Here is a 230686-nt window from a genome sequence, read left to right as displayed (position 1 = left end):
TTGCGTGGTGTAGAAAGCCAAGGCATGATTTTAATGACGGAAAGCACTGAAGGCAAATTGGTATTTGTAAATCCTGATGATGCCAACGTGCCAAATGGGTTGCATATAAGTTAAGTTTTAAATAGACTTAATCTTATTAAAAATTTGATTTGCATAAAATTATTGTGTTAGGCCAACTTTGAAGACCTTAAAGAATTCATTAACTTTACAAAAAACGCAAAATTATGTTATCAAAAAATATAGAAAAAGCACTTAACAATCAAGTGAAAATAGAAGCGCAATCATCACAAATTTACTTAGCTATGGCATGTTGGGCCGAAGTGAAAGGACTGGAAGGTGTTGCAGGGTTTATGTACAAACAATCGCAAGAAGAGCGCGACCACATGCTTAAATTGGTTAAATATGTAAACGAACGTGGGGGGCATGCGCAAGTTTCAGCACTTTCAGCACCCAACGTAACGTTTAAATCGTTTAAAGAGATGTTTGAAGAACTTTATAAGCATGAGGTTTTTGTTTCAGAAAGCATCAACGAGTTGGTACACATCAGTCTACAAGAAAAAGATTATTCTACACATAACTTTTTACAATGGTATGTTGCTGAACAAATAGAAGAAGAAGCCATGGCACGTACTATTTTAGATAAGATTAACCTAATAGGTGACGATAAAGGTGGTTTATATCTGTTTGACAGGGATATACAAAACTTAACGGTTAGTACAGCGGCTTCAACAACGCCACAATAATTTTAACATTTAATCTTATTTAGATTTAATTAAAATAACTATTTTTGCCCATCATTTATTTATAAATAAGTCTCTTGGGCAAGAAGAAACAAAAAAAGGCGCTTAAAAAACTTGAAAAAGCTGGGATAAAATTTCCTAGTAAAGTAAAAAGCAGCTGTTGCGAAAAATATAAGAAAAGTGAGAACAAGCGTTGTGGAAAATGCCCTTGCTTCGATTTACTTAAAAAAGTAGCTTAAGTTTTAAGGAATTCTGTTTTTCCTTAAATGAATGATATGGCATCGTTTTTGTGAGTGTTTTTCGTACAACCATGCTTTATGAAAAACACACTAACCACGCTTCTTTTTTTCTTTTCTTTATCATTCATTATAGCCCAAGAAAGCAACTTTTTTTCAGTAAAGGTTGTAGATAGCGTTTCTTTCGAGCCAATAAGTTTTGCCACCATCAGAATAAATAATACCAACAGAGGTTTAATTGCCGATGAAGAAGGGAACTTCAGGTTACCACAAGAACATCTAACTCAAAACGATACTTTAATTATATCTTCCATTGGTTTTAAAACTAATTATGTAAGTATTGAAACTTTAGATAAAGCCTCCCTCAATATTCTTAAAATAGCAGCAAAAGTTGAGGTTTTGGAAACGGTAACTATTACTAAAAGTAGAGTAAAAAAGGAAGCATCTGGTGTTTTAATAGCTGAACAAATTATAACAAATGCCATAAAGAATATAAAGATTCACTACCCTAAAGAACCGTTTTCTTATTTAGCCTATTATCGAGACTATCAAGTTTTCGAAAATGAATATTTTAATTTAAACGAAGGTCTACTTGAAGTCTTTGATGCAGGTTTTAGCACCCATTCATTTTTAAATAAAGAAAACAAAACAGCCCTTTATTCTTATATATTAAATAAAGGGTTTGAACAAAATTCAAAATTTTCTATTCCTTACGATAATAAGAAATCTAAGTACATTGAGAATGCAGAATTACCTCCCATAGGTGGGAACGAATTGAGTATTTTACAAATGCACGACCCTATTAGAAATTATGAAATGAAAAATCTGGCCTTTATTTATAATTGGGAGGCAGATTTTATAAAAAATCACGATTTTGAACTCGTTGGAACGACCTTTTTAAATGATAGACCCATTTATGAAATTAGTATAAAGAAGAAAGTCCCAAAAAACACTTCCATTAATACACGTTTTCTATATGTTAAAGGCAATATGAAGTTTGAAGATAACTTTAGAGCAGAAGGCACTATTTATATATCCAAAGGCAATTTTGCTATCCATAAAATAGTATATGCGGTTTATGAGGGTGACTCTAAAAATTCTACCTATGCTATTAATTTAGAGTACGTGCCTAAAAACAATCGTATGTATTTAAATTACCTTTCATTCAATAATACATTTAAAGTAAAAGATGACAATAGCTTTACAACAACATCGCTTAACTTAAATGATTTGTTAGATGTTGTATATGTAAGTTTCAATAATCCAATAAATGAAAGCACATTAAAAAAGAATAACTTTAAATTGTATTATGCCAATGTAGAACTGCCTATTAAGGCTGTTGAATTGGTTGAAGGTAAAGCGAATCAAATTAAAATTCATATAAAAGAAAACACATTTAAGAAGTTTGAAATGAATGCGAGTTCGAAGGTTGATTTTGAAACTAAAAATGTTTTAGATACCTCAAATAGAACATTGGGACAACTTCTTTTTTTAGATGTGAATCAGTTTAGGGAAATATTTGTGCAAGAGGTTTTTCCCAACAAGAAACCATCAAAGAATTTAGAATATATTGATAAATTATCACCTTTATCCAAAGCTCACCTAAATAAAAACGATGCTGTTTCAAAGTATTGGTTAAATACACCTTTAAAGACAACAAAAAATTAAAAGATTAAATGAAGTTCAAATGGCTCACATTTCAAAAAATGGTCTGCTTTTTGCTTTATTCAGAAAAACTATAAATCAAAAACATTATGAAATTAATTACTTTAAACATTTTTGTAACACTTATACTATTCACAAGTTGTCATACTTCAAAAACAGCAACTTCTACGACATCAAAAGAAACCACGTCTATTGAAAATGTTAAATGGAAACTGGTAACATTAATGGGTAAGGATGTAAGTGATAAAAATGCGTTCATCACATTCTCCAAAGATGATGATAAAGTTTATGGCAATGGCAGTTGCAATAATTTTAGCGGAACCTATCAACTAAAAGAAGGCAACCAAATAACATTGTCTAAAATGGTAGCCACTTTAATGGCGTGTATGGATATGGCAGTTGAAAATCAATTTATGGTAGTTTTAGAGAGAGCAGACAACTATTCTTTAAACGGAAATAATATGACTTTAAACAAGGCAAGAATGGCACCTTTAGCTGTTTTTGAAGCTGCTGAAAAAGAGTAAACTTCTAATTCTTACATACTTAAATAAGTCAAAGAATCTTCGTTTTTCATTTAGTTGGTTTGCCTAAATCGACAAACTACTTTAAATGGAAATTTTATAATCAAAATTGGCAATCTTATAACATAAATATGAGAACAGAATTGCATCTTTGTATCGTAATTTAATGTAAAATTTTTATGAAAAAGTTAATATTATTATGCTTAGCTATTAGTTTAGTAAGTTGCGGTACTTCTAAAACCGTAAGAGTATCAAAAAAAGTGATTAAAGGTGATTGGGTTTTAAATTCAATAACCTATAACCAAGCGGGAACGTACAATGCTACGTTACTTAACGACGCATCAAAAGCTTGTTTTGAAGGTAGTATATGGCAATTTGTACCTAACAACAATACAGGAGTTTATACTATTAACGGTACTAATTGTGCCACAGGGGAAAGATATTTTGTATTCACCATTCAAGAAGTAGATGCTGAAACTGGATTGTATGATTTTTTACTGAAACCTACAAATGAAAAGCATAAATCGGAAACCAATCAAGGGTTTAGGTTAAAACTCGCAGCATTGTCCGATAATGCTATGCAATGGCAGCAAACAGTAAATGTGAATGGCAGTACACTTACTATTAATATGGGTTTTTCAAAACAATAAAAACGGATCGAAGATGAAAACAATTATAAATAAAGCAGGAATTTTACTTTTTACACTTGTTGTGGCAATAAGTTTAACAAACTGTAAATCAGTACAAAATGCAAATAATAAACAAAAAGGTGCCGTTATTGGTGCTACCGGTGGTGCTATTTTAGGAGCCATTATAGGAAACAATGTTGGCAAGGGCGGTAATGGTGAATTAGGAGCTGTTATTGGTGGTGTTGTAGGTGGTGGTGCAGGTATCCTTATTGGAAACAAAATGGATAAACAGGCACAAAAAATTGAAGAAGAAATACCAGGAGCACAAGTAGAGCGCGTAGATGATGGTATTGTAGTGACTTTTGATGAAGGTAGCGGTGTGTACTTTGATACTAATAAGTATAACATTAATGCTGCTTCTCAACAAAACTTAAACAAGCTGATAAATGTTTTTAAAGAATATCCAGACACTAATATTTTAGTAGTTGGGCATACCGATAGCCAAGGTTCAGAAGAGTATAACATGACGCTTTCTAAAAATAGAGCATATGCGGTAACTAATTATTTGTCAAGTAATGGGATTTCTTCAGGAAGGTTAACTACCAATTGGTTTGGAGAAACACAACCGTTACACGATAATGCAACTGCTGCAGGACGTGCAAAAAACAGACGTGTAAATGTGGCTATTTTGCCAAATGAAAAAATGATTCAAGACGCAAAAACCCAAGCTGGGAATTAATTATTTTCAATATAAATTTGTAAAAATCTCGTTTTCAATGTTACTTTGAAAGCGAGATTTTTTCATTTAAAACAAGATTGATGACCCCATTATTAAATTATATTGTTTCCCACACAAAACTTCCCGAAGTTTCCATTAAAAATACGGTTGAATTATTAAATGAAGATTGCACCATTCCATTCATATCCCGTTACAGAAAAGAAAGAACTGGTAATTTAGATGAGGTTCAAATAGGCGATATTGTAAAGTTCAAGGAGCAATTTGAAACTTTAGAAAAACGAAAAGCAGCTATTTTAAAAGCTTTGGAAGAGCAAGATGCTTTAACTTCAGAATTAAAACAAAAAATTGAAGCCACGCAAGATTTAACAACACTTGAAGATTTATATCTACCATTTAAGAAAAGCCGAAAAACAAAGGCTGAAACAGCAAGACAAAACGGATTGGAACCTTTGGCAAAAATAATTATGAGCCAAAATGTGAATGATGTAGAATCGGTAGCGTATAAGTATGTAAAAGGTGAAATTAAGTCGGTTGAAGATGCGTTAGAAGGCGCACGCCATATTATTTCAGAATGGATTAACGAACTTACTGATATTCGAAACAACATCCGACAACAATTGGAACGTTTTGCTATGATTTCCACGAAAGTGGTAAAGGCGAAAGCAGATGATGAAAATGCCCAAAAATTTAGAGATTATTTTGAATGGGAGGAAGCTTTAAGCAGAATACCATCACACCGATTATTGGCTATATTACGCGCCGAATCTGAAGGTTTTATAAAAGTGAAAATTGAAATTGACGATGAAAAAGCCTTAACAAAAATTGAAGACCGCATCATGCGTTCTAATAATGATTGTACAGAGCAAATTCAAATAGCGATACAAGATGCCTACAAACGTTTATTGTTGCCGTCACTTTCAAACGAGGCCCTGCAAAATGCAAAAACCAAAGCCGATGAAGCTGCTATTTCAGTTTTTGCAAAAAATTTAAAGCAACTATTGTTAGGGTCGCCATTAGGAGAAAAACGTGTTTTGGCAATTGATCCAGGGTTTCGGACCGGCTGTAAAGTGGTGTGTTTAGATGCACAAGGTGGTTTGTTGTATAATGAAACCATTTATCCGCATCCGCCCAAGAGCGATACGATTGGTGCTATGAAAAAAATAAGCTCCTTAACAGAAGCGTATCAAATTGAAGCTATTGCCATTGGAAACGGAACGGCATCGCGAGAAACCGAAGCGGTTATTAGAAAAATTCATTTTAAGAATGATATACAAGTATTTGTGGTAAGTGAGGCGGGCGCTAGTATTTATTCGGCATCAAAAATAGCACGCGATGAATTCCCTAATTACGATGTCACAGTTCGTGGTTCGGTATCTATTGGCAGACGCTTGCAAGATCCCTTAGCAGAATTGGTTAAAATTGATGCCAAATCCATTGGTGTTGGTCAGTATCAGCACGATGTTGATCAAACCAAACTTAAAAAAGAATTGGATGTAGTGGTTGAAAGTTGCGTAAATGCCGTTGGTGTTAACCTAAACACGGCAAGTACAAGTTTGTTAAGTTATGTGTCGGGTATTGGACCAAAACTAGCCGAAAATATTGTAGCATATCGCGATGAAAATGGTGCATTTACTTCTAGAAATGAGGTTAAAAAAGTGCCGCGTTTGGGTGGCAAAGCGTTTGAGCAAGGAGCCGCTTTTTTAAGAATTAAAGAGGCTAAAAACCCTTTAGATGATTCGGCAGTGCATCCTGAAAGTTATGCTATTGTTGAAAAAATGGCGAAAGATTTAGGCAAGCATGTAACAGATTTAATAGGAAACAAGGACCAACTTCAAAATATAGATTTAAAAAAATATTGTACGGAAACCGTTGGGCTGCCTACGCTTCAAGATATTATAAACGAATTGGAAAAACCAGGTTTAGACATCCGAGAGCAGGCTAAAGTATTCACCTTTAATCAAAATATTAAAACCATTAACGATTTAAGAGAAGGGCAATTACTTCCGGGTATTGTAAACAATATTACCAATTTTGGCTGTTTTGTAGATGTGGGCATCAAAGAAAGCGGCCTTATTCACGTTTCAAATCTATCCGATAGTTTTGTGAAAGATGTTAACGAGCATGTAAGCCTGCACCAACAGGTTATTGTAAAGGTTTTAGATGTTGATGTTCCGCGAAAGCGTATTCAATTAAAATTGCATAAATAAAAAAGGCTGTCTTAAAAGTGTTTTATATTTACTTTGTCAGGTAGCTTTTCAAAACCGATATTAATTATAAGTAAGTTGATATATTTCAACAAGCTTAAAATGACATAAAACACTTTTAAGACAGCCTTTTTTATTTAACAAATTTTTAACTTCGTTTAGTTCGGAATAAACCGAACCTAATTTATATTTGCACTTTATTTTACTGCCATTATTTTCTTTTCTAAATAAAGCAGTCGCAAAAACATTAAAATGGAAGTTAACATTTGTAAAGAGAAAATGGCCTTAGTTGAAAAACTAGGAGTCCATTTAGAAAAAAGGGAACAGTTAGCACCCGTGGCTGCACGCATTCTATCCTACATTATTCTTACCGGGAAAAGTGGTGCCACGTTTGAAGATATGGTACACATTTTATGTGCCAGCAAAAGCACCATTTCTACACATTTAAACCATTTACAGGATTTAAACAAGATTGTGTATTTCACAAAAACGGGCGACCGAAAAAAGTATTTTGTGATTAACAGGGATATGGTTTTGCAACACATAGATACTATGATTGAGGAATGGCGCGAAGTAAAAGAACTTCATTTAGAAATTAAAGCCTATAAAGAAACCATTAACACCCATAAAGTTAAAAACGAAGATGAAAAATTCGATTTAAACTTTCATAACGATTATATCAAATTTATAGATGGTGCCACAGCTTCTATAGAAGAATTAAGAGCAAAATTAATCAACAATTCATTCAAAATTTAAAATAATAAAAATGAAAACCAATAAATTATATATAGTACCATTACTAACCTTGTTAGTTGTTTTAGGTTGTGCCGATAATAAAGGGAACCAACAGGTTGCACAAGCACCTCCAGCCTCTTTTCCAGTAGCTCAAATTCAGCATAAAACAGTAACAGGATACCAAGAATATCCAACCACAATTGAAGGGGTTGTAAATAGTGATGTAAGAGCAAAAACATCGGGTTACATTCAAAAAGTATTGGTAGATGAGGGGCAAAAAGTACGCAAAGGGCAAGTGCTATTTAAACTGGAAACCCAAACCTTAAGTCAAGATGCAGGTGCAGCAAAAGCACGTATTAATGTGGCTCAAGTTGAAGTGGATAAGTTGGTGCCTTTAGTAGAAAAAAACATAATTAGCCCAGTGCAATTGGAAACCGCCAAAGCAAATTTAGCCCAAGCAAAAGCAAACTACAGCAGCATTGCCGCAAGTATAGATTATGCCACGGTAAAAAGTCCGGTTGATGGCTATGTAGGTGCTATTAATTTTAGAGAAGGCTCCTTAGTAAGCCCTAGTGATGCATCGCCGCTTACTACAGTAAGTGATATTAAACAAGTGTATGCTTTTTTCAGTTTGAACGAAACACAATATTTAGATTTCCTGCAACATGCTGAAGGTAAAAATTTAGAAGAAAAGCTCGCTAGTTTTTCAGAGGTTAACCTGATACTGGCTAACGGAAACATGTATACAGAAAAAGGAAAAATACAAACCAGTACGGGCCAAATTAACCCAAATACAGGAACGGTAAGCATCAGGGCTATTTTTGATAACCCAAATCAGTTAATTACCAATGGTAACAGTGGGAAAATACAAATCCCCGTCGTTTACGAGAACGCCATAGTAGTGCCGCAACAAGCAACTTTTGAACAACAAGGAAACATCCAGATATTTAAGTTGGGCGAGGGCAATAAAGTAGAAACCTCTATTATAAAAGTGAAAGCTACAGTAGATAATGTTTATGTTGTAGAATCGGGCCTAGATACAAGCGATAAAATTTTGCTGTCTGGTGTAGGTAAGTTAAGAGATGGTACGGTAATAGCACCACAAGACGCCTCTTTAGATGAAGCCATGAAGCCCGTAGCTACTTTATTCAAAAACTAACAATCCCAAAACGTATTCGTTATGTTAAAAACATTTATTGAAAGACCCGTACTTTCAACAGTCATATCTATTATCATAGTTGTACTAGGTATCATCAGTATATCCAGTTTACCTATAGAGGAATACCCTGATATTGCTCCACCAACCATTCAAGTATCGGCATCGTACCCTGGTGCTAATGCAGAAACGGTTTTAGAAAGTGTGATCATTCCTATTGAAGAACAAATTAATGGTGTAGAAGGGATGACGTACATTACTTCTACAGCTTCAAATAATGGTACCGCCTCTATAACGGTATATTTTGATCAAGAAGTAGATGCAGATATTGCTGCCGTAAACGTTCAAAACCGTGTGGCAAGAGCAAATCCGTTATTACCTCAAGAAGTCATTCAAACGGGTGTAACCACTCAAAAGCAACAAACAAGTGCTTTAATGTTTGTGTCTATGTATTCTGAAAATGAAGAAGAATATGATGCTACGTTCATTCAGAATTACTTAAAAATTAACGTTATTCCTGCCATGCAACGTATTAGTGGTGTGGGCGATGTTAGTTTATTTTCGCAACAAGATTATGCCATGCGTATTTGGTTGCAACCAGAAAAATTAGCAGCTTATAATTTAATACCTTCAGATATTACAGCAGCTTTGGCAGAGCAAAATTTGGAAGCTGCCGCTGGTTCTTTGGGTGAAAATAGTGGTGAAGCTTTCTCGTATACCTTAACGTATAGCGGACGTTTCAAAGAGGAAAAACAATATGCTGATATTGTTGTAAAAGCATTAGGAAATGGGCAGTTTTTGCGTTTAAGTGATGTGGCAACCATTGAATTGGATGCGCAATCCTATTCGGCAAATGCCATGAGTTTAGGGCACCCAGCGGTTTTTATGGGAATCTTTCAAACGAAAGGATCGAACGCACAGGAAATTATAGAAAACATTAAGTCTACTTTGGAAGCGGTAGAAAAGGACCTGCCTAAGGGGTTGAAAATATTTGTGCCTTATGATACTAGTTTATTCCTAAACGCCTCTATCGATAAGGTGGTTAACACTTTATTGGAAGCTTTTTTACTGGTGTTTTTAGTGGTGTTTATCTTTTTGCAAGATTTCCGTTCTACGTTAATTCCGGCAATAGCGGTTCCGGTTTCCATTATAGGTACGTTCTTTTTTCTTAATATTTTTGGGTATTCCATCAACCTTTTAACGTTATTCGCATTGGTGCTTGCCATTGGTATTGTGGTAGATGATGCCATTGTGGTGGTAGAAGCGGTTCACTCCAAAATGGATCAAGGTGAAAAGAACCCTAAAACGGCCACATTAACGGCCATGACCGAAATATCGGGAGCCATTGTATCTATTACGTTGGTAATGGCGGCTGTATTTATTCCTGTAACCTTTGTAACGGGGCCTACAGGGGTGTTCTATGAACAATTTGGGGTTACGCTTATTATTGCCATTCTTATTTCGGCAGTAAACGCTTTAACTTTAAGTCCTGCCTTATGTGCTTTATTATTAAAAACGCATAAAGATGATGAAGACCTAAAAGGTAAAAATCCGTTACAGCGTTTTTACGCACTATTCAATCGTGGGTTTAATGCCACGGTAGATAAATACGGAAAATCACTTCAGTTTTTATACAGAAAAAAATGGGTGCCTGTATTGTTATTGGTTTTAGCTGTGGCGGGTATTTTCTACGCTTCACAAACAACACCAACAGGATTTGTTCCCAATGAAGATAGAGGTATCATTTTTGCTAATATTGAATTACCTGCAGGCGCATCTTTAGACAGAACAAATGCCGTAGCCAAAGATCTGTATGATAAAATAGATGGTATGGAAGGTATTGTGGGGGTAAACTTTATTAAAGGTAGAAGTTTAATTAGTGGCTCTGGTAGTAATTACGGTTTTGGAATTATAAAACTTGAAGATTGGAGTGCACGTGAAGACGAATCCCTTTCAGTACAAGCCATTACAGGTAAATTATTTGGTTTGGCCGCTTCTATTCCCGAAGCTAATATTATTTTCTTTTCGCCACCAAGTATCCGTGGTTTTGGTAACTCTGCCGGTTTTGAAGTGAATTTGTTGGATAAATTTGGCGGTGAATTTACCGATTTGGACAAAGTGAATAAGGAATTCTCTATGGCGCTTATGGCACATCCAGAGATAAAATATGCCACGTCTTCTTTCAACACGAATTATCCACAATACGAAATGGAAATTAATGTGCCTTTAGCAAAAGAAAAAGGCGTGCAAATTAATAGTATTTTCTCCACGCTACAAGGGTATATTGGAGGTGTTTATGCTTCAGATTTCTCGCGTTTTGGAAAACAGTTTAGGGTATACATCCAATCATTGCCAGAAGATAGAGCCAATGAAAGTGCTTTGAATAGTATGTATGTAAGAACGGATACTGGAGAAATGACGCCCATTACCCAGTTTGTTAGCTTAAAACGTGTGTACGGTCCGCAATCGGTAACCCGTTTCAACTTGTTTAACTCAACAAGTATCACAGGAGCAACAAACGACGGATTTAGTACCGGTGATGCCATTAGGGTTATTGAAGAAGAGGTTGCAAAACTCCCAAGTAATTATACAGTGGCTTATTCTGGTTTAACCCGTGAAGAAGTAAATGCAGGCAACCAAACCACCTTTATTTTTATATTAAGTATTCTGTTTGTGTACTTTTTGTTAAGTGCTCAATACGAAAGTTATTTATTGCCTTTAGCCGTGGTGTTCTCCATTCCGTTTGGTGTATTTGGAGCCTACATAAGCACGAAGCTTTTCGGTTTGGAAAACAATATTTATTTCCAAATAGCCTTAATCATGCTTATTGGCTTACTTGCCAAAAATGCCATATTAATTGTGGAGTTTGCGCTCCAAAGACGAATAAAGGGAGAAAGTATAGTGAATGCCGCCATTCATGGAGCCAAAGCACGTTTGCGCCCTATTTTAATGACCTCGTTTGCCTTTATTTTAGGATTGATGCCTCTGGTGTTGGCTAGAGGTGTAGGAGCTGAAGGAAACAACTCGATTGGTACTGGTGCTGCCGGAGGGATGCTTATTGGTACTATTTTAGGGGTGTTTGTAATTCCTGTCCTATTTATATTATTCCAGTGGTTACAAGAAAAAGTTTCAAGTAAACCAGCAATACAAACTATTGAAGATTAAAGCTTATGATATCTATTATAAAACATACCTTGTTTAATAAAACCATCCTTTTGGTGGTGGTTTCGGTAACATTACAAAGCTGTTTTGTTGCGAAGGAATATCAACAACCCGAGTTGGTAGAAACCCAAAATTTATATAGAACCGATAATTTGCCAGCCGATAGTGTATCGATGGCAGATGTATCGTGGAAAACCTTGTTTACAGACCCTTATTTGAACCAATATATTGAAGAAGGCCTTCAAAATAACATGGATGTTCGCATTGCTATTCAACAAATAGTAGCTGCCGAAGCTTATTTAAAACAAGGAAAAGCGGGCTATTTCCCTACGCTAAGCGGAAGTGCCAAATATACACACCAGGAAAATTCTGAAAACAGCCAATTTGGAAGCGCTTTTCCATCGATAGACTCTTACGAGTTAGCTGCCAATGTATCTTGGGAAGCCGATATTTGGGGAAAAATTAGAAGCAACAAGCGTGCCTACCAAGCCAGCTATTTGCAAACAGTGGCAGCACACCAAACCGTAAAAACGCAATTGGTTTCTAGTATAGCTTCTACATACTATCAGTTATTGGCCTTGGATGCGCAATTGGCCATTACCAAAGAAACGATAGCAACGCGCGAAAAAGGTGTGGAAACCATTCAAGCTTTAAAAGATGCAGGACAGGTAACCCAAGTGGCGGTGGATCAAAACATTGCGCAATTCAACAATGCCAAAGCATTGGAAGTAGATTTGGAAACGGCTATTTTTAAAACCGAAAATGCCTTAAGTATTTTATTAGGGGTATCGCCTCGAAATTTTGAGCGCAACAGTTTAGACATACAAGCCATTGAAACCAATATGAAACTTGGTGTACCAGCCACCTTGTTAAGCAACCGTCCCGATGTCATGGCTGCAGAATTTGCGCTTATCCAATCGTTTGAATTAAGCAATGTAGCGCGTAGTAATTTTTATCCATCATTAACATTAACCGCATCTGCTGGTTTGCAAAGTTTGGATTTTGATACGTTTTTTAATGCCAATTCCTTATTTGCAACTGTAGTTGGTGGGTTGGCACAACCTATCTTCAATCAACGAAAAATTAAAACCCAATATGAAGTAGCCAAAGCACAACAAGAGCAAGCGCTTTTAAAGTTTAAAAAGTCGCTTTTGGTAGCAGGTAATGAAGTGTCGAATGCGCTGTTTGCTTACAATGCTGAAACCAGAAAGTATACTTACAGACAAAAAGAAGTGGAGGCTTTACGACAAGCGGAAAACAATTCGGAAACCCTTTTAAATAACGGGTATGCTAATTATTTGGATTTGTTGACCGCCAGACAAAGTGCTTTAAGTGCTGAGCTGAATGTGATTGATAGCAAATTACAGCAATTGCTAACGGTGGTTAATTTATACGAAGCGCTTGGTGGTGGCTGGAAGTAACGTAATTTAAATGATTAATAATTTTTGTAATCCTTATTAGCGAACGCCATAAAGTTTGTTAATAAGGATTTTTTGCTGTTAAATTATAAAAATAATTATTTTGAATAGTTTGCTATTTTTGCAAGATGAAGAAAGATATTGAAATCCCTAAAGTTGAAGGCGTTTACGTTGCCATTGTAAACGAGTATAACGACATTTATAAAACCCAAGATTGGAACGCCTATATAATAAACGATAAAGCCATTGATTTAGAAATGGTTTTGATTGTAACCTCTGGTTATTCGGAAGAAAAAATAACCTCTACGTTTAGAAAAAAACTGGACACGCTTCCTAAAAAAAGTTACGCTAAAATAGAGTTGATGCAAGAGGAATTATTTGCATTGAACAACACTTTTAAAGTATCGTTTTTTGAGGGAAACAAAATGTTTGATAAAACCTTTTTATTTAGAAAGAACACCATCAACTTAAAGGCGTTACAAGCGATTCCTTTAATGGAAGCTAAAGGTGTTTTGGTAAAGTAAAATTCCTGCGAAGGCAGGAATCTCATTAAATTTAGTTGTGTATATTATTGGAAGTTCTGAACTGCGTTATGGATAGTAGCGGAAAGCCCACAGCGACGCAGGAGCGAGGACTTGCAGCGAATAGCCAGACCCGATAGGGGAACGCCCAAATTTTAACTATGCTAAAAATTCGCTATTGATTATCATTGGGATTACTAACCCTACTACAATGGCAGAAATAACCATTATCCAATCGCGTTTATTAAACCTGAATATGGTTTGCATGATGTACCCCAAGAGTAAAACGGCAAATACAATGATTATTTGAGCTAATTCGATGCCTAAAGCAAACTCCAACAACAGCACTATTTTGTTATCGGTATCGCCTAGTAACATTTTAAATTCGCGCGCAAAACCTAAACCGTGTATTAAACCGAAGAATAAGGTTGATAGAAATAAGACGCCTACTTTTTCCTTTTGAGCACCTTTACCTGAAGTGAATACATTAAATAGCGCTACAACTAATATGGTTATGGGTATTAAAAATTCCACCATGGTTGCTTTTACGCTAATGATGTTATAGACGGCTAAAATAAGAGACAGCGTGTGCCCTAAGGTGAACATGGTAACTAATAAAAACACACGTTTCCAGTCTTTGAATAAATACGGAACAGTAAGTACAATTAGAAATAATACGTGGTCGTAGGCTTTTATATCAAGTACGTGGTTGATGCCATATTGAACGTTGAACCAAAAATTATCGAACATAATACTATTAGGATTTAGGGAAAAACCAAAGATACAATTATTTGGATTCGTTTATCGATGCCTTATATTTTTTATTAAGCTGAAAAAGCATTTCTTGGGTGATGTCTTTTAGGTTGAATTGATGCTTCCATTTCCAATCTTGCCGTGCATAGGAATCGTTGATGCTTTTAGGCCAACTATTGGCAATTTCTTGTCTGTAATCAGGATGGTATGTCATTTTAAAATCTGGCATGTGTTGTTTTATAGAGTCGGCAACTTCTTTAGGTGTAAAACTAATAGCTGCTAAATTGTATGATGAACGTATTTTTACATTATCTTTTTTGGTAGCCATAATATCAACCGTCGCTTTTATGGCATCGTCCATAAACATCATGGGCAACATGGTGTCTTCTTTTAAAAAGCAATCATAAAAACCGTCGGTTATGGCTTTATGATAAATTTCTACCGCATAATCGGTAGTGCCACCACCTGGCAGTGTTTTCCAACTAATAATACCTGGGTAACGTAAACTACGCACATCTACACCGTATTTGTTATGGTAATATTCACACCAGCGTTCGCCAACTTGTTTGGTAATACCATAAACGGTAGATGGCTCCATAATAGTATATTGTGGTGTATATTCTTTGGGTGTTGTGCTGCCAAAAACGGCAATACTTGATGGCCAAAATACTTTTTTTATAAATTTTGCTCGGGCTAAGTTTAATACGTGGAAGAGGGATTCCATATTTAAATCCCAAGCTTTCATGGGGTATTTTTCGCCAGTGGCACTCAAAATGGCAGCCATTAAATAAACGGTATCAATTTTATATTTTTCCACACACACTTTTACGCTGGCGTAGTTTTTTGCATCAACAATTTCGAAAATACCCGAATTAACAATATCTAAATTACTGTAACTTATGTCGCTTGCAATTACATTTTCGGCACCATACAATTCCCTAAGTTTGAATGTTAACTCAGACCCTATTTGCCCACAAGCACCAATTATTAATATTTTAGACTTCATTTAATGTTGTAATTATAAAGATTTATCAAAAATAATAAGTTTTTATTGATAATATCGTATTTTAAAAACGAAATATCACGAATACGATTACAAACTATCTGAGAAAATAATAAACGAATCTTATATCTTTGCTTTTTATATGATACCTTTTAGTTATGAAAACGAAGTTTTTAAGTATTTTATGTGTTTTGGTTATTTCAATTTCTTGTAAAAAAAAACAAGATTTAAGTGAGCTAGCCAATAATAAGAACACAGATAGTTTAGAAATTAAACAAAAAGACATTTCGAAAATTAGATACACCGATTATATTTTAGATAGCAGAGCACAACAAGCTATTATACATTGGGAAGCTTATAGGCAAGTACAAAAAATTGTTGAAGAAGTAAAAAGAGGTGATTTAGGTTTTTTACGCAACAATAGCAAAGAAGTTAAAGAATTATTGCTAAACTTAAAACAAGACATTCCATTGGAGGTAAATAGTTCATCTATTTTATCAAGAATTACGGCCTTAGAAACCAAACTTTTAAAATTGGAAAGTTTAACAAATTTAACTACTACAAGCAAAGAAGAACTGCTTAATAATATTCAAGATTTTTTGGTGGCGTTTTCTAATTTCAACTTACAAATGAATAAGAAAATAGAAAATGATAACATTATTATTGAAAAGCCTTAAAGGATATTGGTTTCAATAAAAATTGGTTGTCTAAAAAGTGTAGTTGTATGTCATATTGAGCTTGTTGAAATATTATAACTTCCCAATAATCATTATCGGTTTCGACAAGCTCCTGACAAATAAAACTTTAAACACTTTTTAAAGAGCTTCGTAAATAGAACAAACAGATAAGCAAAAATCGTATCTTTACTATCATGTACGCCTTAGTAGATTGTAACAATTTTTATGCGTCTTGCGAACGTGCCTTCAACCCCAATTTGTGCAACAAGCCCATTGCTATTTTAAGCAATAACGATGGCTGTGTGATCTCGCGAAGCGATGAAACCAAAGTTTTAAAACTTCCTATGGGAGCACCCATTTTTAAATGGGAAGGGTTTTGTAAAGAAAACAACATACAGGTATTCTCGTCCAACTATCCACTGTATGGTGATATGAGCAGTCGCGTTATGGCCATTCTAGAACAGTTCACACCCGATGTGGAGGTATATAGCATAGACGAAGCTTTTATTCAGTTTAAAGGCTTTGAAAACTATAATTTTATTGATTACGGAAGTCAAATAAGAACCCGAATTTTAAAATGGACAGGCATTCCAACCTGCGTAGGCATAGCGCCAACAAAAGCTTTGAGTAAGGTAGCCAATAAAATAGCACGTAAATTTCCTAACCAAACCCAGGGGGTTTATGTAATCGACTCAGAAGAAAAACGCCTAAAAGCCTTAAAATGGATGAAGATTGAAGATGTTTGGGGCATTGGACGCGGTTTAACAAAACGGTTGAAAGCTAAACACTGCCATACAGCATTCGATTTTGTTCAGCTCCCTGATGATTGGGTGCGTAAAAATTTTTCGATTACCGAATGGAAGCTTAAAAAAGATTTAGAAGGCATTCCCACTTTGCAGCTAGACGAAGTTAAAACCAAACAAGCTATTGCTACCACGCGAAGTTTTGAATACACGTTTTCAGATATTGAAAACATCAAAGAACGCATTTCAACCTTTGCCACAAGTTGTGCTGAAAAGTTGCGTAAACAAGGTTTCAGTTGCCATGTTATTTACGTGATGTTGAGTAGTGATAGGCATAAAAAGGACTTAGAACAACACCGGGCAAGTAGATTAATAACTTTGTCTTACCCTACCGACTCTAGTTTAATCATCAGTCAGCAAGCAGTACAGGCCGTTACACAAATTTTCAAAAAAGGAATCAAATATAAAAGGGCAGGGGTTATTGTTATGGGCTTGGTGCCAACCCATAACCACCAATTACAGTTATTCGAACACGAAAACCCAAAGCACAAACCACTCATGCAAGCCATAGATGGGTTGAACCGAAAATACGCCGATTATAAAGTAAAAATAGCCAACCAAGATTTAAAACGCACTTGGAAAATGCGTCAAGAACGCCTATCGCCACGGTACACTACCAATATCAATGATATTATTAAAGTGAAATGATTTATCCAACAAAGGCAATAATTTCATAAATTAGAACTAAATTTAAAAACGGAATCAGTAATTACTATTTGGGAGATACCTTTATCCTGAAACAAGTTCAGGAACCAGGTCGGGCTTTCCGCTTCAAATGCGCAGCATTCACGATTTCATTGATTTAAAAATAAAATAGATGAGTAATCCCTAACGCAAACAAAAAGCACAAAATAAAATGATACTACATCAATCCAATAACCTAACATTTTTTACGCCGGCGGAGTCCGACAGTCTCGGAGCGCTTTTTTATGATGCAGGTATTTCAGCAGGTTTCCCTTCGCCAGCCGAAGATTTTAAGGAACAACGCTTGTCTTTAGATAAAGAACTTATAAAAAACAAAGAGGCTACGTTTTTTGCACGCGTAAGTGGACAATCGATGATTGATGCAGGACTAGATGATAGTGATTTGTTGGTAATAGACCGAAGTTTAGAGCCTGCAAACAACAAAATAGCCGTTTGTTTTCTAGATGGCGAATTTACCGTAAAGCGTCTAAAAGTAGATAAAGAAGGTGTTTGGTTGCAGCCAGAAAACCCCAATTATCCCATTATAAAAATCACCAACGAAAATGATTTTGTTATTTGGGGCATTGTTACTAACGTTATTAAAAAAGTATATTAGTTTGGGTTCGATTTTCAATGAGGTCTCGACTGCGCTCGACCCTGAAAAATCAAATGGATTGATAAAAACTAGATTATAACCTTACGTTATATTAACAAAAAACGCGAAGCAAAAGCTTCGCGTTTTTTTATTTTAAATAAAGTTAAAGTTTAGTCTACTAAAACAATTACTTTATTGTCTTTCATTTCAATAGTTCCAGAATTGATTTTTAAAGTCAACACTTTGGCATCACCTTTACTTGGTAATATTTCTGGGTGCAGGCCATCCAAAACTAAGTTGTTTTGTGTATGAATTTTAATGGTTCCTTCTTTTAAAAGCGACACAATAGAAGCGTGGTCTTTTAAAATTTGAAATTCACCATTTACGCCAGGAAGCACAACAGATTCTATTTCTGAACCGAATAAAGTAGCTTCTGGTGATACAATTTCTAAATACATATCTCTTTTGGTTATGAGTTATGAGTTATAAGTTATGAGTTTCATTCTGAACTCTGAACTCTGAACTCTGAACTTGATTAAGCTTCCGCTAACATTTTATCTCCAGCTTCAATAGCTTCTTCAATGGTACCTTTAAGGTTGAACGCTGCTTCTGGTAAGTGGTCTAATTCACCATCCATAATCATGTTAAATCCTTTGATAGTTTCTTTAATATCAACTAATACACCTGGGATACCGGTAAATTGCTCCGCTACGTGGAAAGGCTGTGATAAGAAACGTTGTACACGTCTAGCACGTCCTACAGCTAATTTATCGTCTTCAGAAAGCTCTTCCATACCAAGGATGGCAATAATATCTTGTAACTCTTTATAACGTTGTAACAACTCTTTTACGCGTTGCGCACAATCATAATGATCTTTACCTAAAATATCAGCAGTTAAAATTCTAGAAGTAGAATCTAACGGGTCTACCGCAGGGTAAATACCAAGCTCAGCAATTTTACGAGATAATACCGTAGTAGCATCTAAGTGGGCAAACGTTGTAGCAGGCGCAGGATCCGTTAAATCATCCGCAGGTACGTAAACCGCTTGTACCGATGTAATAGAACCTCTTTTTGTTGAAGTAATACGCTCTTGCATCGCACCCATCTCTGTTGCTAAAGTTGGTTGGTAACCTACCGCAGATGGCATACGACCTAAAAGTGCAGATACCTCAGAACCAGCTTGTGTAAAACGGAAAATGTTATCTACGAAGAAAAGTACATCTTTTCCTTGTCCTTCACCAGCACCATCACGGAAATATTCAGCAATAGTTAAACCAGATAAGGCAACACGTGCACGTGCTCCAGGTGGCTCGTTCATTTGTCCGAATACGAAAGTTGCTTTAGATTCTTTCATTTTAGATTTATCAACTTTCGATAAATCCCATCCGCCATCTTCCATAGAATGCATGAAATCATCACCATAACGGATAATTCCAGACTCTAACATCTCTCTTAAAAGGTCATTTCCTTCACGAGTTCTTTCACCTACACCAGCAAATACTGATAAACCACCGTGACCTTTTGCTATATTGTTAATCAACTCTTGGATCAATACCGTTTTACCTACACCAGCACCACCAAATAAACCAATTTTACCACCTTTTGCGTAAGGCTCAATTAAGTCGATTACTTTAATACCTGTAAATAAAACTTCGGTAGAAGTTGATAAATCTTCAAATTTAGGAGCTTGACGGTGAATTGGTAACCCAGCTTCTCCAGCTTTAGGTAAATCTCCAAGACCATCAATTGCATCACCAATTACATTAAATAAACGTCCGTAAACAGCATCACCAATTGGCATTTGTATAGGCGCTCCAGTAGCAACAACCTCAGTACCTCTGCTTAAACCGTCTGATGAGTCCATAGCAATAGTACGTACTGTATCTTCACCAATGTGAGATTGTACTTCTAGTACTAATAAAGAGCCATCTGGTCTTTTAATTTCTAATGAATCGTAAATTTTTGGAAGTTCAGAACCAGCACCGAATTCAACATCGATAACCGGACCTACTATTTGTGCAACCTTACCTGTAACTTTAGCCATTACTTATGTGTTTAATATTATGCGTTTTAATTGAATGAAAACACTTTTAGTTTCCGCGTGCAAAGATAATTTTTTTAATTTAAAATGAAAGTTGTTTTTAAAGCTTTTTTATAATAAAAAAACACCTTGAAATTCAAGGTGTTTTATAGCGTTTTCAAATTTAGTTTAGCGTTGGGGAGTAATTTGTTGGATAATCTCCTGCTTTTGCTACATTTCCGGAGGCTACAAAATTGGAGCCAAATTTCGCATCAATGGCTTCTAAAAATTTATTTGCCATATAAGCATAGCCCCTAGCGGTAAGGTGAATACCGTCTAATCCAATAGCACCACCTGTTGCTAAATTTGTTTTTAAAATAAAATTATCAAAAGGAATTCCATTTGTTTTTGCGTTACTAAGAATAGCATTTAAATCTACCAACGCTACGTTAGGATTGGAGGTTGCTATTGAAGAAATGGTTGTGTTGTAAGCATCGGTAGCGTTTTTTATAGCCAATTGTTCGCTTGGTAGTAACACCCATTTATCAGCCAATGGATTTGTAATGCCTTCTACCGAAAATTGCCCTGCTAGAGCAGGCGATAATCCTTGGCCTATCAAATAAGTATATGTTGCTGTATTTACAGTACCAATTATATAACTGCTTGGTAATACAAGTAAATCGGATGCTGTAGCTTGTCTTGTTTGACCATATAGTGTTCCTAATAATTTTGCTACTATAGGTGCCGCTTGAACTGGTAATCCAAAACTTTGAACAAAAGCAGGAAATGTTGGACTCGCATTTAACACGCCTTCAATTTGAGTAGATATATTGGCTAGATTTTCATCATGTATAACTACGGCACTTGCTGCAGTACTTGAAAAAACAATAGAGCGAGCTGCCGCATTATTAATTGCGTTTTGCGATTGTAAATAAGCATAAACTTGATTTAGTTGCCCAAAAACACCATTTAGTGTAGGTATTAATGGACCAAAACTAGGGTTGGTAGGACTTAAAGGTTTGAACGGAACGGTAGTAAAATGTGGTAAATCGGTTATATACGGAACATTTGTTACCACTCCTTTTGCCCCTCCTGAAGTTAAGGTAGTCACCAAGTAACCAAAAGTGGCATCAAAGCCTACACCAACGGCTCCTGCACTTGGCGTAATAGGGTCTGTATCATCGCCACCAGATAAGGCATATCCTAATACATCGTTCCCTCCAATTTCTGATAATGTAAAGAATGTTGGGTTTTTCGTCATGGCATCACCTAATACGGTAGCCGTTGAACTTGATGCCATTCTTATAAAATATGGATTGGCTGTTTTGGTTGCTAAGTTTGCAATGTTTCCATAGCCATTAAACAGTAAATGATAACTTTTAGCACCTGGTACCCCCATATTATTGAAAGGACCTTTTAAGTTGTTTACTGCTAAATCTGTAGTTGAAACAACTGGACCTATAATGGAAGATAGAGGTACGGGTCCTGCACCACCGAAAACCAATCTTGGCGCTAAAGTTGCGCCAGGAAGTTGAACACCGCCTAATGCAATGCCTCCATAATTATCATTCATTAAAGGCTGTGTAAAGGCGCCACCGCCAACTTTTGCAAATTGTTTGGATAATATGTTTGGAAATGAATTTTCTTGTGAAGCTTTAAATAAGGCACTATCAGTAAATCCTGCAGAGAAAGAAGCACCTACTGCAACATAGCTAGAAAAATCTACACTTCCAGAAGTTAGCTCAGGCAAATCTGCTACAGGATCCATTCTATCTACATCCTCAATGTCATTGCACGCTGTAAATCCTAACAGGATAAGTGACAGCAATATATATTTTGTTTTCATTATTAGCTTAGTTTTCATTTTATAAGTTGTTAATTGTCCATGATACATAATACATAGAACCTATATATCCTGTTCCGTAGGCGGTGTAATATTCTTTTCCTGTAAGGTTTGTAGCTCCTACTTTGAAAATAGACTTCACACTAGGTACTGTTAAGTTAATTTGGGCATCAACAACATGGAATTCTGGTATGGCACCATCTCCAAATGTAGCTTCCCAAAAGTAATCATCACTAAATCTGTATGACACATTAAATCCGAAGTTTTTAAACAACTCGGTATTGCCAAATGACGCTTTAAATTTATGTTCTGGCGTATTAAAGTTGGTTACAAAACTTGGGTATTTTGCTTGATCAAAGTCTAGTTTCGCATAGGTATAGCTGCCGCTTAAATCAAAATTACCCAATACCTTTGTAGACAATCCTAATGAAGCACCATAAGATTTAACATCGGCTTGAGCATTTGTATAAGTACCATAAATTTGATAATCTCCATTTTTTATTGCTTCAAAAGCTGTAGAACTGTCGCTAACTACATCGCCATATAGTGGAGATATAACACGGCCCTGTGAAATAAAATCTTTGTACTTATTGTAATAGGTACTAAAATCAATAATTAAGCTGTTAAATTTACCTCTATAACCAATTTCAGCAGAACTTACTTGCTCTGGTTTTACAATGCTTGGATTTGCGATTTCTAAAAGAGCTGCGTTTCCAGTGGCTGCAGCTGCTAAAGCAGAGGCTGCCGAATAAGAATTAGTATAACCAGCGCGACCTGTTTGTACTACAGTTGCAGGTTGCCCTAATAGCTGACCAGAGGCACTAATGTTATAGGTTCTTGAATATCGATCTAAGTTATCTGGTGCAGAACCTGCTAAAACATAGGCGCCTGTATCTAGACCAATGAATAAGTCTTGCGTTGTTGGATTTCTAAATCCTGTTTGCACGGACGCTCTAATATTATGATTTCGATTTACAGTTAAACCTGCTGAAATTCTTGGTGAAAAGAAGCCATCAAAAAATTCTGATTTGTCATATCTGATAGAGCCTGTAAGCTTTAATTCTAGGTCATCATTTAATTCTAAGTTTTTCTGGATTTGTGTATATATTCCAAATTCTGAATAATCTATTGGACCATCTTTATCGGTATAAATGGTTCCTGAAGAGTTTAAACTGTATTTTCTGTATGAGCCACCAATTTGAATGTCGGCTACATCCGTTAAATGACTAAAATTGTAATTACCATCGGCATGATAGTATTTTGATGCATCTTGAAATTTAGACCCTGTTAATATATCTGGGTCGCTAATACTTTTATTAAATGCTGCTATAAATTCAGGAGAACCCGGTTCAAAACGGCCATTTTCTGCTGCTAATCTGGCAGCTGCATGGGCTTGTTCTTCTGTAGCCCCTCCAAAAGCAGCTCCAACATAAGTGTTAATATAGTCTCCAAACCATTGGGCATCACTTTTCCAAGTTCTATTGATTTGAATTGCTGTAGCAACCATATCGTAAGAGTCTCCAGCATTATCACCTACAACATAGCCTCTTAAAAAGAAATTATTATTTTTTATTTCAAATTTGTGTTGTTCTTGAAAAAAGTCATTTATGTAATACCTATTGGTTCCTTGATAAATGGTTGAACCCGTACCTACTTTACCTACATACGATATTTCAAAGTCGTTTTCAAAAGGTCTGTAATATAAACCCCAATCTGCTTTAACACTCTCAGCGTTGTAATCGGTTAAGTCACTTTCGTCATAACCTGTTCTACTAACAGACACATTGGGTACAATACCAAGTCCGCCAGAAGCAGCTCTTATATTAGTGGAAACAATATCACCATATACGTTTAGACCGTTGTAGTTTACATTGTTCGCTCTCGTACCACCAACCATATTTTTGTCTTCTTTACTGTTTGCAGCCCAATCGGTTCCTTTTAAATAACCAAAGTTCACTTTTCCAGCAAATTTATTGCTGAATTTATGTGCTGCACGAAAGCTTACATCGGTATATGGATTATCGCCTGCGGCTTTTTGAGATGTTAATCCTCTTTTGAAAGATGCACTTATACCTTGATGATCGAAAGGGTTTTTACTACGCATGAATAATATACCGTTAAAAGCATTGGCCCCATAAAGAGCAGATGATGCGCCCGGCAAAAGCTCAACACTTAAAACATCTGTTTCTGTCATCCCCACCAAATTACCAATTGGGAAGTTTAAGGCAGGTGAGGAGTTGTCCATACCATCTACCAATTGCATAAAACGATTGTTGGCAAATGTTGCAAAACCACGCGTGTTAACAGATTTAAAGGTTAAACTATTGGTGTTAACATCCACACCTTTTAAGTTTTCTAAACCATCATAAAAATCGGCAGAAGCTGTATTTTTAATTTCTTTAATTCCTAAACGTTCTACGGTTACAGGCGATTCAAAAATGCGTTCGGGTGTTCTTGAAGCAGAAATAACTACTTCATCTAAAGACGTTCCTTCTTTAAGGATGAAATTTAATTTTTGATTATTGGAAGTAACCTGAATGGTCATTGTTTCAAAACCTACACTACTAGCCTTTACATTAAAAGGTGGTTTTTGACTATAGGTTAAAGCGAAATTACCGTCAAAATCTGTAACGGTACCTGTTGAGGTTCCAGTAATAATAATATTTGCACCAGGAATGGGCTGGTTATTATCATCTACAACTGAACCTGAAATTGTTGTCTGCGAGTATGCTATGCCGCAAATAAACAACAGAAAGAAGGGGAGAATTGTTTTCATTTAGTTTTAATTAGTTTTAGTTTGAGATAAGCAATATAAATATATTATATTTTATTTAAGAATAAAAGTACAAAAAATTATGCACGCATAGTAAAATTTAACAAAAAACAGCGCCTAAAATTGGTTTTTTGGTAAAAAATAGGGGTATAAACAAAGAATAGTCCTGTTTGATGTCTAAAACAGGACTATTCTTTGTAAGGAATATAAATTTTGAATTAAAGATTATTCTACAGTAACAGATTTTGCTAAGTTACGTGGTTGATCTACATTCTTATCTAACAATACTGCTATATGGTATGATAGTAATTGAAGTGGAATGGTAGTTAATAATGGAGACAACGATTCTAAAGTATCCGGTACTTCAATAATGTGATCCGCTAGTTCCCTAACTTGGGTGTCGCCTTTAGTTACAATTCCTATAATTTTTCCTTTTCTCGATTTAATTTCTTGAATGTTACTTACTACTTTTTCGTAATGACCTTTTTTGGTAGCTATTACAATAATTGGCATGTTTTCGTCAATTAAAGCAATAGGGCCATGTTTCATTTCGGCAGCTGGGTAACCTTCAGCGTGTATATAAGAAATCTCTTTTAATTTTAAAGCGCCTTCTAATGCTACCGGGAAATTAAAACCTCTTCCTAAATACAAACAATTGCGAGAATTTTTATAAACATCTGCAATCATTTTGATATGCGCATCCGATTCTAAAGCTTCTTCTACTTTTTTAGGAATTAATTCCAATTCCAATAAATGTTGCCTGAAGCCTGAACTGCTAATAGTGCCTTTAGCTCTTGCTAAGCGTAATGCTATTAGGGTTAAAACGGTAATTTGAGTTGTAAAAGCTTTAGTTGAAGCGACTCCAATTTCAGGACCAGCGTGGGTGTATGCACCCGCATGGGTTTCTCTTGCAATTGATGAACCTACTACATTACAAACGCCGAAAACAAACGCACCTTTAGATTTGGCTAATTTTATAGCCGCTAAAGTATCGGCAGTTTCACCAGATTGTGAAATAGCAATTACAACATCATTCTCACCAATAATTGGGTTTCTGTATCTAAACTCCGATGCATATTCAACTTCAACAGGTATTCTTGCCAATTCCTCAAAGATGTATTCTGCTACTAAACCAGCATGCCATGAAGTACCACAGGCCACTATAATAATGCGGTTGGCATTGAGGAATTTTTTCATATTATCTTCAACTCCAGCCATTTTTATAATAGCTTCGTTTCTTAATAATCGGCCTCTGTAGGTATCAGTAATGGCTTTTGGCTGTTCGTGAATTTCTTTTAGCATAAAATGATCGTAACCGCCTTTTTCAATTTGCTCTAAGTTCATTTGAAGCTCTTGAACATAGGCTGGTACTATAGAATCATCTTTAATTTTTCTTACTTTTATACCTTTATGGAACCTAATTATTGCCATTTCTTCATCTTCCAAATAAATGGCATTTTTTGTGTATTCTAAAAAGGGAGAAGCATCACTGGCTATAAAAAACTCGTTTTCACCAACACCAACAGCTAGAGGGCTTCCTAATCGGGCAATAACAATTTCTTCTGGTTTTGTTTTATCAAAAACAGCAATGGCGTAAGCTCCAATAACCTGATTTAGTGCAATTTGAACCGCTTGACCTAATTTGACGTTTTCTTGAATCTTTACGTCTTCAATTAAATTTATTAAAACTTCTGTATCCGTATCTGATTTGAAAGTGTATCCTCTAGAAATTAATTCTTGTTTTAGAGATTCATAATTTTCAATAATACCATTATGAATAATAACCAAATCGCCAGAATTTGAAAGATGTGGGTGGGAGTTAACATCATTTGGAACACCATGGGTTGCCCATCTGGTGTGGCCAATTCCAATATTACCGTGTTTTGTTATTTCTTTTTCAGCACGTTCTTCTAAGTCTGAAACTTTACCTTTTGTTTTTGAAACCTTAAGGTCTGTGCCATCAAAAATTGCAATACCAGCACTATCATAACCTCTGTATTCTAATCGTTTAAGTCCTTCAATTATAATTGGATAAGCTTCCCGGGTTCCAATGTATCCTACAATTCCACACATAATCTTAAATTTAGTTTTTGGTTTTTAATTGAAACAAATATGTATAATAAAATACTATTCAATGAAAAATATCATATAAAGTTCTTGTTTTATACGACAAAATTCACTTTTCATTCTTAAGAAATGACTTTGTGATGTGAATTTTTTGATATTAAATTATTTCGGTTCAGTAAAAAATACCTTTAGTTTCATTTTTCTATTGGCCGGCACACTTGAATTAGTTCCATACAAAATAGTACCTCTTGGGGTTATAATAGATACTGCTGGAACGGAAGTAACTTCATCTGAGGTACTGCTATTCATAATTTTAGCACTATTAAGTTTGTTGACATTACTAGATAAAACCAAACCTATTTTTGTGTTTGTTGAGTCACTAAGTAAAATATTATTCAAATGCTCGGTTAAATGAATTTTATATTTTGAAATACCTGCATTAGTGGAACGTAGGCCTAAATGAAAATACGTTGAGAAATAGGGTGTTGTTGTATTTGCTACTGTAGGGTCGTAGTTGTAATCTATAAGTTGCGTATTGTTTTCTAGATCGTATGCATAAATTCTGTCGTATTTATGTAAGTCTGAATTGCCATCTGTATCAAGATCAACATCTTCATAAACAATTAACTGGGCGTCGTTTATAAAACGTTTTAATATATAGTTGTCGTTATCGTCTTTTTTGTAATCGCCATTTTCAAGCAGTGTTCTATAGGTTTTTTTAAAGGCCTCTAATGCAGGAATAGATGTGGTAACCCCATTCTTGTCGGTATAATCTACCATGCCACTAAATAAATCAACCACAGCCATGGAGCCTTCGGCGCCTTTTAAGTAAAGTTTTTCATCACCTAAAGTTTTATCGCCGTCTTGCAATGTTACAGAACTGTAGTTATTTATAAAGGTGTTTAAAATATTGCCGGTAAAATTTAACACATAGGTGGATTGTGTTCTTTCGCCTTCTACAGTGGAATCTTTTGAATAATGAATGGTAATGTTAGCATTTGTAGATGCTAAGTTTAATAAAACCATACTGCCATCACCGGCAACTGCTTCGGCTTTAAAGTATAAGCCTCTAAAATAGTTTTTAAAATTATCGTCATTGCTTAAAACAGCATCACCTTCTTTATCTATAATGGCGGCTTTCCAAAAAGCGGCATCCAATTTTGTTCTAAAGGCGGGGGCAGATGAGGTTGTGACTTTTTCTGTACCTTCGCCTACACTAGTTTTAATGGGGTTGCTACTAGGAATAAATGAAGCGTTTGTATATATGGCAGCTCCTTTATTGTTGTCAAAATTTATAACCGAGCTACCATTTGAAGCAAAATTATCGGTAGTATTAATACTGCCATCTGCTTTAGAGTAATATTTTTGAGTTTCATCTAAACCAGCATTTGGGTCAAAACTTCTTAAGAAATAATTATTTTGATAAATGGTTAAATTAAAAGGCTTGATGGTTCCGTCTGATTTTTTCCCATATAGAGAATCTGAAATTGTGTAAGTAGTATTGCCATTAGCATCTGTACCTGTACTTCTACTGAAGTAAGGGATGCTCATTACAACAGAATCGATTACAGTATTATCTCCAAAATCTGGACTGTATGTGGTAGGTGTTAATTGCGTTATAATACTTGCTATAGTTTGCCCATAAGCTGGGTCGTTATAAACGCCCAATAGGTTTGAAGACAAACCGTTAATCTGCAAGGCTTCTAGTTTTTTGTTGTACGCCGCAATTTGAAAGCTAAGCGTATCGGTTTTAAAATTCAAATTTTGTTCCCCAAGTACATCACTTTCAACAACCGAAAAATCTTTATCGCAAGCAATGAAAGATGATAAAACTAATAAAAAAACAACGGGAAATTTAAGGGCTTTAATGGTCTTCTTCATATATATATTGAAATGAATGTAATAGATTTAGCTTAAAACGCTAGTGTTAAAAAATGTTTTGTAAGCTTCACCAAATTCATCTTTACTTTTATATTCTAAAACGGGTTTGTTTGATGCTTCCAAATAGGTTTCTAATTCTTTTGGAATAGATTCCGATCCTACTATTAAAGCATCTGAATAGTCTATAGCAATTTTCATTAAGTTTACATACGATGGTTCTTCAAGTACTTGAATAGCTCCTTCATCAAGATTGTCAAATTTAACTTTATTAAACATATCTTTATTTAACGTATTATCAAAACTTTGATTGTATACAGATGTTACTATTTTACTTTCGTTAAATAACGGCTCGTCTTTATAGTATTCTTTAAGATAAATAGGTAGCAAAGAAGCTAGCCAACCATGAACATGAATAATATCGGGCGACCAATTTAATTTTTTAACCGTTTCAATAACCCCTTTTGCAAAAAAAATAGCACGCTCATCGTTATCGGCAAATAGATTGCCATCTTCATCCGTTAATGTTGCTTTCCTTTTAAAGTATTCATCGTTATCAATAAAATAAACTTGAATGCGTTCTTTTGGAATAGATGCTACCTTAATAATAAGTGGCATATCTAAATCGTTTATCACTAAATTTATTCCAGAAAGTCTGATAACTTCGTGTAATTGGTGTCTTCGTTCGTTTATATTGCCGTATCTAGGCATAAAAATCCTTATTTGACCACCTTGTTGATTTACCAATCTTGGTGCCTCAAATGACATTGAAGAAATTTCGGTTTCTGGTAAATAGGGCACTACTTCAGATGATACATATAATATCCTCTTATCTTTCATGTGTTTATTTTATTTGTTCTTTATTGGTCACAAGTTGCTTCCATATAATCATTTTTCAAAGTATTAAAATCTCGTTATGGAAGGTTCATGTGTTCGTATTTATAGCTTTTTGTATGTTTTATATAGCAAAATAGGTGTCAATTCTTATGTAAAAAATTGAAAATACCTGCTGTATACATGTGTTTCTTTCGGAAAATCGAAATAAAAAACACGCAAAAGTACAAAAATTTATGCAGATTGGTTGTAAAATCTTAAGTTTGCACCCGTTAATTTTATATTAAAAAGTGAAGGTTTACACAGAAAAACAACAAATGGTAAAGGCCATTGATGCTTTTAAAGAGAAAAAGCAAACTTTAGGATTGGTTCCAACCATGGGTGCATTGCATAAAGGACACCTTGCTTTGGTGAAGAAAGCCTTGAAAAATAATGACAAAGTTGTTGTTAGTATTTTTGTGAATCCAACACAATTTGACAACAAAGAAGATTTAGTAAAATACCCAAGAACTTTAGAGCAAGATGTTGCATTGCTGCGTTCTGTAAGCGAAGATGCTATTTTAGTTTATGCACCAACTGTTGAAGATGTTTACGCAGGAAATACAGTTTCTGAAACTTTTGATTTTGATGGCTTAGAGTTTGAAATGGAAGGTAAATTTAGAATAGGACATTTTGATGGTGTTGGTACCATTGTAAAGCGATTATTTGATATTATAAAACCTGACAAGGCCTATTTTGGCGAAAAAGATTTTCAGCAATTGGCTATTATAAAAAAATTGGTAGAAAAACACCATATTCCTGTCACTATTGTGCCATGTCCTATATATAGAGAGCCATCTGGGTTGGCCATGAGTTCGCGCAATACCAGGTTAAAACCAGCGTATAAAGAAGCGGCACCTTTTATTTATAAAACATTGGAAACTGCCAAAACACTTTTTGGCACAAAAAGTGCTAATAAAGTATCGCAATGGGTTGAAAAACAGTTTGAAAGCCATAGTTTATTAAAGTTAGAATACTTTATTATTGCTGATGCATCAACCTTAAAAACAGTAAAACGTAAATCAAATAAAAAAGCGTATCGAGCCTTTATAGCCGTATATGCAGATGATATTAGACTAATAGATAATATCGCTTTAAATTAATTATCTTTGCCACATGCAAATACAAGTAGTAAAATCTAAAATCCACAGAGTTAAATGTACCGGTGCAGAACTTAACTACATTGGTAGTATCACTATTGATGAAGATTTAATGGAGGCTGCCAATATCATTCAAGGAGAAAAAGTTCAAATTGTAAACAATGATAACGGTGAACGTTTGGAAACATATTGTATTCCAGGACCCAGAAATACTGGTGAAATAACACTGAATGGTGCCGCTGCCAGAAAAGTTGCGGTGGGCGATACACTTATTCTTATCACTTATGCTTTTATGGATATTGAAGAGGCTAAAGTTTTTAAACCGTCATTGGTGTTTCCTGATGAAGCTACAAACTTGTTAAAATAACCGTTTGAACCAACATATAAAAAAAGCACTAAAAATTATACTCCCATTATTACTGGGAGTTTTTTTAGTCTGGTATTCGCTATCTAAAGTTTCTGTTGAAGATATTTGGGTTTATTTACAAAAATCAGATTACTGGTGGATATTTTTAGGTGCACTTTTAGGGTTGTTAAGCCATTTGTCTAGAGCTTACCGTTGGCGTTTTCAATTAGAACCAATGGGTTATAATATAAAATTTCCTAATAGTGTTATGGCAGTTTTTGCCACTTATTTAATAAACTATACCATACCACGAGCAGGAGAAGTTGCCAGAGCATCCATACTCACAAATTACGAAGATGTGCCTTTTGAAAAAGGATTCGGAACCATTGTAGCCGAACGTATTGCCGACCTCATTGTTATGTTCGGTATTATTTTAATAACACTATTTCTTCAGTTTGATTTTATTTATAGTTTTTTTGCCGAAAAATTCAATCCAATAAAAATCATGTTGGCGTTACTGATTTTAGCCTTATCAAGTATCATTTTTTTTAGATTTATAAAGAAAAGTAAATCTAAATTCGCAGTAAAAATTAAAAGCTTTGTAAACGGATTGATTGAAGGTGCCTTAAGTGTTTTCAAAATGAAAAAGAAATGGGCGTTTATTTTTCATACCTTATTTATTTGGGCCATGTATGTGCTTATGTTTTATGTAACATCGCTTGCTATTGAAGATTTAGAAGGCATTTCCACAGGAGCTATTTTAATAGGGTTTATTTCTGCAAGCTTTAGTATTGCAGCTACAAATGGTGGTATTGGCTCCTATCCTTTAGCGGTTTATGCTGCTTTTTCAATATTTGGTATTGCCCAAGAACCCAGTATTGCTTTTGGTTGGATTATGTGGGCGTCCCAAACACTTATGATTATTATTTTAGGCGGTTTATCATTAATATATTTGCCAATTTATAATAGTAAATTTAAAATGGTTAAGTAAAAGGGAAAGTATTTATAAAAAACTTTCATATCGTATCGCTTTTCTTCTTTTTTAGTACCAATTTTTGGGCTGAATAATTCCCACACATTGCACAGCACATTTACAAAAAACACATTCTTTTTTCCCCCAAATTTACCGTTCATCGATCTGCAAAATACAGTCTCCTTCGAGACTTGTTCGAGATTCCTTCGAGAATCCTTCGTAAAAAGCCTTATTTTACGAAGGATTCTCGAACAATCCTCGAAGGAATGTCGAACAAAGTATATTCAAATTGGTGCGTTTCATCGGTTTTTGTAAGCTTTTAGATGTGTTTTCTTTCTTAATAATGCTGTCCTACATAACCAAAAAGCAAAAATGCTTAGCAAACCCTACTAACATTTTCTTAACCACTGCCGCTATTGAAGCCGGGGCTTTCAAGTATGAAAGTATTTGCTGAAGAGCCTTAATTGGATCCTTAAATGGAAACCATCTGAATTAAATTAAAATCAACATTCTATAATTTTAACTAATTTCATACCTTGCATTAAAATCTCAAATCTTTTTTTAAAAATGAAACACCTATTTTCTGTTTTATTCGTTCTTTTCTCAATAAATAGTTTTGATGCTCAAGTAAAGTATGAAACTTTAGAATCAGTTAAACTGGGTGAAACCCGCGAATTAAAAATTCAACTTCCAAGAGGTTATAGTGCAAGTGATAAAATAACTTACCCATTATTAATTGTTTTAGATGGTGATTATTTATTTGAAGCGGTTGCCGGAAACGTAGATTATTATACTTATTGGGAAGATATGCCTGCAGCAATTGTTGTAGGAATCAATCAATATGGAAAACGCTATGACGATTGTGTATATTCTGAGCAAAACTCACTGCCTATGGATAAGGGTGCAAAATTTTTTGAGTTTATTGGTATGGAGCTAATTCCGCATTTAGAAAAAAAATATAGAGCATCTAATTTTAGAATAGCTGTAGGGCATGGTGAAACCGCAAATTTCATCAATTATTATTTGTTAAAACCAGACCCTGTATTTACAGGCTATATTGTTATAAGTCCAGAATTAGCACCAAAAATGCTTACCTATATTCCAGATGTTTTAAGTAAAAAAACGTCTAAAACTTTTTACTATTTGGCAAACACAAATAATGATACAGGGTCTGTTAAGAAAATGACAGATGCCTTAAATACTGATATTTCAGCTTTAGATAATAAAAACCTTTTTTACAATTTTAATAATTTTGAAAAGCCTTCACATTATTCGGTGCCTACACATGCCATTCCAAATGCTATAGAAGGGATATTTAAAGTTTTTCAGCCTATAAGTAAAGATGAGTACAATAATGTTATATTAAAATTAGAAGGTTCTCCTGTAGAATATCTTCAAGAAAAATATAAAACCATTTATGAGTTATTTGGTATAAAAAAACAAATATTGGTCAACGATTTTAAAGCTATTTCGGCAGCTATTGAGAAAACGCAAAGGTATGAATATTATGAAGCTTTAGGTAAAATAGGGCGTGATGAATACCCTAAAACACTTTTAGGAAATTATTATTTAGCACGGTTTTATGAAGAAAATGGCGAACCTAAAAAGGCAATGAGAACCTATGAGTCGGCATTTACATTAGAAGAAATAGCTGGTCTTACCAAAGATTTGATGTTTCAAAAAGCCGAAGCCATAAAAACGGATTTTGGATATTAGGAGTGAAATTCCAAAAGAATAAGAAAAACGGTGTTCTTAAATAGAAACATCAAATTACAAAATGATTAATGGCTAAAGTAAAAACCACTTTTTTTTGTCAGAACTGCGGTTCGCAATATGCCAAATGGCAAGGTCAATGTAATGCTTGTAAAGAATGGAATACTATTGTTGAAGAAGTAATTCAGACACCTGAAAAAAGTGATTGGAAATCGCCTACAGCTTCAGTGAAAAAAGCTTCTGTGCCACTACGAATTAAAGACATAGATGTTTCAAACGAAGCCAGATTAGACACCTTTGATGGTGAATTTAATCGAGTGCTTGGAGGTGGCATTGTGCCAGGGTCCTTAACACTTTTGGGGGGTGAGCCAGGTATAGGAAAGAGTACATTGCTACTTCAAATTTCATTAAAATTACCTTATAAAACCTTATATGTTTCAGGTGAAGAAAGCCAGAAACAAATAAAAATGCGTGCAGAACGCATCAACCCAACAAACAACAATTGTTATATTCTTACTGAAACAAAAACGCAAAATATTTTCAAACAAATTGAAGCTTTGGAACCGGATATTGTAATAATCGATTCCATCCAAACCCTTCACAGCGATTATATTGAATCATCTTCAGGAAGCATTTCACAAATAAAAGAATGCACTACCGAGCTTATTAAATTTGCCAAAGAAACGGCAACCCCCGTTTTGTTAATTGGACATATTACAAAAGATGGTAACATTGCGGGCCCTAAAATTTTAGAACACATGGTAGATACGGTTTTGCAGTTTGAAGGCGACCGTAACCATGTTTTTAGAATTCTGCGTGCTCATAAAAACCGATTTGGTTCCACGAATGAACTGGGTATTTATGAGATGCAAGGCTCTGGATTGAGAGAAGTTTCCAATCCATCAGAAATTTTAATATCAAAGAAAGACGAAGAGCTTTCAGGTAACTCCATTGCTGCCACTTTAGAGGGCATGCGCCCTTTAATGATTGAGGTACAGGCATTGGTTAGTACGGCAGTTTATGGTACGCCCCAACGTAGCGCCACTGGTTTTAATGCTAAGCGATTAAATATGCTGTTAGCGGTTTTAGAAAAACGTGCAGGTTTCCGTCTAGGAGCTAAAGATGTGTTTTTAAATATCACAGGAGGTATTAATGTAGATGATCCCGCCATAGATCTAGCTGTAGTGGCGTCTATTTTATCGTCAAATGAAGATGTAGCTTTACCAAAAGACTTTTGTTTTGCTGCCGAAGTTGGACTTTCTGGTGAAATTCGCCCAGTACAACGCGTGGAACAACGTATTTTAGAAGCTGAAAAATTAGGGTTTTCAACCATTTTCGTTTCAAAGTACAATAAAATTACTCTTAAGAATACAGCGATAAAAATCCAATTGATTTCTAAGATCGAAGACTTGATTTCAGAATTAAGTTAAAATCGTTGAAACCCCAATATTTTATTAAAAAAACACTTTATCCTTAAAAAGTAGCGTTTAAACGTACTTTTTTTATGTTTTGTCGGTTTTTTTATTTAATATTGTTCAATTATTACAAAACATATTATTATGAGTATCTTTTTATTTTGAAAGTTTAAAAAGTAATTCAACCTTTTTTTTTGCACTTAATATTTTAATGGTGCATTTAAAGGTTTTTTTGATATGTTATATCGAAAAAAAACAGTCTTTTTTTTTATAAGAAAAAATATACTTTAATATTGCATTGTATTTGATTATAAGCATAATAAAAGTGTTTTGTAATTAATAATCTTCCCTCAAAGATTTTTTTAAATCCATTTTACTGAAATTTACGTTAGTATCGTTAATATTAAATAGCCCCAAGCTATACAATGATGAATAACCTATGAAAACAAATTACGTTAACTCTCGTGGTGCAATATTATTATTGCTTTTTTTTGGACTCTTTTCTTCGAGTAATATATTTGCTCAATATTGTACCCCAACTAAGATTAATACTTATAATACCAATTATATATCAAATGTTAAATTTGCGGGTATTAATAATGCTAGTTCTGGTACTACAGGAGGCTATACATATTATTCATCTATATCAGCAACAAATATTAAGGTGGGGGAAACATTTACAGGTACAGTAAGTGTAACAATTGATGGATGGAATACTGACGCTAACAAATTGATCGTTTGGATGAATTTTAATGAAAATACAGACGATGATTTTCAAGATAGTGGAGAGGAATTTTCATTTACAGTACAAGATGGTACAAATGTAAGTGGTATCAAAGTTATAAATGTACCTATTAGTATTCCAGTTCCTGCATCAGCAAATTTAGGACTTTCAAGAATAAGAATTGGTTTTAAAACGGCCGATAATAGAACATATACCTCTTGTGACTTTAAAAATGTAGCAGGAGAGATTGAAGATTATCAAATTAATCTTACAACAAGTTCTACAGACACATTGCCAGGAACAACACCTACAAATGGAGATCATGCAGCTACATACTGTACTCCAAGTGAAATGGGAAATTTTAATGTTAATTATATTTCCAAAGTAACCCTTGGAAGTATTAATAAGACAACTACAGGGACAACAGGTGCTTATTCAGATTATACATCCAGCCAATCTACAGATATAACTCAAGGAGAAACTATATCGGGTAGTGTTACCGTGACCTTAAATGGATGGAATACAGACACAAATAGCGTAATTGTCTGGATGAATTTTAATGAAAGTACTCATAATAATTTCAACGAAAGTACTGAACGGTTTGTGTTTAGCGCAAAAAGCACAAGTAATGTAAGTGGTAATAAAACTCTAGTTGTGCCTATTAGCATTCCAGTTCCTAATACAGCAGAAATTGGGTTGTCTAGAATGCGTGTTGCTTTTAGGACCAGTAGCAATAACTCTTATACCTCATGTCTTTTTGGATATGCATCAGGTGAAATAGAAGATTATAAAATAAATATCATTCCAAAAATTATAGATACTGATGGTGATGGAATAGAAGATTCGGTAGATTTGGATAATGATAACGATGGTATTTTAGATAGCGAAGAAAATAATATTCTAAGCTACGGTGGCTTTGAAAATGTGCCTGTTACAAGTAATGGTAACAATCAAGCAGCCCAAGGTGTAAATGCTAACACTATTTTACCTTGGATTCTTATTCCAGGTGAATTTGGATCGGGTGGAACGCCTAATGTTGTTAGAGTAAATGGTGGTGCTTACAATTATGGTAATGGAGGACCACCCTTTGATGCTAACCCAAATACTAATACAGTTGAATTTAATCAGCATTATTTTGATATTAATGGTAATGCCGATATATATCAAACCTTTACAGTTACTTCTACTAACAATATTACGTTCTCTGGTTATTTTTCACCAAGGGATAATAATAATACAGCAACGGCTAAAATTTCAATATATTCAGGTGTTGGAAATAATAAAATGGGAGCCACTTTAATTAAAGATACTGGAACCATAGCACTTCCAGTTCAAAACGGATCATCGGCAAAAACACCTTGGACCTTAGTTCAAGGAACGGTAACACTATCACCAGGCACTTATTCTTATGTTGTTACAATGTCCGATTACTCAAACTTCGATGAGGGTTCCGTAAAGGTTTCTAACTCAAATCTAGATAGTGATGGCGACGGAATAGCTAATATTTATGACTTAGATAGTGATAATGATGGTATTTTAGATGCTGAAGAAGCGGGTCATGGGAAGACACATACAAACGGCGTTGTAAATGGAAGTGTTGGTACCGATGGGATTCCAGATGCTGTTCAAGCGTCTCCTAATTCAGGTACAGTGAATTATGTAGTTAAAGAAAGTTTAGATGATGCCGATTATATACCAAATTATTTAGATTTAGATAGTGATGGAGACGGTATTCCCGATAATATTGAAGCTCAAAATACAATTGGGTATGTGGCACCTTCAGGTTCTGTGGATTCAAAAGGGGTCGACTCTAATTATGCGACGGGTTTAGTTCCTGTAAATACAGATGGAACAGATAATCCAGATTATTTAGATTTAGATTCAGATAACGAAGGTGGAAATGATACTATTGAAGCAGGATTAACACTTGCGGGCAAAGATTCTGATTTTGATGGGTTAGATGATAATACAGATATAACTTCTGGTTATGCGGATGTAAATGGAAATATTAACAACCCAAGTTTGTTACCAGATGCAGACGGTGATGTCAATTCAGGTGGTGATGTAGATTTTAGAGATGCCGTTTTTACTATGCTTAATGTGCCAGAGGTTGCTAATTTGTATTTTGATGGTAATGATGACTACCTATCTGGAGCCGGTTTTATTAAAGGATTAAACGATGTTACAATTATGGCATGGGTAAAGTCTGATTCTGGAAATTCAAAAGATATGACTATTGCTGGTGAAGATGTGGCGTGTAAAATCTGGTTGAAAAATGGAAATATCCCAATGTTTACAATAAGTACAACTAAAGTGTCTAATAAGAAAGTAGGAGATTGTAGTAGTTGTAGTATTAACTTTGATGAATGGCATCATATTGCAGGAAGTTTTTCCAGCACAACAGGGGTTTTAAAACTTTATATTGATGGAAAGTTGGTTGATTCTAACAGTACATATAATGGGTATGCTATTGCTCAAAGTTCGGAGGCCAATAATACTTTTGAAATTGGGAGGTTTTCTAATAAATCCAAAAATAATGATTACTTCAAAGGAGAAGTAGACGAGGTAAGGGTATTTAATAAAGAGTTAACCGATAGTCAAATTCAACAAATGATTTATCAAGAAATTGAAAACAATAATGGAAATGTTAAAGGTTCTGTAATTGCTAAAGATATTGCTGATACTGCGACAGGTAGCATAATGTTATGGGAGAATTTAATAGCTTATTACCCAATGACCAGTATTAAAAACAACAAAACAACAGATTATTCTGGTAATAACCGTTCCCTTACCTTGTATAATATTGGAACCGTAATGGAGCAAACAGCACCCATGCCCTATATAACCGGATTTGATGGAAATTGGGAAAGTGCCAATATTTGGTTACATGGGGATGTTTGGGATATTGAAAATACCACCGCTACTAAAGAATATGGAATAGTTAAAATATCAAATAATATTACTGTTAATAGTTCAATAAAAACAGTAGGGCTCATTATTGATAATAACAAAACCCTAACAGTAACGGGAGATAATGAAATACGAAACAGCTGGTATTTAGAGTTAAATGGTACTTTAGATTTATTGAATGACTCTCAATTAATACAAACAAGTACTAGTGATCTCGTTACTTCAGCTGAAGGTAAGTTGTTAAGACGTCAAGAAGGGACATCCAATAAATACAGGTATAACTATTGGTCCTCACCTATAGGTACCAAAAAGGCAACCAGTTTAACAGATAATAATACGGCAAGCAACAATGCCAATAATACACCTTTCAAACTAAATATGATAAAAAACGAAATAGGCACCAATTTTCAATTTACATCGGCTTATGATCAGGTAGGTAAAATTAGTACCGTTTGGTTGTATACCTATAAAAATGGATTGACCTATTGGGACTGGAAATCTTTAACAACAAGTGCGGACCTAAATCCGGGTGTTGGTTACAGCCAAAAAGGTACAGGGAATGCCGGTTTGGAACAGCAGTATATATTTGAAGGAAAACCTAACAACGGAACCATCCTAGTGAGTGTTACCGATAAAGGTGGCCCGGGTTCTGTTGCCTCAGTATCTAAAACGGAATATCTTTTAGGGAACCCATATCCGTCCGCCTTGGATATCCATAAGTTCATTGATGATAACGCTGGCATTATAGATGGATCTTTATTGATATGGCAACAATGGGCAGGCGATTCCCATTATTTAGACCAATATAAAGGAGGCTATGCCCAAGTAAATAAACTAGGTTCGGTAAGGGCGTCCCAATTTGTAGGCTTAAGCGGAGCCAGTACAGGAAACCAAGAAGGTACCGAAAAGCCTTCAAGATACCTTCCAATCGGTCAAGCGTTCATGACCGAGATTATCGCAAGTGGAAACGTAGTGTTCAACAATAGCCAACGTGTTTTTATTAAAGAAGCGGATGCCGATGGTACTTATAGTAGGGGTTCGACATTTTTAAAATCAACCGGTTCAAAATCGAAAAGCACTACTGGTACAGAAACAGCTAAAACAGAACAAACAGGTGATATGAAAAAAATACGCTTGGAATTCAATTCGATAGTTGGTCCAAAAATGCGAAGAGAGCTCGTTTTAGGTTTTAGCGAAACTACCAGTGATGGATATGATTACGGGTACGATTCCGAATGTTTTGATGGCAGCACCAATGATTTTAACCTGAATTTTGAAGGCAAGAACATGAATATGCAGGCATACGGAGCTATAAAAAGTGATAAAGTGGTTTCCCTGAATTTCAAATCTTCAGCGAACAATACTTTTGAAATCAGTGCCACCGAGTTTGAAAATATGGATGCCGATCAAGAAGTCTATTTAAGGGACAATACAACGGGAACCTATTTCAATTTAAGGCAGAATACGGCCTACAGGTTTACATCGGCACAGGGAAAGTTCAATACCAGGTTTGAGATCGTTTTCCAATCAAAACAGCAAAGTTTAAGCGCGGAAGAAATTGCAACCGCCCAAAACTTTATTTACTATCAAAACACGACGAATACCTTGTATGGTAAAAAACTAAGTGCGTCCATAGATAAATTGGCCATCGTGAATATGCGCGGTCAAATAGTGCAGGAGTTTGGCAATGTATCCCAAGAAACCTTGAACAGTGGGCTGAAATTGGTCAATCTGTCCGCAGGTGCATATGTTGCTTGGTTTAGGTCGCAAACGGGAGAAGTAATAACCAAAAAAATAATTGTTAATTAGTTTTATAAAAGTTTGTGTTAGTTTAAAAAAAGCCCAAATATATGTTTGGGCTTTTTTTATGATTATAGGATCTAAGGTGTGATGTAGGTAAGAAATTGAAAAGTCTTTAAATTAATTTTGTAATTATATATAATAGTATGAGTTGTTAACACTTTTTTGTTAAAGACAAGTTAACCATCAAAACATGTAAAAGATAATTAATTCACTTTTAATGAATTAATTTTGTGTTATTAAAATGGTTAACAATGGAATATATAATTTTAATTTTTTGCTCAACATTTATCATAATTCTTTTGATATATTGGATAATGCCAATAAAAAAAATGAGAGAAGTTAATAAGGCTTTAAAATCCTTACTTCAAGTACTTCCATTATCAAAAACAATTGAAGTTATTTTAAATAGAAACAATTTTAGAAATGGAGATTAATAAATTTGTTTCTTTAAGTTGTCAAAAATCGAATTAAGACATGCTGTTTTAGTAAAATTCCTTAATTTCGCACCTCGAAAAGAAATTTGATATAATGAGCATGAAATTTCCTGAATACAAAGGACTTGACTTACCAAAAGTAGCAGAAGAGATTCTTAGCTATTGGCAAGAAAACAACATTTTTGAAAAAAGTGTTTCTACAAGAGAGAACAACGAATCGTTTGTGTTTTTTGAAGGGCCACCTTCTGCAAACGGTTTACCGGGTGTGCACCACGTTTTAGCACGTGCCATTAAAGATATTTTTCCGCGTTACAAAACCATGAAAGGGTATCAAGTAAAGCGTAAAGCAGGTTGGGATACACACGGTTTACCTATTGAATTGGGTGTTGAAAAAGAATTGGGCATTACCAAAGAAGATATTGGCAAAACCATTTCGGTAGAAGATTATAACGCTGCTTGCCGTAAAGCCGTAATGCGTTACACCGATGTTTGGAACGACCTAACCCAAAAAATGGGTTATTGGGTAGATATGGACGACCCATACATTACCTACGAACCAAAATATATGGAAAGTGTTTGGTGGTTGCTAAAAGAAATTTACAATAAAAACTTATTGTATAAAGGCTATACCATTCAGCCCTATTCGCCAAAAGCAGGAACAGGTTTAAGCTCACACGAGCTGAACCAACCAGGAACTTATCAAGATGTAACAGATACCACTGTTGTAGCGCAGTTTAAAGCAAAACCAGCATCGTTACCGGATTTTTTACAAAACGAAGGCGATATTCACTTTTTAGCTTGGACCACCACACCTTGGACATTGCCAAGTAACACAGCGTTAACCGTTGGTCCAAAAATTGAATATGTACTGGTTCAAACATTCAACCAATATACTTTTGAGCCTATCAATGTGGTTCTGGCAAAAAAATTAGTGCCTTATCAATTTGCAGGAAAGTTTAATCAAGTTGAAACAAAAGAGGAATTATCAGGCTATAATGCAAACGATAAAAAAATCCCTTTTTACATCGTTAAAGAATTTATTGGTAAAGATTTAGTAGGCATCACCTACGAACAATTATTGCCTTACGCACTTCCAAACGATAATCCAGAAAATGCATTTAGAGTCATTTCGGGAGATTTCGTTACCACCGAAGATGGAACAGGAATTGTACACACCGCACCAACTTTTGGTGCCGATGATGCTTTGGTTGCTAAACAAGCAACTCCCGAAGTGCCACCTATGTTGGTAAAAGATGAAAACGGAAATTTAGTGCCTTTGGTAGATTTACAAGGTAAATTCCGTCCAGAAATGGGGGAGTATGCCGGTAAATATGTGAAGAATGAATATTATAACGATGGTGAAGCACCAGAACGTTCGGTAGATGTTGAGATTGCCATCAAATTAAAAGAAGAAAACAAAGCCTTTAAGGTTGAAAAATACAAACACAGTTATCCAAACTGCTGGAGAACCGATAAACCGATTCTTTACTACCCGTTAGATTCTTGGTTTATTAAAGTAACCGATATTAAAGAGCGTATGTTCGAATTGAACGAAACCATCAACTGGAAGCCAAAAGCAACGGGTACAGGTCGTTTTGGAAACTGGTTAGCAAATGCCAACGATTGGAATTTATCGCGGTCTCGTTACTGGGGCATTCCATTACCAATTTGGAGAACCGAAGATGGTAAAGAGGAAATCTGTATCGGTTCTGTTGAAGAGTTGAAAAAGGAGATGCAAAAAGCAGTTTCAGCAGGTGTGCTTTCAAAAGCTATTTTTGAAGATTTTGAAGTTGGGAACAATTCTGAAGAGAACTATGCAAAAATCGATTTGCATAAAAACATTGTGGATGACATCGTGTTGGTTTCGGCTTCCGGAAAGCCAATGAAACGCGAAAGTGATTTGATTGATGTTTGGTTCGATTCCGGTTCCATGCCGTATGCACAATGGCATTACCCGTTTGAAAACAAAGATTTAATTAATAAAGGCACATCTTATCCAGCTGATTTTATTGCAGAAGGGGTTGACCAAACACGTGGTTGGTTCTATACACTGCATGCTATTGCAACCATGGTGTTCGATTCGGTTGCCTATAAAAACGTGGTGTCTAACGGATTGGTGTTGGATAAAAACGGACAAAAAATGTCCAAGCGTTTAGGGAATGCCATCGATCCTTTTGAAACCTTGACAACGTATGGCGCCGATGCTACACGTTGGTACATGATTTCGAATGCCAACCCTTGGGATAATTTAAAATTCGATTTGGAAGGTGTTGAAGAAGTAAAACGTAAATTCTTCGGAACACTTTATAATACGTATTCGTTCTTTCAGCTATATGCAAATTTGGATAGTTTCAATTATAGTGAAGCGGAAATTGCTATAAATGAACGCCCAGAAATTGATAGATGGATCCTTTCAGAATTAAACACATTAATTAAAAAAGTTGATGCGTTTTATGCGGAGTACGAACCAACAAAAGCAGCACGCGCTATTTCAGATTTCACACAAGATTACCTAAGTAACTGGTATGTGCGTTTATGTAGAAGACGTTTTTGGAAGGGCGATTATGGGCAAGATAAAATTTCGGCATACCAAACACTTTATACATGTATGGTAACTATTGCGAAGTTAGGCGCGCCCATAGCACCATTCTTTATGGATAGATTGTATTTAGATTTAAATGCAGCCACCCAAAAAGAAATGTTTGAAAGTGTGCATTTAGCAGAATTTCCAAAATATGACGCTTCGGTTGTAGATAAGAGTTTGGAGCGCAAAATGGAAGCGGCACAAACCATTTCGTCTTTGGTATTATCGCTTCGAGCCAAAGAAAAGATTAAAGTTCGTCAGCCACTTCAAAAAATAATGATTCCTGTAACTAGTAAACAGCAAAAGGAAGAGATTTTAGCGGTTTCCGATTTAATAAAACATGAAGTAAACGTAAAGGAAATTGAACTTTTAGAAGAAGCTTCAGATATCTTGGTAAAACAAATAAAACCGAACTTTAAAACCCTGGGGCCACGTTTTGGAAAGGACATGAAAGCCATTGCTGGAGCAGTTACTAACTTTTCGGCAGAAGATATTAACAAAATCGAACAAAATGGCGTTTTGGATATTGAAGTTAATGGAAAAAATATAACTTTAGCCCTAGAAGATGTAGAAATTACGTCACAAGATATTGAAGGCTGGTTGGTGGCAAACGAAGGTAATTTAACCGTTGCTTTAGATGTAACCATTTCTGAAGATTTAAAAATGGAAGGTGTTGCCAGAGAACTTGTAAATCGTATTCAAAATTTACGAAAAGATTCAGGTTTTGAGGTAACAGACCGAATAGATGTTAAATTACAAAATGATGTTCAAATAGTTACAGCTATAAACACAAATATTTCGTATATTAAAGCAGAAACACTAACTGAAGACCTTCAAATTATTGATAAATTAGAAAATGGTATAGACATTGCATTTGATGATGTAAATACTAAATTATTTATACAAAAACATTAAGATTATGAGTTCAGATTTAAACGTAAGATATCCAGATAAAGATTTAGCCGAGTTTAAAGCGCTAATTCAAGAGAAAATAGTAAAAGCACAGCACGATTTAGAGCTTATTAAAAGTGCGTACATGAATGACCATAGTAATGGTACAGAAGATACTTCGCCTACGTTTAAAGCGTTTGATGAAGGTAGCGAAGTAATGAGCAAAGAATCAAATTCTGCATTAGCTATTAGACAAGAAAAGTTTATACGTGATTTAAAAAATGCACTTATCCGAATAGAAAATAAAACCTATGGTGTTTGTAGGGTTACGGGTAAATTAATTGCTAAAGAACGTTTAAAATTAGTGCCTCATGCTACTTTAAGTATTGAAGCTAAAAACATGCAATAATTTTATTTTAAATGATATATTTGAAACGTCTCATTTTTTGAGGCGTTTTTTATTTTAGCAAAGCGTAATCAATCGTAATTCCAAAATTGTAATTCGTAATTAATTTCATGTCCCTAAAAAAATCAATAATAATAATTGTCATCATATTACTTATCGATCAAATAAGTAAAATATATATAAAAACACATTTCAAACTTCAAGAAAACATAGAGGTTTTTAGTTGGTTCCAAATCTATTTTATAGAAAACGATGGTATGGCATGGGGAACAAAAATTAGCGATTTTGCCTCTTTTATTTCAGACCGTTCCGCTAAAATATTTTTAACGGTATTTAGAATTGTAGCTATTTTTGGTATAGGTTATTGGTTGTTTGACGCCACTAGAAAAAAAGCATCGAAAATATTAATACTAGCTATTGCCTTAATTTTTGCAGGTGCTTTGGGAAATATTATAGATTCTGTATTTTATGGCATCTTGTTTGGTGATAGTTTTAACCAAGTAGCAACCTTTTTGCCAGAAGCTGGCGGTTACGATTCTTTATTGCACGGAAAAGTAGTAGATATGCTTTATTTTCCTTTGTTTGAAGTTGATTTGCCTACATGGTTGCCCATAGGTGGAGGTAAGCGTTTTAATTTTTTTGAACCTGTTTTTAATATTGCCGATATGGCCATTAGTACCGGATTTATCATGCTTATTGTGTTCAATAAGAAGGCGTTTCCTAAGAAATAGGTGTTAAAAAAAGATATTATTTAAGTGTTTATTATTCAAAAGTATTTATTTTAGCATAAATTTCTCTCAATCACTCTTTAAATGAAAAAAGAATATTTACTACTAATTACATGTTTACTGTTAGGATCAAACATGGTTTTGTCTCAAAATACTTTTGATATTGTTTTTAATGCCAGCGACAGAGATGAAAAATGTAAAGAGTGTATTCAGGCTTTTCGTCAAAAACCAAAAGAAGTAAGGTATTCCATAGTTAGAGAAAATGACAATCTTTATTTTGAAGTAAACGATAAAAATTGGTTCTATACGGTGTTTAAAAATCCAGATGATGGTATGGCTATAGACGTAGTTTTGAAAAACAGGTATAACTGCAATATAGCAACTATTAATAAAAACCAAATAAAAGGGCAATTGCTTAAACCCATTTATTCTGAAGGATTAAAAAGTGGTTTAGAGCCCAGGGAACAAAATAAATTTAGGGTAAAAGTTGGTAAAATACCTAGCGGACTTCTTAATGAACAGTTAGAATATAACATTCTGTTTTTAGGCAAAAAGAATCTTTGTCAATACTACGTAACGTATGATTTGGAATACTATTCTTGGGATTTATTGGATATGGGAATGTATTTAGATTATCTGTCTTATGAAACTAAACAAATCCGATCAACCAGTGAAAAGTCTTCCATCCAAAATAAAAAATTAAAGTTTATCATCCCTTTTGAAAAAAATAAATCGAGTTTTTCTTCATCGGATATAAAACCAATTTATGATACTTTAAAATCGACAGATTTTGATATAAAAGCATTGGATATTAAGGCATATTCATCCATTGAAGGCTCATCGGATAGGAATGCACAATTGCAAGAACAACGTGCAAAAAATATGATTGCTGCCTTACAAGCATATCAAAAACCAACTATTAAAACAACAGTTGCCTCATTAGATAACTGGGTAGAATTTTTCAATGATATAGAGGGTAATAAATATGAGTATTTAAGGTCGCTCGATAAAAATGAGATTAGAGACATCGTTATTGGAACTGTGGCGAATGAATTAGAACCTATTTTGAAAAAACATAGAAAAGCGGTTGTAGAATTAGAATTAGAGAAAAAAGTTATACGTAAGGGTGAATCTATTCAAAATTTAATAGCAGATTTCAACAAATCTATTACCGATGGAAAACTTGATGTTGCTAAAGAGCTTCAAAATTCAATTTTTGAAAAAATGAGAACCAAAGAAGCTTCCATTACGAATATTCAAGATATGATCATTCCCATGCATAAAAAATATGCACAATTTCTCAATAAAAATGCTTCTTATAAATGCTTATTAGATGAGAGGTTAACCTTAATTGCTTATAAAGAATTATTGGAGATTGAGAAGATAGTACCTAAAGATGCTAACGTAAGATACAACTTAGTAGCCATGGAGATAAAACTATGGAAGAATAATGGTATTAATGTTGATGAGTCTCAAATTGTAAAGGATATTAATGATTTGAAGAAATATGGTATTGATAAATCGCTTATTTCAAGAATGATGGTGAATTTCTATATCGTTATTGCCGATAAATTTATGAAAAACCGAGATTTTGATAATAAAGATAAGGCTATCGATTATGTGAACGATAACTATAAGAACTTCACTTTATCTAATTATGATTATTTAAGTTTAGCACAGTTTTTTAGTCTGTATGGAAATTCCAATTTAGCCGTAAAATTGTTAGAGCGTAAGTCAAGAAGTATTGATATAGATGAAGATTTATTGTTCTATTATTTAAACCTAACTTTAATAGATAAAGAACTAACCAAACAAACCAATTATCGAACCATTTTGTTGAATGCTTATGATATGAATAAAGAGCGTTTTTGTAAATTGTTTAATTCTGTAGATAACGGTGGGGTTACTTTCCAATTGTTAGAGAATGAATATTTACGAAAAACGTATTGTGATAATTGTGAGAGTCAAAACTTATAAACCATCTCGGGCGTTACGCAATAATTTAATTTAACATCACTTTCAAAAATATCAGTAATCTCATTTTCAGCTTCAAAAAAAGACAATCCAATTTTAATGGTTTCGGGTTTGCAATTGGCTAAAAAACGGTCGTAAAAACCTTTGCCATATCCCACACGGTTTCCTTGTTCATCAAAAGCTAAAAGTGGTATAAAAACAACTTCTATTTTATCGTTGGAAATTTCAATACCATCAACAGGTTCAGGGATGTTGTAACTGTTTTTTTTAATAACGGTATTATCGGTTAGAAGAAAGTTTGTCATTAAACCCGTTTCAAAATCACTTTTAGAAATAACAATATGCTTATCTTTTCCCGAAAGGATATTCAGAATATAATCGGTATTTACTTCTTTTTGTTCTTCAATAGCTAAAAAAACATGATAGAATGCATGTTCCCAAATAGGTAATTTTAAAAGTTGATTGGCAATAGCTATACTTAAATCGTCAATTTGGTTTATTGACAACGCATTACGAAGCTTTTTATATTTTTTCCGTAATTCGGCTTTAAGCATGTGTTTCTATCGTTTAAGTTTTGTGGAAATATGAAATAAAGCATCCCCCTGGTAAACAATGGGCGATTCGTTCACATTAATGATATATCCTGAGTTTTGGGCTTTTACGGCTTGGTTTAATTTGCCATAGGGGTCGGTTATGTATCCTAAAACATCGCCTTTTTTTACATGGCTGCTAATGGCAATAGTGGCTCTAAACATACCTGAAAAGCTAGCACGTTGCCAGCGGCTTTCATTAATAAAAACGGTGTCTTTTTTTGGTTTAGTAGCTTTAGCTTGCGAGTTTAGCATTCCTAAATGTTTTAAAACACGTTTTGAGCCATTAACGCCATGGTTGGTAATATTCTCATCTATGTGAAACGATTTACCGCCTTCAAAAAGCAACATGGCTTTTCCTAATTTGTAACAGCTGTTTCTAAACGATTTATTTAAGTTTTTAGAATACAAAACGAAGGGTGCAGCAAAAACCTTAGCCAACTCGTTAAGATGTCTGTTTTCTTTTGAAATACGTATTTGAGGTGCGTTAAAACGTCCGGAACCACCAGTATGAAAATCGATAATACAATCTACACAGGGCACAATATCGTGTATGAGTTTATGGGCAACCCTACTGGCCAAAGAGCCATCAACCGTACCCGGAAACACACGGTTTAAATCCCTGCCATCGGGAAACTCACGTTTTAAGTTTATAAATCCAAAAACATTGATGACGGGAATGCAAATAATGGTGCCAATTTTTGGTTTGTTAATGCCACTGGCTATGAGTTGCCTAACAATTTCAACACCATTTACTTCATCACCATGAATGCCTGCAGTGAACAGCACGATAGGCCCTGGTTTTTTAGCGCGTTCAATAATAATGGGAACGTTTACGGGGGATGAGGTGTGAAGATTGGCAACATCAAAATCAATTTCTTTGCTTTCGCCGGGGTATATTTTGGTGTCTAGAATAGTTAAAATATTGTTCACTAAAGTCATACGAAACCTAATTTATTTTAACGCTGGTGTCTGTTTTTTTCAATGTACGTGATGATGCTTTTGGCAATATTTCTACCTGTAGCTTCTTCAATACCTTCTAAACCGGGTGTAGAATTTACTTCTAAAAGCAACGGTCCACGTGCCGATTGCAGCATATCAACCCCGCAAACAGGAAGTTTAAGAACACGCGATGCGTTCATGGCCAATTTTAATTCTTGCTCATCTAGTTTTATAACTTGGGCTGAACCCCCACGGTGTAAGTTTGAACGGAATTCACCTTCTTTCCCTTGGCGTTTCATGGCGCCTACCACTTGTCCATCAACAATTAAAGCGCGTAAATCGGCACCTTTAGCTTCCTTTATAAATTCTTGAACGATAACACGGGCTTCTAAACCATTAAAAGCTTCTAAAACCGATTCTGCAGCATTTTTGGTTTCAGCTAAAACAACCCCCAAACCTTGTGTGCCTTCCAGTAATTTTATAATAACGGGTACACCGCCAACGTGTTCTATCACTTCTTCAACATCGCGTGAGTAATTGGTGAAAACGGTTTTTGGCATGCCAATTCCGGCTTTACTTAAACGCTGTAAACTACGCAGCTTGTCCCTAGAACGCTGTATGGCATCAGACGTTGCGATGGTGAACACATTCATCATTTCAAACTGCCTTACCACTGCACACCCGTAAAAGGTAATGGAGGCGCCAATTCTAGGAATTACGGCATCAACATAATCTAAATAGCGGTCTTTGTAATATATGGTTGGTTTTTCCCTTTCAATAATAATATCGCATTTTAAGGGGTCTATCACTTCAACTTTATGGCCTCGTTTTTCACCTTCTTCAACAAGTCGGTCGGTTGAATATAGATTAGAATTTCTTGATAATATAACTATGTTCATAGGAGTTTTGTGTTATAGGAAACGTTTTCTAAATCTACATCAACTAGAAATTTCCGTTTTAAAAATTGCCTGCCAATTAGCACAGGAAACCTCATGTCATTACGTGTGCTTAAAGTTAGGTTAATCTTATAGGTCTTTCCAAAAAAAATGACTTCAGATTTTATTTTATATCGGTTTTCTTTCAATCCGTTGCTGCTTTTTACAACGGTACTTGAGTATTCGTTAAAAACAATCTCGGTTTTTCCAAAATTTTGATGCTTATCACTGTTAAAAACGCATCGTAACGTGTTGTTTTCTTCAATAATTTCATCATAATGAATGGTAGATGTATAAGCGCCCGTATCAACTTTAACATCAATATTGAATAGACCCAATTTAGGGAAATCTATTTTATCAACTCTACCAATTACTTTTTTGTTCATTTTATGGTTTTAAAATGTGCTGCAATGTAACGAATAGTTAGGTAGCTTCAAAAGTTTAACAGATTTATACAGGCGTATTTTATCAATAAAAAATTAAAATAATTACCTTTACGTTAATGGATAAACCTACTTTAGAAATACAATTACAAACCTTACCAAATCAACCAGGGGTGTACCAGTATTATGATGCTGATGGCACTATTCTTTACGTTGGAAAAGCCAAAAATTTAAAGAAACGGGTTAGTAGTTATTTTACAAAAACGCACGATAATGGTAAAACGCGTGTGCTGGTGAAAAAAATTGACACCATAAAGCATATTGTGGTAGATACTGAAACTGATGCCTTGTTGCTAGAAAACAACCTTATTAAAAAGTATCAGCCCAAGTATAATGTAATGCTGAAAGACGACAAATCGTACCCTTGGATTTGTATAAAAAACGAGCGTTTCCCTAGAGTGTTTTCTACCCGCCGTGTTTTTAAGGATGGCTCGGAATATTTTGGCCCCTATACCAGCATGAAAACGGTTCATACCCTGTTGGATTTAATAAAAGGGCTGTATTCGTTGCGAAATTGCAATTATGATTTAGCTGAAAATAAAATTGAAGCAGGCAAGTATAAAGTGTGTTTAGAGTTTCATTTAGGAAATTGTAAAGGCCCTTGCGAGGGTTTGGAAACCGAACAGGAATACAACGAGAACATTAAGGATATCAAAGAAATTTTAAAAGGAAATTTTAAAGATTCGTTGCAGCAGTTCAAGCTTCAAATGAAGCAATATGCTGAAGACATGCGTTTTGAAGAAGCTCAAAAAATTAAGGAAAAGATTGAGGTTCTTGAAAATTACCAAGCAAAATCTACCATTGTAAACCCAAAAATCAGCAATGTAGATGTATTTTCCATAATGAGCGACGAAAGTTATGGGTATGTCAATTTTTTACAGTTATCTTACGGGTCCATCATTCGTTCGCATACTTTGGAAATTAAGAAAAAATTGGATGAAACGGATGTTGAGTTGTTAGAGTTGGCAATTACAGAAATTCGTCAGCGTTTTCATTCGAAATCAAAAGAAATATACGTGCCTTTTAAAGTGGAGTTGGGTGAAGGCATTAAAGTAACCGTGCCACAATTGGGCGATAAAAAACATATATTGGATTTATCGCTTAGAAATGCTAAATATTATCGGATGGAAAGGTTCAAACAGGATAAAATTGTAGATCCTGATAGACACGCCAACCGTATTATGGCACAAATGAGAGCCGATTTAAGATTGCATGAAGAACCACGACATATAGAATGTTTTGATAACTCGAACATACAAGGAACCAACCCCGTTGCTGCTTGTGTGGTTTTTAAAAACGGAAAGCCCAGTAAAAAAGATTACCGCCATTTTAATATTAAAACGGTAGAAGGTCCAGACGATTTCGCTTCGATGGAAGAAGTGGTATACCGGCGTTATAAACGCATGTTGGACGAGGAACAATCATTACCACAACTCATCATTATAGATGGAGGCAAAGGGCAATTATCATCAGCCTTAAAAAGTTTGGATGCGTTGGGTTTAAGAGGAAAAATAGCAATCATCGGAATTGCAAAGCGTTTGGAAGAATTATTCTACCCAAACGATCCAATTCCATTATATTTAGATAAAAAAAGCGAAACGCTAAAAGTCATACAACAATTACGAAATGAAGCGCACCGTTTTGGTATAGAACACCATAGAAATAAACGTAGTAAAAGTGCATTAAATACAGAGTTGGAAACAATTCCTGGCATAGGCGAAAAAACGATTGTAGATTTATTAAAACATTTCAAATCGGTAAAACGTGTTGCCAATGCAAAATTAGATGAGTTAGAACCGGTTGTTGGAGTATCTAGAGCTGAAAAAATATATAATTACTACCATAATAAATAGAACATTCAAAATTAACACATGAAATATATTTTAACCTTAATGCTGTTTTTTGTTTGTTTTGAGGGAATTTCTCAAGACACGGAAAACGACGGGGTTAAAGTTGGTTTAGTACTAAGTGGAGGTGGTGCCAAAGGGTTGGCGCATATTGGTGTGTTAAAAGTCATTGACAGTCTTGGTGTAAAAGTAGATTATGTGGCAGGAACAAGCATGGGTGCTATTATTGGAGCGCTTTATGCTTCTGGTTATACAGGTAATCAACTCGATTCCATTTTTAGGGTTATTGATTTTGATAACTTAATAAACGACGATTTACCAAGAGATTCGAAAGCATTTTATGAGCGTGATAATTCTGAAAAGTATGCCATAACATTGCCGTTCGAAAATTTTAAAATTAAATTACCTTCAGCATTATCAAGAGGTCAAAATACCTATAGCTTATTTTCAAAACTCACGTTGCATGTCAGTGAAATTAATAATTTTAGCGAGTTGCCCATACCATTTTTTTGTATTGCTACCAATGTGGAAACAGGGCAAGCAGTCATGTTGGATTCGGGTAATTTAGCCCAATCCATGATGGCAAGTGGTGCGTTGCCTTCATTATTTCAGGCGGTTAACATTGGCGGTCAAGTTCTAATTGATGGTGGTGTGGTTAACAATTACCCCGTAGATGAGTTGCGCTCCAAAGGCATGGACGTAATTATTGGAGTAGATGTACAAGATGGATTGGCTACTAGAGAAGAATTAGCATCGGCACTAGATGTGTTGGTTCAAATAAACAATTTCAGGACCATCAACGATATGAAATTGAAGATTAAGAAAACCGATATTTATATTAAACCAGATATAAAGGACTATTCGGTAGTATCATTTAGTGAAGGTTCAAAAATTATTGAAAATGGTAAACAGGCAACTGTTGAAAAAGCTAATGTTTTAAAAAGATTGGTTCGAAGAAATCAAATAGCATCAAAACAAAAAGTTAATTGTGCTGTAAACGATAGTATTACTATTAACAATATAGTTATAAAAGGAAATGAAAAATATACCAGGGCCTATGTTTTAGGTAAGCTGAAATTAAAAAACAATGAAAAAATCAGTTATGAAAGGTTCAATAACGGCATTAATAATTTGGTAGCTACAAATAACTTCGATTCTTTTGAGTACAAATTAAATAGAAGTGAAGACAAAGAGGGGTACGATTTAATTGCTAATTTAAATGAAACTAAAACTACGACCTTTTTAAAACTGGGTGTGCATTTTGATGATTTGTACAAAAGTGCCGCTTTGGTTAATTTTACTAAAAAGAGATGGCTGTTTGATAACGATGTGGCGTCTTTAGATCTTATTTTAGGCGATAACGTACGTTATAATTTCGAATATTTTATAGATAATGGTTTCTATTGGAGTATCGGGTTAAGGTCTAGATACCATCAATTTAATAAAGATATTAGCGCAAGCCTCTTGCTAGACGATGCACAATTAACTAGTACTGGATTGAATAAGATAGATGCGAAATTACAAGATCAAACCAATCAAATGTATGTACAAACCTTATTTAGAAAAGATTTTGCTTTAAGTGCTGGTTTAGAGCATAAGCGGTTGGAAATAAAAACAGAAACACTTACAACCAATAACCAAACCAATCGGTTTGTTTTCGAAAGTACCGATTATTTAAGTGTTTTTGGTGGATTAAGATTAGATACTTACAACAATAAATATTTCCCAAGTAGTGGTGTGTATTTTGATGGCGATTTGCACATGTATATATACGCATCCAGTTTTAACGAAACTTTTGAAAACTTTTCATTGGCAAAGGCAAATATGGGGTATGCTTTTAGTGTTTCAAACAAATTAGCGTTTAATGTACAAACAGGAGGTGGCTTTAAAATTGGAGATAGATCTACCCAAGCTTTAGATTTTGCATTGGGAGGCAATGGCAATAATTTAATAAATAACTTTATTCCATTCGTGGGGTACGATTATATTTCCCTTACGGGGAACAGTTTTGTAAAGGCATCTTTAACTGCCGATTATCAATTGTTTAAAAAACATCACATTACTCTAGAAGGGAACTGGGCAAATGTTGATGATAATATTTTTGAAACAGGCGAATGGTTTACGCTTCCAGATTACAGAGGTTACGCTTTAGGTTACGCCATCGAAACCTTTATCGGGCCTATTCAGGCTAAATACAGCTATTCACCAGAAGGAAACCAGAGCTATTGGTTTTTTAATGTTGGTTTCTGGTTTTAACAAATTCTTAAACATTCTCCGTAATTTTTTCACGATATTTGTTAGGTTATGCAACATTTTTGGCAAGACTTATTACTATTTCTGCACTTCCTTATCAAGAGAAATCCTGAATAAGCTTACTTTATTGTATCTTTATATGTAATTGATTTTTAGTTCAATGCTACCCTTAGCGCAGTCGATAGGGGTTAACTTTGAACATAATACTTTTAACTTTTAAATTTTTAAAGTATGCCTTTTTATCATAAATTAGGAAACATTCCGCGCAAACGCCATACCCAATTTAGAAAATCCGATGGCAGTTTGTATTCCGAGCAGTTATTTGGTACCATTGGGTTCGATGGTATGTATACAAATAGCTACCACGAACAACGACCCACGCAAGTAAAAGAAATAAAAAAACAATACAGTGTAGCGCCTAAAATAGCCAAGGCAAACAACATACAGTCGTATAAGTTGAAAGGCTTTCAAATAAAACCAGAACGCGATTATTTAGAAAGCCGAAAAACAGTATTGGTCAATAAAGATTGTGCCATTATTTTAGCGGCACCTACTCAAAGAAAACAAGATTATTTTTATAAAAACACCGATGCTGATGAATTGATTTTCATCCATAAAGGTTCGGGAAAACTAAGGACCATGTTAGGGAATCTCGATTTTAAATACGGCGATTATTTGTTGGTGCCACGAGGTGTTATTTATAAAATAGATTTTGATACGGAAGCGAATAGGCTGTTTATTGTTGAATCTCGCCGCCCTATTTACACACCAAAACGTTACCGTAATTGGTTTGGGCAATTATTAGAACATGCGCCATATTGTGAACGTGATATCCGAAAGCCACAAGAACTAGAAACCTATAACGAAACGGGCGACTTCCTAATAAAAGTAAAAAAACAAAATGATATTATAGAAATGGTGTACGCATCGCACCCGTTTGATGTAGTAGGGTACGATGGTTATAATTACCCGTATGCCTTTTCCATTCACGATTTTGAACCCATAACGGGGCGCATCCACCAACCGCCACCAGTGCATCAAACCTTTGAAACCGATGCCTTTGTGGTGTGTAGTTTTGTACCACGACTTTACGATTACCATCCACTTTCCATCCCCGCGCCATACAATCATAGCAATATAGATAGTGATGAGGTGCTGTATTACGTAGATGGCGATTTTATGAGCAGAAACGATGTTGAAGCGGGTCATATCTCGCTACATCCTGCAGGTATTCCGCATGGGCCACATCCAGGAGCTACCGAGCGTAGCATAGGAAAAACCAAAACCGATGAACTAGCAGTTATGGTAGATACGTTTAAACCACTTATGGTAACAGAAGAAGGTATGAAAATTGCCGATGACGATTATCATAAATCGTGGCTTTCTTAAATAGAAGAATCGAGAATATAGAAGCTAGAATAAAGAAAATGGATAAAAGAATAAGACACAATTATAAGAATTTAAAGATATGGAAACTAGGTATTGAAATAGTTGATGACGTTTATGAGATTATAAGTGACTTTCCTAAAGATGAAAAATTTGGATTGATTTCACAAATTAGTAGATGTTCAATTTCCATTCCAAGTAACATTGCAGAAGGTTCGTCTAGAACAGATAAATCTTTTTCCCATTTTATTGATATATCTCTAGGCTCTTCATTTGAACTTGAAACACAATTAATAATAGCATTCAAAAGAAATTATATAACAAGAGAAGCACTAATGAAACTTGAAGAAAAAATTGAAGAATTTCAAAAAATGACTATGAGCTTTCAGAATAAGCTCTAAAAGTCTTTCTTCTATATTCTAATTTCTCTTTTCAAAAATTCAAAAAATGAGTAAAAACATAAAAACAGTAAACTACGGTTTAGAAAAAATATTCGAAGGGGCACAAGATTTTTTGCCACTTCTAGGAACCGATTATGTAGAATTCTACGTGGGCAATGCCAAACAAGCGGCGCATTTTTACAAAACAGCATTTGGTTTTCAATCATATGCCTATAAAGGTTTGGAAACAGGTTCAAAAGACCAAGTAAGTTATGTGCTTAAACAAGATAAAATAAGGTTAGTTCTTACTACGCCTTTAAACAGCAAATCACCTATAAACAAGCACATAGTTAAACATGGCGATGGCGTAAAAGTCATTGCGCTTTGGGTTGAAGATGCAAAAAAAGCATATCAAGAAACCACCAGTAGAGGTGCAAAATCATATATGGAACCCGTTGTTGAAAAAGATGAACATGGCGAAGTAGTACGTGCAGGTATTTATACCTATGGCGAAACGGTACATATGTTTGTAGAGCGTAAAAACTATAAGGGTACATTTTTACCAGGTTTTAGAAAATGGGAATCTGAATACAATCCAGAACCTGTGGGTTTAAAATATATAGACCACATGGTAGGTAATGTAGGTTGGGGGCAAATGAATACTTGGGTAAAATGGTATGAAGATGTTATGGGTTTTGAAAACTTTCTATCATTTGATGATAAGCAAATCCATACCGAATATTCAGCATTAATGAGCAAGGTAATGAGTAATGGCAACGGACGCATAAAATTCCCAATAAACGAGCCCGCAAAAGGGAAAAAGCGTTCTCAGATTGAAGAATATCTCGATTTTTACGAAGGCGCAGGCGTGCAGCATATAGCTGTAGCAACCGATGATATTATTAAAGCCGTGAGCCAACTAAAATCAAGAGGCGTCGAGTTTTTGTCAACCCCACCCGAAGCTTATTATAAAGCAGTTCCTGAACGTTTACACGAACATAATCATGAATTGCGTGAAGATATCGAAACACTAAAAAGTTTGGGTATCATGATTGATGCCGATGAAGAGGGCTATTTATTGCAAGTTTTCACAAAACCAGTAGAAGACAGGCCCACGTTATTCTTCGAAATCATCCAGCGCATGGGTGCAAGAGGTTTTGGTGCAGGAAATTTTAAAGCACTTTTTGAATCCATAGAGCGTGAACAAGCCAATAGAGGTACTCTTTAGTTTTTATAAAAAGAGCCATCATTTTAAATGATGGCTCTTTTTTTTTGTAACAAATTAACGTAATGGTCTTCTTAATAAATACAAACAGTTTAAGTTATTTTTTTATTTTTGGAACAGTAATTGCAAATCCCTATTAAATAACATAAATATGTAATTCAAGAATTTAATTACAATTACCCCAACAAGATGAAAAAGATACTACTTATAATAACGGCAATAATAATCACACAAATAACCTTTGCACAACAGGAATCGGCGTTTGGTGATGGTGAATGGTTCCAGTTTAAAATGAGCTATAGTGGTTTTCTAACAGCTGGAAACGCTTCCCTTAGTGTGAAAGAAACCAAGCTTAATAATAAAGACGTGTACCATGTAGTTGGTAAAGGTTGGACATCTGGTATGATAAAATGGTTTTTTAAAGTGAAAGACCGTTATGAAAGCTATTTTGATAGAACAACACTACTTCCTTATAAATTTATTAGGAATATAGATGAGGGTGGCCACACAAAAGATCTGGAAGTAGAATTTGACCAAAACAACAATAAAGCATACGTTAACGATAAAAAACACAAAACCAAAGCTGTTTACGATACCAAGCCTAATATTCAAGATATGGTGTCAACGTATTATTATTTGCGTAATAAAATCAATATTAATACTTTAAAAGTTGGTGATGAGATACGTACCGATATGTTTTTTGATGAAGAAAATTACGGGTTCAAATTACAATATTTAGGTACAGAAATTATTGATACCGATTTTGGAAAAGTAGAGTCGTTAAAATTCAGGCCCTATGTTATGGCAGGTCGGGTTTTTAAAGAAGAAGAAAGTTTAACACTTTGGGTGTCAAAAGATAAAAATAAAATACCTTTGCGTATTAAGGCAGATTTAAGAGTAGGTTCTCTGCGTGCCGATTTAGAAGCTTTCAAAGGATTAAAACACCCTTTTAAAATAGTTGTTGATAATTAAAAGACATTTTGAAATCTAGAATAAACGACCAACTTAAGGATAAATACGAGGCAATAGACCAAGATTTAGATGCCTATTTAGAAGGCTTATTGCACAGTAAGCCCATAAACTATTGGGATTATATTCAAACGGATGCCTTGTTGAACCTTCAAATACAACGCACCGTTTTTCCAGACGAGATGGTATTCATCATATACCATCAAATAAATGAGTTGTTGTTTAAAATGGTACTTGTTGAAATAGATCAAGTGGCCAAAAGCAAAGAGCTAACCGTTGAATTGTTTACCTCTAAACTCATGCGCATCAGCCGTTATTTTGATATGCTTACTTCTTCATTCAGCATTATGAAAGATGGTATGGACGTCGATCAATACAACAAATTTAGAGCAACATTAACACCAGCAAGCGGGTTTCAAAGCGCCCAATACAGAAAAATTGAATTTGCTTCTACTGAATTGATAAACTTAATAGACAAACGATTCAGAGATACAATCGATAGAAATTCTTCCTATGAAAACGCTTTCGAGCATTTATATTGGCAAGCCGCTGGAAAGAATTATAAAACAGGCAAAAAAAGTTATACATTAACAGTTTTTGAAGAAAGATATAAAGGCGAATTTATTAGATTTGCCCAGTTTTATAGCACAAATAATTTATACTCTAAATTTAAAGAACTTCCTAAAGAAGCCAGGGAAGACAAAGAGTTAATTAACGCCATGCGCCATTTTGATTATACGGTAAACATCAAATGGGTTATGGCGCATTATAATACAGCAAATCATTATTTAAATATTGGCGGAAAAACCGCTGAAGCAACAGGAGGAAGTGAATGGGTAAAATACATGCATCCAAAGTATCAAAAAAGAATATTTTTTCCGGACTTATGGACAAAGCAAGAAATAGAAGAATGGGGAGTAAATATTTAGTAGTTTTATTGGCATTATTAAGCATTATTGCGTGTAAAGAAAAAGAGCAGCCAGTTGAAGAAGTTGTAGTTGTAGAAAAGCCTGCCGACATTTACGAGTTTGGTTTTAATTTAAGCGATTTTGTTGTAAAGAGAGATACCGTAAGAAGTGGTGATAGTTTTGGTGTTATTTTAGAGCGTAACAAAATTGGTTATCCAAGAATTTTTTCAATAGCAGAAAAAGCAAGAGATACGTTCGATATCAGACGCCTTCAAATAGGAAAACCCTACACTTTGCTTTGTTCTAAAGACACTTTGGAAATTCCCAAACATTTCATTTATCAACCCAATCAAGAAGAATTTGTTGTTATAAGTTTTCAAGATTCCATTCACGCTTATACCAGTAGAAAGCCCATTAAATATGTTGAAAAATCGGTTACAGGCGTTTTAAATAGCAGCATCTCCCAAGAGTTGGATAAAAAAGGCATCAGTCCTATTTTAACCAACATGTTGGCCGAACAAATTTATGCGTGGACTATTGATTTTACAAGACTTCAAAAGGGCGATTCGTATAAAGTAATTTACACTGATAAATATATTGATGACACTATTTATGCAGGTGTACATAAAGTAAAAGCTGTAGTTTTTAATCATAAAAATACGCCATATTATGCCTTTAGGTATCGAACAGATTCTATTAAAAACATACATGAATATTACAATGAAGCCGCTAAAGATTTGCGTCGTGCCTTCTTAAAAGCACCTGTGCAATTCAGTAGAATATCATCTAAATATAACTTAAACAGACGCATTGCTTACTATGGTTTTGCGTTACGCCCTCATAAAGGAACCGATTTTGCTGCGCCTATTGGAACTCCCATTTTAGCCACCGCAAACGGAACGGTTACCGAATCGCAATATAAAGGGGGTAATGGTAATTATGTAAAAATCAGGCATAATAGCACTTACGAAACCCAATATTTGCACATGCAAAAACGAAAAGTTAGAGTTGGGCAACACGTAAAACAAGGCGATGTGATTGGTTGGATAGGAATGACCGGAAACACTGGAGGTCCGCACGTGTGCTACCGCTTTTGGAAGAATGGGAAACAGGTAGATCCATTCAAAGAAAAATTATCACAATCAGAACCTATCGCAGAATCTTTAAAAGGCGATTATTTGAATTTTATCAGACCAATAAAGCTTAAATTAGATGCGCTACCTATTTTTGATGATTCAAAGGAAAAAGAGGTAAAAACTACTGTAACTCAAAAAGAATAAATTATGGCACTACCAACCATCAACCCAACAACAACAAATGCTTGGAAAAAACTTCAAGAGCATTTTAATAAAGTTAGTAACAATCATATGAAAGATTTGTTTGCTCAAGATAAAGACAGGGCAAATAAATTCACGATTAAATGGGATGATTTTTATGTAGATTTTTCCAAAAACAGGATTACTGAGGAAACTTTAAAGTATCTGTTGGAATTGGCCGATGAGGTAAAATTGAAAGATGCCATTAAAAGTCAATTTTCTGGGGAAATAATAAATGAAACCGAAGGTCGTGCCGTATTACATACTGCTTTACGCGCACCAAAAGATGCCAATTTTAAGGTAGAAGGCGTGAATGTAATGCCCGAAGTATATGCCGTAAAACAAAAAATAGAAGCGTTTACCAATCAAGTAGTAAATGGCGAACTTAAAGGTTTTACAGGAAAAGCATTTACCGATGTAGTAAACATTGGTATTGGTGGGTCCGATTTAGGTCCGGCCATGGTTGTAGATGCACTTCAATACTACAAAAATCACCTAACAACTCATTTTGTGAGCAATGTAGATGGCGACCACGTAAACGAAGTTATTAAAAAGCTAAACCCAGAAACAACACTTTTTGTAATTGTTTCAAAAACGTTTACAACACAAGAAACACTTTCAAACGCCAATACGTTGAAAGCATGGTTTTTAAAATCGGCTAACGAAGAAGCAATTGCTAAACAATTTGTGGCGGTTTCAACCAATATTCAAAATGTAAAAGCTTTTGGTATAGATGAAAACAATATTTTTCCCATGTGGGATTGGGTTGGCGGTCGTTTTTCATTATGGAGCGCTGTTGGTTTAACCATTAGTTTAGCTGTTGGATATAAGAATTTTGATAGCTTGTTGCAAGGTGCCAATAAAATGGACGAGCACTTTAAAAATGAAGATTTTAAAACCAACATCCCTGTTGTTTTAGCATTGATCAGCGTTTGGTATAATAACTTTTTTAAAGCTGAAAGTGAAGCCATTATTCCGTATTCACAATACTTAAATCAATTTGCTACGTATCTTCAACAAGGTATTATGGAAAGTAATGGTAAAAGTGTTGATAGAAATGGCAACCCCATAGATTACCAAACAGGAACTATTATTTGGGGAGAACCAGGAACCAATTCGCAGCATGCTTTCTTTCAATTAATACACCAAGGGACTAAATTGATTCCTGCCGATTTTATTGGTTTTACAAAATCGTTACACGGAAACCAAGACCATCAAGATAAATTGATGTCTAACTTTTTAGCACAAACCGAAGCATTGTTAAATGGAAAAACAGAACAAGAGGTGTTGGCCGAAGGAGCTTCAGAAACCTTAAAACCTTTTAAAGTATTCCAAGGCAATAAACCTACAAATACAATATTTATTAACAAGTTAACACCAGAAAGTTTAGGTAAATTAATAGCAATGTACGAGCATAAAATATTTGTACAAGGCATTATTTGGAACATATTTAGTTACGACCAATTTGGTGTAGAATTAGGCAAGCAATTAGCTAGTAAAATTTTACAAGAATTTAACAATAGCGCAAGTAATAGCCATGATTCATCAACTCAAAATTTATTGGATCATTACAAGAAAATGTCTTAAATAACAGTAAATTCTTAATAATATTCTTAAAAAAAAGCATTTATATGAAAATTATAAATGCTTTTTTGTTTATACAGTAAGAATCTGATATGTTAACAATTACATAATAATTATGCGATATTAATACGTAATTTTGCAGCGACTAATTCAATTAATTAATCTTTATTATGAAAAAAACTACTCAATTTTTATTGATGGCTGTAGTGTTATTGTTTTCTACAGTTTTGATGGCTCAAGGTACTATAACGGGTACTATTGTGGATGCCGAACTTAATTCGCCGCTACCAGGAGCGAATGTTGTTGAAAAAGGAACCACTAATGGTGTTTCTTCCGATTTTGATGGTAAGTTTAAATTAGAAACTACTACAACTACCGGTCAAATTGTTATTTCCTTTGTTGGTTACAGTTCAGTTACTTTAAAATTTACTGGAAATACTAATTTGGGTAACATTAAATTAACTCCTGATAATTCACTTGATGAAATTGTAATTATTGGTTCTGGAATTATCGATTTGGCTGAAGGTAGAGAAACGCCAATTGCGGTTTCAACAATTAAAGCTAGCCAAATCCAAGAAAAAGCTGGAAATTTCGATTTACCAGATTTGTTAAAATCAACGCCTTCTGTACAATCGGTTCAAGCTGGTGGTTTTGGAGATGGTCAAATGTTTTTACGAGGGTTTGACCAAACCAATACAGCATTTTTATTAAATGGACAGCCAATTAATGGGATGGAAGATGGTAAAATGTACTGGTCTAACTGGTCTGGAGTACTGGATGTTGCCAATGCGGTACAGGTGCAAAGAGGTTTAGGTGCTTCTAAATTAGCAATCTCATCAGTTGGAGGTACGGTCAATATTGTTACAAAAACTATTGACAGAAGAGAAGGAGGTTTTTTGCAGCAAATGATTGCTAATGATAATTATACAAAAACTACAGCCTATTATTCTACAGGTGTAAATGAAAAAGGTTGGTCTTTTTCGGCTTTGCTTGGTCACTGGCAAGGTGAAGGTTATGTAGAAGATACCGACGGACAAGGGCAGACTTATTTTTTCTCTGTTGGTTATAAGCCGAATGAAAATAATACATTTAATTTCTTGTTAACTGGCGCGCCTCAATGGCATGCAGCAGCAGGCAGTGGTTCTATCAAGTCGTTTTTAGATAATGGTAGAAAATACAATTCATGGAATTTTAGCGGTGTAAATAGTAAAAACTTATTACAAAGCGGTAAGTATCCAGGTGGTAGAAACATTTACCATAAACCAGTGGCTAACGTAAGCTGGGATTTGGACATTAATGATAATTCATCTTTATCTACTGTACTTTATGGTTCTATGGGTAGAGGTAGCTTTGCACAAGCTATTACTTCTGGAGGTAATTTAACCTATGCAAGAGGCTCTAATAATAATCATAATTGGTACGGGTTAGTAACGAACTATAACAATCAATTAAGTGAGAACTTAAATCTTAATGTGGGTGCAGACGTGCGTTTTTATAACGGAATACACTTTAGAGATGTAAGAGAGTTTATTAGTATAAGTTCTGTTAATGCAACAAGTGGTTATAGCGGAAGTTATCAATTAACTGAAGAAGGAGGAATAAATCCATGGACTGTATTCTTTAATCCAAATACAGACCATGAAGAGCGATTTGGCTATGACTATGAAGAGCAAATTAACTATGGTGGCGTATTTGGACAATTAGAGTACACAAACGATAGTTTTTCAGCATTTTTTCAAGGAGCTATTTCTACACAATCGCATGTTAGAACAGAGTATTTAAATGCATCTGCAATAGGGCAAGCTGATGAATCTGAAAAAGTAAATAACCCAGGTTTTAATGTTAAAGGAGGTGCAGGATACAGCTTAAATGATTTCAATAAAGTGTTTGTAAATGCAGGGTATTATTCTCGCCAGCCATTCCATAGTTTCTTATTTCAAAATGATAGAGGAAGCAATGCGCTATTGGATCCAGTAGTTGAAAATGAAAAAATAACAGGTTTCGAAGCAGGTTACCAATTGGGAGGTGATAAAGTGAAAGCTAATGTAAACTTATACCACACAACTTGGGACAATAGAACTATTGTAAATAGTAATGGGCAGGTAGGCAATGCGTTTATTAGTTACCAAACAAGAGGGGTTAAGGAAGTGCATATGGGTGTAGAATTGGAGTTGATGACCAAGCCCTTAGATAATTTGGACTTAAACGGATTTGTTTCAGTAGGAGATTGGGAGTTTGTTGGAGATGGATTTATAACAGCATTCAACAACGATGGTGACGATATTTCAGATACCGAATTAACAACCAGAGTAGCTCCATTAGATGGTGAAAAAGTTGGTGGTGCTGCACAATTCACAGCTGGTGTTTCTGGTAGATACGAGTTTTTACCAAGATTTAGTATTGATGCTAACTGGAATATGTACAACAATTTGTATTCAAATATCGGTGCTGGTTCTGGAGCATTAAAAATGCCATCATATAATACTTTAGATACTGGTTTATCATATAAAATGTTATTAGGTGAAAATGATACTAAATCATTACAATTCCGTGTGAACATTTATAATGTTACTGATGAACTTTATTTAGAATCTGTTTTCGGTAATACCGCAGCTTCGTCTAATCCTTCTGAAAACTGGAAAGGTATCAATACATCAAATACAGGTAGATTTGGTTACGGTAGAACATGGAATTTTAGCATGCGTTATAATTTCTAATCCTATCTCATTATAATATTACATCAAACCGCTTCTATTGAAGCGGTTTTTTTATGTTTTAAATTATTACATTTGTGCTATAAACTTTTAAAAACATAATTCATGTACAATGTTGTATTAAAGCTACATTCTTATTGGGCTTACTTAGTGCTTTTAGTGTTAATTATTGCGGTTATAAATGCCTTAATAAAAGTATTTGGAGACAAAGAATATGAAGCTAAAGATTTTAGAATATCATTATTCACTTTAATTGTGTCTCATATTCAATTGCTTATTGGCTTGGTGCTTTATTTTGTGTCACCTAGGTTTGAATTATGGAGCGAATTAGGCGGTGGGGTAATGAAAGACTCCCTGTCACGATTATATTTGGTAGAACACCCGTTAGTAAATATAATAGCTGTAGCTTTAATTACCATTGGTTATTCAAAACATAAAAAGAAGTTAACTTCAAAAGCAAAATTAAAACCATTGGCTGTTTTCTATTCCATTGCGTTGGTATTGCTTTTATCAAGAATCCCTTGGAGCATCTGGTTAGCTTAAAAACTAGCATAAAAAAAGAGGCTATCTAAAAAGTCTATATATTGTCAAACTGAACTTGTTTCAGTTTCTAACAAATATTTATTATCAACGAGTTAAGATTCTGAAATGAATTCAGAATGACACTTGTTGATACTTTTCAGATAGCCTCTTTTGTTTTTATATATAACGGAAATTAATTGGCAACTTCCCTTACAAGGTACACATACACAGGGAAATGGTCGCTATAGCCATCGGTAAACCCACCATAACTCCAACTACGTTTTGGGTAGCCTTTATAAGCGCCAGCTTTTTCAATTAAATAGTTTTTATTGTAAATCCCAGATTTGTAAAACCTAAAAGACGAATAATCTTTTTCAAGCAATGGTTTTGTAAACATTATTTGGTCAAATAAACTCCAAGCATCCCTATAGGCCGTAGTGCCCAAACCGTCTTTAAAATAGTTTTCATAAGGGTTGTAAATACCTTTAAGTCCTACTTTGTCTTTATTTTTTTCAGTTTTTAAAACCTTTTTAACGCTTTCATTGGTTGGGTCGTCATTCAAATCGCCCATAACAAAAACCTTAGCATAAGGGTCTATAGATTGCAACGAATCGACTAAACGCTTAGTTAATTTGGCAGCTGCAACACGTTTAGGTCTGCTTCTAGCTTCTCCACCACTTCTAGAAGGCCAATGGTTTACTATAAGATGAATCAAATCGCCTTCCAATTCACCACTCACTAACAGTTGGTCTCTGGTATAAACACGTTTTCTGGTTTGGTCGTCAAATATTTTCAATTCATGGGTACTTGTAGAAATGGGTGTAAAAAGCTTTTTCTGGTACAATAGGGCCACATCAATACCTCTGGCGTCTGGCGAGTGGTAGTGTACAATGCCATAATCTTTATCTCTTAGTAAAGTGTCGTTTACAACATCTTCCAAAACCTCTCTGTTTTCAACTTCGCAAACGCCAATAATAGCTGGAGCGTTGTTGGTGTCTTCTTTTCCAATATCGGCTAAAACACTTGCCATGTTTTTCACTTTCTTCTTGTAGATCCCTTCCCTGTTTATGTTTAGTTCCATAATAGGGCTTGCTTCATCAAATTTAGTAGGGTCATCCACAGGGTCAAACAAGTTTTCTAAATTATAGAACGCAATGGTATGTATTTTATATACCTTTTTGTCTTGTGCGTTAACCTGTGCTATGAAGCACAAAAAGAAGATTAAAAAATGAAATTTAATGTTTTTCATTAGTGAAATGTTACGTTAATGTTATTTTGGTTACAAAATATAAGCCAAAAGTAAATATTAATTAGAAATAATGTAAATTTGCGGCTATTAAATTTATATTATTTAATAACATCGAACCTATAACTTTAAATTAAAGTATGAAAAAAAGATTACTCATTTCTTTGTTCGGAATGTTTTCAATTTTTACTGTTTTTGCACAACAAACCATCATTAAAGGTAGTGTGAAGGATGCCGCATCTTTTGAACCTATTCCAGACGTTTCTGTTACCATTGAGGAAACAAACCAAACTACACAAACCGACGCTAAGGGAACCTTTGTATTTTCAGCAAATGTACCATTGGGCGAGCAGGTTTTAAAAATTTCAAAAATAGGATATATTACAAAAAGGTACCCTATAGTTGTAAACGAAACTAGAACCGTAAACATCACTGATATGACATTGGAGTTTGATGCTTCAAGTTCTCAAGATTTGTTTACCGTTACACTTTCTGATGATGAATTGAACGACGATACAAGTGGTTCAGACAATATTTCAGGACTTTTATCATCTTCCATGGATGTATTTCAACGTACAGCAGCTTTCGAGTTTAGCTCTTCGTTTTTTAGAATGCGAGGTTTAGATTCTGAAAACGGTTCTGTTTTAATTAATGGAATTGAAATGAACAAAGTATATGATGGTAGGCCACAATGGAGCAATTGGGGCGGATTGAACGATGTTGTTAGAAACCAAGAATTAACTGCAGGCTTAACCCCATCGGCTTATAATTTTGGAGGTATTTTAGGAACCACCAATATGAATACACGAGCTTCTGTTTTTCGCGAAGGCGGTCAAATAACGTATTCGTCTTCAAACAGAAGTTATACCAATAGAGCCATGGCAAGTTATGCAACGGGCTTGATGAAAGACGGATGGTCTATGGCCATTATGTTGTCTAGACGTTGGGGTAACGAAGGATATCAAGATGCCACGTTTTACGATTCAAACTCGTTTTTTGTTTCTTTAGAAAAGCAATTTGGAGAAAAACACAGTTTAAACTTTACCTCTATTTATGCACCAAACAGACGTGGAAAATCATCGCCAAATACTCAAGAAGTGTATGATTTAAAAGGCATCAAATACAACGATTATTGGGGGTATCAAGATGGAGAAAAACGCAATTCGCGTATCAAAGAAGTGGAAGAGCCTATCCTAATGTTAAACCACTATTGGGATATTACTAAAAAAACGAAGTTGAACACAAACGTTGGTTACCAATTTGGTCAAATAGGAAATAGCAGGTTAGATTATGCTGGAGGTGCAAACCCAAGTCCAACCTACTACCAAAAATTACCAAGCGATTACTTATACGATAATGATTTAGCAGGAGCTTATGAAGCAGAACAAGCTTTTTTAAATGATGGTCAAATTGATTGGAACAGGCTTTACGATGCCAACCTCACAAACAATGCTACGGGCACAAACGCCGCTTATGTATTGTATGAAGACAGAAACGATGACAATCAACTTACGTTAAACACCATTTTAAATTCGGAAATCAATCAAAATATTATAGTAAATGCATCTATTAACTATAAAAAATTGGAATCTAAAAATTTTGCCGAGGTTATGGACTTGTTAGGAAGTACCAATGGAGTTTTAAACGTAGATAACTTTAGCAATAATGCCTATAATGAGTTAGACCCTGATTACGTAGCTTTTGAAGGCGATAAATTTAAATATAATTATAATATTACAGCCAATGAGTTATCGGGGTATGCACAAGCTCAATTTAAGTACAATAAGATTGATTTTTATGTATCTGGTAGTTTAACAAAAACCGATTATCAAAGGGAGGGACTTTACAAAAATGGAAATCAAATTACCATTCAAAATGGTGTAGAAAAGGATAACTCATATGGTAAGGGCGATAAATTAGATTTTACAGGTGTTGGAGCTAAAGCGGGTTTTACCTATAAAATTACCGGAAAACATTTATTAGATGTTAATGCAGGTTATATAACCCAAGCACCTACGGTAAGAAATACATATACCAATTCTAGAGAAAGTCATGATTATATAGGTGTTATAAATGGCATTAAAAACCCAAATATAAACCTTACTGAAGAGAAGATAACTTCAATTGATGCTAGTTATATTTTTAGATCTCCCATAGTTAAAGCCAAATTAACAGGTTTTTATACAATGATTGAAGATGCTAACGAAATTGCTTTCTTCTTTACACAAGGAAGTTCTACCGGATTTATACAAGAAATAATTGCAGGTGCTGATAAAAGACATATTGGAGGTGAATTAGGTATTGAAGCACAAGTAACGCCCACTATCAAATTAAAGGGAGCTGCTTCTGTGGGAGATTATACGTATGATAATAACCCTATATTTTACTCAACGTCAACTTCAGAGAATTTTATTGATGCCCAAGAAGGAGGTGATATAGTAAATACCTCAGGAAAAACAGGTATATCATACCTTAAAAATTATAAAGTAGCAGGTGGCCCTCAAAGTGCTTATTCAGTTGGTTTTGAATATCGCGATCCAGACTACTGGTGGTTTGGTGCAACAGCTAATTTTTTTGCAAATACATACATTGATGTAAGTCCAAAATCAAGAAGCGATTTCTTCTATAAAGATGTCGATGGATTGCCGTTTAATGAATATGATGAAGATGTTGCTAGAGAACTTCTAAAACAAGAAAAGTTTGAAGACTATATGGTAATAAACCTGGTAGGTGGAAAATCTTGGAAAATTGGCGATAAATACGTGGGCTTTTTTGCCAGTGTTGGAAACCTTTTAGATAAAGAATATAAAACAGGTGGTTTTGAACAAGGAAGAAATGCTAATTATCGCGAGTTAAGAGATGATAATGCAAACCCAACCCGAGTATTCGGAAATAAATATTGGTACGCCCGTGGTGCCAATTATTTCGTTAACTTTTACCTAAGGTTTTAAAAAAGAATAAGAAAAATAAAATATTAAAAACATAGTATCATGAAAAATATAAATAAAATTTTAATGTTAATGGTTGCTGTAGTAGCTAGTTTTACTATCCAATCGTGTGTTCAAGATGACGACTTTACAGTACCTACTAGCTTAGGTAACGATGAAAATGAAGGTTTGAAAAAATTATTGGCTAAAATAGACAATGGACAGGTGCAATTACAAACCATTGCCCAAGTAAAAAGCAATTTTGTGCAATATGAAGCAACTCAAATAACGTCTGAGATTGCCGTAAAAGGTTATGTATCTTCAAGTGATGAAACAGGCAATTTTTATAAAGAATTCTTTATTCAAGACAGCCCTACAAATCCAACGTCAACCCTTAAAGTGGTTTTAAACCAAGTGGATACTTATAATCAATTCAACAAAGGTAGAGAGGTTTATATTTACTTAAAAGGATTATATATAGGTGAAACCAATACGGGCGATGATGTTATAACTATTGGAGGTAAGTTTGATACGTTTGATAATGATGTTTTAGCTATGACAGCTAACCAAATTCCAGATCATTTATTCCGATCTACTACAACTGAAACTTTGGTTCCTAAAGAATTGAGCTTGTCGCAAATTACAGAAGCTCACATAGGTATGTTTGTAAAATTATTGGATGTACAATTTCCAATAGGATTGGCAGGACAACCTTATATAGATCCTACAGATGATTTTGATTCTCAAAGACCTATTGAAAGTTGCAGCGATTCTTCAGAATTCATCTTAGAATCTAGCACCTTTGCATCTTTTAAAAATATCATTTTGCCTACTAACGGAAAAGGAACTATTTCAGGAATTATTAATAAAACATATGATGGTTACGATTTAGTAATTAACTTAAACTCTACCGATGATGTCGTTATGGACGGTAACCGTTGCGACCCATTATTTGTTGAAACTTTTGAAACTAATTTTACAACTTGGACTGCTTACAGTGTAACTGGAGCTCAAGTTTGGCAATCTAACAATTATGGAAACCCAGGTAAATGTGCTGCTATGTCTGGTTATGCTAGTGGCAATAAAGCGAATGAAGATTGGTTAATTACACCAGCTATCGATTTGTCAAACGTTACCGGAGCTATCCTAACTTTTCAAACAGCTAAAAACTTCACAGGTAATGTGCTTGAGGTTTATATGAGTACAAATTATGTACCTGGTAGCAACCCAACCACAAGCGGTACTTGGTCGCCTATTTCAGCAACGTTGTCAAGTGGTAGTTGGACTTGGACGGATTCTGGAAATATAGATGTATCTGCAGCCGCAGGAGGTAATTTGTTTGTGGCGTTTAAATACACTTCAACAACATCGGCATCTGCAACTTATGAAGTAGACAATGTAAAAGTGGTTGCAAAATAATTTTATAACCATTTTGAAAATAATAAAAAAGACCACTTTTTAGTGGTCTTTTTCATTTAGCTGTTTTTTGTTTTTGAAATGATATTGAGATAATGAGTACATTTACCTAGATAAAATAGTTATTAGCCAAGTAAAAAAATGAACACCTTCGATACCGTATTCTACAGCATATTTACTTATTTCAAACCCAAATACAAACAAAAATCGAATAGCATTGCTATGGCTTATGTTTCGATATTGCAATGCGCTTTATTATTGCTTTTAGGGGTGTTGTTTGCTAAGTTTTTCAATCAAATGAATATGACTACCATGAGCAAAGAAAAAGCGTGGACACTCTTTGTTTTGGTTTCAGGGTTTGTGTTTTTTAAAAATTGGATGCAATACACAGGCAAAAAACGCATGATGATAAATGCCAAAATGAATAAAAAAGCAAGTCCAAAGTATAACATATGGTTGCTTTTGTTGCTGCCATTAGGTGCGCTTATGTTGGCATTTGTGCTTTATCAAGCTGCTTAATTACTTCTTAAAAATAGCGTACACTGGAAAATGGTCGCTATATCCGCCTTGGTATTTTTTACCTATATAGGTTCTAAAGGGGCTTCCTTTAAACTTTCCGTTAAAGCTTTTTAAAAAGTCTTCATCAAAAATATTAGCGGTTTCAAATTCAAACTTGTTGGGTGTTTTGTCAAAAAAATTAGTAGAGAAAATTATTTGGTCAAATAAATTCCATTGACGATTGTGCATGGTGGTCCCCCTGCTAAAAGAACGCAAGGTTTCCATTGGGTTATAAAGGTTTGCAACTTCAACTAGATTTTTAATGCTCTTGCTGGATGGGTCGTCGTTAAAATCGCCCATAACAATAATTTTGGCCTCGGCATCTTCTAAACGTAAATTGGCAATGATTTCAGTAACTTTATGTGATGAGGCCATACGTTTAGGCTCGGTTTCTCTTTCACCTTCACGTCTAGACGACCAATGGTTCACAATCACATGGATAGCTTCGCCATCTAAAAAACCGGAAACCAATAAAATATCTCTTGTATAATCTGGTATGCCTAAGGCATCAATCAAATGAATTCTAAATACTTCAGAATGTGTTACCTCAAAGGCTGTGGTATCGTATATCAAAGCTACATCAATACCGCGTTCATCTAAAGAATCGTAATGTACATAACCGTAATTGCAGTTTTCCAAATGCTTATAGCTAATTAAATCTTCAATGGCTTTGGAGTTTTCAACCTCTGCCAACCCCACAATAGCAGGATGCTTGCCCGTTTCCTGTTTTCCAATGTTAGAAATGGCAAAACTTAACTTCCGAAGCTTATTATCGTAGCGTTTTGGTGTCCACTTTTTTACGGAAATAGGAAGTAAATCATTATCGTTTGTTCTGGAGTCATCATAAATATCGAACAAATTTTCAAGATTATAAAATGCTATGGTTTGTAAGTCATGGCGTATGGGTGTATCTTCGTAGAAGTCGGTCATAATATATAATAATGACTAAAAATATAAAACACCATAACATTATCTATTATATTCTATAAAAAAGTTGGAAGAGCTCCATACTTTTCACTTTTAGAAGGCATTAAAAATTATTAATGTCTTACATCGTAAAAATTTACGTAGTTTAATACTCAATTAATGCATTTGGATTAAAAATATAAAAATGAAAGTAAAAGCAATTATGTAACTTTGCCTATTACGTTTATATTATGTTAGAAAAGAAAGATATTACTTTAGAAAAAGCCGTTTTAATAGGTGTTATTACTAAAGAACAAGACGAAGTTAAATCTCGTGAATATTTAGATGAGTTGGAGTTTTTAACCTACACAGCAGGTGGTGAGGTGGTGAAACGTTTTACCCAAAAAATGGAAAGACCCGACCCAAGAACGTTTATAGGTACGGGAAAAATTGAAGATGTTCGCAAGTATATTGAAGAGCATGAAGTGGGAACAGCTATTTTTGATGATGAATTATCGTCTGCCCAAGAACGCAACATTAGCAAAATTCTTAACTGTAAGGTTCTAGATAGAACCAATTTAATCCTCGATATTTTTGCACAGCGTGCCCAAACCAGTTATGCTAGAACGCAAGTGGAATTGGCGCAATGCGAATATTTATTACCGCGTTTACGAGGTATGTGGACGCATCTTGAGCGTCAAAAAGGGGGTATTGGTATGCGTGGTCCTGGTGAAACGGAAATTGAAACTGATAGACGTATTGTACGCGATAAAATTTCATTGCTAAAAGAAAAATTAAAAACCATTGATAGGCAAATGTCAGTCCAACGTGGTAACCGTGGCGCCATGGTGCGTGTAGCATTGGTGGGTTATACGAATGTTGGAAAATCGACGTTAATGAATGTAATAAGCAAAAGCGATGTGTTTGCCGAAAACAAATTGTTTGCCACTTTAGATACCACCGTTAGAAAAGTAGTAATTCAAAATTTACCGTTTTTATTGAGTGATACCGTTGGATTTATTAGAAAGTTGCCTACCCAATTGGTGGAAAGCTTTAAAGGGACGCTTGATGAGGTTCGGGAAGCCGATTTACTGTTGCATGTGGTTGATATTTCGCATCCTAATTTTGAAGAGCATATCGAGTCGGTAAACAAGATTTTAGGTGAAATTAAAAGTGCCGATAAACCAACCATTATGGTATTTAACAAAATTGATGCCTATAAAGCAGAACCTTTAGATACGGATGATTTAGAAACAACACGCAGTACAAAACACTACACGCTTAATGAGTGGAAAAGCACTTGGATGAGTAAAGTGGGCAATAACGCTTTGTTTATTTCGGCATTGAATAAAGAAAATTTAGAAGATTTTAAAAAACGTGTTTACGATGAGGTTCGCGAAATTCATATCACACGTTTTCCTTATAACAAATTTTTGTACCCCGACTACGAAGATATGAATTAGATAAAACCAAGTATGGCGCTATTAAAAAGATTACTGGAAAATAGATGGATAAAATGGGGGCTTGTAGTTTTAGCCTCCATCTTAATTTTTTTCCTTGGGCTTTATATTAGCATTTATTTAGGGGTTTTTGGAAAAGTGCCAACAAGTACTGAATTAAGTTCCATTAAACAAGAAGAAGCAACTCAGGTTTTAGATCAGGAAGGGAAACTTATAGGCAAGTATTATATCTATGATAGGCAGCCTTTAAAATATGAAGATTTCCCTAAACACCTTATTGATGCTTTAGTGGCTACGGAAGATGTTCGCTTTTATGAGCATAACGGTATTGATAATGTAAGTTTGATGCGCGTTTTTGTAAAAAGCATTCTACTACGAGATAAATCTGCTGGTGGCGGAAGTACCATAACCTTACAACTCGCAAAAAATCTATACGGCAGGAATAATTACAGGTTTTTCAGTATGGTCATCAATAAGTTTCGTGAATCCATCATTGCAGAACGTATAGAAGCCATTTATTCCAAAAAAGAGATCCTTACCATGTATTTCAATACGGTTCCTTTTTCAGATAACACTTACGGTATAGAAAGTGCCGCACGTAAATTTTTTAATAAACCAGCTTTTCAGCTTACAAAAGATGAAGCCGCAACATTGGTGGGGTCTTTAAAAGCGAACAATTATTATAACCCCAGATTGAACCCAGAACGCAGTTTAAACAGACGTAATGTTGTGCTTAATCAAATGGTTAAATATGGTAATATGCCGCAAGATTCGGCAGATTTTTATGCAAAAAAACCTTTGGGATTGGATTACAAATCCTTTAATCATGATGTTGGGGTAGCACCTTACTTTAGAGAACAGGTAAAAAAAGAATTGGCTGTAATTTTAGATTCTATTAAAAACCCCAATGGCGAGCCTTATGATTTATATCGTGATGGCTTGATAGTTCACACCACTTTAGATATGGGAATGCAAGAGTTGGCAGAAGAAGCCATGAAAGAGCATCTTACCATTTTACAAAAAGAGTTTGAAGCATCCTATGGGAACTATGCACCTTGGAAAACCAATAAAAAACTTATTGAAAGTGCTTTAAAGAAAACATCTCAATACAAAAAATTTAAGGAAGCTGGGTTGTCTGATACGCAAATTCATGATTCACTTTCCGTAAAACGCAATACGGAGTTATTTCATTGGAAAGGAGATACCATTCAGAAAATAAGTGTTTTAGATAGTTTACAGTACTATTTGAAATTTTTAAATACAGGTATGTTGAGCATCGAACCCAAAACAGGTGCCATAAGAACTTATATTGGAGGTACGGATTACCGCTTTTTTAAATATGACCATGTATCGCAAAGCGAACGTCAGGTAGGTTCCACTTTTAAACCGTTTGTTTATACGGCTGCTATTGAAAACGGTATGAAACCTTGTACCTATTTTTCATTAGCGGAGGTAACTTATAGTAATTATAACAATTGGACGCCATCCAATTCTGGAGGTGAAACGGAAGATCCTTATACCAATTACAATCTAGAAATGGCATTAAGCAATTCAGTAAATACCATTGCGGTAAAGGTGCTGAATGAAGTTGGGATACCTAAGGTTTTGGAGCAAGTTAAAAAATTAGGAATTAAAAAAGAATTGCCCAATTTACCCTCTATAGCATTGGGTGTTACCGAAATTAATTTAAAAGAACTCACGGGTGCGTATGCTAGCTATGTGAATAATAGTAAACCTGTTAAACCATTTTGCATTACAAAAATTACAGATAGGAATGGAAAGGTAATTGCGTCTTTTAAACCAAAAGAAACAGAACCTGCTTTTAATGATTATACACGTCAAGTCATGCTTGAAATAATGAAATCAACGGTTAATTCGGGTACAGCTTACAGATTGAGAACCTCATATAATCTAACTAATGACATGGCGGGTAAAACAGGTACCACTCAAGATAATAAAGATGGGTGGTTTGTGGGCATCACCCCAAATTTAGTAACGGTTACTTGGGTAGGGAACGATAACCAATCTATTGGTTTTAAAACCACAGGCATGGGGCAAGGAGCTAATTCTGCATTGCCTATTTTTGCAAAATTCTATTCGAAATTAAATAAAGATTCCAATTACAATAACATTACAAAAAGCCATTTTGAAAGAGCTTCCGATGAGGTTATTAACGATTTAGATTGTAAGGAAGAAAAGCGCGATGGATTTTTCAAAAGGCTTTTCACCAGTAAAAAGAAGCAACGAAAATTCAAAGGAAATAAGGATAATTAAAACAAAAACGCACATCTAATGATGTGCGTTTTTGTATATATCAAAAGTTTGTAATTAAAACTTATAACTTAATCCAATAGTGTAATAAGATTGTAAATCGTTATCTACATCATCAAAACCTGTTGCAGTAGGAGGTGTTTGAGCTAAGGCATAATTTAAAGCTTCTTGTTTGTTGCTTCTTAAACCAAAATCAAAACCAACTCCAATCATTTTCCAAAGTGTGTAGCTAAATGAGTTGCTCCAAGTCCAGTTAGAGTAGTCGCTACTTTTATAACTTTGGAACATAGATAAGTTTGTTTTAAAGTTTATGGCACCAATTTGTCTGGTATAATCCGCTACAATTTTTGCACCCAAAGAGGATTCAAATACAGTATCACCATCGCTAAACACAAAGTTGTAGTTTAAAGGGTGAATTACCACAATTAAATTATCAATAGGCGTCCAAGTAGCACCAATACCTAAATCTAAATAACCTGGGTCGTTAAAGTTGTCTAAAAGCGTTGTTCTATATTCCATTAAAGCAGAAGCCGCTAATTTTTTGGTAATGTTTCTTCCGTATAAAGATGTAACATTAAAAACATCGGTAGTAGGTCTAAAACTGTCATCATCTGCTGGGTCATCTTTATCATCTAATTTCACCCAATTTAAATTGGTAGTCAATGCATTTCTCCAAAAGAATTTTTCTTGAATTAAGTTGGCATGACCATTAAAAGTAAATCCAATATTACCCGATGAGTTGTTTGGCGCACCTTGTGCATACCATTTGTTAAAGTTAGATAAGCTACCGCCAATAGTACCAAATGCTCCAACTCTCCAGCCTGGTAAGGCATCTATTTTGGCTTGAATAGCTTTTGCTTCGCCTAATAAAGCATTTCCAGCAGCTTGTTTTTCGGCTTTTTGAGCTTCAAGTTCTTCTTTCGTCTGTGCGTTTATGGTGGTAATACCAATAAACAATGCAAATAATAAAAGTGTTTTCTTCATTTCTTTTTTGTTTATAGAATGGTTGCAAATATAATTATATTATCAATTTGCGTATTAGAATTATTACAGATTAGACACGCTTTTTATTGCAAAGTCACAATTAATATTATTTTTTTTTGAAAAGAGGCACCGAAGAACAAGCTTCTCCATACATAATAGATTTTGCAATAGGCTTTAATTTTGAAGCAAGCATGATGTAAGCATTTTGAGGCACCGGTTTTTTTGAGCAGCCTTTTATTATGAGGGGTTTGTTTTCAAATTCCGAAACATCTAAGTCATTTAAAATATCTTGATAAATGGAAGTTTCTAAAAGCTCCAAATTACCAATAACTACTTTTTTTGCAAATGGTTCTAGGTGTAAACTAATGAGCATATACGCCCAACCTGGTATAATAGCATCGGTACTACAAGTTAATGCTACATACGAATCTTGATATTGAGACCAATCGTATTCGGCTACTTGGTTTCTAAAATCTTTTTCCCGTAAAACGAAACCTTCAAATAGCCAATCTTTAATATCAAACAAGATACGCTGGCCTTTAGGGTAATAATCCTCTAGGTTGATAGTAACCAAAACACTGTTCGCAACGCGATTTATAATTTCATCTGCCATTATTGGTTTAATTTTTAAAATCAGTTTTATTATTAATTATAAAGGCAACTAGTAGTTCAGTAATATTGTCTTCATATTTATAATATGCTTCGTCTTGTTCACTCCATAGTTCAACATCTTCATCAATTTTTAATGAAATGTCTTGTCTTTCAGACCAATTTTTGGGAACGACTCCATTAGGGAATTTAGAATTTGCTGTTTCAACTTTTAGTTGCTCCTATTTGAAGAAGGGCTTCTACTGTTTCGTGACTAAAGTTTCCACTAGAGTTAAAATAGAATTGATTGAAACCACCATTATTTATTTCACTCTCTAAACTGTCAATCAACAAAAATATTTTTTGAGATGGATTTAATCTATCTGCCTTTTCTCCATATTTAGATTTTTTACTAAGATATGTGCTGATTTTCATAATAATTAAATCGCTTCTTTTTGTTTTTAGTACATCCTCTAAATTGAACTTTTCTTGTGAATTAGAATTGAATAAGGATAGCGATAATATGAGTATGATAAATTGTCTCAATAAATGTGTTGATTAAACTTATAGCATTCCCAATTCAAGTTTTGCTTCTTCACTCATTAAATCTTGTGTCCAAGGGGGATCAAAAGTAATTTCAACTTCAGCAGATTTCACGTCGTTTAAAGACTTTACTTTTTCTTCAACTTCCATAGGCAATGTTTCTGCTACAGGACAGTTTGGGGTTGTTAAGGTCATTAAAATTTTTACGTCGTAATCTTCATTTACAAATACATCATAAATCAATCCTAATTCGTAGATGTCTACAGGGATTTCTGGATCGTAAATGGTTTTAAGTACGTTTACTATTTTTTCACCTAATTCGGTAGTATCAATTGTTTCGCTCATTTTTTCTAATGTTTAATTGTTTATTTGTTGAGGTGTTTATTCGAAATGTATCAACAAATAAACTTATTTTAACTGTGTTTGGTACGCAATAGCATACATTTTAAGTTGTTTTATCATACTCACCAAACCATTTGCTCTGGTAGGCGATAAATGTTCTTTTAAACCAATTTTATCAATAAAACCCATATCTGCATTAATAATATCTTTTGGATGTTGGTTTGAAAACACACGTATTAAAATAGCAATAATACCTTTGGTAATGATGGCATCACTATCAGCCGTAAATTCTATTTTATCGTCTTGCATTTCGGCATGTACCCAAACTTTACTTTGACAACCTTTTATAATGTTGCTGTCGGTTTTGTATTGGTCGTCAATTAGGGGTAAATCTTTCCCTAAATCAATCATATATTGGTAGCGTTCTTCCCAATCTTCAAACATTGAGAATTCGTCTATTATTTCGTTTTGTATATCTTCAATACTCACTCTTAAAATTTTATAGTTGTCTCCACGAGCGCAGTCGAGAGGTTGTTTCTATATGTAAAACAAATTGAGGTCTCGAGTGCGCTCGACCTGACATCAAATTATATAGCAAAAATACAACAAGAAATGTTGCTATTCAATGTTTTCTGAAATTGATAGCATTTCTTTAACAAGTTGTGCTATTTCTTTGGGTGGATTTCCATGATCGAAACTTTGACTTTCATAAGTTTTGCCTTCGTATGTGATTTTCAAGTTGGCAATAGCGGCGCCATCAAAAAAACGGTTTTCAGAAGGCGCTTTTAGGTTTGGGATATTTTCAATGTCAATAGGTTTTAAAGCTTTTAATAGGGTGTTCCAATGTGTTTTATTGATGTTTTTTAAAATGGAAGCATCGCCTCTATTATTTTGAATGGAAATTTGTTTTTTGCTGATAATAATATGCTTAAATGTTCCCCTTGAATGCGCAACGTATTCAAAGCTAATAGGCTCATCTTCTTTTTGTGTTTTATCGGCATTTATTAGAACATTGTTATTTGAAGCTAAACTTAAAAAATCGCCGTTGGTTTTAAAAGTATCTACTTTTGCAAGTAACTCCAATAGTTTGGTATCTATGTTGTTTTTGGAAGTGTCGCAAAACATTCTGGTAGAGGCCAACGGACCCATTGTTATGGAATTTTTGTTTACAGTATACGTTCCAGAAAATCTATTACAGCCAGAAAATCCGGAAACTTGTTTGGTTTCTTCATCAAAGGCAATGGTAAGAATATGGTCGTTTAAGTTTAAATCTGAAAAAGAATTAATATGGTAAACGCCACTAAGCGTCGTGTTTTGCGCAGTCATGTTATTTTGTGTGTTGTCACAGGTTTTTACAGCAAATAGGCTTAAAAAAATAAGTATTAATTTCATGTTGTATCGTTAATGATTTTAAACATACAAAAAAGACGCCAAAGTTGGCGTCTTTTTATATTTGAATAAAATTATCGGTTTTTAATTGCCAGCCATGGTTGCTCTTGCACCACCTGTGGTAAAAAGAGCGCGCATTCTATTGCGTTGGCCATCTGTAAACATGTACATACAGCTATCATTTGTGTAATCCATATAATTCATGGTCATGTCTGTAGATTTACAATTAATGGTTGGATAAGATGGACATCCGTAATTAGCACCATCAGATGATGGGGTATCTAAAACGAAATCATCTTGCTTACATCTTCCATCACCCCAGATATGGCGTAAGTTTAAATAATGTCCAACTTCATGGGTTGCTGTTCTGCCTAAATTATAAGGAGCAGCAGAGCCACCTGGCAAGCTAGAATGCAATAAAACAACCCCATCTGTATTTGAATTACCTCCCGGGAATTGTGCATATCCTAATATACCGCCACCAATATTACAAACCCAAACATTTAAATGGGTTTCTGGTGTGATAGGAGGGTAGGCAGCTTTTACCGCATTATTGGTTCCCCAAGATGCAGTACTGTTATTATATCTGTAAGTACCGGCTAAAGTAAAGTTGATATTAGTAGTGGTAGCATCGTTCACAAAATTGGTAGCGCCCGAAGGTAATTGGTTTGTGTTAGAACTATTAAAATCACTGTTTAATACACTCATTTGAGATTGTATTTGCGAGTTGGTTACATCGTTGGCATTTGGCAGTACAATATGAAAATACACGGGAATATTAACGGTTCCTAAACCATCATCAATAGGTAGCACATCAATATCTTCTTCTGTATCAGAACCACCGTTATTGCCTCCACCAGGATTGGTAGGTTTTCCTTTTGCATTAATAAATTTTCTTGTATGAAATTCAATGTCATACATTTTTTTTTCTAATCCTGGATTTTCAATTAGTAGCTTGTTTAATACTTCCATGGTATAGCATGAAGTGTAATTTTTGTTAGAGTTAACGGATTTAGAACTTAAATTTTCGCTACTTTCTGTATAGACATAAAAATCGCTCATATCAATTTGTTGTTCTTGCAGTGGGGCTTCTTTTGATTCGTCACTACATGCAGTAATTAGCAAGGCTAAAGTGGCCATGCTTAAAAGTAATTTTTTCATTTTTTAAATATATTTGAATTAGTCGATCTGAATATAAAAAAAAATTGAAAGAAAATTAAAGTTTTAGCAATAAAATTGTTATTTATTTGACAAAACATAGGTATTTGTTAAATAAATAACAAAATGAAATTAAAAAATAAAGATGTAAAGCGTAATAGATTTATTTAAGAAAGCATCATTTTTGCTTTTTTAACACCAGAAACAAAAATATCAATTTCTTCTTTGGTGTTGTAAAAAGCAAAAGAAGCACGAACCGTTCCTGGAATTTTATAATAATCCATAATAGGTTGCGCACAATGATGACCCGTTCGAACAGCAATTCCTAATTTATCTAAAATAGTTCCAACGTCGTATGGGTGAATGCCTTCTAAATTAAAAGAAATAACGGACGTTTTATGCTTTGAAGTACCGTAGAATTTTAATCCATCAATTTGAGATAATTGCTTTGTGGCGTATTCTAAAAGTTCGTGTTCGTATTTGGCAATAGCATCAAAATCAATAGCGTTCATATAATCGATAGCGGCTCCAAAAGCGATACCGCCACAAATGTTTGGGGTTCCAGCTTCGAATTTATGAGGTAAATCGGCATACGTGGTTTTCTCAAAGGTTACTTCGGCTATCATTTCGCCACCACCTTGGTAAGGCGGTAGTTTTTTTAGCCAACTTTCTTTTCCGTACAACATGCCTTCGCCTGTTGGTCCGCACATTTTGTGTGCTGAAGCTACATAAAAATCGACATCTAAAGCTTGAACATCGGGTTTTATGTGAGGACAAGATTGTGCGCCATCAATTAAAACGGCAGCACCTACTTGGTGCGCTTTTTCAATGATATATTCAATAGGATTGATAGTGCCTAAGGCGTTTGAAATATGATTTACAAAAACAAGTTTGGTGTTTTTGGATAGTAATTTATCGTATTCGGTCATTACCAATTCGCCTTCTTGGTTCATGGGAATGACTTTTAAAGTAGCTCCAGAACGCTCGCAAAGCATTTGCCATGGTACAATGTTACTGTGATGCTCCAATGCTGAAACAATTATCTCATCGTCTTTTTTTAATAGTGATGAAAAACCGTTAGCAACTAAATTGATACCATGCGTTGTACCCGATGTGAATATAATTTCGTGCGCATGTTTTGCATTGAAATGATTTTGGATTTTTTGTCGGGCTTGTTCGTATTTATCGGTAGCTTCTTGACTTAAACTATGCACGCCACGGTGAATATTCGCGTTGTAATTTGAATAATAATCTACAATAACATCAATAACCTGTTGTGGGGTTTGTGAGGTTGCTGCATTATCAAAATACACCAAAGGTTTACCATTTACTTTGCGAGAAAGAATGGGGAAGTCTTTTCGAATGGTTTCTACGTTGAACATGGGTTTATGTTTAGCCCCGATTGAGGCATTTGTTGGAGCTCCTCGCAGAGAGCGACTGCCGAAAGCGGGATTAGCTTCAAAAAAATATAATTAAAACATCATGAGATTCCCCCTTTCGAGGGAATGACAATATATTTTTATAGGTCGAAACCAATATTAACGCCTAATTTGTTGGCGATAATTTTAGTAATACGTTGTTTAATTTCAGGGATTTTAACCGAGCTTAACACATTGTTACTAAAGGCGTACATTAAAAGTGCCTTGGCTTCTTTTTCTGGAATTCCGCGCGAACGCATGTAAAACATGGCGCTTTCGTCTAATTGACCAATGGTGCAACCGTGAGAACATTTTACATCATCAGCAAAAATTTCTAGCTGGGGTTTGGTGTTTATGGTTGCTTTGTCGCTTATTAAAATGTTGTTATTGGCTTGAAAAGCATTGGTTTTTTGAGCCTCTTTTTCAACGATGATTTTTCCGTTAAAAACACCTGTAGAGTTTTCGCCAAAAATACCTTTGTAATCTTGATGGCTTTCGCAATTTGGTTCAATATGGTGAACTAATGTATTGTGATCTACATGTTGTTTGTCGCCAATAATGGTAACACCTTTTAGGGTAGATTCGATACGTTCGCCTGTTTGGTAGAAATTCAAATTATTACGTACCAATTTACCGCCAAATGCAAAAGTATGCACCGAAGCAACACTTTCTTGCTTTTGTTTAATAAAAGTATTGTCTATAAGTGTAGCGCTTTGGTTGTCGTTTTGAATTTTGTAATAATCGACAATGGCGCGTTTGTTAGTGAAAATTTCTGTAACGCTGTTGGTTAAAACAGGGTTATCGGTTAAACTTTGGTGACGCTCAATGATTTGTACATGCGAATTCTCATCAACCACAATTAGGTTACGCGGTTGCAACATGGTTGCTGCTTCGTTACCTGTTGAAAAATAAATGATTTGAATAGGCTTTTGAACCAGTTTGTTTTTTGGAATATGAATGTAGGCACCTTCGCTTGAAAAAGCTGTGTTTAATGAAGGCAAGCTGTCTTTAGTAGCTGCCTTATTGAAATAGTTTTCAATAATTAAACGGTATTTTGGTTTTGTTAATGCGGATGACATTAAGCAAACGTCCAATCCGTCGTGCGTAGTTTGCGAAAGGTGCGAAGAATATTTTCCGTCAATAAACACCACATTAAAAGTGTCGATATCGTGGATGAAATATTTTTTTACATCGTTATATTCTATGGCGTTTTCTTTTTTTGGAAAAACGCTGTAGTCTTCTTTTAAAACGCTGTTTAAAGAGGTGTATTTCCAAGCTTCTTCCTTTTTGGTAGGGAAGCCTTTTTCTTCGAATATTTTGATGGCTTCGTTTCTAACATCGTGTACGTAGGTATCCGTATCTACTTGATTTTCGAATGCTAAAAAGGATGCTGTTAATTTTTCTTTTAAATCCATTTTGTTGAGTTGAAATGTTTAAAAGTTTGAAAGTAAAAAGTTGAATGCGTGTAACTTTTAAACTTTAAAAACTTTTTACTTTTAACTTATTTTTAAGCGTTCACTTCTTCTTTAATCCAGTCGTATCCTTTTTCTTCAAGCTCGTGCGCTAATTCTTTTCCGCCCGATTTTACGATACGTCCGTTATAAAGTACGTGTACAAAATCTGGAACGATATAATCTAACAAACGTTGGTAATGCGTAATAACAATAACCGCGTTGTCTTTGCTTTTAAGTTTGTTTACACCATTGGCAACAATACGCAGTGCATCGATATCCAAACCAGAATCGGTTTCATCTAGAATAGCCAATTTAGGTTCTAACATAGCCATTTGAAAAATTTCATTACGCTTCTTTTCACCACCTGAAAAGCCTTCATTTAAAGAACGTGATAAAAACTTTCTATCAATTTCCAATAGTTCCGATTTCTCGCGGATTAACTTCAACATATCTTTAGCAGGCATGTCTTCCAATCCTTTGGCTTTTCGTGTTTCGTTAATAGCAGTTTTCATGAAGTTTGTTACCGAAACGCCTGGAATTTCAACAGGATATTGGAAGGATAAAAACACACCTTTGTGAGCACGCTCTTCAGCAGCTAATTCATGAATGTCTTCACCGTTAAATGTGATATCTCCTTCGGTTACTTCATATTCTTCCTTTCCAGCAATTACAGAAGCTAATGTGCTTTTTCCAGAACCGTTTGGCCCCATAATAGCGTGAACTTCTCCAGCTTTAACTTCTAAATTAATGCCTCTTAAAATGGCTTTATCTTCAACACTTGCGTGTAAATTTTCAATTTTTAACATACTATTTATTTGAAATTCCAATTTTTAAATTCCAAATCCCACAAGAGTTATTTCTATTGGAATTTGTTATTTGAATTTTGTTGTTTTTTATTTTATCCTACCGAGCCTTCTAAACTAATTTCCAATAGTTTTTGAGCTTCTACAGCAAATTCCATAGGAAGTTTATTTAATACTTCTTTACTGAAACCGTTTACAATTAATGCAATCGCTTTTTCGGTATCTATTCCACGTTGGTTGCAATAGAAAATTTGGTCTTCACCAATTTTACTAGTGGTTGCTTCGTGTTCTATTTTAGCCGATTTGTTTTTAGCTTCAATGTACGGAAAGGTGTGTGCACCACATTCGTTACCCATTAGCAAACTATCGCATTGCGAAAAGTTACGGGCGTTATCGGCATTCGGACTAATTTTTACCAATCCGCGGTAGCTGTTTTGAGATTTTCCTGCTGAAATACCTTTAGAAATGATGGTCGATTTGGTATTTTTACCTAAATGAATCATTTTCGTTCCCGTATCGGCTTGTTGGTAGTTGTTTGTTACTGCAATAGAGTAAAACTCACCAACCGAGTTATCACCTTTCAATACACAAGATGGGTATTTCCAAGTAACAGCACTTCCAGTTTCAACCTGTGTCCAAGAAATTTTAGCGTTCTTTTCGCATAAACCTCGTTTGGTTACAAAATTGAACACACCACCTTTACCTTCAGCATTTCCTGGATACCAGTTTTGAACGGTTGAATATTTTATTTCGGCATCATCTAAAGCTATAAGCTCTACAACGGCTGCGTGTAATTGGTTTTCATCACGACTAGGTGCAGTACAACCTTCTAAATAAGAAACGTAACTACCTTCATCGGCAATAACCAAGGTTCTTTCAAATTGTCCTGTTCCTGCTTGGTTTATTCTAAAATAAGTAGAAAGTTCCATGGGGCATTTAACGCCTTTTGGAATGTAGCAGAAACTTCCATCACTAAATACAGCCGAGTTTAAAGCGGCGTAAAAGTTGTCTTTTTGTGGCACAACGGTACCGATGTATTTTTTAACTAAATCTGGATGCTCACGCAACGCTTCAGAAATAGAGCAAAAAATGATGCCTTTTTCACCTAAAGTTTTCTTGAAAGTTGTAGCTACAGAAACGGAGTCTACCACCACGTCCATAGCAACACCAGATAGTTTCTTTTGCTCGTCTAAAGAGATGCCAAGTTTAGCAAATGTTGCTAATAACTCTGGGTCTACTTCATCTAAACTATTGTATTTAGGCTTGCTGTTTGGTGCTGAGTAGTACGAAATGGCTTGAAAATCTGGTTTGGTGTAATGTACATTAGCCCATTCTGGTTCAATCATTTTTTCCCAAGCACGAAAGGCTTCTAAGCGCCATTCGGTCATCCATTCTGGCTCTTCTTTTCTATGGGAAATAGCACGAACAATATCTTCATTTAAACCCACAGGAAATGTGTCAGATTCTATATCGGTATAAAATCCGTATTCGTATTCCTTGGTTTTAAGTTCTTCCCTTAAATCGTCTTCAGTATATTTATTCATAATTAGTATTAATGTTGTAAAGTAGAAAGTTATAAAGTTGAATTCAGGTATTTAATTAAACCACTAATTAACTTTGAAACTTCATTTACTTTTAACTTTAATTTTTCAAATTCATCTGAACTTAAATAATTTATATCAAAAGCTAAATATAATTGCGAGCGAAACTCTCCTGAGGAAGCTTTTGCAATATATAAAAAGCGAATGAACTCTTTTGTTGTTTCTCTTTCAAAACCTTCAGCTATGTTTGAAGAAATTGAAATGCTTGACCGTCTTATTTGGTCTCTTAAACCAAAATCAGCATTGAAATATTTATTTTCTTTTGTTAAGTTGTAAATATCTTTGTTTAATTCTCTTGCCTTTTGCCATGATATTATTTCTTCAAAAGAATTAAACTTAGCCATCTACTTTAAAACTTTTTTACTTTCTACTTTATAAACTTAAAGTGAGAAACTTTCACCGCAACCACATGTGCGATTTGCATTTGGATTATTAAATACAAACCCAGTACCGTTCAATCCTCCTGAGTATTCTAAAGTAGTTCCTACTAGGTACAGGAAACTTTTTTTGTCTACAATAATCTTAACATCATTGTCTACAAATACTTTATCATCTTCTTTATTTTCTTTATCAAACTTTAAATCGTAAGATAGCCCAGAACAACCGCCACTTTTAACGCCTACACGCACAAAATCGGTAGCAGGGTTAAAGCCATCTTCTTGCATAAGTTCGATAACTTTTTTCTTAGCTGTTTCAGAAACTTTTATCATATGTTTTTTATTAGATTTAGATGCGTTTTAATGACTATTTTTATTAAGACGACTTCTAAATAGGTTGCAAATATACAATATAAGTCATGGATTTCCATATAACCTAACATTATATTAGCATATAGTTTTATAGGTTTTTCTTATTGATTAAAAAATGCGCGAATACTTGTGTTTTTTTAATATTTAGTTTGATAATTTGAATTTTTATTAACCAAAGCATGAAGGTTTATATCAATAAGCTTCTTATTTTTGCACTATGATAGAAGATAAAAACCAGCAACGTACACCATTAAGCGAGTTTGGGGAATTTGGATTGATAGACCATTTAACCAAAAATTTTAAGATAAATCACAGCTCAACTATTAAGGGAATAGGCGATGATGCCGCTGTTTTAAATTTTGAAAACAAAAAAATTGTTCTTACTACCGATTTGTTGGTGGAAGGCGTGCATTTCGATTTAAGTTACATGCCACTAAAACATTTAGGGTATAAGGCAGTTGTTGTAAACCTATCGGATGTGTATGCAATGAATGCAAAGGCAACACAAATTACAGTTTCTATTGCCGTATCCAATAGATTTCCAGTGGAAGCACTAGAGGATATTTATGCCGGTATTGAAACTGCTGCAAAAATATATAATATTGATGTAGTTGGTGGCGATACCACATCTTCTAACACAGGACTTTTAATTTCTATAACTGCTATTGGTGAAGCTGAAGATGAAGTTTACCGAAGTGGTGCAAAACCTAAAGATTTGCTAGTTGTTACCGGCGATTTAGGTGCTGCTTTTATGGGGCTTCAGGTGCTTGAACGCGAAAAGGAAGTTTACAAAGTGAACCCAAATAATCAGCCTGATTTAGAGCCTTATACTTATATTATTGAGCGTCAATTGAAACCTGAAGCACGAAAAGATATTATTAAATTGCTGAAAGATTTAGATGTAAAACCTACTTCTATGATTGATATAAGTGACGGTTTGTCATCTGAAATTATTCATTTATGCAAACAAAGTAATGTAGGTTGCGATTTGTACGAAGATAAAATTCCGTTAGACCCACAAGTGATTTCAACCTGTGAGGAATTTAATATTGATAGTACAACCGTTGCTTTAAACGGCGGTGAAGATTATGAATTGTTGTTTACAATTTCCCAAGACGATTTTCCTAAAATACAAGCAAACCCTAATTTTAGTGTTATTGGTTATATGAAGGAAGCAAATGATGGCATGCATTTAGTAACCAGAGGCGATAGTAGAATACCTATTAAAGCACAAGGTTGGAAAAACTTTAATGGCTAAACACTAGTAAATCACTTTTAATTTTTTTGCGATTGTTTTTAGAAATGCGTTTTTTATGAATGCGCTCTAACACATCGTTAATTTCTTTAAACTGAGGTGTTAATTCTGTCAAGTGGCCACTGCTATTTGTGGTAAGTTGTTTGTTACACGTTTTACATGCGTATTCTTTAACATGATAAGTAACGTTACGGGTTACTTTAAAATCATGCCCGAATACCAGACAAGGGATTTTTTTCATTAATATATTTTAATTAGCTACTTAAGGGACCATTAAATTATAGAAAATGAATCAGAAATTTTTAAAACATATTAGTAAATCGACGAAACGATTCTTTTTTCCTTTGAACGTTCCATCCTTGAGTTGTGAATGCGTTCTAAAATGGCATTAATTTCTTTAAATTTTGGAGTTAATTCAATTAAACTTCCGTTACTGCTTGTCGTTAATTGTTTTTTGCAATGTGAGCAAGTGTACTCTTTTACATGATAAGTAACCTTTTTAGTTACTTGATAATCATGCCCGAAAAGGTTGCAATACATCTTTGGGATGAATGCTTGTTTGGTTGTGGTTTTTTTCATGATTTATATTGTTTGGACAATAAAAGTAAATAAAAAAACCACATAAATCGTCAAAACGCTATATATTTTCGATGAAATGCACTATCGTGCTTAGGAAATCGCTTTCATTTTCAATATGGCTCATATGTCCATCTGGAAATTCAACGACTTTAACATTGTTGTTCTTGGTTTGGTTAATGAGTGTTTCGTAATCTAAAACAGGGTCTTTTTTGCTGATAATCATCATTTTATTAAAGTTAGATGATTGGAGAACGTGTTGTCTATCTTCTCTAATTTTCATACCCTCTAAAGCTGCAACAATGCCCTGTAAAGGTGTTTGTAGTGCTTCATTGATAATGTCTTTTATTTTTTCAGAAAAAGCAATTCTGTTTTTTGGTCTGAATAAATTATTTACGGCAATTCTAATAAAGGTTTTATAATTCTGTTTTACAGCTACAATAGCACGGTCTCTGTTTTGCTTTTTTTCCTCCGTATCTGCTAATGCCGTCGAGTTCATTAAGCACAATCCTTTTAAAGCTTCTGGGTTTTTTTCAGCGAAAGCGAGCGCCACATAACCACCCATAGAATGCCCAATTATAGTGGATTGTGCAATTTTTAAATGGTTTAAAACGGCTTCAACAGCTTCCGCCATAAGTTCCATGGTGTGTACATAGCCTAAGCATCCGGTTTTTCCATGTCCTAATAAAGCAATGCAAATAACTCGGTTGTTTTTGCTCAGTTCAGGAATGAAAGCATCCCACATGGTCAGGTTTTCTAAAAATCCGTGAAGTAAAACCACAGGGTGTCCTTTTCCTGTGTCTGTATAATTTATTTGGATGCCCTTATATGGTAATGTCATATTCAAAAACAATTTAAAACTAAGCTTTCACCTTTTTTATAGCCGTAAAGGCTTTGTCTACAAATTCATCTTCAACTAAAATGGTAAATTCGTTGGTTGTAGAAATTACCTCGTAAAGTACAATGCCTTCCCAAGCTAAACGCTTAAAAAATTGATAATATAATCCTGCTATTTTGGAGTTGTCTTGCGGAAGATTTACACTAATTGCTGCAAGTCCGTCTTGAATAGCTATAAAACTTTCGTTTTTTAAATTTTCTTTGATAAAGTCGTTTAAGCTGCTTGAAATGATGATGTTGCTTTCGTGTATTCCTCTGGTAAACGTGTAGAATAATTTAGATTCTTGATTGATTTTATCTAAAATTTTGGCATGATTGTCGATTATGGTTTCAGAATTTTTTATGGTAAAATCCGTAAGGTTTGAACGTACCGTAATATCGCCCAAATTCTGCATGAATTTTTTCATTTTCACACTATTTGATAATGCTGGTGGCGGGTTATAGCGTCTTAATGCCATCATAATAGCACCAGGTTTTACATCCTTTTTCAGCATTTTGCTAATAGGTTCGGTCAGCTCAATGGCCAAAGCACTGAAATTTATGATGTTTCTGGAAAGAGCTTCTTCTAAATAAGGTTGTGTGATTAAAATGTCTTCTACACAGTTTGATACAGTCTTCATGTTAATTATTTAACAATATGTGCAAAAATAAACATATTTTTTAATAAATATCTTTTTTAGGCTTAGGAGTTATACATTCGCTGCCTAATTGATATCAAATGAATCAATTAGATAAACGATTTAGCTTATAAAAAGTATGAAAGTATTAAAATTCGGTGGCACTTCGGTAGGATCGATTGAAAATATATGTAACGTTAAAAATATTATTAACGACGGAGAAAAAAAGATTGTTGTATTATCGGCTATGTCTGGTACCACCAATCAGTTAGTTGCTATTTCAAAACATATTGCAGACAATGAAGCACATGAGGCTGTTGATAAAATCAATGCGCTTCATGAAACATATATCAAAGTAATAGATAACCTGTTAAGCGATGCTTCTTTAAATAAGGATGTAAAAGCATACGTTTCAAGTGTTTTTGATTTATTGGTTGCCTGTACAGCTAAGCCATATGCTGTAGAATTAGAAAATCAAATTGTGGCCCAAGGTGAGTTGCTTTCAACTTATATGGTGAATAGCTATTTAAATCAAGAAGGTGTAAGTTCAGCATTATTGCCTGCATTAAGCTTTATGCGTATTGATGCTGCTAAAGACCCTGATTTAGATTATATTAAAGAACATTTTAAAACCACGTTTGCTAAGGCTGAAGATGCTCAAATTTACATCACACAAGGATTTATTTGTTTAGATGATAAGGGTGTTATTTCTAACCTTCAACGAGGTGGAAGCGATTATACAGCAACTATTATTGGTGCTGCTATTAACGCTGAAGAAGTACAAATTTGGACTGATATTGATGGGATGCATAATAACGACCCAAGATATGTTGAGAATACAAGGCCAATTTCAAATTTATCATTTGATGAAGCGGCAGAATTAGCATATTTCGGAGCTAAAATTTTACACCCGCAAACGGTTACACCAGTTAGATTTTTAAATATCCCAGTGCGATTAAAGAACACCATGAATCCAGAGGCTTATGGAACTTTAATTAATAACGATCATTCTGAAAGTGGTGTGAAAGCCATGGCTGCTAAAGATGGTATTACTGCTATTAAAATAAAATCTGGCAGAATGCTACAAGCGCACGGTTTTTTAAGAAAGGTGTTTGAGATTTTTGAAGTTTATGAAACGTCTATAGATATGATTACAACATCGGAAGTTGCTGTGTCTTTAACTATTGATGATGATAAAAACTTAGACAAAATTTTAGTAGAATTAGAAAAATTTGCGACCATTGAGGTTGATAAAAACCAAAGTATTATTTGTTTGGTTGGGCATTCGGTTGTAAACCACCAAGAAACACACAAATTGTTCCAAATACTACAAGATGTAAAAATAAGAATGATTTCCTACGGAGGAAGCAATAACAATATTTCACTTTTGGTTGATACCAAAAATAAGATTAATACGCTGCAAAAACTAAACGATTATTTATTTGAATTAGTCACTCTGTAAATTGCAAAACTTTAGTGTTGTACGCAAAAAGGGCTGTTTTTAAACAGCCCTTTTCTTTTTTATGAATTCATTAAATCTTCAATTTCTTCAGCTTCAATAGGAATGTTTTTCATTAAATTTAAAGGCTCGCCGGTTTTTTGAATGACCACATCATCTTCCAATCGAATGCCAAAGCCTTCTTCAGGAATATAGATGCCAGGTTCTACGGTAAAAACCATGTTGGCTTGCATCGGTTCTGTTAAAATACCATAATCATGCGTGTCCAATCCCATATGGTGGCTTGTTCCGTGCATAAAGTATTTTTTGTAAGCAGGCCAATCGGGGTTTTCGTTTTGCACATCTGCCTTGTCCAACAAACCTAAGCCTAATAATTCTGAAGTCATTATTTTGCCTACTTCAACATGGTAATCAGCCCAAATAGTTCCTGGGGTTAATACTTTAGTGGCCTCATTTTTCACCCTTAAAACGGCATTGTAAACGGCTTTTTGTCTATCGGAATATCTTCCGGAAACAGGAATGGTTCTACTTAAATCACTGGCATAATTTGCATATTCAGCAGCGGTATCAAATAAAATTAAATCACCTGCTTTACATTGTTTGTTGTTTTCAATATAATGCAACACATTGGCGTTGTTTCCTGAAGCGATAATAGGGGTATATGCAAATCCTTTAGAACGGTTACGCAAAAATTCGTGCATCAGTTCCGCTTCAATTTCATATTCCCAAACACCCGGTTTTACAAAATTTAAAACACGTCGAAATCCTTTTTCGGTAATGTTGCACGCTTGTTGGATTAGATCAATTTCAATAGGGTTTTTAACCGAGCGAAGGCGTTGTAAAATAGGCGCACTTTTAGCAACACTGTGTGCTGGGTATTTGTCTTTTAGCCATTTGGTATAACGGTCTTCGCGGGTTTCGGTTTCAACATTGGCTCGGTAGTGTTCGTTGGTGTTTATGTATACCGTATCGCACTGCGTCATTAATTCAAACATGATTTTCTCCATGTCTTGAAGCCAATATACCGTTTTTATGCCACTGGTTTTAAAAGCTGCTTCTTTGGTAAGCTTTTCTCCTTCCCAAACAGCAATATGGGCATTGGTTTCTTTAAGAAATAAAATTTCACGATGTTTTTCTTTTGGGCAATCGGGAAACAAAACCAAAATGCTTTCTTCTTGGTCTACGCCGCTTAAGTAAAAAATATCACGATGCTGTTGAAAAGGCATGGTGCTATCGGCGCTTATCGGATATATGTCATTAGAATTAAAAACAGCCAAACTGCTAGGCTTCATTTTTGCAGTAAAGTTTTTTCTGTTGTTAATAAAAAGTGAAGAGTTTATAGGTAAATATTTCATGTGACAATTTTAAATTCGCTGAAAATCAATCCTGTATCAAACAAGATTTGATATTTTCAAAATGATTATAATTTAAGTATTAAGTAACAAAACTACTTAAATCATGTGTAAAAATTTGTTATATTTGGTATTACCTCGTTTTTTAACCAGATTTTAACAAAAACATGTATTATGAAAAAGAATTATTTGTTGATTTTTCTAGCTATAGGACTAAGTAATTTTCAGGTAATATTTGCTCAATTGATGTTAAAAGAAGTTTCATTAAAAACACAAATTGAAAATTCAAGCTTAGTAGTGGAAGGGAAGGTGATTTCACAAAAATCTTTTTGGGATGCTGAAAATAAACATATCTACACTTCTAATACTATTTATGTTTATAAAGTTTTTAAAGGAGAAACATTGGCGACTATAGAAGTGATAACCCCTGGAGGAACTGTAGGATTATCTGCTGAAATTGTAAGTCCAAGTTTGAAGTTAAATAATGGGGATTTGGGTGTGTTTACATTGTATAACAGTAATGTTGTAATGAAATTGAATGAAAAATCTTCAATAAAACAGTATAAGCCTTATGGGTCTTCTCAAGGTTTTTATAAGTATAATTTATATGATAATGTGGCTGTTAATACTTTTAATAAAAAACAAGGAATAGCTTCTGCTTTTTATAATGAGATAATGAGTTATACAAAATCAAATTATATTGAACTGTCTGATTTTACTGTGCAGTCAACACTTTTAAAATCATCACAAAGTAAAGTTGCACTTGTTCCAGGTTCAATAACTTTTACGCCAACAACTTCTACCGCTGGTACAAAAAGTATTTTAACCATTAATGGGACTGGTTTTGGAAGTACAAAAGGAAAGGTCTCTTTTCGAAATGCAGATGATGGAGGGGCTACTTTTGTTGATGCTTTAAATACACAAATATTGACTTGGAATAACACTCAAATTACAGTTGAGATTCCTTCAGAAGCTGGTACTGGGCAAATTATGGTAACAGATGCCAGTGCTTCCAGTGCGATGTCTTCTTCTATTTTAACTATTACTTATTCAGAAATCAATGTAACTCAAGAAGGAGGTACTGTTGCTTACAGGATTCAACATGCCAATGAAAATAGTTCAGGGGGATATACACTGCAAATGTTTACGGATTTTAATAATAATGCTAATGCTAAAGCTGCTTTTCTAAGGGCTTTTGATACCTGGCGATGCACCACAGGGATTAATTGGATTATTGGAGCAACAACTACTGTAGATGTTGCTGATTCAGATGGTGTTAACGTTATTCGGTTTGATAATGGAGCTGAATTGGGGCCTAATGAATTAGGAAGGTGTACTTATTATTTAAGTGGGTGTGGTACAGGAACAAATTTAAATTGGTTCGTGGCAGGGCTTGATGTTGTTTTTGATGATGCTACTAATTGGAATTATAGTTCAGCTACCAATTCAACCGGAATTTCTCAATATGATTTTGAAAGTAATGTGCTCCATGAATTAGGACATGGTCATATGTTAGGTCATGTTATCAATACCAATGATGTCATGAACTACGCTATTTCAAATTCTGAAGAGCAACGTGTATTAGGTGCTAGCAATATTACTGCAGCAAATGCTATACAAAGCAGAAGTACAAGTTCAATGGTGTGCGCGCAGCCTTTAATGACCAATCATCCTTGTTCTTTAGGGGTTGAAGAAGAAGAGTTGAATGCGGCCATTAATATATATCCAAACCCATCTAATGGTCAGTTTTACGTAAAAAATACTGGTCTTGTTAATTTAGATAAAGTAGTGGTGTATGATCTTAGAGGAAGACTTGTGTCTCAATTCGATATGTCTAACGCATCTAGAACCAAAACAATTAATTTATTGGGAGCTTCTAAAGGCATGTATTTTGTTAAGATAGTTTCCGATAGAGCAGAAATAACAAAAAAAATACTTATAGATTAAGTTTTTTTCAATAAAATGTGGTTGTAAAACACGGTAAAACCAATGTAAATAGTTTTATAAACACCATTAAAGGTTTTAAATATTTAATAAAACACTTCGTTTGTTGTGTAATTCTATTTTTTTTCTTCTTTTTAATAAGAATATATTGGCTATTTTTTAAAACTAAGTATTATTACTTATAATTATTCTAAATTATAATTTTACAGCTTAACTTTTTGCCTATGAATTTATTGTAAATTACATTTGTAAACTATACTTAACAAATTAACTAATGAGCGGATTTTTTAAATCTTCAATCGGAAGAAAAGTAGCCATGGCGCTTTCAGCTTTTTTCCTCATGTTTTTCTTACTTCAACATTTTGCAATTAACCTTTTATCAGTTTTCAGTGGCGACCTTTTTAACGAGGTGTCTCACTTTATGGGAACCAATTGGTTAATTCAATTTGTAATGCAGCCCATTTTGATTTTTGGTGTTGTTTTCCATTTTGTTATGGGCTTTATTTTAGAAATAAGGAACAAACAAGCAAGAACTATTTCTTACGTGAAGAACAATGGTTCAGCAAATTCTACATGGATGAGTAGAAACATGATTTACAGTGGTATTGCTATTCTGGCGTTTATCATTTTACATTTTATTGACTTCTGGTTTCCAGAAATTAACGCCAAATATATAAAGGGCGACTGGACTGGCGGACATGAACTTGTTGATGGTTATCGCTATTTTCATGAACTGCAAGTAAAATTTGAAAACCCGATTAGAGTTGCGGCCTATGTTTTGGCTTTTGTGTTTTTGGCATTGCATTTATTGCATGGTTTTACCTCGGCATTTCAATCTATGGGTGCTTCCACAATTCGTAAAAAGCGTTTGCAAACCATTGGTAGAATTTATTCCATAGCGATACCTTTAGGTTTCATATTTATTGCGCTTTTTCATCATTTAAATCACCATTAATCTCAGATATATGGCATTAGATTCAAAAATACCACACGGTCCTTTAAAAGATAAATGGACAGATTATAAAAATCATATCAATCTTGTAAATCCTGCAAATAAGCGTCATATCGATATTATTGTTGTGGGTACTGGTTTAGCTGGCGGGTCTGCTGCAGCCACTTTAGCAGAGCTAGGTTATAATGTAAAGGCATTTGCTTATCAAGATTCACCTCGTCGTGCGCACTCTATTGCGGCTCAAGGAGGTATTAATGCAGCTAAAAACTATCAAGGTGATGGCGATTCAACATATAGATTGTTTTACGATACTGTAAAAGGTGGCGATTACCGTTCGCGTGAAGCCAACGTGTACCGTTTGGCTGAAGTATCTGCTAATATTATCGACCAATGTGTGGCTCAAGGGGTTCCTTTTGCACGTGATTATGGAGGGTTGTTAGATAACCGTTCATTTGGTGGTGTATTGGTTTCAAGAACCTTTTATGCTAAAGGTCAAACAGGACAACAGTTATTATTAGGGGCTTATTCTGCTATGAACAGACAAATTGCTCGCGGTAAAATTGAGATGTTCAACCGCCACGAAATGTTGGACGTTGTTAAAATTGATGGTAAAGCACGTGGTATTATCGCTCGTAATTTAGTTACAGGTGAAATTGAAAGACATTCGGCACATGCTGTTGTAATAGCTACTGGAGGTTATGGAAATGTATATTTCCTATCAACAAATGCTATGGGAAGTAACGCCACTGCTGCTTGGAAAATACATAAAAAAGGTGCGTTTTTTGCTAACCCTTGCTTTACGCAAATTCACCCAACATGTATTCCACGCTCAGGCGATTATCAATCGAAATTAACATTGATGTCTGAATCGTTACGTAACGATGGGCGTATTTGGGTTCCAAAAAAGATTGAAGATTCAAAAGCATTACAACAACGTAAAATAAAGCCAACTGATATTGCAGAAGAAGATAGAGATTATTTCTTAGAGCGTCGTTATCCTGCATTTGGTAACTTAGTACCTCGTGATGTAGCATCTCGCGCTGCTAAAGAGCGTTGCGATGCTGGTTATGGAGTGAATGCTACTGGTGAAGCTGTATTTTTAGATTTTGCTTCGGCAATTACGCGTTATGGAAAAACGCAAGCTAAAATTCAAAATATTGAAAATCCTTCGGATGCTAAAATATACGAATTAGGTCAAGCCATTGTTGAAGAGAAATACGGAAACTTATTCCAAATGTATGAGAAAATCGTTGATGAGAACCCATACGAAACGCCAATGATGATTTACCCTGCAACCCATTATACCATGGGAGGAGTTTGGGTAGATTACAACTTAATGACCACAGTTGATGGGTTGTATTGTATTGGTGAAGCTAATTTCTCTGAGCATGGTGCAAATAGACTTGGTGCTTCAGCCTTAATGCAAGGACTGGCAGATGGATATTTTGTATTACCATATACCATTGGGGATTACTTATCTAACGAAATTAGAACTGGTAAAATTCCAACCAACACACCAGAATTTGAGGAAGCTGAAAAAGAAGTAACCGATAGAATCAATTTCTTCATAAACAATAAGGGAACGAACTCTGTAGATTATTACCACAAAAAGTTAGGAAAAATTATGTGGGATAAATGCGGTATGTCTCGTAACGAGCAAGGTTTAAAAGAAGCGATGACGGAAATTAAAGCTTTACGTGAAGATTTCTGGAAAAATGTAAAAGTACCTGGTTCTGCAAACGAAATGAATCCTGAATTGGAAAAAGCGGGTCGTGTAGCCGATTTTCTAGAGCTAGGTGAGTTATTCGCTAAAGATGCTCTTAATAGAAACGAATCTTGTGGTGGTCATTTTAGAGAAGAATCGGTTGAATTGGATGGTGAACAAAAAGGTGAAGCTAAACGTAATGATAAAGATTACGCTTACGTAGCTGCTTGGGAATACAAAGGCGAACCTGCCGATGCCGTTTTACATAAAGAAATATTAGAGTTTAAAGATATTGAACTAAAACAACGTTCATACAAATAAGAAAGACATTATGAATTTAACACTTAAAATTTGGAGACAGAAAGACTCAAAATCAAAGGGTCAAATGGTCGATTATAAAGTAACTGATATTTCAGAACATATGTCTTTTCTTGAAATGATGGATGTTTTGAATGAGCAATTGGTAAATACTGGCGAAGAACCAGTGGCTTTCGATCACGATTGTCGTGAGGGTATTTGCGGTATGTGTTCTATGTACATTAACGGTGAAGCACATGGTCCGGATAGAGGCGTAACAACCTGTCAGTTACACATGCGTATGTTTAAAGATGGTGATACTATAACTATTGAACCATTTAGAGCAACTGCATTTCCAGTCATAAAAGATTTAGTAGTAGATAGAAGCTCTTTTGAGCGTATCCAACAGGCTGGAGGATATATTTCTGTAAATACTTCAGGAAACACACAGGATGCCAACTCTATTCCAATTTCTAAACATGCTGCCGATGAAGCTATGGATGCAGCAACCTGTATAGGTTGTGGTGCCTGTGTAGCTACGTGTAAAAACTCATCTGCTATGTTGTTTGTTGGAGCAAAAGTATCGCAATATGCGTTGTTGCCTCAAGGACAAGTTGAAGCTGCAGATCGTGTTCGTAACATGGTGGCACAAATGGATTTGGAAGGTTTTGGAAACTGTACCAACACCGGTGCTTGCGAAATTGAATGTCCAAAAGGCATTTCGTTAGATAATATCGCTCGTATGAATAGAGAGTTAATGAAAGCGAGTTTGTCTTAAAACCTACCTTTCATCGATAATAAATAGAACCCAGGCTTTTGCTTGGGTTTTTTATTTAGATTTGGTTGCTTAATTCTTAAAAATGAAAAAAACGCTATGCCTATTTGTATTGGTATATCTTTTGGGCATACCGTGTGATGCACAAACCATAAACCATGATATTCCTAATGCGTCATTGTTTTCTGAAACGATGTTGCTTCAACATATAAAAACATTATCATCTGATGCTTTTGAGGGCAGAAGAACAGGAACAAATGGTGCTTTAAAGGCTGAAAAGTACATTATCAATCAGTTTATGTTATTTGATGTTTTGCCTTTAGGAAAAGACTATTTACAGTCCTTTTCGTTTACCGAAGCTGGTAAGCGCTATGAAGGTAAAAATGTTTTAGGATATATAAAAGGAACAACATACCCACATAAATATATTGTTGTTAGTGCGCATTACGACCATGAAGGTGTTAAAAATGGAAACATTTTTAATGGTACAGATGATAATGCTTCAGGTACCAGTGCCCTGTTTAGTTTTGCTGAATATTTTAGAACCCATCCCCCAAAACATTCGGTTATTTTGGCGGCTTTTGATGCCGAAGAATTGGGATTACAAGGGTCTAAATACTTTGTGAATCATTCCATTATTCCTCTTAAACAAATTATGGTAAACCTGAATATGGACATGATTAGCCGAAGCGATACCAACGAATTGTTTGCAGTTGGCACAGTTCATAACGAAACTTTGAAACAAGTTGTTACAAACCACAGCTATTCCAAAAAAATAAATTTTTTAGCAGGTCATGATGAAGGTAACTGGAAAGACAATTGGACCTATGCTTCCGATCATGCTAACTTTCATAAAAAAGGCATTCCATTCTTGTATTTTGGTGTTGACGACCATGAAGATTACCACAAACCAACTGATGATTATGAGAATATCCAACCAGAATTTTATATTGAGGCCGTAAAGGTTATCATATCCGTTTTTAAAAAAATAGATCAACTAAACTTTTAGAAGTTTTAATATCTGTAAGGTTTTCAAAACCTTGGGGTATATTTAACTTTAAAAATAAGCTTTCAATTGAACTGTTCCCGTATGAATGGTTCTACTGGTTTCGGTTTTTCTTCCAAAGTAACTTAGGTTTAGGTCTAAAAAATCGGTTAGTTTTTTCTGTGCCAACAAACTCCAAGTAAAGTTTTTTCCGGGTTGTAAACCTTCCAACATTTGGTAGGAAACAGGTGTGTTCGCATTGCCTTCAAAGGTATTGGAGAAAAAGTTAAACTCACCTATTATGGAGTTTTTTGGGCTGCCTGCAAACGTAAAAGAGGTGCCGTATTTTTGTTGGTTTAAGGTTTCTAAACCACCTATGGTATTTTCTTTGCTGGCATGTTGGTAGAAGATATCAAACCTGGAATTATCATTAAATAAATACGATAGTTTAGGGTTGAAGCGGCTTTCATCAAAATTATAATTCTTGCTTACAAAATTTTCACTCAAACTTTCATTGGTTCCAAAATCAGATTGCAAGGTTATTAACCAGCTTTGAGCAATTTTATGGTTGAAGTTAAACTGATGGCTTTTCAGTCCGTTTTCAATAAACCCAATAGATAGAATGTTGCGGGTTCTGTTTGAAAGAAAGGTGTACGATGTGGTGTAATGTTGCTTCCCTCTATTGAAAAACAGCACGTTTCTGAAATTTAATTGCAATCCTAATTGGTTTTCTTCGTCGCTTTCAAACGGATTCAAATTAAAACCACTTCCTTTACGTTTTAATTTTCTATCTACCAAATAACTGGTTTGGTTGTAAAAATGCGACCAGAACTTTTGGGTTTTATTCTCACTAACCGACCATTGCGACGGATTGATAGTTAAGGTTTGACTCAACCTGTTTTGATGCGTTTTTATGTAAACTTGGTTGGGTAAAAGCACCCGAATGTATTTGCCTTGGTCTTGAAATTGGGCTATTTCAAACTCTTCCAATTCTTGTATGCCGTTTTCATTGTAATCTATCCACGTATAGGTTCCTTGTCCGGGTTCTACTTCTACATAGGTAAAATCTTGTTGTGGCAAGGTTCCAGAATTGGTTTCAAAAAGCGTATTCCATTGTACAAGTTGTTTGAATAATTTTTGGTTGAACTGCAATCTGGAGTTGATGGATTTTTCATCATCGATACCTTCATCAGCACTTTTTAAAGTTCGGTAATTGGCGAAAAGCGATAAATTCGTATTTGTGTTTTGAACCAGACGTGTATCTAAATAAAAAGTATTTGAAGTATTTACTTTTTGTAGTTGGTTGTTTCGAATACTGTCGTTCACGCGGTTTTTGTACCCAATTTCGGTGAAAATTTTGGTGCTATCGCCCACGCCAAAAAATACTTCGTATGATTTGAATTTCTGACTTAAATCAGTCAATTCTTGGGTGTCAACAGTTTTTTGTTCGTTGTCTTCAATGGCCAATTTAGTTCCCAGCCAACTTTTTTCCATACTATAGGCAACAGTATTTGAAGATCTTAAAAATGTGGAGGTATTGGTGTTGGAAGTGGCATTTAAAAAACTGGAATACGATGCAATTCTAAATTTATGAAGCATTAAGTTGGCATTGAAAACATGTCGGTTACCATTAAAATTTTCAGAATAACCCAAATGTTCAAATTGATAGGTAGCAAATCCTTTTTTAGCATGGTTTAAACGCAATCCAGATGTAATTAAGGATTGGTTGCCAAGTATGATGTTTGAGGTTGAAGAGGTATCATCTAAGTTCCAATCTCTATTAAATTCAGCATTATACAAACGCTCAATGGTTTTGAAGTTCTTTTGAATGAAATCGCCATCGGCAAACACGTTCAAATTCCATAAACTGTCATTTTCAATAAGGTCTTGAGATACTTTAAGTTTACCTGCAAACCCATTATTGTTGCCATCGTCTAAACTTGAAAACAGGTTTAAATCGTTTTTGCTGGCGGCTATTTCAAAACCAACATCGGTTTTTTCGGTTGGGGTATAGTTTCCGTTAACAACCGCTATTTGAAGTTTTGTTGGCGCAATCAATTGAACAATGGGTGCGTAGTTACCTTGTAAAGTGCCAGCATATTCATAAATATTATTAATGGCATTGCTGCTTTGTAAAACGTAATCGCCTTGGTTGGCACCCACTTGTGAAAACGTAACACGATATAGTGTGTCATCCGGATTGTTAGAAAATACAAAAGCTTCAACCCCACCAATAAGTTCTTTTTTATACAAAATTCTATTATCGCTATAGGATTCTAAAACTTCTGAAGGCGCTACCATTTGCGTTCTATCATCTCCAGCATTTGTTAGAATTTGTACTTGTGCTTCCGATAAATTTTGTTGTAAGGGTTGGTTTTTAGCATCATTTTCAGAATACACAGAAACCCCAATATTCAATTTTTGACTTTCAAACCGCCCACCACCATATGCCACTAAGCGCGAATAGTTGCGTTCGCTATATTGATAATCGACGGTAATACGCATTTCAGACGTCATGGGGAAGGTGGAGTTGAATATAATTTCACCCGCATTATAATCGATAATATAATCTTTATCTTCACCACGTTGCGCCACAATACCATTGACGTAAACGGTTTCACTACCAGACACTATAAGCACGAATAATTCGCCATTTTGCCCTTGCAATTTGTATGGACCTTGATTGCCTTCTTGAGCTTTAAAGGTGCTTCTGGTAAACTGCCCACGCACCAAAGCGCCAGCACCAAATACATTGGTTTGTGCATCTTCATCGCCCAATTTCACGTTTACAGACAATCCTTGTACGCGTTTAGAAAAGTTAGCAAAGTAAGAATCGGTATTTTGCAAGTCAATGTCACCTGCACGAATGTTCCATTGGTCGCTATACAATTCAATAAAAACTTGGTCGAATTCATCCAGTCGTTGGCTATATCCACTTTCTTGCAGTGGGATATTGGCATCTTGAATGGAAGCTCGAAGCGATACTTTTTCACTCAATTTCCCTGAAATTTGTAAATCCAGTTCGCTATTTAAAACAGAGTTTTGATTGTTTCCAATGGTAACTCCGCGAGAGATACTTCCCGAAGTTGTTAACCCATCAAAAGGAATGTAATTTTTAGAATCATTAGGTTGTGAGAGTTGATAAAGCTTTTGAAGGTTGTCGGTGTTCTTAACAATAATTTTGTCGTCTAATTGCTGGTATGTTTTAGTTAAAAACTCGGGATATTTTAAGTAATTGATGATGATGGAATCGGTTTCAACAGGTTGTACAAATATTAAAAGGGCTTTTTTAAAATCAACCCTATAAAAAGAAGAATCTATAACCGTATTGTATTTTGTTTTAATTGAAAAGTAGTTTGAATTGATACTTACGCTATCTATTACAATAGAATCGTTTACAGCAACTTTTTTAGTTCTATAGTTTGAAACCGGATTCTGCGACATACCACAAAATCCAATAAAAAAAACAAAAAGGCAGGTTATAAACTTCATTACATACTTAAACTTCAAATAGTTTAAAATATTTTGTTAATAGATTTCGTTAAAAGTGCTATAAAATAATAGTGTAAAAGTAACGCATTATTTATTTTAGCTGAAATTAACTCGTTTTTTAAAACGAGTTGAGGCTGTCTGAAAAGTGTATTATATTCACTTTGTCAGGTTGAGCATGTCGAAACCGATAATGATTATCAATAATTTAAAATATTTCGACAAGCTCAATATGACAAAGAATTACACTTTTCAGACAGCCTCCTCATAAAAACAAAGTAAATGAAAATAATCTCATACAACGTAAATGGTATTCGTGCAGCATTAAATAAAGGGTTTATAGATTGGTTAAAAAGTGCTAATCCCGATGTTATTTGCTTACAAGAAATTAAGGCTTTAAAAGAGCAATTGGATTTAGATATTTTCGTTGAAGCAGGTTACAATTACAATTATTGGTTTAGTGCTCAAAAAAAAGGATATAGTGGTGTTGCCATTTTAAGTAAAATAAAACCAAATCATGTAGAATATGGCACAGGAATTGCTTCCATGGATTTTGAAGGTAGAAACCTTAGGGCCGATTTTGATGGTGTTTCAGTAATGAGTTTGTATTTGCCTTCAGGAACCAATGATGCGCGATTAGGCCATAAATTTGAATACATGGATATGTTTCAAGAATACATTACTACTCTAAGATCCGAAATACCTAATTTAATTATTTGTGGCGATTACAACATTTGCCATGAAGAAATCGACATTCACAACCCGAAAGGCTTGAGCAACGTTTCTGGGTTTTTACCAGCCGAACGTAAATGGATAGGCGCATTTATAAATAACGGATTTACCGATTCTTTCCGTCATTTAAACAAAGAACCCCATCAATATACGTGGTGGAGTTACCGAGCCAACTCTCGGGCCAACAACAAAGGTTGGCGATTAGATTATGCCATGGTTTCAAATACAATGCAAGAAAAGATTAAAAGAGCCGTTATATTGTCGGATGCAGTTCATAGCGATCATTGTCCCATTTTATTAGAAATAGAAAATTAAACCCAGTATTATAACTCAACCCATAAAGAAATCAAAAAAAAATGATAAAAAGAATTTCCTTAATCGCACTAGCATTAATACTTGTAACCTCATGTGTTTCGCCTAAAATTTATAAAGATTTAGAAAATAAATACGCCAATTTAAAACAAGCTAATAGAAAACTTTCGGACGAAAATGAAGATTTGCTTTTCGATAAAACAAAAGCTGAAAACGAGTTGAAACAACTAAGGGCAGACTATTCAGAAACCTTGGCGCAACGTAATAAATTACAAAGTGATTACGATGCAACCAAAGCAAATTTGGAGGCACTTAAATCATCTTACGATGCTTTAGAAAAAAACAGTTCAGCCTCAATTAGTGCCAACTCTGAAAAAAACAGAGAGTTATTAGCGCAGTTAGAAGCTAAAGAGCAAGCCCTAGCAGATGAAAACCAACGATTGGAAAATCTTAAAAAACAATTACAAGACCGTTCAAACCGAGTAGCAGAACTTGAAAAAGTGATTTCCGATAAAGATGCGGCTATGACAGCCTTAAAAGACGCTATTTCTAAAGCTTTAACCGATTTTGAAGGCAAAGGTTTAACCGTAGAGCAGCGCGATGGGAAAGTGTACGTTTCAATGGAAAACAAATTATTGTTCAGTTCTGGAAGTTGGGCCGTGGGTACCGAAGGACGTAGAGCCGTACAGCAATTAGGAAATGTTTTGGCAAACAACCCGGATATCGCCATTTTAATTGAAGGACATACCGATAACGTACCGTATCAAGGCAGTGGGCAAATAGTGGGCAACTGGGATTTATCAACCAAACGCGCCACCGCCATCGTTAATATTTTACGCGAAAACGCCTCTATAAATGCCGAAAACTTAACCGCCGCTGGCCGTGGTGAGTTTGCACCAGTTGCCACCAACGACACGCCAGAAGGAAGAGCAAAAAACCGTCGTATCGAAGTTATTTTAACACCAAAGTTAGACGAGCTTTCAAAATTATTAAAAGATAATTAATTTTTTTTGTCATTCCTGCGAAGGCAGGAATCTACTAATAAATGTTTATAATAATTTTAAAACCTTTCAAGTATAATTAAACTTGAAAGGTTTTTTTATCTTTAACATCTTATTTAAAAACATAAAGAACTGTCTAGTAATCTAAATATCTAAGCAGTCTAACAATCTAAAAATGAAATACACCACCATACCAAAAACCGATATAAAAGTTAGTAAAATATGCCTAGGTTCTATGACTTGGGGCAACCAAAACACCGAAGCCGAAGGACATGCACAACTAGATTATGCCTTTGAGAACGGAGTTAACTTCATAGACACTGCCGAAATGTACCCAGTACCAGCAAGTCCAGAAACGCAAGGCGCTACAAGCAAAATTATAGGCACTTGGTTGAAAAAAACAGGCAATCGAGATAAAGTGGTTGTAGCAAGCAAAATTGTAGGACGCCCAAGCGACTATACCGCGCATATTCGAACGACTGGAATAACTTCAAAATCCATAAAAGAAGCTGTAGATAATGAGTTGAAACGCCTCCAAACCGATTATATTGATTTATACCAAATACATTGGCCAGAGCGCGAAACCAATACCTTCAGTACACGCGATTATAAACATAATCCAAACGATAGTTGGACAGACAATTTTAATGAAGTGCTTCATGGTTTAGATGAACAAATTAAAATGGGCAAAATCAAACACGTTGGTATTTCAAACGAAAAAGCTTGGGGCACCATGCGCTATCTAGAAGAATCTAAACACCACAGTTTACCACGAATGAAAACCATTCAAAACGCATATTCTTTAATAAACAGAGGTTATGAAGGTGATATGGCTGAAATTTCCATGCGTGAAAATATTGGATTGTTAGCTTATTCGCCTATGGCATTTGGAGTACTTTCAGGGAAGTACATAAAAGGCACAGCGGCTGATAATGCAAGACTCAAATTGTTTCCCAGATTTGCACGTTACAGCAGCGAACAAAGTACTGAAGCTACCAAACGCTATTTAAAAATAGCGGAAGATCATGGTATGAGTTTAGCACAAATGAGTTTGGCTTTTGTAAACCAACAACCCTTTGTAACCAGTAATATTATTGGTGCGACTACTTTAGAACAACTTAAAGAAAACATCAATTCAATACATATAATATTAAGCGATGAGATTCTTGAGCAGATTAATGCGGTACATGCACAGATTCCTAATCCTGCAACGTAGTTTTATAGTTATAAAAACAAAAAAGCTTAGCAGGACTAAGCTTTTTTTGTTTTCCGCTTTAGGTTAATTCATTGCTTCTTGTAATTTATATAAATCGTAAAGTTTCTTATTGTAAGGGTAGTCCCAGCATCCCATTCTATGGTAGAGGTCGCCACCAAATCCTTTTTTGTAAATATGTACGCCATGTAGTGGATGAGATCGGTTTAAATTGGGTGCAGAGCCAAACATGTCGTATTCTGTACAACCCCAAGCTTTTGCCATGCGTATAGATTCCCATTGCAATGCATAACTTGCCATGGCATTCTTTTTAGAAGATTTAGAAGCCCCATATAAATAAGTACCTCTCTTTTTCGACAAAACTAAGAACATAGAAGAAAGAAATTTACCATCAATATCGGCCATGAGCATTTTAACGGTAACACCATTTTTACTATTATCCTGATTTTTTAAAATAGTAGAAAAAAACCCTTGATTTTGTAAAGGCATACCATGGCGAGTGGCTGTATCAAGGTATAATTTATACCATATATCTATATGTTCTATGCCATATTCACGAACTTTAATACCTTTTTTATTTGCTTTTTTTACATTATAACGTGTGTTGTATCGCATGTTATATAGTAAGTCTTGTTCGTCTAGAGTTAAATCAAGAAAAAAAGTGTTTTTAGGTAGGTTGTCCTGTACGCTTTTTTGCAGGTTCCAGTTGTTTGTGCCAAAATTTACTCTAAATTCTTGGGTTTGGTTAGGTGGTGGCCCAACCCAATTGCCAGAATTGTCAAAATATTCTTTTTCGGTGGCCCATTGGTTCTCCCAAATTAAATCGTAGCGGATAAAGATGCAATTGGGAGGTAAGTGTGGTTTTATGGATTCCGATAACTGTTCTAAAAACAAACCTTGGTTTTCAAACGTAGGTTCTAATTTTGGACCGTATGGAACGTAAGCAATACAGGTGTCATCATTTACATACTTAATTAGAATTAGTAAGTCTTCAACTTCTTTTTCCAAAGAACTGGCATTGCTTATTAATAGATTTTTAGAAATTGTTAACTCGAATCCTTGTGGTATAAATCCTTGATTGCTTTTTATGCGACCCCAAAAAGGTGTTTGGGGCAATATGTTTGTTGTTTTAAATTCTTCAATATCCTTTCGCTCTAACTCACAAATCATTTTTTTTGCGGCAAAACTAAGGAATCATATACTTAATTGAAAATCATATGTAATTAGATTCACTTTTTTGCCTAAAAAGTGGTATTTCAAATGCGAATTTTAGTAGAAATTTACAATAACTTCCGTGTAATTAATTTATAATATCGAAATTATATGTAAATTGAAGCAATCAAAAAATCAGTCATAATTTTATTTTAGTTCGTATGAAATGGAAAGGTAGAAGACAAAGTAATAATGTTGATGATCGTAGAGGTAAAGGTGGTGCAGGTCAGGGCATTGGTGGATTTAATAACCCTACATTACTAGCGCCATTAGTTAAGCTTCTTTTTTCAAAAGTAGGACTTTTTATTGTTGGGGGTTTTATAATAGTATCTTTAGTAATGGGTAAAAACCCATTATCGTTAATTACGCAACTTTTAAATGCAGGTGTAGCAACCGAGACTTCTGCACCGTATCAACCTAGTGCCGAAGATGAAGAGTTGGCTCAGTTTAGCGCTACCATTTTAGCAAATACTGAAGATGTTTGGAATAAACTTTTAGATAATTACAGAGAGCCCACTTTAGTACTTTTTACTGGTTCGGTTTCCTCTGCTTGTGGTTCTGCTTCTAGTGCTACAGGTCCATTTTATTGCCCAGGAGACGAGAAATTATATATAGATTTAAGTTTTTTTGACGAAATGGAAAGAAGGTTAAATGCGCCTGGAGACTTTGCGCAAGCATATGTAATTGCTCATGAGGTTGGGCATCATATCCAAAAAATTATGGGAACTACCGATAAAATGAACCGATTACGTGGGCAAGTTTCCGAAACCGAATATAACAGATACTCGGTAATGTTAGAACTTCAAGCCGATTTTCTAGCAGGCGTTTGGGCACATCACTCACAAGCTATGACGAAGATGATGGAAACCGGCGATCTTGAAGAAGCTATGAATGCTGCCAATGCCATTGGTGATGATAGACTACAAAAACAATCGAGTGGCAGGGTAGTACCCGATTCGTTCACACATGGCACTTCGGCACAACGGATGCGATGGTTTAAAAAAGGATTTGATACAGGCGATTTATCGCAAGGTGATACCTTTAGTGCGACTTCCTTATAAAAAATTGTTAACTAAAGAAAATATTGATCGTATTCAAATAAAGATAAAACTAGAGTTTTTTTGTTTATTCATATATTACATGTTACAGAACAGTATTTTGACATAGATTGATAATCAAACCATCCTTTCTTTAATCTATAAAATAACTATATGAAAGACAAACTGCTTTTCTTTTTCAGAAAGCTTTATCGACTAACCGATAAGATTGCTTTCTATCCCACACTTTTAGGTTTACTAGGTTTTGTTTTTACCTATGTTATGATTTATTTAGAGGAAAAAGGGATTTCCAAATACCTTCTTGAAATATTTCCAGCCTTGGTTATAAACAATACCGAAACAGCAAGAAGCCTATTAACAACTTTTATTGGAGGGCTTATTTCCATTATGGTTTTTAGCTTCTCCATGGTAATGATATTGCTTAACCAAGCTTCCAGTAACTTTTCACCCAGATTACTACCAGGTTTAATTAGTAATAGAAAACATCAATTGATTTTGGGTTTATATATTGCAGGGATACTGTATTGTACGTTCATTTTAGTTTATATAGAACCTAACGGCGATAAATACCAGTTGCCAGGTTTTGCGGTACTCTTTGCTATTTTGTTCATGGTAAATTGTCTTGCTGCTTTCATCTATTTTATCCATTCCATTTCACAGGAAATTCAAATCAATAATATTATGGATAAGATTTTTAATGTATCCAAGAAAAGAATGTTATATTTAATTGACAACGAAAAGTATAATGAAGGCGATTTTCCTGAAACCAAAACATGGAAAGCATATAAATCGAAAAAAGCAGGATACTTACAAAATGTATCAGCAGAAAACATTGCAGAAATAGCCAAAGAACACGATGTGAAAATTGACGTGGTTGTTATAAAAGGATTATTTGTTTCAGAAGAAAACACTCTTTTTAAATATGAAAAAGAATTAGAAACGGACGTTATTGATAGGATTGTAGAACACTTTGATTTTTCTAAAAGCGAATTTGTTGATGATAATTACGTGCTTGCCTTTAAGCAAATTACCGAGGTTGCCGTTAAAGCCATGTCGCCCGGTATTAACGACCCCGGTACCGCTTTAAATGCGATAGATTATTTGTCTCAGTTGTTTGCTCTGCGTATTCAGAAAAAGGATAAGAGCCTTAATTATATAGATGAAGTTGCCTATGTTTCTATAGCGACTATCAATTTTAAGGCATTAATTTTTCAGGTAATGGCAGAATTAAGAACTTACTGTAAACACGATGTGGTAATTGTAGAAAAGCTGTTAAAAATGCTTTTACATTTAAAAAGTATTGTAAAGAAAGAAAACGAAAAGTATCGAGATATTTTAGATGAAGAAATAGCTAATTTAATTTTTGATGCCGAAGAAGCAATTACCAATAAACGGGATATAGACTATATTAAGTCTATTGCTTAAACTGGAACTATTTTAGTTAATTAACAAGAATTTTTAAGTGACTATTTGGTTTTACAGTTGATAGTACTGGTTTTTTGTGTTGAAATTGTCTAAAAGGTCATTTTAAGTGCGTTATCCAATTTTAATAAAATATAGTTTTAAAGAAATTTTCATTAATGGTTAAATTAAAAAAATACTCTATTGGTTTAGGAATTATTTTTATTTCAGTTGCATTGATTTGGTTATACATTCATTTGTTTGAATTGTACTGGGAAAAATGGCACTTGGAAATTATTATTGTATATCATTTGATAATTCTTATGGCTATAATGATTTATTTCAAAATTAATTTTAATGATAAAAAAAACCTAAAACTTATGTTATATATTATTGGTTTTTTGATTTTCTTTATTCCTTTGTTGACTTATCTATTATCTATATTTTATTTGCTTATACAATTTATTTTTAGTTTTTTTAATTAAGTCTAACTAAATCTAATTAATTCCAAATTTATCCTTGACTCTTCTTAGTGGATATATAAATAAGACTTAAAATAAAATTAATTACATAATTTATGTTTGATAGGACATTTGGAATAGCGATTGCAGCGGCATCCTTTTTTGTGCCTAACTATAACTATGTTTTAAAACTAATATTAGAAAATATAGAAATAGTTTAATGAGATACTGAAACAAGTTCAGCACAAAAAAGATATAGCGCAAAGCGCGGTACTTTAGCAATTGCCCAACTTCTCGATATAATTTTATAAATTAAGCAGATTGCTTCGTACGCAATGACGTTAAAAAGATTGTAATGGATAGCCCGATCCGATAGGGTAACACCCAATAGATTTTCTTCTACAAGGAAATGAAAAATGTGCTTATTAAAAACCGAGTATTAATTTGGCTATTAAAAAGTACATTAAAATACCAAAGACATCGTTGCTGGTGGTGATGAACGGTCCTGTGGCTACGGCGGCATCGATACCGCGTTTGTCTAAAAATATGGGGATGAACGTGCCTATTAATGCTGCCATTATGATAACGGAAATTAGGGCGACACAAATGGTTAGCGACTCTAAATAGGTTGTTTTAAATATGAAATGGCTAATGATTAATACAATGCATGCTATGGCGAGACCGTTTACCAAACCTAACAAAAATTCTTTAAGAAGGCGGCTTAAAATGCTGCCATCTATAGAATCGTTGGCTAAACCTTGTACCACGATGGCTGATGATTGTACCCCTACGTTTCCTGCGGTTGCTTGTATGAGCGGAATGAACATTAATAGTGCTGGGAATTTTAACATGGCATCGCTAAACCCGTTAATGATGCTTGCTGCCCCAATACCGCCAAACATACCTATTAAAAGCCATGGCAAACGGGCCTTGGTGAGTTCCCAAATGTTGTCATCGGCTTCTACATCGGCGGTAATACCTGCAGCTAATTGATAGTCTTTTTCGGCTTCTTCTTTCATCACGTCAACGATATCGTCGATGGTGATTCTACCTAAAAGTATTTGGTTGTCGTCTACTACTGGAATGGCTTCCAAATCATATTTCTGCATGACTTTGGCAACGTCTTCAGCATCATCGTGTACGTTTACATAATCGACACTTGAATTGGATATTTCTGCAATTTTTTGGTCGCTTTTAGCAACAATAAGGTCTTTTAATGAAAGGCGGCCTACGAGTTTGTTTTTTTTATCGACCACGTAAATGGAATGCACGCGTGTTACTTCTTTGGCTTGCCCACGTATGCGACGTAAACAACCGGCAACGGTCCAGGTTTCGTAAACTTTAACCAACTCTTTTGCCATAAGTCCACCCGCCGTATCTTCATCATAAGCCAACAATTCTTCAATTTCGGCTTTGTGCTCTTCATCTTCAATATGTGATATAACTTCGCGTTTACGTGCTTCGGGAAGTTCTGAAATGATATCGGCAGCATCATCGGTGTCCAATTCACCAATTTCGTCGGCTATTTCTTTTGAAGACAGATTTCTTAATACTTTTTCTCGATTGTCTTCATCGAGCTCCATTAAGATGTCGGCAGTGGTTTCTGAATCTAGAAGTTTGATGATATAGATGGCTTCATCTAAATCCAGTTCATCTAAAATTTCGGCAATATCGGCGTAGTGAAAGTCTTTTAAAAGCTTTTGAAGTGCTTTATCATTGTTTTGTTCAATGAGACTTTCTACCTGATTGATTAAATCATCGGTTAATTCAAATTGTATGTTTTCTATTTCTTCAGACAAAATGCGATGTTTACATGTCTTTTTCAATTAACTGCGTAAGTTCTATAAACTGTTGCACGCTTAATTGTTCCGGACGTTTGTCAAATATACTATCTTCTCTTAAATTATCGCTTAAATTGAATGTTTTTAAACTGTTACGAATGGTTTTTCTTCGTTGTTGAAAGGCTGTTTTTACGACTTTGAAGAATAAGGCATCATCGCATGGCAACGAATAATCTGCTTTTCGGGTAAGGCGCAACACGCCCGATTCTACTTTTGGTGGCGGATTGAATACCGATGGTGGCACCGTAAATAAATATTCGGCATCGTAATAGGCCTGAGCCAATACCGATAGAATACCGTACACTTTACTGCCTTCTTTAGAGCAAATGCGTTCGGCAACTTCTTTTTGAAACATGCCTGAAAACTCAGGAATCTGGTCGCGCATGTCCAAGGTTTTAAAAACGATTTGTGTTGAAATGTTATAAGGGAAATTGCCAATAATTGCAAAGGATTCGCCTTTAAACACTTGGTTTAAATCGTACTTTAAAAAATCCTTTTCAATAATTCTGGATGCCAGATTTAAGTAATTGGCTTTTAAATAATCTACCGATTCTGTATCAATTTCAATAACGTGTGTGGTGATGTCTTTTTTAAGTAAATATTTGGTAAGCACACCCATGCCTGGACCAATTTCCAAAACGGTTTTATAGTTTTTTAAAGTAAGAGTGGCGGCAATTTTTTGAGCAATTGTTTCATCATTTAAAAAATGTTGCCCTAAATGCTTTTTTGCTTTTACTTGGTGTTGGTTTGGGGTATTTGCCACGAATTACGAATGTTTTAAGAGAAATACGAAGATATAAAACTTAATCGTGGTAAAGTGGTATATGGGAAAGTTTGTTTAAAATACCAGTTTTAAAACGGGCAACGACGGTTTGAGGTATTTTATGTTTTTCTATTGCAGCCATTTTTTTAGGGCTTGAGCCTTTTCCCTACTAACATCAACCGTTTTATTTACTGGAGCTATTAGTTTTACTATTAGCTTTCCATACGAGTCCGATTTAAAACTTTCTACAACATCAGACTTAAAAATGACCTGTCGATTAGCACGAAAGAAGGTTGCGGGATTTACCAATTCTTCAATTTCTTCCATGGTTTGAAAATCGGTTATAAACTTTTGATTGTCCTTGGTTACCAAATAAATAAGTACTTCTTTAATAAAATAAGCAATTTTATCGTGGTTTATAATAAGTACCGATTTTCCTGAGTGAACCATAAAGCGCTCTTTATAAGCTTTGGTTTCATTAGGTAAACTAATGTGCTTTATTAAAGATTTTAATTGCTCATTGAGCAGTTGATTATCTAAATATCTATGCTGTTTAAATTTATCAATGGCCAATTTTAACTCTTCCTTATCTACTGGCTTCAATAAATAATCTATACTGTTTAATTTGAATGCTCTTATGGCATATTCATTATAAGCCGTGGTAAATATAATGGGGCAATTTATCTTTACTTCCTTTAAAAGCTCAAAACTAACCCCATCGCTTAACTGGATGTCCATAAAAAGTAAATCGGGCTCTGGGTTAGATTTAAAATAAGCAATACTCGATTTTAGCGACCCTAAAACCTTCACAATATTAATCGTTGCATCTGCTTTATTAATAAGGTCTACTAGTCCCTTGGCTACCAAAGTTTCATCTTCAATAATTACAGCGTTTATCATAGCTTATACAATTAAAGGTATTTTAACCACAAAATGTGTTTCCGTATTTTCAACTTCTACAGATCTATTGGTAAGGTATTTATATAAATCCTTCATATTTTGAACCCCTAGTTTATTACTGGTTTCCACCTGTGCTTTTTTATTGATATTATTTTCTACTATAAAATAAACACCATCAGAGCTTATTGATATTCTTAATGGGTTTTCCAGACTTACACTGTTATGCTTTACCGCATTTTCTATTAGCATTTGAGATAGAACAGGCACTATGCCTTTTTCCATATCAACTTCATCTACTTTAATTATAAATTGAATGGCCTCACCAAACCTGGTTTTCATTAGAGAGATATAATGTTGTACAAAATTAAGTTCTGTTCGAATGGAAACCGCTTCTTTATCTCTGTTTTGAAGGGTATATCGATACACTTTAGATAGTTGCTGTAAAAAATCGGATGCCAATTGTTGGTTTTCAAAAATCAAACTGTTTAAAGATGTTAAAGCGTTGAATAAAAAATGAGGGTTTAATTGATTGCGTAAAGCATCATATTTTACAATGGCTTGTTCTTTTTCAAGGTTGCTTTTATTGATAAGATTATTTTTCCACTGATAGAAATAATATGCTCCAAAAATTACAAGGTTGAATATTACCGATAGGAAAAAGTTCATTAAATATATAACACTGTCCCACAAGGGTGTAATCCCCACATCAAAAAGGGTATTTGCAGAAAAAAATATGAAATATGAAAGGAAAATGTTTAAAAAAGTTGCTATAAAAATTTGCACTGAAATTTTTAGTAAAGGCTTTTTATTAATTGGAATAACATGTTCTAAAAGACGGTGGATTAACAGTGTCCCTTCCCAACCTAAAAAAATAAGAAACAATGCCGTAATGGAAAGGGTTATATGGTATAAAGCAGACTCATAAGGAAAAACCTTAAGCCTTACCGATGCCATAACAATGTTAATAACCATTAAAACCGGATAGCTATACTTTCGTTTAATGTAGGTGCCCATGAAGCTAATTTATCTACTTATTAATGTTAGCTAAAAATACAATTTCTACTTCTATATATGCATAATACATTATCCGAAATGCTCGATTATTGAACTGAAGCATCAAAAAAATAAGTTTAAACGCAAACGCCTATATTTTATAGCCTTCTTTTAATAGCATTGCACATATACTTTATGTATAAACAGCTAGCTTACAGAATAAGAAATACATTGGCTTTCACTTCATTATATTTTTAAAGCACTTCCACATATTATTTTACCACTTCGGTATAGATTATTTTCCCAAACTTTTAATCACTCCTACTTTTGGAAAGCTTTAAAAGAAAGCATCATCAATCAAAAATCAAAAAAATATGAAAACAAATTTAATTTTTATGTTACTCTTTTCAATGCTTATTATAGCATGTGATAAAGATGACACCATTAACGAACCAAGCAACACTTTGGAGGCAAAGGTGGAAAGTTTTAATGGTTTAGTTTATGTTGGTCAGTTAGTAACCCTAAACGGATCGGAATCTAAAGACAATGCCGGCAAACCCTTTCAGTTTTTATGGAAATTTAAGAGCAAACCAGCCACAAGTGCTAGCCTGTTAGAAGACGCTACCACATCTAAACCAAAATTCACTCCAGATTCAGAAGGTGTTTATGTACTAGAATTAAAAATCTATAACCAAGTTTTTTCTGATACTGATGAAATATCCATTACAGTAAATAAAAACAACATTCCCAATGACGGGCCTATTGTTTTAAGTGACGATATTAATGCTGATTACGTTCTTACTAATATTTATGAAGATAGCAATATGCCAGATTATTTAGTGACTAAGGACATTCATGTAAGAGGAAATTTAAGAATACATCCTTCAGTTACCATTGCATTTGAAGAAAACACCGCTATGTATATTGAAAACCAAGGTTCTATTGAAGTAATTGGATCTGCCAATCAGTTTAGTTATTTCACTGGTAAAGAAAAAACCATTGGCTATTGGAAAGGGTTGGTAATTAACTCCAATAGTTCCTTAAATAAATTAGATAGGGTTATAATTGAATATGCCGGTAGTGGTATTGCATCGGGAATGCAGGAAGCTGCAGCAGTTAGCCTAAACAATGAAGGGGCAGGAAACCTTAAAGTAGTATCTTCTATTTTTCAATACAATAAAGGTTTTGCCATAGCTGCAGAAACTGGCACTAAATTAACCACCGAATCTTTTACTGTGTTTAGAAACAACCAGAAATTGGCGATGATACCAGCCTCTCAACTTTTGGCAATTAATAGTCTGTCCGATTTTCAAAACAACGAAATAAATACTATTGAAGTTATAGGAGATAGGATAAATGCTTCAAATAACATCACTTGGAGTCCTGTGCAAGCTGATATTAAATATGCTTTGAAAGGGAAGCTTGAAATAGCATCGGGACTTATAATGACCGAAGGCTCAGAATTTCAAATGGAAAACGATGCCGAAATCATTATCATGCCTACAGGATATTTAACCGCTATTGGCACACAGCAATACCCTATAAAATTTTATGGCAAACAGCAAGCATCTCAAGGATATTGGAAAGGAATTGGTTTTAAATCCAATAATACTAAAAATGAATTAAAACATGTTGAAATTATTGGGGCAGGAAGCGCTCCTATGGATGGATTTGTTTTAAAAACAAACATAGGAGTAGAGGGTGATAATAATGCCCATTTAAAAATATCTGAAAGTTTAATAAGCAAAAGTGGCGGGATTGGATTATTAATTGAAAAAAAAGCAACTCATAACAATTTAGGCTTCCTAAGGTTTAAAGACAACACAGCATCAGCTATTGCATTACCAGCCAATGAGGTGGAAAAATTAAACAATGTAGCAGCTTTAGAATTTTCGGGAAACCAACATAATGGTGTAGAAATTTTTAGTTCAAATTTATTAGTTGAACAAGGAAGAGAATCTATTTGGCCCGCTTTAGGTTTTAGTTATACTTACTTGGTAAGTGGTAATTTAAGTATAGATACAGGTTTAAAAGTTTTATCGGGTGCCATATTTAAATTTGAAGAAGACGTAACAATGCGCATAACTACTAATGGCTATTTAGATGCTAAAGGTACTAACGACCAAAACATTTGGTTTACAGGAAACAACCAAACTAAAGGCTTTTGGAACGGTATTCTTATACAATCTAGCAGCAATAAAAATGTTATGGAATATTGCAATGTTAGTTATGCCGGAAAATCTCCAATGTTAAATATTAATAAAGTAACAAGTATTGGTTTAGATGGGGATTCTCTTGGAAAACTAAGCATTGCCAATTCTAAAATTTCTCATGGTTATGGTTATGGCATTGCCATTGAAGACAACAGAGCGATTATTAACAGCAATGCCGAAAGTTCAAATATCTTTTCAGATTTAGATTTGGGTAACATCTATAAACCATAAAAAACTTAATACTATTCATCAATCAATTATACATCAATCAAAAAACGAACAAAAATGAAAAATCAAATTTTAGCAATTATCCTATTCTTTTTTGCGCTAACCGCAAAATCACAAACTCAATTTGGAGTACAAGCTTCTGGCGTTTTAAGTAATGCCTCTTTAACAGATGAGAGCGACCAAGACCTTAACAAAAAACTTAAAGCAGGTTTTGCCATTGGTATATTTGCCGAAGTTCCTTTATCTGAATCTTTCAGTCTAAAACCGTCTTTCAACTTCATGCAAAAAGGAGCAAAAATTGAAAACGAATTTATAGAGGAAGACATAACTGTAAAACAAGAAATGAAAGCAAACCTCAACTATTTAGAGTTGCCCATTCTAGCCATTTATAAGGTTAATGGGACTAACGGTAAATTATTTTTGGGAGCTGGTCCTTCTTTTGGTTATGGTATCTCCGGAAAGATTAAAGGCGAAGTTAGCTTTAAGGAAGGAAATACAACAAGTACAGAATCCTTTTCTATAGATGCCTTTAAAGATGAGGAAGATGACGGCGGTGGCTTAAGCCGATTCGATTTAGGTGTTATGGGAGTTGCTGGATATGCCCTTTCAGAAAAAATAGCATTGCAATTAAGCTATTTATACGGTTTAAGCAATATTGCCAATACTTCTGATTCGGATGATAATGAATTCAAAAATAGAAATATCCTATTATCCCTTTCTTATAAAATTTAATGAATTAAAAGGTACAGCATCCTTTGCTGTACCTTTTATAAAACCTGCTACAATGGGAAAGTTGATGTTATTATTGGCCGTATCTGTCATGGCTTATGCTTTTACTTCATTTTATAAAAAAAGCATTAAAGATTCCATGACCTATACAAAAGACACTAAGTTTAGGTTTGAAATGGCTACTGCAAAAGATTATGAAAACGCATCAATGAATCAAACAGTAGGTTTTGTAATGGAAAAAGATGATGCCAAAAAAGTAGATGGCACCATATACCTTAACATAGATGAGGCCTGGAAACCAATAAAAAACTTAAAAGGATTGAGTACTAAAAAAGCCAATTTCAACTACTTAGGAAAAAACAACGCCATAAATAAATATTTAATAGCAGCACACATACCAAACAAAATCATCAAATGGTATCTTATAGATAAAAAAACAGGAAACGCAACAATGTTAGGGTCGGAACCTGTATTTTCAACCAACCAAAGCATATTTGCAACATTAAAGCATATTCCAGATTTTGAAAACAGAAAAAACTCAATCCATATTTGGAAGGTTAATAAAACAACAAATGCATCTACTGTAAATAAGCATATAACATCCAAAAACACCAATTGGATTCCTCTTGAAATGCAATGGGAAACCGAAACTTCAATTATAATTAAAACAATTCTTAGAAAAAATGACGCCCATTTAAATTCTAATTTAACGAACAACCATTTTTCTTTTATAAGAATGGTTATAACTCCTTAAACATATAATTTTAAACTATAAACGATGAAAAATATCTTAACAATTATTTTTGTAATTGCATTAGGCAGTACTTCTTGGTCACAAACTTTTGAATATAAAACCATAACCGTAGTAGAGTCTATAATTCCAAACGGATTGGGCAGATCTAGAATGATTGCCACAGAGGAAGCTAGAGATTATAAAGAATTTACTTCCAACAGAACCGAAGAAGATGATGAAAGGAACAAATCGGACCGAGGCGACATTCGTATCAGGAATTTTGAAGAAACAAAACTTCTAAACTTTTTTAATGTAGGAGGTATTCGTTTTCAAAACATAGCTGCCAATGACGCCGTGGTAACATCAAAAATAAATGAACTCGCTAATTTAGGCTGGGAGTTAACTTTTGTAAACAGCGGTGTTGAAAGCTTTAGTGGTGAAACAGATAGTAACGGTATTTTTATTACCCGTTACATATTTAAAAGATTGAAAACATCTATTTAAAATTTACGGTGTACTCGTCCAGTATTTGAAGTTCGGTTCTAAAGGATAACACTTTATCGGCAAATTTTTTGAGTCCTTCGCTTCGAAGTTTTTCGGCATCTTCTCTATAATAAGCATCCAATGCTTCTCTAGAATAGGTACGGTATTGTACAGAATAGGTAACACCTCCCATGTCTTCTTCTACCAAAACTCTGGTAAGGGTTGCTTTTTCAAATTTTCCGGTAGCCAATACTTGCGGAATGTGTTCTTTTATCCATGCTAACCATTCGTCGTGTATGGATTCGTCTATGTTTGATGTTACGTTGTATATTATCATGTTTTGTTGTTTAATTGTTTGTGGTTTAGGCGTTGAAATGAGACTGCAAACTGAGACTGTAAACTAGTTTATAGCATCACCACGTAATGCTCGGTATCGTTTTCTGGCTTCTACAAAGTAAATACTATCGGCATGATTAAAAATGATTTTTTCGTATAAACTTTTAGCCTTTTCTGGTTGATTGGATTGGTTTTCATAAAGTTCAGCAAGATGAAAAAAAGCATCGTCTACTAAAACACCATCGGGATAATTTTCAATTATAATTTCGTAGTTTGCTTCGGCCTTTTCAAATTGAGCTTGTTCTTCAAATAATTGCGCTTGTTTAAATAATGCTTGTGGTATGATGGGTTCGGTTTTATGTTCGTTTAAAATTTTATTCAGCAAGGTTATAGATTCGTCCGTTTTATTTTGAAAAGACAATAAATCGGCTTTTGCGTAAAGTTTTAAAGCCGTTTGGGTGGAATCTTCATATTTATTATCTGAAATAAGCAATTTTAAATCTAAAGCATCATTAGCTATAAGTTGCGATGTTGATGCTTTTAAAACCTTTAGTTGCGATTCTGCCCATTTAAAATCGCCTTTGTAGTAACTAGCTTTGGCTACTTTATAACGTGCTTCTTGAGAAATGGTACTGTTTTTTGAATTTCGTTGAATTTGTGTGTAGTAAATTAAAGCGTCATTAAACTTTTCTTGCAGTACTAAAATATCGCCTAATTCCAATTTTACTTCGGCTTGTTGTAAATCATTCAGAGGCAATTCCAATGTTTTTTCTAAAAAAGCTGATGCCTTTTTAGGCTCATTTTTGTTGAATGCCAAAAAATGCGCGTAGGCAATTTGAAGTTTTAAGGTTTGGGAAAACGTACCAAACTTATTAAACAACTCTTGGTACTTGGCATCAATGGTACCGTAGTTTTCTTTGGTGCTTTGCTTTGTTTCTAACTTAATTAAATTATAGTGCGCCTCTAACAAAATATCCAAATCTTGGGCTGTGGTTGTTATAAAAGTGTAAATTTCTTTGGCTGTTTCCAGTTCATTTTTACTAAATGCAATGTCGGCCAGTTCTTCTATTCTAAACAAACTTTCGGGCTGCCTACTAAAAATTGCTTTTTCTTGGGCAAATGCTTTTTTAAAATCATTTTGCTGAATAAATAACCAACTTAACAACTCGTTCCAAAAAACATGGGGTTCTTGCTGTACTTTTTTAAGCAAAATTTTCCGGAAAATAATATTGTTTTCATTTTCGCCATCTTCACTTATAAAATCGCTTATAGCCCGTTTTATGTTGCCCAAACTAAATGGGTTTGATTGTGCAAAATCAACATAGCTATTAAACATTTTTTCAATGTTCCCTTGCTCGCCATATAGTTGTGCCAACTGTAAATTAAAATTATATTCGGGTTTTAGAATCATGGCCTTTTCATAAGCGATTATGGCTTCATTGTTAAGTGAATGACTTTGAAAACTTCTGGCAATGGTATACACGTTAATAGGATTTGTATCTATACTTGCCAAAGCTTTTTTATAGTTTAAATTCGCATTTTCCAAATCGTTTTTAAGCTGATAATTATAGCCTAACTCAACAAATAACGCAGGATACTGCACACGATCTATTAACGCTTTGAGAAATTTTTCAGCCTCATCATATTGCTCTAATTGCGCGTATGTACTTACCAATTGATTAATGTAAGTCATATTCGATGGTGTTTCAGCATACAGTTTTTTATACTCAGCTAAAGCCTTTTCAAAATCGCCATTTTTATAGTACTCCCTAGCAATTCCATCGTCTTGCGAGAACAATTGGGCAGTAAATAGAAAGCATAAAACAAATAGAATTCTCATGTTGTAAATATAACAAATACACGGAGTAGCTACTGCTAATATAATTATAAAAAAATGCCCGAATAAAAATTCGGGCACTAACCAACCAAAATAAAAGTTCCATTAACTACCGTTAATATAAAAAACGATGTAATACTGATTGGGGACAGTCTTTGTATAAAGAATTAAATCCCTATTTAGTTACAATAGCAGTAACTTTGCTTTCGGATTTTGAGATTTCAAAATCTGAAAACAATACTTTGCCTGCGAAAAAAATTAATGTAATTAAAATTACTAAACGTTTAATATTTTTCATGGTTAGTAGGTTTCATAGATTTGGTGCCCCTAACTTCTAAAATATTTTTAGATACGCAAAAGAAATGCAAATAAAATCGTTAAAAAACGTTAATAATTTGCATTTTGTCGATTATTAAAAACAAAACCCTACAATTGTGTAAGTTTTTGATTCACTTTGAGTGTGTAAATATATTGTTTTAATCAATGATTTTAAAACCCGTATATGCTTGTAAAACTTCAGGAATAACAATGCCGTCTTTAGTTTGGTAGTTTTCTAAAATGCCAGCCAAAACTCTTGGTAATGCTAACGAACTTCCGTTTAAGGTGTGTGTCAATTCATTTTTACCATCACTGTTTTTAAAACGTAATTTTAAACGGTTTGCTTGAAAGATTTCAAAGTTTGAAACTGAAGATATTTCCAACCATCTATCTTGTGCTGTAGAAAACACTTCAAAATCGTAAGTTAATGCTGAAGTGAAGCCCAAATCGCCACCACAAAGTCTTAATATTCTATAAGGTAATTTTAATTCTTGTAAAATGGTTTTTACATGCTCCACCATACCATCTAACGCTTCGTAGGATTTACTTGGGTGTTCTACACGTAAAATCTCAACTTTATCGAATTGGTGTAAACGGTTCAATCCACGAACATGTGCACCGTAACTTCCAGCTTCACGGCGAAAACATGGTGTGTAACCTGTAATACCAATGGGCAATTCGCTTTCATTCAAAACCACATCCCTAAAAATATTGGTTCCTGGCACCTCAGCAGTTGGAATTAAATATAAATTATCTTCGGTTACATGGTACATTTGCCCTTCTTTATCCGGCAATTGCCCCGTACCAAAACCAGATGCTTCGTTTACCAAATGTGGTAATTGGTATTCGGTATAACCCGCTGCTGTGTTTTTGTCCAGAAAATAAGCGATTAATGCACGTTGTAGTCTGGCTCCCTTGCCTTTATACACAGGAAAACCAGCACCAGTGATTTTGTTACCTAATTCAAAATCGATGATATCGTATTTTTTTGCCAATTCCCAATGTGGCAATGCGCCTTCGTGCAATACAGGAATATCGCCTTCTTTATAAACTTCTAAATTATCGGTATCCGAATTTCCATTAGGCACCAACTCATTAGGAACGTTAGGGATTTTATACAGCAATTGGTTTAGCTCTTCTGTTTTATTGTTAAGCGCATCGTTTAGTTCTTTTGAAACTTCTTTTAACTGACTTGTTTTCTCTTTTAAAAGATTTGCTTTTTCAGCTTCTCCCGATTTGTATAAGTTGCCTATTTCTTTTGAAATCGCGTTCGATTCTGCCAAGGTATTATCCAACTCGGTTTGAATGCGGCGTCTTTCTTCATCCAACGAAATAACATCGTGAATCATTTGAGTAGCATCAATGTTTCGTTTTGCTAATCGGGTTATTACTAAATCTTTGTTTTCTCTAATAAAAGGGACTTGTAACATGTCTTGAAAATTTAAGCGACAAATTTAATGAATTGCGAACATATTTGCTGTTCTTTTGAATGTAAAATCAACGTTAATTAAAATGCGATTTTATATAGCTAAGCGATGCTTCTTTATCTTTTAATAATTGGTCTTTTAAAGCCTCAACCGATTCGAATTTTTGTTCATCACGAAGTCTGTGCAATAAATCTATTTGAATGGTTTTATTATAAATATTTCTGTTGAAATTGAAAAAGTGCACTTCAATGGTTTCCTCTTGCCCTTCAACGGTAGGGTTGAAACCTATATTCATCATACCAAATACAACCTCGTTATTTATAACAGAACGCACTATATAAGCACCGTGTTTTGGAATTAATTTATAATCTTCATCTATTTGGATATTGGCTGTTGGGTAATCTATTTGTCTGCCCAACGCTTTACCTTTTACCACGTTGCCGGTAAGCATAAACGGATAGCCTAAATACGCATTGGCCTTATCAATATCGCCGTCTTCCAATGCTTTTCTAATTTTGGTAGAACTTACCGATACATCGTTGATATCTTGAGCTGAAATTTCCTCAACTTCAAAACCATATAAATCGCCAAACTTTTTCAAATCGTTAATATCGGCGTTTCTATTTCTACCAAACCTGTGGTCGTAACCAATAATTACCTTTTTAGCATTGAGTTTATCAACTAAAATTTTTTTTACAAAATCTTCTGCCGAAAGTCTGGAAAATGCTTTGGTAAACTTCTTAATAAGTAAAAAATCTAAACCTAAGGCTTCTAAAATTGCGCCACGTTCGTTAATGGTATTAATTAATTTTATGTTTGAATCTTTTTGCAGCACCATACGTGGGTGCGGAAAAAAAGTAAGGATAACAGACTTTAAATGGGTTTGTTTTCCAATATTAATTAAACGCTTTACAATTTTTTGATGACCAACATGAACACCATCAAAAGTACCAATGGTTACTATGGTAGGTTCCATAGATCTATATGCGTTGATGTTTTTAATTTTGCTCATAATAAGCAGTTAATTGCTAATTTGGTTAAAAAAAGTTAGTTTTGTTGTAACTGTTAAATAAAAATAGCCCCAAATATTTTTTTATGAACGCAAAACTACATTATGTTTTATCAATAGCAATGTTTTTGGCTATCTTTTCGGTATCTTCTCAAAATTCTTCTTGGAAAAAAACAGAAACCATTAAAGATTCTAAAATAATTTCTAAATTAAATTTAGATAAAAATAAGGTTCAAGTTTTTGAGCTTAATACCGCTTCTTTAAAAGAATCGCTTACGGATGTGACTTCAAGAAATTCCAAAACGAAGGAAAAGGCAACAACAATTTCCATTCCGGGTGAAGCAGGCAACTTGGAAACGTTTCAAATTTATGAAGCTTCTACTTTTTCGCCAGATTTAGCAGCTAAATATCCAAACATCAAATCGTATGTTGGCGTTAGTTTAAGTAATCCTGGAACGCGTTTACGTATGAGTGTATCTCCACAAGGCACGCAAACCATGATTACTTATTTAGATAAACCTAGTGTTTTTATGCAGCCTACCTCAAAAGGTTCAAACGAATATATTCTGTATTCTAAAAAAGACAAAAACAAAACAGCATTTATATGTAACACCATTAATGAACTGAGTGAAAACTTTAACAAAAGTACTGGTTTAACTTCAAAAATGGCCATTAATGAAGGTGGCGCCAACAATAAAACTCTTCAAAAATTTAGAATCGCCATTTCAACCACTGCAGAATATACCGCTTATCATAACGATGGCAACCCAGGAAACGGTGATGCCGTTGCTGATGCCTTAGCAGCCATTAACGCCACTTTAAGCAGGGTAAATGAAATATTCGAGACCGATATGGCAGTTACTTTTGAACTTGTAGATGCTACCCAATTAATTTACACAAATGCAGGAACCGACCCTTATTCTGATGCTAGTATAGGAACTGATGATGATAATTTTGAGAACACAAACGGTTGGAGCCTTCAACTACAAAACAATTTAACCAACACTATTGGAAATGCTGCCTATGATATTGGGCATTTATTTGGTGCAACAGGAGGTGGCGGTAATGCAGGATGTATTGGTTGCGTATGTGATAACGACACAGCGAGTACTACAGACCATAAAAAAGGAAGTGCATTCACATCGCCTGCTAACGGAATTCCTGAAGGGGATACGTTTGACCTAGATTTTGTAATTCATGAAATTGGACATCAAATGGGAGCCAACCATACTTGGGCTTACCAAAGTGAAGGTACCGGTGTAAACTCCGAACCTGGAAGTGGAAGTACTATTATGGCATACGCAGGAATTACTGGTGAAGATGATGTACAAACCAATAGCGACGCTTATTTTCATTATCATAGCATTAAACAAATACTAAATAATTTAAGTGGTAAAACCTGCCAAACTACGGAAGCGATTACCAACAACCCACCCATAGCAGATGCGGGTAGCGACTATAATATTCCTGCTGGAACTGCATACGTTCTAAAAGGTGCTGCTACCGATGCTGATGGAGGTGATAATCTAACTTATTGTTGGGAACAAATAGATAGTGGTACCGTAAATTATTTGAATTTTGGACCCGACTTAGCCTCTGGTTCGATGAACAGGTCGTTGCCGCCATCAAGTGCTTCTGATAGATATATTCCTAAATTCAGTAGTGTTTTAGCTGGAAATACCACACAAACCAACCCAACTTTGGGTAGTGACTGGGAAACGGTTTCAACCGTTGGAAGAAATTTAAACTGGGCATTAACAGTTAGAGATAGAAACACCGCAAGTGCCAGTGGTGGACAAAGTAGTTACGATACCATGAAAATAACGGTAGAAAATGTAACACCATTTACAGTTTCAAACCCTATTTCTTGGGCACAGGGAAGTACTGTTACTATTAATTGGGTTGTTGGGCAAACAGGGAATGCCACTATTAATTGCCAAAATGTAAATATTAAATTATCAACAGATGGTGGTTTAACCTTTCCCATAACTATCGCATCAAGCACACCCAATGATGGTTCCCATACGTACACAGTACCATCTATTCCTGATACAAATACTGCACGATTGTTAGTTGAAGCCGCCGATAACATTTTCTATGATGTTTCTAATTTTGATTTTTCAATTTCAACAAGCCCTGATTTTTTTATGGTTGAAGAAACTTTAGATCCTATTGGATGCGCTGAAACTACGGCTACATTTCATTTTAATTATGAAACCGCTAATGGTTTTTCTGAAACCACCGTTTTTAATGCCTCAGGAAACCCCAATGGGTCTTCTGTAACTTTTTCCCCTACCAGTATAAATGCTTCGGGTACGGTTACCATGACCATTAGCAATTTAGGAGGCGTTCCGTTTGACGATTACAGCATTACCATTACAGGAACTGCATCAACTAAAACCAAAAACAAAGTAGTTAATTTTCCTTTTAATAATGGACATTGTGCCTCGGTTGCCAACACCCAATACGAAACAAGTACAACTAGAGTACGATTTAACAGCATAAATAATACGTCTGCAAAACCATCGGGTTATAGTAATTATAAAAACATTTCTACCAATGTTAATAGAAACAGCTCTTACAATTTAACTGTTAATGTAAATACTGATGGCGACTATACCGTTGCTACCAAAGTTTGGATAGATTGGAACCAAAACTGTAGTTTCAATGATGCGGGTGAAGAATACATTTTAGGTGATGCCACTAATGTTACAAATGGCACAACAGGCAATTCGCCACGTTCTATAACAGTGCCATTGACGGCACTTTTAGGAAATACCATCATGCGTGTTTCTACCAAATATAAAGACGATGGGCAACCAACGGCTTGCGAAAATGGTTTTGATGGTGAAGTTGAAGACTATACCATAAATATTACACCATCGTTGGCTATTGAAGAATTTGGTTTCGAGAATTTTATAGTGTTTCCAAACCCAAATAATGGTACGTTTAGCATTCAATTAAATGGTTCGTTGGAACGCAGTATTAATGTGGCTGTTTTTGATATGAGAGGGCGACATATTTATGAAAAGGAATTCCCGAATGTTGGCGATTTCCGTCAGGAATTACAATTAAATAAAGTGCAATCTGGTATGTATTTATTGATTGTGAGTGATGGCGTTAGAAAATCTACCAAGAAGATTGTTGTTGAATAAATAGCTTGTTTCAAAGTTAAATGTTAACGTCTTTGCGAGGTATGAAGCAATCTGTTTGTAATTATTTAGAAAAATTTATTAGTGTTTTATGAGAGATTACTTCAGTTATACTTCCCTCGTAATGACGATTCCATAGAAAAGAGTGGTTTACTATTTTGTTCGTTCTTCAGTCTCCCGTCTTAAATTATTTTCCATTAAAAGTGTTCATGGTAATGTTCATGCCTGCCAACCCAAAGGATTTTATAAGTTCTATCGATTTATCTAAGCGTTCTTTTAGTTTATCGTTTTCTTCATCGGTCCATTCTCCCAAAACATAATCTACTTGTTGTCCTTTGTTAAAGGCATCGCTTATACCAAATCTAAAACGGTTATAGGCTACGGTGTTTAGTTTTAGTTGGGTGTCTTTTAAGCCATTGTGCCCGCCATCGCTTCCTTTGGTTTTTACACGAATGCTTCCAAAAGGGAGGTTTAAATCGTCTGTAATTACCAATAAATTTTCTAAGGGAATGTTTTCTTTTGTTAACCAATATACTATGGCTTTTCCGCTTAAGTTCATGTAGGTACTTGGTTTTAGGAAAATGAAGGTACGCCCTTTTAGTTTATAGGTGGCGACATCGCCCAGTTTTTGGGTTTCGAAGGTTAAATTTTCTTGGGCCGCAAAGTGGTCCAATATTTTGAAGCCTATGTTGTGACGGGTATTGGCATATGCTGCGCCTATGTTTCCTAAACCAACTATTAAGTACTTTTTCATGGTATCTTGTTCGTCTTGTGGGCTTTCCTTTTTAAATAGGTTTAATAGAAATTGCCACATGATGTTTTTTGATTTTTAAAAATTTTTAGCAAAAATACATTTTTGTTTTCTAAAACTTTGGATTTGCTTTGTTATTGGCTGATGGGTACGTTAGGGATTGAGCAATTGTTGGAGCGCCTCGCAGAGCGCGACTTGCGAAAGCCCGACCCGATAGGGTAACGCCCAAAAGTTTAATGACGTGAAAATAAAAAAGCATCCTGAATTAATCAGAATGCTTTTAATATTTAATCTAGAATATTATTTATTCTTGAGTAGCTTCGGCAGCTGGTGTAGCTTCTGCTCCTTCAGCTGTTGCGCTTTCTGCTTCTTCTTCATCGTCATCTTCTACAATTGCAGCTCTAGAACGTCTTACAAGACATACTACGGTATTGTCTGGGTGCAAGAATTTGTATGCATCGTTTTCTAAAGTTGTAATGTAAAGTTTGCTTCCAATTTTAAGTGGCGTAATGTCTGCCTCGATAAAATCTGGTAAGTTTGCTGGTAACGCTTTAACACGTAAGCTACGACGGTTTTTACGTAAAACACCACCGTTTTTAACACCACGAGAGTTTCCAACAAATACTACTGGAATATCCATAGCAATTTCTTTGTCTTCGAATAACTGATAGAAATCGATATGCAAAATTTTATCAGTTACTGGGTGAAATTGAATGTCTTGTAGAATGGCGTTGAATTTATCGCCATTTTCTAAAGCAATCACAACTGTGTGCGCATTAGGAGTGTATACAAGATTTGAGAACGCTAGTTCTTCTGCACTAAAATGAACTGGCTTATCTCCTCCGTATAATACGCAAGGAACCTGACCAGCATTACGTAAGGCTTTTGTTGCTTTTTTGCCCACGCTTTCTCTTTGAGATCCGTTGATTGTAATTGATTTCATTTTTAATATATATAGTTAATAATTATTCTTTTTTTATTGTAAGCTTTTTTGGGCTTACATTACAAATTTTGAGCTTATAGATTTGTTGTTGTGTACTTTTTCCATAACCTGTGCGAATAAATCGGCACAACTTAACACTTTAATTTTATCGCTTAAAGGTTTAACGGGTATAGAATCGGTTACTATAAGTTCTTCTAATTTAGAATTGTTTAAGTTTTCGTATGCTTTTCCTGACAATAAAGGATGTGTACAAATGGCTCTTACACTTAAAGCGCCACGTTCCATCATTAAATCGGCTGCTTTGGTTAGGGTGCCGGCTGTATCAACCATGTCATCAACCAAAACCACATTTTTACCAGTTACATCTCCTATCAATTCCATGTGGGAAATGATGTTGGCCTTGGCACGCTGCTTATAACAAATTACCACATCGCTTTCCAATGCTTTTGAATACGCATAGGCTCTTTTTGAACCTCCCATATCGGGTGATGCAATGGTTAAATTATCTAAATTTAAGCTTTGTAAATAAGGTAAAAAGATGGTTGATGCAAACAGGTGGTCTACAGGTTTTTCGAAAAAGCCTTGTATTTGGTCTGCATGCAAATCCATAGTAATGATACGGGTTGCACCAGCTGCTTCCAACATTTTTGCTACTAATTTAGCAGCAATGGGTACTCTTGGTTTATCTTTTCTATCTTGTCTTGCCCATCCAAAATAAGGTAACACGGCAGTAATGTGTCTTGCTGAAGCACGTTTAGCAGCATCAATCATTAACAACATTTCCATTAAATTTTCAGCTCCAGGATTGGTAGATCCGATGATGAAAATACGCGTACCTCTAATAGATTCTTCGTAGGATGGCTGAAATTCACCATCACTATAAGTAGAGGTAATCACATTACCTAATTCTACTCCAAATGACTTTGCAATTTTCTCCCCAAGTACTTTACTTTGGGTACATGCAAAAATTTTGGCTTCGGTAATCACTATTGGCATAGGTAACTTGTTGTTTTATAGCGCAAAAGCACGCCCTTATTTTAAACAAGGTGCAAATTTATACATTTATTTTAACCTAAAAAGTATATTGCCCAGTATTTTTATTAATAATTTGGAAAAATTATATATTTTTGCTGCGCTAAAGAAGCTCAAGTGGCGGAATTGGTAGACGCGCCGGATTCAAAATCCGGTTCTTCGGAGTGCGGGTTCGATTCCCGCCTTGAGTACTTTTTAAATACCAAATTATAACAAAAAGCCTGTAAATCAATGATTTACGGGCTTTTTAATTTTATTTGATGTCATATAATAGCATAAAATACCATTTAAAAAGGGGCTAATTCGGTGTCACTAAATTTGATTTTTCAACTGACACCGAATAGCTTGTAAGTATTTGTATTTCAGTTGATTATGAAGAGTATTGTTTGTTGAATTTTTAGTATATTTAAGTCTAAAATAACAACTGACACCGATGAACAATTCATTATCAATTTTGTTTTACATTAAAAAGAGTAAGGCGGATAGCCTTGGGAAGGCTAATATCTATTTAAGAATAACGGTTGATGGTAAACGAGCGGAATTTAGTATTCGACGCAAAATAACCCCAGCTAGATGGAGCAATGAAACAGGCTTAGCCAAGGGAAACTCTAGTGAAACGCAGGAACTCAATAGATATATTTCGTCAATAAAAAACAAATTATATCAATGCGAACAGCGTTTTATTGACAAGGGAATACCAATTACATCTAAAAAATTACGTGATGCCCTTTTAGAAAAGGAGACCAAATTTAAAATGCTGATTGAGGAATTTGAGAATCATAATAACCAAGTTGAAAAACTAATAGGGATTGATTTTGCTCCAAATACATTGATAAGATATAAAACAACGTTAAATCACTTAAAAAAGTTTGTGTTAAATGAGTATAACATTAAGGATATTGCATTGAATCAAATAGACAATGTCTTTATTAATAGATTAGAATATTATTTTAAAACATCGGAAAATTGTGGACATAATACCACATTTAAATATATTTCAAATTTAAAAAAGATTGTCCGGATCGCATATAATAATGGTTGGATTAAAAAGGATCCTTTTGTTCATTATAAAACAAAGTACAAAACTGTAGATAGAGAGTTTCTAACGGAACAAGAAATTCAAACCCTGATTGAAAAGGATTTCAGAATTGAAAGACTGAATCAAGTCAAAGATATTTTCATATTTTGTTACTATACAGGTTTAGCATATATTGATGTAAAAAAATTAGTGAATAGTCACATTGTTTTAGGAATTGATGGAGAATATTGGATTAATACAAAAAGGACTAAAACAGATAGTAAAATAAACATTCCACTTCTTCCAAGCGCCTATAATATTATTAAGAAGTATCAAAATTTCTCTGAGATTATAGATGATGACAAAGTTCTACCAGTATTAAGTAACCAAAAAATGAATGCATATTTAAAAGAAATTGCTGTTATCTGTGAAATAAATAAAAACTTAACATTTCACTTGGCACGACATACTTTTGCAACTACTGTAACGCTTACTAATGGTGTTTCAATAGAATCGGTAAGCAAAATGCTTGGTCACAAATCATTAAGAACTACCCAGCACTATGCCAAAATTCTTGATAAAAAGGTAAGTGAGGATATGAATGCATTGAGGATAAAAATGAGTGGAGTAAAACAAACAAACTCTAATAAATCAATAAAATAATGGGTAACTATAAATGCCACAATAGAAATTGATAGTAAATCTGCGTTTTTCTATTCCATTATTTACAAAAATCCTCGAATTCTATTGTTAATAACTCAAAATACCCTCAAATCGGCCATTTTTCTGATATTTAGTTTGATGTTATTTGATATCATATAACATCAAAAAAAAAATAGAGAATAATCTTATGATGGTATATAATCTAATTTATTGTTTATCAAATATTTGTGTATAACTAAACTATTTTATTTTTTCTTTCAACAGCCACGTTTTATACCTTTATTACCATAATCCCGTAAGGGAAAGCAAAAGCGCTTTTGTTCATTTTATTAATCTATAAAACAATAAAAATGGACACTATTTTAATACTGGATCGATTAGATCGTTTAGAAAAACTACTCATAGGAAACAAAGAAGTATTAACCTTTGATGAAGCCAGTGATTATACGGGCATATCCAGAAGTTATCTATACAAACTCACAGCTTCCGGAAAAATTCCACATTCCAAACCCAATGGTAAGATGGTCTTTTTTGATAAAACGAGGCTTGTGGATTGGTTACTTCAACATAAGCGAGAACCCGAACTAAATATAAAGGGCAGCACCCAAGCAGGAAATCTGTCGAATAAGAATGCCTAACCTTTTTTAAGACAAAATCAAACAGTCTAACGATCTGCTGTGATTTCTCATGGCATAAAAACAATTCTTATGGAACAGATACCCTATATACGTGTGGGCACGTCCTACTATAAAAGCGTCAAATCCCCAACCATAGCGGGCCACTTTAATGAAATCTTGGTGCACTGGAACATGGAGACCATCAAACAGGACCATGGCAAAGACCACTTAAGCAAAATCCCAAAATATGATGGCTTTACCTGTATTCCAAGCCATGTAGATTTCAAACAGGAATGTTTAGGGTTCTATAACATCTATTCCCCGTTGGGTAAAGCGCCTAAAGAAGGGGGTGTTACCTTATCCCTCAAATTCGTAAAACACATCTTTGGAAAGCATTACGAACTGGGATTGGACTACCTCCAATTGTTGTATCTAAAACCCATCCAGGTACTTCCCATATTATGTTTGGTCTCCAAGGAACGATCCACGGGAAAAAGTACCTTTTTAAAATGGCTCAAGGAAATCTTTGAGAACAACCTGACCTATTTGACCAATGACAGTTTTAGCAGCCAGTTCAATGCCGATTGGGCAAATAAACTTTTGATTTGTATTGACGAAGTGCTGTTCAACAAGGAAGAACTTACTGAGCGCATCAAATACCTTAGTACCACGAATATCAATAAACTGGAAGCTAAGGGCAAGGACAAACGGGAAGTTGAGTTCTTTGGCAAGTTTATTCTTTGTAGCAACAATGAAGAAAGCTTTATAAAGATAGATGCCAATGAAACCCGATTTTGGGTAATCAAAGTGCCCGTTCTGGAAGAAGAAGAGACCAACTACCTGGAGAAATTGATTGAAGAGATACCCGCATTTCTTTATTATCTGGCAGAACGAAAGCTACATTCAAAACACCTAACACGCATGTGGTTTACGGCGCAACAGATAAGAACCAAGGCATTGGTAAAACTGGTACAGAACAATCGCAACAGGGTTGAAAAGGAACTGGCAAGCATCCTGATGGGTGTCATTGAAAAATTTGATTTGGAAGCCGTAGACCTTTGCCCCATGGATGCCCTGTTGGCATTGAACAGGACTCGGGTAAAAACGGATCTGACCCAACTGCGGAGGTTGCTGAAAAAAGATTGGAAACTGAGCAATAGGGACAACTCGAACAGTTACCAAAAATTTGTGATTTGGACGGACGGGGATATGACCTTGGTAGATGCCAAAGGGCGCTATTTTACCGTTAGGAAATCTTTTTTAACCGAAAATTTTGATGATTTGATGACAGAATAGAAAACCTGCCGTATTTGTTGGGCTAAAGCCGTCATCATTAAATCATCATTTAGTCATCAAAAAAATTAATGATGACAAAATAGAGATATAAAAAACCAAGAATGATGAATTGATGACATTTTGATGACGCTGAAAACGTACTGTTTATAAGGCTTTCCAGATGAAATCATCAAATCATTAAAAAAACACCCTAAAACACATTGGCTTATGAAAAGAAAAATAAATTGTGAAACAGCCCGTAATTTTTCAGTGGAAAAGGCACTGGAAAAATTAGGGCATTTTCCCAAAAGGACAACGGAACAAGAAGCTTGGTTTCTGAGTCCATTTCGGTCAGAAACCCAAGCCTCTTTGAAAGTCTCAAGAACCAAGAACCGATGGTACGACCACGGCGAGGGCATAGGAGGCAATGTGATCGATTTGGTATGCAGGATTTTAAGATGTACGATAAAAGAAGCTCTGTCCTTTTTAGATGATAATAACTCTATTGGTTCTATCAAACGGCAACCCTTTGACAATAGCTTGGAATCCCAGATTCAAATTATAGAAGTGAAGGAATTGGAACATCCTGCCCTGCTCCAATATATAAGCACAAGGGGCATTACCTCAGAAGTTGCCAAAACCTATTGCAAAGAAGTATGGTATAATTATAGGGGTAAAACCTTTTTTGCCGTGGGCTTAAAGAACCATAAAAATGGCTGGGAATTAAGGAATAGGCTTTTTAAAAACAGTAGTAGCCCAAAGTCCTATACCTACATCCAAAACAAAAGCAAAGAACTTATTCTATTGGAAGGCATGTTTGACCTATTGTCCTTGGCCATGTTGGATGCAGAACTTTTGAACACCTCGGATATACTCGTTTTAAATTCCCTGGCTTTTATTAAGGACGCTGAAAAATATTTTGAAACATATGATTTGGTACACCTTTATTTGGATAGGGATGCAGCTGGACTTAAGGCTGCCAAGTATATAATTGATAGGCACAAACATGTCTTGGATAAAAGTAATAGATATGAAAACCATAAAGATTTAAACGACTTGTTAAACCATGAAAAAGGAAGATGAAAATGATTTTTATTTTAAAGATGAACCGAAGCAGATTTTAAAGATTCCTACTGAAGTAATCGGTCAATCAGATAGTTTGGAACTTGATCTGGAAAAGGATCTATCGGAAAACGAAAAGCTTGTGGGTAGGAATTCGAGATGTGTGCCTGTGGACACATTCTCGTTTGCTCCCCTTGGTCGCAAAGGAAAAAAAGTGTTTAAGGGGAAGGGAGACCTCGTTAAGTTTCGCTGTTCCGTTTATGAAAAGAAACTTTTGAAAGTGAAGGCCAAAAGAACAGGTTTGACGTTAAGCGAATATATAAGACGTAGCCTATTTCAAATAGAAATCACGGAACGGTTTACCGAGGAACATATCCAGATTTATAAAATGCTCATTAAATACCATAACAATTTTAAGTCCATTGGGAACATGTTCAAAAAGCGGAATCCGAAATTGACCCAAGAAGTCTATGACTTGGCAAATGACATCAAGGCACATCTTAAAAAATTCCAACCATGATAGGCAAGGGCAAAAGCATATCGCACACCATGGCGTCCATGTCCTATGGATGGAACCAGGAAAAGGATGCAGAAATTGTGCTGAAGGAATTTCTGCATGGCGATACACCAAAAGAAATCACCCAAGAGTTCAAAATGCTCCAGGACCAAAATTACCACTGCACAAAAAATACATTGTCCTTTGTAATCAGTCCAACCATTGAAGATGGCAAACGGTTGGGAAAGGAAGAGCTGCATGCCATTGCCAAACGCTTTATACATGAAATGAAATTGGGAGAACGACAAGCCATCGCATTTGTCCATCAGGATAAAGAGCATAAGCACATCCATCTATATGTCAACCGTATTGATTTTAGAGGGATTGCCTATAACGATAGCTTTATTGGTAAGCGCAGTCAACAGGCTGCTGAAAAGGTAGGGGAACACATGGGACTGACCACGGTGAAACAGATCCAATTTGAAAAGGAATTCAATCTAAAGGAAATTCGAACGGAAATCAAGCGGCGGCATGATCTGACCATGAAACAGTTCAAACCCAAATCTTTTGATGCCTATATAAAGGATATGCAAATCAATGGTGTAAAAGTCATTCCAACCATTAATAATCAAAACAAGCTACAGGGCTTTCGGTTTGAATTTGATGGTCATAACTTAAAAGGTAGCGAAGTGCATCGCAATATGTCTCTTGGTAATATTGGAAAACAGATAACAGGTATTCAAGGGGCAAAGATTTTAAAGGACAACAAGGTAAGCGTCACACTAGCTGGTAAGGTAGTTGACCTAACACCTAATTTGGCTCTTAAAATAACAAAGTTCATTATTAAAAGAGCCATTAATAAAGGAATAGATATAGGATATTAAATTAAACAGGACAATCATGACAAAACTTGAAGAATTATCAGCTTTATTGGTCAATGAACTCCATCAATTCAATAAGAACATCGAAAAACTGGAGTCAATCAGCCAGCAATTAAATGACCTGAAAATCCAAATGGATGTGTCGGAATATAAAACTCTCATTGCTGACCATCAAAAAGAAATAACGACACATAAAAGCATGATAGAAGGTTTTGAAAGCCGCTTTAATGATAAAATTAAGGAGGCTAAAATTTATCCTACTTGGGCGGTGGTGGTTTTTATAATTGCCCTGTTGTTTGGTTTTTGTTCAATAATTTACGGAGCTATCTAAAAAGTGTTTAACAATTTATTGTTTTTTTAAACATCTTTTTAGATGTTATGATTCATAATTGTCAATATAAAAGGGGTAGTGTTAAAAATACTTTTATTAATTTTCGAATAAAATAAATATCAGGGAATAGTTCCACTAAATATTTTTTACATTCGATAAACATACCATAATAAAAAAATGAAAGAGATTAACTTGTCAAATATTTCAAAATCAATCTTTCTTATAGCTGTAATTTTAATTTTAGGATGTTCTAAAGGTTCAGAACCAAAAAAGTACAAAATAGGATTTTCGCAATGTATTAGTACTGATGATTGGAGAAAATCAATGGATCATGAAATGAAAGTTGAAGCTTCATTAAATGCAGAAATAGATTTGACTATTTTTCAAGCTAATGGCGATATAAAACTTCAAAATTCGCAAATTGAATTCATGTTAAGTAGTGGTTTTGATGTAATTATAGTTTCTCCTCTAAGATCAGAGCCATTAGTTCCAATAATTGAAAAAGCTTTTGATAAAGGGGTTCCTATTATTATTGTAGATCGTAAAATTAATTCTCAAAAATTCACGGCATATATTGGAGCCAATAACATGGACGTTGGACGTAATGCGGCAAATTATATTGCGTCACAAAATGAAAAAGAAATCAATGTTCTAGAAATTAAAGGAGGTGATGATTCTTCACCTGTTCTAGAACGACATTCTGGTTTTAATCAAATAGTTAGCAATGAGCCAAAAATAACTGTTTGTTATAGTATTAAAGATGGAGATGTTAATCGAAGAATACCTCAAATCCTAGATTCTTTAAATGTAATACCCATTAATTATGTGTACGCATTTAATGATGAAATTGCTTATAATACTTGGAAGATTGCAAAATCTAAGGGGGTTGAAAAAAACATAAAATTTATTGGTGTAGATGGTTTAAATGGTGATAATAATGGTATTCAATTAGTGCAAAGTGGCATATTGGCTGCGTCCATATTATATCCAACTGGTGGTGATGAAGCCATAAAAATTGCTATGAAAATTTTGCGAAATGAAAATGTTCCCAAAAACAATATATTGAGTACGACTATAATTGATCATAGAAATGCTGAGATTATGAAAAATCAGTATGATAAAATTAAAAAACACCAGAACGACATAGAAATACAACAACAAAAAATCAAGAAGCAGGAAGAAACCTATATAACACAGAGTAAAACTTTAAAGTTAGTTTTAGGGTTGTTAATTATTAGTTTTATTTTAATTACAGTAGTCATCTATTCATTGAGTATAATAAGAAGAAAAAAACGCCAATTAGAAGTAAGCAATAAAAAAATCCTAGTTCAAAGAGATCAAATAAAAGCCAGTAATAACGCTAGGTTAAACTTCTTTACAGGATTATCCCATGAGTTTAAAACACCAATAACTCTAATATTATCTTCCATTGAATCTATAATTGAAGATAGTATAAAGAGAGATTTTAAACTAAAAAACGAATTGGGTTTAATTTTTAATAATTCCAAGCGATTACTTAGGTTAATCAATCAATTATTGGACTTTAGAAAGGTTGAAGACAGAAAATTTATTTTAAGAGCCTCAGAAACGAATATCTTCAATTTTACTAATAGTATCTATAAAGATTTTGAGCGGGAAGCATTAAAGCATAATATCGATTTTCAATTACATAGTAATAATGAAGATTTGCTTGTATACATAGATAGAAACCTAATGGATAAGGTGTTTTTTAATTTATTATCAAATGCCTTTAAATTTACGCCAAGTAATGGAAAAATTACAATTGATATTATAGATGAAAAAAAGACAAATTTTGTACATATTCATTTTAAAGATTCAGGAATAGGTATTCCCGAAAGTGAACTAAAAAATGTATTTAAACCCTTTTTTCAAGGTTCAAACAACAATAATCCTAGTTCTGGTATTGGATTGCATATCTCTAAAGAGTTTATTGACCTTCATAAAGGTAAGATTGAGATAAAATCTAATAATGGTGTTGAGATCATAATAACACTCTATAAAGGTAAAACACACCTCAATAGTAATCAAATTGTTTTTGAATCCGATAACCTTGAAAGTCCTAATTTGAATTTTATTACAGATTATGATGATGATTTTACACCTGTAATCCTCAATAAAAATGAAAGCGAGAGATTTAGTATTTTGATTATTGAAGATAATTCTGATTTAGTAAAGTTTTTAAGAAATAAACTATCTCAAGTATATGAGATACACGAATCAGATGGTCATGATGGAATTGAGAAAGCTTTCGAAATCATCCCCGATATTATAATTTGCGATGTTAACTTACCAATTAAAAATGGTTTTGAAATTTGTGAAATTTTGAAGAAAGATTTAAGAACTTCTCATATCCCAACCATTATTCTAACAGCACTAAGCAATAAAGAATCATATATTAAAGGTTTAGAGTCAGGTGCAGACTTGTATTTAACTAAACCGTTTAGTTTATCTATACTGTTCCAATCTGTAAAAACCTTATTGTATAATAGAGAAAAACTAAGATATTATTATATTAATAATATTCATAAGTTAAATGAGAACCATGATTTTATTGCAACTGAACAGGATTTCCTTCATAAAATGAATGCTATAATAGGTGTGAACCTTGATAACTCTAATTTCACAGTTGAAATTTTAGCTGAAGAACTTGGAATATCAAGAGTGCAGTTATACAGGAAAATAAAAGCTATTTTGGATATTAAAGTTAGTGATTATATCCAAAATATAAGATTAGAAAAAGCAGAGGAAATGCTAAAGAATAATTTAGATCTATCCATTTCTGAAATTGCTTATTCTACAGGATTTTCTTCTCAGACTTATTTTTCTACCAGTTTTAAAGTCAAATTCGGGGTAACACCTAAGCGTTTCAGAGATAAGTTATAAACCAATTTTAACTTCAAATTATATATTCAATACTATTTGAGCTATTTAGGTTGTAAGTTATTATTTTGATTAAGATTAATTGAGGGTTCAATAACATCTAGGTCAAAATTTTATCATATTATAATTTCCTGTTATTACTTCAATGTAACATTTCTTTAAAAACCACTTTAGAAATGTAAAAAAAGTATCTTCTAAAACATGTTTTTAATTAGTAACTAATTGTTTTTTAGGTAGTTGTGTTTTTTTTTATTAAATTTTTATTCTATGTAACAAATTTTAACCCTATTTCATTTATGGCTGCATAAATTGCCATTGGGAAATCAAAATCCCAAATAACTAAACTAAATACACCACATGAACAGAAAGATATTGATATGGTCTATTACCGCAGCTTTGGCTGGTTTCCTTTTTGGTTTTGACACAGTAGTTATATCGGGCGCAGAAAAAAAATTACAACTATTATGGGGTTCTTCAGATATGTTTCACGGTGTTATTGTTATAGGAATGGCACTTTGGGGGACTGTAATTGGAGCCTTTTTTGGAGGAATACCAACTAATAAATTAGGAAGGAAAAACACATTAATCTGGATAGGTGTACTATATACCATTTCAGCCATTGGTTCTGGTTTAGCAAACGACCCTTGGACATTTGCTGTTTTTAGATTTATTGGAGGCTTAGGCGTAGGAGCTTCAACTATTGCGGCCCCAGCATATATATCTGAAATTGCGCCAGCGAAGGATAGAGGTAAACTAGTGGGTCTTTATCAATTTAACATTGTATTTGGTATTCTTATAGCCTTTTTATCAAATTACTTATTAAATAATGTGGGCGAAAACGCTTGGCGTTGGATGATAGGTGTCGAAGCTTTTCCTGCTGCTATTTACACAATATTTGCTTTAACAATTCCCAAAAGCCCACGTTGGTTACTTACCAAATTTAGAAATAGCGAAGCTATAGGAGTACTTAAAATTATTAATCCAGATCAAGATCCAGAAAAGCTCATGTTAGAGATTAAGGATGAGATGGAAAACACCGTGCCTAACGAAAATATATTTCTTAAAAAATATAGATTCCCTTTGATTTTGGCTTTTTTAATAGCTTTCTTTAATCAACTATCAGGTATTAACGCATTATTGTATTATGCTCCAAGAATTTTTGAAGAAGCAGGTCTTGGTGAAAGTACAGCCTTATTAAGTAGTATAGGAATAGGAGTTACCAATATGATTTTTACACTGTTAGGTATTATTCTAATAGACAGATTAGGACGAAAACAATTAATGTACATATGTTCATTTGGTTATATAATTTCATTGAGTCTAGTGTCTGCTGCCTTTTTTTTTAGTTGGGAAGGTAGCATTGTACCCATATTACTGTTCATGTTCATAGCATCTCATGCTATAGGGCAAGGAACTGTGATATGGGTATTTATTTCAGAAATTTTCCCTAACCATCTAAGAGGCTTTGGGCAATCATTTGGTAGTTCAGTGCATTGGGTGCTGGCAGCAGTTGTGCCTTCTTTGGTCCCCATATTATTTTCTACCATTGGAGAAGGCATGGTATTCTTGATTTTTGCCATAATGATGGTACTACAATTACTATTTGTGATTTTTATGATGCCAGAAACGAAAGGAGTATCTCTGGAAGAATTAAGCAATAAACTAATTAAAGAACGAAATATATAAGCCTATGAAACGTATTAATAATCCAAAATTTGTCATAACTATTTTGTTGTTATCATTATTTGTTAGTTGTAAAAATAAGACAGAAGAAAGTCAAATTACAGAAAACAAATCAGATAAAACAACATATTCAGAAGAAGATCTTTATCGCCCAAACTTTCATTTTACACCTAAAAAAGGTTGGATGAATGACCCAAATGGGATGTTCTATAAAGATGGGTTTTATCATTTATATTTTCAGCATTATCCAAATGGAAATACTTGGGGGCCTATGCACTGGGGGCATGCCATAAGTACAGATATGGTAACATGGAAAGAAATGCCCATAGCAATATATCCAGATGAAAAAGGATATATCTTTTCAGGAAGTTCGGTTGTAGATGTTAATAATAGCTCAGGGTTTTCCAAAAATGGTATTGCGCCCATAATTGCCATGTTTACTTATCATGATATGGATGGTGAAAAAGCTGGTAAATTAAATTACCAATCTCAAGCCATTGCATATTCTTTGGATGAAGGACAAACGTTTACTAAATATTCTGAAAATCCAGTAATTAAAAACCCAGGCATTAAAGATTTTAGAGACCCTAAAATGTTTTGGGATTCCATACATAAAAAATGGCTAATGGTATTGGCTGCAGGTCAAAAAATCATGTTTTATAGCTCTTTAAATTTAAAAGATTGGAAACTAGAGTCTGATTTTGGCGATGGTATAGGAGGCCATGGTGGAGTTTGGGAATGTCCAGATTTATTCCCAATGAAAGTTCAGGGAACAGATGAAGTTAAATGGGTATTACTTGTTAGTATTAATCCTGGTGGCCCCAATGGTGGTTCTGCAACGCAATATTTTATTGGTGATTTTGATGGTAAAAAATTTACTATTGATGCTTCTTTTGAAAATGACCTAAATAAATCTGAGTATAAATCTATATGGATTGATTATGGCAAGGATAATTATGCGGGTGTAACCTGGTCCAATATCCCAGATAGCGATGGCAGAAAATTATTTGTGGGATGGATGTCCAATTGGGATTATGCCAATGTAGTACCTACTGAAAGATGGAGAAGTGCCATGACGGTAGCAAGACAAATAGAACTTCAAAAAGAAAATGCTAGTTATAGATTATTATCTCAACCAGTAAAAGAATTAACCAAGTATAAAAGCACAAAGTACAAAAGGGAAGATATTGCCATTAAAGGTGTTACAAAAATTATTGATTCTGATGCTATTGATTTATCCAGTGCGGAAATCCAGTTTAAAATTTCAGATTTAAAAAACAATGGTTTTACCTTCAAACTTACAAATAAACAAGACGACACCTTAGCTTTTGGATATAATACTAGCGATAAAAACTTTTTTGTAGATAGAAGAAAATCTGGAAAAACAGCATTTTCAGAAAAGTTTGCAGATCGTATTTCTTTTGCTAAAAGAACGTCAACTAATGTCAATATATCGGGTACGATTATTCTCGATAAAACATCTATAGAACTGTTTTTTGATAATGGAGAAACAGTCATGACAGAAATATTTTTTCCGAACTCACCATTCGAAAAACTAAGTATTGAACCTAAAGATCAAGAATTTATTCTTGACAATATTGAAATTCACAAACTAAATATTAACTAAACTAAATATTAACTAAATTAAATTAAAATGAAATTAAAACAACTTTTATTTCTGCCTGTATTTGCTCTTATAGGCATGTTGGCACAAGCTCAGGTAAAAGGTGCTGTTACCTCCCAAGAGGACGGAATGCCGCTACCCGGAGTATCTGTTATTATATCTGGCACTACGCAAGGAGCTGCTACAGATTTTGATGGTAATTATGTACTTGATAATGTTGATGCAAATGCGATATTGATTTTTAGTTATATAGGCTATAAGACAGTCAATATTCCAGTAAATGGGCAAAAAACAATTAACATTAAGTTAGAAATAGATAAAAATGAGTTAGATGAAATTGTTGTTGTCGGATATTCAAGCCAAAAAAAGGCAGACATTACTGGTGCTGTGGCGGTAGTGGATATGGATGAACTGAATAAACAAGTAGAACCAAATCCAGTAAAAGCTTTACAAGGGCGGATTCCTGGGGTTCAAATTAGCACAGATGGATCACCTAGTGGGGGAAATACAGCCATATTAATTCGTGGTGTTGGAACTCTAAATAATACATCACCCCTATTTGTTATAGATGGTGTACCTACAAAATCTGGTATGCATGAGTTAAATCCTAATGATATTGCTTCCATACAGGTTTTAAAAGACGCTTCTTCTGCAAGTATTTATGGGTCGCGAGCATCCAATGGGGTTATTATTATAACAACAAAACAAGGAAAGAGTGGAAAGATGAGGGTTGAGTTTAGTTCCTACCTAACTGCATCTTCTTATGCAAACAGATTAGATGTTCTAAATGCTAAAGAATACGGAGAAGTACTTTGGCAAGCCAATATTAATGATGGTCTGAATCCTAATAATAATAATTTGAGTTATAAATTTGATTGGAGTTTTGACTCAAATAATAATGCTGTACTAGATTATATTACAGTTCCAGAATTTTTAGATAATGAACAAACTTTAAAATCTTCCGATACAGATTGGTACGATGAAATATCACAAACTGGAATTGCTAGTTCTTACAATTTAAATGTTTCCAATGGTACCGAAAAAGGTAATTATTTGTTTTCCCTAGGGTACTTAGATAATGAGGGTATTGTTAAAAATTCAAGTTTTGAACGTATTTCTGCACGTTTAAACACCAGTTATAAACTTTTTAATAATAAACTGGAAATAGGCGAAAACTTATCACTAAATAAAACGGAGGAACTTCAAATTCCTGGGGTGTTAGATTTAGCGTTGAAAGCGTCTCCAATTATTCCAGTAAGAACTGTTGATGGTGAAGGATGGGGTGGCCCAATTGGCGGTATGAATGATAGACAAAATCCTGTTCGTTTGCTGGATGCGAACAAATATAATGGTTATCAATACCATAGATTATTTGGTAATGTATTTGCGAATTTGGAAATCGCAAAAAATTTGAATTTCAAAACAAATTACGGGTTAGATTATGCTAATTTTTACAAAAGGTCATTACAGTTCAGTTATCAATCAGGCTATTTAAAAAATGACCAAAATGCAGTTAATATTGAAAACTTTAGAAGCAGCAAGTTTACATGGACCAATACACTTAATTATAAACTTAATGTAAAAAAACATAACATAGAAGCATTTATTGGTTCAGAAATGTTTAAAGATAAATTTGAAAATACTTTTTTAAGGGCTGAAGATTTTACAATTGAAACCCCAAGCTTTATGTTTCCTGATGCAGCAACTGGTCAAAGAACTAATTCAGGATCAGAAACAGCCTATACCTTAGTGTCATATTTCGGAAAAATAAGTTATGATTTTGATGGTAAGTATTTATTCTCTGCAACGCTAAGACACGATGGTTCATCAAGATTTGGAAGGAGCAATCAGTTCGGTACATTTCCTGCTTTTTCCGGAGGTTGGAGAATCAGCAATGAAAGATTTATAGAAGATAATTTCTCTAAGATATCAGATTTGAAGTTTAGGGTAGGATGGGGTCAGACTGGAAATCAAGAAATAGATAATAGCGCAATTTATTCGTTATATGTAGCTGATTATGCAGGAGGAGATCCAACATGGAGTACATCTTACGGAACAGCTTATGATTTATTTGGCCAAGGTTCAGGTTTATTGCCATCTGGATTTAGATCGACTCAAATTGGTAATGATAATTTGAAATGGGAAACTACTACGCAATTAAATTTTGGTCTTGATTTTGGGTTTTTTAACCAAAAACTTTATGGTTCAATAGATTATTATAAAAAAGAAACTGAAGATATTTTGGTTTTACCACCGTATTTAGCAGCTATAGGTGAAGGAGGAAATAGATGGGTAAATGGTGCTAGCATGGAAAATGAAGGTCTGGAATTTTCAATAGGTTATAGAAATGAAACTTCAGGAGGTTTTACTTATGAAATCAATGCTAATATTTCATCAAATAAAAATAAAATAACTAAGCTTCCAGAAGAGGTAAAAAATAATTATGGTGGTAATGGTGGTGATGATAATATTTTGGGAAGGCCATTAAACTCTATGTATGGCTACATAGCAGATGGGTTATTTACAACAAATGAGCAAGTATTGAATTCTGCCGAACAACAAGGAAAAGATTTGGGGCGCATTAGGTATAGAGATTTAGATGGAAATGGTATTATCAATGATCGTGATAGAACTTGGATAGGCATACCTTATCCTGATTATGCTTATGGTTTAAACATAAATCTAGAATATAAAGATTTTGATTTCACCATGTTTTGGCAAGGTATAGGAGAAGTCGCTATTGTAAATCAACTTAAATATCAAACAGATTTTTGGAGTGTAGATGATATCGGCTCAAACAAAGGTTCTCGTCTTTTAAATGCTTGGTCTCCTAGTAATCCAAATTCTAGTATTCCAGCATTAACAACTATTGATACAAATGCAGAATCCCGTTTTTCAACTTATTTTATTGAAAATGGCAGTTATCTAAAATTACGAAATGTTCAGTTGGGATACTCTTTACCAGGTTCAGTTTTGGATAAATACGCCATAAATAAATTTAGAATTTACCTTGGAGTTCAAAATTTGTTAACTATTACAACTTCAGGATTCACAGGAGTTGACCCAGAAAATGCTGGGTTTGGATACCCTTTGCCTTTAACATCAACCCTTGGTTTTAACATAACATTTTAACAATAAAAAATATTTATCATGAAGAATATAAAATATTTATTTGGATTCATTCTGTTAGTCATTACTACTGGATGTTCTGATTTTTTGGAAGAAAGTCCTAGATCAGTTTTGTCTGAAGAAGAACTTATTACTCCAGACAATATAGATGGATTTGTGACGGCAGCGTACGCTTCTTTGGGTAACGATCATTATGACATGCCATTCAGTTTATGGCCTTATGGAAATGTAAGGTCTGATGATGCCTATAAAGGAGGTAGTGGGCCCAATGATATTCAAGTATTTCATTTTTTTGAAATATCTGAAAATATAAGGACAGACTTTGGGGAATTGGATAAATTCTGGTTTAATAGCTATATAGCCATTTCTAGAATTAATCGAGCCATAAGAAACTTGAATAAATTAAGTGCTAGCGATTTTCCGTTGAAAGAAACTAGGATTGCTGAGATGAAATTTTTAAGAGGACATTTTTATTTTATGCTAAAAATAATGTTTAAGCATGTGCCTTATATAACAGAAGATATTCCAGTTGATGATTACGGTACGATATCTAATAGAGATCTCACAAATGATGAATTATGGGATGCTATTGCTGGAGATTTTCAAGCAGCCATAGGAGGACTTCCTATTTCACAACAAAACATTGGAAGAGCAAGTAGAACTGCAGCTTATGCTTATCTAGCCAAAGTTAGACTTTATCAAGCTTTCGAGCAAGATGATAACAATAAAGTAACAAACATTAATCCGGCTAAATTACAAATGGTAATTGATGCGACTAATAATGTGTTGGGTCAGGGATCTCTTGAGCCAGATTTTGCAAATAACTTTTTGCCAGGTGTTTATGAAAATGGGCCTGAATCTATCTTTGCTATTCAATATACAGATAGTGATAATACACTACATGGAAGGTTAAATTTTTCTGATGTATTATCAACACCTCAAGGACTTGGCTGTTGTGATTTCCATAAACCGAGTCAAAACCTTGTAAATGCTTACAAAACGGATGCTAATGGTCTTCCTCTATTCAATACATATAATGATGCAAATGTTGATTATAACAATTTGAATAGTGTTCAGGTCGACCCACGGTTGTATCATACTGTAGCAATCCCAAACTTACCATATAAATATGATAATGATTATATATATGTAGAAGGTTGGGTAAGATCACCTAATCCATACGGCTATTATGCTTCATTAAAAGAGAATGTATCACCAAATTGTGGTAGCTGTTTTGTAAACATTGATCCGTTTTACGGTAACTCAAAGAATAGAATTCAGATTCGATATGCTGATGTTTTACTTATGCGAGCTGAAGCATTAATAGAACTGGGTCAGTTTAACGATGCTTTACCTATAATCAATCAAATACGAAATAGAGCTTCACAAAGCACAGGCTTTATTGGATATGCGAACAATTTAAATGTAAGTCCATATATAGATGGTGTTAATTGTACTTGGACCCAAGATTTTGCTAGACAAGCTTTAAGATGGGAACGCCGATTGGAGTTTGCCATGGAAGGAAGCCGTTTTTTCGATTTAGTACGATGGGGAATTGCTGCAGAAACACTTAACAAATATTATCTAGAGGAAAAGGATGAAGTAGAATATTATGGAGGTGCTAATTTTAATTCATCTAAAGAAGAATATTGTCCAATTCCTCAGGCACAAATCAATTTTAGTCAGGACGTTTACAAACAAAATAAAGGTTATAATTAATCTATTAAAAAATATTATTATGAAACAGACATTATACATAATAAAGATAACAATACTTAGCTTATTTATTATTATAAATTATTCATGTTCTCAAGATCGTGAAATAGAAGCTGCTGCTGATGCTATAGTTCCTTCAGTAGAAAATTTAAATGTTGAATTAGTTGGTGATATTGCTACAGTAACATGGAGTAATCCAACATATACAGGAAATGTTACGACAGTATTAAAACACAACAACGGATTGGAATTACTCGATTTTTCAAAATCAAGTTATGAATTTGAAATTCGTGAAGTTAATATAGAATACTTTTTTACTCTAAAATTAAAAGATAATGATACAGGAAACTTCTCGTTAGGAGAAACGGTTAGTATCACTAGAGAAGGACCACGACCAGTTTTAAATTTTGCTGGCACACAAGAAGAAACTAATGTTATTTTGACATGGGGTATCCAAGACACTAATATTACTGGTATAAAATTAACAATTGATGGTTCTGAAGTGATTGATTTGCCAAGTAATGTTACAACATACACGCTTGTAAATGCGGAACTTAGAGAATATAGTTTTAAAATAAATACTATTAATTCACAAAATCAAGAATCACCATCTAGAAACTTAATTTTTAAGGTTGGGAAAACTAAAATAGGTTACCTAGGTTTAGCACCAGATGTTGCTTCAATTAGTGATGATGATGAAATGGCATCAGCTGCATGGCTTTTCGAAAACTATCCAGATGCGGAATATATCTCATTTGCCGATATAGATAACGGAAAAGATTTAAGTGAGTTTAGAGTGCTTTGGTGGCATTATGACAAAGATGATGATAACCCAGCACTTCCATCTGTAGCATTAAGCGCAAATGTAGTTTCTGCAATTACAAATTTTCATGCTAATGGAGGAGGGCTATTACTTAATACACACGCTATAGAATATTTATGGACAATTGGAAGAATTACAGATAATATAGGGAAACTTAAAGGTGCAGGTGCTGGATTTTCTAATGGAGACACATGGTCTGTTGGGATAAATATTGGTCTTGTGCATGATGAAAGCACTCATCCGATTTATCAAGGGGTAGAAATTATACAACCAGATGAGCGGAAAATAATTCCATTAATAGGACCAGGATACAGAGAGGATCATAATTTCGTTTTATGGATAGGAGATTATTATGGTATTGGTAACGCTAATGAGCAGGTGTATTCGAATTTATTTAATGATGCAAAACTTAGAATTCTTGGAGTTTGGGATGGAATTAGAGATTATTGGATGATGGCTAATTTTGAAGCAATGCCAAATGATGAATTTGAGGGGACTGCTATTGCGATTGGAATAGGTGGTTTCGAATGGAATCAAAACGACGGAACAAATCTTTATCAGGATAATATAGAGACTATAACAAAGAATGCATTAGAATACTTAAAAACCAAATAATATGAATATGATAAAAGTTATTAGAATATTATTGCTTGCTAGTATAATAATTTTATTCCAAAACTGTAATGAGGATGATATATCCTCTAATTCAAAGGCTGAATTAGTAACAGTTGGAGATAATGATTATAGGCCTGACTTTCATTTTACACCACAAAAGAAATGGATGAATGATCCTAATGGAATGGTATACTATGCAGGTGAATATCATTTGTTTTATCAATACAATCCCAATGAAAGTGTTTGGGGGCCTATGCATTGGGGGCATGCAATTAGCAAAGATTTAGTTAATTGGGAAGAATTGCCAATTGCCTTATACCCTGACAATTTAGGTAACATTTTTTCTGGTAGTATTGTTGTTGACAACAACAACACGTCTGGGTTTAAATCGGGTAGCGAGAGTCCTTTAGTGGCTGTATTTACTCATCAAAATCCAGAAAACAATAAGCAAACCCAGAGCTTAGCTTATAGTAATGATAAAGGTAGAACTTGGACTAAATATGAAAACAACCCTGTTTTGGTAAATAATGACAAAGCAGATTTTAGAGACCCTAAAGTATCTTGGCATGAAGGAACACAAAAATGGGTAATGGTACTTGCAGTAGGTGATGAAATTATGTTTTACACCTCATCCAATCTAAAAAATTGGGTATATAAAAATAGTTTTGGAAAAAATGTAGGAGCACATGGTGGTGTTTGGGAATGTCCAGATTTGTTTAAAATTAAAGATGCAAACGGTCAAGAAACATGGGCGTTATTGGTTAGTATTAATCCTGGAGGTCCTAACGGAGGCTCTGGAACACAGTATTTCTTAGGGGATTTTGATGGTGAAACATTTACCTCTTCTCAAGCAGAAACTTTATGGTTAGATTACGGAACGGACAATTATGCTGGTGTAACTTGGAGTAATGAGCCAAATAATAGAAATTTATTCATGGGATGGATGAGTAATTGGTCATATGCTCAAAATGTTCCAACCTATAGTTATAGAAGTGCAATGACATTCCCAAGGACGTTACATTGGGAAAAAAATAATGGGAAAAGCATAATTGTAAGTAAACTGCCAACGGAGATGATCTATGCAATTGGTGGTAAAGTTGTTGAAAACAATAATGCTGGAAGTAGATTTGAATTGCTGAATGATGAAACATTGGGGGAAGGTAAATTCTACCTAGAAACTACTATAGATTTTAGTGTTATTAATGAAGCAAAAATTGAATGGGGTAATAAAAGCTCAAGCGTTGTTATAAAATATAACAAAATTAAAGGTGAATTAATCTTAAATAGAGCAGAATCTGGATACAAATTTAACAACTTGAATAGTAATATTTTAAAATGTCCATATGTATTACCTGATTCGAATCAGTTTAAAATAAATATGCTGGTCGATAAGTCTTCAATGGAAATTTTTCTTAATGATGGTGAACGGGTTATAACAGCTTTGGTATTTCCATTAGCACCTTTTAAAAATTTAGAGATTACTGCTAACGAGGAAATACAATTTATTGAACAGATTAAAATTAATAAATTGTCAAAGTAGCCTTGCCTAAAAAGGCAGCATTAAAATATTTACCGTTAAAAGAACAAAGTAATAATATAGAGTTTGAGTTAGTTTTTTTATTTAGTTATTTAAATTCCAGAAGATATTAGTGGTTTTAATATCTTCTGGATTGAATTAATATTGATATGTCAAAAATCACATGTTTCGGAGAAGTGTTGTGGGATGTATTCCCAACCCATAAAAAAATAGGAGGAGCACCTTTAAATGTTGCAAATAGATTGCAATCATTAGATAATGAGGTTACTATGATCAGTGCTATAGGTAAAGGAGAAAATGGTGCTAAATTGCTTAACTATATTAAAGATGTTGGTATTGATTCAAGTTGTATACAAGTACATAATGAATATAAAACCGGAAAAGTAAAAGTGATGCTGAACGAAAAGGGGTCTGCTTCTTATGACATTAAATATCCAAGAGCTTGGGACAAAATCAGATTAACAGAAGTGAATAAAAAAGCTGTAAAAAGCTCAGATGCATTTGTTTTTGGGAGTTTAGTGGCAAGAGATGATAGTTCTAGAAGCACCTTATATGGCCTCATTGAGTTAGCTAAATACAAAATATTCGATTTAAATTTAAGACCACCTTACTATACAAAAGACGTTTTGTTTCATTTAATGGATAAGGCCGATTTTATTAAGTTTAATGATGATGAACTTTTTGAGGTATGTAAATACATGGGCTCTAAATTTAATTCGCTGGAACAGAATCTTATGTTTATTTCAGAAAAAACAAATACAAAACAAATCTGTGTAACAAAAGGGTCGCATGGAGCTGTTTTGCTATACGACAATAAATTATATTACAATAGTGGTTTTCTTGTAAAAGTTATTGATACTGTAGGTGCAGGAGATTCATTCTTGGGCACTTTAATCAGTCAATTATTAAATAATGTAAATCCTCAAAAAGCAATAGATTTTGCTTGTGCCGTAGGGGCACTGGTGGCGCAAAGCGAAGGTGCGAACCCAGTTTTGTCGAGATCTGATATTGATGCTTTTATAAACCCACATTGATAACTGATTAAGTTCAGAATTAAATACAAAAATGATTTCTTAATAGAAAAAAGAAAAAATTTAGCTTAACTCAGACAAACGAAGAACCTTATCCAAATTATCACAGGTATTTTAAAATATTGTTTTAATTAAGTTTATAACAGAAGGATGCAAATTCAATTATAAATCATGTCAAATTCAACTAAATGAGTTAAATTATTGTTAAAAAGGGGCTAATTCGGTGTCAGTAAATTTCACACCCTCTTAAAGACCTTTAAAAACACAGGTTTTCTCATTTTTGGTTAGTTCCGCCTTGAGTACTTGTAAAGCCTATAAAGCATTTATTATTAATGTTTTATAGGTTTTTTATTTGTGTAAAATCTGTTATCCTTTTTAAGGTCGTGTTACAATTAAAATTCTGTATATCGTATAAAATGGCATCGATACCTAATTCCTGTGCTGCCTTTATTTCTGAATTTGGGTCGTCTCCAATTACTAAAACGTCAGACAAATCGAATTTAAATCTCGTAAGAATATCAACAAAAACATCTTTTTTTGTTTTATCTGATAATTGAGGGTCTACAACATGTATTTCTTCAAAATCATTTATAATTCCTAATTGGGCAACCTTACTGTTTTGCATCTTTGTAAAACCAGTAGTTACTAGAAACTTTTTTAGCGAAATGTTTTTAAACTCATTATAGTCCTCAAAAACAGACATTTTCATTGTGCATTTTGTTTCTTGTAATAGGTTCATTCCCTCTTCAAAGAGTTTTTTACTGAAATTATATTCAGAAGCAACCTTTTGAAAAGGTTTACGCATAATGTCTTTCTTAATTAAATCAAATTCTTCTGCATGAGCCCCACTTTCCAATATTAATTGAAATAAAGGACTAAACAATACCTCCCCAATTGACGAAACAGGGTAAATGGTATTGTCTAAATCTAGTATTATTGCTTTTTTGTTCATTTTAATTAGAATATTTTATTTAACTAGCGTTTGGCAAATGAAATGTTGCGTGATAGCGTGCTAGGATTTTTTCGAAGTAATATTATTAGCTTTTAAACTTAGCAACTTACAACTCTTATGCTAAAAGTAGTGATTTTTTTAAACTGTACTTTAATTGGCGTCAAAGCTTAAAATATTTCCTTCATAAACTTACCCAAGTCAGATAGAATTTTGAGGCATCTAATTAGACTTATTTTAGCACATAAATATTACTAAATTATTAATATCTTCGAGAAAAGTCTTTTTTACAAATGTCTAGAATAAAAATATACACCAAATTTACTTACTTCATTTTAATAATGTCTTTTGTCTTATTGGGGTGTAATGATAATGAAACCAAAACATACAAGATAGGATTTTCACAATGCATTAGTAAAGATGATTGGAGAAAAGCCATGGATCATGAAATGCACGTTGAAGTATCGTTGCATACGGACATAGATTTAACTGTTTTTCAAGCGAATGAAGATATAGAACTTCAAAAAAAACAAATTGAATTCATGATAAATAATGGATTTGACGTTATTGTAATTTCACCATTACGACCAGATCCATTGGTTCCTCTAGTAGAAAAAGCTTATGATAAAGGGATTCCTGTTATTATTGTTGACCGAAAAATTAATTCACAAAAATTTACTGCTTTTGTTGGGGCAAATAACATAGATGTTGGTAGAAATGCTGCAAATTATATTGCTTCTCTAAACGAAAAAAAAGCCAATGTTTTAGAAATAAAGGGAAGTGATAATTCCTCTCCTGTTATTGAACGCCATTTTGGGTTTCACCAAATTGTAAAAAGTGAGGCTAGTTTATCAGTTGTTTATAGTATTAAAGATGAAGAAATTGAACAACAGATACCTCAAATCTTAGATTCTTTAAGTGTGAAACCAATCAATTTTGTGTTTGCATTTAATGATAACATTGCCTATAATACTTGGAAAATAGCAAAATCGAAGGGCCTTGAAAAAAATATTAAATTTATTGGTGTAGATGGCTTAAACGGTCCAAATAATGGTATCGATTTAGTTCAAAATGGGGTGTTGTCAGCAACCATATTATATCCAACAGGTGGTCATGAAGCCATAAAAATTGCAATGAAAATTTTGCGAAACGAAAATGTTCCAAAGAACAATAAATTAAACACCACGATCATTGATTATAGAAATGCTGAAATAATGAAAAACCAGTATGATAGAATCAATAAACATCAGAAAGATATAGAAATACAACAACAAAAAATTAAAAAACAGGAACAAACCTATTCAACTCAAAACAATATTTTAAAAGTGCTCCTAGGGTTATTAATTATAAGTGTCCTTTTGGCTGCATTTAGTATTTATTCGGTTTATAATATAAAAAAGAAAAAGCGCGAGTTGGAAATTCGCAATAAAAAAATCACTGTACAGCGCAACCAAATTAAGAAAATAGCAAAAGAGGTTAAAATTAGTAACGACGCCAGAGTTAATTTTTTTACAGGATTGTCCCATGAGTTTAAAACACCTATTACATTAATTTTATCTTCAACAGAATCATTAGCAGAAAACAAAGCAATAAAGGATAGTAAGCTTTTAAGCGAAGTTGGGTTAATATTTAATAACTCTAAACGATTGTTGCGATTGATCAACCAACTGCTTGATTTTAGAAAGGTTGAGGACCGTAAGTTTGTATTAAGAGCTTCAAACACAAATTTATATCAATTTTCAAATATCATTTTTAAAGATTTTGAACGAGAAGCGCAAAGACGGAACATTAATTTTACAATAAGTACCAATAATGAAGATTTATCGGTTTATATAGATAGAAATTTAATGGATAAGGTGTATTTTAATTTACTGTCCAATGCTTTTAAATTCACCCCCAATAATGGTGAAATTTCAATAGAAATACAAGATGAACTTGACAGCAATTTTGTAAAAATCCATTTTAAGGATTCTGGAATCGGCATCCCTAAGAAAGAAATGGACAATGTGTTTCTTGCCTTTTTTCAAGGTTCAAACAATAATAAAGCAAGCTCTGGAATAGGTTTGCATTTATCGAAAGAATTTATCGAAATGCATAAAGGTTCTATTGAGGTTATCTCAAAACATGGTACAGAATTTATAATTACCCTATATAAAGATAAAGCGCATTTGAATTCCGATGAAATTATTTATGAGGCTGATATTATTGATAGTTCGCTTTTAAATTCTAATTTAGATTATGAAGACGACAGTTTTAGCGAACCATTAGTTGTGAATGATGAAGATAACTATTCGGTCTTAGTAATTGAAGATAACGTCGATTTAGTGAAATTTTTGAGAACAAAGTTATCAGCAGAATATACGGTGCACGTTTCAGATGGGTCAGATGCTATTGAAAAAGCTTTTGAGCTTATACCCGACATTATTTTATGCGATATAAACTTACCCGACAAAAATGGCTTTGATATTTGTGAAATTTTGAAGAAAGATTTGAGAACGTCCCACATTCCCACAATCATTTTAACAGCATTAAATAATAAAGAATCTTACATTAAAGGTTTAGAATCTGGAGCAGATTTATACCTAACCAAGCCATTTAGCTTTGCCATTTTAGCACAATCTATAAAAACACTTATTTATAATCGTGAAAAACTTAGATACTATTTTGTCAATAACGTTCATAGTATAGACGAATCAAGCAGTTTTGGATCTATGGAGCAACAATTTGTTTCTGATCTGAACAAAATAATAAATATGAATATGGACAATTCTAAATTTTCTGTTGAAAATTTAGCAAACGATCTAAATATATCTCGAATTCAGCTTTACAGAAAAATGAAAGCCATAATGGGTGTAAACATTAGCGACTATATTCAAAATATTCGATTGGAAAAAGCAAAAAACATGCTAATCAATACACCATTAACAATATCGGAAATAGCCTATGCTACCGGATTTTCTTCTCCAAATTATTTTTCTACCAGTTTCAAAAGCAAATTCAATAAATCTCCTAAAGCTTTTAGAGGATAATTAGAGGCAGCTTTTATCTTATTATTACAGTGCATTATAGCAAAATTACATATGTCTTTTTGCGATTTTGATATTTTTAAAGCCAATTAACAGCTTCATTGTTAATTATTATGGGTGCTTTTTGGGAAATTCATATCTTCTTTAGTTAATTATAGGTAACATTTTTGAACATATCAGGTAACAATTTTGAATCTCTTAATTATTTGTTAAAACTTAAACACTGTATAATTAACTGATAATAAGTGTGTTATGTTGATTCAGATGATTACTTAACAATTTTGAATTCATTTGATACATAACTAAAAGCCATATCTGTGCTTTCAATCTAAATTGCAACTAACTAAACTAAATACCACCACCACATGAACAAAAAAATACTAATATGGTCCATTACTGCAGCTTTGGCTGGTTTTCTTTTTGGATTTGATACTGTAGTCATCTCGGGTGCAGAAAAGAAGTTACAATTATTATGGGGGTCTTCAGATATGTTCCATGGCGTAGTTGTAATAGGTATGGCATTATGGGGTACGGTAATTGGTGCTTTTTTTGGAGGTATACCTACTAATAAATTAGGACGTAAAAATACTTTAATATGGATTGGTGTTTTATATACCATTTCCGCAATAGGATCTGCTCTTTCTAATGATCCCATAACTTTTGCAGTATTCAGATTTATAGGCGGCTTGGGGGTTGGAGCGTCAACCATTGCAGCTCCGGCTTATATCTCAGAAATAGCGCCCGCAAAAGACCGAGGCAAATTAGTTGGTTTATACCAGTTCAATATTGTATTTGGTATCCTTACTGCTTTTTTATCTAATTACTTATTAAACAATATAGGTGAAAATGCATGGCGATGGATGGTTGGTATTGAAGCCGTTCCTGCTGCAATCTATACCGTCTTCGCATTTACAATACCTAAAAGCCCAAGATGGTTGCTTACTAAATTTAGAAATAGTGAAGCCATAGGTGTATTAAAAATTATAAATCCAGATCAAGATCCAGAAAAACTCATGTTAGAGATTAAGGACGAGATGGAAAACACCGTGCCTAATGAAAATATATTTTTAAAGAAGTATAGGTTTCCTTTAGTGCTTGCATTTTTAATTGCTTTTTTTAATCAATTATCAGGAATCAATGCATTGCTTTATTATGCTCCTAGAATTTTAACAGAAGCAGGTCTTGCCGAAAGTTCAGCACTTTTAAGCAGCATAGGTGTAGGTGTTACAAACTTACTTTTTACACTCTTAGGAATTTTTCTAATTGATAGATTAGGAAGAAAACAGCTTATGTACATTTGTTCATTTGGTTATATAATCTCATTGAGTTTAGTCTCTGCTGCTTTCTTTTTTAGTTGGGAAGGTAGCTCAATGCCCATATTTCTGTTCATGTTTATAGCTGCACATGCTATAGGGCAAGGCACAGTAATATGGGTTTTTATTTCAGAAATTTTCCCCAATCATTTAAGAGGTTCGGGGCAATCCTTTGGCAGTTCGGTACATTGGGTATTGGCAGCGGTTGTACCTTCTTTAGTCCCCGTACTATTTTCTACAATAGGGGCAGGTATGGTTTTTCTCTTTTTTGCCATCATGATGGGATTCCAGTTACTCTTTGTAATATTTATGATGCCAGAAACAAAAGGGATTCCTTTAGAAGAATTAAGTAAAAAACTAATTAAATAAGATGAATAAAATGAAAACCTTAATCAAATCCAATCTAGTTGTAATGCTTATGGTTGTGTCCTTTCTTATAGGATGTAAAGGTAAAGCTGAAAAGAATCAAAATGTTGATAAAGTAGACCAGGTATCTTATTCGGAAGAAGAACTATACCGTCCAAACTTTCATTTCACTCCAAAAAAAGCTTGGATGAATGACCCAAACGGTATGTTTTATTATAACGGTTACTATCATTTATACTTTCAATACCATCCAGAAAGTAGCGTTTGGGGGCCTATGCATTGGGGACATGCTACTAGTACCGATATGATTACTTGGAATGAGCAACCTATAGCCATTTACCCAGATGAATTAGGGACTATTTTTTCAGGAAGTGCGGTAGTTGATATAGGCAATACCTCTGGTTTTGGTAAAGTAAGCAAAGCCGCACCAATTGTAGCCATGTATACAAGCTCAAAAAAATTGGAAGGCAATGATAACTGGAAACAAACCCAAAGCATAGCCTATAGTAATGATGAAGGCAAAACCTTTACTAAATATGATAACAACCCGGTTATAGATAATCCTAATATCAAAGATTTTAGAGATCCAAAAGTAATGTGGGATGAAGAACGCAATAAATGGGTAATGGTTCTTGCTGCTGGAGACAAAATCATGTTTTATGATTCTAAAGATTTGAAAAAATGGCATTTACTTTCAGATTTTGGTCAGGGTATTGGTGGTCATGGTGGCGTTTGGGAATGTCCGGATTTATTCAAATTACCTGTTCTGGGAACAGAAGAATCCAAATGGGTACTTTTTGTAAGTATCAATCCTAGAGGCCCTAACGGAGGTAGTGCTACCCAATATTTTGTTGGAGATTTTGATGGAACAAAGTTTACTATGGATAAAGAATTTGAAACCGCACTAAACAAAGAACATAATTATTGGATAGATTTTGGTAGAGATAATTATGCAGGGGTGTCATGGTCCAATGCCACTAGAAAAGATGGTAGCAAACTTATACTAGGCTGGATGTCAAATTGGGATTATGCTCAAGTTGTTCCTACCGAAACTTGGCGAAGTGCCATGACCATAGCTAGAAAAGTACAGCTACAAAAAAATGATAACGGTTACAGGTTATTAACTAACCCTGTAGAAGAATTAACAAATTATCGTAGCACAAAGTATAAAAAGGAAAATATAGCTGTTAAAAACGATACAAAAATTATAGATTCTAAAACCATTGATTTGGCTAGCGCTGAAATTCAATTTAATATTTCAAATTTAAAAGAAGAAGGATTCACTTTTAACCTAACCAATAAACAAGGAGATACCTTGTCCTTTGGATATAACCATACAGATAAAAACTTTTTTATAGACAGAAGAAAATCCGGAAAACGAGATTTTTCAGAGAAGTTTGCAAATCGTGTTTCCGTTGCTAAAAGAACCTCGCTTAGTTCGGACTTAAAAGGCACAATCATTCTTGATAAAACCTCTATAGAATTATTTTTTGATAATGGAGAAACCGTAATGACAGAAATATTTTTTCCTAACTCACCATATGATAAACTAAGTATTGAACCAAATAATCAAGAATTTGTTCTTGATAGTATTGAAGCAAATAAACTAAATTTTAACTAAAACTAAATTATTATGAAATGTAAAAAACTCTTTTTATTAACGCTGTTTGCGCTATTGAGCATTGTTGTTCAAGCTCAAATTAGTGGTACTGTTACTGATAAAGCAGGTGGTATGCCGCTTCCGGGAGTATCCATTATAGTATCAGGAACCACACAAGGTACTGCAACAGATTTTGATGGAAACTATACACTAGAAAATGTAAGTGGTAATGCCACTTTGGTGATTAGCTATATTGGTTATAAAACCCAAGAAATTCAGGTAAATAATCGTACTTTAATCAATGTGGCCTTAGCAGAAGATGCTGCGCAACTTGATGAAATAGTTGTAACAGGGTACTCCAGAGAACGTAAAGTAGATGTTACTGGGGCGATTACCGTGGTAGAACTAGGGCCTACTGAAGGTGTTAGTATGAGTTCAGGTAGTGCTATTCAAGGATTACAAGGACGTGTACCAGGTGTTTTTATTGAAAAATCCGGAGATCCTACAGGGGCTAGCAGTAATATTTTAATTCGTGGTGCTACCACATTAGGAAATAATGATCCGTTGTTTGTTATAGACGGTGTTCCAACAGTAAGACAAGATGTGTTCTCAAGTATCAACCCAAGTACTATCGAATCGGTTCAAGTGCTTAAAGATGCATCGGCTTCTTCTCTTTATGGAGCTCGTGCAGGTAACGGAGTAATCATTGTTACCACTAAAAATAGTGCAAAAGCTGCTGGTGGTGAAAAATTCAAAGTAAGTATAAATTCTAATATATCGGTACTTTCAGAAAAGAAACAACGTTATGATATGCTTAATGCTCAACAAAGAGGTGAAGTATTATGGCGAGCTTCAGTAAATGATAATTCAGATCCTAATTCAGGATATGGTGAGATATATAATTTTGACTGGAACGGAGACTTTAATAATCCTGTTTTAAATAGTGTTACCGTACAGCCATTTGTGGGAGGCGATACTAATGTTCCTGTTGGTGATACAGATTGGCAAGATGAAACCTATCAAACAGGTTATGTATATAACAACGAAATATCTGTTTCTGGAGGTACTGATAATTCTTTCCATTTGCTTAATCTTGGACATTTAAGAAATACAGGTATTTTAAAAAACACAGGGTATGAAAGAATTTCTGCAAAATTAAATTCTAATTTTAATTTATTTGATAATAGATTAAGAGTTGGGGTTAATACACAAATGTTCACATCCGATGAAACTTTGGCTTCACCTGATGTTGGTAGTGCACCTACACCTGGTTTAGCAATTTCTTTAGCACCAACCTTACCGGTTTATGATGCTGATGGCAATTTTGCAGGTCCTTTAGGTTCGGGCTATTCTGATAGAAACAATCCTGTTTTAATGCAGTATATAAACCGTTGGGATAACACCGATAGAACAACCATATTTGGAAATATATGGGGTGAATTCGATATAATTGAAAATTTAACTTTTAGAACAAGTTTAGGTTTAGATTATAACGATTATCATAGAAAAGATATTGAAACAAAAGTTAGTAATGGATTCATTACAAGAAGTAACAATAGGCTGATACATGATACTAGTAAATTTACCAGTTTAGTTTTTACAAATACACTAAACTATCAACTGGATATTAATGATAAACATAAAATTGGTGTTTTACTGGGAACAGAATCTATACAAGATGATTTTCAGAGTGTTAGTGCGCAAGCAGATGGTTTTGCGGTTGAGACTGAATCATTCTTTCAGTTAGATGCAGCCACTGGCGCTAGAACCAATTCAGGTTCTTCAACAGGAAGTCGTTTATTGTCGCAATTTGGTAAAATTAATTACGGTTATGAAGACAGATATTTGGCTTCGTTCACATTGCGTCGCGATGGGTCTTCAAGATTTGGACCAGATAACAGATATGGTGTTTTTCCAGCAGCAACTGTTGGTTGGAGAATTAGTAACGAAGAATTTTGGAAAGATAATGATATTGTAAACTCATTAAAATTTAGAGCCGGTTATGGTGAAGTAGGTAACCAAACCATAGGCGACGTAGCGCGTTTCGGTTTGTTTGAATCTAGATATGGCGCAAATCAGTTACAAGCCACTGGAGATACTTTCTTCTTTAATACGTTCTATAATGTAGGTACTGCTTACGATTTAAATGGAAATAACACCGGTAATTTACCCTCTGGTTTTGTTTCTATTCAAGCGGCAAATTCTGGTTTAAAATGGGAAACTACCAAAGAGATCAACCTTGGTATTGATTTTACATTGTTGAATAATAATATAGTGGGATCTTTTGACTATTTTACAAGAGAAACATCAGATATTTTAACAATACCTCCAATTGCATCGGCAATAGGTGAAGGTCAATTACGAACATTAAATGGAGCTACAACCGAAGTGAGAGGTTGGGAGTTGGCTTTAGGTTATTCAAAAACATTTGATAACGGTTTATCGCTTACTGTAGCAACTAATTTTGGTTCCTTTAAAGATGAGATTACCGAATTGCCTGCTGAAGTTGTTTCTGCTTTTCCAGGAACTGTTGATAATTCTATTATTGGTCACTCGCAGTTTTCGATTTTCGGATATAAATCAGATGGTTTGTTTCAAAGTCAAGCCGATGTAGATTCAAGTCCAACACAAGTCCCTGCTGGACGACCAGGAGGAATTAAATTCAAGGATTTAGACGGTAACGGAAGTGTAGGTGTTGAAGATAGAGATTTCCTTGGAACAACTTTACCAGACCTTGAGTATGGTATTAGAATTGATTTAGCGTACAAAAATTTCGATATGTCGTTATTTGGATCTGGAGTAACAGGAAGAATAGGACAAGATCCTTATATCTTTTGGAACAATTTTGTTCAAGGTAGAGAAAATGCTGGACTTGGTGTATTGGATGCTTGGACCCCAACAAATACAGATTCTAATATTCCATCATTAACACTTGCAAATAATGATAATAGGATTTCAGATTATTTGTTTAGAAATAATTCTTATTTCAAATTAAGAAACCTTCAATTAGGGTATTCACTTCCAGAAGACTTAATAGAAAATTGGGCAGGTATGTCAAGCTGTAGAATTTATTTTCAAGGAGAAAATCTATTCTGGTTTACTCCAAGCGATTACATAGGTGCAGATCCTGAGCGTACAGATGTAAATAGAATTCCGGTACCTACAACGCTGTCTTTAGGTCTTAACATTAACTTTTAAAAATGGTAAACATGAAAAAATATATAAAAACAGTATTAACAGGAATTATGGCAGCATCTGTATTGTTTGCTTGTTCCAAAGACTTTTTAGATTACGAACCGGAAGGCGTATTATCTAACGAAAACGTAGCAACTGCTGAAAATGCAGAAGCCTTAGTAGTTGCAGCTTATGCTGGAATTGCCAATGATGATATGGTAGGGCCTTTAACCAGTATGTGGGTATATGGCAGTGTACGTTCTGATGATGCCTATAAAGGAGGGGGAGGACGTGGTGACGTGGATGTTGTTGATAGATACGAACAATACAACTTAACTATTGCTGATGATCCATTAGATTGGATGGCACCAAGAACTTGGACAAACTATTACGCAGCGATTTCTAGAGCAAACTTTGCCTTGGATGTAATTAATCAAATTCCAGATGCAGATTATGCAGATAAAACAACAAGACAAGCAGAACTTAGGTTTTTAAGAGCGCATTCTCATTTTGTTCTAAAATTATTGTTTAAAAAGATTCCTTACATCACCGAAGGTTTAACACAAGAGGAAATTTTACAGATTTCAAATGTAATAGACAATGATGCTTTATGGGATAAAATTGCAGATGATTTCTTATTTGCCTTTAATAATTTACCTCAAGCTCAAGATCAAGTTGGTAGAGCCGATAGAAATGCAGCAGCAGCTTATTTAGCAAAATTACGTTTATATCAAGCCTATGAGCAAAACGATACGCATCAAGTAACCAATATTAATCTTTCTCGTTTACAGGAAGTAATTGATTATGCAGATGAAGTAACGGGTGCATTAGAATCAGATTACGGAAATAATTTCCTAGATGGTTTTGATAATGGTCCTGAATCCATTTGGGCAGCACAATTTTCAATAAATGATGGAACAACTGTAGGTAGAGTAAGTTTTGTAACAGGATTAAACTCACCGCACGGAACAGGCTTGTACGGGTGTTGTGGTTTCCACTTGGCAAGTCAAAATATGGTAAACGCCTTTAAAACGGATCCTGTAACTGGGTTGCCACAATTAGATACATTCAATAACACTAATATTTTTAATGTAGTAAATAGCAATGGTGAAACTCCTTTGGCGGCCGGTATAACTTTAGACCCAAGAATAGACCATACAGTAGGAATACCTGGGCGTCCGTTCAAATATAGAAATACGGTTAAAACTTCTGGAGATATGATTTACAAATTTAGTTGGGCAAGAGACCCAGGAGTATATGGTTATTTTGGAAATATGAAAGAACAACAAGCACCAGATTGTACATGTTATGTAAAAGAAGGACCGTTTGTAGGAACCTCAAAAAACATAGAATTCATTAGATATGCCGATGTGCTTTTATTTAAAGCTGAAGCTTTGATCCAACTAAGTCAAGTGGATGCTGGTATAACCATTATCAATCAAATTAGAACGCGTGCCGCAGCAAGTACCCAAAGACAAATTGATGCTGGAGCTTCAAACGTTTATAACGTTGGGTACTACCCAATGGGAATGTCTAAAGCAGATGCTTTTAAAGCCTTAATGTTTGAAAGACGTTTAGAATTTGGTATGGAAGGCCCTAGGTTTTTTGACTTAGTGCGTTGGGGCATGGCAGAGCAAGTACTTAATGCCTATTTAGCTGTCGAGAAAACTAGAAGAGATTTTCTTGCTAATGCACAGTTTACTGCAGGTAGAGATGAGTATTATCCTATTCCACAAAGAGAGATTGATTTCACAGGAGGGTTATATGACCAAAACCCAGGGTATTAAGTATAAAAAATTAAGTTTGGTTTAGTTGTTGATAAATTCCAGGAGAGCTTCATTTTTTTTAAGTTCTTCTGGAGTTATCTAAAAAAATAAGGTCATGGCAAAAATTACTTGTTTTGGAGAAGTGTTATGGGATGTGTTTCCTACCCACAAGAAAATTGGTGGAGCTCCTTTAAATGTGGCGAGCAGATTACAATCATTCGATCATAGCGTAACAATGGTTAGCGCCATTGGAAAAGGGGAAAATGGAGCGAAACTTATGCAATATCTTAAAGATTGTGGTATTAACACAAGTTGTGTACAGGTACATGATGAATATAAAACAGGAAAAGTAAAAGTGATGCTAAATGATAAAGGCTCGGCATCTTATGACATCAAATACCCAAGAGCTTGGGACAAAATCAGATTAACAGAAGTGAATAAAAAAGCTGTAAAAAGCTCGGATGCATTTGTTTTTGGGAGTTTAGTGGCAAGAGATGATAGTTCTAGAAACACCTTATACAGCCTCATAGAGTTAGCGAAATACAAAATATTCGATTTAAATTTAAGACCACCTTACTATACAAAAGACGTTTTGTTTCATTTAATGGATAAGGCCGATTTTATTAAGTTTAATGATGATGAACTTTTTGAGGTATGTAAATACATGGGTTCAAAATTTAATTCGCTGGAACAGAATCTTATGTTTATTTCTGAAAAAACAAATACAAAACACATCTGTGTAACAAAAGGGTCGCATGGTGCTGTTTTGCTATACGATAATAAACTATTTTACAATAGTGGTTTTCTTGTAAAAGTTATTGATACCGTAGGTGCAGGAGATTCATTCTTGGGCACCTTAATCAATCAATTATTAAAAAATGTAAATCCTCAAAAAGCAATAGATTTTGCTTGTGCAGTAGGGGCATTAGTGGCGCAGAGTGAAGGTGCAAATCCGGTTTTGTCGAGATCTGATATTGATGCTTTTATAAACCCACATTGATAACTGATTAAGTTCAGAATTAAATACAAAAATGATTTCTTAGTAGAAAAAAGAAAAAATTTAGCTTAACTCAGACAAACGAAGAACCTTATCCAAATTATCACAGGTATTTTAAAATATTGTTATAATCAAGTTTATGATATATGGACGCAAATTCAATAAAATTATGTCATATTCAACTAAATGAGTTAAATTATTGTTAAAAAGGGGCTAATTCGGTGTCACTAAATTTTAAGGGGCTTTTTAAGCCCTGAAAATGCTATAAAAATGAGATTTTGGATAGTTCCATCTTGGAGTACAAAAGCCTTATCAAAATTTTGATAAGGCTTTTTTTTATGGTATTATATTTAGTAATTACCTATTTCTTTTCCAGCATATCGGGAGTTGCTACCGTTCTAAACCCCACGTGTTCTGCGGAAGAATCCATACTTGTTCCCATTCTAGAAGACACTCTATAACTGGCACAATAGGAATCGCTACATAAAAACGAACCGCCTTTTATTATTTTTTCCTGCAAATACGGGTTATTAGGGTTGTACGCCTTGTCTGCACCTTTAGGGTTCACGGTTGTTGATTTTGTTGCGGCCAACGCATCGTAATAATTTAAATTGTACCAATCGGAAGTGAACTCCCAAACATTGCCTGCCATATCGTATAGACCAAAGTTATTGGGTGGGTACGATTTTACAGGTGCCGTTCTTTCAAAGCCATCTTCTAGGGTATTATAAACAGGAAATTCGCCTTCCCAACTGTTTGCTTTTTTTGATAGTTTATCGCGTTCATCGCCCCAGAAAAATATGGTGCTGTTATTATTGCCTCTTGCAGCAAATTCCCATTCGGCTTCGGTGGGCAACCTTCGTCCTGCCCATTTGCAATAGGCCTGTGCATCTTCATAGGCAATATGTACAACGGGGTGGTTTTCTTTACCTTTTAAGTCGGTGTCTGGTCCACTTGGGTGTTTCCAGTTTACACCAATTACCCAGCGCCACCATTGTGAAAAATCGTATAAATTAGGTACGGACTCTTTGGTTTTTTTAAACATTAAAGACCCGGGTTGCATGATGGAATCGTGGGGTTTTGGTGTGCCTTCTGGCAATTGTTTTTTCATTTCTTCCCAATCTATTTCGCGTTCCGCCACTGTAACATAACCTGTTTCTTTTACAAATTTTGAAAACTGTGCGTTGGTAACTTCGGTTATGTCCATAAAAAAACCATCGACGGTTACCGAGTGCTGTGGTTTTTCGTATTTCATTGCCATTTTATCTTGTGGTACAGCGCCTTGTAAAAAAGTGCCACCAGGTATCCAAACCATCCCTTGGGGTGGGTTGTTAATTAGGCTATCGCTTATTTCTGTTTTATGGGTTGTTTGCGACAACGCTTCCTGTTCTTGTTTTTGGTTTTTGCATGCCAATACCACAAAAAAACTAATTGCTGTTATAATTATTTGGGTTATGTGTTTCATTAATCTGTTTTAAAAAGGTAATGTATAGTTACAAAAGTATTTATTAATTGCGTTAAAAACTACTTTATAGATTTAAACTGCTTTTTTTAACATAAAACCAAGTATGATGATGGGTGCGTTAGGGATAGCAGTGAAAAGCCCACAGCGACGCAGGAGCGAGGACTTGTAACGTATAGCCCGACCCTTGTGGTAACGCCCAAATTTTGGTTGAAATTTACCCAATGGAAAATAGGTGTTTTCTATCCCTTTGGTTTTAATTACCTTTGCATACCTTAATACATACGTTTATGATATATTCAATGACAGGTTACGGAAAATCTGTTTTGCAATTGCCCACCAAAAAAGTGACCATTGAGCTGAAATCGCTTAATAGCAAAAGTTTAGATTTGAATGCTAGAATGCCTTCTATTTATAGAGAAAAGGAACTTGCTATTAGAAAATTGCTTGCCGATGCCCTAGAGCGTGGTAAGATTGATTTTTCTATTTACGTGGAAGCTACGGCCGAAGATACCTCTACACAAATAAACACGCCCGTTGTAAAGCAATATATTGAGCAATTACGAGGTGTGGTTGATGGCGATGACATAGAATTGCTTAAAATGGCGGTTCGTTTTCCGGATGCTTTGAACACCGTACGTGAAGAAATTGACGAAAACGAGTGGGCATTGATAGCTGTTGAAATTAACAATGCCATTGAAGATTTAAACAACCACCGTTTAAATGAAGGTAAGGTTTTGGAACAGGATTTTAATAAACGTGTAGCTATTATTGATGATTTGCTGGACCAAGTTATTGCTATGGATCCCGACCGCATTGTTGGCGTGCGTGAACGCCTGCTGAAAGGTGTTGAGGAACTTAAAGACAAATACGACGAAAACCGTTTTGAACAGGAATTGGTATATTACATTGAAAAATTTGATATTACTGAAGAAAAGGTGCGTTTAAAAAACCATTTGAATTATTTTATTGAATCTATAAACTCCAAAGATTCCAACGGAAAGAAACTTGGATTTATAAGTCAGGAAATGGGACGCGAAATAAACACCATTGGCTCTAAAAGTAATTATGCACCTATGCAACAACTGGTGGTGCAAATGAAAGATGAACTGGAAAAAATTAAAGAACAATTATTGAACGTGCTTTAAAAGCTTTATGCTGTACGCCATATGCTTTAGGCCAGCATTTTAGCCTAAAGCCTATAGCTTAAGGCATAAAGCCATAAAAAAAATATTAGTGACAGAACAAAACACCACAAAAAAAGGAAAGCTTATTGTGTTTTCGGCACCATCGGGATCGGGAAAAACAACTATTGTTAGGCATTTATTAGGCTTAAAAGATTTAAACTTAGAATTCTCCATTTCGGCAACTTCTAGAGAAAAACGCGGCACCGAAGTAGATGGGAAAGACTACTACTTTTTATCATTGGAAGCTTTTAAAAAAAATATAAAAAACGATGCCTTTTTAGAATGGGAGGAAGTGTACCGTGATAATTTTTACGGTACTTTAAAAACCGAAGTGGAACGCATTTGGGCCATGGGTAAAAACGTTATTTTTGATATTGATGTATCGGGTGGACTGCGTATAAAACGTAAATTCCCAGAAGAAACCTTAGCTATTTTTGTAAAACCTCCAAGTATAGACGAATTGAAAATCCGACTTAAAAATCGTAAAACAGAAACAGAAGACAAGATAAACATGCGTGTATCAAAAGCATCAGCAGAATTAGCAACAGCACCTTTATTCGACGTTATTGTAGTAAACGATGATTTAGAAAAAGCTTTTGCTGAAGCCGAAAAATTGGTGAGTGATTTTGTAAAATGATATGTTTTTCTAGATTAAATCAGAGCATGCACAATGTCCCCTCGAGCGTAGTCGAGAGGTTAAATATTATTTAAATTAAAAAGGTCTCGACTGCGCTCGACCTGACAATAGTAAAAAAGGAACATTCTTTAAATTGCAAATATTTACATGAAAATCGGTTTGTATTTTGGCTCTTTCAACCCCATACATATTGGACATTTGGTTATTGCCAACCACATTGCCGAGTACAGCGATTTAAATGAAGTTTGGTTTGTGGTAACGCCCCACAACCCGTTTAAAAAGAAAAGCAGTTTATTGGATAATTTCCAGCGTTTGGAAATGGTGTACCGCGCTACTAAAGACTACTCCAAACTTAAACCTTGCGATATTGAATTCAATTTACCGCAACCCAATTACACGATAAACACCCTAATTTATTTACAAGAGAAACACCCCGATTACGAGTTTTCTTTAATTATGGGTGAAGACAATTTAAAGAGCTTCCACAAGTGGAAAAACTACGAGGTTATTTTAGAAAATCACCATATTTATGTGTACCCACGTGTTTCAGAAGAAAAAATTGAAACCCAGTTTGATGGGCACAAAAAAATTCACCATATCGATGCGCCTATTATGGAACTTTCTTCAACCCATATTCGCAACGCCATAAAAGCAGGTAAAAACATTAAACCTATGCTTCCTGAACATGTTTGGGAGTATTTGGATGAGATGAATTTTTATAGGTAATTCTTACTTCATTTTATCGGAAAATTTTATAAATTAGTTCTAATAACTGATAAAGTTTATTGAAACGGAATAATCTTAAAATTAGCTGTAATTTAGAATAATCTTCCTAACTTATCATTTAGCGAAATAGATAAGTCAATAAATTCAAATTTTAAATTGTGAGATTTTCCTAAAGGTTCAATCATTTTGCCCAATGATTTCCTGTCCTTTGTAATATAAGCATCAATATTTCTATTATGAATTTGGGCAAATAATTTAATATCGTTGATTATTACTTTTCGCTGTTCAGACACTCTTAAATCTTCATTCCCTTTAAGTTCAGAAAAAAAATTACCTGCAATTTTAGCATCTGCGTAATCAAATTCTAATAAACGGAAAACATTCAAGGAAAGTAAATTATCTGGATTATCACCGACTCCATACTCACTAACAACAATAGTGGAGAGATACATTTCTATTCCATTTTCCAAAAAATATTCAAAATAATCAACAGCATTTTGATGAAAATCTGCGTCGGACTTTAATAAACGAATACAAAAAGAACTATCTAAAAGTACGCTTTCTACTCCTTTCATATTCCCTCTGCTTTTATGTCATCTAACCAAGCATCAACATTCGTAATTTTACTTAAATTAGCAGAAGCCTTTTCAATTACTTTTTCTAAAAGGGACTTATTAAAAACTGGCTTATATTGAATAAACTCAACTAATTCTAAATCAGTTAAGTAGTCATCTTCAAAACTTTTTTTACCGCGAACTTTAATTCCGTATGGTTTGTAAGTTTTCTTTTCACCATCCATTATTTGTTCTTTGGTTGCAGAAATAGTAAGGTTTCCGTATTTTTTTGTACTTATGTGTAAATTTGGACTTTTACCACCTTCTTGATAAATCTCTCCATAAAGATAAAATTCACTTTCATAAAAAGTTGGTGCAATCATCTCAAAATTAGTAGTATAATCTATAATAAGTGATGAATCTTTTGAAATAGAATTATTAAACTCAATAACATAACCTTCCTTAACAGCTTTTTTTTGAAATTTATCAATTATAGACTGCCTTTTATAATCTAAAAAATCAAGATTATTTCTGTTTTTAATTTCACTTGTCAACCCATTGAATAAAATAACCGCTGTAATAGGTAAAAAGAATTTATGTTTAGCGGACCCTTCTTGTATGTCGTATGAAATATGTGGTCTATTTTGCTTTTCTTTTCGGTTTGGATATAAAAAAGACTCGACATCGGATATAAAGTCTTTGACCTCATTTATATCAATATCTTTAGGACTTAAAGTATTATCCTTATTCGTCACTCTTAATTCTATGTATCCTTGTTCTTCCACGTGTCTAAAATACAAATTTACAGAATATAAAAAACTACTTTCAACAATGTATATCAAAATGTTAAATAAAATCCTCAAAAAAGAAACCGCCCAAAGAATAAATCTTTAAACGGTTTCTAAACTAAATAACCAACCAAACTTTTATAAAACCCTAGTGCTTTCTCTTGGGTTTTCTACTTTATCTTTTCTGTACTTACGTAATTTTTCCGTAGTTGCAGTTTTTCCTTTTGTATCTGTTGTTTTCATAAATTGTATATAGCCTTTACCAACAAACTCATAAGCGGTTCCCGATGCTGGGTGATACAATTCTATCTTACTATCATTAATAACGCTCAATTCGAAAAATTCATTGTCGAAATAATCATAATCTAATGTTAAAGTTTTCAGCTTGTTATTTCCCGTTACATTTCCAACCCCGTAAACTCCGGTATAATCCCAATATAAGTTATTGATGTTTTTTCCATTGGCATCTTGCGAGCTTCTGAACTCCGAATCGTTTCCACCAGCTAAAAATTGTAAATAGTTTTCGTTATCAAACTCATTGATGGCGCCGTAATTACTGGTATATACTTTTTCCCAAGCTTTGTATTCTTGTAAGAAATAATGGATGTTATCGTAAAACACAAAATCATAATCAAAATTGCTACGTTGGTAACCATCTAAAAAGTATGAGGTATCATTATTTGGGTTGTAAAGCTCGATGGTATTATTGTCTATTTGGTAAATATCAAAGGTTTCAAAACCATCAATAACATGGTATACATCTAAAATCATATCATAGGCATCGTAATTTCCTATTTTAACACCAAAACCATTTCCTGTACTGCCCAAACCAACTATATTGTTGTTCGCATATACGCTACCGTTTCTAAACGACATGGTAAATGCTTTCTGTAAAAACGGTGTTTCACCATAACCTTTAGTAGAATTAATATCTACATACCACAATTCGTACGAACCTAATAATTGGTTTAATGATATTTGTGGGGTATTATCGTAATCGTCTACAATTACCTCGGTGTAACACGAAGTAAATAAGGTTGCTGTTAAGGCAAATGTTAAAAGTAATTTTATAGTCTTCATAATCAAACATTTTTGGGTTTATACTTTAATGGTTTTCAAAACGCGTGCCAAAAATTTTTAGTCACAGTTTACGGTAGCAGTCTCAGTGTTCTATTTCTGTCCTTAAACATCCGTCTCCCGTCTTTATTCTAGCTTCTTTATTCTTGTTTCTTTTATATCCGTTTCTTTCACGACACAGATAAATATTTTATGTATTTTTGAAGTATTAAACAACAAAACTATATATGAACAAACCTTTAAAATACGCGGTTTTTGGTGCAGGAAGTTGGGCAACGGCCATTGTAAAAATGCTTTGCGAAAATTTAGATGAAGTTGGCTGGTACATGCGCAGTGTTTACACCAAAGAACATTTGTTAAGAGAGTACCACAACCCCAATTATTTAAGTTCGGTTGAGTTTCATATAGACCAATTAAAGTTAAGCAACGATATTAATGAAATTGCCGAATATGCCGATGTGTTGATTTTTGCAATTCCTTCTGCTTTTATTCATAGCGAATTGGAAAAACTGAATATTGATATTTCTAATAAAATAATTGTTTCGGCCGTTAAAGGTATTTTGCCAGAGTCTGGTTTATTATTAGGCGAACATTTTCATGAAGCCTATAAAGTACCCTATAATAATATTGCGGTTATTGCGGGTCCTTGCCATGCCGAAGAGGTAGCATTAGAACGTTTATCGTACTTAACCATTTCATGTTCCGATTCCAAAAAAGCACAAACTTTGGCCGATGCTTTGTCCAGCGATTATATAAAAACTAAAATTAGCGACGATATTATTGGTGTAGAATACGCCGTAATGCTTAAAAACATATATGCCATTGCTGCAGGCATAGCGCACGGTTTGGGCTATGGCGATAATTTCCAAAGTGTACTGATGAGCAACTCCATTCGTGAAATGAAACGTTTTATTAAGAAAATGCACAAAATGAAACGTAACATTAATAACTCGGCGTATTTGGGCGATTTACTCGTAACGGGCTATTCGGTATTTTCCAGAAACCGCATGTTTGGAAATATGATTGGTAAAGGCTACACCGTAAAATCTGCCCAAATGGAAATGAGTATGGTGGCCGAAGGATATTACGCTACCAAAAGTGCCCATCTACTTAACGAAAAGAATAAAAGTAAAACCAAATTACCTATTATAAACGCGGTTTATGATATTTTATACGAAGGAAAAGACCCTAAAAAAACCTTTAAAAAATTGACCGAGAAGTTGGATTAATTCGTCATTGCGAACAACCTGAAGCAATCTGTTTATTTGGGCGTTACCACAAGGGTCGGGCTTTTCGCTGCAAGTCCTCGCTCGTACCTCGCTGTGGGCTTTCCGCTTCAATCCCTAACGCAAACCCAATTTTCAAATAAAACCTGTTGTTATTTATAAACTTTCATAAAACTTTAACGAACTTGCGTTGTAATTAAAATACGAACCAAGTATATTCGTTATAGTAATTTGCGTTAATTATCTTAGCGCCAAAATTATAAAAATTTAATGCCAGAAAAAAAACAGCTTAAATACGATAAAGCCTACTTAAGAATAGCACAAGAATGGGGAAAATTATCCTATTGCAAACGCCGCCAAGTAGGAGCGCTCATTGTAAAAGATAGAATGATAATATCAGATGGCTACAACGGTACGCCATCGGGTTTTGAAAATTTTTGTGAGGACGATGAAGGCTATACCAAATGGTATGTGCTACATGCAGAGGCCAATGCTATTTTAAAAGTGGCAGCATCAACACAATCGTGTAAAGGGGCTACACTTTATATTACCATGTCGCCATGTAAAGAATGCAGCAAGCTCATCCATCAAGCAGGCATTGTGAAAGTGGTGTTTCATCAAGCATATAAAGATGATTCTGGATTGAAATTCTTAGAAAAAGCAGGAATCGAGTTAAAACAAATTGAAGAATTAGAAGCCTAATGGCATACAAAAAAAAATACTTACCATTAATAATAGGCGTAGCCATTGCTGCGGGCATTTTTATTGGAGGCAGGCTAAATTTTAGCGATGTCCCTGATAAATTATTTTCAAAAAACAGCAAAAAGGATAAACTTAACAGACTTATAGATTACATTGATTACGATTATGTTGATGATGTGAATACAGATAGCATCGTAGATGTTACCGTAAATGGTATTTTAGATAATTTAGATCCGCATTCGGTGTACATTCCTAAAGAAGACATGGAAAGTGTTGCCGAAAATATGAAAGGCGATTTTGTTGGTATTGGCGTTAGTTTTTATCCATATCGCGATACCATTGCAGTGATAAGAGCCATAGCGGGAGGTCCAAGTGATAAAGCCGGTATAAGAGGAGGAGACCGCATTATCATGGCAGATGGAGACATCCTATATGGTAGTAAATTGAACGATGGCGAATTGGTAAAAAAACTTAAAGGACCGTTAAATAGCAGGGTCAACTTAAAGATATTTAGAAAAGGGGAGTCAAAATTGCTTGATTTTTCAGTAAAGCGTTCCCACATTCCCATAAAAAGTGTGGATGCAGCATATATGCTTACCAATAAATTAGGCTATATAAAAATCAATCGTTTTGCTGAAACCACCTATAAAGAGTTTAAAAGCGGTTTAAATAAATTATTGGATTTAGGCGCCACAGAATTAACCCTCGATTTACGTGATAACCCAGGTGGTTTTTTAGGCATTGCCGAAGAAATTGCAGATGAATTTTTAGAAGAAGATAAACTCATTCTATTTACAAAAAACAAACGTGGTAATATTGAAAAAAGCTATGCGACCGATAAAGGCGATTTTGAAAAAGGTAAGCTTTATGTATTGATAAATGAAAATTCGGCATCGGCAAGTGAAATTGTAGCGGGTGCATTGCAAGATAACGATAAGGGCATTATTATTGGGCGTCGTTCCTACGGAAAAGGTTTGGTGCAACGCGAAATGGATTTGGGCGATGGTAGTGCTGTGCGTTTAACCGTATCAAGGTATTATACGCCAACAGGACGCTCTATACAAAGGCCATACAGCAAAGGAAATAAAGATTATTACGATGAGTATTTTGCCAGAATTGAAAGTGGCGAACTTTTAGATCCAGAGAAAATTCAAGTAGCCGATTCTTTAAAATATAAAACTCCAAAAGGAAAAATTGTATATGGCGGTGGTGGTATTATTCCAGATGTGTTTGTGCCTATCGATAGCGGTATGCAAAATGAAACACTAACGTTTTTACAGCGTCGTGGGTTTATTGGTTATTTTGTTTTTGAAACCTTAGATAAAAACCGAAAAGCATATAGCGATATTTCAAGACAGGATTTTATTGATAAATTTGAAGTTAGCGAAGCTATGGTTTACGATTTCCAAGAGTATTTGAACAAAAGAACGGAGTCTAAATTAACCTTTGTGGCCTACCATGAGGAAGTGAAACAATATTTAAAAGCAACCTTGGCAGACCAACTTTACGGTGCAGGTGCTTTTGAAGAAGTATTCAATCAACATGATCTTATGATTGAAGAGGTTATGGAGTTGAGTAAAGGTAAGAAGTAATATTTAGAGTCTAAATATTTATCTTACTTTGAGATTTAGTGATGTTACCTTTTTACAGTATTTCTCAAATACATAAATGTAAATAAATATAGCTGTTAAGTGCTGTTTTATTTTTACAGAATTCAAGAAAAACATATTAGAATTGTAAGGGTGCTTCATGGAAGTAAAGACATTCCCAAACATTTTTAGCCAAAGTTAATAGTTTGTTTTTCCGATTTGCAACTTTGAAGCTCTATCAGCCAATCTTATCATGTACCTTCACATGCTTCCCACCATTCCAAAGCGTTAAAATATCAGTCGCTACATGGGCACCACTACCAGCACAAATAGCAAACTGACTGCGCCAACCAGCAAGTGAACCAGCAACATATAGGTTGTCTTCAACCAAATGATCTGTATTTTTCAGCCAAATACGATCTTTTTCAATAGTTGCTCTAGGGTGTGGTTCAATAAAGGCTTCTAAACCTTTAATAGTCATTAAATTGGTGTAACCCACAGCAACAACCACTATTTTGGCTTTGTAAATTTGTTTGTTGGTTTCAACGGTAAAAATACCTTCATGCTTTGAAATCTCTAAAACTTTTTCGTTTTCAATGTGTTCAACATGTGGATATAAAGTTTTTAGTTGAGCTTTGCCGCTATTTAAAATAGATTCACCCGTTGTTCCAGGAGCCAAACCAAGCACATTATTAAATAAAGCGGTTTGTAAATGCGATGTTTTTTGGTGCACAATAATACCAATATGTTTGTTTTCCGCAAAGGGCTTACCTTTAGCAGAACCTAACACTAAGGCGCATTGTAGTCCGGCGGCACCACCACCTATTATTAAAGCATCAAACATTAGCGACGACCTTTTACTTTTGCTTCTATACGTTTAGAAATTCTTAAAATTTGCATCATTACTATGGCGCAAAGTGCTGCCAAAATAGTTATTAGGGCTATCATGCTTTCACCTTCAAAAGGCGTATCAAAATTTATTTGAGTAGCGTTGAAGATGATAAGAGCTAGAGCCAATACGCTAATTACAATGGTTGCGATTTTCATTTTTTAAAAATTAAATAATTTCAAATAATGCTTTAATATTATGGGCGAACAGCTTAACGGCAATGGCCAATAGTACCACGCCAAACACTTTTCTAACAATACTAATACCGTTTGCTCCTAAAAAACGCTCGATGGTTTTAGAGGTTTTTAAAACAATAAAAATAACAATTACGTTTAAAACAATGGCAATTATAATGTTTTCAATTTTAAACTCAGCTCTTAATGAAAGTAAGGTTGTTAAACTACCAGGACCTGCAATAAGTGGAAAAGCTAATGGAAATACCGAAGCGGTATCAGAAGTGTATTCTTCATGTTTATAGAGTGTAATGCCTAAAATCATTTCTAAAGCAATAAAAAATAAAATAAACGATCCGGCCACGGCAAACGAGTTAACATCAATACCAATAAGTTTTAAAATGCTATTTCCTAGAAACAGAAATGATATCATGATAACTCCAGAAATAATAGCAGCTTTTCTACTATTAATATGGCCTACTTTTTTCCGTAAATCAATTATAATAGGAATATTGCCAACAATATCAACCACGGCAAATAATACCATAAAAGCAGTAAATATCTCTTTAAAATTAAGTTGCATGTGTGTGCTTTTAATATTTTGTTGCAAAAGTATAGGATTGTACACAATATTTAGGGTATTAAACGCTAAAGTTTAGTTATTTTTGCGCCTTATCAGATAATTAAGAATATGTTTCAGTTAGGTAAAACCATCGTTTCAGAAGAGATTATAGAAAAGGATTTTTTGTGCAATCTATCGGCATGTAAAGGTGCTTGTTGTATTGATGGTGATGCCGGCGCGCCTTTAGAGAAAGAAGAAGCTGATATTTTAAAAGAAATTTATCCTAAAGTGAAACCTTTTTTAAGAAAGGAAGGCATCAAGGCCATAGAAGACCAAGGGGTATATGTAACTTCTGAAAATGGCGATTTAGAAACTCCTTTAATTAATGGTGCCGATTGTGCCTATGTTATTTTTGATGAAAAAAAAGTGGCCCTTTGTGCCATTGAAGAGGCTTATAACCAAGGTGAAATTTCTTGGAAAAAACCTGTTTCTTGCCATTTATATCCTATAAGAGTACAAGATTATACCGAATTTTCTGCGGTCAATTACCACAAATGGGAAATTTGCGACGATGCTTGCACCCTCGGAAAGGAATTGCAAATTCCTGTTTACAAATTTGTAAAAGAAGCTTTGATTAGAAAATTTGGAGCCGACTGGTATGCCGAATTGGAAAAGGTTGCTAACAAAGATTTATAACTTAAAAAAACCCTTAAAACACCTTTAAAATAAGGGATTTAAAATTTAAAAACTATATTTTTTCTGCAAACTTTTTGGTTTTTTAAAAAACGCAAATAATTGTTTTTCAATTTATTAACCTTTTTAATTTGTAAACTTCTCATCCTAAGCGTTTTTGGTAATTGTTAAAAACTTCCTAACAATGTTTATAACTAAACCTTTCATTTTTAACATGATTTTTGAATCTTTGTTGTTCCTAAAATTGACAAATTTTTCGTCTAACATAAATTATAAACACAAACAACAATGTCTCAGGCTATCGAACCCATTTTACAACAAAACAAAAATCGTTTTGTTATTTTTCCAATTGAACATCATGATATTTGGGAATGGTATAAAAAATCGGAGGCAAGTTTTTGGACTGCAGAAGAAATAGATTTACATCAAGACCTTACCGACTGGAAAAACAAATTAAATGATGATGAGCGTTATTTCATCAAACACATTTTAGCGTTTTTTGCAGCGAGCGATGGTATTGTAAATGAAAATTTAGCTGAAAATTTTGTAAGCGAAGTACAATATAGTGAAGCGAAATTCTTTTATGGATTTCAAATTATGATGGAAAACATCCACAGTGAAACCTACTCGCTTTTAATTGATACTTACGTAAAAGACGAAAAAGAAAAAGACTTATTGTTTAATGCTTTAGAGAACTTTCCTGCTATTAAGAAAAAAGCGGATTGGGCTTTAAAATGGATTGAATCTCCAAGTTTTGCAGAGCGTTTAATTGCGTTTGCAGCGGTTGAGGGTATTTTCTTTTCAGGAGCATTTTGTTCTATTTTCTGGTTAAAGAAAAGAGGTTTAATGCCTGGATTAACATTCTCAAACGAATTGATTTCTCGTGATGAAGGTGTACACTGCGACTTTGCTGTGCACTTACACAACAAACATTTGGTAAACAAAGTGCCAAAAGCTAGAATTAGAGAAATTTTGGTTGAAGCCTTGGATATTGAGCGTGAATTTATAACCGAATCATTACCAGCTAGTTTAATTGGTATGAATGCCAAATTAATGTCTCAATATTTAGAGTTTGTAACCGATAGATTGTTGTTTGAACTAGGTTGCGATAAAGAATACAATACCGCCAATCCATTCGATTTTATGGATATGATTTCGTTGCAAGGAAAAACCAATTTCTTTGAAAAACGAGTGTCTGAATACCAAAAAGCAGGTGTTCTTAACAAAGAAGAAGACAAAGATAAATTTACTTTTGATGCCGATTTTTAATTATTGAAATCAAACAAAAGATAAACTTTCTATTAGTAATAAAGGAGTTGTTCTCATGCCCTTTCGCTGAACTGGTTTCAGTAAAATGAGAAAACAAATAAATTTTATTAATCCAACTAAACCAACTAAGTATTAAACTAATTGTTAATTAGTTCAGTATTTGGAATAATCAACTAACCATTTTTCTGAAGGTGTATCAGAAGAACTTAAAAAAAGTGTAAAGTATGTATGTAGTAAAAAGAGACGGCAGAAAAGAACAGGTAATGTTCGACAAAATCACCGCAAGGGTGCGTAAATTATGTTACGGGTTAAACGAATTGGTAGACCCATTAAAAGTAACTATGCGTGTAATTGAAGGCTTGTACGATGGTGTAACCACTAGCGAACTTGATAATTTAGCTGCTGAAATTGCTGCAACCATGACAACCACGCATCCAGATTATGCAAAACTAGCGGCTAGAATTTCTGTTTCTAACTTACATAAAAACACGAAGAAGACGTTTAGTGAGGTTATGCACGACCTTTACACCTATGTAAACCCAAGAACAGGCAAAAATGCACCACTTTTAGCTGATGATGTTTATGAGGTAATAATGAAAAACAAAGATGTTTTAGATTCAAACATTATCTATAACCGCGATTTTGGTTATGATTATTTTGGGTTTAAAACCTTAGAGCGTTCATATTTATTAAAACTTGATGGTAAAATAGCTGAACGTCCGCAGCACATGTTAATGCGTGTTGCCGTTGGTATTCATTTAGACGATTTGGATTCGGTTATTGAAACCTATGAGTTGATGTCTAAAAAATATTTTACACACGCTACACCAACCCTTTTCAATTCAGGAACACCAAAACCACAAATGTCATCTTGTTTCTTGTTAACCATGAAAGATGATAGTATTGATGGTATATATGATACCTTAAAACAAACAGCCAAAATATCGCAATCTGCAGGTGGTATTGGATTGGCAATTCATAACATTCGTGCTACGGGAAGTTATATTGCAGGCACTAATGGAACAAGTAATGGTATTGTACCCATGCTTAAAGTATTTAACGATACGGCACGTTATGTAGACCAAGGTGGCGGAAAGCGTAAAGGAAGTTTCGCTATGTATATTGAAACATGGCATGCTGATATTATGGATTTCTTAGATTTAAAGAAGAACCATGGTAAAGAAGAAATGCGTGCACGCGATTTGTTTTATGCGATGTGGATTTCAGATTTGTTCATGAAACGTGTTGAAGAAGATGGAAAATGGACCCTCATGTGCCCTAACGAATGCCCAGGTTTAGATGAGGTGCATAGTGAAGCGTTTGAAGCCCTGTATTTAAAGTACGAAAGTGAAAATAAAGGTAGAAAAACCATAAAGGCCCGCGAACTTTGGGAGAAAATATTAGAATCTCAAATTGAAACCGGCACACCTTATATGTTGTATAAAGATGCGGCCAACCGCAAATCAAACCAACAAAATTTAGGAACCATCCGTTCATCTAACTTATGTACAGAAATATTAGAGTACACATCGCCAGATGAAGTTGCTGTATGTAATTTGGCTTCTATTGCGTTACCAATGTTTGTTAAAAATGGTGAGTTCGACCATAAAGAATTGTTCCGTATCACAAAACGCGTAACCAAAAACTTAAACCGTGTTATTGATAGAAATTACTATCCGGTAAAAGAAGCTGAAAACTCAAATATGCGCCACCGTCCTATTGGATTAGGGGTGCAAGGGTTGGCAGATACGTTCATTCAATTGCGTATGCCTTTTACAAGTGATGAAGCAAAAAAATTAAACCAAGATATTTTTGAAACGCTTTATTTCGCTGCGGTTACCGCTAGTATGGAAGAAGCTAAGGCCGATGGCCCATACCAAACTTATGAAGATTCTCCAATTAGCAAAGGCCAGTTCCAACACAATCTTTGGAACTTGAAAGATGAAGAATTAAGCGGCATGTGGGAGTGGGATAAATTACGTAAACAAGTATTGAAACACGGTGTACGTAACTCGCTTTTAGTGGCGCCAATGCCAACAGCCTCCACATCTCAAATTCTTGGTAATAATGAGTGTTTTGAGCCTTATACATCAAACATATACACACGTCGTGTATTATCTGGTGAGTTTATCATCGTTAATAAACATTTATTGGAAGATTTAGTAGATTTAGGTTTATGGAACGATAATTTAAAACAAGAAATCATGAGAGCCAATGGTTCGGTACAAGGTATCGATATCATTCCACAAGATATAAAAGAGCTTTACAAAACTGTTTGGGAACTAAGTATGAAAGACATTATTGATATGAGTCGCCAACGTGGGTACTTTATCGATCAGTCACAGTCGCTTAACCTATTTATGGAAGGCGCAACCATGGCTAAATTAACCTCTATGCACTTTTATGCTTGGAAAAGTGGCTTAAAAACTGGTATGTACTATTTACGTACTAAGAGTGCTGTAGATGCTATTAAGTTTACTTTGCAAACCACGAAAATGGAAGAACCCGTTGCAGAAACGGTTGAGGTTAACAATGTGGCTGAACAGCAAGAACAGAAAAAACATATAGCAGAAAAGAATGCCGCTACATTTGCAAAACAAAAGCAAGCAGCTGAGGTTGAACCTATGACAGCCGAGGAAATGAAAGCTTTAATAGCCCAAGCTAAAGCAGCAGAGGGGGACGATTGCTTAATGTGCGGGTCTTAATAATTTTGCCCCAAATTTGAACTTATAGTATTCGAAAGAAATTTTAAGTTAAGTGTTATAAAAAAGCACCTCGATTGAGGTGCTTTTTTTGTTTTGAATAAGATCAGTACTCTTATTTATACTGACATAAATATGATGTTTGTGTAGATACTTTAACTTGAAATTTTTCGTTAGCATCTATTTCGTAAGCTTCACCAGCTTTATAAGTAACCCACTCGGTGCTTCCAGGTAACTTAACAGTCATTTCACCTTCAATAACACGCATGGTTTCGTGCTTAGAAGTTCCAAATTCATACTCGCCAGGGTTCATAACGCCTAAAGTAGAATTTCCGGAAGCTGTTGTATAGCCTAAAGATTTTACATTACTATCAAAATACTCATTTGCTGTAATCATTGTATATTATTTAAATTTATACAAAAGTAAATAAATTATAGAAACAACAAAGCCATCTAGGTTTTAGATGGCTTTGTATTTAACCTTTATGGGGGTTATTCTTTAGGTTCTGAAGAGTCTGATGTTTCGCTTGATGGCGACTCTATTTTAGGTTCTTTAGGCTCTGCTGTTTTAACAGGTTTTGCTGTTTTGGCAGGCGCTTGCACAGGAGTTGCTGGTTTAACAGAACTATCGTGAGCGTTATAATATTCTTCTAAAAGATTCATGGAAGCATTCAGTAAATCTTTAGTCTCCAACAATAAACTAAAATATAAGGTTGTGTTTTTAGGGCTCGATTCTTCTGTACGGGTACGTTCCACTTGTTTTTGGATTTTTGAAGTTACCAAACCTAAAATCTCTTGTTTTCTTCCTAAAATAATACCAATTTCTTCAAAAGATCTAGAATCAAAAGCTTTTTGAGTGTTATTGAAGAAGGTTTCAAAACGTTCATCAACTTCCTTTAATTCTTTTATTTGGTTGAATTTAAGTTTTTTATGATTGTTTTGAACGTGTTTGTGGCTAACCTTAGTAATATATTCTAAAGATTGAGTCATGTCTTGAAGGTATCCCAATACATGAATGTAAAAGTTACTCGCTGCAAGACTCGATTCATCTAAATTTTTAATGAAATAGAAAATATTATCGCGCAATTCATCTACTTCACTAGATAATTTCACGATTTGTTTTTTGTTCTTTTTCAGTAGTGCTAAATCTTGTTTTGCCAATCCATTGATGGCATTGGTGTATATTTTATTACCACGCTTTACAACACTAGCAATATTGTTGGCACTTTCGTGAATAACACCTTGGATAGAACTACTTTCAGCTTTTGTTAAACTATCTTCAGCTTTAGCTTCTTTCGATTTTTCTCTGTGAGCTATATAGTTTCTAACCAATAGGAAGATAGCTACCAAAAGTAAAATAGGTACCATAACGGCAACGTTCCAATTTAATAAGTACGCAATTATTGCAGCAGCAACAAAGGCTATAATGGCAGTAAAAAACCAACCACCAATAACATTTAACACACCAGCAACCCTGTAAACGGCACTTTCAGCACCCCAAGCTCTATCGGCTAAAGAGGAACCCATCGCCACCATAAATGTTACATATGTGGTTGATAAAGGCAGTTTCATTGAGGTTGCTAACGAAATAAGGATAGCAGCAACCATTAGGTTTACGGCAGCACGTACCATATCGAAAGCCGGTAATTCGTGCGTTTTGGACTTTGCTAAATTAATTACAGGTTTTTCAAACTGTTTATCAATTTTAGTTTGCCAAGTTTTTGGTAGGATATAAGAGGACATTTCAGAAATTCCAACAGCTAACCTCACAAAACCACGAGATAAAAAGTTAGGTTCAAAACGTTCTTTACCATCACCTTCTCTGGATAAATTGATTTCGGTTTCGGTTACCGATTTTGCTTTTTTAGAAAGCCATAAAGTAGCTACCATCACAAAACCTGCTATAACCAATAAAAAGGTTGGAGTAGGAACTTTATCTGCAAGAAAGCCCATGCTAAAGGCTTCAGGAGATACGCCTGAACCAGCCCAAGCCGTGTAAGATTGCCAACCAGCAATAGGTACACCTATGAAGTTAACTAAATCGTTTCCAGAGAATGCTAGCGCTAAAGCAAACGTTCCAATAATAATTACAATTTTGTATATATTTAATTTAGCAAAGGAGATTAAAGCATATGAAAGCAATGACCATAAAATTAAACTTACAAAAATAATTAAAGGTGCTTGATTGCTTAAAAATTCTTTAATGGTAGAACCGCCTATAATATCATAACTTTGTTTGGCATAGGTTGTTCCTCCTATACCTTTCATAAAAATAAAATAGGTAATAGATGTAATGGCAATACCACCAAAAATGGCACCAACCCAATTGGCTTGTTTTTCATAGTTATATGATAATAACAACCTTGATACCCATTGAACCGCTGCACCCACAGAAAAGGCAATAACCACCGATAATAAGATGCCAAAAATGATTTCGGTAGCTTTAGAAGTGTTTATGTAGTTAACAACATCAGAAAAACTTCCACCATTGTGCCCTATTTTAATAAGTGCCATGGCTACAGAAGCTCCCAATAATTCGAAAACTATAGAGACTGTAGTAGAAGTTGGCATCCCTACGGTATTAAAAAAGTCTAACAACAGGATGTCTGTTATCATTACCGCCATAAAAATAATCATGATTTCATTAAACATGAATTCATGAGGGTTGAAAATTCCAGACCTAGCAACCTCCATCATGCCACTTGAAAAAACAGCACCTAGCGCAACGCCAATACTGGCAACTATCATAATTGTTTTAAATGAAATAGCCTTAGATCCAATAGCGGAATTTAAAAAGTTAACAGCATCGTTGCTTACACCCACCACTAAATCGGCAATGGCTAATACCGCTAGGGCAACTATCATTAATAAGTAAATATTGTCCATAATAAAAAATAAGTTTGCAAATATCTAATGTATTTCAAGATGCTAAGTTACGTAATTGTTATATTTTTTAATTTCACAAACAGTAAATACTTAGTATAATATTTTAAATATATTGATTCTTTAGCTAAGAGATATTGTTAATGGATTAAAAGTTCACTTGAAATTGTAATCGCAACAAACTTCCTGTTTGGTTATTGTCTTGATTGATGAAATCTTCATAAGTTCTATCTGAAAAGGTGTACATAGCCACAACTTCAAAGTTTTTATAAGGTTGCCATTCCACGCCTAATTCTAGTTCTTTTACTTCATAACTTCTGGCATCTAATTCATGTTTTTTGCCACCATTGTAATATTGAATTCGAGTAAATGGATAGATTAACTGGTCTTTAATCGAGCATTTTGCATTTAATAGAAGATAACCACCATGTAATTTCTCAACACTTATGGCTTGGGTTTCTTTATTAAATTCAGGGCCTCTACCAAAATTGTATTCAGCTTGAAAACCAAATGGCTTAGGATATAAAACAGCTGTAAAGCCTACACGTTGGTCTATATATGTATTGTCATCATTTGTTTGAACACCATCTGATATATCATCAGGATCTATAGTATGTTGCCCTGTGTATGCTTGAATTCCTGGTTCAAAAATTTGGGAACCAATTTTAAATGGATAAGTTAATCGGGCTACCACATGCTTTTTATCATTCAAATCGGCAACGTTAGCAGTTTGGCCATTATAAATACCCAATCCAAAAACACCATAATCTCCAGTTCCTTTATAGCCTTCTCTGGTAAGCATTGAAAAGCGCTTTCTTATTTCTTCAGGTGCCCAATAAAAAAAGATCCCTAAATCACGTTCGTTTTTTACGGCACTATTTAAACCATCATTACGGTCTAGTGGCAACCTGTTTTGGCTAGATTGCATGTTTTCAAAACCAAATGGAATTTTACTTTGTCCAATTCTGAAACGAAATTCGTTTTTGGCATCTAAACCAAGGTCAAAATAAGCATCACGAATTTGTCCAAATTGTTGATTTCCACCGGTTGCATTTGCAAAATCAGGCTGAATGTAGAAGTATACTCTTGGATGAATTTGTCCGTAAAAAACCAATCGGATACGTCTGAAGAAAAATTGACTATCACCACCCCAAGATTTGTCACATTGTTCGCAGGTCAAATCTGGGTTTGTTTGAAATAAGCCATTATACCTTACTTGGGCATAACCTCTTATTTTAAAAGATTCGAACCATTCTTTTTTAGGGGTTTCAGTAATAGGAGTAGCAGTATCTTGTGCATTAATTTGAAGCGTAGCAACAAGAATAACAATTAAAATTGCTTTTAAGTTTTTCATTATTATTTTAGTTTTTGTCGCTGCAAAGAACCAAAACCAATGTTAACTAAATGTTTCCTGAAAATTAAATTTAAAATAATAAAAAAAGCTGCCTTGGCCAAAGGCAGCTCATTAGAAATCATGATAATGTAGTCGACAAAAACTAATAGATTATATGAAAAACTAATTGTTATGTCTTAAGACAATGCGAATATCAACCTTTAATTTTAGCTAATTGTAATATTAATATTAACTAATTATTAATATTACCAATGTTAAATTTAACATTGGTAATATTCTGAAAATCAATATATTAAATTTTTAATGTTAATTTAATGTTACCTAAGTGTTGTTTAAAGGTTATCAAATGACTATATTTGATATATAATGTTAAAACCCGCATAATTATGAAGAAATGTATTTTGTTTTTTGCCTTTTTAATTACTGTGGTTTCTTTTGGGCAACAAAAGAGAGATTTAAAACTTAACAAAGACACTAATTTAATTGAAGTTGTTTATTATCACGACAATGGCGTTGTAAGTCAAACTGGAACTTATACGGCAGATGGTAAATTACAAGGAGAGTGGTTAAGTTTTGATACAGCAGGCAAAAAAATTGTTTCGGGAAATTATGATAATGGTAAAAAAGTCGGCAAATGGTTTTATTATACAAATGAAACTGTAAAGGAAGTAGATTATAGCAATAACGCTATAGCCAATTTAAAAGAATCTGAAATTCAATAAAGTAATTTTTTTTTAAACTAAACTAAAAAAGCATCCCTTTTTCGGGATGCTTTTTTTGTATTGTATGTTTTCTTTACTAAGAAAATTAGTTGTTTTTAGAAATTTTAGTAGCCCAAGTAGGTAAAGTAGCTCCATTACCAGCGCCAGTTTCAGTAGAAACATAATCAGTAGTTAAGTTACTTGTACTTACAAAGTTTTTACCGTTAACTTTAAAATCTCCAGCGTCAATTCTAGCAGTGGCACCAGAACCTGTATCTAGTTTGGCAAATGTATCGATACCAGAAACAAACAAGTTAGTGTAAGTTTGTTTTCCACCACCTTCTTTAAAGTTGATAGCTTGTTCACCAGCTGTAAACTTAGCATCAGCACCCTTCACAATAGAAACATTTATTAATTTAGCATCGGTCATTGGAGTAGCAATATCATTTCCTTGATTGTTAGAACCTTCAATACCAGCTTTAGATACACCTGAAATGTAAACATTGGTAATAGTACCTTGGTAGCCATCAGCAAAATCTAAAGAATCATCGTATGCATTTACAATAACCAAGTTAGAAGCGTTTACAGCACCACCAAAAAATTCGATACCATCATCACCACTTTCAAAAGCATAAATGTTTGATACTTCTGTTCCGCTACCTACACCAAAGAAAGAAACACCGTTAAATTCTTTGTCTGATGAAAACTTAGCTCCTGTATATTCTATTCTTAAAAAGTTGATTTTTCCAGAAGAATCGGCATTATTGTTTCCTCCGAAACTTAAACCACCTACTTCAGAAGTTCCATTATCTCCAGTATTTACTTTTGCATCACCACAAATTACCAATCCGCCCCAATCACTTTCTTTAGGTGCCGCTTGTCCAGAAGTCATAACTACAGGGTTATTAGCTTCACCATTGATATTGATGGTTGCGCCTCTTTCAACACCTATATATAGAGAGGTATTAAGAGCAGTTGTGCTAGTTTTTATAGTTGTTCCAGCAGGAATAGTTAAAGTAGCTCCAGATTTTACTATTAACGCACCTGTTAAAGTGTAAGTTTGAGATGGATCTAAAGTTACTGTGCCATCAGTGATATCACCTTTTAAGTCATCGATCTTCAATTCGAAAGTGCTTTTTGGAGTTGATGGATTGTTGTCATCGGTACAACTTGTAAATGCAAGTGTTACGATTACCGCTATTGCTAAAATTGATTTTTTCATTTTAAATATTTTTTTTCGTTTTGATTTATGCTGCAAAGAAAGCCACAAACTGTTTTTAATTGGTTAAGCCTTTATTACCTTCTTGTTAAGTATTTTTAATGAACCTCAAGATTAGTTAACATAAAATTTACATACCTTGTTTTGTAAATAAAAAAGGTGACTAACTAATTGTTAATCACCTTTTTTTAATTGTTAAGTTATGTTTTTAAAACTTGTATTCTAATGATAGTTTAAAATTAGAACCTACTTTATAAGAGCTTACTAAAACATCTTGAGTGGTACTTCCTGGCACTTCGCTTTGTTCTAAAACACGTTTGTAAGTTGGGTCTAATATGTTTTTAAACGATAGGCCTAATTTTAAGTTTTTAGTTAAATTGGATTTAACCACAAAATCTAATCTATTAATAGATTTATCAACCATGTTACCTTTACTTTGAGTTCCAATTACCGCTAACTTATCTGAAAAGTAAGCGTAAGATAATGTTGCGGTTATGTCTTTATTTTCAGCAAATTCTTTTACAAATGTAATGTCGGCATTTGCTAAAAAATCAGACGCTCCCGATAATTTTGCTTCATCAAAAGTAAAGTTAGCACCAAACCCATTTTCTTCAAATACTTTAGTAGGATCTAAATCTTGGTTGTGGTTGATGTATGAACCATTGAATCCAAAAGATAATTTATCGTTTAAATCGTTGTCTTTTTCAATGTCAAAAATGTTTTTTCTTAATTCTAGTTCCACACCAAAAGCCACCGCTTTTTCACCAGTATTGGCATAAGTAATGTTTCCTGAAGAAGAGTTGGTAAACATTTCGTTTATGGGGTTTTGAATTAACTTTCCAAATGCTGTTACCGAAACTAACTCGCCATTGCTCGGGAAATATTCCCAACCTAAATCGGCGTTGTAATTGGTAGATGCGTATAAATTAGGGTTACCTTCATAATCTTGGGTTACTTCTTGGAAAAGTAATTTTACTTTTTCCTTAAACTGAGGTAATGTGTAGGTTTTACTGGATGCAAATTTTAAATTTTGATTGTCGTTTAACTTATATTTTGCAGTTAAACTTGGTAAAAAGTTTACAGGTGCATAATTAGAAGTGTCTCCACTAGGCACTAAAGATGTTTCAAAATGAACGTTTTGTTCCAATTGTTCAAATCTGGCACCAACTATGGCCGAAAGTTTTTCGGTTAGGTTGTATTGCAAGGTTCCAAATACGGCATGTACATCTAAATTACCTGTGTATAATTGAGGAATAAAGGTAGATCTATCACCTAAAGATGTATTGAAGTTGGTTGAATTTAAAGAGGTGTCTACATTATGAATATCGCTTGCTGGAAATGTAATTTTGTTTGCAATTGGGAAGAACCCGTATTGTTGTGAATCGAAATTAATATCTTTCATTTTACCAGAGTATCCTAATGTTACTTTGCCATTAAATTCATCTTCCGCGTTTTTGTTGAAATTATACGATACAGAAAGATTTGCAGATAATTCTTTTTCTTCTAAATCTTGAAAATAACGGTGGTTATGAATACTGGAATCAGTAAAGAATGTGTAGTTTGTTGATCCATCACGCGCAGGAACAAAGGTGTTTTGCATACGGTCTGGGATCACATTATTTAAAATACTGTATCCAACGGCCCAATTAGCTTCCCATTGTTCTGTAAAATCGTGTTTACCTAACAATTGATTTACAAATAATTGTGTTTTATCAAAAGTACCACGTTTTATGAAACCTGATATATCGCCAGCTCCAGAAGCACCACCATCAAAGTTTTGATTGGTACCTTCGTACTCACTATAATCTTGCGAACTAGAATTTAAAAATAAAGAGGTGAACAATAATGAGTTATCACTGTTTATTCTATAGTCGGCAGAACCCATTACCGTTGTATTGGTATTGTGCTTGTACGACTTTTTGTAGAAGTCGGAGTTTATGGTTCCTTGCGCCGTAATGTTACCTCTATCAATACCTTCTACATATTTGTTTTCAGCATCAAAGGATGCGGTAATAAAAGTACTTAAATTACTTTCATCACCTAAGCTAAATTTTTTACCACCCGATAATGAGTAACTATTATTAAAGGTGTTTTTGCTATTTTGTCTGTCCCAACTTGTTCCATAATCATAAGGTAAAAGCGGATTGTTTGGAGCTTTTCCAGAATCGAAACCAAAGTATGATGGCCCATCTTGTAAATAAAAATCATCTACTTTTAAAACATTTGTGTTAGCACCTAAACCAACGCCAATAGCAATATAAGGAGCACCCGTGAATTTTTTAGAAACAATGTCAATATTAGCACCTCCAAAATCGGCATAATTTTGAGCTTCAAAGGTTTTACTAATACCTACATATTCTACAATATCGGTAGTAAAAATATCTAAAACTATATTTTTGTTTGAAGGGTTGTTAGATGGTAATGGTAAACCATTTAAGGTTGTAATATTGTATCTATCACCTAAACCTCTTACAAAAATACTACCAGAACCTTCTTGCTTAGAAATACCACTTACTTTAGTTACAGCGGTAGCAACATCGCTAACACCTTTTCTAGAAAGCTCGTCGGCACCAATAGATGCTTTAAAAGCAACCGCTTTCTTTTGCTCTAATAATAAAGCGGTTTCACTTTCTCTTTTAGCAGTAGTTGTTATAATAACTTCCGATAAAGATGCAGCACTTGCTCCCATAGGAACATTAACTTCCGTTACTTTGTTAGCTACAATTGTTACAGGTATTTCTTGTGTTTCGTAACCAACAAAACTAAATATTACAGTATATGAACCCGCTTCTAAATTTTCAATACTGTACAAACCATCAATGTCTGAAGTAGTTCCTTTAGTGGTTCCTTTTATTAATACGTTAGCGAAAGCTAAAGGTTCATCATTGTATTCTTTATCGGTTAGTTTACCAACCACAGAACCAGTGTTCTGTCCATATGAAATTGTTGCTGTAAATAATAGTAACAATAGGGTTAAATTTTTCATTTTATTCTTTAGTTTTTATCTGGTGCAAAGAACGAAACACTAAATGAATAGGATGTTATGAATAGGTTAAACAACCGTAACAAAAGGGTTATGTTAATGTTATCTAATCGTTGATTTCTAAACATTAATTTAACATTGGGTTTATGTAAATACGGAAGGTGTTTGCCCAAAACCAAGAATGCCATAAAACCAAAAATCCATCCTTTTTTGGGATAGATATATTTTAAATGAAATCCGTTTTTTATTTGAAACTAATAAACCAATTAGCACCTCAATGTCAGTCTGAGCTTGTCGAAGACTTTATTTCAGAAACATTTCGACTGCGCTCAATGTGACAATTAGTATAAAATTAACTTTTTAAATAATGACACCTAAGGGGTTAAATGAAGGAGGTTTAAAAAATAAACGCTGTATTAATTTAAAGAAGCACTCGATTTATCATCTTTTTGGGCAACAGCGGTAAGAAGTGCTAACTCGCCTAATGAGATGGTGCTTGCTGCCAAAGATAATGATACCTCTGCAGGTTGTAGGGCATCTACATGCACGCTAATTTCTTTGGTATCATAACCAGCAAAACTACATACCAAGGTATAATCGCCAGCTTCTAGGTTTTCAATAACAAACATGCCCGTTAAATCGGTGTTTATGTTTAAGGAAGTTCCTTTTACCGAAACATTTGCTAACACTAATGGTGCGTCATTCACCTCATTATCCAATACTTTTCCAACTATTAAACCTGTGTTTTGCCCAAAGGATAAAGTGGTAAAAAGAAAAATAGTGATGTAAATTAAATGTTTCATAGTGTTGTTATAAATACACTGCAAAAAAAACGATTCTGCTTAAATTGTATGTTATCTAAATATTAAACAACAGCTATTAAAATGTTACCTTAATGTTACCAGATTTTTTATGAAACATTTTACTTTAAGTAGAACGTTAGCCAATTAGTTCCAAAATGTCAGTCTGAGCTTGTCGAAGACATAAAGTACCACGTCAACAAGCTCAGTGTGACATAGAACATTTATTCAGCTAAGAAAAGATCATTTAATTTTCCCTTATAAAAGAATATGCTACGTTTAAAGAAATTCTTTATTATCTTGCCCAAGCATAAAATTTCACAATGAACTGGGAACAATTATTATCTTTAAAACGCTTTGGCGACACCAATAAACGCATACGAAAAGAACAGGACGAAACCCGTTTGGGCTTTGAAGTAGATTACGATCGTGTTATTTTTTCATCAGAATTTAGAAGTTTACAAGATAAAACCCAGGTGATTCCCCTATCGGAAACCGATTTTGTTCACACCCGCTTAACCCACAGTTTAGAAGTAAGCGTTGTGGGGCGTTCTTTGGGACGTTTGGTTGGTAAAAAACTATTGGAAAAGCATCCGCATTTGCAAAACGTACACGGCTACCAAGCCAACGATTTTGGAGCTATAGTTGCTGCAGCAGCTTTGGCGCACGATATTGGCAATCCGCCTTTTGGGCACTCTGGTGAAAAAGCCATTGGCGAGTTTTTTAAATCGGGTGCAGGCAGCCAATATAAAAGCCAGTTAACCGAAAAAGAATACCAAGATTTATGCGATTTTGAAGGCAATGCCAACGGCTTTAAAATTTTAACCGAAAGTAGGGCAGGACGTATTGGCGGTTTACGTTTAAGTTACGCCACCTTAGGGGCCTTCACCAAATACCCAAAAGAATCGTTGCCCAAAAAGCCAACCAGCCATATAGCCGATAAAAAATACGGGTTTTTCCAAAGTGAAAAAGAAGCCTATGAAGATATTGCCAACGAACTGGGTTTACTCAAACGCAGCGATAAACACCTAAGTTACGCACGCCATCCCCTCGCTTTTTTAGTAGAAGCGGCTGATGATATTTGCTACACCATCATCGATTTTGAAGATGGCATCAACCTAGGCCTCATCCAAGAGGAATTTGCTTTAGAGTACCTCTCTAAAATAATACGCCACAACATCAAGCCCGAAAATTATTATGCACTTTCCACCAAAGAAGACCGCATAGGCTATTTGCGAGCCTTGGCCATAGGCAGCCTTATTAACGAGGCGGTCGATATTTTCATGACCCACGAAGAAGCCATTTTAAGTGGCCATTTCGATTGTGCCTTGCTAGATAAAAGCAGATACGATGCGCAAATAAAGGACATTATTAAGATAAGTATCGAAAACATTTACCAGTCCACCGAAGTCATAGACAAAGAAATTGCAGGTTACGGCGTTATCAACACGCTATTAAACACCTACACCAACGCCGTTAACAATAGTTTTGAAGGCGTTGCATCCAACTACGACAAACTCATTTTAAAAGGCTTGCCAAAAACCATAAAAGCAAACGATACCAGTTTATACAACAGACTTTCAAGCGTGTGTTATCACATCTCGTTACTATCAGATAGCAAAGCCATATTGGAATATAAAAAAATAAAAGGGATTAGTTTTTAGTGCGTCATGGCGAGTAAAACGAAGCAATCTCTAATTTAAGAATTTATAATTTGGGCGTTACCCGAAGGGTCGCGCTTTACGCTAAATCTTTTTAAAACGTCATGGCGAGGACACAGGACGAAGCCATCTGCAACTTTTTAGTTCAAACAAACTTTTAGTAATCAGGTTTTAAAAAGGATATCGCTTCAATCGCTAACGCAGAAATGCAGTAATACATTGAAGTTTTAGGTTTGAAAATTGACTTTTTTGAGCTATTTCTAAAATAGCTCGATCCCTTATTTAAAATGCAACTTCATCCCTTCATGACTGGCAACAAAACCTAAATCTTCGTAAAATTTAATGGCTCTCGGTCTTTGTTTGTCCGATGTTAGTTGTAGTACATGCGCATGGCGTTCTTTGGCTCGGTTTATGGCCCATTCAAACATACGTTTTCCAATACCCAAACCTCTTTGGTCTTTTCTAATCATAACGTTTTCAATTTGCGCCCTAATACCACCGCTATAAGATAGGTATTGAATAAATGTTAACTGAAACGTGCCAATAACCTCATGGTTTTCATCTTCTACAACCATAAGTTCTTGATTGGTGTCGGCATTTATTTTTTCAAAAGCAGTGAGATATTGTTTAGGCAAAGGTGTTTGGAAATTTTCACGTTTTTTTCCCAGGTCATCATCTGCCATTAGTTCCACAATGGCTGAAATATCGTTTTTTGTGGCTTTTCTGAGGGTCATTGTTAACTTGTTTTTACTAGGAATTAATATAATTTCTGATGTGGAATTAGGGAATAATTTGAAGTTTTGGTTTATTTTAGATATATTTCGTCTTTCACATAACTTGCATTTAGCCAAAAACAATGTTTTGTGTATTCAGTCAATCCTGTCAATTTATCTGCAACAGGTAAACCATAGGTATCTGCTGCATTTCTTGCGTGTGGTCTAACATGACTTACTCTGTTTTCAGTTTTCTTTGGGAAATATGTTTTTCTTACACCTTTTTCCGTTACTTCTTTTACGATTTCTCCATTTGAAACAGTCTTTACCATTGCTTCCCAAATATTTTTAGCTTCAATTATATCTGAATAAGGCATATTCCAAAATTTCACTTTTCTTAATATTAATTTTTGACCGTCAAATTGGTAGAAGACAAAGAAAAATTTACTTTCCAAAATATTCTTGAAATCCGAATCTTCCCAATCTGTATCAATCAATTCTTTATATTCAAAAGTTGGAAATGAAATATCTTCTTTAGGTAAGTTGTTTTCTTTAAGTCGAATAGTTTTTACATGAATATCTGCTTTTTCAAATTCTTCAATTTTTTGCCCAAGTTTGAGCCCAAGAATAGCATTTGTAAGATTAGCGAAATAACTTTTAGCTTTTTGGTTTAACTCCAAGCCTAATTCTTGTTCAATTTGTTCTGCTGATTTTCCATAAAACGGTTTGAATTTAGAAATAACAACATCTTCAATTGACTCAACTACATCAAGAATTTCTGGCTTTTCAATTATTTTTCCATAAATAGCAGTTTCTTCTTGAGCTATATTTGCAATTATATGATTTACATAGCCTTGCTTTAAAGAATATGCTCTTTGTTTAGCTTGTTCTAAATTGAAAGGCTGATTTCTAAAGGATTTTAAGGCAGTTGACCCTTTTGTGCAAGCTCCAAGATAAAATGTATCCCCTTCAGATAATTCGTGTGCTTTTCCGTTTTTTATTTTTTGATTGATTAATTCCCAATCGTGCTTAATTATTTTTAAATCTTCACTTGGGTATTGCCAACCTTCAACTAATTTTATTAAGTAATCAAGTAAATCCAAATCTTTGTCGTGAAGATAAAACACCAGCAATAAATGTGCATTTTTCTTCCAAAATGAACTTGTTTCGAACTCTTCTTTATGAACTTCTAAATAGTTTATGATATTTAAAACCAATCTTTCTTTTGAGCGGAATTCACCATTTTTTAAAGTCTTTAATGGACTGGTTTTTAGTTCAATTCCTGCTTCTTTAAAATCAGGTTCTGAATCTGAATTAGGCTCATAGCCAAAATAGAATTTCTCTAATATTTGACCAAAATTCCCTTTTCCCTTATAACCGTGTTTTTCAATTTCAATACCACAGGCTTGTCGTAAAGTTTGATTTTTTAGTTTTTTAGCAAATTCAATAATTGATTCTGCTGAATTGATATCAAGCATATTCAAATTGGTTTACCTGTTTATATAGTTCCACTCCAATTTTCTCAATGACTCCAACTACCAATGCATTTCCCATAAAAAAGGCTCGTTTTGTGTCCGTTATCCCGAGAAGTTTTGTGTGATTGTCTGGAAACATATTTAATCTTTCTAATTCGATTGGAGTTAATCTTCTCAAGCCCCTATCGGAAGCAACTACGTGCTTAAATCTTGAAGGCGATTTTCCACCTTCTCCTGTAATTATAGTTCTTGAAGCATTATCTAAAGCATCAGGATAAATCATTCCGCCTTCTGAGTATTTATATTTATGTCCTTCACTTGAAACACGTTCAATGGTTTTAGAGCCTTTTAAATATTCCCATTTGTCTTTGTCTTTTTCATCAATGAAAAAGTCTTTAGGGACTTCTCCATTCTGTAAAACATCAGCTAAAACGATTTTTTCTCCATCATAATTTGGCTCTGTTTTAGTTGTGTAAACCTTTCCATTAATAAGCAATCCTGTATTTTTAAAAGGCGATAATTTTCCGGTTTTATTGAAATTCTTGGTTAGTTCTACTAAATCTCCTTTCAACTCGACTTCTTGAATTGAATTTGTTTCAGACACTGGAAAGGCGTTTGCTATAGTTCCTTCTTTTGTTAACCAATTAATCTTATTACATTTTTGAAGTCTATTGTAAACCTCTGTTGATTTATGATAACCAATAAAGAAAATTCTTCTTCGTCTTTGTGGCATCCCATATTCTGCGGCATTGATAACTCTCCATTCTACAGCATAACCTAAATCGTTCAAGCTCTGCAACATTACAGCAAAATCACGTCCTCTTTGTTTTGCTGGTGATTTCAAAAGTCTATCAACATTCTCCAAAAAAAGATATTTTGGTTTAATCTTTTTATTCTCTAGAATTTTGTGAATCGACCACCATAAAACACCTTTTTTTCCTTTTAACCCTTTTGAATTATGCAATGTAGTTGCAACTGAATAGTCTTGACAGGGAAATCCGCCGACCAATAAATCATGATCTGGAATTTCCTCTACATTTCTTGCTACAACTTCATTTATATCTTCATTTGAGTGGTTTTCTTTTCCAAAACGCGCTTCATAAACCATTGAAGCGTGTTGCGTTTTGGTGGAAGGCTCCCATTGATTACTCCAAACAACTTCATAGTTACTTTTTTCAAGTCCAAGACGAAACCCTCCAACTCCCGCAAATAATTCTGCAACTTTCATTTTCTTATTTTCCATTTTCTTGAGCTTTGTAATAATTAATTTTTTCTTCTGCTACTTTTAGTATTTCAGAAGTTGATTCTGTGTATTTTAGTTCATCTGCAATTTTTTCCGAGTACCAATTTATGATTAACTCACCTTCTGAAAGTTTATAAAACTTCGCAAGCCTTATGATTTGCTCCATTGTCGGCTTCCTTTCATTTTTCTCAAACTTACTAATCAGAGATTGGTCAATATCTACTTCAGCCGCAACTTTTCGTAGTATCAAACCCTTTTCCTCTCTTGCACATTTTAAAGTATCACCTAATGTTATCATTGGTCAAAATAGTTTTAGACAAATATTGTCCAAATATATGAAAACATTTTGATTTCGAGTTTTTAATTTGATTATTTTGTTTATTCAATAATGTAACACATTTTTAACCTGAATAACCCAAGTAAATCACGAAGTTGATATAGGTTAATGATTAAGTTTATAATAAAGACAAACCCTCAACATCCAACCCAATAGTTTCTTAAATCAATTTTAGATTATAATTTTATAAAAGCAAGTTTATTTTGAAATAATTCCTAAAAAAATTTATGATGAGCCAATTATTTTTGTTAATCGGCTCATGCTTTTAGCTATTTCTGAGCCAATTAAGTGTTGTAATCTGCAAATATTATATAATTGGTGGCGATTGGACCTGTTTAAAGTGGAAGGTGATGGACGTAGTACTTCATATCAAATAAATTTCTAGATGCAATTAATTTTAAGTGGTTTAGTAAGTGTCTTGGCTAAATAAGACCACTAAACATAGTTGATAAACTTTGAACATCCAACCCAACACTTTTTTGCAGTTCGGTAACACTGCCATGTTCAATAAAAGTATCAGGAATCCCTAAAACCTTTATGGTGTTTTTGTAGTTGTGGGTAGCGGCAAATTCTAAAATAGCGCTTCCAAAACCACCTTGTATGCTATTGTCTTCAACCGTTACAATGGTTTGGTATTTTTTAAAGATGTTATGAAGTAGGGTGTCGTCTAAAGGTTTTACAAAACGCATATCGTAATGCGACACTTCTAAATCTAAAATAGCTTCGGTAACATTTTTGGACATAGTACCAATGCTCAAAATAGCAAGGTTATTCCCTGCTTTTAACTGAACGCCTTTGCCTATGTCAATTTTTTCAAAAGGCTGTTTCCAATCAACCGTTACGCCTGTACCTCGTGGGTAACGAATGGCGATGGGTTGCTGCAACCCCAATTGCGCGGTGTACATGATGTTGCGCAGTTCCACCTCGTTACGTGGTGCAAATATGATGAGGTTGGGTATGCATCTTAAATACGATATATCAAAAACTCCATGGTGGGTGGCGCCATCTTCCCCCACCAAACCAGCACGGTCTAAACAAAAAATAACGGGTAGTTTTTGTAAAGCCACATCGTGTATGATTTGGTCGTAAGCGCGTTGTAAAAACGTGGAGTATATATTGCAAAACGGCACCAAGCCTTGGGTTGCCATACCTGCGGCAAGGGTAACGGCATGTTGTTCGGCAATACCCACATCAAAAGCGCGATGCGGCATGGTTTCCATCATGTATTTTAACGAGCTTCCTGTTGGCATGGCAGGGGTAATGCCTACAATGTGTTTGTTTTGCTGGGCAAGTTCCACAATGGTGTGCCCAAAAACATCTTGGTATTTGGTAAATTCCGAAGGTGTTTTGGAAATAAGATCACCCGTAGCGGCATCAAATTTTCCAGGGGCGTGGTACTTTACTTGGTCTTGTTCGGCTTGTTTTAAACCTTTGCCTTTGGTGGTGATAACATGTAAAAACTTAGGGCCTTTAACCGTTTTTAATCGCTTTAATTCTGAAATGACTTTATCAATATCATGCCCATCAATAGGTCCAGAATAATCAATATTTAAGGCTTCAATAATATTATTTTTCCGTTGTGTACCTTTTTTAACATTAGTTAAATACTGTTTTAAGGCACCTACGCTCGGGTCGATACCAATAGCATTATCATTTAAAATAATTAATACATTAGCATCGGTAACGCCAGCGTGATTTAACCCTTCAAACGCCATGCCTCCTGCAATACTGGCATCGCCAATAACGGCAATATGTTGTTTATTTACATCGCCTTTTAATTGCGACGCAATTGCCATTCCCAACGCAGCCGAAATAGAAGTAGAAGCATGCCCAACACCAAAAGCATCATACACACTTTCATCGCGTTTTGGGAACCCACTAATGCCACCCATTTGTCGGTTGGTATGGAACAAATCTTTTCTGCCCGTTAAAATTTTATGACCGTAGGCTTGATGGCCAACATCCCAAATAAGTTGGTCTTCGGGGGTGTTAAAAACATAATGCAGTGCAATGGTTAATTCTACCACGCCCAAACTAGCACCTAAATGGCCTTCTTTGGTGGCGACAATATTGATGATAAACTCGCGTAATTCTTGGGCCAGTAGGGGTAAGTCTTTCTGGTTTAAAAGACGGAGTTCTTTTGGTGAAAGGATTGTATTTAAAAGACTTTTTTGCACGAAGCAAAAGTACAGATTTTATTGTTCTTCTGCTTGAAAAACGATTGGGATTGTATAATTCATGTCTATAAGTTTGTTCCGTTGGGTTGCAGGAATAAATTGGGGTAAAAGTTTAAGCACACGAATGGCTTCTTCTTCTAGTTTTATGTGGGGCGCTCTAATTTTAATGTCTGTTATATTTCCTTTTTTATCAATTTTAAATTGGGTTCGAATTATTTGTCTTCCTTTTAATTCTATGCATACCGACGTATTAAAGTTTTCGGTAATGAATTTTGACAACTCTTTAGAGAAATATGCTTGTTTTTCTGTATTTGATAAGTTTTGAGGGGTGTTTTGGAATTCGGCAGGGGTTTCAACAATCATCCCAAAAACCAAATTTTCTTCAATAGGCTCCTCTAAAAGGGTATTACCTATAATTTCGACTTCGCCTTCTAATTCTGGAATTTTAGGTGTTTTCAAAGAATTAGTTTTACATGTATTATTTGGGGTGGAATCTTTTTCACTTACAAGAGGTTCGCCAAATGTAGCCATAAAGGTGTCGTTTTTGTTGTCAACCACCTCAATACTATCTATTTTTTGCTTGTTTCCATTTTTGTTGGTACAATTCATTAAGGTTGTTCCCATAACAATTAACAAAGCCAATAAAAATAATTTATGAAAACTTTGTTGTTGCGTTAGAATTTGTGATGGAATATGTAAATGAATGCTATCTAATTGTGTTTGTTTGAAATGGCCACAAATACGATTGTTTTTGTTTTCATGAATAAAATCTTGAATTTCATTAGTATTCATTTTAGTGAAATCGATGACTGTTTTAGAACAAGAGCTACAGAATTTGCCTTTTTCCTTTGGAGACATAGCGTTCCAATCTTCATGACATGGCTTGGGGATTGAAATAGCATAATATTTTTTCATAATGGAAAGATTTAAAAAGTGTCATCAAATTTCTTGCCGAAAGAATTTTAAACAAATTGAATTTGTATTTTTGCTATCATGATACAACCTTTTGATGACACCTATTTTATGAAAAAAGCCCTTCAAGAAGCAGAAATGGCTTTTGAAAAAGGCGAGATACCCGTAGGTGCCGTTATTGTAATTGATAATAAAGTGATAGCACGTGGGCATAATTTAACCGAAATGCTTACCGATGTTACGGCACATGCCGAAATGCAAGCCGTTACAGCGGCGTCTAATTTTTTAGGGGGTAAATATTTAAAGGATTGCACGTTGTATGTTACTCTAGAACCTTGCCAAATGTGTGCAGGTGCTTTGTATTGGAGCCAGATTTCAAAAATTGTATATGGCGCTAGAGATTTGGAGCGTGGTTGTATTAATTTGAACACCAAGTTGCACCCTAAAACCACCATACAAGGTGGCGTTTTGGAAACGGAAGCTTCAGAACTTTTGAAGCGGTTTTTTATTCAGAAGCGTAATTTGAATTAAGGTTTTTTGGAGTTTGGACTGCGCTCAACCTGAAAGGGAAAACTGAAAACTGCGACTGCAACTGAAAAAAGAGGTTTCGACTGCGCTCAACCTGACAGGGAACTACTGAATACTGCGACTGAGACTGTAAACCGAGACTGAAAACTGATAATAAGGATAACGCCAAATTGCATAAAAAAAATCCCGACTGAACAAAGAATCAGGATTTTTACAATTTAAGTTGGCTTACTAGTGTTTACTCCGTCTGTGCTCAGTATAAACTTCTCGCCCCATTAAGTTTTTATCATAAAATATAAAACCCTAACATATTAAAGTTAGGGTTTATTCAATTTTTGTTGGCTTACTAGGGCTCGAACCTAGACTCTTCTGGACCAAAACCAGACGTGTTGCCAGTTACACCATAAGCCAATGTGCAATTGAGGGTGCAAATTTAATACAAAGTTTTATTTTCACAAGCATTTTTTTGAAAAATAATTTCTAATACTTAACGTTTACTTAAAAACATTCCCAATAACATATTTATTGTTAAATTCGCACAGTTAATAAACATACCCTTTTTATGACCAATTTCAATTTTAAAAAATGGAACACCATTTTAGGATGGTTCACTTTTTTAATAGCGTTTATCACTTATGGACTAACAGTAGAACCCACCGTAAGTTTCTGGGATGCTGGCGAATATATTTTAACTTCGGCAAAATTACAAGTAGGGCATCCACCTGGGGCACCCTTGTTCCAAATGCTTGGTGCCTTCTTTTCTATGTTTGCATTAGAACCATCGCAAGTTGGTTATATGATGAATATGATGAGCGCTGTAGCCAGTGCTTTTACCATTCTTTTCATGTTTTGGACCATAACATTGCTTTTAAAAAAGCTGGTTGGGAATAAAAAAGAATTAACAAATGATAAAGCAATCGCTATTTTAGGTAGCGGTGTTGTAGGCAGTTTAGCTTTCACATTTACCGACTCGTTTTGGTTCAACGCTGTAGAAACTGAGGTTTATGCCATGGCTACTTTAATTATGGCGGCTATGTTTTGGCTTGGGCTTCGTTGGGAACAAGATATGCATAAACCACGTGGTAACCGTTGGCTTATCTTAATTGCGTTTATTATTGGGCTTTCTTTTGGGGTGCATTTTATGGGTTTGTTAACCATACCTGCTATTGGTTTAATATACTACTTTAAAAACTATAAAACCATTACCGTTAAAAACTTCATTATTGCGAATGTTATTTCAGTAGCAATTTTACTTTTCATATTTAAATTATTAGCACCTAGCATCCTTAAAATATTCAGTATATCAGAAATCTTCTTTGTCAATTCTATTGGGCTTCCTTTTAATTCGGGGTCTATTATTGCGGGTATTTTGTTGGTAGCCATTATTTATTACTCATTAAACTATACACGTAAAAAAGGGATGGTACATCTTAACACAGGTGTTTTATGTATCACTTTTATTATTATTGGGTTTTCAACCTGGTTAATGCTTCCTATACGCGCCAATGCCAATGTAGTTGTTAATGAAAACAACCCATCGAGTGCGAGAGAATTATTGGCATACTATAATTTAGAGCAGTATCCTGAAACGCACTTGTTTTATGGGCCTCAGTTTACAGACCAATATGCTTATTTAGATGAAAACGAACCCTATGTAGACGATAAACCTAAATACGAAAAAGACGAAGCTAAAGGTAAATACGTTATTGTAAACGATTATAAAAAGGCAAAGCAAAACTATAACCATAAACACGCCTCTTTTTTACCACGTATGTGGAGTGCAGAACATGCCGAAAATTATATGATGTTTTCGGGGTATTTGGATTTTAAACTAAAGCCCGAATACCAAATGGAAAATGATTTGCGAACTACCATTGCTAATTTTAAAAATGATGTAGCTAATGGTGCTGTAGATTATGAAGATTATAACAACTTCCTGAAGCGTTTTAAAAATTATATTGACATTGAAACACCTTCATTTGCAAGTAACGTTAAATATTTGTTTGAATATCAATTAGGGTTTATGTATTGGCGTTATTTTATGTGGAATTTCTCTGGAAGACAAGATGATATTCAAGGGAAATATGACAACCATGGCAATTGGATAACCGGTATAAAACCATTGGATGAAAAGCTTTTAGGCTTGTCTCAAGATAATTTACCAAGTGATGTGCTTAATAACAAAGCAAGAAACACTTACTATATGTTGCCTCTTATTTTAGGGCTTATAGGTTTTTTCTTTTTGTTCAATATCAACAAAAACGTTTTTTGGGTTTTATTGGTGTTTTTCCTTTTTACAGGGATAGCCATACAAGTGTATACCAATGTACGCCCTTTTGAACCTCGCGAACGCGATTACTCATTAGTAGGGTCGTTTTATGTGTTTGCACTTTGGATTGGATTTGGAGTTTATGCCTTATTCGACCTATTGAAGAAATACCTTGCACCGAGAATTTTAGCACCAGTGTTATCTGTTGTTTGTTTAATATTGGTTCCCGGTATCTTAGCAGCTAATAATTGGGACGACCATGATAGATCTGATAAATACACTGCCAAATCTATGGCTAAAATGTATTTGGATTCCTGTGCAGAAGATGGTATTTTATTCACTATTGGTGATAATGATACGTTTGCACTTTGGTATGCCCAAGAAATTGAAGGTTATAGAACCGATGTGCGTGTGGTAAATACCAGCTTGTTTCAAACGGATTGGTATATAGACCAAATGAAGCGCAAAGCCTATGAAAGCGACCCGATTCCATCTCAATTAACACACGATTTATATAAGTATGGTACCAACGACTATATTATCATAGAACCAGTTGTTAAAGATACACTTCGAGTAAAACAGTTTTTGGATTTCATTGCAAGTAATAACCCTAAAACCAAGTATAAATATATTTTAGAACAAAAAGGTTACGATATTGCACAAGCAAGACCACAAGATTTGAATGCCGCTTATTTACCTACAGAGTTTTTAAGAATTCCGGTAAATAAAGAAAACGCTTTAAAATATGGTATTGTAAAACCCAAAGATGCCGATAAAATTGTGCCTTATATAGACATAAAAGTAACTGGTGGTGCTCTATACAAAAATAGGTTATTAATGCTTGATATTGTTGCTAATAATGACTGGAAACGACCTATTTATTTCACGGGCGGAAGTTTTGGCGACGACGATTATATTTGGATGAAAGACTATTTACAGCTTGATGGTATGTGCTACAAATTGGTGCCAATAAAAACGCCTGTAGATAAAGCAAACCCTTTTGATATGGGACGTGTAGATAGTGAACTTATGTACAATAAAGTTAAAAAATGGGATTGGGGTAATAGTGGTAGTCCAGATATATATCACGACCCAGAAACACGTAAAAACTCCATAACGTATAGAGGCAATTTAGCCCGATTAATCGAACAGCTACTTACCGAAGAGAAACTTGATAAAGCTGAAGAAATAGCAGACATAGCTATGACCAACATGCCTGTAGAATATTTTGGATATTACACGCTTTTAGAACCTTATATCAGTGCTTATTATGAAGTAGGAAATAAGGAAAAGGCCCGAAAATTATTTAAAGAGGTTGCAAAAAAATATCAGGAAAATTTGAACTACTACAGCAAATTGAAAAAGGATGACCAAGAACGCTTGTTTGAAGATATCTATACCGATATTGAACGCTATAAAGGCTTAATAAATGTTTTAGTGAAATACGACCTTGATTTTGCTGAAACGGAAGGTGATATTTTCAACAACAACTTAATGTTGTTCAAACACTTTTACGGAGATCAATCAGAAGAAGAGGATTTTGTTCCCAATACAGAAGTAGATTTTCCAACATCAGACAGTATTGATTTAACAACGGAGTAAGGCATGACCTTAGTACCTGTAAAAACACCATTGGTTGCCAAAAAGATGTTCCCAAACTATGTTTGGGACATCGCAACGGATGATAAGGTAATCTACCTAACTTTTGATGATGGCCCTACACCAGAAATTACCAACTGGGTTTTAAATACCTTAAAAGCTTACAATGCTAAAGCTACTTTTTTTTGCATTGGAAACAATGTGGAAAAGCATCCTGATATTTTCCAAAATATTTTAAATGAAGGACATGCCATAGGCAACCACACCCAAAACCATTTAAAAGGATGGAAAACAAAGGCAACCGAGTATCTTAAAAATATTGCTGAAGCTGAAAAGACAATCAATAATCAAATTCCAAATTCCAAGTTCGTCAATCGTCAATCGTCAATCATAAACCTCTTCCGTCCTCCTTATGGTCAAATTACGCACAAACAAGGGAAGGCGCTTTTAGAGTTGGGTTATAAAATAATTATGTGGGACGTGCTTTCTTTTGATTGGGAAAAAGATGTAAGTAAGGAAACCTGCTTAAAAAATGTGACTTCAAATGCTACAAATGGTAGTATTATTGTATTTCATGATAGCGTAAAAGCATCAAGAAATATGGAATTCGCTTTACCAAAAGTATTGGAATATTTTACTGAAAAAGGGTTTACATTTGAAGTTTTGCATTGAATATTTATAACTGAATGCTACGCATTTGTAGCGGCATCCTTTTTAAAAAAATAAAAAAACTAAATTTATATTAGAACTGATTATTAGCAGATTGCTTCGTCGTACCATCGCTATGACGTGTTTTAAAAAGATTGCAATGGATAGCCCGACCCGATAGGGGAACGCCCAATTACGACTGTTTTAGATTCAATTAAAAATTCAGAAATTCAACCTTAAAATGATTATCTAAAAGCGATGCTAAAACCTCGGTTTTTCCGTTTGTAAAAAATTGGCAGTTTCCTTTTGCTACACTTGTGTTTAACAAATCGTTTTTCTCTAAAATGGCTTTGGTTTGTCTTGCTACTGCTTCGCCCGAATCTATAATTTTAACATGGTTTGGAAGCAATTCAATTAATAAAGGCATTAAATAGGGGTAATGGGTGCAGCCCAACACCAAATAATCGATATTGGCATCAATCATAGGTTGTAAATACAGTTTCAGTAAGTTTTTCATGGCATCAGAATACAAATCGCCACTTTCAATAAGTTCTACAATACCTTCGCCTATACGTTCAATAACGGTAATGTTGCTGGCAAACAAATCGGTTGTTTTATGGAACAACTCGCTAGACAGTGTTCCTTTGGTAGCCAAAATACCCACCGCCTTTGTTTGGGTATTCAATGCTGCCGGTTTTATAGCGGGCTCTATACCTATAATGGGAATGTTATAAACTTCCCTTAGTGCATAAATAGCATTGGTAGTAGCGGTGTTGCAAGCCACTACTATAATTTTGCAACCTTGGTTAATAAGGTATTCTACATTTTTAATGCTGAGGTTTATAATGGTTTGTTTCGATTTTAAACCATAAGGCGCATTGGCACTATCGGCTAAATATAGGGTGTTTTCGTTAGGCAATAGCAAATGAATTTCTTTCCAAACAGAAGTGCCACCAACTCCAGAATCGAAAATGCCAATAGGTTGTTTGCTCATAAGCTTTAGGTTAACTAGTTGGTCCTATATAGGGCAGAAGCGATGTTTTTAATTTAAAAGGGTTAAAGTTTTTTGACTGCGCTTGAACGGACCATAACAAAAATAAAAAAGCTGCCTTGTAAAAGACAGCTTTTAGTAATTTTATTTTTTAATTCACAATGCTTGCGCATTTATGGAATTTGGTTTTTTTTGCTCTTTTGGAATTTCATTTAAATATTTAGATGCCTAATTCTTTCTTAACGTCATCTAATAAGTTTTTACCATCAGCTAAAATAGTAACACCTTGAGAAGCGTCCAATACATAATCAAAACCTTGAGCTCTACCAACTTTTAAGATAGCAGCTTTTGCTTTTTCGGTAATTGGTTGTAGCAAATCCATTTCTTTTTTCTGTAAATCTTTTTGAGCGTCTGCTTGAAATTGTTGAATACGTTGTTGTTTTTCTTGAATTTCTTGACCTCTTTTAGCATTTTCATCTTCAGTTTTAGTAGCAGCTTCTGCTTCGTATTGTTTTAACAATGTTTGAAATTCTGTGTAAGAACTTTGCATGTCTGTTTGATAGGTTTTGCTTAAGGTTTCCAGTTGCTTTTGGGCTTCTTTCATTTCTGGCATAGCCGTAATTAATTCTTGGGTATTTATATGAGCAATTTTGCTTTGGGCGTTAGAGAAACTAACAGTTCCAATACATAATGCAGTTGCTAATAAAAGGGTTTTTAATTGTTTCATTTTTAAATAGTATTAATGTGTTATAATTGTTTTAATTGTTTATGCTGTCTTTTGCCTTTTGGCGTTCTTCAAGAATTTTCCTTTTTCTTTCTTCCAATTCTTTTTTTCTAGCTTCTCTTTCGGCTAATTTTTTTTGTCTGTTTTCTTCAATAAGTTGCGCCTGTGTTTTTACTTCTTCAACTTGAGCTGATGCTTCAGTTTTTGTTTCAACAGGTTTCGCTGTATCCTCTACTTTTACTTCTGGTTCGTTGGTTGTTTTTCTTTCATCCAACTTATCTTGTTTTGCTTTTTCGCGTTCTTCCAATATTTTTTGACGCTTCTCTTCAGCTTCCTTTACTTTTGCTGCACGGGCATCTAAAATTTCTTGTCGGCGTTTTTCAACAGCACTTTCACGTTCTGCTTTTTTCTCTTCCAATGCTTTTTCACGCGCTTCTAGTTCATAATTAATTTCTGGCACTAGTTCTTCACTTTCGGCAGCCTTACGTTCCGCTTTGCTTTGTGCTTGGGTACGTTTGGCGCTTCTTGTAATGCTTCGTATTATTTGATCGCTTAAATCAAATTGTTTTGCTGAATAAAGCATCACAGCATCCGATGATTTATCAAAAATAAAATCGTACTGTTTTGTTGCTGCCATATCTTGAACCGCTGCAAAAATTTGGTCTTGAATGGGTTGCATCAATTGTCTTTTTTGAATGAACAAATCGCCATTGGGTCCAAAACGCTTTTGCTGATAGTCTAAAATTTCCTTTTCTTCAAAATCAATATCCTCTTCGCGTTCATCAATAAGTTCTTTGGTTAAAAGTGCTTTTTCATTGCTTAAGGCTTTTCGTTTTTGTTCAATGGTGCTTAATTGCGCATCAATATCGTTTTTCCATTTGCCAGCTTTTTCATTTAATTGTGCGGTGGCTTCTTGGTATTCTGGAATATTCTCTAAAATAAACTCGGTATCTATATATCCAATTCGTACACTACGTTGCGCCTGAGCCGAAAGGGATACCATAAAAACTAATGTCAGTAAAAAAAGAACGTTATTTTTCATCTGTTTGTGTTTATCGTTTTTATATGACAGATGCAATTCGCATAAAATATTTCTATAGTTTTTTGATTCTGCCATTTTTTTTAAAATTATATTTTCATCTGATTGATTTTGTTATTTTTCAATTGTCAGATGCAACTCGCAAATTAAACATTTTCAGATTAAATAAAAATTTTAGCTTGCTCATTTCAAAATTAACGAAATATAATCTTAAAAATTTTATTTGGCATTCAAATCATTAAAGTGTTATTAGAAAAAATCGTGCCAAATTAAAATTGTTGCCCAATTATGAAATGAGTTTCCCATCCATGACTTGTAGTTTCACCCAAAGTTTCTAGAGGGTCGAATCCATAACCAAAGTCGATTCCTAACAATCCGAACGCTGGCATAAAGATGCGAATACCTAAACCTGCTGAACGTTTAATATCAAAAGGGTTGTAATCTCTAAAGTTATTATAGGATGCACCACCTTCTAAAAAGCCTAAGGCATAAATTTTTGCTGAAGCTTTTAATGTGATAGGGTAACGAAGTTCTAAAGAGAATTTATTGTAAATAGTACCTCCATCGTTATCGGATAACGATTGGTTTGGGTAACCACGCAAAGCAATGGCTTCTCTACCATCTAAACTATAGGTTCCTAAACCATCGCCACCAAGAAAGTAACGCTCGAAAGGAATAACGCCTCTATCATTATTGTAGGCACCAAGGAAACCGAATTCTGTAGTTGGTTTTAAAACTAAATCTTTTGCTATCTGGGTATACCATTCGCCTTTGAATTTTACTTTATAAAATTCTAACCATTTGTAAAACTGTTGGTCTATTACAGCAGATCTTGCATCTGTATTAGTAAGTCCATTTCTTTCTTCCCTCAAAGCTTTGTAATCTACACCATCAAACAAGGAGTAAGGAATTGATAATTTAGCAGTAACATTAAAATTAGAACCAGCTGTTGGGTAAATAGGATCTACACTGGTGTTGTTTCTTCCTAAACCAATGGTGTACGATAAGTTATTTGCATAACCATTACCAAATGTAAATAAACCAGTGTTATAGTTATTTAAATCGTAACGTTGGAAACTAATGGCTTGCGATAGTACAAAATAATCATCTGGAACCTGTAAACGTTTTGCTAAACCAAAAGTGATACCTGTAATGTTGAAACTTTTGTCTTTATCAGCATTTCCAGTTTGATAATTGTATAAAAACTGTTTGGTATGCGATAACGATGTAGAAAACTGTACAGGGCGTTTTCCACCTAACCAAGGCTCAGAAAATGAGAAACTGTATGTTTGGTAAAAACGACTGGCTTGTAAACGTAATGCTAATTTTTGGCCATCACCCATTGGGATTGGTTTGTAAGCATCTTTTTTGAAAATATCTTTAATGGAAAAGTTATTGAACGATAGTCCTAAAGTTCCAATAAAACCGCCACCACCGTAACCACCTTGTAATTCAATTTGGCTAGACCCAGTTTCTTTTACCGAGTATTCCATATCGATAGTACCTTCATTTGGGTTTGGATTGTTGAAGTTTGGTGATATTTCCTGTGCATCAAAAAATCCTAATTGTCCCAACTCCCTAACGGTACGCACTACATTGGCTTTACTGTATAATTGCCCTGGGCGCGTTCTTATTTCGCGGTATATAACGTGATCGTTTGTTTTATCGTTACCAACTACGGACACGTCGTTAAAATATGCAGGTTTCCCTTCGGCTATTCTAATTTCCATGTCTATAACATTATTGGCAGCGCTTACCTCAACTGGACTGATACTTGAAAATAAATAGCCATGGTTTTGGTATTCATTCGTTATGTCAAAAGCATCTGGTTTACTTTTGTCTTCAATGCGTTTTTGTAACAAAACTCCATTATACGTATCTCCTTTATTGATGCGCAACATTCTGCTTAAATATTCGTTGCTGTAAACTGTGTTGCCAATAAATGTAATGTCTCCAAAGGTATATTGTGTACCTTCGTGAACAGCTATATGTAAAGAGATGGTTTTGTTGTCGTTATAAACAATGCTATCCGATAAAATACGGGCATCTCTATAACCATTCTCTTTGTACGTTTCTACAATATGACCTAAATCTGCTTGGTAAGCCGAATCTATAAATTTAGAGCGTTTCAATATACGGATACGGTTTATTTTTTTAGTGCCTTTCATGCTTCTACGCAGATATTTATCACTTAATATCTCGTTACCACTAAACACAATGTCTTTTATTTTTACTTTTTCTCCTTTGTCAATATTAAGTACCATATTAACTCTGGCTGTTGGTGTAGAATCTTTAACTTCAATAGTATTAATATGTACTTTAGAGTTTAAGTAACCTTCTTTTTTGTATTTTTTATTAAGGAAATTTTTTGTGGTAGTAATTAGGTTTTCGGTAACTTTTACACCTTTATTTAATTTGGTGTCTTTAATGATACCTTCGTGTTTGCCTTTTTTTACACCATTAATTTTTAATTCGTTAAGTTGAGGAAGATCGGACAACCTAATTTCCAAATGGGCAACATTACCTTCAATTTTGGTAATGTAGATCTCGATATCGTTAAATAATTTTGAATTCCAAAGCTTTTTAATGGCATTGCCAATGTCTTCTCCAGGGATAGACATTTCTTTTCCTTTGCTTAAACCCGAGTAAGTAATAATGGTTTGTTCGCTAAACGAGGTGTTTCCAGAAACAGTAACTTCTCCTAAAATGTATTTTTTACCGTTGCTATATGGTAAATCTTGTGCTTGAATACTAATGCTACTTATTAAAAGTAATGCTGCAATAGTGTGTTTTAAAAATGTTGTCAAAGATAAAATATTAGCTAAGTTGTTCACTTGTTTTCCCAAATCGTCGTTCTCTTTTTTGATATTCAATAATAGCTTCATACAAATGTTGCTTTGTAAAATCTGGCCATAATACGCTAGTAAAATACAATTCGGCATAAGCAATTTGCCAAAGCAAAAAGTTGCTTATTCGTTGTTCTCCACTGGTTCTGATAAGCAAATCTACATCTGGTAAATTTCGCGTGTAAAGATGCTCATTAATAATTGATTCATCAATTTTTTCGAGCGAAATTATATTATTTTTAACTTTAATACTAATCTCTTTAACAGTATTTAGCAATTCTTCGCGAGAACCATAGCTTAAAGCTAAGGTTAAAGTCATTCGGGTATTGTTTTTAGTTTGTTCTATAACTTCGTGAAGTTCTTTAAAAACTTTTTTAGGCAAGGTGTTTAAATTACCTATAGCAGAGAGTTTTATATTGTTGTCTTGCAGGGTTTTAATTTCTTTTTTTAGTGAAGAAACCAAAAGTTTCATGAGAGTTTGTACTTCAAGCTTTGGTCGGTTCCAGTTTTCGGTAGAAAATGCGTAAAGCGTTAGGTTTTCAACACCAAGTTCAGCACAGGCTTCAACGGTTTTTCTTACCGATTTTGTGCCATTTTCATGACCAAAAGCCCGCATCATGCCCTGTTGTTTTGCCCAACGCCCATTACCATCCATGATAATGGCAATGTGTTTTGGTAAGTTTTTGCTTAATACTTCTTCCTTTAAATCCATTTTAATTTACACAATAACATGGTTTTTCTCCAAATGTATAGGTTAAGGTAATGCCTGAAAATACATACCAGTCGTTATTATTTATGTTACCAAATCGGTATTGTTGATGGTTTGCTTCATTTGGTAAATTACCATCAATAGCATCTGAAAACGTATAGCGCGCACCAACTTCAACGCCTAAAATGATATTCCCTAAAAAATTTGTTTTATAACCCAAAGCCATAGGGATTCCGAATGCCCAGCCATAAGTGTTTTCGGCGGTTTGATTGCCATTAAAGTAATAATAATTTTGATGACGGGCGGCAGATAGTCCTGCAAATAAATAGGGTGTTCCAATGGTATGGCCAGAATGTAAGTTGAAATCCATAAAAGTGAATTCCATACCCGCAGAAATTTCTAAGAGATTGGAGTCAAAAGAATAATCTCTTTCTATACGACGTGGATCATCCGACTTGCTATCATATGCTTTTAAATCGGAGTACAATAATGAAACTCTCCAAGCATGTCTGGGGCTTCTGTTCCATTTATACAGAATGCCAAGCGTTGGAGTGTTGGGGTTAATAAAATCTGTAGCACCAACATCTCCTACAAAATTACTGCCTCCTACAAATACACCTAATTCGTTAATTTGAGAATGGCTAAATTGAATGGTTAAGATGCTTAATATTAATATGGTTAAATGCCTCATAAATGTTCAAAAGTTTGCAAATATAATAAATAAGATTAGCCTAATGCAATTTGAGCTAAATTGTATTAGTGTAAAACAGTATTTATATGAAATTATTGTTTAATTGCGCTTATCTTCTCCCCAAAGCAGTTTTTTTCGAAGCGTGTCTAAAAAGCTTTCATTCAGTAAGTCGATCATTTTAATTTTAAAATCGGCTTTTTTTATTTTAATGATGGTGCCATTCTCTAAGGTGGCAATTCTAGAATCTAAGGATATTAAATGGCTTTCTTCACGCCCTTCAACCCTTAATTGAATTTCGGTTGAATCTGGAATAATAAGTGGGCGTGCACTTAAATTATGTGGTGCAATAGGTGCTAAAACAAAACTATTGGTGTCTGGTGTTATTACGGGACCACCACAACTTAATGAGTAACCTGTTGAGCCTGTTGGTGTTGAAACAATCAAGCCATCACTCCAATACGATGTTAAATACTCCCCGTTTAAATGTGTTTCTACGGTAATCATAGAGGTGGTGTTTTTTCGGCTAACTGCAATTTCGTTCAATGCGAAATTTAAAGATTTTACATCCTCGTTTTCAGGAGATGTTTCAATGGACAGTAAACTACGTTCGGATATTTTATATTTGCCATCGATGATGTTTTGAATGGCATTTTCTATTTCATCTACTTGTATGGTTGCTAAAAAACCTAAACGCCCTGTATTGATGCCTACAATGGGGATGCCCATGTCTTTTACAAAAATAATGGCGCGTAAAATGGTGCCATCGCCACCAACACTAACTAAAAAATCAAACGATTTATCTAAGGTGTCGAAAGTTTTAAAAGATTTGTAATCGTCAAAATTTGGAGCTTCCTTTTTTATAAGGTTGAAAAACTCGGATTCAATATAAGCATCGGCATTTTTCTTTAATAAATAATCAAATAACCGTTCTACCGATGTTGTAGTGGTTTTGTTGTAAAATCGTCCAAAAACGGCAACCTTCATGCTTATATGTTTAAATATTTGTTTAAATAATCCGATCGTTCTTTCAAACTTTCTAAATAACTGTCCTCTTCATGTCCAGATACAATTTGATAGCTGTACCTTCTAAAGGTTTGAATAATGCCATTTAACCCCGTACTGCCTATTTTTAGGGTGACTTGAACCAAATCGGGTTTCATTTTAGATACAAAAGCACCAAGTAATTTTCCGTTGTTAGATTCTACAATCTGGCTAATTTCACTAAAGGAATAATCATTTATACCTTTTTCAATTACTAAAATGCCTCCGGGCTCAGAGAAAAAGGGCGATTCGCTAAATAAGCTAATTACCTCTTTCAATTCATAATAACCCAAATACACATTTTGGTCGTTTAAAACGGGCATAATATTAGCGGAGTTTACAGCAAACGCTTCTAAAACATCCAGCCAAAGCGTAGAGTCGCGCACAAAAAAACTTTCAATGGAATATTTGTAATCATCAACAGTTTTGTCGCTTTCAAAACAATGGGCATCGGTTTCGGAAAAGCATCCTAAATATATTTTGTTGTCGTCTTGTATAGGGACGTGCGAATAGGTTAACTGATTAAATAGATGTTGCAAATCGCTGATTTTGCTTTTGCTATTTAATGGCTTTATATCGTTAATTATAAATTCTGATAGTCTCATTATCCAATTTATATCTATGCAAATTAATCAAAAAAAAAGCATTTAAGCCTGTTCTACTTTGTATTTTTGTTTTTTAAAACAGTGATACATGACAAAGTTAAGTGTAAATATTAACAAGATAGCAACTTTAAGGAATTCTAGAGGAGGCGATGTGCCTAATGTGGTGCAATTTGCAAAAGATGTGCAACGTTTTGGTGCTGAAGGTGTAACCATACACCCGAGACCCGACGAGCGCCACATCCGTTACCAAGATGCGCGCGATTTAAAACCTATTGTTTATACCGAATATAATATTGAAGGAAATCCTGTGAAATCGTTTTTAGATCTGGTTTTACAAGTGAAACCAACACAGGTAACTTTAGTGCCAGATGCCGAAGATGCTATTACCAGCAACGCGGGTTGGGATACCATTAAAAACAAAGATTTTTTGGTAGATGTGATTAAGGAATTTCAGAATAATGGAATAAGAACCTCTATTTTTGTAGATCCCATTTTAAAGCAAATTGAAGGTGCCAAAGCCACCGGAACCGATAGAATTGAACTTTATACCGAAGCTTTTGCGCACCAATACGGTTTAGGTGATGAAAACGCCATAAAACCCTATGCTGAAAGCGCTACATTGGCCAATGATTTAGGTTTGGGCGTTAATGCGGGCCATGATTTGTCGTTAGATAATATCCGATTTTTTAAGGAGAACATTCCTAATTTATTGGAAGTTTCCATAGGTCATGCCTTAATAGCCGAAAGTTTGTATTTAGGGATTGAAAACGTTATCCAAATGTATCTTCGTAAACTTAAGTAGTTCAAAGTTTCAAGTTCAATGTTTTAAGTTCAAAGTTTCAAAATCGTAAATTCTAACTCATAACTCGTTAATCGTTAATCATAAATCGTAAATCAAAAATGCTTTTACATTCAAATATTTTAGGCGAAGGCCAACCTTTTGTTATTCTACATGGTTTTTTAGGAATGAGTGATAACTGGAAAACACTCGGGATTCAATTTAGCGAGGAAAATTTTCAAGTACATTTGGTAGATCAACGCAACCATGGCCATAGTTTTCATGATAATGAATTTAGTTATGAAGTTTTAGTTGAAGATTTAAAGCATTATTGTGAAACGCATCAACTAGAAAACATGGTGTTGCTAGGGCATTCTATGGGCGGTAAAACTGCTATGTTATTTGCTTCTAAATACCCAGAAATGGTTTCAAAATTAATAATAGCCGATATATCGCCACGGTTCTATCCCGTGCATCACGATGGCATTTTAAATGGATTAAGTGCTTTAAATTTTGATGTTATAAAAAGCAGGGGTGAAGCCGATAAAATTTTAAGCGGTTATATTTCTGATGTGGGAACCCGTCAATTTTTACTGAAAAACCTCTATTGGATTGAAAAAGGAACATTGGCATTACGAATGAACTTGGAAGTTTTAAAAGAAGAAGTAGCCGAAGTGGGCGAACCCTTACCACCACAAGCAACTTTTGAAAAAGATACGCTATTTTTACGTGGCGACCGTTCAGAATATATAGGGGTTGAGGATGAACGTATTATTACAAACCACTTTCCAAAAGCCAAAATTATTACCATTTCTAATGCTGGGCATTGGTTGCATGCCGAAAACCCAAAAGACTTTTTTGATGCTGTTATGGTATTTGTTAAATAATTTTTTTAGTATTTTTATTAAAAACGAAACATTATGAGTTTAATTTTAAGACTTCTGTTAACCGCCTTTGCCGTATTTATTCTAGCATATTTTTTGCCTGGAGTTACATTGTCCGGAGATGTTTACGTAACCTCTATCATCGTAGCCATAGTTTTGGCAGTTCTAAATGTATTTGTAAAACCCATCCTAATAATTTTAACCTTGCCAATTACTGTTGTAACGTTGGGCTTATTCCTTTTGGTAATCAATGCTTTAATTATACTATTGGCCGATAAATTAATAGATGGTTTTTCAGTAAGCAGTATTTGGACAGCCATTCTATTTAGTATTCTGCTTTCCGTACTCCAATCTTTTCTGTATTCACTTTTAAATGAAGATAAAAAACCGCTTTAAATCAAGCTGTTAAAAACTTTGTCGGGTTGTAAAAATGTTATATTTTTGCAACCCGATTTTAATTAAATAAATTCGGTTTAAAAATAAATAGTATTTGTTAAATGCCTATTAAAAGGCTTTATATCATTTAAAATGAATATTACAAGAGAAAACGTTGATGCATTAAATGCTGTAGTAAAAGTAGATATCGCTAAAGAAGATTATAGCGCTAAAGTTGAAAAAATCTTAACAGATTACCGTAAAACAGCAAACATTCCAGGTTTTAGAAAAGGCCAAGTACCAATGGGTATGGTTAAAAAGCAATACGGAAAAGCAGTGTTGGTTGATGAAGTGAATAAGTTGTTGCAAGATGCATTAAACAAATATCTTACTGAAGAAAAGTTAGATGTTTTAGGGCAACCGCTACCTAAGCCTCAAGATGCCATTAACTGGGATGCTGATACACTTTCATTTGAATTTGAATTAGGTTTAGCTCCAGAATTTGAAGTTGACTTAAAAGCGAAAGACGCTATCACGCAATACCATATTATTGCCGATGATAAAATGATTGACGAACAAGTAGAGCGTATTCAAAAGCAATATGGCAAATTAATTTCTCAATCTTCAGTAGCAAAAGATAGCGAAATTACGGGTGTTTATAAAAATGAGGAACGCGACATAGAAAATAAAGTAACTTTAACTTTAGATAAATTTAAAGGAGAAGCGACTGAAAAACTATTTATTGGAGCTAAAGTTGGTGATGTTATTACATTGCAAACCAAAGGTCTTTATGATGATGAGCATGAATTAATGCACGCATTAAAATTAGGTCATGATGATGTACATGGTTTGGATATTGAAGTAACATTTACAATTTCTGAAATCAATACTCGTGAATTGGCAGACTTAGACCAAGAATTATTTGATAAATTATTTGGTAAAGATGTTGTTAAATCGGTTACAGAATTAAAAGATAAAATTAAGGAAGACGCTGAAAAGCAATTTGCGCAACAAGCAGACCAAAAACTTTTAAATGATGTTACCGAGTATTTGGTTGAAAACACCAAGTTCGATTTACCTGCAGAGTTTTTACAGAAATGGATGCAAACAGCTGGCGAGCAACCATTGGATAGCGACCAAGCTAAAGAAGAATATGAGAAGTCTGAAAAAAGCTTGCGTTACCAATTAATTGAAGGTAAGTTAATTACAGATAACAATATTCAAGTAACTATGGATGATATTAGAAATCATTCAAGAGAAATGATAAAAGCGCAAATGGCACAGTTTGGACAAATGAATCCTTCTGACAAGGAATTGGATGATATAGCTGCACGTATTTTATCAAATCAAGAAGAGGCGCGTCGTATTTCTGAGCAATTGATTAGTCAAAAATTATTGACTCTTTACAAAGAAAAAGCAAATCTTAAAGTAAAAGAATTAAGTTACGAAAATTTCGTAAAGGAAGTGTACGGCGATAAATAATCCTGTGCCTTTACAGAATAATTCATTATATTTAGGCGCTATAATTGGTTAATTATAGCGCCTAATTTGTTGAGTACATTTAGCTTCAAAAGATTAAAAAAGTTTTTAAATGGTCTTTTTTAAATCACTCAATTGATAATTAAGGATTTAACCTAAAACAACAACAAGAAACAATTATGGATTACGCAAAAGAATTTGAAAAATTCGCGATAAAAGATCAAGGAATAAGCAGTACATACTACAATAAAATCATCAGTAGCATGTATCCAACAAGCTTAACCCCAAATATTATTGAAGAACGCCAAATGAATATCGCTATTTTTGATGTGTTTTCTCGTTTAATGATGGATCGTATCATTTTTATGGGAACAGCCATTAACGACCAAGTAGCAAACATCATACAAGCACAACTACTTTTTTTGGAAAGTACAGACTCCTCTAAAGATATCCAAATTTATATTAATTCTCCTGGAGGAAGTGTGTATGCCGGTTTAGGGATTTACGATACCATGCAGTTTATAAAACCAGATGTTGCCACTATTTGTACAGGTATGGCAGCTTCTATGGGTGCTGTGTTATTATGTGCGGGCACTAAAGGGAAACGTAGTGGTTTAACACATTCCCGTGTGATGATTCACCAACCCTTAGGTGGTGCGCAAGGACAAGCAAGTGATATTGAAATTACTGCAAGAGAGATATTAATTTTAAAAGAAGAACTTTATAAAATTATAAGTAAGCACACAGGGCAAGATTACGACAAAGTATATAATGATAGTGATAGAGATTACTGGATGAAAGCCGATAAAGCTAAAGAATACGGTATGATTGATGAAATTTTAGCACGTAATTAAATAAAATTTCGTAATTTTAAAGAATTGTTATAGAGGTATTTATAATAATTTCTCTTTGAAAAACATAAAGATTAATGGCAAAAGAAGAATTGGAATGTTCGTTTTGTGGTCGTAAAAAACCAGAAACGAATTTATTAATAGCAGGATTAGATGCTCATATATGCGACAGATGTATAGAGCAAGCACATGGTATTGTATTAGAAGAATCGAAACAAAATGATAGTAGCGATTTAACTGCAGAACTAAAACTACGCAAACCACAACAAATTAAAGCTTTTTTAGACGAATATATTATAGGGCAAAACATGACCAAAAAAGTGATGTCTGTGGCCGTATACAACCATTATAAACGTTTATTGCAACCTGTAACCAAAGATGATATTGAAATACAAAAAAGTAATATCATTATGGTTGGTCAAACCGGAACAGGTAAAACCTTAGTTGCAAAAACAATAGCCAGAATGCTTAATGTGCCTTTGGCAATAGTAGATGCTACGGTTTTAACAGAGGCAGGTTATGTTGGTGAAGACGTAGAAAGTATCTTAACCCGTTTATTACAAGCCGCTGATTATAATTTAGAAAAGGCTGAAAAAGGCATCGTTTTTATTGATGAGATTGATAAAATTGCACGTAAAAGCGATAACCCATCTATTACCCGAGATGTTTCTGGTGAAGGTGTGCAACAAGCTTTACTAAAACTTTTGGAAGGTACCGTTGTTAACGTGCCACCAAAAGGAGGACGTAAGCATCCAGACCAAAAGTTTATAGAAGTTAATACCGAAAATATATTATTTATTGCAGGTGGTGCTTTTGATGGTATAGAACGCCATATATCAAAACGTTTGAATATGCAAGCGGTTGGTTATAGTGCTTCGAAGTCTGAAGAGGTTGTAGATCAGGATAACTTACTTCAATATATTATACCAAAAGATTTAAAAGACTTTGGTTTAATTCCAGAAATTATAGGGCGCTTACCTGTACTTACTTATATGGATCCGTTAGATGCCAAAACATTAAGAGCCATTCTTACAGAGCCTAAAAACGCCATTATTAAGCAATATCAAAAATTATTTTCTATGGATGATATTGATTTTTCAATCTCTGATGGTGCTTTAGATTATATAGTTGAAAAAGCTATTGAATATAAATTAGGAGCTAGAGGATTGCGTTCGCTTTGCGAAGAAGTTTTAACTGACGCTATGTTTGAAATGCCAAGTAGTAACGATAAAAAGCTGAATGTTACTAAATCGTATGTTGAAGATAAATTGGTTAAAACCACTTTAAAGAAACTAAAGGCAGTTTCGTAAAACTTAAAAACATCATATAAAAAAAACCACGCAACTTGCGTGGTTTTTTTTGTTTTTATGGATGTTAATTAATAAAGGACATTATGGGATTTTTTCATACTGTTTTTAAAAACTTAGTTAAAAGTATGTCTATTTTAATTTTATTTAAGCTCCCAATATTACCTTTTAGATGATTAGACGAAATACTCGTTAAAATCACTTTTAGCAGTGACTTTAATCGGTAGTTACTAAAAACCGTGATATATATGGTTTTAAGAATTCAACCTAATTAAATCGTCTAGATATAAACGGGTGTTAGAAAGTCTAGGGACTTTATGCTGTCCACCTAATTTGTTGTTCGCTTTTAACCAATCGTAAAACAAATTTTTACGGGCGATATTTATTTTAGGTTTGTTAAGTGTGATGTTGTTATAGCGTTTCGCCTCGTAATCGGAATTTAAAGCTTTTAAAGCATTATCAAACAATTCGTTGAAATAGTGAATGTCTTTAGGTGGTGTTTTAAACTCAATCATCCATTCGTGTCCGCCTTTTTCTTTACCTTCCATAAAAATAGGTGCAGCGGTGTAGTCTACAATTTCAGCTTTTGTTTTTTTGCAAACCTTTCTAAGTGCTTCTTCTGCATTTTCTATAATAAGTTCTTCTCCAAAAACATTTATAAAGTGTTTGGTTCTACCAGAAATTTTAATTCTGTACGGGCTTAATGAGGTGAATTTAACCGTGTCGCCTATTTTGTAGCGCCAAAGCCCTGCATTGGTGGTTATAATTACAGCGTAATTTTGATGGAGTTTTACCTCGCTAAGTGGAATGGCTTTTTCAGCTTCGGTAGCGTAAATATCCATGGGAATAAACTCATAGAATATACCGTAATCAAGCATGAGCAGTAATTCGTTGGAATTGTTCTGGTCTTGAATGGCAAAAAATCCTTCCGAAGCATTGTAAATTTCATAATACCTAAAGTCTTTTTTAGGCAATATTTTTTTGTACTGGTCTTTGTATGGTGTGAAGCTTACACCACCATGAAAATAAACTTCCAAGTTTGGCCAAACATCATGAAGGTTTTGTTTGCCGGTAGTTTCTAAAACGTTGTTAAGTAGTACCAACATCCACGATGGAACACCGGCAAGACTCGTAACGTTTTCATTCATGGTTTCATTTACAATGGCTTGCATTTTATTTTCCCAATCGCTCATTAAAGACACTTTGTTGCTTGGAGTGCTACTAAATTCTGCCCAAAACGGCATGTTGTCAATTAAAATAGCCGACAAATCGCCAAACACGGTGCCGTTTTCTCTGTACAACTCTTTGCTTCCGCCCAAGCGTAAACTTTTACCTGTAAATAATTGGGAGTCTTCATTATTATTTAAGTACATGCACAGTAAATCTTTACTGGCCGCATAGTGGCAATCTTCAAGCGATTCCTCACTTACTGGAATAAATTTACTTTTGGCTCGGGTTGTGCCGCTGGATTTTGCAAACCATTTTATAGGTGTTGGCCAAAATAAATTGGTTTCACCTTTCATAGAGCGTTCAATCACATCTTGCCAACCATCGTAATTTTTTATGGGAATGCGTTCTGCAAAGGTTCTATAATTTTTTATGGAAGCAAAATCGTATTCTTTGCCAATTTGGGTGTCTTTAGCCATATCCAAAAGCTCTAATAGTATTTCGTTTTGTACTTCATTGGGATATTTTAAAAACAATTCAATTTGATGGAAGCGTTTTTTTAAGAACCAAGAAGCAATGGAATTTACTATAGTGATTGGCATATTTGTTTTATATTTAAGTTCTTAAAAATAATACTTTTTTTTATGACTTATCAAGGTGTTTTAACAAAAATGGAAACAGAATTTTCAAGTCCTATTGAATACTATTTGGTGTTTGAAAGCGATTTTTTAAATATGAACCAGTTATTGGGCAAAACCGTTACCATTCAATTTATTAAGTACCAGTGTTTGAATTGTGGCATGGATAAGCCTATATACCGACAAGGGTTTTGCAAGAGCTGTTTTTTTGAAATACCACAAGCTGCCGATTGGATTATGCGACCTGAGTTAAGCACCGCGCATTTAGATAAAGAAGACCGCGATTTGGAGTACGAAAAGAAAGTACAGCTGCAACCGCACATTGTATATTTGGCAAATTCAAGCAATATAAAAGTAGGTGTAACCAGAAAAAGCCAAGTGCCAACCCGTTGGATAGACCAAGGGGCACATGAAGCTATTGAAATTGTAGAAGTGCCCAACCGTTATTTAGCAGGTATTACGGAAGTAGCTTTAAAAGACCATGTAGGCGATAAAACCAATTGGCGCACGATGTTGAAAAACGATGTAGTAGATGAAGATTTAGTGCAATGGCGCGACAAGTTAAAGCCATACATTCCTGATGAAGCCAAAGATTATTTTATAGAAACCAATACTGAAACCAATTTAGATTTCCCGGTTGAAAAATACCCAGCAACACCAAAAAGTTTAAACCTGATTAAAGCCCAAGCCTACACCGGTAAACTTACGGGTATAAAAGGGCAATATCTTATTTTTGAGGATGATACGGTGTTTAATGTGCGTGCTAATGAAGGTTTGGTAGTAGCAATTATGTTGTAATTTTTAATGAAATGATTTAGGTTTGTTATATCAAAACCTTTTTTCCCTTCAAATTACATCATTTTTTATCAGATTTTAAAAGCTTTACGGGAAACCCGTAGCCCTTTGTGGTGTTTTCGACAAAATGCGTAAAATTTTATAAAAAAAGTTTTATTTTCTGATTTTTTTTTTTACATACATTTGAATTGTGTAAGATTTTAATTAATTTTAAGCCGGTTAATAACAAGTTTTATACAAAACAGATTAATCTATAACTAGCGCTAGTTTTTTAAAAATAACAATGGCTTTTGTTATTTAATACCTCGGCTTTAAATTTTTTCGGCTTTTTTAAATTTGGCTTTATAGTTTATTTACTAACCCGCCCAATACGTATTAAATATAGAGTGTTTGGGTTTAAAATTTTTAAAACATGAAAAAAATGTCATTTTTATTATCCGTATTATTATTGGTTGCTTGCAATGATAACGACATTATTGAGAAAAGCGAAGATGCAAACTCTCTTGATTATGCCGATTTGAATGTTGAATTAAGCGCTTATGCCAATTCATTGAAAAATTCTTTTGATTCGGAAGAATCAACAATGGAATTGTTCAACAAGTTCACCATAGTAAAAAGCACAAGTCAAAATTTATCTAAAAATATAAAAAATGCCAAAATTGATGATAATCCTGATGCGAGTGTAAATGTAGCTGAAATTTATATAGAATTTCCACCTCATTATACTGAATTTAGTAATACGATAACATTAGATTTTTATAATGATATGGTAAATGCTTATGATTATGAAGTTATTAATGTAATAAATGCTTATCAAAACAGGTTGGATAATGAAATGTTTCTTATATCTATCGATGAAAAAGAACAGTTTCAAATTATATTAAATGCCTCATATTACGCATTGGACGTTTTAGAAGCACTTTATGCGGAAAGTTCAAGTAAGTTTTCGAAAAATAGTTTTAGTGCTAAAGGCGGTGGATTTGGAGATTGTTTTAAAAAAACGGTGGGTAAATCTGTAGGTAGAGGAATAGCAGGTGGAGCAATTAGTGGGGCAATTAGTGGAGGAACAGGAGGAGGTTTGTTGGGCTCCTTTTTTGGTCCGGCCGGAACAGCCGCGGGAAGTGTTCGTGGTGCAGTAATGGGTGCTGCTTATGGCGCAATAACAGGAGCTGTTGGGGGCGTTCTTTGGGCAGCAGCTGATTGTCTTGCCCAAGTCAAAAGAGATTTCATTACTCTTGATGAATATGGTGTAATCAGGGAATTGGGAATAGATCCTGACTTACAAATAGAATTAATATTAACCCCTTAATTTATGAACTATGAAATTCAGAGATTTTGTTTTAAAGCATTATACTTTTATTAGGGTTATCCTAATTACAATCGGAACTTTAATTATGTTTTATGCATTCTTTTTCTCAGACAGACCTGCATCCTTTAATACTATAAAAGAAAACATAGATAACCCTATGATGTATGTATGCTTATTAATTTCTTTTTTAGGGGCTTGGTGGATTAATTATCCATACCGTTACAAAAAGTTTTTTCCTAATAAGGACAAAGAGAAATAAAATCAAAAAAATCCCATTTGCAATTTTAATGCAAATGGGATTTTTTATTTTCATCTAATTATCTAATTATCTAATTATCTAATCATCTAAATATCTTCCTGATCTCGTAAATTTTGAATATAAGATGCTTTTTGTACTTGGCGTCTTCTTTTTACCGATGGTTTTGTAAAAAATTGAGCCTCTCTTAAATTTTGCATCACTTTAATATTTCGGTGTTTTCGTTTATAACGTTTTAAGGCACGTTCTATGTTTTCACCTTCTTTGATAATAATTTTTAACATAAATTGTTTTTAATTGTTTGTTTTAGGGTTATCCTAAATACGTTTTTAATACTTTGCTTTTAGAGGTATGTCGCAACCTGCGAATGCCTTTTTCTTTTATCTGTCTTACGCGTTCGCGTGTTAACCCAAATGCTTCGCCTATTTCTTCCAAACTCATGGGTTGTGCGTTGCTTATACCGTAATAATTCCGAATGACTTCAGCTTCTTTGTCCGATAGCATGTCTAAAGCACGGTTAATTTCTATGTTTAGAGAATCCTTCATCAAGCCCATATCGGGCCTGGGAGACTCGTTCGAATTTACAACATCGTAAAGTGTTGAGGTTTCGCCTTCTTTTAAGGGTGCATCCATGGATACATGTCTACCCGAAATTTTCATAGATTGCTTAACGTCGCTAAGGGTAAGGTCTAAATTGCTTGCAATTTCTTCGGGACTTGGTGGTCTTTCGTGGGTTTGTTCTAAAAACGAATACGCTTTGTTTATTTTGTTTATAGAACCAATTTTGTTCAAAGGTAATCTAACTATTCGAGATTGTTCTGCTAAAGCTTGAAGAATTGCTTGACGAATCCACCAAACAGCATACGAAATGAATTTAAAACCCCTGGTTTCATCAAAACGTTTGGCGGCTTTAACCAAACCTGCATTGCCTTCGTTTATTAAATCGGGCAATGTTAACCCTTGGTTTTGATATTGTTTTGAGACTGAAACTACAAAGCGTAAGTTAGCAGTGGTGAGTTTATCTAAAGCCTTTTGGTCTCCTTGTCGGATGCGTTGTGCTAATTCTACCTCTTCATCAGCGGTTATTAATTGAATTTTGCTAATGTCTTGTAGATATTTATCAAGCGACTTTGATTCTCGGTTGGTAACTTGTTTCGTAATTTTTAATTGCCTCATATATTATTTTTAAGTTATAGATTACACTATCTACAACTTAACTTTTTTATTGAGAAAACCTAATAATTACGGTACTTTCTTGGCAAAAAGCCCAAAAAGAAACGAAAAAGGTTATTTAACGGTATCTTTTTGTTTTTTCTTGTTCAATAATCCGCCTAAAACATTTTTAACAGCATCTTTGGTTGTTGGTGTAGTGGTTTTGGTAGTATCAGTAGTTGTTGTGGTTTTACTATCACCTACAATTCCACTTAGCGCATCTTTAACCGAATTGCTTTGTGCTGTTGAAGTAGAGTCTTTTTTTGCTTTATTGCCCGAAATTAAATCACCAAGCATACCACTTACTTTGTCTTTACCTTGATTAAGAAGTTTTTGTTTTTGAATTTCAACCAATTGTTTGGTTAAATTGCTAACACCACTGGTTAAATCGGTTTTTACCGTAGGGCTTGTATAAGTGCCTCCAATGTTTGCTGTAATGGGGATGGTAATGTTTTTAGCCGAAGCATCATCAATTTTTGCAATAAGATTTGTAACCTCGGTACCCAAATATTTTGCAGGTACATTAAAAACGGCATTGTAAGCCATGGTTTTATCAAACCCATGCGATCCGGCTATTTCAATATCAATGTCTTGGTATTTTATATGAAATGGTTTTACGCTTACTTTACCATCATTAAACGCAAATTGGGTTTTTAGGTCGTTTAAATTCAATTTTTTAAAGTCGATGAAATTTAACGAGCTGCCTAATTTGTTTAATACTTCGGCATTGGATGGGTTTACCGTTGAAGATAAAATTTCTGCCAAGGCATTGCCCGATAGCGTGCCTAAATTTGGTGTAAAATCATCCGTTAAATTACCTTGTAAGTTTAAGGTGGTGTTCAGTTTTCCTTCAACAATCTTCATTAAAGGTGCTAAATTTTGGAACAACTCCATGCCTTTAAACGATTTGGCAATATCAAAACTATTGATGCCTAAATTCATACTAAAAGTTGGCGTATCCGTTTTAGTTGAAACAAGCCCAGAAACAGCTATTTGCCCATCAAAAAGATTGGTTGTGAAATTTTCCAACTTCACTTGTTCATCTTTAATAATTAAAGCACCTTTAGCATTTTTAAGCTGTAAATTATCGTAAATAACGGTATTGGCTTGTGCATTTATGGTACAATCTAAAAAAGCAGGAATTTTTAAAGATTCTTTAGTAGCGGTTGTTTTAGTACCTTCGGTTTTGTTTGTGGTTGTTGGAGCTTCATCGCTCATAAAATCGTTTACCGCAAACGTGTTCGAGCTTAGGTTAAAGTTCCCTTTTAAGGTTTTGTTGCTAAACATAAAACCTAACAGGTTTTCAATAGTTCCTGTGGCATTCAAATCGGTTTTACCCGTTTGCGCTTTAAAGCTGTTTAACGATACGGTTGCTGGATTGAATGTAACGGCAGCGTCTGAGATTTTGAACGGACTTTTAAAAGCATCCGAGGTGTAGTTGAAATTACTTAAACTCATGTTACCACTGGCTTTTACACGATCATAAGCATTTTTTTCGATAGCTTCCATATCAAAAGCCGTATTTACTTTGGCTTTTAAAATACCGGTTAATTGTGTTTCTAAATCTACCGGATATACTTTGGAGATGTTCGCTAAATTGAGAACGCCATCAATATCCGCATTTACCAGCATATTGCCAGTGATGTTTTTTATGGTAGCAGACGATTTGAAAACATCTTGGTCAATCTTAAAATTTAAGGTGTTTATGGCCACATAGGTGTCTTCAGTTTTACCTGTTGTGTTTTTAATTTCGGTATCAATCACAATATTCTCGACACTTTTTGGTAAGCTGGGATATTTAAAAGAGGCATTGTTCGATTTAATACTTATATCCAACGTTGGGATGGTTTCATCGGTAACCATACCTTTAATAATCCCTTTAACCTTAAAATCGCCCGTAGTTTTAACGTTTTCTATGTTTTTAGAATAGGTTTCTGGGATAATAGCCAAAAAGTTTTTGAATGACGATTCTGGGTTTTCAAATGTAATATCTACATCTTGTCCTGCTTCAAGTAGTTGAACAAACCCATGAAATTCTATAGGTAATTGATTGATGAATCCTTTATTGTCCTTAAATGTGTATTTGCTGTTTTCTAAATCGAGCCCAATTAAAGCATCTAGTTTTATCGGGTTGTTGTTTAAATAGTTAGAACCATCCATAGTGAAACTTATTTTAGCATCACTTTTGGTGTCTAATTCCGATTTTTCTGCTGAAAACGTTCCTTTTCCTTCATGGTTAAATTCTGAAATTCTTATAACCATTTTAGAGTCTTCACCAATGCTTATATAATTTATGGTACTATTTTTTATTTGATAATCTTGTATGTCGAAAGTAAAACTGCTCGATTCGGTGGAAGCATTTTCATTTTCTTTGGTAATATCATAATTGGCAGCCCCGGAAGCATCGGTTTTTAAATTCAAAAGTACACCATCGGCATAAATGGAATTTACTATAATAGCCTCGTCCGCACTTTTAAAAAGTTCTTTGATGGACATGTTAAGTGCAATGCTTTTTGCGCTAACCAAGGTATCTCCTTTAAATGGTTCAAAATTGGTAATAACCAAATCGCTAATGTTTACATGTGCTTTTGGAAAACTTTTTATAAAACTTAAGTCAACATCTGTAAAGTCCACTTGGGCATTTAGGTTTTCGTTGATGGTGCGTTTCACCATCTCTTTTATTTGCGATTGAAAGATAAAAGGCGCTGCAACTAAAAGTACAATGATGACAAGTAGGGAAATTCCGGTGATTTTTAGAGCTTTTTTCATTAACAAGTTTTATAAAGTATACGAACAAATGTAGCTAAAAGGTTGAAGTTGAGCCAAAATTTTAACAACCATTTATAGTTTTCCTAAAGCAGTTGAATTTCTTCATGTGCTTGAAGTTTAAAGCGTTTTTTGAATAGAAACACCCCTAAATATAACAAAGGCGTATCGCAAACCGCTATGAGTACCTTGAATAAAAATCCGCTAATTAATAGACCTTTAAACATGCTCCAAGGTAAAACTTCAAAAAAGCATAACAAAAGCACCACCGAAAAGGTATCGACAAATTGCGATAAAAAGGTTGAGAAATTATTGCGTAACCATAAGTGTTTGCCTTTTGTAAGTTGCTTCCAAAAATGAAAAATTTGAATATCGATAAATTGGGCAAATAAATACGCCGTCATACTTGCACCAACAGCTAAAATGGTGCGCCCAAAAACGTGGGAGAACATGCCGTTATCAATGGGCGAACTTGAAATGGCGGGAACTAAATCGGCAACATAAACTATTAAAACCGAGAATAACGATGCAAAAATGCCAGCAACAACTACTTGGTTGGCACGTTTTTTACCATAAATTTCGCTAATTAAATCGGTTATTAAAAAGGTAATGGGGTAGGGTAAAATGCCCACCGAAACCACAAACAGTTTGCTTCCAAAAACCTCCACATCAAACGGATACCAATAAAAGAATTTTTGAAAAATAAGGTTTGAAACCACTAACGATGTTATAAAAAGTGCCCCTAAAAGCAAATAAATTTGTTGGGCAGCAAGTTTGTCTTTATTACTCATAGGTAAAATTCCTGTAAATCGTGCTACTAATTATTTGTATGATTTATTACAACGACGGTTCAAGCGGAGTCCAGAACAGATTGTGAATAAATACGTCTTGTAAATATAAAGGAATAAAATTTGTTTTAGTTATTTTGCCGATACTTATGATACAGCCCACAACGTTTTACATTGCATTAGGTAGCAATAAAGGTGATAAATTTAAAAACCTACAAGATGCTATTGATTTGATTCATGAGAGAATCGGTATGATTATCCGTATTTCAAAAGTGTACAAATCGCCTGCGTTTGGTTTTGAAAGCGACGATTTTTTAAACGCTTGTTTGGTTTTGGAAAGCTGTTTGGAACCCGAAACCGTACTTCAGGAATTATTGGCTATTGAAACCGTTTTAGGGCGTGTTCGTACGCAGCAAAACAAGTACGAAGCCCGAAGTATTGATTTGGATGTTATTTTGGTTGAAGATGCTGTTATAGACACCAAAACCTTGCAAGTACCGCACCCAGAAATGCAAAAACGCAGGTTTGTATTGTTGCCGCTAAACGATATTGCGCCCCATGCAAAACATGCAACATTGCATAAAGAAGTGGCTGTTTTGTTAAACGAATGTGATGATGATAGCGTTTTAGAACCCATCAACATTTGGTTAAAAAACCCAAGTAAAGACTATGGTTTTTCTAAATTTGGTTATATAGCCATTGAAGGAAATATTGGTGCAGGAAAAACCAGTTTAGCAACCAAAATAGCACATGATTTTAATGCGAAACTTATTTTGGAACGCTTTGCCGACAATCCGTTTTTGCCCAAATTTTATAACGATGCGTCGCGGTATGCGTTTCCTTTGGAAATGTCGTTTTTAGCAGACCGTTACCAACAAATTAGCGACGATTTAGCGCAGCTCGATTTGTTTAAAGATTTTATTGTGAGCGATTATGATGTGTTTAAATCGCTTATTTTTTCGAAAATTACTTTGCAAGAAGATGAGTTTAAGTTGTACCGAAAGCTTTTTTACCTGATGTACAAAGACTTGCGGAAACCCGATTTATACGTGTATTTATACCAAAATACCGAACGCTTGCAACAAAACATACAAAAGCGTGGGCGCGATTACGAACAAAACATTGCCAACGATTATTTAGAAAAAATAAACACCGGCTATTTAGAGTTTTTAAAAACCCAAACCGATTTTAACGTAAAAATTATTGATATTTCTGATAAAGATTTTATAGAAAACCGAAGTGATTATTTATGGGTTTTAAATGAAATTTGTGGAGGGTAGGTTGAAAAGTATGAGTTAAGAGGTTGAAAGTTGGTTCTTTCAAAGTGCTAGTGCGAGCGTCTCGCTCGTACTTAATAGAAATAAAGAACTTTTCCCATCGCTACTTTAAAATGATGCATTATACAAAACCTAAATGGTTGCTAAAATTAATTTTACAAAAACATTAAAATTTAAAACAGATGAGAAAAATATCACTTTTCATTGCAACAAGTTTGGATGGCTATATAGCAAAACCTAATGATGACCTTAGTTTTTTAAAACTCGTAGAAAAAGAAGGTGAAGATTATGGCTATAAAGAATTTACGGGTACAATTGACACTTTGATTATTGGTAGAAAAACCTATGATTATGTGCTTAAAGAAATTGGCGCATCATTTTACGATAATGGACAAAGAGACGTGTATATTATAACAAGAACTCCAAGTCAAAATGTTGGAAGAACAACTTTTTACACAGGAAAATTGACCGATTTGGTTGAACAACTAAAAGCTGAAAACGGAAAAAATATATATTGCGATGGTGGTGCTGAAGTAATTAATGAACTATTAAAAAATGACTTGGTTGATGATTTTATTATCTCTGTGGTGCCTGTTTTGTTAGGCAATGGTACAAGATTATTTAAAGACGGGCGACCAGAACAACTACTTGAATTTGTGAAAGTAAAAACATTTGATACAGGATTGGTACAACTGCATTACAAACGGAAAAAATAAAAACGAACCAAGCGCTGGCGCGAGCGTCCCGCTCGTGCAAACAATTCATTCACGTATATTAAGTACGAGCGGGACGCTCGCACTCAATGTCATTAAGTTAAGCTTCTATTCAATTGATTATCAATGGTTTATTGTTGTTTTTATGGCATTGTTTTCGTATATTACATTGATAATCAAATACATATGACCTTGAAAAAAAACTACTGT

The 230686-nt window shown here is 34.3% G+C and carries 183 protein-coding genes and 2 tRNA genes (1 of these 185 cut by a window edge); 105 read left to right on the top strand and 80 right to left on the bottom strand.

Annotation, left to right across the window (positions count from 1 at the left end; translation table 11 throughout):
* From metG to J8H85_RS02815, 12 genes are all read left to right on the top strand, one after another.
* On the top strand, positions 1-114 hold the end of the coding sequence (gene metG, locus J8H85_RS02870; RefSeq protein WP_209652494.1) for a methionine--tRNA ligase. Its footprint begins 1953 nt before the window's first position; the window shows 114 of its 2067 coding nt (coding positions 1954-2067); its start codon lies beyond the left edge, outside the window; its stop codon occupies positions 112-114.
* A 110-nt stretch (positions 115-224) separates the two neighbouring features.
* Positions 225-743: a ferritin gene (locus tag J8H85_RS02865; protein ID WP_209652492.1), complete on the top strand. Its 519-nt coding sequence runs from the start codon at positions 225-227 to the stop codon at positions 741-743.
* 314 nt (positions 744-1057) lie between these two features.
* The gene (locus J8H85_RS02860) at positions 1058-2644 is read left to right on the top strand and encodes a carboxypeptidase-like regulatory domain-containing protein (RefSeq protein ID WP_209652490.1); all 1587 of its coding nucleotides are present in this window, start codon (positions 1058-1060) and stop codon (positions 2642-2644) included.
* An 86-nt stretch (positions 2645-2730) separates the two neighbouring features.
* Positions 2731-3165 carry an META domain-containing protein gene (locus tag J8H85_RS02855; RefSeq protein WP_209652488.1) on the top strand — a complete coding sequence of 145 codons (435 nt, stop codon included), beginning with the start codon at positions 2731-2733 and terminating at the stop codon, positions 3163-3165.
* A gap of 176 nt (positions 3166-3341) precedes the next feature.
* The gene (locus J8H85_RS02850) at positions 3342-3812 is read left to right on the top strand and encodes a lipocalin family protein (RefSeq protein ID WP_209652486.1); all 471 of its coding nucleotides are present in this window, start codon (positions 3342-3344) and stop codon (positions 3810-3812) included.
* Between the two features lie 13 nt (positions 3813-3825).
* A complete protein-coding gene (locus J8H85_RS02845) occupies positions 3826-4530 on the top strand; it encodes an OmpA family protein (RefSeq protein ID WP_209652484.1) in 705 nt (234 codons plus the stop codon).
* Positions 4531-4610: 80 nt separating this feature from the next.
* Positions 4611-6737 (top strand): Tex family protein, encoded by a 2127-nt coding sequence (locus J8H85_RS02840; protein WP_209652483.1) that lies wholly within the window; start codon positions 4611-4613, stop codon positions 6735-6737.
* A gap of 249 nt (positions 6738-6986) precedes the next feature.
* Entirely contained in the window at positions 6987-7490 is a 504-nt protein-coding gene (locus tag J8H85_RS02835) for a GbsR/MarR family transcriptional regulator (RefSeq protein WP_209652481.1), read from the top strand.
* Between the two features lie 10 nt (positions 7491-7500).
* Positions 7501-8628 (top strand): efflux RND transporter periplasmic adaptor subunit, encoded by a 1128-nt coding sequence (locus tag J8H85_RS02830; protein ID WP_209652479.1) that lies wholly within the window; start codon positions 7501-7503, stop codon positions 8626-8628.
* A gap of 21 nt (positions 8629-8649) precedes the next feature.
* Positions 8650-11790 carry an efflux RND transporter permease subunit gene (locus J8H85_RS02825; protein ID WP_209652477.1) on the top strand — a complete coding sequence of 1047 codons (3141 nt, stop codon included), beginning with the start codon at positions 8650-8652 and terminating at the stop codon, positions 11788-11790.
* A gap of 5 nt (positions 11791-11795) precedes the next feature.
* Positions 11796-13208: an efflux transporter outer membrane subunit gene (locus tag J8H85_RS02820; RefSeq protein WP_209652475.1), complete on the top strand. Its 1413-nt coding sequence runs from the start codon at positions 11796-11798 to the stop codon at positions 13206-13208.
* Positions 13209-13333: 125 nt separating this feature from the next.
* Positions 13334-13729 (top strand): hypothetical protein, encoded by a 396-nt coding sequence (locus tag J8H85_RS02815; RefSeq protein WP_209652474.1) that lies wholly within the window; start codon positions 13334-13336, stop codon positions 13727-13729.
* A gap of 156 nt (positions 13730-13885) precedes the next feature.
* Here the strand turns inward: J8H85_RS02815 and J8H85_RS02810 are convergent, their stop codons facing one another.
* Together J8H85_RS02810 and J8H85_RS02805 are read right to left on the bottom strand one after the other, a co-directional pair.
* Positions 13886-14476 (bottom strand): HupE/UreJ family protein, encoded by a 591-nt coding sequence (locus tag J8H85_RS02810; protein WP_209652473.1) that lies wholly within the window; start codon positions 14474-14476, stop codon positions 13886-13888.
* Positions 14477-14513: 37 nt separating this feature from the next.
* Positions 14514-15485, bottom strand: coding sequence for an NAD-dependent epimerase/dehydratase family protein (locus tag J8H85_RS02805; RefSeq protein ID WP_209652472.1), 972 nt, complete (start codon positions 15483-15485; stop codon positions 14514-14516).
* 155 nt (positions 15486-15640) lie between these two features.
* Between J8H85_RS02805 and J8H85_RS02800 the strand changes: the two genes are divergently transcribed.
* From J8H85_RS02800 to J8H85_RS02790, 3 genes are all read left to right on the top strand, one after another.
* Positions 15641-16159 (top strand): hypothetical protein, encoded by a 519-nt coding sequence (locus J8H85_RS02800; protein WP_209652471.1) that lies wholly within the window; start codon positions 15641-15643, stop codon positions 16157-16159.
* Between the two features lie 194 nt (positions 16160-16353).
* Entirely contained in the window at positions 16354-17610 is a 1257-nt protein-coding gene (locus tag J8H85_RS02795; protein WP_209652470.1) for a Y-family DNA polymerase, read from the top strand.
* 208 nt (positions 17611-17818) lie between these two features.
* Positions 17819-18262, top strand: coding sequence for a LexA family protein (locus tag J8H85_RS02790; RefSeq protein WP_209652469.1), 444 nt, complete (start codon positions 17819-17821; stop codon positions 18260-18262).
* Positions 18263-18411: 149 nt separating this feature from the next.
* On the opposite strand, the gene J8H85_RS02785 is transcribed toward J8H85_RS02790, so the two are convergent.
* The 7 genes from J8H85_RS02785 to J8H85_RS02755 all read right to left on the bottom strand — a co-directional run bounded on the left by J8H85_RS02785 (position 18412) and on the right by J8H85_RS02755 (position 29662).
* Entirely contained in the window at positions 18412-18699 is a 288-nt protein-coding gene (locus tag J8H85_RS02785; protein WP_209652468.1) for a F0F1 ATP synthase subunit epsilon, read from the bottom strand.
* Between the two features lie 77 nt (positions 18700-18776).
* Positions 18777-20285: a F0F1 ATP synthase subunit beta gene (atpD, locus tag J8H85_RS02780; protein ID WP_209652466.1), complete on the bottom strand. Its 1509-nt coding sequence runs from the start codon at positions 20283-20285 to the stop codon at positions 18777-18779.
* Between the two features lie 160 nt (positions 20286-20445).
* Positions 20446-22125 carry an SGNH/GDSL hydrolase family protein gene (locus J8H85_RS02775; RefSeq protein WP_245243712.1) on the bottom strand — a complete coding sequence of 560 codons (1680 nt, stop codon included), beginning with the start codon at positions 22123-22125 and terminating at the stop codon, positions 20446-20448.
* A 1-nt stretch (position 22126) separates the two neighbouring features.
* Positions 22127-24880, bottom strand: coding sequence for a TonB-dependent receptor (locus J8H85_RS02770; RefSeq protein WP_209652464.1), 2754 nt, complete (start codon positions 24878-24880; stop codon positions 22127-22129).
* A 222-nt stretch (positions 24881-25102) separates the two neighbouring features.
* Positions 25103-26950 carry a glutamine--fructose-6-phosphate transaminase (isomerizing) gene (gene glmS, locus J8H85_RS02765; protein ID WP_209652462.1) on the bottom strand — a complete coding sequence of 616 codons (1848 nt, stop codon included), beginning with the start codon at positions 26948-26950 and terminating at the stop codon, positions 25103-25105.
* 156 nt (positions 26951-27106) lie between these two features.
* Positions 27107-28825 (bottom strand): DUF4270 domain-containing protein, encoded by a 1719-nt coding sequence (locus J8H85_RS02760; protein WP_209652460.1) that lies wholly within the window; start codon positions 28823-28825, stop codon positions 27107-27109.
* A 27-nt stretch (positions 28826-28852) separates the two neighbouring features.
* Positions 28853-29662, bottom strand: coding sequence for a glycogen/starch synthase (locus J8H85_RS02755; RefSeq protein WP_209652458.1), 810 nt, complete (start codon positions 29660-29662; stop codon positions 28853-28855).
* A 284-nt stretch (positions 29663-29946) separates the two neighbouring features.
* On the opposite strand from J8H85_RS02755, the gene panC reads away from it, so the two are divergent.
* The 10 genes from panC to J8H85_RS02705 all read left to right on the top strand — a co-directional run bounded on the left by panC (position 29947) and on the right by J8H85_RS02705 (position 47699).
* Positions 29947-30798, top strand: a complete 852-nt coding sequence (panC, locus tag J8H85_RS02750) for a pantoate--beta-alanine ligase (RefSeq protein ID WP_209652456.1) — start codon at positions 29947-29949, stop codon at positions 30796-30798.
* A gap of 13 nt (positions 30799-30811) precedes the next feature.
* Complete coding sequence (gene panD, locus J8H85_RS02745; RefSeq protein ID WP_209652455.1) at positions 30812-31162, top strand: aspartate 1-decarboxylase; 351 nt, start codon at positions 30812-30814, stop codon at positions 31160-31162.
* 4 nt (positions 31163-31166) lie between these two features.
* Positions 31167-32132 (top strand): lysylphosphatidylglycerol synthase transmembrane domain-containing protein, encoded by a 966-nt coding sequence (locus J8H85_RS02740; protein ID WP_209652453.1) that lies wholly within the window; start codon positions 31167-31169, stop codon positions 32130-32132.
* Between the two features lie 549 nt (positions 32133-32681).
* Complete coding sequence (locus J8H85_RS02735) at positions 32682-33830, top strand: alpha/beta hydrolase (protein ID WP_209652452.1); 1149 nt, start codon at positions 32682-32684, stop codon at positions 33828-33830.
* Positions 33831-33898: 68 nt separating this feature from the next.
* On the top strand, positions 33899-35257 hold the full coding sequence (radA, locus tag J8H85_RS02730) for a DNA repair protein RadA (RefSeq protein ID WP_209652449.1): 1359 nt from the start codon (positions 33899-33901) through the stop codon (positions 35255-35257).
* A gap of 424 nt (positions 35258-35681) precedes the next feature.
* Positions 35682-40685, top strand: a complete 5004-nt coding sequence (locus J8H85_RS02725; protein WP_209652447.1) for a LamG domain-containing protein — start codon at positions 35682-35684, stop codon at positions 40683-40685.
* A 522-nt stretch (positions 40686-41207) separates the two neighbouring features.
* Positions 41208-44612: an isoleucine--tRNA ligase gene (gene ileS / locus J8H85_RS02720; protein ID WP_209652445.1), complete on the top strand. Its 3405-nt coding sequence runs from the start codon at positions 41208-41210 to the stop codon at positions 44610-44612.
* Positions 44613-44616: 4 nt separating this feature from the next.
* Positions 44617-44997, top strand: a complete 381-nt coding sequence (locus J8H85_RS02715) for a TraR/DksA family transcriptional regulator (RefSeq protein ID WP_209652443.1) — start codon at positions 44617-44619, stop codon at positions 44995-44997.
* Between the two features lie 107 nt (positions 44998-45104).
* Positions 45105-45725 (top strand): lipoprotein signal peptidase, encoded by a 621-nt coding sequence (locus J8H85_RS02710; RefSeq protein WP_209652441.1) that lies wholly within the window; start codon positions 45105-45107, stop codon positions 45723-45725.
* An 81-nt stretch (positions 45726-45806) separates the two neighbouring features.
* Entirely contained in the window at positions 45807-47699 is a 1893-nt protein-coding gene (locus J8H85_RS02705; RefSeq protein WP_209652440.1) for a hypothetical protein, read from the top strand.
* Here the strand turns inward: J8H85_RS02705 and J8H85_RS02700 are convergent.
* Genes J8H85_RS02700 through J8H85_RS02685 form a run of 4 tightly spaced genes read right to left on the bottom strand, consistent with a single transcriptional unit; the run spans position 47687 to position 50549 of the window.
* Positions 47687-48250: a 5-formyltetrahydrofolate cyclo-ligase gene (locus tag J8H85_RS02700; protein ID WP_209652438.1), complete on the bottom strand. Its 564-nt coding sequence runs from the start codon at positions 48248-48250 to the stop codon at positions 47687-47689. The genes J8H85_RS02705 and J8H85_RS02700 overlap by 13 nt on opposite strands.
* A 6-nt stretch (positions 48251-48256) precedes the next feature.
* On the bottom strand, positions 48257-49228 hold the full coding sequence (locus J8H85_RS02695) for a succinylglutamate desuccinylase/aspartoacylase family protein (RefSeq protein WP_209652436.1): 972 nt from the start codon (positions 49226-49228) through the stop codon (positions 48257-48259).
* Positions 49229-49245: 17 nt separating this feature from the next.
* Positions 49246-50127 carry a 30S ribosomal protein S6--L-glutamate ligase gene (gene rimK, locus J8H85_RS02690; RefSeq protein ID WP_209652434.1) on the bottom strand — a complete coding sequence of 294 codons (882 nt, stop codon included), beginning with the start codon at positions 50125-50127 and terminating at the stop codon, positions 49246-49248.
* Positions 50124-50549, bottom strand: coding sequence for an ATP-dependent zinc protease family protein (locus J8H85_RS02685; protein WP_209652432.1), 426 nt, complete (start codon positions 50547-50549; stop codon positions 50124-50126). Before J8H85_RS02685 ends, rimK begins: the two co-directional genes overlap by 4 nt.
* Positions 50550-50665: 116 nt before the next feature.
* On the opposite strand from J8H85_RS02685, the gene uvrC reads away from it, so the two are divergent.
* The 11 genes from uvrC to J8H85_RS02630 all read left to right on the top strand — a co-directional run bounded on the left by uvrC (position 50666) and on the right by J8H85_RS02630 (position 65731).
* On the top strand, positions 50666-52459 hold the full coding sequence (uvrC, locus tag J8H85_RS02680; RefSeq protein ID WP_209652430.1) for an excinuclease ABC subunit UvrC: 1794 nt from the start codon (positions 50666-50668) through the stop codon (positions 52457-52459).
* Positions 52460-52477: 18 nt separating this feature from the next.
* Entirely contained in the window at positions 52478-54709 is a 2232-nt protein-coding gene (locus J8H85_RS02675) for a patatin-like phospholipase family protein (RefSeq protein WP_209652428.1), read from the top strand.
* Between the two features lie 228 nt (positions 54710-54937).
* Positions 54938-56095 (top strand): homogentisate 1,2-dioxygenase, encoded by a 1158-nt coding sequence (locus tag J8H85_RS02670; RefSeq protein ID WP_209652427.1) that lies wholly within the window; start codon positions 54938-54940, stop codon positions 56093-56095.
* A 38-nt stretch (positions 56096-56133) separates the two neighbouring features.
* Positions 56134-56493 carry a four helix bundle protein gene (locus tag J8H85_RS02665; RefSeq protein ID WP_209652426.1) on the top strand — a complete coding sequence of 120 codons (360 nt, stop codon included), beginning with the start codon at positions 56134-56136 and terminating at the stop codon, positions 56491-56493.
* 46 nt (positions 56494-56539) lie between these two features.
* Positions 56540-57700, top strand: coding sequence for a 4-hydroxyphenylpyruvate dioxygenase (gene hppD / locus J8H85_RS02660; protein WP_209652425.1), 1161 nt, complete (start codon positions 56540-56542; stop codon positions 57698-57700).
* 186 nt (positions 57701-57886) lie between these two features.
* Positions 57887-58669 carry a DUF3108 domain-containing protein gene (locus J8H85_RS02655; protein ID WP_209652424.1) on the top strand — a complete coding sequence of 261 codons (783 nt, stop codon included), beginning with the start codon at positions 57887-57889 and terminating at the stop codon, positions 58667-58669.
* Positions 58670-58677: 8 nt separating this feature from the next.
* The gene (locus tag J8H85_RS02650) at positions 58678-59595 is read left to right on the top strand and encodes a tryptophan 2,3-dioxygenase family protein (protein ID WP_209652423.1); all 918 of its coding nucleotides are present in this window, start codon (positions 58678-58680) and stop codon (positions 59593-59595) included.
* Positions 59577-60854 (top strand): peptidoglycan DD-metalloendopeptidase family protein, encoded by a 1278-nt coding sequence (locus tag J8H85_RS02645; protein WP_209652815.1) that lies wholly within the window; start codon positions 59577-59579, stop codon positions 60852-60854. Before J8H85_RS02650 ends, J8H85_RS02645 begins: the two co-directional genes overlap by 19 nt.
* Before the next feature lie 3 nt (positions 60855-60857).
* Positions 60858-62477 carry a glucose-6-phosphate isomerase gene (gene pgi, locus J8H85_RS02640; protein WP_209652422.1) on the top strand — a complete coding sequence of 540 codons (1620 nt, stop codon included), beginning with the start codon at positions 60858-60860 and terminating at the stop codon, positions 62475-62477.
* Positions 62478-62644: 167 nt separating this feature from the next.
* Complete coding sequence (locus J8H85_RS02635; RefSeq protein ID WP_209652421.1) at positions 62645-65191, top strand: TonB-dependent receptor; 2547 nt, start codon at positions 62645-62647, stop codon at positions 65189-65191.
* A 102-nt stretch (positions 65192-65293) separates the two neighbouring features.
* Positions 65294-65731, top strand: coding sequence for a hypothetical protein (locus tag J8H85_RS02630; RefSeq protein WP_209652420.1), 438 nt, complete (start codon positions 65294-65296; stop codon positions 65729-65731).
* A 172-nt stretch (positions 65732-65903) separates the two neighbouring features.
* On the opposite strand, the gene J8H85_RS02625 is transcribed toward J8H85_RS02630, so the two are convergent.
* Positions 65904-66959, bottom strand: coding sequence for an endonuclease/exonuclease/phosphatase family protein (locus J8H85_RS02625; protein WP_209652418.1), 1056 nt, complete (start codon positions 66957-66959; stop codon positions 65904-65906).
* Between the two features lie 137 nt (positions 66960-67096).
* On the opposite strand from J8H85_RS02625, the gene J8H85_RS02620 reads away from it, so the two are divergent.
* The 3 genes from J8H85_RS02620 (at position 67097) to J8H85_RS02610 (ending at position 71818) form a co-directional block, all read left to right on the top strand.
* On the top strand, positions 67097-69907 hold the full coding sequence (locus J8H85_RS02620; RefSeq protein ID WP_209652416.1) for a TonB-dependent receptor: 2811 nt from the start codon (positions 67097-67099) through the stop codon (positions 69905-69907).
* 39 nt (positions 69908-69946) lie between these two features.
* A complete protein-coding gene (locus tag J8H85_RS02615) occupies positions 69947-71302 on the top strand; it encodes a DUF5689 domain-containing protein (protein WP_209652414.1) in 1356 nt (451 codons plus the stop codon).
* Between the two features lie 138 nt (positions 71303-71440).
* Complete coding sequence (locus J8H85_RS02610) at positions 71441-71818, top strand: hypothetical protein (RefSeq protein ID WP_209652412.1); 378 nt, start codon at positions 71441-71443, stop codon at positions 71816-71818.
* On the opposite strand, the gene J8H85_RS02605 is transcribed toward J8H85_RS02610, so the two are convergent.
* Entirely contained in the window at positions 71819-72787 is a 969-nt protein-coding gene (locus tag J8H85_RS02605; protein WP_209652410.1) for an endonuclease/exonuclease/phosphatase family protein, read from the bottom strand.
* A 227-nt stretch (positions 72788-73014) separates the two neighbouring features.
* On the opposite strand from J8H85_RS02605, the gene hflX reads away from it, so the two are divergent.
* Together hflX and J8H85_RS02595 are read left to right on the top strand one after the other, a co-directional pair.
* Positions 73015-74226, top strand: coding sequence for a GTPase HflX (gene hflX / locus J8H85_RS02600; protein ID WP_209652409.1), 1212 nt, complete (start codon positions 73015-73017; stop codon positions 74224-74226).
* 12 nt (positions 74227-74238) lie between these two features.
* A complete protein-coding gene (locus J8H85_RS02595) occupies positions 74239-76497 on the top strand; it encodes a transglycosylase domain-containing protein (protein ID WP_209652406.1) in 2259 nt (752 codons plus the stop codon).
* Between the two features lie 54 nt (positions 76498-76551).
* Here J8H85_RS02595 and J8H85_RS02590 read toward each other — a convergent pair whose 3' ends face one another.
* The 13 genes from J8H85_RS02590 to J8H85_RS02525 all read right to left on the bottom strand — a co-directional run bounded on the left by J8H85_RS02590 (position 76552) and on the right by J8H85_RS02525 (position 87484).
* Complete coding sequence (locus J8H85_RS02590) at positions 76552-77478, bottom strand: DUF3078 domain-containing protein (protein WP_209652404.1); 927 nt, start codon at positions 77476-77478, stop codon at positions 76552-76554.
* A gap of 106 nt (positions 77479-77584) precedes the next feature.
* Positions 77585-78091, bottom strand: a complete 507-nt coding sequence (locus tag J8H85_RS02585) for a DUF2480 family protein (RefSeq protein ID WP_209652402.1) — start codon at positions 78089-78091, stop codon at positions 77585-77587.
* Positions 78092-78291: 200 nt separating this feature from the next.
* A complete protein-coding gene (locus tag J8H85_RS02575) occupies positions 78292-78612 on the bottom strand; it encodes a DMP19 family protein (protein WP_209652400.1) in 321 nt (106 codons plus the stop codon).
* Positions 78613-78630: 18 nt separating this feature from the next.
* Entirely contained in the window at positions 78631-78954 is a 324-nt protein-coding gene (locus tag J8H85_RS02570; protein WP_209652398.1) for an SUF system Fe-S cluster assembly protein, read from the bottom strand.
* 63 nt (positions 78955-79017) lie between these two features.
* A complete protein-coding gene (locus J8H85_RS02565; protein WP_209652396.1) occupies positions 79018-79440 on the bottom strand; it encodes a SufE family protein in 423 nt (140 codons plus the stop codon).
* A gap of 129 nt (positions 79441-79569) precedes the next feature.
* Positions 79570-80343: an META domain-containing protein gene (locus tag J8H85_RS02560; protein ID WP_209652394.1), complete on the bottom strand. Its 774-nt coding sequence runs from the start codon at positions 80341-80343 to the stop codon at positions 79570-79572.
* 81 nt (positions 80344-80424) lie between these two features.
* A complete protein-coding gene (locus tag J8H85_RS02555) occupies positions 80425-81501 on the bottom strand; it encodes a zinc metalloprotease (protein ID WP_209652392.1) in 1077 nt (358 codons plus the stop codon).
* Positions 81502-81665: 164 nt separating this feature from the next.
* Positions 81666-82880, bottom strand: coding sequence for an aminotransferase class V-fold PLP-dependent enzyme (locus tag J8H85_RS02550; protein ID WP_209652390.1), 1215 nt, complete (start codon positions 82878-82880; stop codon positions 81666-81668).
* Between the two features lie 137 nt (positions 82881-83017).
* Positions 83018-84331: a Fe-S cluster assembly protein SufD gene (sufD, locus tag J8H85_RS02545; protein ID WP_209652388.1), complete on the bottom strand. Its 1314-nt coding sequence runs from the start codon at positions 84329-84331 to the stop codon at positions 83018-83020.
* A 92-nt stretch (positions 84332-84423) separates the two neighbouring features.
* On the bottom strand, positions 84424-85176 hold the full coding sequence (gene sufC, locus J8H85_RS02540) for a Fe-S cluster assembly ATPase SufC (RefSeq protein WP_209652386.1): 753 nt from the start codon (positions 85174-85176) through the stop codon (positions 84424-84426).
* A gap of 92 nt (positions 85177-85268) precedes the next feature.
* A complete protein-coding gene (gene sufB / locus J8H85_RS02535) occupies positions 85269-86717 on the bottom strand; it encodes a Fe-S cluster assembly protein SufB (protein WP_209652384.1) in 1449 nt (482 codons plus the stop codon).
* A gap of 29 nt (positions 86718-86746) precedes the next feature.
* Positions 86747-87118, bottom strand: coding sequence for a four helix bundle protein (locus J8H85_RS02530; RefSeq protein WP_209652382.1), 372 nt, complete (start codon positions 87116-87118; stop codon positions 86747-86749).
* A 36-nt stretch (positions 87119-87154) separates the two neighbouring features.
* The gene (locus J8H85_RS02525; RefSeq protein WP_209652380.1) at positions 87155-87484 is read right to left on the bottom strand and encodes a HesB/IscA family protein; all 330 of its coding nucleotides are present in this window, start codon (positions 87482-87484) and stop codon (positions 87155-87157) included.
* A 256-nt stretch (positions 87485-87740) separates the two neighbouring features.
* Between J8H85_RS02525 and thiL the strand changes: the two genes are divergently transcribed.
* Positions 87741-88781 (top strand): thiamine-phosphate kinase, encoded by a 1041-nt coding sequence (thiL, locus tag J8H85_RS02520; RefSeq protein ID WP_209652378.1) that lies wholly within the window; start codon positions 87741-87743, stop codon positions 88779-88781.
* Here thiL and J8H85_RS02515 read toward each other — a convergent pair.
* The 4 genes from J8H85_RS02515 to J8H85_RS02500 form a co-directional block, all read right to left on the bottom strand.
* Positions 88771-89019 (bottom strand): hypothetical protein, encoded by a 249-nt coding sequence (locus J8H85_RS02515; RefSeq protein ID WP_209652376.1) that lies wholly within the window; start codon positions 89017-89019, stop codon positions 88771-88773. The genes thiL and J8H85_RS02515 overlap by 11 nt on opposite strands.
* A 71-nt stretch (positions 89020-89090) precedes the next feature.
* A complete protein-coding gene (locus J8H85_RS02510; protein WP_209652374.1) occupies positions 89091-89357 on the bottom strand; it encodes a hypothetical protein in 267 nt (88 codons plus the stop codon).
* A 58-nt stretch (positions 89358-89415) separates the two neighbouring features.
* Entirely contained in the window at positions 89416-90195 is a 780-nt protein-coding gene (locus J8H85_RS02505) for an alpha/beta fold hydrolase (protein WP_209652372.1), read from the bottom strand.
* A 19-nt stretch (positions 90196-90214) separates the two neighbouring features.
* Positions 90215-90871 carry a hypothetical protein gene (locus J8H85_RS02500; protein WP_209652371.1) on the bottom strand — a complete coding sequence of 219 codons (657 nt, stop codon included), beginning with the start codon at positions 90869-90871 and terminating at the stop codon, positions 90215-90217.
* Positions 90872-91007: 136 nt separating this feature from the next.
* On the opposite strand from J8H85_RS02500, the gene J8H85_RS02495 reads away from it, so the two are divergent.
* Positions 91008-92330 carry an aspartate kinase gene (locus tag J8H85_RS02495; protein ID WP_209652368.1) on the top strand — a complete coding sequence of 441 codons (1323 nt, stop codon included), beginning with the start codon at positions 91008-91010 and terminating at the stop codon, positions 92328-92330.
* 59 nt (positions 92331-92389) lie between these two features.
* On the opposite strand, the gene J8H85_RS02490 is transcribed toward J8H85_RS02495, so the two are convergent.
* Positions 92390-93682 carry an aminopeptidase P family protein gene (locus J8H85_RS02490; RefSeq protein ID WP_209652366.1) on the bottom strand — a complete coding sequence of 431 codons (1293 nt, stop codon included), beginning with the start codon at positions 93680-93682 and terminating at the stop codon, positions 92390-92392.
* Positions 93683-93853: 171 nt separating this feature from the next.
* Between J8H85_RS02490 and J8H85_RS02485 the strand changes: the two genes are divergently transcribed.
* The 5 genes from J8H85_RS02485 to J8H85_RS02465 all read left to right on the top strand — a co-directional run bounded on the left by J8H85_RS02485 (position 93854) and on the right by J8H85_RS02465 (position 100361).
* Positions 93854-95626, top strand: coding sequence for a T9SS type A sorting domain-containing protein (locus J8H85_RS02485; protein ID WP_209652364.1), 1773 nt, complete (start codon positions 93854-93856; stop codon positions 95624-95626).
* A 271-nt stretch (positions 95627-95897) separates the two neighbouring features.
* Positions 95898-96578, top strand: coding sequence for a succinate dehydrogenase cytochrome b subunit (locus tag J8H85_RS02480; RefSeq protein WP_209652362.1), 681 nt, complete (start codon positions 95898-95900; stop codon positions 96576-96578).
* A gap of 10 nt (positions 96579-96588) precedes the next feature.
* Positions 96589-98601 (top strand): fumarate reductase/succinate dehydrogenase flavoprotein subunit, encoded by a 2013-nt coding sequence (locus J8H85_RS02475; RefSeq protein WP_209652360.1) that lies wholly within the window; start codon positions 96589-96591, stop codon positions 98599-98601.
* 10 nt (positions 98602-98611) lie between these two features.
* The gene (locus tag J8H85_RS02470) at positions 98612-99355 is read left to right on the top strand and encodes a succinate dehydrogenase/fumarate reductase iron-sulfur subunit (protein ID WP_209652358.1); all 744 of its coding nucleotides are present in this window, start codon (positions 98612-98614) and stop codon (positions 99353-99355) included.
* Positions 99356-99437: 82 nt separating this feature from the next.
* Positions 99438-100361, top strand: a complete 924-nt coding sequence (locus tag J8H85_RS02465; protein ID WP_209652356.1) for a M28 family peptidase — start codon at positions 99438-99440, stop codon at positions 100359-100361.
* Between the two features lie 48 nt (positions 100362-100409).
* Here the strand turns inward: J8H85_RS02465 and J8H85_RS02460 are convergent, their stop codons facing one another.
* A complete protein-coding gene (locus J8H85_RS02460) occupies positions 100410-103829 on the bottom strand; it encodes a hypothetical protein (protein WP_209652354.1) in 3420 nt (1139 codons plus the stop codon).
* Between the two features lie 279 nt (positions 103830-104108).
* Here J8H85_RS02460 and J8H85_RS02455 point away from each other — a divergent pair, with 279 nt between their 5' ends.
* From J8H85_RS02455 to J8H85_RS02445, 3 genes are all read left to right on the top strand, one after another.
* The gene (locus tag J8H85_RS02455; RefSeq protein WP_209652352.1) at positions 104109-104873 is read left to right on the top strand and encodes an exodeoxyribonuclease III; all 765 of its coding nucleotides are present in this window, start codon (positions 104109-104111) and stop codon (positions 104871-104873) included.
* Positions 104874-104914: 41 nt separating this feature from the next.
* A complete protein-coding gene (locus J8H85_RS02450) occupies positions 104915-105874 on the top strand; it encodes an OmpA/MotB family protein (protein WP_209652350.1) in 960 nt (319 codons plus the stop codon).
* Between the two features lie 172 nt (positions 105875-106046).
* Positions 106047-107087 carry an NADP(H)-dependent aldo-keto reductase gene (locus J8H85_RS02445; RefSeq protein ID WP_209652348.1) on the top strand — a complete coding sequence of 347 codons (1041 nt, stop codon included), beginning with the start codon at positions 106047-106049 and terminating at the stop codon, positions 107085-107087.
* Between the two features lie 63 nt (positions 107088-107150).
* Here the strand turns inward: J8H85_RS02445 and J8H85_RS02440 are convergent, their stop codons facing one another.
* The gene (locus tag J8H85_RS02440; RefSeq protein ID WP_209652346.1) at positions 107151-108254 is read right to left on the bottom strand and encodes a lipid II:glycine glycyltransferase FemX; all 1104 of its coding nucleotides are present in this window, start codon (positions 108252-108254) and stop codon (positions 107151-107153) included.
* Positions 108255-108457: 203 nt separating this feature from the next.
* On the opposite strand from J8H85_RS02440, the gene ypfJ reads away from it, so the two are divergent.
* Both ypfJ and J8H85_RS02430 read left to right on the top strand, forming a co-directional pair.
* Complete coding sequence (gene ypfJ / locus J8H85_RS02435) at positions 108458-109357, top strand: KPN_02809 family neutral zinc metallopeptidase (RefSeq protein WP_209652344.1); 900 nt, start codon at positions 108458-108460, stop codon at positions 109355-109357.
* Between the two features lie 150 nt (positions 109358-109507).
* Positions 109508-110779 (top strand): DUF2254 domain-containing protein, encoded by a 1272-nt coding sequence (locus J8H85_RS02430; protein ID WP_209652342.1) that lies wholly within the window; start codon positions 109508-109510, stop codon positions 110777-110779.
* 862 nt (positions 110780-111641) lie between these two features.
* Here J8H85_RS02430 and mgtE read toward each other — a convergent pair.
* From mgtE to J8H85_RS02410, 4 genes are all read right to left on the bottom strand, one after another.
* Positions 111642-113015 (bottom strand): magnesium transporter, encoded by a 1374-nt coding sequence (gene mgtE / locus J8H85_RS02425; protein ID WP_209652340.1) that lies wholly within the window; start codon positions 113013-113015, stop codon positions 111642-111644.
* 10 nt (positions 113016-113025) lie between these two features.
* Positions 113026-113820, bottom strand: coding sequence for a 16S rRNA (adenine(1518)-N(6)/adenine(1519)-N(6))-dimethyltransferase RsmA (rsmA, locus tag J8H85_RS02420; RefSeq protein ID WP_209652338.1), 795 nt, complete (start codon positions 113818-113820; stop codon positions 113026-113028).
* Between the two features lie 129 nt (positions 113821-113949).
* Positions 113950-114720: a LytR/AlgR family response regulator transcription factor gene (locus tag J8H85_RS02415; RefSeq protein ID WP_209652336.1), complete on the bottom strand. Its 771-nt coding sequence runs from the start codon at positions 114718-114720 to the stop codon at positions 113950-113952.
* 3 nt (positions 114721-114723) lie between these two features.
* Positions 114724-115734 (bottom strand): sensor histidine kinase, encoded by a 1011-nt coding sequence (locus J8H85_RS02410; RefSeq protein WP_209652334.1) that lies wholly within the window; start codon positions 115732-115734, stop codon positions 114724-114726.
* A 353-nt stretch (positions 115735-116087) separates the two neighbouring features.
* Between J8H85_RS02410 and J8H85_RS02405 the strand changes: the two genes are divergently transcribed.
* From J8H85_RS02405 to J8H85_RS02390, 4 genes are read left to right on the top strand one after another with little or no spacing between them, the layout of a single operon-like run.
* Complete coding sequence (locus tag J8H85_RS02405; protein WP_209652332.1) at positions 116088-118157, top strand: PKD domain-containing protein; 2070 nt, start codon at positions 116088-116090, stop codon at positions 118155-118157.
* A 54-nt stretch (positions 118158-118211) separates the two neighbouring features.
* Complete coding sequence (locus tag J8H85_RS02400) at positions 118212-118886, top strand: porin family protein (RefSeq protein ID WP_209652330.1); 675 nt, start codon at positions 118212-118214, stop codon at positions 118884-118886.
* On the top strand, positions 118837-119637 hold the full coding sequence (locus tag J8H85_RS02395; RefSeq protein ID WP_209652328.1) for a hypothetical protein: 801 nt from the start codon (positions 118837-118839) through the stop codon (positions 119635-119637). The genes J8H85_RS02400 and J8H85_RS02395 overlap by 50 nt, the downstream gene beginning before the upstream one ends.
* 24 nt (positions 119638-119661) lie before the next feature.
* On the top strand, positions 119662-120120 hold the full coding sequence (locus tag J8H85_RS02390; RefSeq protein ID WP_209652325.1) for a hypothetical protein: 459 nt from the start codon (positions 119662-119664) through the stop codon (positions 120118-120120).
* Here J8H85_RS02390 and J8H85_RS02385 read toward each other — a convergent pair.
* From J8H85_RS02385 to J8H85_RS02370, 4 genes are all read right to left on the bottom strand, one after another.
* Positions 120113-120436: a DUF4286 family protein gene (locus tag J8H85_RS02385; RefSeq protein WP_209652324.1), complete on the bottom strand. Its 324-nt coding sequence runs from the start codon at positions 120434-120436 to the stop codon at positions 120113-120115. The genes J8H85_RS02390 and J8H85_RS02385 overlap by 8 nt on opposite strands.
* Positions 120437-120499: 63 nt before the next feature.
* Positions 120500-122275, bottom strand: coding sequence for a tetratricopeptide repeat protein (locus tag J8H85_RS02380; RefSeq protein ID WP_209652322.1), 1776 nt, complete (start codon positions 122273-122275; stop codon positions 120500-120502).
* A gap of 473 nt (positions 122276-122748) precedes the next feature.
* Positions 122749-124020, bottom strand: coding sequence for a serine--tRNA ligase (gene serS / locus J8H85_RS02375; RefSeq protein ID WP_209652320.1), 1272 nt, complete (start codon positions 124018-124020; stop codon positions 122749-122751).
* 73 nt (positions 124021-124093) lie between these two features.
* Positions 124094-125029, bottom strand: a complete 936-nt coding sequence (locus J8H85_RS02370; protein WP_209652318.1) for a bifunctional riboflavin kinase/FAD synthetase — start codon at positions 125027-125029, stop codon at positions 124094-124096.
* An 83-nt stretch (positions 125030-125112) separates the two neighbouring features.
* Here J8H85_RS02370 and J8H85_RS02365 point away from each other — a divergent pair, with 83 nt between their 5' ends.
* Positions 125113-128181, top strand: a complete 3069-nt coding sequence (locus tag J8H85_RS02365) for a zinc-dependent metalloprotease (RefSeq protein ID WP_209652316.1) — start codon at positions 125113-125115, stop codon at positions 128179-128181.
* Between the two features lie 184 nt (positions 128182-128365).
* On the opposite strand, the gene pth is transcribed toward J8H85_RS02365, so the two are convergent.
* The 3 genes from pth to J8H85_RS02350 form a co-directional block, all read right to left on the bottom strand.
* The gene (pth, locus tag J8H85_RS02360) at positions 128366-128992 is read right to left on the bottom strand and encodes an aminoacyl-tRNA hydrolase (RefSeq protein ID WP_209652314.1); all 627 of its coding nucleotides are present in this window, start codon (positions 128990-128992) and stop codon (positions 128366-128368) included.
* Positions 128993-129233: 241 nt separating this feature from the next.
* A complete protein-coding gene (locus J8H85_RS02355) occupies positions 129234-129872 on the bottom strand; it encodes a 50S ribosomal protein L25/general stress protein Ctc (RefSeq protein WP_209652312.1) in 639 nt (212 codons plus the stop codon).
* Positions 129873-129926: 54 nt separating this feature from the next.
* Complete coding sequence (locus J8H85_RS02350; protein WP_209652310.1) at positions 129927-130868, bottom strand: ribose-phosphate pyrophosphokinase; 942 nt, start codon at positions 130866-130868, stop codon at positions 129927-129929.
* Between the two features lie 147 nt (positions 130869-131015).
* Here J8H85_RS02350 and J8H85_RS02345 point away from each other — a divergent pair.
* The 16 genes from J8H85_RS02345 (at position 131016) to J8H85_RS02270 (ending at position 152309) form a co-directional block, all read left to right on the top strand.
* Positions 131016-131095: transfer RNA gene (locus tag J8H85_RS02345), tRNA-Leu, on the top strand.
* Positions 131096-131337: 242 nt separating this feature from the next.
* On the top strand, positions 131338-132585 hold the full coding sequence (locus J8H85_RS02340; protein ID WP_209652307.1) for a site-specific integrase: 1248 nt from the start codon (positions 131338-131340) through the stop codon (positions 132583-132585).
* Between the two features lie 350 nt (positions 132586-132935).
* Positions 132936-133223, top strand: coding sequence for a helix-turn-helix domain-containing protein (locus J8H85_RS02335; RefSeq protein WP_209652306.1), 288 nt, complete (start codon positions 132936-132938; stop codon positions 133221-133223).
* 69 nt (positions 133224-133292) lie between these two features.
* Complete coding sequence (locus J8H85_RS02330) at positions 133293-134498, top strand: primase-helicase family protein (protein WP_209652304.1); 1206 nt, start codon at positions 133293-133295, stop codon at positions 134496-134498.
* 207 nt (positions 134499-134705) lie between these two features.
* Positions 134706-135560 carry a toprim domain-containing protein gene (locus tag J8H85_RS02325; RefSeq protein ID WP_209652301.1) on the top strand — a complete coding sequence of 285 codons (855 nt, stop codon included), beginning with the start codon at positions 134706-134708 and terminating at the stop codon, positions 135558-135560.
* Entirely contained in the window at positions 135544-136059 is a 516-nt protein-coding gene (gene mbpA / locus J8H85_RS18860) for a mobilization protein MbpA (RefSeq protein WP_245243710.1), read from the top strand. The genes J8H85_RS02325 and mbpA overlap by 17 nt, the downstream gene beginning before the upstream one ends.
* A complete protein-coding gene (locus tag J8H85_RS02315; protein ID WP_209652300.1) occupies positions 136056-136919 on the top strand; it encodes a relaxase/mobilization nuclease domain-containing protein in 864 nt (287 codons plus the stop codon). Before mbpA ends, J8H85_RS02315 begins: the two co-directional genes overlap by 4 nt.
* A gap of 16 nt (positions 136920-136935) precedes the next feature.
* Positions 136936-137247 (top strand): DUF6730 family protein, encoded by a 312-nt coding sequence (locus J8H85_RS02310; RefSeq protein ID WP_209652298.1) that lies wholly within the window; start codon positions 136936-136938, stop codon positions 137245-137247.
* A gap of 177 nt (positions 137248-137424) precedes the next feature.
* On the top strand, positions 137425-140151 hold the full coding sequence (locus J8H85_RS02305; protein ID WP_209652296.1) for a hybrid sensor histidine kinase/response regulator transcription factor: 2727 nt from the start codon (positions 137425-137427) through the stop codon (positions 140149-140151).
* A gap of 354 nt (positions 140152-140505) precedes the next feature.
* Complete coding sequence (locus J8H85_RS02300) at positions 140506-141834, top strand: sugar porter family MFS transporter (RefSeq protein ID WP_209652294.1); 1329 nt, start codon at positions 140506-140508, stop codon at positions 141832-141834.
* A 4-nt stretch (positions 141835-141838) separates the two neighbouring features.
* On the top strand, positions 141839-143458 hold the full coding sequence (locus J8H85_RS02295) for a glycoside hydrolase family 32 protein (protein WP_209652292.1): 1620 nt from the start codon (positions 141839-141841) through the stop codon (positions 143456-143458).
* 27 nt (positions 143459-143485) lie between these two features.
* Complete coding sequence (locus tag J8H85_RS02290; RefSeq protein ID WP_209652290.1) at positions 143486-146587, top strand: SusC/RagA family TonB-linked outer membrane protein; 3102 nt, start codon at positions 143486-143488, stop codon at positions 146585-146587.
* Between the two features lie 18 nt (positions 146588-146605).
* A complete protein-coding gene (locus tag J8H85_RS02285; protein ID WP_209652288.1) occupies positions 146606-148303 on the top strand; it encodes a RagB/SusD family nutrient uptake outer membrane protein in 1698 nt (565 codons plus the stop codon).
* Positions 148304-148322: 19 nt separating this feature from the next.
* Complete coding sequence (locus J8H85_RS02280; protein WP_209652286.1) at positions 148323-149738, top strand: DUF4960 domain-containing protein; 1416 nt, start codon at positions 148323-148325, stop codon at positions 149736-149738.
* A 1-nt stretch (position 149739) separates the two neighbouring features.
* A complete protein-coding gene (locus J8H85_RS02275) occupies positions 149740-151278 on the top strand; it encodes a glycoside hydrolase family 32 protein (RefSeq protein WP_209652284.1) in 1539 nt (512 codons plus the stop codon).
* Positions 151279-151424: 146 nt separating this feature from the next.
* Positions 151425-152309, top strand: a complete 885-nt coding sequence (locus J8H85_RS02270; RefSeq protein WP_209652282.1) for a carbohydrate kinase family protein — start codon at positions 151425-151427, stop codon at positions 152307-152309.
* Positions 152310-152643: 334 nt separating this feature from the next.
* Here the strand turns inward: J8H85_RS02270 and J8H85_RS02265 are convergent, their stop codons facing one another.
* The gene (locus J8H85_RS02265; protein WP_209652280.1) at positions 152644-153258 is read right to left on the bottom strand and encodes an HAD family hydrolase; all 615 of its coding nucleotides are present in this window, start codon (positions 153256-153258) and stop codon (positions 152644-152646) included.
* A 338-nt stretch (positions 153259-153596) separates the two neighbouring features.
* Here J8H85_RS02265 and J8H85_RS02260 point away from each other — a divergent pair, with 338 nt between their 5' ends.
* The 6 genes from J8H85_RS02260 to J8H85_RS02235 all read left to right on the top strand — a co-directional run bounded on the left by J8H85_RS02260 (position 153597) and on the right by J8H85_RS02235 (position 165500).
* A complete protein-coding gene (locus J8H85_RS02260; RefSeq protein ID WP_245243709.1) occupies positions 153597-156284 on the top strand; it encodes a substrate-binding domain-containing protein in 2688 nt (895 codons plus the stop codon).
* 362 nt (positions 156285-156646) lie between these two features.
* On the top strand, positions 156647-157963 hold the full coding sequence (locus J8H85_RS02255) for a sugar porter family MFS transporter (RefSeq protein WP_209652276.1): 1317 nt from the start codon (positions 156647-156649) through the stop codon (positions 157961-157963).
* A 10-nt stretch (positions 157964-157973) separates the two neighbouring features.
* Complete coding sequence (locus tag J8H85_RS02250) at positions 157974-159581, top strand: glycoside hydrolase family 32 protein (protein WP_209652274.1); 1608 nt, start codon at positions 157974-157976, stop codon at positions 159579-159581.
* A gap of 12 nt (positions 159582-159593) precedes the next feature.
* Positions 159594-162758, top strand: coding sequence for a SusC/RagA family TonB-linked outer membrane protein (locus tag J8H85_RS02245; protein WP_209652272.1), 3165 nt, complete (start codon positions 159594-159596; stop codon positions 162756-162758).
* An 11-nt stretch (positions 162759-162769) separates the two neighbouring features.
* A complete protein-coding gene (locus tag J8H85_RS02240) occupies positions 162770-164521 on the top strand; it encodes a RagB/SusD family nutrient uptake outer membrane protein (RefSeq protein ID WP_209652270.1) in 1752 nt (583 codons plus the stop codon).
* A gap of 94 nt (positions 164522-164615) precedes the next feature.
* The gene (locus J8H85_RS02235; RefSeq protein ID WP_209652268.1) at positions 164616-165500 is read left to right on the top strand and encodes a carbohydrate kinase family protein; all 885 of its coding nucleotides are present in this window, start codon (positions 164616-164618) and stop codon (positions 165498-165500) included.
* 358 nt (positions 165501-165858) lie between these two features.
* Here J8H85_RS02235 and J8H85_RS02230 read toward each other — a convergent pair whose 3' ends face one another.
* Positions 165859-166962: a formylglycine-generating enzyme family protein gene (locus J8H85_RS02230; protein ID WP_209652266.1), complete on the bottom strand. Its 1104-nt coding sequence runs from the start codon at positions 166960-166962 to the stop codon at positions 165859-165861.
* Positions 166963-167249: 287 nt separating this feature from the next.
* Here J8H85_RS02230 and J8H85_RS02225 point away from each other — a divergent pair, with 287 nt between their 5' ends.
* From J8H85_RS02225 to nadD, 3 genes are all read left to right on the top strand, one after another.
* Positions 167250-168107: a YicC/YloC family endoribonuclease gene (locus J8H85_RS02225; RefSeq protein WP_209652264.1), complete on the top strand. Its 858-nt coding sequence runs from the start codon at positions 167250-167252 to the stop codon at positions 168105-168107.
* An 88-nt stretch (positions 168108-168195) separates the two neighbouring features.
* Positions 168196-168783, top strand: a complete 588-nt coding sequence (gmk, locus tag J8H85_RS02220) for a guanylate kinase (RefSeq protein ID WP_209652263.1) — start codon at positions 168196-168198, stop codon at positions 168781-168783.
* A gap of 147 nt (positions 168784-168930) precedes the next feature.
* The gene (gene nadD, locus J8H85_RS02215) at positions 168931-169509 is read left to right on the top strand and encodes a nicotinate (nicotinamide) nucleotide adenylyltransferase (protein WP_209652261.1); all 579 of its coding nucleotides are present in this window, start codon (positions 168931-168933) and stop codon (positions 169507-169509) included.
* A gap of 92 nt (positions 169510-169601) precedes the next feature.
* On the opposite strand, the gene J8H85_RS02210 is transcribed toward nadD, so the two are convergent.
* The 3 genes from J8H85_RS02210 to J8H85_RS02200 form a co-directional block, all read right to left on the bottom strand.
* Complete coding sequence (locus J8H85_RS02210) at positions 169602-170084, bottom strand: PIN domain-containing protein (protein ID WP_209652259.1); 483 nt, start codon at positions 170082-170084, stop codon at positions 169602-169604.
* The gene (locus J8H85_RS02205; RefSeq protein WP_209652257.1) at positions 170081-170848 is read right to left on the bottom strand and encodes a hypothetical protein; all 768 of its coding nucleotides are present in this window, start codon (positions 170846-170848) and stop codon (positions 170081-170083) included. The genes J8H85_RS02210 and J8H85_RS02205 overlap by 4 nt, the downstream gene beginning before the upstream one ends.
* A 141-nt stretch (positions 170849-170989) precedes the next feature.
* A complete protein-coding gene (locus J8H85_RS02200) occupies positions 170990-171931 on the bottom strand; it encodes a nicotinic acid mononucleotide adenyltransferase (protein ID WP_209652255.1) in 942 nt (313 codons plus the stop codon).
* 224 nt (positions 171932-172155) lie between these two features.
* On the opposite strand from J8H85_RS02200, the gene J8H85_RS02195 reads away from it, so the two are divergent.
* The 3 genes from J8H85_RS02195 (at position 172156) to J8H85_RS02185 (ending at position 175448) form a co-directional block, all read left to right on the top strand.
* On the top strand, positions 172156-173157 hold the full coding sequence (locus J8H85_RS02195; protein ID WP_209652253.1) for an NAD(P)H-dependent glycerol-3-phosphate dehydrogenase: 1002 nt from the start codon (positions 172156-172158) through the stop codon (positions 173155-173157).
* 267 nt (positions 173158-173424) lie between these two features.
* The gene (locus J8H85_RS02190) at positions 173425-173856 is read left to right on the top strand and encodes a deoxycytidylate deaminase (protein WP_209652251.1); all 432 of its coding nucleotides are present in this window, start codon (positions 173425-173427) and stop codon (positions 173854-173856) included.
* Positions 173856-175448 carry a S41 family peptidase gene (locus tag J8H85_RS02185; RefSeq protein WP_209652249.1) on the top strand — a complete coding sequence of 531 codons (1593 nt, stop codon included), beginning with the start codon at positions 173856-173858 and terminating at the stop codon, positions 175446-175448. Before J8H85_RS02190 ends, J8H85_RS02185 begins: the two co-directional genes overlap by 1 nt.
* Before the next feature lie 235 nt (positions 175449-175683).
* Here the strand turns inward: J8H85_RS02185 and J8H85_RS02180 are convergent, their stop codons facing one another.
* The 3 genes from J8H85_RS02180 to J8H85_RS02170 are packed head-to-tail and all read right to left on the bottom strand — an operon-like array spanning position 175684 to position 177090.
* Positions 175684-176289, bottom strand: a complete 606-nt coding sequence (locus J8H85_RS02180) for an NAD(P)-binding domain-containing protein (RefSeq protein WP_209652247.1) — start codon at positions 176287-176289, stop codon at positions 175684-175686.
* Positions 176289-176492 (bottom strand): hypothetical protein, encoded by a 204-nt coding sequence (locus J8H85_RS02175; RefSeq protein WP_209652244.1) that lies wholly within the window; start codon positions 176490-176492, stop codon positions 176289-176291. The genes J8H85_RS02180 and J8H85_RS02175 overlap by 1 nt, the downstream gene beginning before the upstream one ends.
* A 10-nt stretch (positions 176493-176502) precedes the next feature.
* Positions 176503-177090 (bottom strand): MarC family protein, encoded by a 588-nt coding sequence (locus J8H85_RS02170; RefSeq protein WP_209652242.1) that lies wholly within the window; start codon positions 177088-177090, stop codon positions 176503-176505.
* A 108-nt stretch (positions 177091-177198) separates the two neighbouring features.
* On the opposite strand from J8H85_RS02170, the gene J8H85_RS02165 reads away from it, so the two are divergent.
* The 3 genes from J8H85_RS02165 to J8H85_RS02155 all read left to right on the top strand — a co-directional run bounded on the left by J8H85_RS02165 (position 177199) and on the right by J8H85_RS02155 (position 181736).
* Positions 177199-177765 carry a DUF3109 family protein gene (locus tag J8H85_RS02165; protein WP_209652240.1) on the top strand — a complete coding sequence of 189 codons (567 nt, stop codon included), beginning with the start codon at positions 177199-177201 and terminating at the stop codon, positions 177763-177765.
* Positions 177766-178050: 285 nt separating this feature from the next.
* On the top strand, positions 178051-179031 hold the full coding sequence (locus J8H85_RS02160) for a ribonucleotide-diphosphate reductase subunit beta (RefSeq protein WP_209652238.1): 981 nt from the start codon (positions 178051-178053) through the stop codon (positions 179029-179031).
* 224 nt (positions 179032-179255) lie between these two features.
* On the top strand, positions 179256-181736 hold the full coding sequence (locus J8H85_RS02155) for a ribonucleoside-diphosphate reductase subunit alpha (protein ID WP_209652236.1): 2481 nt from the start codon (positions 179256-179258) through the stop codon (positions 181734-181736).
* A gap of 112 nt (positions 181737-181848) precedes the next feature.
* On the opposite strand, the gene ppnP is transcribed toward J8H85_RS02155, so the two are convergent.
* The 3 genes from ppnP to J8H85_RS02140 all read right to left on the bottom strand — a co-directional run bounded on the left by ppnP (position 181849) and on the right by J8H85_RS02140 (position 185970).
* A complete protein-coding gene (gene ppnP / locus J8H85_RS02150) occupies positions 181849-182130 on the bottom strand; it encodes a pyrimidine/purine nucleoside phosphorylase (protein WP_209652234.1) in 282 nt (93 codons plus the stop codon).
* Positions 182131-182225: 95 nt separating this feature from the next.
* Positions 182226-184619: an inorganic phosphate transporter gene (locus tag J8H85_RS02145; protein ID WP_209652232.1), complete on the bottom strand. Its 2394-nt coding sequence runs from the start codon at positions 184617-184619 to the stop codon at positions 182226-182228.
* 145 nt (positions 184620-184764) lie between these two features.
* Positions 184765-185970, bottom strand: coding sequence for a porin (locus J8H85_RS02140; protein WP_209652230.1), 1206 nt, complete (start codon positions 185968-185970; stop codon positions 184765-184767).
* Positions 185971-186356: 386 nt separating this feature from the next.
* Here J8H85_RS02140 and J8H85_RS02135 point away from each other — a divergent pair, with 386 nt between their 5' ends.
* A complete protein-coding gene (locus J8H85_RS02135) occupies positions 186357-186692 on the top strand; it encodes a toxin-antitoxin system YwqK family antitoxin (protein WP_209652228.1) in 336 nt (111 codons plus the stop codon).
* Between the two features lie 85 nt (positions 186693-186777).
* Here the strand turns inward: J8H85_RS02135 and J8H85_RS02130 are convergent, their stop codons facing one another.
* The 3 genes from J8H85_RS02130 to J8H85_RS02120 all read right to left on the bottom strand — a co-directional run bounded on the left by J8H85_RS02130 (position 186778) and on the right by J8H85_RS02120 (position 191676).
* Positions 186778-187893 (bottom strand): hypothetical protein, encoded by a 1116-nt coding sequence (locus J8H85_RS02130; RefSeq protein ID WP_209652226.1) that lies wholly within the window; start codon positions 187891-187893, stop codon positions 186778-186780.
* 205 nt (positions 187894-188098) lie between these two features.
* Positions 188099-190876 carry a TonB-dependent receptor gene (locus tag J8H85_RS02125; RefSeq protein WP_209652224.1) on the bottom strand — a complete coding sequence of 926 codons (2778 nt, stop codon included), beginning with the start codon at positions 190874-190876 and terminating at the stop codon, positions 188099-188101.
* Positions 190877-191289: 413 nt separating this feature from the next.
* Positions 191290-191676, bottom strand: a complete 387-nt coding sequence (locus J8H85_RS02120) for a carboxypeptidase-like regulatory domain-containing protein (protein WP_209652222.1) — start codon at positions 191674-191676, stop codon at positions 191290-191292.
* Positions 191677-191996: 320 nt separating this feature from the next.
* Between J8H85_RS02120 and dgt the strand changes: the two genes are divergently transcribed.
* Positions 191997-193337: a dGTP triphosphohydrolase gene (dgt, locus tag J8H85_RS02115; RefSeq protein WP_209652220.1), complete on the top strand. Its 1341-nt coding sequence runs from the start codon at positions 191997-191999 to the stop codon at positions 193335-193337.
* 275 nt (positions 193338-193612) lie between these two features.
* Here the strand turns inward: dgt and J8H85_RS02110 are convergent, their stop codons facing one another.
* From J8H85_RS02110 to J8H85_RS02085, 6 genes are all read right to left on the bottom strand, one after another.
* Positions 193613-194068, bottom strand: a complete 456-nt coding sequence (locus tag J8H85_RS02110; protein WP_209652219.1) for a GNAT family N-acetyltransferase — start codon at positions 194066-194068, stop codon at positions 193613-193615.
* Positions 194069-194139: 71 nt separating this feature from the next.
* Entirely contained in the window at positions 194140-195525 is a 1386-nt protein-coding gene (locus J8H85_RS02105) for a Sau3AI family type II restriction endonuclease (protein WP_209652217.1), read from the bottom strand.
* On the bottom strand, positions 195518-196765 hold the full coding sequence (locus J8H85_RS02100) for a DNA cytosine methyltransferase (RefSeq protein ID WP_209652215.1): 1248 nt from the start codon (positions 196763-196765) through the stop codon (positions 195518-195520). The genes J8H85_RS02105 and J8H85_RS02100 overlap by 8 nt, the downstream gene beginning before the upstream one ends.
* Positions 196755-197063 carry a helix-turn-helix domain-containing protein gene (locus J8H85_RS02095; RefSeq protein WP_209652213.1) on the bottom strand — a complete coding sequence of 103 codons (309 nt, stop codon included), beginning with the start codon at positions 197061-197063 and terminating at the stop codon, positions 196755-196757. The genes J8H85_RS02100 and J8H85_RS02095 overlap by 11 nt, the downstream gene beginning before the upstream one ends.
* Positions 197064-197524: 461 nt before the next feature.
* Positions 197525-199279, bottom strand: a complete 1755-nt coding sequence (gene dxs, locus J8H85_RS02090; RefSeq protein ID WP_209652211.1) for a 1-deoxy-D-xylulose-5-phosphate synthase — start codon at positions 199277-199279, stop codon at positions 197525-197527.
* Between the two features lie 18 nt (positions 199280-199297).
* Positions 199298-200194, bottom strand: a complete 897-nt coding sequence (locus J8H85_RS02085) for an energy transducer TonB (RefSeq protein ID WP_209652209.1) — start codon at positions 200192-200194, stop codon at positions 199298-199300.
* 78 nt (positions 200195-200272) lie between these two features.
* On the opposite strand from J8H85_RS02085, the gene J8H85_RS02080 reads away from it, so the two are divergent.
* Entirely contained in the window at positions 200273-200722 is a 450-nt protein-coding gene (locus J8H85_RS02080) for a nucleoside deaminase (protein ID WP_209652208.1), read from the top strand.
* A gap of 335 nt (positions 200723-201057) precedes the next feature.
* On the opposite strand, the gene J8H85_RS02075 is transcribed toward J8H85_RS02080, so the two are convergent.
* A tRNA-Gln gene (locus J8H85_RS02075) sits at positions 201058-201130 on the bottom strand.
* A gap of 151 nt (positions 201131-201281) precedes the next feature.
* Between J8H85_RS02075 and J8H85_RS02070 the strand changes: the two genes are divergently transcribed.
* Positions 201282-204590 carry a glycosyltransferase family 117 protein gene (locus J8H85_RS02070; RefSeq protein ID WP_209652206.1) on the top strand — a complete coding sequence of 1103 codons (3309 nt, stop codon included), beginning with the start codon at positions 201282-201284 and terminating at the stop codon, positions 204588-204590.
* A 3-nt stretch (positions 204591-204593) separates the two neighbouring features.
* The gene (locus J8H85_RS02065; RefSeq protein WP_209652204.1) at positions 204594-205259 is read left to right on the top strand and encodes a polysaccharide deacetylase family protein; all 666 of its coding nucleotides are present in this window, start codon (positions 204594-204596) and stop codon (positions 205257-205259) included.
* A gap of 190 nt (positions 205260-205449) precedes the next feature.
* Here the strand turns inward: J8H85_RS02065 and murI are convergent, their stop codons facing one another.
* From murI to J8H85_RS02025, 8 genes are all read right to left on the bottom strand, one after another.
* Positions 205450-206229 carry a glutamate racemase gene (gene murI / locus J8H85_RS02060; RefSeq protein WP_209652203.1) on the bottom strand — a complete coding sequence of 260 codons (780 nt, stop codon included), beginning with the start codon at positions 206227-206229 and terminating at the stop codon, positions 205450-205452.
* Positions 206230-206446: 217 nt separating this feature from the next.
* Positions 206447-206953: an OmpH family outer membrane protein gene (locus J8H85_RS02055; protein ID WP_209652202.1), complete on the bottom strand. Its 507-nt coding sequence runs from the start codon at positions 206951-206953 to the stop codon at positions 206447-206449.
* Positions 206954-206984: 31 nt separating this feature from the next.
* Complete coding sequence (locus J8H85_RS02050; RefSeq protein WP_245243708.1) at positions 206985-208067, bottom strand: OmpH family outer membrane protein; 1083 nt, start codon at positions 208065-208067, stop codon at positions 206985-206987.
* Between the two features lie 191 nt (positions 208068-208258).
* Positions 208259-210874 (bottom strand): outer membrane protein assembly factor BamA, encoded by a 2616-nt coding sequence (gene bamA, locus J8H85_RS02045; protein ID WP_209652200.1) that lies wholly within the window; start codon positions 210872-210874, stop codon positions 208259-208261.
* A complete protein-coding gene (locus J8H85_RS02040) occupies positions 210807-211547 on the bottom strand; it encodes an isoprenyl transferase (protein WP_209652198.1) in 741 nt (246 codons plus the stop codon). The genes bamA and J8H85_RS02040 overlap by 68 nt, the downstream gene beginning before the upstream one ends.
* A gap of 1 nt (position 211548) precedes the next feature.
* Positions 211549-212235, bottom strand: coding sequence for a type IX secretion system protein PorG (gene porG, locus J8H85_RS02035; protein WP_209652196.1), 687 nt, complete (start codon positions 212233-212235; stop codon positions 211549-211551).
* Between the two features lie 99 nt (positions 212236-212334).
* On the bottom strand, positions 212335-213219 hold the full coding sequence (locus tag J8H85_RS02030; RefSeq protein ID WP_209652194.1) for an NAD kinase: 885 nt from the start codon (positions 213217-213219) through the stop codon (positions 212335-212337).
* Between the two features lie 2 nt (positions 213220-213221).
* Entirely contained in the window at positions 213222-213881 is a 660-nt protein-coding gene (locus J8H85_RS02025) for a CBS domain-containing protein (RefSeq protein ID WP_209652192.1), read from the bottom strand.
* A gap of 88 nt (positions 213882-213969) precedes the next feature.
* Here J8H85_RS02025 and J8H85_RS02020 point away from each other — a divergent pair, with 88 nt between their 5' ends.
* The 6 genes from J8H85_RS02020 to clpX all read left to right on the top strand — a co-directional run bounded on the left by J8H85_RS02020 (position 213970) and on the right by clpX (position 219558).
* Positions 213970-214683, top strand: coding sequence for a pyridoxine 5'-phosphate synthase (locus tag J8H85_RS02020; RefSeq protein WP_209652190.1), 714 nt, complete (start codon positions 213970-213972; stop codon positions 214681-214683).
* Between the two features lie 98 nt (positions 214684-214781).
* Positions 214782-215546: an alpha/beta fold hydrolase gene (locus J8H85_RS02015; RefSeq protein ID WP_209652188.1), complete on the top strand. Its 765-nt coding sequence runs from the start codon at positions 214782-214784 to the stop codon at positions 215544-215546.
* Positions 215547-215579: 33 nt separating this feature from the next.
* Positions 215580-215939: a phage holin family protein gene (locus J8H85_RS02010; protein WP_209652186.1), complete on the top strand. Its 360-nt coding sequence runs from the start codon at positions 215580-215582 to the stop codon at positions 215937-215939.
* Between the two features lie 132 nt (positions 215940-216071).
* Positions 216072-217400 (top strand): trigger factor, encoded by a 1329-nt coding sequence (gene tig, locus J8H85_RS02005; RefSeq protein ID WP_209652183.1) that lies wholly within the window; start codon positions 216072-216074, stop codon positions 217398-217400.
* A 176-nt stretch (positions 217401-217576) separates the two neighbouring features.
* A complete protein-coding gene (clpP, locus tag J8H85_RS02000; RefSeq protein WP_209652181.1) occupies positions 217577-218251 on the top strand; it encodes an ATP-dependent Clp endopeptidase proteolytic subunit ClpP in 675 nt (224 codons plus the stop codon).
* Positions 218252-218325: 74 nt separating this feature from the next.
* Positions 218326-219558 (top strand): ATP-dependent Clp protease ATP-binding subunit ClpX, encoded by a 1233-nt coding sequence (clpX, locus tag J8H85_RS01995; RefSeq protein WP_209652180.1) that lies wholly within the window; start codon positions 218326-218328, stop codon positions 219556-219558.
* A 251-nt stretch (positions 219559-219809) separates the two neighbouring features.
* Here the strand turns inward: clpX and J8H85_RS01990 are convergent, their stop codons facing one another.
* Positions 219810-221324, bottom strand: coding sequence for a GH3 auxin-responsive promoter family protein (locus J8H85_RS01990; protein ID WP_209652178.1), 1515 nt, complete (start codon positions 221322-221324; stop codon positions 219810-219812).
* 42 nt (positions 221325-221366) lie between these two features.
* On the opposite strand from J8H85_RS01990, the gene J8H85_RS01985 reads away from it, so the two are divergent.
* The 3 genes from J8H85_RS01985 (at position 221367) to J8H85_RS01975 (ending at position 223723) form a co-directional block, all read left to right on the top strand.
* Positions 221367-222158 carry a DUF2797 domain-containing protein gene (locus J8H85_RS01985; RefSeq protein ID WP_209652176.1) on the top strand — a complete coding sequence of 264 codons (792 nt, stop codon included), beginning with the start codon at positions 221367-221369 and terminating at the stop codon, positions 222156-222158.
* Between the two features lie 409 nt (positions 222159-222567).
* Complete coding sequence (locus J8H85_RS01980; protein ID WP_209652174.1) at positions 222568-223464, top strand: glycine zipper family protein; 897 nt, start codon at positions 222568-222570, stop codon at positions 223462-223464.
* 10 nt (positions 223465-223474) lie between these two features.
* Complete coding sequence (locus J8H85_RS01975; protein ID WP_209652171.1) at positions 223475-223723, top strand: hypothetical protein; 249 nt, start codon at positions 223475-223477, stop codon at positions 223721-223723.
* A gap of 86 nt (positions 223724-223809) precedes the next feature.
* Here J8H85_RS01975 and rpsU read toward each other — a convergent pair whose 3' ends face one another.
* From rpsU to J8H85_RS01955, 4 genes are all read right to left on the bottom strand, one after another.
* Positions 223810-224004 carry a 30S ribosomal protein S21 gene (gene rpsU, locus J8H85_RS01970; RefSeq protein WP_209652169.1) on the bottom strand — a complete coding sequence of 65 codons (195 nt, stop codon included), beginning with the start codon at positions 224002-224004 and terminating at the stop codon, positions 223810-223812.
* Positions 224005-224032: 28 nt separating this feature from the next.
* The gene (locus tag J8H85_RS01965; RefSeq protein WP_209652167.1) at positions 224033-224896 is read right to left on the bottom strand and encodes a sigma-70 family RNA polymerase sigma factor; all 864 of its coding nucleotides are present in this window, start codon (positions 224894-224896) and stop codon (positions 224033-224035) included.
* A gap of 111 nt (positions 224897-225007) precedes the next feature.
* Positions 225008-227701 carry an AsmA family protein gene (locus J8H85_RS01960; protein WP_209652164.1) on the bottom strand — a complete coding sequence of 898 codons (2694 nt, stop codon included), beginning with the start codon at positions 227699-227701 and terminating at the stop codon, positions 225008-225010.
* Between the two features lie 83 nt (positions 227702-227784).
* Positions 227785-228489, bottom strand: coding sequence for a queuosine precursor transporter (locus J8H85_RS01955; protein WP_209652162.1), 705 nt, complete (start codon positions 228487-228489; stop codon positions 227785-227787).
* Between the two features lie 146 nt (positions 228490-228635).
* On the opposite strand from J8H85_RS01955, the gene folK reads away from it, so the two are divergent.
* Positions 228636-229766, top strand: a complete 1131-nt coding sequence (gene folK, locus J8H85_RS01950) for a 2-amino-4-hydroxy-6-hydroxymethyldihydropteridine diphosphokinase (protein WP_209652160.1) — start codon at positions 228636-228638, stop codon at positions 229764-229766.
* Positions 229767-229945: 179 nt separating this feature from the next.
* Positions 229946-230479 (top strand): dihydrofolate reductase family protein, encoded by a 534-nt coding sequence (locus J8H85_RS01945; protein ID WP_209652158.1) that lies wholly within the window; start codon positions 229946-229948, stop codon positions 230477-230479.
* Positions 230480-230686 lie beyond the last annotated feature (207 nt).

The organism is Mariniflexile gromovii, assembly GCF_017814435.1.
Lineage (GTDB): Bacteria > Bacteroidota > Bacteroidia > Flavobacteriales > Flavobacteriaceae > Mariniflexile > Mariniflexile gromovii.
Note: the sequence above shows the minus strand (reverse complement) of the source record. Positions and strands in the feature narration are given on the sequence as shown.

Coding starts and splice junctions, on each gene's coding strand:
- J8H85_RS02865 (WP_209652492.1), top strand. CDS start 225: ATGTTATCAAAAAATATAGAAAAAGCACTTAACAATCAAGTGAAAATA.
- J8H85_RS02860 (WP_209652490.1), top strand. CDS start 1,058: ATGAAAAACACACTAACCACGCTTCTTTTTTTCTTTTCTTTATCATTC.
- J8H85_RS02855 (WP_209652488.1), top strand. CDS start 2,731: ATGAAATTAATTACTTTAAACATTTTTGTAACACTTATACTATTCACA.
- J8H85_RS02850 (WP_209652486.1), top strand. CDS start 3,342: ATGAAAAAGTTAATATTATTATGCTTAGCTATTAGTTTAGTAAGTTGC.
- J8H85_RS02845 (WP_209652484.1), top strand. CDS start 3,826: ATGAAAACAATTATAAATAAAGCAGGAATTTTACTTTTTACACTTGTT.
- J8H85_RS02840 (WP_209652483.1), top strand. CDS start 4,611: ATGACCCCATTATTAAATTATATTGTTTCCCACACAAAACTTCCCGAA.
- J8H85_RS02835 (WP_209652481.1), top strand. CDS start 6,987: ATGGAAGTTAACATTTGTAAAGAGAAAATGGCCTTAGTTGAAAAACTA.
- J8H85_RS02830 (WP_209652479.1), top strand. CDS start 7,501: ATGAAAACCAATAAATTATATATAGTACCATTACTAACCTTGTTAGTT.
- J8H85_RS02825 (WP_209652477.1), top strand. CDS start 8,650: ATGTTAAAAACATTTATTGAAAGACCCGTACTTTCAACAGTCATATCT.
- J8H85_RS02820 (WP_209652475.1), top strand. CDS start 11,796: ATGATATCTATTATAAAACATACCTTGTTTAATAAAACCATCCTTTTG.
- J8H85_RS02815 (WP_209652474.1), top strand. CDS start 13,334: ATGAAGAAAGATATTGAAATCCCTAAAGTTGAAGGCGTTTACGTTGCC.
- J8H85_RS02810 (WP_209652473.1), bottom strand. CDS start 14,476: ATGTTCGATAATTTTTGGTTCAACGTTCAATATGGCATCAACCACGTA.
- J8H85_RS02805 (WP_209652472.1), bottom strand. CDS start 15,485: ATGAAGTCTAAAATATTAATAATTGGTGCTTGTGGGCAAATAGGGTCT.
- J8H85_RS02800 (WP_209652471.1), top strand. CDS start 15,641: ATGAAAACGAAGTTTTTAAGTATTTTATGTGTTTTGGTTATTTCAATT.
- J8H85_RS02795 (WP_209652470.1), top strand. CDS start 16,354: ATGTACGCCTTAGTAGATTGTAACAATTTTTATGCGTCTTGCGAACGT.
- J8H85_RS02790 (WP_209652469.1), top strand. CDS start 17,819: ATGATACTACATCAATCCAATAACCTAACATTTTTTACGCCGGCGGAG.
- J8H85_RS02785 (WP_209652468.1), bottom strand. CDS start 18,699: ATGTATTTAGAAATTGTATCACCAGAAGCTACTTTATTCGGTTCAGAA.
- atpD (WP_209652466.1), bottom strand. CDS start 20,285: ATGGCTAAAGTTACAGGTAAGGTTGCACAAATAGTAGGTCCGGTTATC.
- J8H85_RS02775 (WP_245243712.1), bottom strand. CDS start 22,125: ATGAAAACTAAGCTAATAATGAAAACAAAATATATATTGCTGTCACTT.
- J8H85_RS02770 (WP_209652464.1), bottom strand. CDS start 24,880: ATGAAAACAATTCTCCCCTTCTTTCTGTTGTTTATTTGCGGCATAGCA.
- glmS (WP_209652462.1), bottom strand. CDS start 26,950: ATGTGTGGAATTGTAGGATACATTGGAACCCGGGAAGCTTATCCAATT.
- J8H85_RS02760 (WP_209652460.1), bottom strand. CDS start 28,825: ATGAAGAAGACCATTAAAGCCCTTAAATTTCCCGTTGTTTTTTTATTA.
- J8H85_RS02755 (WP_209652458.1), bottom strand. CDS start 29,662: ATGAAAGATAAGAGGATATTATATGTATCATCTGAAGTAGTGCCCTAT.
- panD (WP_209652455.1), top strand. CDS start 30,812: ATGCAAATACAAGTAGTAAAATCTAAAATCCACAGAGTTAAATGTACC.
- J8H85_RS02735 (WP_209652452.1), top strand. CDS start 32,682: ATGAAACACCTATTTTCTGTTTTATTCGTTCTTTTCTCAATAAATAGT.
- radA (WP_209652449.1), top strand. CDS start 33,899: ATGGCTAAAGTAAAAACCACTTTTTTTTGTCAGAACTGCGGTTCGCAA.
- J8H85_RS02725 (WP_209652447.1), top strand. CDS start 35,682: ATGAAAACAAATTACGTTAACTCTCGTGGTGCAATATTATTATTGCTT.
- ileS (WP_209652445.1), top strand. CDS start 41,208: ATGAGCATGAAATTTCCTGAATACAAAGGACTTGACTTACCAAAAGTA.
- J8H85_RS02715 (WP_209652443.1), top strand. CDS start 44,617: ATGAGTTCAGATTTAAACGTAAGATATCCAGATAAAGATTTAGCCGAG.
- J8H85_RS02710 (WP_209652441.1), top strand. CDS start 45,105: ATGTCCCTAAAAAAATCAATAATAATAATTGTCATCATATTACTTATC.
- J8H85_RS02705 (WP_209652440.1), top strand. CDS start 45,807: ATGAAAAAAGAATATTTACTACTAATTACATGTTTACTGTTAGGATCA.
- J8H85_RS02700 (WP_209652438.1), bottom strand. CDS start 48,250: ATGCTTAAAGCCGAATTACGGAAAAAATATAAAAAGCTTCGTAATGCG.
- J8H85_RS02695 (WP_209652436.1), bottom strand. CDS start 49,228: ATGACTTTAGTGAACAATATTTTAACTATTCTAGACACCAAAATATAC.
- rimK (WP_209652434.1), bottom strand. CDS start 50,127: ATGAACATAGTTATATTATCAAGAAATTCTAATCTATATTCAACCGAC.
- J8H85_RS02685 (WP_209652432.1), bottom strand. CDS start 50,549: ATGAACAAAAAAGTAATTGGTAGAGTTGATAAAATAGATTTCCCTAAA.
- uvrC (WP_209652430.1), top strand. CDS start 50,666: ATGGATAAACCTACTTTAGAAATACAATTACAAACCTTACCAAATCAA.
- J8H85_RS02675 (WP_209652428.1), top strand. CDS start 52,478: ATGAAATATATTTTAACCTTAATGCTGTTTTTTGTTTGTTTTGAGGGA.
- J8H85_RS02670 (WP_209652427.1), top strand. CDS start 54,938: ATGCCTTTTTATCATAAATTAGGAAACATTCCGCGCAAACGCCATACC.
- J8H85_RS02665 (WP_209652426.1), top strand. CDS start 56,134: ATGGATAAAAGAATAAGACACAATTATAAGAATTTAAAGATATGGAAA.
- hppD (WP_209652425.1), top strand. CDS start 56,540: ATGAGTAAAAACATAAAAACAGTAAACTACGGTTTAGAAAAAATATTC.
- J8H85_RS02655 (WP_209652424.1), top strand. CDS start 57,887: ATGAAAAAGATACTACTTATAATAACGGCAATAATAATCACACAAATA.
- J8H85_RS02645 (WP_209652815.1), top strand. CDS start 59,577: ATGGGGAGTAAATATTTAGTAGTTTTATTGGCATTATTAAGCATTATT.
- pgi (WP_209652422.1), top strand. CDS start 60,858: ATGGCACTACCAACCATCAACCCAACAACAACAAATGCTTGGAAAAAA.
- J8H85_RS02635 (WP_209652421.1), top strand. CDS start 62,645: ATGAAAAAAACTACTCAATTTTTATTGATGGCTGTAGTGTTATTGTTT.
- J8H85_RS02630 (WP_209652420.1), top strand. CDS start 65,294: ATGTACAATGTTGTATTAAAGCTACATTCTTATTGGGCTTACTTAGTG.
- J8H85_RS02625 (WP_209652418.1), bottom strand. CDS start 66,959: ATGAAAAACATTAAATTTCATTTTTTAATCTTCTTTTTGTGCTTCATA.
- J8H85_RS02620 (WP_209652416.1), top strand. CDS start 67,097: ATGAAAAAAAGATTACTCATTTCTTTGTTCGGAATGTTTTCAATTTTT.
- J8H85_RS02615 (WP_209652414.1), top strand. CDS start 69,947: ATGAAAAATATAAATAAAATTTTAATGTTAATGGTTGCTGTAGTAGCT.
- J8H85_RS02610 (WP_209652412.1), top strand. CDS start 71,441: ATGAACACCTTCGATACCGTATTCTACAGCATATTTACTTATTTCAAA.
- J8H85_RS02605 (WP_209652410.1), bottom strand. CDS start 72,787: ATGACCGACTTCTACGAAGATACACCCATACGCCATGACTTACAAACC.
- hflX (WP_209652409.1), top strand. CDS start 73,015: ATGTTAGAAAAGAAAGATATTACTTTAGAAAAAGCCGTTTTAATAGGT.
- J8H85_RS02595 (WP_209652406.1), top strand. CDS start 74,239: ATGGCGCTATTAAAAAGATTACTGGAAAATAGATGGATAAAATGGGGG.
- J8H85_RS02590 (WP_209652404.1), bottom strand. CDS start 77,478: ATGAAGAAAACACTTTTATTATTTGCATTGTTTATTGGTATTACCACC.
- J8H85_RS02585 (WP_209652402.1), bottom strand. CDS start 78,091: ATGGCAGATGAAATTATAAATCGCGTTGCGAACAGTGTTTTGGTTACT.
- J8H85_RS02570 (WP_209652398.1), bottom strand. CDS start 78,954: ATGAGCGAAACAATTGATACTACCGAATTAGGTGAAAAAATAGTAAAC.
- J8H85_RS02560 (WP_209652394.1), bottom strand. CDS start 80,343: ATGAAATTAATACTTATTTTTTTAAGCCTATTTGCTGTAAAAACCTGT.
- J8H85_RS02555 (WP_209652392.1), bottom strand. CDS start 81,501: ATGAAAAAATTACTTTTAAGCATGGCCACTTTAGCCTTGCTAATTACT.
- J8H85_RS02550 (WP_209652390.1), bottom strand. CDS start 82,880: ATGTTCAACGTAGAAACCATTCGAAAAGACTTCCCCATTCTTTCTCGC.
- sufD (WP_209652388.1), bottom strand. CDS start 84,331: ATGGATTTAAAAGAAAAATTAACAGCATCCTTTTTAGCATTCGAAAAT.
- sufC (WP_209652386.1), bottom strand. CDS start 85,176: ATGTTAAAAATTGAAAATTTACACGCAAGTGTTGAAGATAAAGCCATT.
- sufB (WP_209652384.1), bottom strand. CDS start 86,717: ATGAATAAATATACTGAAGACGATTTAAGGGAAGAACTTAAAACCAAG.
- J8H85_RS02530 (WP_209652382.1), bottom strand. CDS start 87,118: ATGGCTAAGTTTAATTCTTTTGAAGAAATAATATCATGGCAAAAGGCA.
- J8H85_RS02525 (WP_209652380.1), bottom strand. CDS start 87,484: ATGATAAAAGTTTCTGAAACAGCTAAGAAAAAAGTTATCGAACTTATG.
- thiL (WP_209652378.1), top strand. CDS start 87,741: ATGATAGAAGATAAAAACCAGCAACGTACACCATTAAGCGAGTTTGGG.
- J8H85_RS02515 (WP_209652376.1), bottom strand. CDS start 89,019: ATGAAAAAAATCCCTTGTCTGGTATTCGGGCATGATTTTAAAGTAACC.
- J8H85_RS02510 (WP_209652374.1), bottom strand. CDS start 89,357: ATGAAAAAAACCACAACCAAACAAGCATTCATCCCAAAGATGTATTGC.
- J8H85_RS02505 (WP_209652372.1), bottom strand. CDS start 90,195: ATGACATTACCATATAAGGGCATCCAAATAAATTATACAGACACAGGA.
- J8H85_RS02500 (WP_209652371.1), bottom strand. CDS start 90,871: ATGAAGACTGTATCAAACTGTGTAGAAGACATTTTAATCACACAACCT.
- J8H85_RS02495 (WP_209652368.1), top strand. CDS start 91,008: ATGAAAGTATTAAAATTCGGTGGCACTTCGGTAGGATCGATTGAAAAT.
- J8H85_RS02490 (WP_209652366.1), bottom strand. CDS start 93,682: ATGAAATATTTACCTATAAACTCTTCACTTTTTATTAACAACAGAAAA.
- J8H85_RS02485 (WP_209652364.1), top strand. CDS start 93,854: ATGAAAAAGAATTATTTGTTGATTTTTCTAGCTATAGGACTAAGTAAT.
- J8H85_RS02480 (WP_209652362.1), top strand. CDS start 95,898: ATGAGCGGATTTTTTAAATCTTCAATCGGAAGAAAAGTAGCCATGGCG.
- J8H85_RS02475 (WP_209652360.1), top strand. CDS start 96,589: ATGGCATTAGATTCAAAAATACCACACGGTCCTTTAAAAGATAAATGG.
- J8H85_RS02470 (WP_209652358.1), top strand. CDS start 98,612: ATGAATTTAACACTTAAAATTTGGAGACAGAAAGACTCAAAATCAAAG.
- J8H85_RS02465 (WP_209652356.1), top strand. CDS start 99,438: ATGAAAAAAACGCTATGCCTATTTGTATTGGTATATCTTTTGGGCATA.
- J8H85_RS02460 (WP_209652354.1), bottom strand. CDS start 103,829: ATGAAGTTTATAACCTGCCTTTTTGTTTTTTTTATTGGATTTTGTGGT.
- J8H85_RS02455 (WP_209652352.1), top strand. CDS start 104,109: ATGAAAATAATCTCATACAACGTAAATGGTATTCGTGCAGCATTAAAT.
- J8H85_RS02450 (WP_209652350.1), top strand. CDS start 104,915: ATGATAAAAAGAATTTCCTTAATCGCACTAGCATTAATACTTGTAACC.
- J8H85_RS02445 (WP_209652348.1), top strand. CDS start 106,047: ATGAAATACACCACCATACCAAAAACCGATATAAAAGTTAGTAAAATA.
- J8H85_RS02440 (WP_209652346.1), bottom strand. CDS start 108,254: ATGATTTGTGAGTTAGAGCGAAAGGATATTGAAGAATTTAAAACAACA.
- ypfJ (WP_209652344.1), top strand. CDS start 108,458: ATGAAATGGAAAGGTAGAAGACAAAGTAATAATGTTGATGATCGTAGA.
- J8H85_RS02430 (WP_209652342.1), top strand. CDS start 109,508: ATGAAAGACAAACTGCTTTTCTTTTTCAGAAAGCTTTATCGACTAACC.
- J8H85_RS02415 (WP_209652336.1), bottom strand. CDS start 114,720: ATGATAAACGCTGTAATTATTGAAGATGAAACTTTGGTAGCCAAGGGA.
- J8H85_RS02410 (WP_209652334.1), bottom strand. CDS start 115,734: ATGGGCACCTACATTAAACGAAAGTATAGCTATCCGGTTTTAATGGTT.
- J8H85_RS02405 (WP_209652332.1), top strand. CDS start 116,088: ATGAAAACAAATTTAATTTTTATGTTACTCTTTTCAATGCTTATTATA.
- J8H85_RS02400 (WP_209652330.1), top strand. CDS start 118,212: ATGAAAAATCAAATTTTAGCAATTATCCTATTCTTTTTTGCGCTAACC.
- J8H85_RS02395 (WP_209652328.1), top strand. CDS start 118,837: ATGAATTCAAAAATAGAAATATCCTATTATCCCTTTCTTATAAAATTT.
- J8H85_RS02390 (WP_209652325.1), top strand. CDS start 119,662: ATGAAAAATATCTTAACAATTATTTTTGTAATTGCATTAGGCAGTACT.
- J8H85_RS02385 (WP_209652324.1), bottom strand. CDS start 120,436: ATGATAATATACAACGTAACATCAAACATAGACGAATCCATACACGAC.
- J8H85_RS02380 (WP_209652322.1), bottom strand. CDS start 122,275: ATGAGAATTCTATTTGTTTTATGCTTTCTATTTACTGCCCAATTGTTC.
- serS (WP_209652320.1), bottom strand. CDS start 124,020: ATGTTACAAGTCCCTTTTATTAGAGAAAACAAAGATTTAGTAATAACC.
- J8H85_RS02370 (WP_209652318.1), bottom strand. CDS start 125,029: ATGAGCAAAATTAAAAACATCAACGCATATAGATCTATGGAACCTACC.
- J8H85_RS02365 (WP_209652316.1), top strand. CDS start 125,113: ATGAACGCAAAACTACATTATGTTTTATCAATAGCAATGTTTTTGGCT.
- pth (WP_209652314.1), bottom strand. CDS start 128,992: ATGTGGCAATTTCTATTAAACCTATTTAAAAAGGAAAGCCCACAAGAC.
- J8H85_RS02355 (WP_209652312.1), bottom strand. CDS start 129,872: ATGAAATCAATTACAATCAACGGATCTCAAAGAGAAAGCGTGGGCAAA.
- J8H85_RS02350 (WP_209652310.1), bottom strand. CDS start 130,868: ATGCCAATAGTGATTACCGAAGCCAAAATTTTTGCATGTACCCAAAGT.
- J8H85_RS02340 (WP_209652307.1), top strand. CDS start 131,338: ATGAACAATTCATTATCAATTTTGTTTTACATTAAAAAGAGTAAGGCG.
- J8H85_RS02335 (WP_209652306.1), top strand. CDS start 132,936: ATGGACACTATTTTAATACTGGATCGATTAGATCGTTTAGAAAAACTA.
- J8H85_RS02330 (WP_209652304.1), top strand. CDS start 133,293: ATGGAACAGATACCCTATATACGTGTGGGCACGTCCTACTATAAAAGC.
- J8H85_RS02325 (WP_209652301.1), top strand. CDS start 134,706: ATGAAAAGAAAAATAAATTGTGAAACAGCCCGTAATTTTTCAGTGGAA.
- mbpA (WP_245243710.1), top strand. CDS start 135,544: ATGAAAAAGGAAGATGAAAATGATTTTTATTTTAAAGATGAACCGAAG.
- J8H85_RS02315 (WP_209652300.1), top strand. CDS start 136,056: ATGATAGGCAAGGGCAAAAGCATATCGCACACCATGGCGTCCATGTCC.
- J8H85_RS02310 (WP_209652298.1), top strand. CDS start 136,936: ATGACAAAACTTGAAGAATTATCAGCTTTATTGGTCAATGAACTCCAT.
- J8H85_RS02305 (WP_209652296.1), top strand. CDS start 137,425: ATGAAAGAGATTAACTTGTCAAATATTTCAAAATCAATCTTTCTTATA.
- J8H85_RS02300 (WP_209652294.1), top strand. CDS start 140,506: ATGAACAGAAAGATATTGATATGGTCTATTACCGCAGCTTTGGCTGGT.
- J8H85_RS02295 (WP_209652292.1), top strand. CDS start 141,839: ATGAAACGTATTAATAATCCAAAATTTGTCATAACTATTTTGTTGTTA.
- J8H85_RS02290 (WP_209652290.1), top strand. CDS start 143,486: ATGAAATTAAAACAACTTTTATTTCTGCCTGTATTTGCTCTTATAGGC.
- J8H85_RS02285 (WP_209652288.1), top strand. CDS start 146,606: ATGAAGAATATAAAATATTTATTTGGATTCATTCTGTTAGTCATTACT.
- J8H85_RS02280 (WP_209652286.1), top strand. CDS start 148,323: ATGAAACAGACATTATACATAATAAAGATAACAATACTTAGCTTATTT.
- J8H85_RS02275 (WP_209652284.1), top strand. CDS start 149,740: ATGAATATGATAAAAGTTATTAGAATATTATTGCTTGCTAGTATAATA.
- J8H85_RS02270 (WP_209652282.1), top strand. CDS start 151,425: ATGTCAAAAATCACATGTTTCGGAGAAGTGTTGTGGGATGTATTCCCA.
- J8H85_RS02265 (WP_209652280.1), bottom strand. CDS start 153,258: ATGAACAAAAAAGCAATAATACTAGATTTAGACAATACCATTTACCCT.
- J8H85_RS02260 (WP_245243709.1), top strand. CDS start 153,597: ATGTCTTTTGTCTTATTGGGGTGTAATGATAATGAAACCAAAACATAC.
- J8H85_RS02255 (WP_209652276.1), top strand. CDS start 156,647: ATGAACAAAAAAATACTAATATGGTCCATTACTGCAGCTTTGGCTGGT.
- J8H85_RS02250 (WP_209652274.1), top strand. CDS start 157,974: ATGAAAACCTTAATCAAATCCAATCTAGTTGTAATGCTTATGGTTGTG.
- J8H85_RS02245 (WP_209652272.1), top strand. CDS start 159,594: ATGAAATGTAAAAAACTCTTTTTATTAACGCTGTTTGCGCTATTGAGC.
- J8H85_RS02240 (WP_209652270.1), top strand. CDS start 162,770: ATGAAAAAATATATAAAAACAGTATTAACAGGAATTATGGCAGCATCT.
- J8H85_RS02235 (WP_209652268.1), top strand. CDS start 164,616: ATGGCAAAAATTACTTGTTTTGGAGAAGTGTTATGGGATGTGTTTCCT.
- J8H85_RS02230 (WP_209652266.1), bottom strand. CDS start 166,962: ATGAAACACATAACCCAAATAATTATAACAGCAATTAGTTTTTTTGTG.
- J8H85_RS02225 (WP_209652264.1), top strand. CDS start 167,250: ATGATATATTCAATGACAGGTTACGGAAAATCTGTTTTGCAATTGCCC.
- nadD (WP_209652261.1), top strand. CDS start 168,931: ATGAAAATCGGTTTGTATTTTGGCTCTTTCAACCCCATACATATTGGA.
- J8H85_RS02210 (WP_209652259.1), bottom strand. CDS start 170,084: ATGAAAGGAGTAGAAAGCGTACTTTTAGATAGTTCTTTTTGTATTCGT.
- J8H85_RS02200 (WP_209652255.1), bottom strand. CDS start 171,931: ATGAAGACTATAAAATTACTTTTAACATTTGCCTTAACAGCAACCTTA.
- J8H85_RS02195 (WP_209652253.1), top strand. CDS start 172,156: ATGAACAAACCTTTAAAATACGCGGTTTTTGGTGCAGGAAGTTGGGCA.
- J8H85_RS02190 (WP_209652251.1), top strand. CDS start 173,425: ATGCCAGAAAAAAAACAGCTTAAATACGATAAAGCCTACTTAAGAATA.
- J8H85_RS02185 (WP_209652249.1), top strand. CDS start 173,856: ATGGCATACAAAAAAAAATACTTACCATTAATAATAGGCGTAGCCATT.
- J8H85_RS02180 (WP_209652247.1), bottom strand. CDS start 176,289: ATGTTTGATGCTTTAATAATAGGTGGTGGTGCCGCCGGACTACAATGC.
- J8H85_RS02175 (WP_209652244.1), bottom strand. CDS start 176,492: ATGAAAATCGCAACCATTGTAATTAGCGTATTGGCTCTAGCTCTTATC.
- J8H85_RS02170 (WP_209652242.1), bottom strand. CDS start 177,090: ATGCAACTTAATTTTAAAGAGATATTTACTGCTTTTATGGTATTATTT.
- J8H85_RS02165 (WP_209652240.1), top strand. CDS start 177,199: ATGTTTCAGTTAGGTAAAACCATCGTTTCAGAAGAGATTATAGAAAAG.
- J8H85_RS02160 (WP_209652238.1), top strand. CDS start 178,051: ATGTCTCAGGCTATCGAACCCATTTTACAACAAAACAAAAATCGTTTT.
- J8H85_RS02155 (WP_209652236.1), top strand. CDS start 179,256: ATGTATGTAGTAAAAAGAGACGGCAGAAAAGAACAGGTAATGTTCGAC.
- ppnP (WP_209652234.1), bottom strand. CDS start 182,130: ATGATTACAGCAAATGAGTATTTTGATAGTAATGTAAAATCTTTAGGC.
- J8H85_RS02145 (WP_209652232.1), bottom strand. CDS start 184,619: ATGGACAATATTTACTTATTAATGATAGTTGCCCTAGCGGTATTAGCC.
- J8H85_RS02140 (WP_209652230.1), bottom strand. CDS start 185,970: ATGAAAAACTTAAAAGCAATTTTAATTGTTATTCTTGTTGCTACGCTT.
- J8H85_RS02135 (WP_209652228.1), top strand. CDS start 186,357: ATGAAGAAATGTATTTTGTTTTTTGCCTTTTTAATTACTGTGGTTTCT.
- J8H85_RS02130 (WP_209652226.1), bottom strand. CDS start 187,893: ATGAAAAAATCAATTTTAGCAATAGCGGTAATCGTAACACTTGCATTT.
- J8H85_RS02125 (WP_209652224.1), bottom strand. CDS start 190,876: ATGAAAAATTTAACCCTATTGTTACTATTATTTACAGCAACAATTTCA.
- J8H85_RS02120 (WP_209652222.1), bottom strand. CDS start 191,676: ATGAAACATTTAATTTACATCACTATTTTTCTTTTTACCACTTTATCC.
- dgt (WP_209652220.1), top strand. CDS start 191,997: ATGAACTGGGAACAATTATTATCTTTAAAACGCTTTGGCGACACCAAT.
- J8H85_RS02110 (WP_209652219.1), bottom strand. CDS start 194,068: ATGACCCTCAGAAAAGCCACAAAAAACGATATTTCAGCCATTGTGGAA.
- J8H85_RS02105 (WP_209652217.1), bottom strand. CDS start 195,525: ATGCTTGATATCAATTCAGCAGAATCAATTATTGAATTTGCTAAAAAA.
- J8H85_RS02100 (WP_209652215.1), bottom strand. CDS start 196,765: ATGGAAAATAAGAAAATGAAAGTTGCAGAATTATTTGCGGGAGTTGGA.
- J8H85_RS02095 (WP_209652213.1), bottom strand. CDS start 197,063: ATGATAACATTAGGTGATACTTTAAAATGTGCAAGAGAGGAAAAGGGT.
- J8H85_RS02085 (WP_209652209.1), bottom strand. CDS start 200,194: ATGAAAAAATATTATGCTATTTCAATCCCCAAGCCATGTCATGAAGAT.
- J8H85_RS02080 (WP_209652208.1), top strand. CDS start 200,273: ATGATACAACCTTTTGATGACACCTATTTTATGAAAAAAGCCCTTCAA.
- J8H85_RS02070 (WP_209652206.1), top strand. CDS start 201,282: ATGACCAATTTCAATTTTAAAAAATGGAACACCATTTTAGGATGGTTC.
- J8H85_RS02065 (WP_209652204.1), top strand. CDS start 204,594: ATGACCTTAGTACCTGTAAAAACACCATTGGTTGCCAAAAAGATGTTC.
- murI (WP_209652203.1), bottom strand. CDS start 206,229: ATGAGCAAACAACCTATTGGCATTTTCGATTCTGGAGTTGGTGGCACT.
- J8H85_RS02055 (WP_209652202.1), bottom strand. CDS start 206,953: ATGAAACAATTAAAAACCCTTTTATTAGCAACTGCATTATGTATTGGA.
- J8H85_RS02050 (WP_245243708.1), bottom strand. CDS start 208,067: ATGGCAGAATCAAAAAACTATAGAAATATTTTATGCGAATTGCATCTG.
- bamA (WP_209652200.1), bottom strand. CDS start 210,874: ATGAAGCTATTATTGAATATCAAAAAAGAGAACGACGATTTGGGAAAA.
- J8H85_RS02040 (WP_209652198.1), bottom strand. CDS start 211,547: ATGGATTTAAAGGAAGAAGTATTAAGCAAAAACTTACCAAAACACATT.
- porG (WP_209652196.1), bottom strand. CDS start 212,235: ATGAGGCATTTAACCATATTAATATTAAGCATCTTAACCATTCAATTT.
- J8H85_RS02030 (WP_209652194.1), bottom strand. CDS start 213,219: ATGAAGGTTGCCGTTTTTGGACGATTTTACAACAAAACCACTACAACA.
- J8H85_RS02025 (WP_209652192.1), bottom strand. CDS start 213,881: ATGAGACTATCAGAATTTATAATTAACGATATAAAGCCATTAAATAGC.
- J8H85_RS02020 (WP_209652190.1), top strand. CDS start 213,970: ATGACAAAGTTAAGTGTAAATATTAACAAGATAGCAACTTTAAGGAAT.
- J8H85_RS02015 (WP_209652188.1), top strand. CDS start 214,782: ATGCTTTTACATTCAAATATTTTAGGCGAAGGCCAACCTTTTGTTATT.
- J8H85_RS02010 (WP_209652186.1), top strand. CDS start 215,580: ATGAGTTTAATTTTAAGACTTCTGTTAACCGCCTTTGCCGTATTTATT.
- tig (WP_209652183.1), top strand. CDS start 216,072: ATGAATATTACAAGAGAAAACGTTGATGCATTAAATGCTGTAGTAAAA.
- clpP (WP_209652181.1), top strand. CDS start 217,577: ATGGATTACGCAAAAGAATTTGAAAAATTCGCGATAAAAGATCAAGGA.
- clpX (WP_209652180.1), top strand. CDS start 218,326: ATGGCAAAAGAAGAATTGGAATGTTCGTTTTGTGGTCGTAAAAAACCA.
- J8H85_RS01990 (WP_209652178.1), bottom strand. CDS start 221,324: ATGCCAATCACTATAGTAAATTCCATTGCTTCTTGGTTCTTAAAAAAA.
- J8H85_RS01985 (WP_209652176.1), top strand. CDS start 221,367: ATGACTTATCAAGGTGTTTTAACAAAAATGGAAACAGAATTTTCAAGT.
- J8H85_RS01980 (WP_209652174.1), top strand. CDS start 222,568: ATGAAAAAAATGTCATTTTTATTATCCGTATTATTATTGGTTGCTTGC.
- J8H85_RS01975 (WP_209652171.1), top strand. CDS start 223,475: ATGAAATTCAGAGATTTTGTTTTAAAGCATTATACTTTTATTAGGGTT.
- rpsU (WP_209652169.1), bottom strand. CDS start 224,004: ATGTTAAAAATTATTATCAAAGAAGGTGAAAACATAGAACGTGCCTTA.
- J8H85_RS01965 (WP_209652167.1), bottom strand. CDS start 224,896: ATGAGGCAATTAAAAATTACGAAACAAGTTACCAACCGAGAATCAAAG.
- J8H85_RS01960 (WP_209652164.1), bottom strand. CDS start 227,701: ATGAAAAAAGCTCTAAAAATCACCGGAATTTCCCTACTTGTCATCATT.
- J8H85_RS01955 (WP_209652162.1), bottom strand. CDS start 228,489: ATGAGTAATAAAGACAAACTTGCTGCCCAACAAATTTATTTGCTTTTA.
- folK (WP_209652160.1), top strand. CDS start 228,636: ATGATACAGCCCACAACGTTTTACATTGCATTAGGTAGCAATAAAGGT.
- J8H85_RS01945 (WP_209652158.1), top strand. CDS start 229,946: ATGAGAAAAATATCACTTTTCATTGCAACAAGTTTGGATGGCTATATA.